207 protein-coding genes, 2 pseudogenes and 2 riboswitches (2 of these 211 running past the window's edge) are annotated in these 225,092 nt (G+C 64.1%); of the genes and pseudogenes, 85 read left to right on the top strand and 124 right to left on the bottom strand.

All coding sequences use genetic code 11. The annotated features are described in order from the left end of the window. Positions 1-1,855 carry the 5' portion of a bifunctional mannitol-1-phosphate dehydrogenase/phosphatase gene (mtlD, locus tag ACIPIJ_RS14420; RefSeq protein ID WP_401077509.1) on the bottom strand. It extends 287 nt beyond the left edge of the window, so the window shows 1,855 of its 2,142 coding nt (coding positions 1-1,855); the start codon lies at positions 1,853-1,855; its stop codon lies off the left edge, out of view. Positions 1,856-2,230: 375 nt separating this feature from the next. Then, positions 2,231-4,144 carry a tyrosine-protein phosphatase gene (locus tag ACIPIJ_RS14415; protein ID WP_401077508.1) on the bottom strand — a complete coding sequence of 638 codons (1,914 nt, stop codon included), beginning with the start codon at positions 4,142-4,144 and terminating at the stop codon, positions 2,231-2,233. Positions 4,145-4,394: 250 nt separating this feature from the next. Here ACIPIJ_RS14415 and ACIPIJ_RS14410 point away from each other — a divergent pair, with 250 nt between their 5' ends. Then, the gene (locus ACIPIJ_RS14410) at positions 4,395-5,357 is read left to right on the top strand and encodes an ABC transporter substrate-binding protein (protein WP_401077507.1); all 963 of its coding nucleotides are present in this window, start codon (positions 4,395-4,397) and stop codon (positions 5,355-5,357) included. A gap of 15 nt (positions 5,358-5,372) precedes the next feature. Then, entirely contained in the window at positions 5,373-6,344 is a 972-nt protein-coding gene (locus ACIPIJ_RS14405; protein WP_401077505.1) for an aliphatic sulfonate ABC transporter substrate-binding protein, read from the top strand. On the opposite strand, the gene ACIPIJ_RS14400 is transcribed toward ACIPIJ_RS14405, so the two are convergent. From ACIPIJ_RS14400 to ACIPIJ_RS14385, 4 genes are all read right to left on the bottom strand, one after another. After that, positions 6,329-7,102: an AraC family transcriptional regulator gene (locus ACIPIJ_RS14400; RefSeq protein WP_401077503.1), complete on the bottom strand. Its 774-nt coding sequence runs from the start codon at positions 7,100-7,102 to the stop codon at positions 6,329-6,331. The genes ACIPIJ_RS14405 and ACIPIJ_RS14400 overlap by 16 nt on opposite strands. Before the next feature lie 36 nt (positions 7,103-7,138). Next, positions 7,139-8,374: an MFS transporter gene (locus ACIPIJ_RS14395; protein WP_401077501.1), complete on the bottom strand. Its 1,236-nt coding sequence runs from the start codon at positions 8,372-8,374 to the stop codon at positions 7,139-7,141. A 142-nt stretch (positions 8,375-8,516) separates the two neighbouring features. Beyond that, on the bottom strand, positions 8,517-8,750 hold the full coding sequence (locus tag ACIPIJ_RS14390; protein WP_401077500.1) for a hypothetical protein: 234 nt from the start codon (positions 8,748-8,750) through the stop codon (positions 8,517-8,519). Then, complete coding sequence (locus ACIPIJ_RS14385; RefSeq protein WP_401077498.1) at positions 8,743-9,522, bottom strand: VacJ family lipoprotein; 780 nt, start codon at positions 9,520-9,522, stop codon at positions 8,743-8,745. The genes ACIPIJ_RS14390 and ACIPIJ_RS14385 overlap by 8 nt, the downstream gene beginning before the upstream one ends. 168 nt (positions 9,523-9,690) lie before the next feature. On the opposite strand from ACIPIJ_RS14385, the gene ACIPIJ_RS14380 reads away from it, so the two are divergent. Both ACIPIJ_RS14380 and ACIPIJ_RS14375 read left to right on the top strand, forming a co-directional pair. After that, a complete protein-coding gene (locus ACIPIJ_RS14380; protein WP_401077496.1) occupies positions 9,691-10,401 on the top strand; it encodes a response regulator in 711 nt (236 codons plus the stop codon). Further along, positions 10,398-11,750: an ATP-binding protein gene (locus tag ACIPIJ_RS14375; RefSeq protein ID WP_401077494.1), complete on the top strand. Its 1,353-nt coding sequence runs from the start codon at positions 10,398-10,400 to the stop codon at positions 11,748-11,750. The genes ACIPIJ_RS14380 and ACIPIJ_RS14375 overlap by 4 nt, the downstream gene beginning before the upstream one ends. Here the strand turns inward: ACIPIJ_RS14375 and ACIPIJ_RS14370 are convergent, their stop codons facing one another. The 5 genes from ACIPIJ_RS14370 to ACIPIJ_RS14350 form a co-directional block, all read right to left on the bottom strand. Then, on the bottom strand, positions 11,751-12,215 hold the full coding sequence (locus tag ACIPIJ_RS14370; protein ID WP_401077492.1) for a DUF1348 family protein: 465 nt from the start codon (positions 12,213-12,215) through the stop codon (positions 11,751-11,753). A gap of 146 nt (positions 12,216-12,361) precedes the next feature. Then, complete coding sequence (locus tag ACIPIJ_RS14365; protein ID WP_401077490.1) at positions 12,362-12,607, bottom strand: hypothetical protein; 246 nt, start codon at positions 12,605-12,607, stop codon at positions 12,362-12,364. 74 nt (positions 12,608-12,681) lie between these two features. Continuing rightward, complete coding sequence (locus ACIPIJ_RS14360; protein WP_401077488.1) at positions 12,682-13,863, bottom strand: MFS transporter; 1,182 nt, start codon at positions 13,861-13,863, stop codon at positions 12,682-12,684. A gap of 76 nt (positions 13,864-13,939) precedes the next feature. After that, positions 13,940-14,743 (bottom strand): 2,5-didehydrogluconate reductase DkgB, encoded by an 804-nt coding sequence (dkgB, locus tag ACIPIJ_RS14355; RefSeq protein WP_401077487.1) that lies wholly within the window; start codon positions 14,741-14,743, stop codon positions 13,940-13,942. A 184-nt stretch (positions 14,744-14,927) separates the two neighbouring features. Beyond that, positions 14,928-16,505 (bottom strand): hypothetical protein, encoded by a 1,578-nt coding sequence (locus tag ACIPIJ_RS14350; protein WP_401077486.1) that lies wholly within the window; start codon positions 16,503-16,505, stop codon positions 14,928-14,930. A gap of 175 nt (positions 16,506-16,680) precedes the next feature. On the opposite strand from ACIPIJ_RS14350, the gene ACIPIJ_RS14345 reads away from it, so the two are divergent. Next, positions 16,681-20,730: a leucine-rich repeat domain-containing protein gene (locus ACIPIJ_RS14345; protein WP_401077485.1), complete on the top strand. Its 4,050-nt coding sequence runs from the start codon at positions 16,681-16,683 to the stop codon at positions 20,728-20,730. A gap of 155 nt (positions 20,731-20,885) precedes the next feature. Here the strand turns inward: ACIPIJ_RS14345 and ACIPIJ_RS14340 are convergent, their stop codons facing one another. Both ACIPIJ_RS14340 and ACIPIJ_RS14335 read right to left on the bottom strand, forming a co-directional pair. Continuing rightward, positions 20,886-21,380: a DUF934 domain-containing protein gene (locus ACIPIJ_RS14340; RefSeq protein WP_401077483.1), complete on the bottom strand. Its 495-nt coding sequence runs from the start codon at positions 21,378-21,380 to the stop codon at positions 20,886-20,888. Further along, positions 21,364-23,016, bottom strand: coding sequence for a nitrite/sulfite reductase (locus ACIPIJ_RS14335; protein WP_401077481.1), 1,653 nt, complete (start codon positions 23,014-23,016; stop codon positions 21,364-21,366). Before ACIPIJ_RS14335 ends, ACIPIJ_RS14340 begins: the two co-directional genes overlap by 17 nt. Before the next feature lie 214 nt (positions 23,017-23,230). Here ACIPIJ_RS14335 and ACIPIJ_RS14330 point away from each other — a divergent pair, with 214 nt between their 5' ends. After that, positions 23,231-24,307: an ABC transporter substrate-binding protein gene (locus ACIPIJ_RS14330; protein ID WP_401077479.1), complete on the top strand. Its 1,077-nt coding sequence runs from the start codon at positions 23,231-23,233 to the stop codon at positions 24,305-24,307. A 588-nt stretch (positions 24,308-24,895) separates the two neighbouring features. Here ACIPIJ_RS14330 and ACIPIJ_RS14325 read toward each other — a convergent pair. Both ACIPIJ_RS14325 and metH read right to left on the bottom strand, forming a co-directional pair. Then, positions 24,896-25,114, bottom strand: a complete 219-nt coding sequence (locus ACIPIJ_RS14325; RefSeq protein ID WP_009685910.1) for a DUF2970 domain-containing protein — start codon at positions 25,112-25,114, stop codon at positions 24,896-24,898. Between the two features lie 108 nt (positions 25,115-25,222). Further along, positions 25,223-28,930, bottom strand: a complete 3,708-nt coding sequence (gene metH / locus ACIPIJ_RS14320; RefSeq protein WP_401077477.1) for a methionine synthase — start codon at positions 28,928-28,930, stop codon at positions 25,223-25,225. A gap of 166 nt (positions 28,931-29,096) precedes the next feature. Here metH and ACIPIJ_RS14315 point away from each other — a divergent pair, with 166 nt between their 5' ends. The 5 genes from ACIPIJ_RS14315 to ACIPIJ_RS14295 all read left to right on the top strand — a co-directional run bounded on the left by ACIPIJ_RS14315 (position 29,097) and on the right by ACIPIJ_RS14295 (position 34,480). After that, positions 29,097-31,397 carry a fatty acid cis/trans isomerase gene (locus ACIPIJ_RS14315; RefSeq protein ID WP_401077587.1) on the top strand — a complete coding sequence of 767 codons (2,301 nt, stop codon included), beginning with the start codon at positions 29,097-29,099 and terminating at the stop codon, positions 31,395-31,397. 109 nt (positions 31,398-31,506) lie between these two features. Then, positions 31,507-32,541: an acyltransferase family protein gene (locus tag ACIPIJ_RS14310; RefSeq protein ID WP_401077475.1), complete on the top strand. Its 1,035-nt coding sequence runs from the start codon at positions 31,507-31,509 to the stop codon at positions 32,539-32,541. A 58-nt stretch (positions 32,542-32,599) separates the two neighbouring features. Next, positions 32,600-33,184 (top strand): Fe-S biogenesis protein NfuA, encoded by a 585-nt coding sequence (gene nfuA / locus ACIPIJ_RS14305; RefSeq protein ID WP_401077473.1) that lies wholly within the window; start codon positions 32,600-32,602, stop codon positions 33,182-33,184. Positions 33,185-33,383: 199 nt separating this feature from the next. After that, entirely contained in the window at positions 33,384-33,992 is a 609-nt protein-coding gene (locus ACIPIJ_RS14300) for an SCO family protein (RefSeq protein WP_401077471.1), read from the top strand. Continuing rightward, positions 33,992-34,480, top strand: coding sequence for a copper chaperone PCu(A)C (locus ACIPIJ_RS14295; RefSeq protein WP_401077469.1), 489 nt, complete (start codon positions 33,992-33,994; stop codon positions 34,478-34,480). The genes ACIPIJ_RS14300 and ACIPIJ_RS14295 overlap by 1 nt, the downstream gene beginning before the upstream one ends. 36 nt (positions 34,481-34,516) lie before the next feature. Here the strand turns inward: ACIPIJ_RS14295 and ACIPIJ_RS14290 are convergent, their stop codons facing one another. From ACIPIJ_RS14290 to ACIPIJ_RS14255, 8 genes are all read right to left on the bottom strand, one after another. After that, positions 34,517-34,744 carry a hypothetical protein gene (locus tag ACIPIJ_RS14290; RefSeq protein WP_401077467.1) on the bottom strand — a complete coding sequence of 76 codons (228 nt, stop codon included), beginning with the start codon at positions 34,742-34,744 and terminating at the stop codon, positions 34,517-34,519. A gap of 75 nt (positions 34,745-34,819) precedes the next feature. Continuing rightward, positions 34,820-35,653, bottom strand: coding sequence for an AraC family ligand binding domain-containing protein (locus ACIPIJ_RS14285; RefSeq protein WP_401077466.1), 834 nt, complete (start codon positions 35,651-35,653; stop codon positions 34,820-34,822). Next, the gene (locus ACIPIJ_RS14280; RefSeq protein ID WP_016393612.1) at positions 35,650-35,964 is read right to left on the bottom strand and encodes an AzlD domain-containing protein; all 315 of its coding nucleotides are present in this window, start codon (positions 35,962-35,964) and stop codon (positions 35,650-35,652) included. The genes ACIPIJ_RS14285 and ACIPIJ_RS14280 overlap by 4 nt, the downstream gene beginning before the upstream one ends. Next, positions 35,961-36,662 (bottom strand): AzlC family ABC transporter permease, encoded by a 702-nt coding sequence (locus ACIPIJ_RS14275; protein WP_401077465.1) that lies wholly within the window; start codon positions 36,660-36,662, stop codon positions 35,961-35,963. The genes ACIPIJ_RS14280 and ACIPIJ_RS14275 overlap by 4 nt, the downstream gene beginning before the upstream one ends. Before the next feature lie 97 nt (positions 36,663-36,759). Then, the gene (locus ACIPIJ_RS14270) at positions 36,760-37,455 is read right to left on the bottom strand and encodes a sel1 repeat family protein (RefSeq protein WP_401077463.1); all 696 of its coding nucleotides are present in this window, start codon (positions 37,453-37,455) and stop codon (positions 36,760-36,762) included. A 156-nt stretch (positions 37,456-37,611) separates the two neighbouring features. After that, the gene (locus tag ACIPIJ_RS14265; protein ID WP_401077462.1) at positions 37,612-38,706 is read right to left on the bottom strand and encodes a hypothetical protein; all 1,095 of its coding nucleotides are present in this window, start codon (positions 38,704-38,706) and stop codon (positions 37,612-37,614) included. Between the two features lie 51 nt (positions 38,707-38,757). Next, a complete protein-coding gene (locus ACIPIJ_RS14260; RefSeq protein WP_401077461.1) occupies positions 38,758-39,384 on the bottom strand; it encodes a LysE family translocator in 627 nt (208 codons plus the stop codon). Positions 39,385-39,386: 2 nt separating this feature from the next. Beyond that, positions 39,387-40,169, bottom strand: a complete 783-nt coding sequence (locus ACIPIJ_RS14255) for a YqcI/YcgG family protein (protein WP_401077459.1) — start codon at positions 40,167-40,169, stop codon at positions 39,387-39,389. Between the two features lie 160 nt (positions 40,170-40,329). Here ACIPIJ_RS14255 and ACIPIJ_RS14250 point away from each other — a divergent pair, with 160 nt between their 5' ends. From ACIPIJ_RS14250 to ACIPIJ_RS14220, 7 genes and pseudogenes are all read left to right on the top strand, one after another. Continuing rightward, positions 40,330-41,250 (top strand): LysR substrate-binding domain-containing protein, encoded by a 921-nt coding sequence (locus ACIPIJ_RS14250; RefSeq protein WP_401077457.1) that lies wholly within the window; start codon positions 40,330-40,332, stop codon positions 41,248-41,250. 60 nt (positions 41,251-41,310) lie between these two features. After that, positions 41,311-43,671, top strand: a complete 2,361-nt coding sequence (locus ACIPIJ_RS14245; protein WP_401077455.1) for a DNA polymerase II — start codon at positions 41,311-41,313, stop codon at positions 43,669-43,671. Between the two features lie 81 nt (positions 43,672-43,752). Then, positions 43,753-48,270, top strand: a complete 4,518-nt coding sequence (locus ACIPIJ_RS14240) for an NEL-type E3 ubiquitin ligase domain-containing protein (protein ID WP_401077454.1) — start codon at positions 43,753-43,755, stop codon at positions 48,268-48,270. Positions 48,271-48,498: 228 nt separating this feature from the next. Beyond that, on the top strand, positions 48,499-49,059 hold the full coding sequence (locus ACIPIJ_RS14235; RefSeq protein WP_401077453.1) for a DUF4174 domain-containing protein: 561 nt from the start codon (positions 48,499-48,501) through the stop codon (positions 49,057-49,059). Between the two features lie 151 nt (positions 49,060-49,210). Continuing rightward, positions 49,211-49,480, top strand: a pseudogene (locus tag ACIPIJ_RS14230) (EF-hand domain-containing protein); the annotation flags it as partial. A 92-nt stretch (positions 49,481-49,572) separates the two neighbouring features. Then, the gene (locus ACIPIJ_RS14225) at positions 49,573-50,409 is read left to right on the top strand and encodes a DUF692 domain-containing protein (protein WP_401077451.1); all 837 of its coding nucleotides are present in this window, start codon (positions 49,573-49,575) and stop codon (positions 50,407-50,409) included. Then, the gene (locus ACIPIJ_RS14220) at positions 50,390-51,088 is read left to right on the top strand and encodes a DUF2063 domain-containing protein (RefSeq protein WP_401077450.1); all 699 of its coding nucleotides are present in this window, start codon (positions 50,390-50,392) and stop codon (positions 51,086-51,088) included. The genes ACIPIJ_RS14225 and ACIPIJ_RS14220 overlap by 20 nt, the downstream gene beginning before the upstream one ends. A 53-nt stretch (positions 51,089-51,141) precedes the next feature. On the opposite strand, the gene ACIPIJ_RS14215 is transcribed toward ACIPIJ_RS14220, so the two are convergent. The 4 genes from ACIPIJ_RS14215 to ACIPIJ_RS14200 form a co-directional block, all read right to left on the bottom strand. Next, positions 51,142-51,636, bottom strand: coding sequence for a DoxX family protein (locus tag ACIPIJ_RS14215; RefSeq protein WP_401077449.1), 495 nt, complete (start codon positions 51,634-51,636; stop codon positions 51,142-51,144). Beyond that, complete coding sequence (locus ACIPIJ_RS14210; protein WP_401077592.1) at positions 51,633-51,806, bottom strand: hypothetical protein; 174 nt, start codon at positions 51,804-51,806, stop codon at positions 51,633-51,635. The genes ACIPIJ_RS14215 and ACIPIJ_RS14210 overlap by 4 nt, the downstream gene beginning before the upstream one ends. A gap of 167 nt (positions 51,807-51,973) precedes the next feature. Beyond that, positions 51,974-53,260 (bottom strand): sensor histidine kinase, encoded by a 1,287-nt coding sequence (locus ACIPIJ_RS14205; protein ID WP_401077447.1) that lies wholly within the window; start codon positions 53,258-53,260, stop codon positions 51,974-51,976. Continuing rightward, positions 53,257-53,997 (bottom strand): response regulator, encoded by a 741-nt coding sequence (locus ACIPIJ_RS14200; RefSeq protein WP_201207473.1) that lies wholly within the window; start codon positions 53,995-53,997, stop codon positions 53,257-53,259. The genes ACIPIJ_RS14205 and ACIPIJ_RS14200 overlap by 4 nt, the downstream gene beginning before the upstream one ends. Positions 53,998-54,215: 218 nt before the next feature. Between ACIPIJ_RS14200 and ACIPIJ_RS14195 the strand changes: the two genes are divergently transcribed. Together ACIPIJ_RS14195 and ACIPIJ_RS14190 are read left to right on the top strand one after the other, a co-directional pair. Beyond that, positions 54,216-54,491, top strand: coding sequence for a DUF2790 domain-containing protein (locus ACIPIJ_RS14195; RefSeq protein WP_401077445.1), 276 nt, complete (start codon positions 54,216-54,218; stop codon positions 54,489-54,491). Next, a complete protein-coding gene (locus tag ACIPIJ_RS14190) occupies positions 54,481-55,017 on the top strand; it encodes a thioredoxin family protein (RefSeq protein ID WP_401077444.1) in 537 nt (178 codons plus the stop codon). Before ACIPIJ_RS14195 ends, ACIPIJ_RS14190 begins: the two co-directional genes overlap by 11 nt. A 112-nt stretch (positions 55,018-55,129) precedes the next feature. Here the strand turns inward: ACIPIJ_RS14190 and ACIPIJ_RS14185 are convergent, their stop codons facing one another. Together ACIPIJ_RS14185 and aroQ are read right to left on the bottom strand one after the other, a co-directional pair. After that, a complete protein-coding gene (locus ACIPIJ_RS14185; protein ID WP_401077443.1) occupies positions 55,130-55,978 on the bottom strand; it encodes a shikimate dehydrogenase in 849 nt (282 codons plus the stop codon). Then, complete coding sequence (gene aroQ, locus ACIPIJ_RS14180; RefSeq protein ID WP_401077441.1) at positions 55,975-56,424, bottom strand: type II 3-dehydroquinate dehydratase; 450 nt, start codon at positions 56,422-56,424, stop codon at positions 55,975-55,977. Before aroQ ends, ACIPIJ_RS14185 begins: the two co-directional genes overlap by 4 nt. A 222-nt stretch (positions 56,425-56,646) precedes the next feature. On the opposite strand from aroQ, the gene ACIPIJ_RS14175 reads away from it, so the two are divergent. From ACIPIJ_RS14175 to ACIPIJ_RS14165, 3 genes are read left to right on the top strand one after another with little or no spacing between them, the layout of a single operon-like run. Further along, the gene (locus ACIPIJ_RS14175; RefSeq protein ID WP_401077585.1) at positions 56,647-57,882 is read left to right on the top strand and encodes a TolC family protein; all 1,236 of its coding nucleotides are present in this window, start codon (positions 56,647-56,649) and stop codon (positions 57,880-57,882) included. Next, a complete protein-coding gene (locus ACIPIJ_RS14170; RefSeq protein WP_401077439.1) occupies positions 57,875-59,071 on the top strand; it encodes an efflux RND transporter periplasmic adaptor subunit in 1,197 nt (398 codons plus the stop codon). The genes ACIPIJ_RS14175 and ACIPIJ_RS14170 overlap by 8 nt, the downstream gene beginning before the upstream one ends. A gap of 16 nt (positions 59,072-59,087) precedes the next feature. After that, positions 59,088-62,234 (top strand): efflux RND transporter permease subunit, encoded by a 3,147-nt coding sequence (locus ACIPIJ_RS14165; protein WP_401077438.1) that lies wholly within the window; start codon positions 59,088-59,090, stop codon positions 62,232-62,234. 33 nt (positions 62,235-62,267) lie between these two features. On the opposite strand, the gene ACIPIJ_RS14160 is transcribed toward ACIPIJ_RS14165, so the two are convergent. Continuing rightward, positions 62,268-63,605, bottom strand: a complete 1,338-nt coding sequence (locus ACIPIJ_RS14160; protein ID WP_401077437.1) for an MFS transporter — start codon at positions 63,603-63,605, stop codon at positions 62,268-62,270. Between the two features lie 200 nt (positions 63,606-63,805). Here ACIPIJ_RS14160 and ACIPIJ_RS14155 point away from each other — a divergent pair, with 200 nt between their 5' ends. Next, entirely contained in the window at positions 63,806-64,534 is a 729-nt protein-coding gene (locus ACIPIJ_RS14155) for a class I SAM-dependent methyltransferase (RefSeq protein WP_401077435.1), read from the top strand. Positions 64,535-64,541: 7 nt separating this feature from the next. On the opposite strand, the gene ACIPIJ_RS14150 is transcribed toward ACIPIJ_RS14155, so the two are convergent. Next, on the bottom strand, positions 64,542-65,225 hold the full coding sequence (locus tag ACIPIJ_RS14150; RefSeq protein WP_401077433.1) for a FadR/GntR family transcriptional regulator: 684 nt from the start codon (positions 65,223-65,225) through the stop codon (positions 64,542-64,544). Between the two features lie 276 nt (positions 65,226-65,501). Between ACIPIJ_RS14150 and ACIPIJ_RS14145 the strand changes: the two genes are divergently transcribed. The 4 genes from ACIPIJ_RS14145 to ACIPIJ_RS14130 are packed head-to-tail and all read left to right on the top strand — an operon-like array spanning position 65,502 to position 68,343. Further along, entirely contained in the window at positions 65,502-66,287 is a 786-nt protein-coding gene (locus ACIPIJ_RS14145; RefSeq protein WP_401077432.1) for a transporter substrate-binding domain-containing protein, read from the top strand. A 21-nt stretch (positions 66,288-66,308) separates the two neighbouring features. Next, positions 66,309-66,974 carry an amino acid ABC transporter permease gene (locus ACIPIJ_RS14140; RefSeq protein WP_401077430.1) on the top strand — a complete coding sequence of 222 codons (666 nt, stop codon included), beginning with the start codon at positions 66,309-66,311 and terminating at the stop codon, positions 66,972-66,974. After that, positions 66,975-67,622 (top strand): amino acid ABC transporter permease, encoded by a 648-nt coding sequence (locus ACIPIJ_RS14135; protein WP_401077428.1) that lies wholly within the window; start codon positions 66,975-66,977, stop codon positions 67,620-67,622. It abuts the gene before it with no gap. Then, positions 67,609-68,343, top strand: a complete 735-nt coding sequence (locus ACIPIJ_RS14130; protein WP_401077426.1) for an amino acid ABC transporter ATP-binding protein — start codon at positions 67,609-67,611, stop codon at positions 68,341-68,343. Before ACIPIJ_RS14135 ends, ACIPIJ_RS14130 begins: the two co-directional genes overlap by 14 nt. A 2-nt stretch (positions 68,344-68,345) precedes the next feature. Here ACIPIJ_RS14130 and ACIPIJ_RS14125 read toward each other — a convergent pair whose 3' ends face one another. The 6 genes and pseudogenes from ACIPIJ_RS14125 to ACIPIJ_RS14100 all read right to left on the bottom strand — a co-directional run bounded on the left by ACIPIJ_RS14125 (position 68,346) and on the right by ACIPIJ_RS14100 (position 75,012). Next, complete coding sequence (locus tag ACIPIJ_RS14125) at positions 68,346-69,104, bottom strand: hypothetical protein (RefSeq protein ID WP_401077424.1); 759 nt, start codon at positions 69,102-69,104, stop codon at positions 68,346-68,348. Positions 69,105-69,280: 176 nt separating this feature from the next. Then, positions 69,281-71,431 (bottom strand): TonB-dependent receptor, encoded by a 2,151-nt coding sequence (locus tag ACIPIJ_RS14120; protein ID WP_401077422.1) that lies wholly within the window; start codon positions 71,429-71,431, stop codon positions 69,281-69,283. 60 nt (positions 71,432-71,491) lie between these two features. After that, a complete protein-coding gene (locus ACIPIJ_RS14115) occupies positions 71,492-71,902 on the bottom strand; it encodes a DUF2946 family protein (RefSeq protein ID WP_401077421.1) in 411 nt (136 codons plus the stop codon). 77 nt (positions 71,903-71,979) lie between these two features. Then, the gene (locus ACIPIJ_RS14110) at positions 71,980-72,756 is read right to left on the bottom strand and encodes a ParA family protein (RefSeq protein ID WP_401077419.1); all 777 of its coding nucleotides are present in this window, start codon (positions 72,754-72,756) and stop codon (positions 71,980-71,982) included. A 105-nt stretch (positions 72,757-72,861) separates the two neighbouring features. After that, a pseudogene (locus ACIPIJ_RS14105) lies at positions 72,862-74,445 on the bottom strand (diguanylate cyclase domain-containing protein). Positions 74,446-74,532: 87 nt separating this feature from the next. After that, on the bottom strand, positions 74,533-75,012 hold the full coding sequence (locus ACIPIJ_RS14100; protein WP_401077417.1) for a hypothetical protein: 480 nt from the start codon (positions 75,010-75,012) through the stop codon (positions 74,533-74,535). 141 nt (positions 75,013-75,153) lie between these two features. Here ACIPIJ_RS14100 and ACIPIJ_RS14095 point away from each other — a divergent pair, with 141 nt between their 5' ends. Both ACIPIJ_RS14095 and ACIPIJ_RS14090 read left to right on the top strand, forming a co-directional pair. Next, a complete protein-coding gene (locus ACIPIJ_RS14095) occupies positions 75,154-75,654 on the top strand; it encodes a GNAT family N-acetyltransferase (RefSeq protein ID WP_401077416.1) in 501 nt (166 codons plus the stop codon). 105 nt (positions 75,655-75,759) lie between these two features. Continuing rightward, the gene (locus ACIPIJ_RS14090; protein WP_401077414.1) at positions 75,760-76,062 is read left to right on the top strand and encodes a hypothetical protein; all 303 of its coding nucleotides are present in this window, start codon (positions 75,760-75,762) and stop codon (positions 76,060-76,062) included. A gap of 153 nt (positions 76,063-76,215) precedes the next feature. On the opposite strand, the gene ACIPIJ_RS14085 is transcribed toward ACIPIJ_RS14090, so the two are convergent. From ACIPIJ_RS14085 to ribBA, 12 genes are all read right to left on the bottom strand, one after another. Further along, the gene (locus ACIPIJ_RS14085) at positions 76,216-77,553 is read right to left on the bottom strand and encodes an OprD family porin (protein WP_401077412.1); all 1,338 of its coding nucleotides are present in this window, start codon (positions 77,551-77,553) and stop codon (positions 76,216-76,218) included. Beyond that, positions 77,550-77,984 (bottom strand): pseudoazurin, encoded by a 435-nt coding sequence (locus tag ACIPIJ_RS14080; protein ID WP_401077411.1) that lies wholly within the window; start codon positions 77,982-77,984, stop codon positions 77,550-77,552. The genes ACIPIJ_RS14085 and ACIPIJ_RS14080 overlap by 4 nt, the downstream gene beginning before the upstream one ends. Before the next feature lie 17 nt (positions 77,985-78,001). After that, on the bottom strand, positions 78,002-78,790 hold the full coding sequence (locus ACIPIJ_RS14075) for an ABC transporter ATP-binding protein (RefSeq protein ID WP_401077409.1): 789 nt from the start codon (positions 78,788-78,790) through the stop codon (positions 78,002-78,004). After that, the gene (locus tag ACIPIJ_RS14070) at positions 78,787-79,803 is read right to left on the bottom strand and encodes a FecCD family ABC transporter permease (protein ID WP_401077407.1); all 1,017 of its coding nucleotides are present in this window, start codon (positions 79,801-79,803) and stop codon (positions 78,787-78,789) included. Before ACIPIJ_RS14070 ends, ACIPIJ_RS14075 begins: the two co-directional genes overlap by 4 nt. Beyond that, positions 79,803-80,813, bottom strand: coding sequence for an ABC transporter substrate-binding protein (locus ACIPIJ_RS14065; protein WP_401077405.1), 1,011 nt, complete (start codon positions 80,811-80,813; stop codon positions 79,803-79,805). The genes ACIPIJ_RS14070 and ACIPIJ_RS14065 overlap by 1 nt, the downstream gene beginning before the upstream one ends. Before the next feature lie 110 nt (positions 80,814-80,923). After that, positions 80,924-81,122, bottom strand: a riboswitch (cobalamin riboswitch). A gap of 28 nt (positions 81,123-81,150) precedes the next feature. Then, the gene (locus tag ACIPIJ_RS14060) at positions 81,151-82,317 is read right to left on the bottom strand and encodes a DUF1624 domain-containing protein (RefSeq protein WP_401077403.1); all 1,167 of its coding nucleotides are present in this window, start codon (positions 82,315-82,317) and stop codon (positions 81,151-81,153) included. 198 nt (positions 82,318-82,515) lie between these two features. After that, on the bottom strand, positions 82,516-84,642 hold the full coding sequence (locus ACIPIJ_RS14055) for a TonB-dependent receptor (protein ID WP_401077401.1): 2,127 nt from the start codon (positions 84,640-84,642) through the stop codon (positions 82,516-82,518). A gap of 110 nt (positions 84,643-84,752) precedes the next feature. Beyond that, a riboswitch (cobalamin riboswitch) is annotated at positions 84,753-84,959 on the bottom strand. Positions 84,960-85,005: 46 nt separating this feature from the next. Further along, positions 85,006-86,154, bottom strand: a complete 1,149-nt coding sequence (locus ACIPIJ_RS14050) for an ABC transporter ATP-binding protein (RefSeq protein WP_401077399.1) — start codon at positions 86,152-86,154, stop codon at positions 85,006-85,008. A 19-nt stretch (positions 86,155-86,173) separates the two neighbouring features. Beyond that, on the bottom strand, positions 86,174-86,983 hold the full coding sequence (locus tag ACIPIJ_RS14045) for an ABC transporter permease (protein WP_346612957.1): 810 nt from the start codon (positions 86,981-86,983) through the stop codon (positions 86,174-86,176). 6 nt (positions 86,984-86,989) lie between these two features. Further along, the gene (locus ACIPIJ_RS14040; protein WP_401077397.1) at positions 86,990-87,907 is read right to left on the bottom strand and encodes an ABC transporter permease; all 918 of its coding nucleotides are present in this window, start codon (positions 87,905-87,907) and stop codon (positions 86,990-86,992) included. Further along, positions 87,904-88,929, bottom strand: a complete 1,026-nt coding sequence (locus ACIPIJ_RS14035) for an ABC transporter substrate-binding protein (RefSeq protein WP_401077395.1) — start codon at positions 88,927-88,929, stop codon at positions 87,904-87,906. Before ACIPIJ_RS14035 ends, ACIPIJ_RS14040 begins: the two co-directional genes overlap by 4 nt. A 228-nt stretch (positions 88,930-89,157) precedes the next feature. Further along, a complete protein-coding gene (gene ribBA, locus ACIPIJ_RS14030; RefSeq protein WP_401077393.1) occupies positions 89,158-90,276 on the bottom strand; it encodes a bifunctional 3,4-dihydroxy-2-butanone-4-phosphate synthase/GTP cyclohydrolase II in 1,119 nt (372 codons plus the stop codon). A 78-nt stretch (positions 90,277-90,354) separates the two neighbouring features. Between ribBA and ACIPIJ_RS14025 the strand changes: the two genes are divergently transcribed. Beyond that, the gene (locus tag ACIPIJ_RS14025) at positions 90,355-90,648 is read left to right on the top strand and encodes a DUF1330 domain-containing protein (protein ID WP_401077391.1); all 294 of its coding nucleotides are present in this window, start codon (positions 90,355-90,357) and stop codon (positions 90,646-90,648) included. 98 nt (positions 90,649-90,746) lie between these two features. On the opposite strand, the gene ACIPIJ_RS14020 is transcribed toward ACIPIJ_RS14025, so the two are convergent. Together ACIPIJ_RS14020 and ACIPIJ_RS14015 are read right to left on the bottom strand one after the other, a co-directional pair. Beyond that, complete coding sequence (locus ACIPIJ_RS14020; protein ID WP_401077390.1) at positions 90,747-91,469, bottom strand: pirin family protein; 723 nt, start codon at positions 91,467-91,469, stop codon at positions 90,747-90,749. Positions 91,470-91,595: 126 nt separating this feature from the next. Further along, positions 91,596-92,615, bottom strand: a complete 1,020-nt coding sequence (locus ACIPIJ_RS14015; RefSeq protein WP_401077388.1) for an alpha/beta hydrolase — start codon at positions 92,613-92,615, stop codon at positions 91,596-91,598. A gap of 146 nt (positions 92,616-92,761) precedes the next feature. Between ACIPIJ_RS14015 and ACIPIJ_RS14010 the strand changes: the two genes are divergently transcribed. Next, positions 92,762-93,646 carry a LysR family transcriptional regulator gene (locus tag ACIPIJ_RS14010; RefSeq protein WP_401077386.1) on the top strand — a complete coding sequence of 295 codons (885 nt, stop codon included), beginning with the start codon at positions 92,762-92,764 and terminating at the stop codon, positions 93,644-93,646. Here ACIPIJ_RS14010 and ACIPIJ_RS14005 read toward each other — a convergent pair. From ACIPIJ_RS14005 to purU, 6 genes are read right to left on the bottom strand one after another with little or no spacing between them, the layout of a single operon-like run. After that, the gene (locus ACIPIJ_RS14005) at positions 93,641-94,285 is read right to left on the bottom strand and encodes a sarcosine oxidase (protein WP_401077385.1); all 645 of its coding nucleotides are present in this window, start codon (positions 94,283-94,285) and stop codon (positions 93,641-93,643) included. The two genes, ACIPIJ_RS14010 and ACIPIJ_RS14005, sit on opposite strands and share 6 nt — an antisense overlap. Positions 94,286-94,288: 3 nt before the next feature. Further along, positions 94,289-97,192 carry a 2Fe-2S iron-sulfur cluster-binding protein gene (locus ACIPIJ_RS14000; protein ID WP_401077383.1) on the bottom strand — a complete coding sequence of 968 codons (2,904 nt, stop codon included), beginning with the start codon at positions 97,190-97,192 and terminating at the stop codon, positions 94,289-94,291. Continuing rightward, positions 97,189-97,491, bottom strand: coding sequence for a sarcosine oxidase subunit delta (locus ACIPIJ_RS13995; RefSeq protein ID WP_401077381.1), 303 nt, complete (start codon positions 97,489-97,491; stop codon positions 97,189-97,191). Before ACIPIJ_RS13995 ends, ACIPIJ_RS14000 begins: the two co-directional genes overlap by 4 nt. A gap of 11 nt (positions 97,492-97,502) precedes the next feature. Further along, the gene (locus tag ACIPIJ_RS13990; RefSeq protein WP_401077380.1) at positions 97,503-98,744 is read right to left on the bottom strand and encodes an FAD-dependent oxidoreductase; all 1,242 of its coding nucleotides are present in this window, start codon (positions 98,742-98,744) and stop codon (positions 97,503-97,505) included. Beyond that, complete coding sequence (gene folD / locus ACIPIJ_RS13985; protein WP_401077379.1) at positions 98,726-99,637, bottom strand: bifunctional methylenetetrahydrofolate dehydrogenase/methenyltetrahydrofolate cyclohydrolase FolD; 912 nt, start codon at positions 99,635-99,637, stop codon at positions 98,726-98,728. Before folD ends, ACIPIJ_RS13990 begins: the two co-directional genes overlap by 19 nt. Beyond that, on the bottom strand, positions 99,634-100,500 hold the full coding sequence (purU, locus tag ACIPIJ_RS13980) for a formyltetrahydrofolate deformylase (RefSeq protein WP_401077378.1): 867 nt from the start codon (positions 100,498-100,500) through the stop codon (positions 99,634-99,636). Before purU ends, folD begins: the two co-directional genes overlap by 4 nt. Positions 100,501-100,694: 194 nt before the next feature. On the opposite strand from purU, the gene ACIPIJ_RS13975 reads away from it, so the two are divergent. The 5 genes from ACIPIJ_RS13975 to ACIPIJ_RS13955 all read left to right on the top strand — a co-directional run bounded on the left by ACIPIJ_RS13975 (position 100,695) and on the right by ACIPIJ_RS13955 (position 103,833). Further along, positions 100,695-101,096 (top strand): hypothetical protein, encoded by a 402-nt coding sequence (locus tag ACIPIJ_RS13975; RefSeq protein WP_401077376.1) that lies wholly within the window; start codon positions 100,695-100,697, stop codon positions 101,094-101,096. Positions 101,097-101,207: 111 nt separating this feature from the next. Further along, positions 101,208-101,429, top strand: coding sequence for an MbtH family protein (locus tag ACIPIJ_RS13970; protein ID WP_012313972.1), 222 nt, complete (start codon positions 101,208-101,210; stop codon positions 101,427-101,429). Further along, positions 101,426-102,145, top strand: coding sequence for a thioesterase II family protein (locus ACIPIJ_RS13965; RefSeq protein ID WP_401077374.1), 720 nt, complete (start codon positions 101,426-101,428; stop codon positions 102,143-102,145). Before ACIPIJ_RS13970 ends, ACIPIJ_RS13965 begins: the two co-directional genes overlap by 4 nt. A gap of 57 nt (positions 102,146-102,202) precedes the next feature. After that, positions 102,203-102,754: a hydrolase gene (locus ACIPIJ_RS13960; protein ID WP_401077372.1), complete on the top strand. Its 552-nt coding sequence runs from the start codon at positions 102,203-102,205 to the stop codon at positions 102,752-102,754. A gap of 26 nt (positions 102,755-102,780) precedes the next feature. Beyond that, the gene (locus ACIPIJ_RS13955) at positions 102,781-103,833 is read left to right on the top strand and encodes a DUF1615 domain-containing protein (protein WP_401077371.1); all 1,053 of its coding nucleotides are present in this window, start codon (positions 102,781-102,783) and stop codon (positions 103,831-103,833) included. Positions 103,834-103,896: 63 nt separating this feature from the next. On the opposite strand, the gene ACIPIJ_RS13950 is transcribed toward ACIPIJ_RS13955, so the two are convergent. From ACIPIJ_RS13950 to ACIPIJ_RS13910, 9 genes are all read right to left on the bottom strand, one after another. Further along, positions 103,897-104,766: a metal ABC transporter substrate-binding protein gene (locus ACIPIJ_RS13950; RefSeq protein ID WP_401077369.1), complete on the bottom strand. Its 870-nt coding sequence runs from the start codon at positions 104,764-104,766 to the stop codon at positions 103,897-103,899. Then, positions 104,763-105,662, bottom strand: a complete 900-nt coding sequence (locus ACIPIJ_RS13945; RefSeq protein WP_401077367.1) for a metal ABC transporter permease — start codon at positions 105,660-105,662, stop codon at positions 104,763-104,765. The genes ACIPIJ_RS13950 and ACIPIJ_RS13945 overlap by 4 nt, the downstream gene beginning before the upstream one ends. After that, positions 105,662-106,408 carry a metal ABC transporter ATP-binding protein gene (locus ACIPIJ_RS13940; RefSeq protein WP_401077365.1) on the bottom strand — a complete coding sequence of 249 codons (747 nt, stop codon included), beginning with the start codon at positions 106,406-106,408 and terminating at the stop codon, positions 105,662-105,664. Before ACIPIJ_RS13940 ends, ACIPIJ_RS13945 begins: the two co-directional genes overlap by 1 nt. Beyond that, positions 106,405-107,307, bottom strand: coding sequence for a metal ABC transporter substrate-binding protein (locus ACIPIJ_RS13935; protein ID WP_401077364.1), 903 nt, complete (start codon positions 107,305-107,307; stop codon positions 106,405-106,407). Before ACIPIJ_RS13935 ends, ACIPIJ_RS13940 begins: the two co-directional genes overlap by 4 nt. Positions 107,308-107,324: 17 nt before the next feature. After that, a complete protein-coding gene (locus ACIPIJ_RS13930) occupies positions 107,325-107,894 on the bottom strand; it encodes a DUF6162 family protein (RefSeq protein ID WP_401077583.1) in 570 nt (189 codons plus the stop codon). 11 nt (positions 107,895-107,905) lie between these two features. Beyond that, the gene (locus tag ACIPIJ_RS13925; RefSeq protein WP_401077363.1) at positions 107,906-108,226 is read right to left on the bottom strand and encodes a hypothetical protein; all 321 of its coding nucleotides are present in this window, start codon (positions 108,224-108,226) and stop codon (positions 107,906-107,908) included. Continuing rightward, the gene (locus ACIPIJ_RS13920) at positions 108,223-108,762 is read right to left on the bottom strand and encodes a thiamine pyrophosphate-binding protein (RefSeq protein ID WP_401077362.1); all 540 of its coding nucleotides are present in this window, start codon (positions 108,760-108,762) and stop codon (positions 108,223-108,225) included. The genes ACIPIJ_RS13925 and ACIPIJ_RS13920 overlap by 4 nt, the downstream gene beginning before the upstream one ends. After that, entirely contained in the window at positions 108,759-109,952 is a 1,194-nt protein-coding gene (locus ACIPIJ_RS13915) for a PepSY-associated TM helix domain-containing protein (RefSeq protein WP_401077360.1), read from the bottom strand. Before ACIPIJ_RS13915 ends, ACIPIJ_RS13920 begins: the two co-directional genes overlap by 4 nt. Positions 109,953-110,127: 175 nt before the next feature. Then, positions 110,128-111,462 carry a lysine N(6)-hydroxylase/L-ornithine N(5)-oxygenase family protein gene (locus tag ACIPIJ_RS13910; protein WP_401077358.1) on the bottom strand — a complete coding sequence of 445 codons (1,335 nt, stop codon included), beginning with the start codon at positions 111,460-111,462 and terminating at the stop codon, positions 110,128-110,130. Between the two features lie 200 nt (positions 111,463-111,662). On the opposite strand from ACIPIJ_RS13910, the gene ACIPIJ_RS13905 reads away from it, so the two are divergent. Then, positions 111,663-112,106, top strand: a complete 444-nt coding sequence (locus ACIPIJ_RS13905; RefSeq protein ID WP_401077581.1) for a hypothetical protein — start codon at positions 111,663-111,665, stop codon at positions 112,104-112,106. 48 nt (positions 112,107-112,154) lie between these two features. Here the strand turns inward: ACIPIJ_RS13905 and pbpG are convergent, their stop codons facing one another. The 3 genes from pbpG to ACIPIJ_RS13890 all read right to left on the bottom strand — a co-directional run bounded on the left by pbpG (position 112,155) and on the right by ACIPIJ_RS13890 (position 113,936). Then, the gene (gene pbpG / locus ACIPIJ_RS13900) at positions 112,155-113,081 is read right to left on the bottom strand and encodes a D-alanyl-D-alanine endopeptidase (protein ID WP_401077356.1); all 927 of its coding nucleotides are present in this window, start codon (positions 113,079-113,081) and stop codon (positions 112,155-112,157) included. 242 nt (positions 113,082-113,323) lie between these two features. Then, entirely contained in the window at positions 113,324-113,506 is a 183-nt protein-coding gene (locus ACIPIJ_RS13895) for a hypothetical protein (RefSeq protein ID WP_401077355.1), read from the bottom strand. Between the two features lie 94 nt (positions 113,507-113,600). Continuing rightward, a complete protein-coding gene (locus ACIPIJ_RS13890) occupies positions 113,601-113,936 on the bottom strand; it encodes a hypothetical protein (protein WP_401077354.1) in 336 nt (111 codons plus the stop codon). Between the two features lie 162 nt (positions 113,937-114,098). Here ACIPIJ_RS13890 and ACIPIJ_RS13885 point away from each other — a divergent pair, with 162 nt between their 5' ends. Further along, a complete protein-coding gene (locus tag ACIPIJ_RS13885) occupies positions 114,099-114,920 on the top strand; it encodes a shikimate 5-dehydrogenase (RefSeq protein WP_401077353.1) in 822 nt (273 codons plus the stop codon). A 60-nt stretch (positions 114,921-114,980) separates the two neighbouring features. Here the strand turns inward: ACIPIJ_RS13885 and ACIPIJ_RS13880 are convergent, their stop codons facing one another. From ACIPIJ_RS13880 to ACIPIJ_RS13870, 3 genes are all read right to left on the bottom strand, one after another. Next, on the bottom strand, positions 114,981-115,223 hold the full coding sequence (locus ACIPIJ_RS13880; RefSeq protein WP_060513305.1) for a hypothetical protein: 243 nt from the start codon (positions 115,221-115,223) through the stop codon (positions 114,981-114,983). A 94-nt stretch (positions 115,224-115,317) separates the two neighbouring features. Then, positions 115,318-115,845, bottom strand: coding sequence for a lactoylglutathione lyase (gene gloA / locus ACIPIJ_RS13875; protein ID WP_401077352.1), 528 nt, complete (start codon positions 115,843-115,845; stop codon positions 115,318-115,320). Between the two features lie 221 nt (positions 115,846-116,066). Next, positions 116,067-116,426, bottom strand: a complete 360-nt coding sequence (locus tag ACIPIJ_RS13870) for a histone-like nucleoid-structuring protein, MvaT/MvaU family (protein WP_401077350.1) — start codon at positions 116,424-116,426, stop codon at positions 116,067-116,069. A 356-nt stretch (positions 116,427-116,782) separates the two neighbouring features. Between ACIPIJ_RS13870 and ACIPIJ_RS13865 the strand changes: the two genes are divergently transcribed. Beyond that, entirely contained in the window at positions 116,783-118,072 is a 1,290-nt protein-coding gene (locus ACIPIJ_RS13865; RefSeq protein WP_401077349.1) for an OprD family porin, read from the top strand. Between the two features lie 65 nt (positions 118,073-118,137). After that, entirely contained in the window at positions 118,138-118,887 is a 750-nt protein-coding gene (gene cobF / locus ACIPIJ_RS13860) for a precorrin-6A synthase (deacetylating) (RefSeq protein ID WP_401077347.1), read from the top strand. 6 nt (positions 118,888-118,893) lie between these two features. Here the strand turns inward: cobF and ACIPIJ_RS13855 are convergent, their stop codons facing one another. Further along, positions 118,894-119,247, bottom strand: a complete 354-nt coding sequence (locus ACIPIJ_RS13855) for a response regulator (protein ID WP_401077346.1) — start codon at positions 119,245-119,247, stop codon at positions 118,894-118,896. 251 nt (positions 119,248-119,498) lie between these two features. Between ACIPIJ_RS13855 and ACIPIJ_RS13850 the strand changes: the two genes are divergently transcribed. The 5 genes from ACIPIJ_RS13850 to ACIPIJ_RS13830 are packed head-to-tail and all read left to right on the top strand — an operon-like array spanning position 119,499 to position 126,001. Continuing rightward, positions 119,499-122,966, top strand: coding sequence for a response regulator (locus ACIPIJ_RS13850; protein ID WP_401077345.1), 3,468 nt, complete (start codon positions 119,499-119,501; stop codon positions 122,964-122,966). Next, positions 122,963-123,784: a CheR family methyltransferase gene (locus ACIPIJ_RS13845; RefSeq protein WP_401077343.1), complete on the top strand. Its 822-nt coding sequence runs from the start codon at positions 122,963-122,965 to the stop codon at positions 123,782-123,784. The genes ACIPIJ_RS13850 and ACIPIJ_RS13845 overlap by 4 nt, the downstream gene beginning before the upstream one ends. After that, a complete protein-coding gene (locus tag ACIPIJ_RS13840) occupies positions 123,781-124,356 on the top strand; it encodes a chemotaxis protein CheB (protein WP_401077341.1) in 576 nt (191 codons plus the stop codon). Before ACIPIJ_RS13845 ends, ACIPIJ_RS13840 begins: the two co-directional genes overlap by 4 nt. Beyond that, positions 124,350-125,576 (top strand): ATP-binding protein, encoded by a 1,227-nt coding sequence (locus ACIPIJ_RS13835; protein WP_401077339.1) that lies wholly within the window; start codon positions 124,350-124,352, stop codon positions 125,574-125,576. Before ACIPIJ_RS13840 ends, ACIPIJ_RS13835 begins: the two co-directional genes overlap by 7 nt. A 47-nt stretch (positions 125,577-125,623) precedes the next feature. Next, a complete protein-coding gene (locus tag ACIPIJ_RS13830) occupies positions 125,624-126,001 on the top strand; it encodes a response regulator (RefSeq protein ID WP_401077337.1) in 378 nt (125 codons plus the stop codon). Positions 126,002-126,094: 93 nt separating this feature from the next. Here ACIPIJ_RS13830 and ACIPIJ_RS13825 read toward each other — a convergent pair whose 3' ends face one another. The 3 genes from ACIPIJ_RS13825 to ACIPIJ_RS13815 are packed head-to-tail and all read right to left on the bottom strand — an operon-like array spanning position 126,095 to position 128,735. Then, a complete protein-coding gene (locus tag ACIPIJ_RS13825) occupies positions 126,095-126,676 on the bottom strand; it encodes a TetR/AcrR family transcriptional regulator (RefSeq protein WP_401077335.1) in 582 nt (193 codons plus the stop codon). Positions 126,677-126,688: 12 nt separating this feature from the next. Continuing rightward, a complete protein-coding gene (locus ACIPIJ_RS13820; protein WP_401077334.1) occupies positions 126,689-127,537 on the bottom strand; it encodes a 3-hydroxybutyryl-CoA dehydrogenase in 849 nt (282 codons plus the stop codon). A gap of 13 nt (positions 127,538-127,550) precedes the next feature. Beyond that, positions 127,551-128,735 (bottom strand): acetyl-CoA C-acyltransferase family protein, encoded by a 1,185-nt coding sequence (locus ACIPIJ_RS13815; protein ID WP_401077332.1) that lies wholly within the window; start codon positions 128,733-128,735, stop codon positions 127,551-127,553. Between the two features lie 168 nt (positions 128,736-128,903). Here ACIPIJ_RS13815 and ACIPIJ_RS13810 point away from each other — a divergent pair, with 168 nt between their 5' ends. Beyond that, positions 128,904-129,914: an AraC family transcriptional regulator ligand-binding domain-containing protein gene (locus ACIPIJ_RS13810; protein ID WP_401077330.1), complete on the top strand. Its 1,011-nt coding sequence runs from the start codon at positions 128,904-128,906 to the stop codon at positions 129,912-129,914. A 61-nt stretch (positions 129,915-129,975) separates the two neighbouring features. On the opposite strand, the gene ACIPIJ_RS13805 is transcribed toward ACIPIJ_RS13810, so the two are convergent. Together ACIPIJ_RS13805 and ACIPIJ_RS13800 are read right to left on the bottom strand one after the other, a co-directional pair. Next, positions 129,976-131,505, bottom strand: coding sequence for a catalase (locus tag ACIPIJ_RS13805; RefSeq protein ID WP_401077328.1), 1,530 nt, complete (start codon positions 131,503-131,505; stop codon positions 129,976-129,978). A 104-nt stretch (positions 131,506-131,609) separates the two neighbouring features. Continuing rightward, positions 131,610-132,047, bottom strand: a complete 438-nt coding sequence (locus ACIPIJ_RS13800) for a carboxymuconolactone decarboxylase family protein (RefSeq protein WP_401077580.1) — start codon at positions 132,045-132,047, stop codon at positions 131,610-131,612. A gap of 243 nt (positions 132,048-132,290) precedes the next feature. Between ACIPIJ_RS13800 and ACIPIJ_RS13795 the strand changes: the two genes are divergently transcribed. After that, positions 132,291-133,487: a cyanate transporter gene (locus ACIPIJ_RS13795; RefSeq protein ID WP_401077326.1), complete on the top strand. Its 1,197-nt coding sequence runs from the start codon at positions 132,291-132,293 to the stop codon at positions 133,485-133,487. Here the strand turns inward: ACIPIJ_RS13795 and ACIPIJ_RS13790 are convergent. Continuing rightward, positions 133,480-134,913 carry a PLP-dependent aminotransferase family protein gene (locus ACIPIJ_RS13790; protein WP_401077324.1) on the bottom strand — a complete coding sequence of 478 codons (1,434 nt, stop codon included), beginning with the start codon at positions 134,911-134,913 and terminating at the stop codon, positions 133,480-133,482. The genes ACIPIJ_RS13795 and ACIPIJ_RS13790 overlap by 8 nt on opposite strands. An 87-nt stretch (positions 134,914-135,000) precedes the next feature. On the opposite strand from ACIPIJ_RS13790, the gene ACIPIJ_RS13785 reads away from it, so the two are divergent. The 3 genes from ACIPIJ_RS13785 to ACIPIJ_RS13775 all read left to right on the top strand — a co-directional run bounded on the left by ACIPIJ_RS13785 (position 135,001) and on the right by ACIPIJ_RS13775 (position 138,763). Next, positions 135,001-136,038 carry a LacI family DNA-binding transcriptional regulator gene (locus ACIPIJ_RS13785; protein ID WP_401077323.1) on the top strand — a complete coding sequence of 346 codons (1,038 nt, stop codon included), beginning with the start codon at positions 135,001-135,003 and terminating at the stop codon, positions 136,036-136,038. A 173-nt stretch (positions 136,039-136,211) separates the two neighbouring features. Continuing rightward, positions 136,212-137,573 (top strand): MFS transporter, encoded by a 1,362-nt coding sequence (locus ACIPIJ_RS13780; protein WP_401077321.1) that lies wholly within the window; start codon positions 136,212-136,214, stop codon positions 137,571-137,573. Between the two features lie 29 nt (positions 137,574-137,602). Further along, positions 137,603-138,763, top strand: coding sequence for a mandelate racemase/muconate lactonizing enzyme family protein (locus tag ACIPIJ_RS13775; protein ID WP_401077319.1), 1,161 nt, complete (start codon positions 137,603-137,605; stop codon positions 138,761-138,763). 364 nt (positions 138,764-139,127) lie between these two features. On the opposite strand, the gene ACIPIJ_RS13770 is transcribed toward ACIPIJ_RS13775, so the two are convergent. Then, complete coding sequence (locus tag ACIPIJ_RS13770) at positions 139,128-139,466, bottom strand: hypothetical protein (protein ID WP_401077317.1); 339 nt, start codon at positions 139,464-139,466, stop codon at positions 139,128-139,130. Between the two features lie 171 nt (positions 139,467-139,637). Between ACIPIJ_RS13770 and ACIPIJ_RS13765 the strand changes: the two genes are divergently transcribed. Next, on the top strand, positions 139,638-140,219 hold the full coding sequence (locus ACIPIJ_RS13765) for a flavin reductase family protein (protein WP_401077315.1): 582 nt from the start codon (positions 139,638-139,640) through the stop codon (positions 140,217-140,219). Between the two features lie 32 nt (positions 140,220-140,251). On the opposite strand, the gene ACIPIJ_RS13760 is transcribed toward ACIPIJ_RS13765, so the two are convergent. The 5 genes from ACIPIJ_RS13760 to glcD form a co-directional block, all read right to left on the bottom strand. Next, positions 140,252-142,417 (bottom strand): malate synthase G, encoded by a 2,166-nt coding sequence (locus tag ACIPIJ_RS13760; RefSeq protein ID WP_401077314.1) that lies wholly within the window; start codon positions 142,415-142,417, stop codon positions 140,252-140,254. An 89-nt stretch (positions 142,418-142,506) separates the two neighbouring features. Next, on the bottom strand, positions 142,507-142,905 hold the full coding sequence (locus ACIPIJ_RS13755; RefSeq protein WP_401077312.1) for a heme-binding protein: 399 nt from the start codon (positions 142,903-142,905) through the stop codon (positions 142,507-142,509). After that, positions 142,898-144,133 (bottom strand): glycolate oxidase subunit GlcF, encoded by a 1,236-nt coding sequence (glcF, locus tag ACIPIJ_RS13750; RefSeq protein WP_401077311.1) that lies wholly within the window; start codon positions 144,131-144,133, stop codon positions 142,898-142,900. Before glcF ends, ACIPIJ_RS13755 begins: the two co-directional genes overlap by 8 nt. 9 nt (positions 144,134-144,142) lie before the next feature. Continuing rightward, a complete protein-coding gene (glcE, locus tag ACIPIJ_RS13745; RefSeq protein ID WP_401077310.1) occupies positions 144,143-145,195 on the bottom strand; it encodes a glycolate oxidase subunit GlcE in 1,053 nt (350 codons plus the stop codon). Next, a complete protein-coding gene (gene glcD / locus ACIPIJ_RS13740) occupies positions 145,195-146,694 on the bottom strand; it encodes a glycolate oxidase subunit GlcD (RefSeq protein WP_401077308.1) in 1,500 nt (499 codons plus the stop codon). The genes glcE and glcD overlap by 1 nt, the downstream gene beginning before the upstream one ends. Positions 146,695-146,889: 195 nt before the next feature. Here glcD and glcC point away from each other — a divergent pair, with 195 nt between their 5' ends. After that, positions 146,890-147,657, top strand: coding sequence for a transcriptional regulator GlcC (gene glcC, locus ACIPIJ_RS13735; RefSeq protein WP_401077306.1), 768 nt, complete (start codon positions 146,890-146,892; stop codon positions 147,655-147,657). 62 nt (positions 147,658-147,719) lie between these two features. Here glcC and ACIPIJ_RS13730 read toward each other — a convergent pair whose 3' ends face one another. The 5 genes from ACIPIJ_RS13730 to ACIPIJ_RS13710 all read right to left on the bottom strand — a co-directional run bounded on the left by ACIPIJ_RS13730 (position 147,720) and on the right by ACIPIJ_RS13710 (position 153,289). After that, positions 147,720-148,952, bottom strand: a complete 1,233-nt coding sequence (locus tag ACIPIJ_RS13730) for a M20/M25/M40 family metallo-hydrolase (RefSeq protein ID WP_401077304.1) — start codon at positions 148,950-148,952, stop codon at positions 147,720-147,722. Between the two features lie 111 nt (positions 148,953-149,063). Beyond that, the gene (locus ACIPIJ_RS13725) at positions 149,064-149,381 is read right to left on the bottom strand and encodes a DUF2388 domain-containing protein (RefSeq protein WP_264313751.1); all 318 of its coding nucleotides are present in this window, start codon (positions 149,379-149,381) and stop codon (positions 149,064-149,066) included. Positions 149,382-149,470: 89 nt separating this feature from the next. Further along, on the bottom strand, positions 149,471-150,922 hold the full coding sequence (locus ACIPIJ_RS13720) for an aldehyde dehydrogenase family protein (RefSeq protein WP_401077302.1): 1,452 nt from the start codon (positions 150,920-150,922) through the stop codon (positions 149,471-149,473). Continuing rightward, on the bottom strand, positions 150,919-151,887 hold the full coding sequence (locus ACIPIJ_RS13715; RefSeq protein ID WP_401077301.1) for an NAD(P)-dependent oxidoreductase: 969 nt from the start codon (positions 151,885-151,887) through the stop codon (positions 150,919-150,921). Before ACIPIJ_RS13715 ends, ACIPIJ_RS13720 begins: the two co-directional genes overlap by 4 nt. A 10-nt stretch (positions 151,888-151,897) precedes the next feature. Next, positions 151,898-153,289, bottom strand: coding sequence for an NAD(P)/FAD-dependent oxidoreductase (locus ACIPIJ_RS13710; protein WP_401077299.1), 1,392 nt, complete (start codon positions 153,287-153,289; stop codon positions 151,898-151,900). Positions 153,290-153,488: 199 nt separating this feature from the next. On the opposite strand from ACIPIJ_RS13710, the gene ACIPIJ_RS13705 reads away from it, so the two are divergent. Next, complete coding sequence (locus tag ACIPIJ_RS13705) at positions 153,489-154,550, top strand: GlxA family transcriptional regulator (protein WP_401077297.1); 1,062 nt, start codon at positions 153,489-153,491, stop codon at positions 154,548-154,550. A 24-nt stretch (positions 154,551-154,574) separates the two neighbouring features. Here ACIPIJ_RS13705 and ACIPIJ_RS13700 read toward each other — a convergent pair whose 3' ends face one another. The 7 genes from ACIPIJ_RS13700 to ACIPIJ_RS13670 form a co-directional block, all read right to left on the bottom strand. Further along, positions 154,575-155,138, bottom strand: coding sequence for a hypothetical protein (locus ACIPIJ_RS13700; protein WP_401077295.1), 564 nt, complete (start codon positions 155,136-155,138; stop codon positions 154,575-154,577). A gap of 84 nt (positions 155,139-155,222) precedes the next feature. After that, positions 155,223-155,564, bottom strand: coding sequence for a RidA family protein (locus ACIPIJ_RS13695; protein ID WP_401077293.1), 342 nt, complete (start codon positions 155,562-155,564; stop codon positions 155,223-155,225). 11 nt (positions 155,565-155,575) lie between these two features. Further along, positions 155,576-155,926, bottom strand: coding sequence for a cupin domain-containing protein (locus tag ACIPIJ_RS13690; protein WP_401077292.1), 351 nt, complete (start codon positions 155,924-155,926; stop codon positions 155,576-155,578). Positions 155,927-155,938: 12 nt separating this feature from the next. Next, positions 155,939-157,318 (bottom strand): MFS transporter, encoded by a 1,380-nt coding sequence (locus ACIPIJ_RS13685; RefSeq protein ID WP_401077291.1) that lies wholly within the window; start codon positions 157,316-157,318, stop codon positions 155,939-155,941. Between the two features lie 345 nt (positions 157,319-157,663). Continuing rightward, positions 157,664-158,434 (bottom strand): NAD(P)-binding domain-containing protein, encoded by a 771-nt coding sequence (locus tag ACIPIJ_RS13680; RefSeq protein ID WP_401077289.1) that lies wholly within the window; start codon positions 158,432-158,434, stop codon positions 157,664-157,666. Positions 158,435-158,446: 12 nt separating this feature from the next. Continuing rightward, positions 158,447-159,766, bottom strand: coding sequence for an NAD(P)/FAD-dependent oxidoreductase (locus ACIPIJ_RS13675; RefSeq protein WP_401077287.1), 1,320 nt, complete (start codon positions 159,764-159,766; stop codon positions 158,447-158,449). A 108-nt stretch (positions 159,767-159,874) separates the two neighbouring features. After that, positions 159,875-160,423 carry a GNAT family N-acetyltransferase gene (locus tag ACIPIJ_RS13670; protein ID WP_401077285.1) on the bottom strand — a complete coding sequence of 183 codons (549 nt, stop codon included), beginning with the start codon at positions 160,421-160,423 and terminating at the stop codon, positions 159,875-159,877. 129 nt (positions 160,424-160,552) lie between these two features. Here ACIPIJ_RS13670 and ACIPIJ_RS13665 point away from each other — a divergent pair, with 129 nt between their 5' ends. The 5 genes from ACIPIJ_RS13665 to ACIPIJ_RS13645 all read left to right on the top strand — a co-directional run bounded on the left by ACIPIJ_RS13665 (position 160,553) and on the right by ACIPIJ_RS13645 (position 166,018). Further along, complete coding sequence (locus ACIPIJ_RS13665; protein ID WP_401077283.1) at positions 160,553-161,173, top strand: glutathione S-transferase family protein; 621 nt, start codon at positions 160,553-160,555, stop codon at positions 161,171-161,173. A gap of 243 nt (positions 161,174-161,416) precedes the next feature. Then, the gene (codB, locus tag ACIPIJ_RS13660) at positions 161,417-162,682 is read left to right on the top strand and encodes a cytosine permease (protein WP_401077282.1); all 1,266 of its coding nucleotides are present in this window, start codon (positions 161,417-161,419) and stop codon (positions 162,680-162,682) included. Next, on the top strand, positions 162,679-163,896 hold the full coding sequence (locus tag ACIPIJ_RS13655) for a PucR family transcriptional regulator (protein WP_401077280.1): 1,218 nt from the start codon (positions 162,679-162,681) through the stop codon (positions 163,894-163,896). The genes codB and ACIPIJ_RS13655 overlap by 4 nt, the downstream gene beginning before the upstream one ends. 3 nt (positions 163,897-163,899) lie before the next feature. Beyond that, positions 163,900-165,141: a cytosine deaminase gene (gene codA / locus ACIPIJ_RS13650; protein WP_401077279.1), complete on the top strand. Its 1,242-nt coding sequence runs from the start codon at positions 163,900-163,902 to the stop codon at positions 165,139-165,141. A gap of 151 nt (positions 165,142-165,292) precedes the next feature. Next, positions 165,293-166,018 carry a hypothetical protein gene (locus ACIPIJ_RS13645; RefSeq protein WP_401077278.1) on the top strand — a complete coding sequence of 242 codons (726 nt, stop codon included), beginning with the start codon at positions 165,293-165,295 and terminating at the stop codon, positions 166,016-166,018. A gap of 13 nt (positions 166,019-166,031) precedes the next feature. Here the strand turns inward: ACIPIJ_RS13645 and ACIPIJ_RS13640 are convergent, their stop codons facing one another. From ACIPIJ_RS13640 to ACIPIJ_RS13630, 3 genes are all read right to left on the bottom strand, one after another. Beyond that, entirely contained in the window at positions 166,032-166,574 is a 543-nt protein-coding gene (locus ACIPIJ_RS13640; protein WP_401077276.1) for a WYL domain-containing protein, read from the bottom strand. Positions 166,575-166,758: 184 nt separating this feature from the next. Next, a complete protein-coding gene (locus tag ACIPIJ_RS13635) occupies positions 166,759-167,556 on the bottom strand; it encodes an SDR family NAD(P)-dependent oxidoreductase (RefSeq protein ID WP_401077274.1) in 798 nt (265 codons plus the stop codon). A 76-nt stretch (positions 167,557-167,632) separates the two neighbouring features. After that, positions 167,633-168,574, bottom strand: a complete 942-nt coding sequence (locus tag ACIPIJ_RS13630; RefSeq protein WP_401077272.1) for a LysR family transcriptional regulator — start codon at positions 168,572-168,574, stop codon at positions 167,633-167,635. A gap of 154 nt (positions 168,575-168,728) precedes the next feature. Here ACIPIJ_RS13630 and ACIPIJ_RS13625 point away from each other — a divergent pair, with 154 nt between their 5' ends. The 4 genes from ACIPIJ_RS13625 to ACIPIJ_RS13610 all read left to right on the top strand — a co-directional run bounded on the left by ACIPIJ_RS13625 (position 168,729) and on the right by ACIPIJ_RS13610 (position 174,357). Beyond that, on the top strand, positions 168,729-170,033 hold the full coding sequence (locus ACIPIJ_RS13625; RefSeq protein WP_401077270.1) for an MFS transporter: 1,305 nt from the start codon (positions 168,729-168,731) through the stop codon (positions 170,031-170,033). 30 nt (positions 170,034-170,063) lie between these two features. Next, entirely contained in the window at positions 170,064-171,302 is a 1,239-nt protein-coding gene (locus ACIPIJ_RS13620) for a Zn-dependent hydrolase (protein WP_401077268.1), read from the top strand. After that, complete coding sequence (locus ACIPIJ_RS13615) at positions 171,302-172,324, top strand: histone deacetylase family protein (RefSeq protein ID WP_401077266.1); 1,023 nt, start codon at positions 171,302-171,304, stop codon at positions 172,322-172,324. The genes ACIPIJ_RS13620 and ACIPIJ_RS13615 overlap by 1 nt, the downstream gene beginning before the upstream one ends. Before the next feature lie 77 nt (positions 172,325-172,401). After that, positions 172,402-174,357 carry a TonB-dependent receptor domain-containing protein gene (locus tag ACIPIJ_RS13610; protein ID WP_401077265.1) on the top strand — a complete coding sequence of 652 codons (1,956 nt, stop codon included), beginning with the start codon at positions 172,402-172,404 and terminating at the stop codon, positions 174,355-174,357. On the opposite strand, the gene ACIPIJ_RS13605 is transcribed toward ACIPIJ_RS13610, so the two are convergent. The 4 genes from ACIPIJ_RS13605 to ACIPIJ_RS13590 form a co-directional block, all read right to left on the bottom strand. Beyond that, complete coding sequence (locus ACIPIJ_RS13605) at positions 174,341-175,732, bottom strand: ATP-binding protein (RefSeq protein WP_401077578.1); 1,392 nt, start codon at positions 175,730-175,732, stop codon at positions 174,341-174,343. The two genes, ACIPIJ_RS13610 and ACIPIJ_RS13605, sit on opposite strands and share 17 nt — an antisense overlap. A gap of 25 nt (positions 175,733-175,757) precedes the next feature. Beyond that, positions 175,758-176,507, bottom strand: a complete 750-nt coding sequence (locus ACIPIJ_RS13600) for a response regulator (protein ID WP_401077576.1) — start codon at positions 176,505-176,507, stop codon at positions 175,758-175,760. 74 nt (positions 176,508-176,581) lie between these two features. Continuing rightward, positions 176,582-177,274: a methyl-accepting chemotaxis protein gene (locus ACIPIJ_RS13595; protein WP_401077574.1), complete on the bottom strand. Its 693-nt coding sequence runs from the start codon at positions 177,272-177,274 to the stop codon at positions 176,582-176,584. Between the two features lie 893 nt (positions 177,275-178,167). Beyond that, complete coding sequence (locus ACIPIJ_RS13590; protein ID WP_401077263.1) at positions 178,168-179,592, bottom strand: PLP-dependent aminotransferase family protein; 1,425 nt, start codon at positions 179,590-179,592, stop codon at positions 178,168-178,170. 327 nt (positions 179,593-179,919) lie between these two features. On the opposite strand from ACIPIJ_RS13590, the gene ACIPIJ_RS13585 reads away from it, so the two are divergent. Beyond that, complete coding sequence (locus ACIPIJ_RS13585; RefSeq protein ID WP_401077262.1) at positions 179,920-181,329, top strand: amino acid permease; 1,410 nt, start codon at positions 179,920-179,922, stop codon at positions 181,327-181,329. A 3-nt stretch (positions 181,330-181,332) separates the two neighbouring features. Here the strand turns inward: ACIPIJ_RS13585 and ACIPIJ_RS13580 are convergent, their stop codons facing one another. After that, the gene (locus ACIPIJ_RS13580; protein WP_401077572.1) at positions 181,333-181,512 is read right to left on the bottom strand and encodes a hypothetical protein; all 180 of its coding nucleotides are present in this window, start codon (positions 181,510-181,512) and stop codon (positions 181,333-181,335) included. A gap of 96 nt (positions 181,513-181,608) precedes the next feature. On the opposite strand from ACIPIJ_RS13580, the gene tam reads away from it, so the two are divergent. Next, positions 181,609-182,385, top strand: coding sequence for a trans-aconitate 2-methyltransferase (gene tam / locus ACIPIJ_RS13575; RefSeq protein ID WP_401077260.1), 777 nt, complete (start codon positions 181,609-181,611; stop codon positions 182,383-182,385). Here tam and ACIPIJ_RS13570 read toward each other — a convergent pair. Next, on the bottom strand, positions 182,382-182,747 hold the full coding sequence (locus ACIPIJ_RS13570) for a DUF2784 domain-containing protein (RefSeq protein WP_401077259.1): 366 nt from the start codon (positions 182,745-182,747) through the stop codon (positions 182,382-182,384). The genes tam and ACIPIJ_RS13570 overlap by 4 nt on opposite strands. Before the next feature lie 58 nt (positions 182,748-182,805). Beyond that, on the bottom strand, positions 182,806-183,675 hold the full coding sequence (locus ACIPIJ_RS13565) for a LysR substrate-binding domain-containing protein (RefSeq protein WP_401077258.1): 870 nt from the start codon (positions 183,673-183,675) through the stop codon (positions 182,806-182,808). Positions 183,676-183,919: 244 nt separating this feature from the next. On the opposite strand from ACIPIJ_RS13565, the gene ACIPIJ_RS13560 reads away from it, so the two are divergent. The 5 genes from ACIPIJ_RS13560 to ACIPIJ_RS13540 all read left to right on the top strand — a co-directional run bounded on the left by ACIPIJ_RS13560 (position 183,920) and on the right by ACIPIJ_RS13540 (position 190,086). Further along, the gene (locus ACIPIJ_RS13560) at positions 183,920-185,236 is read left to right on the top strand and encodes an MFS transporter (RefSeq protein ID WP_401077257.1); all 1,317 of its coding nucleotides are present in this window, start codon (positions 183,920-183,922) and stop codon (positions 185,234-185,236) included. A 14-nt stretch (positions 185,237-185,250) separates the two neighbouring features. Further along, positions 185,251-186,642, top strand: a complete 1,392-nt coding sequence (locus tag ACIPIJ_RS13555) for an FAD-dependent oxidoreductase (RefSeq protein ID WP_401077255.1) — start codon at positions 185,251-185,253, stop codon at positions 186,640-186,642. Between the two features lie 95 nt (positions 186,643-186,737). Next, positions 186,738-187,451, top strand: coding sequence for a YebC/PmpR family DNA-binding transcriptional regulator (locus tag ACIPIJ_RS13550; protein WP_401077253.1), 714 nt, complete (start codon positions 186,738-186,740; stop codon positions 187,449-187,451). Positions 187,452-187,589: 138 nt separating this feature from the next. Further along, on the top strand, positions 187,590-188,534 hold the full coding sequence (locus ACIPIJ_RS13545; RefSeq protein WP_401077252.1) for a LysR family transcriptional regulator: 945 nt from the start codon (positions 187,590-187,592) through the stop codon (positions 188,532-188,534). A gap of 139 nt (positions 188,535-188,673) precedes the next feature. Continuing rightward, the gene (locus ACIPIJ_RS13540) at positions 188,674-190,086 is read left to right on the top strand and encodes a DOPA decarboxylase (RefSeq protein ID WP_401077250.1); all 1,413 of its coding nucleotides are present in this window, start codon (positions 188,674-188,676) and stop codon (positions 190,084-190,086) included. A 36-nt stretch (positions 190,087-190,122) separates the two neighbouring features. Here ACIPIJ_RS13540 and ACIPIJ_RS13535 read toward each other — a convergent pair whose 3' ends face one another. Next, on the bottom strand, positions 190,123-191,496 hold the full coding sequence (locus ACIPIJ_RS13535; RefSeq protein WP_401077248.1) for an MFS transporter: 1,374 nt from the start codon (positions 191,494-191,496) through the stop codon (positions 190,123-190,125). 517 nt (positions 191,497-192,013) lie between these two features. On the opposite strand from ACIPIJ_RS13535, the gene quiC reads away from it, so the two are divergent. After that, positions 192,014-193,921, top strand: a complete 1,908-nt coding sequence (gene quiC / locus ACIPIJ_RS13530; RefSeq protein ID WP_401077246.1) for a 3-dehydroshikimate dehydratase QuiC — start codon at positions 192,014-192,016, stop codon at positions 193,919-193,921. A gap of 76 nt (positions 193,922-193,997) precedes the next feature. On the opposite strand, the gene ACIPIJ_RS13525 is transcribed toward quiC, so the two are convergent. Then, the gene (locus tag ACIPIJ_RS13525) at positions 193,998-194,414 is read right to left on the bottom strand and encodes a hypothetical protein (RefSeq protein WP_401077244.1); all 417 of its coding nucleotides are present in this window, start codon (positions 194,412-194,414) and stop codon (positions 193,998-194,000) included. 182 nt (positions 194,415-194,596) lie between these two features. Then, positions 194,597-194,818, bottom strand: coding sequence for a hypothetical protein (locus tag ACIPIJ_RS13520; RefSeq protein ID WP_401077243.1), 222 nt, complete (start codon positions 194,816-194,818; stop codon positions 194,597-194,599). A gap of 143 nt (positions 194,819-194,961) precedes the next feature. Here ACIPIJ_RS13520 and ACIPIJ_RS13515 point away from each other — a divergent pair, with 143 nt between their 5' ends. Next, complete coding sequence (locus ACIPIJ_RS13515) at positions 194,962-195,633, top strand: TetR/AcrR family transcriptional regulator (RefSeq protein ID WP_401077241.1); 672 nt, start codon at positions 194,962-194,964, stop codon at positions 195,631-195,633. 7 nt (positions 195,634-195,640) lie between these two features. Here the strand turns inward: ACIPIJ_RS13515 and ACIPIJ_RS13510 are convergent, their stop codons facing one another. Then, entirely contained in the window at positions 195,641-196,648 is a 1,008-nt protein-coding gene (locus ACIPIJ_RS13510) for a GlxA family transcriptional regulator (protein WP_401077239.1), read from the bottom strand. A 205-nt stretch (positions 196,649-196,853) separates the two neighbouring features. Here ACIPIJ_RS13510 and ACIPIJ_RS13505 point away from each other — a divergent pair, with 205 nt between their 5' ends. Beyond that, the gene (locus ACIPIJ_RS13505; protein ID WP_401077238.1) at positions 196,854-197,066 is read left to right on the top strand and encodes a PLDc N-terminal domain-containing protein; all 213 of its coding nucleotides are present in this window, start codon (positions 196,854-196,856) and stop codon (positions 197,064-197,066) included. Between the two features lie 45 nt (positions 197,067-197,111). Here the strand turns inward: ACIPIJ_RS13505 and ACIPIJ_RS13500 are convergent, their stop codons facing one another. Further along, positions 197,112-197,432: a hypothetical protein gene (locus tag ACIPIJ_RS13500; protein ID WP_401077236.1), complete on the bottom strand. Its 321-nt coding sequence runs from the start codon at positions 197,430-197,432 to the stop codon at positions 197,112-197,114. A 188-nt stretch (positions 197,433-197,620) separates the two neighbouring features. Between ACIPIJ_RS13500 and ACIPIJ_RS13495 the strand changes: the two genes are divergently transcribed. The 3 genes from ACIPIJ_RS13495 to ACIPIJ_RS13485 all read left to right on the top strand — a co-directional run bounded on the left by ACIPIJ_RS13495 (position 197,621) and on the right by ACIPIJ_RS13485 (position 200,819). Then, positions 197,621-198,043: a RidA family protein gene (locus ACIPIJ_RS13495; protein ID WP_401077234.1), complete on the top strand. Its 423-nt coding sequence runs from the start codon at positions 197,621-197,623 to the stop codon at positions 198,041-198,043. Positions 198,044-198,067: 24 nt separating this feature from the next. Continuing rightward, positions 198,068-198,562 carry a GNAT family N-acetyltransferase gene (locus tag ACIPIJ_RS13490; protein ID WP_401077232.1) on the top strand — a complete coding sequence of 165 codons (495 nt, stop codon included), beginning with the start codon at positions 198,068-198,070 and terminating at the stop codon, positions 198,560-198,562. Positions 198,563-198,725: 163 nt separating this feature from the next. Further along, positions 198,726-200,819 carry a putative bifunctional diguanylate cyclase/phosphodiesterase gene (locus ACIPIJ_RS13485; protein ID WP_401077230.1) on the top strand — a complete coding sequence of 698 codons (2,094 nt, stop codon included), beginning with the start codon at positions 198,726-198,728 and terminating at the stop codon, positions 200,817-200,819. A gap of 33 nt (positions 200,820-200,852) precedes the next feature. Here ACIPIJ_RS13485 and ACIPIJ_RS13480 read toward each other — a convergent pair whose 3' ends face one another. After that, a complete protein-coding gene (locus tag ACIPIJ_RS13480) occupies positions 200,853-201,677 on the bottom strand; it encodes an aldo/keto reductase (protein ID WP_401077228.1) in 825 nt (274 codons plus the stop codon). Positions 201,678-201,906: 229 nt separating this feature from the next. Between ACIPIJ_RS13480 and ACIPIJ_RS13475 the strand changes: the two genes are divergently transcribed. After that, a complete protein-coding gene (locus tag ACIPIJ_RS13475) occupies positions 201,907-202,785 on the top strand; it encodes a DMT family transporter (RefSeq protein ID WP_401077227.1) in 879 nt (292 codons plus the stop codon). 19 nt (positions 202,786-202,804) lie between these two features. On the opposite strand, the gene ACIPIJ_RS13470 is transcribed toward ACIPIJ_RS13475, so the two are convergent. Then, positions 202,805-203,707 (bottom strand): LysR family transcriptional regulator, encoded by a 903-nt coding sequence (locus ACIPIJ_RS13470; RefSeq protein WP_401077225.1) that lies wholly within the window; start codon positions 203,705-203,707, stop codon positions 202,805-202,807. A 383-nt stretch (positions 203,708-204,090) separates the two neighbouring features. Between ACIPIJ_RS13470 and katG the strand changes: the two genes are divergently transcribed. The 3 genes from katG to ACIPIJ_RS13455 all read left to right on the top strand — a co-directional run bounded on the left by katG (position 204,091) and on the right by ACIPIJ_RS13455 (position 209,097). Next, a complete protein-coding gene (gene katG, locus ACIPIJ_RS13465) occupies positions 204,091-206,352 on the top strand; it encodes a catalase/peroxidase HPI (protein WP_401077224.1) in 2,262 nt (753 codons plus the stop codon). Between the two features lie 167 nt (positions 206,353-206,519). Continuing rightward, a complete protein-coding gene (pssA, locus tag ACIPIJ_RS13460) occupies positions 206,520-207,848 on the top strand; it encodes a CDP-diacylglycerol--serine O-phosphatidyltransferase (RefSeq protein ID WP_401077223.1) in 1,329 nt (442 codons plus the stop codon). Positions 207,849-207,930: 82 nt separating this feature from the next. Next, positions 207,931-209,097, top strand: coding sequence for a diguanylate cyclase domain-containing protein (locus tag ACIPIJ_RS13455; RefSeq protein ID WP_401077222.1), 1,167 nt, complete (start codon positions 207,931-207,933; stop codon positions 209,095-209,097). A gap of 56 nt (positions 209,098-209,153) precedes the next feature. On the opposite strand, the gene ppnN is transcribed toward ACIPIJ_RS13455, so the two are convergent. Next, positions 209,154-210,527 carry a nucleotide 5'-monophosphate nucleosidase PpnN gene (gene ppnN / locus ACIPIJ_RS13450; RefSeq protein ID WP_401077220.1) on the bottom strand — a complete coding sequence of 458 codons (1,374 nt, stop codon included), beginning with the start codon at positions 210,525-210,527 and terminating at the stop codon, positions 209,154-209,156. Positions 210,528-210,577: 50 nt separating this feature from the next. After that, complete coding sequence (locus tag ACIPIJ_RS13445) at positions 210,578-211,639, bottom strand: YeiH family protein (protein ID WP_401077219.1); 1,062 nt, start codon at positions 211,637-211,639, stop codon at positions 210,578-210,580. A gap of 112 nt (positions 211,640-211,751) precedes the next feature. On the opposite strand from ACIPIJ_RS13445, the gene ACIPIJ_RS13440 reads away from it, so the two are divergent. Next, the gene (locus ACIPIJ_RS13440; protein WP_401077217.1) at positions 211,752-212,639 is read left to right on the top strand and encodes a LysR family transcriptional regulator; all 888 of its coding nucleotides are present in this window, start codon (positions 211,752-211,754) and stop codon (positions 212,637-212,639) included. Positions 212,640-212,724: 85 nt separating this feature from the next. Next, the gene (locus ACIPIJ_RS13435) at positions 212,725-214,272 is read left to right on the top strand and encodes a sensor histidine kinase (protein ID WP_401077215.1); all 1,548 of its coding nucleotides are present in this window, start codon (positions 212,725-212,727) and stop codon (positions 214,270-214,272) included. A gap of 40 nt (positions 214,273-214,312) precedes the next feature. Here ACIPIJ_RS13435 and ACIPIJ_RS13430 read toward each other — a convergent pair whose 3' ends face one another. From ACIPIJ_RS13430 to ACIPIJ_RS13420, 3 genes are all read right to left on the bottom strand, one after another. Continuing rightward, positions 214,313-214,657 carry a stress-induced protein gene (locus tag ACIPIJ_RS13430; protein ID WP_401077214.1) on the bottom strand — a complete coding sequence of 115 codons (345 nt, stop codon included), beginning with the start codon at positions 214,655-214,657 and terminating at the stop codon, positions 214,313-214,315. Between the two features lie 178 nt (positions 214,658-214,835). Continuing rightward, positions 214,836-216,035, bottom strand: a complete 1,200-nt coding sequence (gene pncB / locus ACIPIJ_RS13425) for a nicotinate phosphoribosyltransferase (protein WP_401077212.1) — start codon at positions 216,033-216,035, stop codon at positions 214,836-214,838. Next, positions 216,032-216,682: an isochorismatase family protein gene (locus ACIPIJ_RS13420; RefSeq protein WP_401077210.1), complete on the bottom strand. Its 651-nt coding sequence runs from the start codon at positions 216,680-216,682 to the stop codon at positions 216,032-216,034. The genes pncB and ACIPIJ_RS13420 overlap by 4 nt, the downstream gene beginning before the upstream one ends. Before the next feature lie 139 nt (positions 216,683-216,821). On the opposite strand from ACIPIJ_RS13420, the gene ACIPIJ_RS13415 reads away from it, so the two are divergent. Next, the gene (locus ACIPIJ_RS13415) at positions 216,822-217,526 is read left to right on the top strand and encodes an NrtR DNA-binding winged helix domain-containing protein (RefSeq protein WP_401077209.1); all 705 of its coding nucleotides are present in this window, start codon (positions 216,822-216,824) and stop codon (positions 217,524-217,526) included. 126 nt (positions 217,527-217,652) lie between these two features. Further along, positions 217,653-218,399, top strand: a complete 747-nt coding sequence (locus tag ACIPIJ_RS13410) for an SDR family oxidoreductase (RefSeq protein WP_401077207.1) — start codon at positions 217,653-217,655, stop codon at positions 218,397-218,399. A 9-nt stretch (positions 218,400-218,408) separates the two neighbouring features. Here ACIPIJ_RS13410 and ACIPIJ_RS13405 read toward each other — a convergent pair whose 3' ends face one another. The 4 genes from ACIPIJ_RS13405 to ACIPIJ_RS13390 all read right to left on the bottom strand — a co-directional run bounded on the left by ACIPIJ_RS13405 (position 218,409) and on the right by ACIPIJ_RS13390 (position 223,739). Continuing rightward, on the bottom strand, positions 218,409-220,484 hold the full coding sequence (locus tag ACIPIJ_RS13405) for a PAS domain-containing protein (RefSeq protein WP_401077206.1): 2,076 nt from the start codon (positions 220,482-220,484) through the stop codon (positions 218,409-218,411). A gap of 55 nt (positions 220,485-220,539) precedes the next feature. After that, the gene (mapR, locus tag ACIPIJ_RS13400) at positions 220,540-221,949 is read right to left on the bottom strand and encodes a GntR family transcriptional regulator MpaR (RefSeq protein ID WP_401077204.1); all 1,410 of its coding nucleotides are present in this window, start codon (positions 221,947-221,949) and stop codon (positions 220,540-220,542) included. 39 nt (positions 221,950-221,988) lie between these two features. Then, entirely contained in the window at positions 221,989-223,377 is a 1,389-nt protein-coding gene (ccoG, locus tag ACIPIJ_RS13395) for a cytochrome c oxidase accessory protein CcoG (protein WP_401077202.1), read from the bottom strand. A 122-nt stretch (positions 223,378-223,499) separates the two neighbouring features. Then, positions 223,500-223,739, bottom strand: coding sequence for a DUF3203 family protein (locus ACIPIJ_RS13390; RefSeq protein WP_401077200.1), 240 nt, complete (start codon positions 223,737-223,739; stop codon positions 223,500-223,502). A gap of 144 nt (positions 223,740-223,883) precedes the next feature. Between ACIPIJ_RS13390 and ACIPIJ_RS13385 the strand changes: the two genes are divergently transcribed. Continuing rightward, positions 223,884-224,402, top strand: a complete 519-nt coding sequence (locus ACIPIJ_RS13385) for an MgtC/SapB family protein (RefSeq protein WP_401077198.1) — start codon at positions 223,884-223,886, stop codon at positions 224,400-224,402. A gap of 533 nt (positions 224,403-224,935) precedes the next feature. On the opposite strand, the gene ACIPIJ_RS13380 is transcribed toward ACIPIJ_RS13385, so the two are convergent. Beyond that, positions 224,936-225,092, bottom strand: the 3' portion of a protein-coding gene (locus tag ACIPIJ_RS13380) for a hydroxymethylglutaryl-CoA lyase (RefSeq protein WP_401077196.1). Its footprint extends 743 nt past the window's final position; 157 of the gene's 900 nt are visible here — the last part of the coding sequence; the start codon falls outside the window, past its right edge; the stop codon is at positions 224,936-224,938.

Genomic DNA, 225,092 nt, shown 5'->3' with positions numbered 1-225,092 from the left:
CATGCTTGCGGGCAAGGTCCACGCTGCTGAGGATGCGCTCGTTGCGCTGAAGCTTGCGCAGCGGGTCGCGGCCTACCCGGGTGCAGGGGTCCTTGAACGAGGTTTTGCAGCGCTCCAGAAAGGTTTGCGCAAAACTGCCGATCACGTCTGCCATCTGTGGGTGTTCGGCCGTCAGTGCGGGGGCGACCTCCTGGTTGATCAGGCGCTCGGCCAGCGCACTCACCCGCGCATCGCCCATGCCCTGGCCTACCCAGTCATAGCCCAGCACGCTGGCGTACCAAGCGATGATGGCATGTGGGCCGTTCCACAGCCGGTTCTTGATGACCTGGATCAAGCCGATGTCGGTGACGGTTTTCACCTGGCGCAGCCGCTCCAGCAAGTCGCTGCCACGCTCGACGTACAGCGTCATGTCGGGTTCGCTGTTGAACAGGATCAGGTGCAGTTGGCTCATCGCGCTACTGGATTGTGCGAAGGGCCGGAAGCGCCCGATCAGTCGTTCGTATTCGGGTACCGGCGCAGCGGGCTTGCCGGCGTGCACGGGCTCGCCTTCAAGGCTGTTCTGGAACATCTGCGACTTGATGCGCAGTTGTCGCACCAGCGCGTCATTACTCAGTTTGGAGACGATGCGGCTGACCACGGTTTCAGCGAAATGGGTCTTTTCCAGGATCTGCTGACTGATGGCGGGCGGGCACAGTAATTCAAGCTCCGCTTGTACGTGTAGCCGCACGAACGCTGCCCCGCCAATCTTGTTCAGCACCGTCAAAATGGTCAGCGCGCGGCCACGGCGCTCGAAGCGTCGCAGCAGGCCCTTGGCGATGACCTTGGCCTGTTTGCGGATGGCCTGCTCGGGCAAGCTCAGGCCGATGATTTCAGCCGCGTTGTACATCTCGATCACCGCCGCGTCATCGTCCATGTCGATCATGCGAACGTTTTCGATGGTCTGGTCGAACGAGCTGGCCCCATAGCGCACGCTGTAGCGGCCAAACGCGCTGACGGTTTCCCGCAGCATGCGCGAACGGGTGGCGGCGATGATTTCGCACGGCCGGGTGTAGCCGTCCCAATGGGAGAACACTTGGGTCAGGTAACCGCCGCCGATGGCCCCGAAACCATGGATGCCGACGCGGAACTGGTTCAGTGAGGCGGGAAAGGGCGCGTGCAGGTCTGGCATGCCCAGGTCGGGGACGCACTCGCTCAAGTCGGCGAGGAATGCGTTCATGCTGCTGTAGGCCTTGAACGCGCCAGCCTTGACCTCAGGCGCTGGTGGCTTGATGTCTTCGATCAGGATCGCTTGCCCTTCGGCGCGTATGGCCGACAGCAGGCCGTTTTCCGAGTCTTCGACCATCAAGCACTGGCCCGGCTCGCAATTGAGCGCACTGGCAGCGCGCAGGAAGATCTCGGGGTGGGGTTTGCCTTGGCTGACTTCATCGCCACAGACGGTGACGTCGAAATACTTCAGCACATTGGCATTGATCAGGTATTCCTCGGCGATGGCCCGGCGGCTGGACGTGGCGACCGCCATCGTCAGCCCTGACTTGCGCAGCCGTTCCAGCACTTCCAGCAAGCCTGCCTTGATCGGCACGCCGTGATTGCGCACGTGCTCCAGCTCAAGTTGGTCGGCGCGTTTGCGAATTTGCGCATACGGGAAGTCTTCACCGTTGTGCGCCTTGGCCAGCGCTTCAGCCTTTTTCGCGCTGAGGCCCAGTGAGCCGATGAGCGTCTGCTCGCTGAGTGCCGTGCCGAAAATCTCCAGCGAGGCTTGCTTCAGCGTTTTGAAACGCAAGCGTTCGGTGTCGAACATGGTGCCGTCCATGTCGAAGATGGCGCTGAAAATTCGTTTACCTTGAAAGAAAATCATGGGGTATATGCCTGTTTGTCTCGTGAACCCTGCCGCTTTGCCAACGGGCACAAGCGACTGCTACGCAAATCTGCAGTGAGATCAGTCAGGTGGGAGGCACACGGTCGACAGGAGGGCGCTCAGCGGTGACGCAGAGGTAGGGCGGGACGGAGCGGGGTTTACAGAGGAGGTCTACAAGCGTTGAGGTGCGGCGGGCGCGTTGTTTGACTTTGACTTCACGCCCACTGGCTGCAGTTCGGTTTGCAGGCAGTGAGCGCAAGTAGCGATGGATACGTGTGATTCCAAACATGGGGTGATGAGCTTCCTGTTCAGTGACGGGTATTCCTTTTTCAGCCTTGCATGTATGTGTGATCACATGCAAGGCCCAGGTTTTGCTCAGAACGCGTAGCTGGCCTTGAGGCTGCCGCTGACGCCATGGCTGTCGCCGCCGCTCAAGGCCGCCACTTCGGCGCCGACACTCAGCGCACCCAGGTTGGCCATCAGGTTCACGCCGGCGTTGAATTGGTCACGGTTGTCGAAGGCCGCCCGCTGCTGAATGTCCAGCCCCAGCAGGTGGCCTTCGCTGTCCACCTGATGATCGCCCAGGGCATGTTCGTAGCCCACCTCGACGCCCGGCACCAGCTGCCAGCTGCCCATGACGATAGGGGTGAACGATGCCTTGAGGTTGGCCACCGCGCTGCGCCGGGTTTCCTGAAGGTCGTCCACTTGTAGCGCCAGTTCGCTCCCCTTTTCGGTGAAGCCGGACAGGTCCACGCGGCTGGCCCGTACACCCACGCTCGGCTCCAGCACCAGGGCGCCTGTGCTCAGGCGGTAGCCCAACGCCAGGCTCGCGCCGGCCAGGGTGCCGTGGCTGTCGCCCCTGGCCGTGCCCAGGCCGCCGCCGAGTTCGCGTTTGCTGGCGTAGTCGAGGTAGCCGGCGCTGGCATCCGCCTCGATGAACAGGCCGTGTTCCAGGCTGTCGGGGGCGAAGCGCGCGCCAAGGCTGAGGAAGGTCAGGTCGGTGTCCGCTTCGCCGCCGGCGCCACCGACGTTGCCGCTGCTGTAACCAAACCCTGCATGGGCGCTGAGCTGCTCGGTAAAGCGCTGGGTCATGCCGATCATCAAGCCTTGGCTGTGCTCGTTGCTGCTGGCGGCGTGGGCTGAGCCGTCGGTACCCAGGTAGCCGGCCAGCGCGGTGCTCCACAGGCGCGACTGGCCGGCCTTGAGGCCGCTGGCATCGGTGAAGGGCGAGGCTGCACGGTCGATCATCGCGCCCTGGCGCAGCAGGTAGCTGGCGGCGTCGGCGTGCACCTGGCCGCCCACGGTCGCTTCCACGCCGCCCAGGGTGCCGGCGTCGATGGCTGACTGCAGGTAGTAGTTGTAGGCGCTGTAGGTGCCCGACAGCGGGGTGTCCTGCAGTTGCCGCAGCAGTTGCGCACCGGCGGCGGCGTTGCCCAGCAGGCCGGCTTCACCCGGCAGTGTGCCGTAGCGCACCATCTTGCCGCGCAGCACGTAGATCGTTTCCTGGGTCAGGCCCAGGCCTTGCTTGAGGTAGTTGTCCATGCTGCCGTATTCGGCCGTGACCTCGTCCAGGCCGGCCTGCAAGTAGCTGGCCTCTACGCCCAGCAGCGGCGCGTACACCTCGGCCATGCTCGCGGGCATGGCGGCCAGGGTCGCGGCCACGCGGGCGGCGGTGTAGTCGTTGGTGGCCAGGTAGTTGCTCATGATCGTCGCGTCGTCGACGCCAGCGATGCTCAGCAGCACGGCGGCCGTCCAGCCGGTGCGGTCCTTGCCGGCGGTGCAGTGGAACAGGGCGGCGCCGTCGGCGCTGGCCAGTTCGTTGAACAACACCGTGAACTGCCCGCGCATGCCGGCATCGCTGACGAAGGCGCGGTTGGTTTCCTCCATCATCGCCCGCGCCTGGGCGGCGCTGGAGAACGAAATGTTGGTGATGTTCGAGCCCGAGGTGGTACTGCCGATGATGTCGATGTTGGTGTAGTGGGCGCCGGCGGGCAGGGTGTCGGGGGTGTCGGCGATTTCGCTCGGGGTGCGCAGGTCGTACACATCGCTGATGCCCAGGCCGTTGAGCACGGCGAGGTCGGCGGTGGTCGGAGTCAGGGCGTTGGCACGATAGAACACCCCGGCGCGCATCACGCCATCATGGCGGGTGGTGTAGGCGGTGGTGGTACCGGCGATGTCGCGAAAGTTGTCCATGCCGGCCAGGCGCGGGGTGTCGAGCGCGTCGGCGGCGTGGGCGGTGGAGATGGCGAGGGTGAGCAGGGACAGGGAGCAGAACAGGCGTTGCAGCACGGGAATGGCCTCGGTGGAGTGCAGGGGTCTGGCTACTCTCCGGGGGCAATATGAAACTGGGTGTTACATATTGCAGTGCGAGGCAAAAGCCTGCGCAATCTGTCTGCAGGCTGCGTTTTCCGTCTGGTGCGATGAGGTTTGTTTATTAACTAATTTTTTGCATATTAGGTTATTCCTAAAATTAATTTCATTTATTTATTGCGCGCCGCTACATTCGCTGCTCCCCCAAAGGACACTAAAGGAGCAGCGGATGTCCATTCGATCCCGGCTGTTGATTGTCATCGCCAGCACCTTGCTGGCGACCCAGGCCTTCGCTGCCGAACGCCTGACCCTGCGCATCGGTGACCAGAAGGGCAACATGCGTGCCCAGCTGGAGGCCGCCGACGCCCTGCGCGACCTGCCGTACGACATCCACTGGGCGGAGTTCCCTGCCGCAGCGCCGCTGGCCGAGGCACTCAATGCCGGGGCAATCGATGCCGGCATCATCGGCGATGCACCGTTGCTGTTCGTGCTGGCGTCCGGCGCGCCGGTCAAGGCGATTGCCGTGGACAAGTCCGACCCCTATGGCACCGCCTTGCTGGTGCGCCCGGATGCACCGCTGCACACTGCCGCCGACCTCAAAGGCAAACGGATTGCCACCGGGCGCGGCTCAATCGGCCATCACCTGGCGCTCAAGGCGCTGGACCAGGCGGGCCTTACGGAAAAGGACGTGGACTTTCGCTTCCTCGGCCCGGTCGATGCCAAGATCGCCCTGGCCAACGGTTCGGTGGACGCCTGGTCGACCTGGGAGCCTTACACCGCGCTGGCCGAGCTGAGCGGGCAGGGCCGGGTGCTGGTCAATGGCCGCGGCCTGTCCAGCGGCAACAGCTTCCTGGCCGCCACCGACAAGGCGCTTGATGACCCGGCGCGGCGCGCCGCACTGCAGGACTACCTGGCGCGCCTGAGCAATGCCCAGGTCTGGGCCAACCAGCACCTGGACAGCTACTCGAAAACCCTCGCCGCCATCATCGGGTTCCCCGAGAACGCCGCCCGCCTGCAGTTCGAACGCCGTCAGCTGCGTTGGCAAGCCATCGATGCCACGACCATCGCCGAGCAGCAGGACACCGCCGACTTCTATCACGCCCACGGCTTGATGAGTGAGCGCCTCGACGTTGCCCCGACCTTCGCCAACGGCTTCACCGTGCCCAGCACCGGCGCGCTGGCCCAACACTGACCCGGAGAACACCCCATGTCGCACCGCAAACGCCTGCGCCACCTGGCCCTGGGCTTGCTGATCGGCGGCCTGCTGCCGTCACTCGCCAGCGCCGAACAAACCCTGCGCATCGGCTACCAGAAGTCCTCGACCCTGCTGACCTTGCTCAAGGCCCGTGGCAGCCTGGAGCAACGCCTGCAGGCCGAAGGGATTCGTGTCAGCTGGCACGAGTTCCCCAGTGGGCTGCCGCTGCTCGAAGCGTTGAACCTGGGCAATGTCGACCTGTCGGCGGACGTCGCCGACACCGTGCCGGTGTTCACTCAGGCGGCGGGCGCCACGCTCACCTACTTTGCCCGTGAGGCGCCGTCGCCTGCGGCCCAGGCTATCCTGGTGCCCAGTGGCTCGCCGCTCAAGACGCTCGCTGACCTGAAGGGCAAGCGTGTGGCGGTGACCAAGGCGGCCGGCAGCCATTACCTGCTGATCCAGGCGCTGGCCAAGGCCGGATTGAACTTCAAGGACATTACCCCGGCGTACCTGATCCCCGCAGACGGGCGCGCTGCGTTCGAAAACGGCAAGGTCGATGCCTGGGTAACCTGGGACCCGTACGTCGCCAGCGCCCAGCGCCAGCAGAATGCACGCGTGCTCGCCGACGGCAATGGCCTGGCCAGCTACCAGCGCTACTACTTGGCCGGCAGCGACTATGCCAAGGCGCACCCCGACGTGTTGCAGCAGGTCTACCAGGCGCTGCGTGAAGTGGGCACCTGGACCAAGGCCAACCCTGAAGCCGCTGCGCGCGTGCTCGGGCCGCTGTGGGGCAACCTGGACAGCGCCACCGTGCAGCAGGCCAACGCCCGCCGCAGCTACGACGTGCAGCCGGTGCAGCGGGACAACCTCGGTGAGCAGCAGCGCATCGCCGACGCCTTCTACCGCGAAGGCTTGCTGCCCAAGCCTTTGGATGCGCGCGCGGTGACCGTGTTCGAGCCGCGTGGGGACTATTTGAAAAACTGACTGGGCGTGGTGCCGAACTGGCGCTTGAACATGCTGGCAAAGGCGCTGGGGCTGTCATAGCCCAGCGTGCCCGCCACGTCGATGATGCGCTCGCCCAGGGCGATGCGCTCCAGCGCCTGCATCAGCCGCGCCTGCTGGCGCCATTGGCCGAAGGACATGCCGGTTTCCTTGCGGAACAGGCGCTGGATGGTCTTCTCGTCGATGCCCAGGTGCACGCCCCAGTCGGCCACGGTGGACGGGTCGTCCGGCTTGTGCTGCAAGGCCGAGCAGATGGTCCGCAAGCGTGGGTCGCTGGGGTGAAGCAGCTTCAGTGGCAGGGTGGGCAGCACGCTGATCTCGTCGAGGATCAGGCGCATGATGCGCGACTCGCGCGAGTCCTCGGCGAACGGCCCGCTGACGTTCACAGAGGCCTTGATCAGCTCGCTGAGCAGTGGCGAAATACTGATTGCCTTGCTCTGGCGTGGCAGGTTTGCGGCGGCATCAGGGCGCACGAACACGCTGCGCATCTTCACGTCGCCGACGCAGCGAATGGCGTGTTCCTGCCCGCAGGGCATCCAGATGCCGCGGCTGGTCGGTACGGTCCAGCACTCGGCCTGCGACTCGACGATCATCAGGCCCTTGATGGCATAGATCAGCTGATGCTTGGCATGCGAGTGCGGGGCGATGTACCAATCCGGCGGGTAGTCGGTTGCACGGCTACCGACCTCCCAGGTCCATTCATCAACCTCCACCAGCATGTCTTTCAACGGCTTGAACATGTCGCCCCCGTACCGGCTGAATACCGCGTGGCCATCTTAGCAGCAGGTCGCCGGGCGTGCCTTCGAGCGGGTCGCCGGCAGCAGTGCGGTGGCCAGGCCGAGCAGTGGCAGGAACGAGATCACCTGATACACCCACTCGATGCCATGCCGGTCGGCCAGCTCGCCCAGCCCGGCGGCGCCGATGCCGCTGATGCCGAACATCAGCCCGAACATCACCCCGGAAACCATGCCGACGCGCCCTGGCACGGCTTCCTGGGCATACACCACCAGCGCGGCGAACGCCGAAGACATCACCAGGCCGATCGCTACTGCCAGCACTGCCGTCCAGAACAGGTCGGCGTAGGGCAGGGCAAGGGCGAAGGGCGCAACGCCCAGGAAGGACACCCAGATCACCGCCTTGCGCCCGATACGGTCGCCCACCGGCCCACCCGCGAAAGTGCCCAGCGCCACGGCGGCAAGGAACACGAACAGGTACAGCTGGCTTTGCTGCACGCTGAGGCCGAAGTGCTCGATCAGGTAGAAGGTGAAGTAGTTGGTGAACGACGCGATGTACACGAACTTGGCGAACATCAGTACGCAGATGACCCCCACCGCGCGCCACATGGCGCCCTTGGAAAGGCCCTGAGCCTGCTGCCCGGCAAAGCCCTTGAGCTGGGTCTGGCCGTGCTGGATGGTCCAGCCGGTCACCCGCAGCAGTACGCAAACGGCCAGGGCCGCTGCCAGCATGAACCAGGCAATGGCTGATTGGCCGTAGGGGATGATGATGGCCGCAGTCAGCAAGGGGCCGATCGCCGAGCCGGTGTTGCCGCCCACCTGGAAGGTGGATTGTGCGGTACCGAAGCGCCCGCCGGACGCCATCCGCGCCACCCGTGAGGCTTCGGGGTGGAAGGTTGCCGAGCCTACCCCGACCACTGCGGCAGCCACCAGCAGCATTTCATAGCTGCCGGCGAAGGCGAGCAGGGCGATGCCCACCAGGGTTACCAGCATGCCGGCTGGCAGCAGGTAGGGCTGTGGGTGTTTGTCGGTGTACATGCCTACCCAGGGTTGCAGCAGGGAGGCGGTCACCTGGTAGATCAGCGCGATCCAGCCGATCTGCGCGAAGCTCAGCGAGAAGTCGCTTTTCAGCATGGGGTAGATCGACGGCAGTACGGCCTGGATCAGGTCGTTGAGCAAGTGGGCGAAGGCGGCGGCGCCGACGATGCGGACCAGGAACCCTTGGGGTTGATCGGCGGGCGCGGTGGGCGAGGCCAAGGTGGCGGCAGAAGTCGTCATAAGCGAGGCTCTTTTGTCGAGTGATAGCAAGGCATTGCCGCTGAAGGATATCCAGCGGTGCTTTTGTCTGTCTCACGTCGAACAGGCACCCACTAGCGCGTTTCGGACATTCGTTGCGGCAGGTACAAAGGGCGCAGGATGGCTAGCGTGCCGTGCTTTCCCTGGCCATCCACCTGAGCAGCGCTGCGATGGGCACGCGACGGTGCACTTCGTGACGCTGGGCGCTATTGCCGTCGCCATACCGTTCGCGATAACGGCTCACGATGAAGTGCTGGCCATCGTCCGAGACCCGGGCCTCAAGCTCGTGCAGCAACTGCTGCCCGGCATCACTCTCCAGGTTCCTGAACAGCACCAGCGGGGCTTGGGCGTCACTCATCCGCGTGCTCCCCTGGGCAGCTCGTCGGCCGCTTGCCTGGCGAGCCAACCTTGCCCTCTGCTACACGCTCGGCGCGGTAGTGGGCGCGGTAGTCGCGTACGGCGAGGTAGTCATCAGGCAAGGTGCGCAGCCAGTCGGTAACCGGCAGTAGTTCGGCGCGACCATCCACTACGCCACCTGCGGTGGCCACGTTGCTCAGGGTATCGACGGTATCGCTGTTGTCGCCAAACGGGTCGACCGCCATGCCCAGTACCCGGCCGGTGGCATCGCGCAGGTTGTGCGAGCCCAGCAGCGGCAGCTCGACGATCGGGCCATCGGCGATGTTCCACACCCCAAACGTCTGGCCAAAGTCCGAAGTGTGGCGGGCCAGCCCCATCTTGCCCGACACATCGATCAGGCCTGCCACGCCCAGCGTCGTATTGAAGATGAACCGCGTCAGGCTGGTCATCGCCCGCTCGCCGTTGCCCTGTAGCAGGTCATTGACGAAGACCTTGGGTTCGCCGAAGTTGGCGGCAAAGTTGTGCACGCCCTGCTGGGTGAAGTCGGGCATTGCGGTATAGCCACGGGCGACCGGTGCCAGCAGGTAATCGTCGACACTGCGGTTGAAGGCAAACACGGCGCGGTTGGCGGGTTCGGCCGGGTCGCTCAGCTGATACGCCACAGGGCCACAGGCACCGGCAGGCGGCCGCTGGCTGCAGCCTCCGGCAGCGAGCAATGACACGGCCAGTAGCGCGTTACGGGCTGAAAACCAGGCAAAGGGTGGGGTGGGCATGGGCACATTCCTGACAAGAACTGGCGCCGATGGTGCGGGCGTTTGTTTGCCTGGAAATGTCCGGTTTACTTCACTGGCGACACTTTGTTTCCGAATTGAAATATATGACGGCAACCTCGGGATGGCCGTAAAGTTAGCGCTAATTACCTCTGTTTGCGGTGCCCCCGTGTGAGCCATTTGCTGATTGTCGACGATGATGTCGAAGTACTCGACCTGCTGCAGAAGTTTCTCCGTCAGCACGGTTACGAAGTCGATGTGGCCAATGATGGCGAAGGCCTGTGGCAGGCGCTGGAGCGGCGGGTGCCGGACTTGGTCATTCTCGATGTGATGCTGCCGGGCGACAGTGGGCTGGTGCTCTGTCAACGCCTGCGCGCCGAATACAAGGTAGCGGTGATCATGCTCACTGCCATGGGCGAGCTGAGTGATCGTGTGGTCGGGCTCGAGCTGGGCGCGGATGACTACCTGACCAAGCCGTTCGCTGCCCGTGAGCTACTGGCCAGGGTGCGCGCGGTGCTGCGTCGGGCAAGCGAAACGGCGAGCAACCCAGCCACCAGCCCTCGGTCGGTCCTCGAGTTTTGCGGCTGGCAGCTGGAGGTGCTGCGGCGTGAGCTGCGCTCGCCGGAAGGCGTGATGATCCCCTTGTCCAACGGCGAGTTCGAGCTGTTGCTGGTGTTCGCCGAGCACCCCCGGCGGGTCCTCAGCCGCCAGCAACTGCTGGACCTGGCGCGTGGCGAGACGCACGACGCTTACGACCGCAGCATCGATGTGCAAGTGAGCCGGCTGCGCCGCAAGCTTGAAACCGATGACGTCACTGAACCGTTGATCCGTACCTTGCGCAACGTGGGCTACCTGTTCACCGCCACTGTGAACAGGCGATGAACCTGCTCGCCCGGGTGCGCAAGGCCCTGCCACGGCCACGCGTCACCATCGCCCGGTGGATTGCGCTGACCACCCTGGCCGCCATGCTCAGCCTGCTGTTGCTCAAGTGGCTGTTCAGTTTGCTGCTGAGTGTGTGGGCACAACCGCCGTTGCTCGAAAGCGGCCTGATCGAGAAGGTGGCCTCGGTCGCCCGCATGCTTGATGCCGCACCTGTGGGCCAGCGGCCGACCCTCGCCAGCGCGGCGGGTGATGCGTCGTACAGCGTGCGCTGGCTGCGTCGGCATGAAGAGGCCGGTTTGCCAGTGCTGGCCGACAGCCAATTTCGCGAGGGTGCGCCGACGCTGCGCGCCCTGCTGAAGCGCCCAGATGCGCAGATCGAAGTGTTCGGGCCCGATGACTTGCCAGCTCAGCAGCAGCGCGGTTATGCCCTGCTGATCCAACTGACGGACACGTCGTGGCTGTTGTATCGCGCAACAGATCGCAGTTGGGGGCTGGATGAGCTCCCGCGCAACCTGATCATCCTGGCGCTGATGATTGTCTCCAGCCTGGCCGTGGCTTTCTTCGCCACGCGCTATCTGGCCCACCCACTGGAGCGTTTCGCAGAAGGCGCGCGGCGCTTCGGCAAGGACTTCAACGCGCCGTCAATCCCGGTGGTCGGCCCCCACGACCTGCGCCAGGCCATTCTTGCGTTCAACGCCACCCAGGCGCAGCTCAAGCATTTTCTACACGACCGCACGCAAATGCTGGCGGCAATCTCCCATGACCTGCGCGCACCACTGACCCGCATGCGCCTGCGCGCGGAGTTCATCGAAGATGCCGAACTGCAGGCCAAGTTGTTCAAAGACGTGGACGAGATGCAGGCGATGGTCGACGCCGCGCTGCAGTTCTTCCGTGATGACGCGCGGTTGGAACCGACCACGACGTTCGACTTGGGTGAGCTGCTGACGACGGTGGTCGATGACTTCAAGGATGCGGGGCTGGAGATCACCCTGAGTGGGCCGCGTCGTTGTGTGTATGTGGGCCGGCCCATTGGCATTAAGCGGGTGGTGGTCAACCTCATCGAAAACGCTGCCAAGTATGGCCGCGAGCCTGCGGTGCAGCTGGAGGTCGATGACGAATGCATCGTCATGCGTGTGCTTGACCGAGGCCCAGGCATTGCGGATGAGCTGCAGGCGCGGGTTTTCGAACCGTTCTTCCGCATTGAAGGCTCGCGCAACAGGGATACCGGCGGGGTCGGCCTTGGCCTGCCGGCGGCGCGCGCCATCGTGCTGGAGCAGGGCGGTAGCGTGACCCTGAGCAACCGCCAAGGGGGCGGGCTGGAGGTCAGGGTCACGCTGCCTGTCGCGTGATCAGAGTCCCAGTTCACTCAGCCCGGGGTGGTCGTCCGGGCGGCGGCCCAGCGGCCAGTGGAACTTGCGGTCCGCTTCGGCGATGGGCTGTTCGTTGATGCTCGAGTGGCGGTTCTGCATCAGGCCATCCTCGGCAAACTCCCAGTTCTCGTTGCCATAGGCACGGAACCACTGCCCGCTGTCGTCGTGGTATTCGTAGGCATAGCGCACCGCGATGCGGTTGCCGGTGAAGGCCCAGAGTTCCTTGATCAGGCGGTAGTCCAGTTCATGGTTCCACTTGCGGGTGAGGAAAGCCTGCACCTCGGCGCGGCCACGGGGGAACTCCACGCGGTTGCGCCAGACGGTATCGGGCGTGTAGGCAAGCGCGACCTTGGCGGCGTCGCGGCTGTTCCAGCCATCTTCGGCCAGGCGGACTTTCTCGATGGCGCTTTCGCGGGTAAAGGGGGGGAGTGGAGGGCGGGACATGGGTAACTCCTCAGGCGTGGTGGGCATGAAGGAGCGTAGTACTAGGGTGGTGTGGTTGAGAATGGATGTCGCCAGCACTTCATAGTTGCTGTCAGCGAAACAATCGCGGTGAAGTCGCTTTGAAAGGCCGAGCGTCAGCGATGTGATCAGGGCTCCACTTCGTCGATGTACGCCTCGAAGAACCCGTCAGGAATCTCTTCTGTTCGGTACTCAAGCTGCGTACCTTCGGTAATTTCAGCTAGCCACACTGCATTTTCACCAGGGTTGTCGAAGACAAAAGCGCGGTTGCTGACAGCAATGGCGTCTGGCAGGCCAAGGCCAAGCCACGCCGCAGGGTCAAAACAGTCTGGCACAAAGGGGCTGGCGTGTTTACGCCATGCCTTGTAGCCCATTTCTGGCGCCACCCAGTCTCTTGACGGATGATCGGTGCCGGTCGAGGTTCTGGGGCTGTTTGCAGCCCCATTTCTCAGGCCGTCTCACCCAAGGCCTTGTCCACGGCTTTGCTGCGCCCGCCCAGCCACACCAGCAACAGCCCGGCCGTCGCCAGCACGCCGCCGGCCATTGGCACCGCTGCATACCCAAGATTCAGGCTGATCACCGCGCCCCCCAAGGCCGCGCCCAGGGCATTGCCGAGGTTGAATGCGCCGACGTTGATCGACGATGCCAACCCCGGTGCCTCGGCGGCGGCGGTCATCACGCGCATCTGCAGCGGCGGCACCACCGCGAAGGTGAACATGCCCCAGACCAGCAGCCCGATGGCGGCGCCGATGTGGCTGCCGAGCACCAGGGGCATGAGCAGCATGATAAGGGCCAGCACGCCGAGGAAGATCTTCGCCGAGCCGTCCAGCGACCAGTCGGCCAGGCGGCCGCCGAGGCTGTTGCCAAGGGTGAAGCCGACACCGATCAGCATCAGGCCGAGGGTGACGAAGCTGTCCGAGGCACCGGTGAGCTCGGCGAGCACCGGCGCCACGTAGGTGTACAGCGTGAACATCGCACCGGCACCGAGCACGGTGGTGGCCATCGCTAGCAGCACGCTGGGGCGGGCGATCACGGCAAGCTCCTTGCGCACCTGTGGCACGCTGCCACGTTCACCCTTGGGCAGCGCGTACCACAAGGCCGCCATGGCCAGCAGGCCGAGCATCGCGGTACCGGCAAATGCCATGCGCCAGCCGACCTGCTGGCCGACCCAGGTGGCGGCAGGCACGCCGCCGATGTTGGCGATGGTCAGGCCCATGAACATGGTGGCCACGGCGCTGGCCTGTTTGTCCTTGGGCACCACGCTGGCAGCCACCACCGCGCCCAGGCCGAAGAAGGCACCGTGGTTGAGGCTGGTGATCAGCCGCGAAGCGAGCAGGGTGTAGTAATCCGGCGACAGCGCAGACAGCAGGTTGCCGAGGGTAAAGATGGCCATCAGCGCCATCAGCGCGGCGCGTTTGCCGAAGCGGCTGAACAGCAGGGTCATGATCGGTGCGCCGACCATCACGCCGATGGCGTAGGCGGTAATCAGCATGCCCGCGCTGGGGATGCCGACATCGACGCCTTGGGCGATCACCGGCAGCAGGCCCATCGGGGTGAATTCAGTGGTGCCGATGCCGAAGGCGCCGATGGCCAGGGCGAACAAGACCCGTTTGGGGGAAAGCGTGCTCATCAGGAGCTCCGGTTTCAAAGGTGAATGAGCAGCCGGTAGCGGCCGTACAGAGGCCGCTACCGGCTAACCGTGCAAATCAGTCCCAGGCTGGCGCCAGGCCGTCCGGGCTGACTTCCCGGCCATTGCGCTCAAGCGTGGTAATGCGCGCCATGTCGTCAGCGTCCAGACGCAGGTCGCGGGCGAGCAGGTTGCTGGCCAGGTTCTCGCGCTTGGTTGAAGACGGAATCACCGCATAGCCCAGTTGCATGGCCCAGGCCAGTGCCACTTGAGCGACCGTGGCCTTGTGCTTGGCGGCAATTTGGGCCAGCACCGGGTCGTTCAACACTTTGCCGTAGGCCAAGGTCATGTAGGACGTGGTGGTGATGCCTTGCGCCTTGAGGAAGGCCGTCAGCGTGCTGTTCTGCAGGTAGGGGCTGAGTTCGACCTGGTTGGTGGCGATCTCGCCTTTGCCGACCACGTCCATGGCCTGGCGGGTCAGCTCGATGTTGAAGTTGGAAACGCCAATCTGGCGGGTCAGGCCCTGTTTCTTGGCGTCAGCCAGGGCTGCCATGTATTCGGCCAGCTCGACGCCATTGCCCGGTGCCGGCCAGTGGATCAGCAACAGGTCGACGTAGTCGGTGCGCAGCTTGGTCAGGCTTTCACGCAGGCTGGGGACCAGTTTGTCGGCAGCGTAATTGTCGACCCAGATTTTGGTGGTGATGAACAGCTCGTTGCGCGGTACGCCGCTCTCGGCGATGGCCTGGCCGACGTCGGCCTCGTTTTTGTAGATCTGCGCGGTGTCGATGGCTCGGTAGCCCAGCGCCAGGGCGGACTTGACCGAATCGATGACGGCCTGGCCGGTGAGGCGGAAGGTACCGAGGCCGAAGGATGGGATGCTCATGGGGCGGCTCCTGCTGAATGATTGCGGTGAACAAGAGAGTAGGCGCTCTGGTTCGAGGCTCGTTCGAGTGGGGAGCAGTGTGCGGGTTTCGCGGGCATTGATTAAGGTGGGGTGGGGCCAAGGTCCTTTGACCTGAAATCACGAGTCAGGGTTTGGCTCGTGATTTCAGGCAGGGCAATACGGATTACGCCGCTATTTGCCCCGGCACCGATTGCAGCAGCCACAGGTGGCGCAGCCCCTGCAACTGGCTTTCCAGCGTGGACGCTGCACCATTGCGCCGCGCGGCCCGGTCTAGGTCAAGCAATGCGTCGAGCATGCTCAGTAGTTCCCTGGACTGGTCCGCCGACGCGCGGTGGGTTTCATCCGCCTTGAGTTCGCCCTTCTGGTAGGTCTTTACACGTTCCTGCTGGCGGGCTTCCTGGGTGGCGCTTGCCTCGACCAGCGCATTGTTGGAGAACCCGAGACGGGTGCTGCTGCGCGAGTAATCTTCGACCTCGTGATAGCGGTAGTTCTGCGATTCGCTGTCATTCGTCAGCACCAGGTCCACCAAGGGGTTGGCGCCCTTGTGCCAAGCCGCCTTCAGGCTGGCCTGTTGGTCCTGCTGCACAGACAGGTTGGCGGCACTGCCCGTGCGGGTGGTCGACTGCGAAACCTTGTAGTCGAAGTGGTCGACTTCATCGCGCCGCATCGGGTTGATCTTCTGCTCGGCCTGGGTGATCGACGCGTCGAAGTCGGCCAGGCCGCTTAACAGCAGGCGGCTGGTCTTGTTCTGGGCCGTGTCGTGGTGGGCGGGACGGGTGCTGGCATCGTCGACGCTGTTGAGCTGGCTGAAAGCATCCTTGAACAGTGCCATCAGCTGCGCGTCACCCTTGCCGCGCTTCTGGGCGGCATCGAACTGGGTCAGGTAATTGGCCACCGCAGCCTGGCGCTGTGCCTGGCTGCCGAGCAGGGCACCGCCCTGAGTGTCGAGGTTCATCTTTACGTCGCCGCTCGGGCCTTGCAGGTTCAGGCTGCGGGTATCGTCGTTCAGCTGCAGGTCGAAGGTTTGCTGTGCGCCGCTGGTGGTTTCCAGCTTGGCATTCATCTGCAGGCCGGTGAACAGGCTCGGGTCCAGCTTGACCAGCGCGCCCAGCTGCAGGCGTGGCGGTTCCTGGGTCAGGCCGTTGAGTGCGGTCTGGAAACTGTTGGCCAGCGCCGCCAGGCCCTTGAGCTCGTCGCTGGTCAACGTGCCACCTTGCACGTCGGCGTCCACCGCCAGGCCTGCGTCGCTGCTGTACAGGCCCAGGGTCACGGTGGCACCGGATGCACTGGTGAGGTTGAAGGTCACGGTGTGGGTCGCGTGTTCGCGCAACCTGGCCTGCTGCATGCTCAGTAGCAAGGGGTCGGTTGCCGTGCTGTCATTGGCTGCCAGCCCGGACTGTGAAATGCGTTGGCCGCCGTTGGCCGCCAACTGTTCCAGCAGGGCAGCGCCAAGCCCCTGGAAGCGCGTGCTGGTGGAGGACGACTGGATCGCGCTCGCCATATACACGCTGAGCTTGTCGAGGCCGTTGCGTTCCCATACGTACTGGCTTTGCGACTCGCCGGTGGTGCCGTTGGCCGTGTACGTCTGGCTATCGAGGCGGGTTGTCTGCTGGCCGAGGCTGACCACGGTGCTGGGGCGCACGGTTGAGGCCTGAGGCAAGCCGGTGGTGCTGACCTGAGGCGCGCGGGGTGCGATTTGAATGACGGGTGTCAGGCGTACCGCTGAAGTAATGGTGGTCATCGCCAGCTTCCTTACTGGTCTACAGGGGTCATCCTTGGTATCGGCAGGTCAGCGATAAACCTGAATGCCGGTTCAGGTTTGTGCGCCTGGCCCGCAGCAGCGGTTGACATAAGTAGTGCTGCCGCGCAGGGGAATGCTGTTTGACTCCGGGTTAGCCTAACCGGAGTACCTGCCAATGACCGCCCCACCGCTACAACCCAATCTGGTGGACAGCCTGATCGCAAGCCGTTTGCCCACCTGGCTCTGCACTGCGTCCGAGGATCATTTACGCAAGTTGCGGGCAAGCCTGCTGCACCAACAACGCATGCAGCACCGACTGGCCGCACTGTTTTCCTATGTCGCGCCGCTGGATGCCTTTGCCCAGGCGTTGCTCGACAAGGCACTGAAGGATCGCCAGATACCTGCGCTGGATGTGCGCCAGGTCAAGTTGCGGCGCACCACCATTCTCCCCGGTGCCGCCGCGGTGCCGGGCGGGCTGGGCAGTTCGCTGAGCGAGGTCAGCGAAGTGACCCTGCTGGCCGCTGCGCTGCACAATTTCGCCGAGCAGGAAACGCCCCCTTCCGGCACCTTGCAAACCCACGTGATCGTGGATGCCCAGGGGGCACCGCAGGCACTGGACCTGGAAACCTACAGGGCGCTGTGTCGAAGTGTGGATGTGGGCGGTCGCTACCAGCGCCATCTTGAAGCGATTCTGCTGGTGCCGGGTGGGGAGGGGCAACAAGTGGCGTCGCTGTTGGAGGAAGGCGCGCGCGCCAACCTCGAAGCTGACGTGCGCCTGGCCGCACTCAAGGGCGAAATCGACTCGCGCACCTACTTTCAATTTCTCCCCCTCATTTCGTCAGTCGCTGTAGTGGACTCCGATACAGCCCGGTTGCAGCCCTTCGATCTTCGCGTGCTTGGCAAGAAGCTGCGCGGTGCAGTGGCATTCGAGGTGCGTCGCAAGGACGCTGGGAGTGCTGCCCTGGAGGGCGTAGTGCTGTGGGTGCCAGATGATAGCCATGGCGCCCTGCAGCGCTATGCGAGCTGGGATGAGCTGTGGCATGGCCTGGGCCAGCGCTGTCAGGTGGAGGGTTACGCGGCGTTCGTTCAGCGTTTTATCAGCGAGCGTGACCGCTGCACCTTCAGCCAGACACTGCGCCGTTTGCTGCACGCCACGGCGGGGGCGTTGCCGATTCGGCTCGATGGCCGCAGCCACGCCATTGACCAACCCTTGTTCCAGCACCTGCGCAAGGTCCGCCTTGATACGCTACTGGATGATGCGCGGGTACTGGCCACGCCAACTGCCGAGGCGAACCAGGCCGAGTGTGAGTGGCGCAAGCGCGAGTATGCCAACGCAGGGTTCGACCTGCTGGGCTTGGCCAGCCTGTTTGTCCCTGTGCTCGGCCTGCCGTTGCTGGGCATCGCTGCCGTGCAGATTGCTGACGAGGTGTATGAAGGTTATGCCGATTGGCAGCTGGGCGATCGCGAGGGGGCGTTGAATCATTTGTGGGGGGTTGCCGAGAACCTGGTTGCCGGTGTTGCGCTGGCGTCTATCGGGGGGGCAGCGGGGCGCTTGATTGAGCGCTCAGCCTACGTCGATGCACTGGTGCCGGTGCTGACGGCGCAGGACGACGTGCGTTTGATCGACGCCGGCTTACCGGGGTACACAGTGGCGGATCAGGGCTTGGCCGTTGGCGAGCAGGCAAGCATCGCTGGCCAGACTTACTTGCGCACCCATGTGGCGACCTATCAGGTAAGCGAAGATGCTCAGGGCGCGGGCTTGCGTATCCGCCATCCCAACAGGCCAAGCGCCTATTCCCCCTTGCTCGACGACAACGGTGAAGGAGGGTGGCGTCATCAGTTGGAAGCCCCCCAGCACTGGCAAGGGGCAGCGCGCCTGATGCGACGCTTGAACAGCACCTGGGCAGGCCTCGACGAGCAGGCTGCCGAGCGTGTCATGCGCATCAGTGGTTTCGATGAGGATCGCTTGCGCCGGTTGCATGTGGAGCATGCGCCCGCGCCCGCCCTCGTGCACGATGCCCTTGAGCGCTATCAGTTGCATGTGCAACTGCCGGGCCTGAACGGTGAGGCGTTCGAGCAGCACGTGGCCGGGCTGCAGCCTCCGCTATCGGCGGCAGAACAACTGCTGACACGCGACTTCACCAGCCTGACGGCGCGTGGGGCGCGCGAGGTCGTGCAGCATGCCGAGCCGGGGGCGGTCGAAACCCTGCTCGCCAGTCAACGGGTACCCCTGGACATGGCCACCGAAGCGCGCTGGCTGATACGTGACAGCCGACTGGACCGCGCCTGCGCGGGTTTCTACCAGGTCGCGGCAGTCAATGCCGATACCGAGCGGTTGGCCCTGGGGTTGCTTGGTGATATGGCCGCGTGGCCGCGGGGCGTACGCATGGAGCTGCGCAGCGACAGCCTGGCCGGTGATTTGCTCGCCCGTGCCGGTGCAGGTAGCGCCACGCAGGCGCTTTACATCATCAAGCGCGGCCAGGGTTATCAGGCTTGGACTTCGGCAGGCGTGAAGCTGCCGGCGGCGGGTGAAAGCGACAGCCTTTTCCAGGCGCTTTGGCTGAGCCTTGACCCAGCCCAACGGCAGGCGCTGGGCGAGGGTGGCCATGGCGCCGAGCAACTGGGCCATGCGTTGGCGATTCGGGCCAGCGAGCAACGCCAGCGCTGCGCCGCAGTGCTTGGCATGGCACCACTGGAGGGCGCAATGCGTGCGCCGGTGCGCCTGGGTGATGGTCGGCTGGGCTATCCACTGAGTGGAGGGGACCCCGTGCGCCCGATTCGCGGGCAGGTACTGACCACTGCCGAGTTGCATGCCCGCCAGTCGGTTCGTGCGGGCCTGCATCAGCTGTTCCCTCACCGCCCCGCGCACGACATCATGTGGTTGCTGCTGCAGTTGATGCAAAGGCCAGGGCGTACACTCTGGACAGCGTTCAGCGAGCTTGCCAGGCAAGTCGAACGGCTTGACTTCAGCTTGCGCACCTGGCGGCGGCAGGCCACGGGTGAAACGTACCGTAGCCGACAGCGTGCCGGGGAGCTGATACGCGAGGCCTGGTTGCCGGAGTACTTTGGCCCGGCAGAGCAGAACGAGCTGATCGTGCGCAGCGAGCGTATCGGCGTTTTGCCCGCGCTGCCGCAAGGCATTCACTTCGGCCGCCTGCACCGCCTGTGCTTGAGCAATATCGGCTTGTCCTCACTGGATAGCGACTTCCTTGGCCGATTCCCTCACTTGAGGAGCCTGCAACTTAGCGGCAACACCTTGACCGATATGCCTGGGCTGGGCGGGCTTCGTCATTTGGTCAGCCTGGACCTGCAATACAACCGGCTGACCACCCTCGACGGGGTGCAGCACCTGACGTCATTGACCCAACTCGTGGTGAACGACAATGCATTGAGTACGTTGCCCAGCCTGCAAACCCTTACGCGGCTCACGCGCCTGGACCTGCAGCGCAACCAGCTTGCGGCGGTCGACGGCCTACAAGACTTGACCTTGCTGACGCAGCTGGACCTTGGCGACAACCTGTTGGCGGCCCTTCCTGATCAGATGTCCAGGCTGACTCAGCTGCAATACCTCAATATGAGTGGTAACCAGTTGGCGTCGGTTCCAGCGGGTATCGAGCAAATGACCGGCCTGACCCAGTTGAACCTTGCCGGCAACCAACTGGCTGAGCTGCCGGACGCGTTGGGCGGGCTGAGCAGGTTGTTGCAACTGCACCTGGCCGGGAACCGCTTGAGTGCGCTACCTGCGGGTGTTGGCAATCTGACTGGGTTGAGGGTCCTCAACCTGCGAGGTAACCAGCTCACCGCCATACCCATTGGGCTGGAACGGCTTCGCCAGCTGGCCGAGCTGTACCTGGGCGATAATCAGATTGTCATTGACGTCGCGGGCTACCAGCGGCTGGAAGCGTTCAGCGCGCTGCGCACGTTAAGCCTCAGTGGCAACCCCATTGGCACCGTTCCGCCACTTCGCAACCTCGACCATCTGCGTCATATCTCGTTGCGCAGCACCGGCCTGAGAGAGTTTCCGCTGGCATTTATCGAGCAGCATCCGGACGTATACGTGGACCTTGCCGACAACCTGATCGTTGAGCTGAGCCAGCGAGCGTTGGGGTGGATCCGACAATATCCCAACCGGCTTAACCTGAACAACAACCCGCTTGACGGGGAAATCCTGGCCCGCTGGCGGGCAGCGCAGGCGCAATTCGACACGTTGAGCCGGCGCGGTTGAGGGGCGCGTGCGTAATGCGTTGGCGTGGTTGCAGGCTGAGTGGGCGAGGGCGGACGAGGTGACGGTATGCAGGAAACCACCGGGACGCAGGGGCTGAGCAGTTGGTGGTGAAGTGCACCGTTGCCCACGCGAGGGTGGGCAACGGTGCGCAACGATCAGCGGCGGCGGAACAGCGGCAGCGGTTCGTCAGTGGCAGCCTGGTAGGTCACCGAGAAGTCCTTCAGGCTTTGCAGCGCGTCTTCCGGGTCCTTGTCGGCACGGATGGCGAACGCATCGAAACCGCAACGGGCCATGAAGAACAGCTGGTCGCGCAGCACGTCGCCAATGGCACGCAGCTCACCCTTGAACTGGTAGCGGTCACGCAGCAGGCGCGCATTGGAGTAGCTGCGCCCGTCGGTGAAGGCGGGGAAGTTCAGCGCGATGACCTGGAAGTGTTGCACGTCTTCGCCGATCTCTTCCGCTTCCTGGTCGCTGTCCAGCCACACACCCAGGCCGCCGTCGCGGGCCTTGAGCACGTGGGCATGGTCGCGCCACATCTGCAGCGGGACAATGTAGTCGTCGCAGTTGGTCAGCTCGTCGAACGATGTTTCCTTGGGCAGCAGGTGCCAGGTTTCGTCGACGATCTGGTTGTTCTTAATGATTCGCTGCATAGACGCGTTCCTTGAAGGGGTCGATGCCGATACGCTGGTAGGTGTCGATGAAGCGCTCTTCCTCGGTACGCTGTTCAACGTACACGGCGATCAGCTTTTCGATCACGTCGGCCATGGCGTCCTGGGCGAAGGACGGGCCGAGGATCTTGCCCAGGCTCGCGTCGCGCGCGGCGTTGCCACCCAGGGACACCTGGTAGAACTCCTCGCCCTTCTTGTCCACGCCGAGGATGCCGATGTGGCCGACGTGGTGGTGGCCGCAGGCGTTCATGCAGCCGGAGATGTTCAGGTCGATCTCGCCGATGTCGAACAGGTAGTCCAGGTCGTCGAAACGACGCTGGATGGATTCGGCGATCGGGATCGACTTGGCGTTGGCCAACGAGCAGTAGTCACCGCCTGGGCAGCAGATGATATCGGTCAACAGGCCGATGTTCGGCGTGGCGAAGCCACCTTCGCGCAGTTCCAGCCACAGGGCGTGCAGCTGGCGCTGCTCGACGTCGGCAAGGATGATGTTCTGTTCGTGCGAGGTGCGCAGGAAGCCGAAGCTGTAGCGCTCGGCGAGGTCTGCCACGGCGTCCAGCTGCTTGTCGGTCAGGTCGCCCGGGGCAACCCCGGTGGGCTTGAGCGACAGGGTCACGGCCACATAACCCGGGCGCTTGTGGGCGCGGGTGTTGCGCGAACGCCAGCGCGCGAAGCCTGGGTTCTCGGCGTCCTGGGGGCTGTAGTCGACGTTGTCGAGTGCCAGGTACTCCGGGTCGACGAAGTGGCGCGAAACGCGTTGTACTTCGTCTTCGGTCAGGGTGGTGGTGCCACCACGCAGGTGGGCCATTTCGGCCTCGACCTTCTCGGCGAACACTTCCGGGGTCAGCGCCTTGACCAGGATCTTGATGCGCGCCTTGTACTTGTTGTCACGGCGACCGTAACGGTTGTACACGCGCAGGATGGCATCCAGGTAGCTGATCAGGTCCTGCCACGGCAGGAATTCGTTGATGAACGAACCGACCACCGGGGTACGGCCCAGGCCGCCGCCGACCAGCACGCGGAAGCCCAGCTCGCCGGCCGCGTTGCGCACCGGCTCCAGGCCGATATCGTGCACTTCGATGGCGGCGCGGTCTTCCTTCGAGCCGTTGATCGCGATCTTGAACTTGCGCGGCAGGTAGGCGAATTCCGGGTGGAAGGTGGTCCACTGACGGACGATCTCGCACCATGGGCGCGGGTCGATGATTTCATCCGCGGCAACACCGGCGAATTGGTCGGTGGTGGTGTTGCGCAGGCAATTGCCGCTGGTCTGGATCGCGTGCATCTGCACGGTGGCCAGCTCGGCGAGGATATCCGGGATATCTTCCAGCGCCGGCCAGTTGTACTGCACGTTCTGGCGGGTGGAAATGTGGGCGTAGCCCTTGTCGTAGTCGCGCGCGATCTTGGCCAGTGTGCGGACCTGGCGGGCGTTCAGCTGGCCATACGGCACGGCAACGCGCAGCATCGGGGCGAAACGTTGGATATAGAGGCCGTTCTGCAGGCGCAGAGGGCGGAATTCTTCTTCGCTCAGCTCACCGGCCAGGTAGCGGCGGGTCTGATCACGGAACTGCTTGACGCGGTCCTCGATGATCCGCTGATCGTACTCGTCGTATACGTACATAAAAGTCCTGTCTCAGGCTGCATGCAGCTATTCGCGCGCACGGCCGCGCACTCCGGTTCGGAGCCGGGAAACGATATCAGGTTGCGTTTATGCGCTAAAGTGATGTTTTTGCATATGAAAAGAACCAAACGAACTAAGTGAGACTGACTGGCATTTGTTTGCCGCACAGCGCGCAGGTTTATACTCGCGCGTTTGTTGCAAAGGGTGTAACCGCATGCTCAAGGCGCTTTGCCAAAGCTTGTGCCTGAGCTTGCCACTGGCAGCCGACGCACAGGCCGCTTCGGTGGTATTCCTCAACCCCGGCCTGCCCAGCGAGACATTTTGGGTGAACTATTCGCGCTTCATGCAGGCCGCTGCCGACGACCTGGGCATGAGCTTGCAGGTGCAATACAGCGAGCGCAGTGCCGAGCGTGCGCTGATCCAGGCGCAGACGCTGCTGGCAGGGCCGCAGCGCCCGGACTACCTGGTGCTGGTCAACGAGCAGTACGTGGCGCCGGAGATCATCCGCCTGTCGCAGGGCACCGGGGTCAAGCTGTTTATGGTCAGCAATGGCCTGACCGCCAGCCAGGCAAGCAGCATCCAGGCGCAGCCCGGCAAATATTCCCAACTGCTGGGAACCCTGACTGCGAACGACGAGCAGGCCGGTTATCAGATGCTGCACCAGATGGTTGCCATGCTGCCGCGCAGCAACGAGCCGGTCGACCTGGTGGCCTTTGCCGGGGTCAAGACCACACCTGCTTCGCAATTGCGGGAAGCGGGCATGCGCCGTGCGCTGGCTGACTTCCCTCAGGTGCGTCTGCGCCAGGTGGTGTACGGTGGCTGGAGCCGTCAGCGCGCTTACGAGCAGGCGCAGCAGTTGCTGCAGCGCTACCCCGATACCCAGCTGGTGTGGTCGGCCAATGATGAAATGGCGTTCGGCGCCATGCGTGCGTTCGAAGCCGCAGGGCGCGTACCGGGGCAGGATGTGGTGTTCAGCGCGGTCAACAGCTCGCCCGAGGCCTTGCGGGCCCGTGTGGACGGACGCCTCGGCGTGTTGATGGGTGGGCATTTTACCCTCGGGGGCTGGGCCATGGTCATGCTGCACGACGATGCCCTGGGGCTGCCGATCAACCGTGACGGGCTGCGCGAGCACCGCGTGCCGGTGCTGCAGTCGATTGATCAGGCCAAGGCGCGGCGCTGGCTGAAGTTGCTCGAGCAGGACGATCACGGGGTCAATTTCCACACCTACAGTGCCGAAGGGCGCCCGGCCGACTACCAGTATCCGTTCCTGACGTCGCCCGTGGACTATTGACCCTGTGTCCGCTCTGGCGGGCCTTGGCATAGTTAAAGACCCCTGCAAGGCGTTGAGCCCATCTTGCGCTGTTCAAGGCCATGTTCGCCAAGTAACTGGCCATTGTGTCCATAACCGCGGCAGGGCCATCATCAACGCCTATTCCCCTAGAAAGAACGTGCGTACCTCGAATTGGGGTTGCGGGTGTTCGTATTGGAAAATCGAGCCAACGGCCTCTTGTTGGTGATGAGAGCCGCCGTGGCCCGGGATGCCGGCCTGCCCAATGCTTGAGTGGGCCTGGCCAGGGCGCACGCGTCACCCGTCGACTGGCGAAAGACCCTGCTTGAGGGAAGGGCATAGCTCGTCTTAACTGCTGGGTGTGAAGTGCATTCCCATAACCACTACAAGAGGCAATGCAATGGGAAACTCAACCAAGGTCCGCAAAGCTGACAGCAGTGTCGATGCCTGGGCGATCCTCTGCCTGATCGTCCTAGTGGTGGTCACCGCCGTGTATTGGGTCAGCCACCAGTAGACTTGCCTTTAGACCGTGAAACTGCCAGAACGCCTGTAGGAGGGATTCCCGCAGGCGTTTTCATGTGGGTTGGAACATCAGCGCGCGGTCAGGTGCAAGGCCAGTTGTACCAGGCCGATCAGTACGGCGATGAACACCAGGGTGAACAATGTCCCCATCACGATGAAGTGGCTGGCCTTGCCGTGGGTGAAATCGCGGGCGCGGTTCTTGCCGCTTTGCACGCCGAAGGCGGCGGCGAGGATGCTGTGCAGCATCTGCCAGAAGGTGGGGGGCTTGCCTTGGCTTGAGTCGTCCATGGTGGCTCCTGATGAATCAGAGGCAATCAGGGACAGTGTAGGCAATGCGCGTTAGGTTGCCTGTTCTGGCCTCTTCGCGGGTTTAACCGCGAAGAGGCCAGCGCAGCCCTAGCTGTCGTATCCGAGGTTCGGGGCCAACCAGCGCTCACTCAGGCTGACGTCCTGGCCTTTGCGCGCGCTGTAGCTTTCGACCTGATCCTTGTCGACCTTGCCCACGGCAAAGTACTGCGCTTGCGGGTGGGCGAAGTACCAGCCACTGACCGCAGCCGCCGGGAACATTGCGAAGTGCTCGGTCAGGAACACGCCGCTCGGGCCGGTCTCGCCAATGGCCGTGCCATCGAGCAGGCGGAACAGGGTCTCTTTCTCGGTGTGGTCCGGGCAGGCCGGGTAGCCCGGGGCAGGGCGGATACCGCTGTACTGCTCCTTGATCAGCGCCTCGTTGTCCAGGTGCTCGTCACGGGCATAACCCCAGTGCTCTTTACGCACCTGTTCGTGCAGCCACTCGGCGCAGGCTTCGGCCAAGCGGTCGGCCAGGGCCTTGACCATGATCGAGCTATAATCGTCGCCCTTGTCCTGGTATGCCTTGGCCACTTCCTCGGCACCGATGCCGGCGGTGGTGATGAAGCCGCCGACGTAGTCGGTGACGCCGCTGCCTTTCGGCGCGACGAAGTCGGCCAGCGAGAAGTTCGGCTTGCCGTCGGGCTTGATGGTCTGCTGGCGCAGGTGGTGCAGGGTAGCCAGGGGCTGACCGTTGTCGCCATAGACTTCGATATCGTCATCGGCCACCTGGTTGGCCGGCCAGAAGCCGAACACCGCACGGGCGCTGATCAGCTTCTCGTCGATCAGCTTGTCGAGCATCTCGCGCGCATCCTTGTACAGCGAAGTGGCGGCTTCGCCGACCACTTCGTCGGTGAGGATGCGCGGGAACTTGCCGGCCAGGTCCCAGGAAATGAAGAACGGGGTCCAGTCGATGTACTCGGCCAGGGTACGCAGGTCGATGTCTTCCAGCACTTTGACGCCGGTGAAGGAAGGCACAGCCGGCTGGTAGCCGGCCCAATCGTACTTCGGCTTGGTGGCCACGGCCTGGGCATAGCTCAGACGCTCGGTGCGGGCACTGCGGTTGGCGGTGCGCTCGCGTACTTCGACGTAGTCCTGGCGGGTTCTTTCGACGAAGCCAGGCTTGAGTTCCTTGGACAACAGCTGGGTGGCCACACCCACGGCCCGCGAGGCATCGGTGACGTAGATCACCGCGTCGTTGCTGTACTTGGGTTCGATCTTGACGGCGGTGTGCGCCTTGGACGTTGTGGCGCCGCCGATCATCAGCGGCAGCTCGAAGCCTTGGCGCTGCATTTCGCGAGCGACGTGGACCATTTCGTCCAGCGACGGGGTAATCAAGCCGGACAGGCCAATGATGTCGCACTTCTCGTCACGGGCGGTCTGCAGGATCTTCTCGGCCGGTACCATCACACCGAGGTCGACGATGTCGTAGCCGTTGCAACCCAGCACCACGCCGACGATGTTCTTGCCGATGTCGTGCACGTCACCCTTGACCGTGGCCATGAGGATCTTGCCCTTGGCCTCCGGCTTGTCGCCTTTTTCAGCCTCGATGAAGGGGATCAGGTGCGCCACGGCCTGCTTCATCACGCGGGCCGACTTGACCACCTGGGGCAGGAACATCTTGCCGGCGCCGAACAGGTCGCCGACCACGTTCATGCCGCTCATCAGCGGCCCTTCGATGACCTCGATGGGGCGCGCGCATTGCTGGCGGCACTCTTCGGTGTCTTCGACGATGTGTGCGGTGATGCCCTTGACCAGGGCGTGCTCCAGGCGCTTGCCGACCGGCAGCGAGCGCCAGGCTTCGTTCTCGACTTCCTTGGTGGCGCCGCCACCCTTGTAGTCGTCGGCGATGGCCAGCAACGCGTCGGTGCCTTCCGGGGTACGGTTGAGCACCACGTCTTCGACTTTCTCGCGCAGGTCGGCCGGGATCTCGTCGTAGATCTCCAGTTGCCCGGCGTTGACGATACCCATGGTCAGGCCATTGCGGATGGCGTGGAACAGGAACACCGAGTGGATGGCTTCACGCACCGGGTTGTTACCGCGGAACGAGAACGACACGTTGGACACCCCGCCCGAACTCAGCGCGTGCGGCAGGTGGTCACGGATGTAGGCACAGGCTTCGATGAAGTCAACGGCGTAGTTGTTGTGCTCTTCGATGCCCGTGGCGACGGCGAAGATGTTCGGGTCGAAGATGATGTCTTCCGGCGGGAAGCCCACTTCGTTGACCAGGATGTCGTAGCTACGCTTGCAGATTTCCTTCTTGCGCGCGGCGGTGTCGGCCTGGCCGACTTCGTCGAAGGCCATCACTACCACGGCGGCACCGTAGCGCTTGCACAGGCGGGCGTGGTGCTTGAACTGCTCGACACCTTCCTTCATGGAGATCGAGTTGACGATGCCCTTGCCTTGGATGCACTTGAGGCCCGCCTCGATCACGTCCCACTTGGAGGAGTCGATCATGATCGGCACGCGGGAAATATCCGGCTCACCGGCGATCATGTTGAGGAATCGGACCATGGCGGCCTGGGAGTCGAGCATCCCCTCGTCCATGTTGATGTCGATCACCTGGGCGCCGGCTTCGACCTGCTGCAGGGCGACTTCCAGGGCTTCGGTATAGTTCTCTTCGCGGATCAGCCGGGCGAATTTGGCGGAACCTGTGATGTTGGTACGCTCGCCGACGTTGACGAACAACGACTGGCGGTCGATGGTGAACGGCTCGAGGCCCGACAGGCGGCAGGCCTTGGCGATTTCCGGAATTTCACGAGGCTTGTACTTGGCCACGGCGTCGGCAATGGCCTGGATGTGGCCCGGGGTGGTACCGCAGCAACCGCCGATGATGTTGAGGAAGCCGCTGGCGGCAAATTCTTCGACCACGGCAGCCATTTCGGCCGGGGTCTCGTCGTACTCGCCGAACGCGTTCGGCAGGCCGGCGTTGGGGTGGGCCGAGACGTGGGTGTCGGCCTTGGTCGACAGCTCTTCCAGGTACGGGCGCAGGTCCTTGGCGCCCAGGGCGCAGTTCAGGCCGACGGAAATCGGCTTGGCATGGCGCACCGAGTTCCAGAACGCTTCGGTGGTCTGGCCCGACAGGGTGCGGCCCGAGGCGTCGGTGATGGTGCCGGAGATCATGATCGGCAGTTCGACGCTGTCGTCCTCGAACACCTGCTGCACGGCGAAGATGGCCGCCTTGGCGTTGAGGGTGTCGAAGATGGTCTCGATCAGGATCAGGTCGGCGCCGCCCTCGATCAGGCCGCGGGTGGCCTCGATGTAGTTTTCCACCAGCTCGTCGAAGGTGACGTTGCGGTAGCCCGGGTCGTTGACGTCCGGGGAAATCGAGCAGGTACGGCTGGTCGGGCCGAGCACGCCGGCGACGAAGCGCGGCTTGTCCGGTGTTTCCAGGGTCTTGGCATCCGCCACCTGGCGGGCGATACGCGCACCTTCGACGTTCAGCTCGTAGACCAGCGATTCCATGCCGTAGTCGGCCTGGGAGATCTGCGTGGCGTTGAAGGTGTTGGTTTCGAGGATATCGGCGCCAGCGTCCAGGTAGGCTTTCTCGATGGCCGCGATGACATCGGGGCGGCTGAGCAGCAGTAAATCGTTGTTACCCTTAACGTCGCTTGGCCAATCGGCGAAGCGCGTGCCACGATAGTCGTGTTCCTCGAGGCGGTAACTTTGGATCATAGTACCCATGCCGCCGTCGAGGATCAGGATGCGCTCTTTGAGTGCGTGCTGGAGTGCTTGGAGACGAGCGCTGCGGTCGGACATAGGAACTACCTGGTCGGGCGAATATCAGAAGGTGCGGAATCATAACAAAGCTGCGCGGTTTTTAGGCGCATCGGCCATTTGCATGAAATCTGTTCATGTTGAGCCATCAGCACCCAAGGACGACCAGGCAATCGTGATGGCTTTCAAGAACCAGGACTTTCGGCACATGGTGCATCGCTTTATGGCTGCCGCTTTCACCCTGCTGATCAGCGGCGTGGCGTTCGGGCAGCCCCCCCAATCGAGCCCGGCAATTTCTTACATCCGGGATATCCAACCGATCTTCACCGAGAAGTGCGTGGCCTGCCACGCCTGCAACGACGCGGCCTGCCAGCTCAAGCTGGAAAGCCCGGAAGGCGCGGTACGCGGCGCGACCAAGGTGCCGGTGTACCAGGGCGAGCGGAGCAAGGCGGTGCCGACCACGCGGCTGTTCTACGACGCCCACAGCGAAGAGGCGTGGCGCAAGAAAGGCTTCTATTCGGTGCTCGACAACCAGGGCAGCCAGGCCGCGCTGATGGCGCGCATGCTCGAACTGGGTCACAAGACACCGCTCACGCCCAATGCCAAGCTGCCTGAAGACATCGTCCTGGGGCTTAACCGAAACAACATGTGCCCCTTGCCACACGAGTTCGACGCCTATGCGGGCGCGCACCCAAAAGAAGGCATGCCGCTGGCGGTCACCGGGTTGACCGACAAGGAGTACGACACCCTGCAACGCTGGCTGGCTGCGGGTGCGCCGGTCGAGTACCAGCCGATCAAACCCAGCGCGGTCGAGGCCAAGCAGATCGCCGATTGGGAAGAGCTGCTGAACCGCCCGGGTTCTACCGAAGCACTGGTCGGCCGCTGGCTGTACGAGCACCTGTTTCTCGCACACATTCATTTCGTTGGCGGTGACCAAGGCCACTTCTTCCAGTGGGTACGTTCGCGTACGCCCAGCGGCCAACCGGCTGACATCATTGCCACGCGCCGCCCCAATGACCCGCCCGGTACCGACTTCTATTACCGCCTGATCCCGGTGCAGGGGGTGATCGTGCACAAGACGCACATCACCTACCCGATGGGGCCGCAGAAGCTCAAGCGCGTGAAGCAGTTGTTCTATGCCGGCGACTGGCATGCCAGCGCTCTGCCGGGCTACGGCCCACGCCACCGGGCCAACCCCTTCGAAACCTTCGAGGCGATCCCCGCGGTGGCGCGCTACCAGTTCATGCTGGATAACGCCGAGTATTTCGTGCGTACCTTCATCCGTGGCCCGGTGTGCCGCGGGCAGATCGCCACCGATGTGATCCGTGACAACTTCTGGGCGCTGTTCCAGGAGCCGGCCCACGACCGCTACATCACCGATGCCAAGTACCGTGGCGAGGCCACGCCGCTGCTGGCCATGCCGGGGCAGATCGACGACGTCGGCAGTGTGCTATCGCTGTGGCACGCCTACCGCGACAAGCGCAACGAGTACGAGAAGCTGCGCCGCGAAGCCTATGCCGAAATGCCGGCGCCGGGCTGGTCGACCCTGTGGGCCGGCAACGACAACGCACTATTGAGCATCTTCCGCCACTTCGACAGTGCGGCGGTGACCAAGGGCCTGGTGGGCGACGTGCCGCTGACGATGTGGCTGTTCGACTACCCGCTGTTCGAGCGCACCTACTACCAGTTGGCGGTCAATTTCGATGTGTTCGGCAATGTCTCGCACCAGCTTCAGACGCGCCTGTACTTCGACCTGATCCGCAATGGTGCCGAAGTCAACTTCCTGCGCCTGATGCCGGCTGACCAGCGCGGCGCGATCCTCAGCGACTGGTACCAGAACAGCGGCAAGGTGAAGATGTGGCTCGACTACGAAGACATCGACACCGACACGCCAAGCGGCATCAAGCTCGACCCGCGCGATGCCAAGCGCGACTTTGGCCTCAAGCTGCTGCAGCGCACCGGCAGCCTGAATGCCGCGCCCGACCCAATCAACCGCTGCCAGGGCGCTTACTGCTCGCGGCCGCAGATGAATGAGGCGTTTCGCAACGTCGAGCAATCGCTGAGCCGTCTGGTATCCCGCCCGGCCGCAGGCTTGAAAGTGATCAACCAGCTGCCCGAGGCGACCCTGCTGCGCATCGAAGGGCAGGGCGGCCAGCGCCAGGTCTACAGCCTGCTGCGCAACCGTGCGCACAGCAACGTCGCCTTCCTGCTCGGCGAGGCCTCGCGCTACCAGCCGGGGTTGGACACCCTGACCTTGTACCCGGGGGTGCTCACCAGCTACCCGAACTTCATCTTCAATATCCCGGCCGCCGATGTGCCGGAGTTCGTCGAGGACATGGAGTACGCGCGGGACGATGCAGGCAAGTTCGAGCGCATCGTCATGCGCTGGGGCGTACGCCGCAGCCACCCGGACTTCTGGCGCTACTTCCATGACCTGAGTACCTTCATCCAGGAGACCGAGCCTGTGGAAGCAGGGGTGCTGGACATGAACCGCTACGAGAACCTCTGATCGGTCGAGCTGACCTTTCCGGCGCACCTGCGGTCGGAAACGGTGGGTGGCCCTTGCGAGCAAACAGCGCTTGCAAGGGCCTCAATGCACCGGCAATCGCAGGTATTCCATGCTGTATTCGCTTCAGGCACTGCGGGCGTTCGCCGCCTGGGTGGTGGTTTGCCACCATTTCATGCAGATCTTCTTCGACTTCCATGCCACTGGCCCCGTGGGCCAATTCCTGACCGACCGCGGCGCCGTGGGCGTCGACATCTTCTTCGTCATCAGCGGGCTGGTGATCTACCTGTCGACCCGTGACAAGGCCATCGAGCCACGCCGTTTTCTGCTCAACCGGGCGCTGCGTATCGTACCGGCATACTGGTTCTACACCGCGCTCATGGCGGCTCTGCTGCTGGCGTTCAGCCAATGGATGCCGCACCAGGCATTCGACTGGCATCACCTGCTGCTGTCGCTGGTATTCATCCCGGCGGAGAACCCCGGGGGCTACGGCCTGTACCCGACCTTGAACGTGGGCTGGACACTGAACTTCGAGATGTTCTTCTACCTGCTGTTCGGCCTGGCGTTCCTGGCTCGCCAGCGCCATCACCTGTTGCTGGTCACCGCTGCGCTGCTGCTGGTCAGCGAAGTGCTCGGCCGCCTCGGTGTGCTCAGCCGCTTCTACAACAACGACATCATCTACGAGTTCCTGCTCGGTATCGGCATTGGCGTGCTGTACCGCCGCGGCCTGGTGCGCGAAGGGCTGTGGTTGCCGCTGGCAGTGCTGGGCGTGGCGGGCTATGCGATCTATCACCTGGATGCCTCCCAGCGCCTGCTGCACTGGGGCTTGCCAAGTGCCCTCGTGGTGCTGGCGTTTGTCGCTTTGGAACCCTACTTCCAGGGCAATCGGGTGCTCAAGGCGCTGGGTGACTGTTCGTACTCGGTGTACCTGATCCACGTGCTGGTGCTGTACGCCGGCTGGTTCGCCAGCCAGCGCCTGCACTTGAACCCGTACCTGGTGTTCGCCCTGTGCGTGCCGTCCATTGGACTAATGTCGTGGGTCAGCTACCAATGGCTGGAACGTGGCCTTTACCGGCAGATGCAGGCGTGGCTGGCGACGCCGCGAGAGCAAACCCCGGCATTTGCGCTTTCCAGAGTAAAATGCTAGGACTTTGTTCGAGGGCCAGGTTGGCGTACACTTGGCCGCAAGTCTGTGAGGAACTTCCATGAGCGCTATAACCATTACCGACGCCGCCCATGATTACCTGGCCGATCTGCTTTCCAAGCAGAACACGCCTGGCATCGGCATTCGCGTTTTCATTACCCAGCCGGGCACCCAGTACGCCGAAACCTGCATCGCCTACTGCAAGCCGGGCGAAGAGAAGCCTGACGACACCGCCGTGGGTCTGAAGAGCTTCACCGCCTACCTCGATGCCGTCAGCGTGCCATTCCTGGAAGACGCGCTGGTCGACTACGCCACCGACCGCATGGGCGGCCAGCTGACCATCAAGGCGCCGAACGCCAAGGTGCCGATGGTCAACGAAGACAGCCCGGTCAACGAACGCATCAACTACTACCTGCAGACCGAGATCAACCCGGGGCTGGCCAGCCACGGCGGCCAGGTGAGCCTGGTCGATGTGGTCGACGACGGCATTGCCGTGCTGCAGTTCGGTGGCGGCTGCCAGGGCTGCGGCCAGGCGGATGTCACCTTGAAGGACGGTATCGAGCGCACCTTGCTCGAGCGTATTCCGGAGCTCAAGGGCGTGCGTGACGTGACTGACCACACCCAGAAGGAAAACGCTTACTACTGACCTGTAGTATTCCGCGCTCCTAGCAACAAACTGTTACGGATTCAACCCCTGCGACAACAGGCCGCAGCCCGTATTCAAAGGGCTGCAGGCCATCACCGCCTTGGTCGGGTAGAAGCCCTGGGGGTGTCATGCCAGAATGCCCCGGTTTTTCGGCCGGCCCGTCCCGAGGGCCGGCACCTTCCCTATAAAGGATGGTTCCATGAATGATCTGTTGACCCGGCGCGCGGTTGTCGCCGGGATGGGCGTTCTCGGGCTCGGCCTGCTGGCAGGCTGCAACCCGGCCCGGGGGCTTGAGTTCAAGTACGGCAAGAACATGAGCAACGAAATCCTCGGGCGCAAGTTCCGCCTCAAGGATACCCAGGGCAACGACGTCACCCTGTCGAGCTTCTACGGCAGCATGCCGATGATCTTCTTCGGCTTTACCCAGTGCCCGGCGGTCTGCCCGACCACGCTGGCGCGGGCGGCGCAAATCCGCAAGCTGCTCAAGGGCCGTGACCGCGAGTTGTTCCGCGTGGTGCTGATCACCCTGGACCCGGAGCGCGATACCCCCGAGGTGCTCGACGCCTACGTCAAGGCCTTCGACCCGACGTTCACGGCACTCACCGGTACGCCGGAAGAAATCGCCGAGGTGGCCCGGGAGTTCAAGGTGTTCTATGAAAAAGTCCCGGCTGGCGATACCTACACCATCTCTCACTCGTCCACCAGCTACGTCTACGATACACGTGGCACGCTGCGCCTGAGCCTGGGCCATTCGCTGAATGCCAAGGAATGCGCTGAAGACCTGCTCACATTGATGGAGATTTGCTAATGGCTGTTTCACTGCAACCGATCAAGCGCGGCCTGGCCGCCATCGCCCTGTTGGGCCTTGCACTGCCAGCCCTGGCCCAGACCACCGTAAGTGATGCCTGGGTGCGTGCCAGCGTACCGCACCAGCAGTCCACCGGTGCCTTCATGACCCTGACCGCCAGCAGCGACAGCAAGCTGGTGGGCGTGGCATCGCCCATCGCCAAGACCGTCCAGGTGCATGAAATGACCATGAACGGGGATGTGATGGGCATGAAGGAAGTCAAGGCCGTCGAGCTGCCTGCCGGCAAGCCGGTGAGCCTGGACCCGAACGGTTATCACGTGATGCTGATGGGGCTGACTCAGCAAGTGAAGGAAGGCGAGAAGGTACCGCTGACCTTGACCGTTGAAGACGCCAAGGGTGGCAAGCAAACCCTGGACGTGCAGGCAGAGGTGCGTGCGCTCAGCGCCGAAGCGGGCGGTGGGCATGACCACATGCACATGAAGCACTGACCGACGCAAAGGGCCGCATAGCGGCCCTTTTTTCATTTAGCTACGAAAGCGTGGCAATGGCCTTTCGAGCGTCAGCGAGGTCAAGGTCTTGCGCACCTGGGCTTCGTCGGCCTCCAGCGCTTTGAGGCTGGCGCGGATCTTGCCGGCGGCGGGCACATCGCCCTGCCGGTCGATCCAGTCGGCAATCTCCTTGCAGGCACTGCTCAGGGCGGCCTGACGCTGGTTCATCAGCGATATGAGGGTGGTGAGCTCTCTTTCGGACATGGCAGGATCCTCCATTCAGCCCTGTCAGTGTAGCAGCGGCTGGCGCGATTGCCTGAGGCCAGGGGTCGCAGTGGCCTAGCCGTGCAGGCAGGCTGTGCGGTAGGCGCCGGGCGTGACGCCATAGGCTTGCTTGAACTGCCTGCTGAGGTGGCTCTGGTCAGCGAAGCCCAGGTTGAAGGCCACGTCGGCTGCGGCCAGGCCAGTTTTGAGGAGCTCCCGGGCGCGGGCCAAGCGACGTTGCTTGAGCCAGGCGTGGGGCGGCAGGCCCGTTGCCTGGCGGAACACGCGAGCGAAGTGAAAGGGCGATAGATTGACGGCCGCCGCCAAAGCTTCCAGCGAGGGCGGATTTGCCAGTTGGCTCTCCAGCAACTCACGGGCTCGGGCCACCGCCAGCGGCTCATTGCCGGGTGCCCTGGGCGCAGGGCAGTGGCCGTGGCGCTGCACCAATGCCAGCACCGCCTGGCGCCAGGCCGTCTGTTGCTCGAGGGCGCTGGCGCCAGCCTCCGACAGTTGGTGCAACTGGCTGAAGGCCTGTGCCAGGTCCGGGTCCTGGATCACGCTGTCATTGAAGCGCGGCATGCCATCGTGGCCCAGTTCCAGTTCGTCCAGCACCCCGGTCACTCGCTCGTGCTCCGGATAGAAGCCGCGGTAGCGCCAACCCGCCTCGTGCGCGGTGGCTCCAGTGTGCAGTTCGTCCGGGTTGATCAATACCATGCTGCCCACCGGCGCCAGGTGCTCGCTGCCACGGTGCCAGAAGCGCTGCGCGCCCGATTCGATGACGGTGAACACGTAGCCTTCATGCACATGCGGCGCAAAGCGCTGCTGAAAGTAGCGCGCGTGCAGCATCTCGACATCGCCCAAAGCGGGCGCCTGCCAGAGGTGGGTCTGTTCGCGCAGGGGCGTGCTCATGCCAGCCAGCTGCGCAGCAGGAAGAAGATCAACATGCTTGCCAGCATGCTCAGCAATACGCTGCGGGTCAACAGCACCAGGGCGATGGCTACCAGTGCGCCGAGCAGGTAGGGGTTGAGCAGGCTCAGGTCCAGCTGGTGGCCGGGCAGGAAGATGATCGGCCCACAGATCGCGGTTAGCATGCCCGGCACGGCAAAACCGAGGAACTGCCGGGCATTGGAACTCAGGCGCAGGGGCAGGCGTGGTTCCAGGAAGGCATAGCGGTTGAGGAACACCACGGCGCCCATCGCAAAGATCAGTAGCCAGGTCATGCGCGGCCTCCGGAGCATTTCTGGCAGATGAAACCGGCCGCCATGCCCAGTAGCCCAGCGGCCACCAGCGCGGTTTCCCAGTGCCAGTGGCTGAACAGCACCGAGCAGAACAGCGATACCGCCACGCACACCACCGTGGCGAGGTTGCGTACCAGCGGGGCAATCAGCGCGACGAAGGTGGCGACGATGGAGAAGTCCAGGCCCAGCTGGTCCAGGTGCGGGATGTTCTGGCCCAGCACGATGCCGGCCAGGGTGAACAAGTTCCAGGCGACGTAGAAGGTCAGGCCGACACCGAGTGCGTACCAGCGGTTGAACTGCTGCGGGTCGTAATGGCTTGTGAGGGCGAAGAACTCATCGGTCAGCAAGAAGCCCAGGCCTAGCCGCCAGCGCAGCGGCTGGTTCGACAGCACTGGGCGCATGGACAGGCCATAGAGCAGGTGCTGCGAGGTCAGCAGCAGGGTGGTCAGCAGGATCGACAGCAGGTTGGCGCCGCCCTTGAGCATGCCGATGGCCACCAGTTGGGCGGCACCGGCAAATACGATCGCCGAAAGGCCCTGGCCTTCCCAGGCGCTGAGGTTGGCCTCGATGGCCATCGAGCCTGCGAGCAGGCCCCAGGGCGCGACGGCCAGGGATAACGGAAGAATGGCGATGGCGCCGTGCAGGAACGCTTGGCGGGCAATGGCAGGACTGCTGGGCATGATGGCTGCGACACTGTTGTTCGGTATCGCAGCATGCCAGAGGGGGCGCTGGGTGGCTTGAACGATCTTGCTCGTTTGGCGCAACCCCGGCAATCAATCAACGCTGGCTGGTCAGGCGTCGTTGCGCCGCTACACATCCGTTGATTTCCACGGCCCTCTGCAGCAAGTCCTGGCGCCGTTGCGGGTCAAGGTCACTCAACAACCGGTACACCTCGGCCTGATAATCTCGCTGGCGCCCCCACTGCATCTGCAGCCCTTGTGGCTGGCTGCGTGCGCAGGCCAGGCGCGCGGCCGGTTGTGGGTAGTAGGGTGCATACAAGGTGGCCATGCTCGGGACCGCCTCGAGTGCTTCGCGGTAACGCGAGCTGGCGTTGTAAGGCGGGCACCAGGTGGCAATCGCCGTGGCGGGTGGGGCAAAGCCTTGTTGCAGGCTTGCCTCCAGCAACGGGCAGGCGGCGTCAGGAATTTGTGCCGCGGGCAGGTAGGTCGTGTAGTAAAGCGCCAAGCGATACTGGGCCACAGGATGGCCGAGCTCCACCGACTTTTTCAGCAAGGCCACCGCCGTCGGCAAGGTACGGGCCATGGCCTGGCCCTGGCGGTTGAGCTCAGGGTCGCCACCAATGGCGGTGCGCAAGCTGGTGCCACTGTCGTCCTGGTTGTCGGCCTCTTCCAGCAACGGCAAAGCTTGGCGGTAGAGCAGGTCGGCATGGGGGTCGATACGCACTTCGAGCGCTTGCGCGGCAAGCGGAGCGAGGGTGGCGAGCAGTGCAGGCACAAGGGCGGCGCGAGTCACGGACGCGCCTCGCAGGCGGGGCGGTCGCGGCAGGCAGCCAGGTACGGGTGGACGGCAGGGATATTCATCACAGGTACGCGTGCGCCTCAGGCGGATCGGAACGACGGCCTATTCTAGCCAAGCGTGGGGGGTGACCGAAAGGGCGGCGCCCAACTGTCAGACGAGCTTGATCGGTGTGACCTTGCGTTGGGCGTGTTTTTCCTGGGCCAGGCCAAGCTTGGCGGTGATGACCTTGGCCAGCGCATTGTTGCCCAGGTCATTGAGGTGCAAGCGGTCGATGAACAGGTCGGCGCCGAACACAGGGGAGCTGCTGAGCATGCTGTTCATGTCGTAGCACGGCACCGGGTCCGCCTGGCTCTTGATACGCCTGAAAAATGCCATGTGCAGTTGGCTGTCGAAGACGCCTTCAAGCAGACGGTCGAAGTTTGCCGGTTGCCGTTCCAGCGCCGCCAGCATGGCGTGTTCACCGGCAGGCAAGGTTTCGCGGCACCAGGGCAGCAGCGGTTGCAGAATGAAAGTGAGAGTGGCGTGGCTGTCGGCCAGCATCTGATCCCACTGGCGCAAGGTACGGCCAATGCTCTCGGCGGCACGCGCCAGGCGCTTTTCCGGGGCGGATAACGGCCAGGATGGCACCGGCGCGTGGCGCCGCGGGGCCAGCGCCTGGCCCAGGCGCTGCCACAAAGACTCCCGTTGCACAGGGCCGGTGGGCCGTATGCCTTCGTTGAAACTGTTGAGGTAAGCCTGATGCGCCTGAGCGTGCTGCAGGTCGTGCTGGCCAGCCAGCACCTCGCCGAGGGCTTCGTGGGCGAGCGTATTGACGCCGCTGAGCACCACCACATGGCCGACTTCGCCGAGGCGGTGCTGGTGGGTGAGGAACAGTAACAACTCCTGGCTGGCATTGAGCCCGCAGCCTGCCAGGTTCAGCCACACCTCCCCAGTCAGCATCGAGAGGTGCGAGGCCACCGTATGCTCATCGGAGCTGGCACCCACCCCCATGGCGCTCGAACCGCCGACCAGCAGGTTGATGCGCGCCGCGCCGCCGCGTTCGGCGGCCGAAAAGCGTTTGCCGGCGCAATGGCTGTAGCGCAAGCCAAGAGCATCGGTGTTGATGGTGCCGGAGCGGTAGCCACTCTCATGGACATGCAGGGTATGCGGGGCGCGACGGTTGCCCAGTTGCAGGAAGCGCTGGTAGTCCGGCGGCAGTGGCGACAGGAGGCCCGGGCCGTGCGTTGCGGTATTGGGCATGGTCATGGGCGCTCCCTATCGTCTGGCGTGGCTTGTTGCACTGGAGTCTCGGGGGCTTCAGCCCGCCAGTTCCTTGAAGTTGTAGGCCAGGCCGCCGACGGCGATCAGTAGCAGGGCGACCCCCGAGGCCAGGGAAATCATGCGGTTGCTGCGTTGCGAAGCGATTTTGCCGATGGCGAAGATGTACAGGCTGAGCACGGCGAAGTCGATGACTACCCACAGCAACGAGAGCACCACCATGCTTTTGCCGAACGACTCGGTGATCTGGATGAACTGCGGGAAGAAGGCGATGAAGAAGATGATGTCCTTCGGGTTGGAGATGCCCACCATGAACCCCTGCCACAAGCCGCCCCGGCCGGTTTTCGGCGCTTGCGCCTCGGCTGGCGCGGCAGGCGCCTGCAGGCACTCGCGCAAGGTGCTGACGGCGATGTAGCCAATGAACAGGCAGCCTAACAGGCTCATGCCGCTGAGCCACGCCTTGTCGATGGCCGCACTGGTCAGGATGACCCAGGCCGCAGCGCCGATCAGCACCAGTGAAGCCCAATTGGTGCCAACGGCGGTGAACATGGCCTTGCGTGAGCCGGAGGCAGCGGCAGTGTTGACGATCAGTGCCACCACTGGGCCTGGGGTGGCGATCAGCAGCAGGACGGTCAGGGCGTAGGTTGCAGTCAATGCGGTATTCACGGTCAATTCTCGATCAGTGTGTCGGGTGTTGCGTGGGCGTGGGCATGAAAGGGGCAGCGCGACGGGTTGAGCGAGCCTGCTTCCTGCAGTTGGTATTGCTTCCATTCGAAATTGTCGGCCTGGCCGAAGAAGCCGAGGCTGTCAGGCATAACGCCGTCGTTGTAGTGGCGCACGCGTTCGCGGATGCGCGCGCGGATCCGCTGACCGCTTTCGGTGCTGGCGTTGGCCACTTCGTCGAAGTTTTCCCGTGGGTTGATGACGAAGGTGATGTGGTTGCCCAGGTTGCGGCTCTTCATCTGCTGGTGGCCGGGGAAGTTCATGTTGATGAACAGCGGCATGCCGGCGTAGCAGAACGACCAGCCGCTGTCTTCCGGGTCGCTTGGGATCGCCTGCGGCCAGGGATGCGGGTCGCGCGCGTGCACGCCACGCAGTACTTTCCAGGCCAGTGCCTGCTGTTCGGCAAGGGTGCTGTCGGCGGGGGTCTCGAGAAACACCACCAGCGGGCTGCCAATGCGTTGCTTGATCGGGATAGGGGTGATGGTACGGATGTAATCGGCCAGCCCTTGAGCGATGTCGTCGGCCAGTTGTTCGGCACTGGCGAAGAGGATATGGCAGGATTCGCCGGCCACTGCCTTGCGCCCGAACAGGCACGGAAAGTCGGGGTTGGCGAGGATGCTGCGAAAATGTTGTATGGTCTTGTGCGTCCAGTGCTGCGTATTGCGCACATGTTCAGCGGCGAGCTCTAGCGCATCCAGGCGATAGCAGTTTCCATAACCCGTAAACATGATTTCCCCAGGCGTTTAAGTAACAGAAAGTTCCAGATACATGCAGGCAGGTTATTGGCTTATCTTTGTTATTTACCTGCATTTTCTGAGACACGGTTAACGTTGTAAAACGCGTGGAACTATGACCTACTATTAGTCTTACTCATGCTTCGGGGGCGTCATGTCAGAACGGATTCAGGCCTTGCACGCGCTGCGTGCCTTCGAGGTCGCCTCGCGGTATGGGTCGTTCACCCGCGCGGCCGAAGAGCTGGCGCTGACGCAAGGCGCGGTCAGCCACCACATCAAGACCCTCGAGGGCATGTTCGGCTGCGACCTGTTCGAGCGCCGCGGGCCCAAGCTGAGCCTTACCGAGCATGGGCGCCTGTTGTCCCAGGAGCTCAAGGTTGGCTTCAAGATCATCGAAAATGCGTGTGCGCTGCTGCGCCAGGACCGCTATGGGCTGCGCCTCAAGGCGCCGTCGACGCTCACCGTGCGCTGGCTGCTACGGGCCTTGGATGCGTTCAAGAAGATCGACGACAGCTGCAGCGTGCAGCTGTCGAGCGTGTGGATGGACATCGATACGGTGGACTTCTACTCCGAGCCTTACGATTGTGCTTTCCTTCTGTCAAACGGCCGCTTTGCGGCCGATGTCGAGAGCTTCAAGCTCTTCGATGAGTGGCTGATCCCGGTGTGCCACCCCGACTACATGCAGCATGAGCAGCCGGCGCTGGGTGACCTGCGTCAGTGCGAGTTGCTGCATCCCTCACCCGACCGGCGCGACTGGCGGCGCTGGCTGGCACGCATGGATGCGCTCGACATCAGCATCGACCAGGGCCAGGTGTTCGATACCCTCGACCAAGGCATCTCCGCAGCCCAGCAGGGCCTGGGTATCTCGGTGGTCGACCTGGTGCTGGCCAGTGCCGACCTGGGGGCAGGGCGCCTGATCACGCCGTTCAAGCATGCGGTGGCGACTGGCGACGGTTATTACATGGCCTGGCTCAAGTCCAGCCCCAAAGCGCGGCAGATGCAAAAACTGCGTGATTTCCTGCTGGGCCAGGTGCCGCCTCTGGCCTACAAGGACATCAACTACCTGTACGGTTGATTGCCCGCACGAGGGTAGAATCACCCCATCCGACACATCGGTCACACCGAGGACAACGCAGTGGAGTTGCAGCAGGGCTTTGTCCTGACCCGGCATTGGCATGACACGCCCGAAGGCACCTGCGTGGAGTTCTGGCTGGCCACCGACCAGGGCCCGCGCCTGGTGCGCCTGGCCCGACAGGATTCAGTGATGTTCATCCTCCAGGCACAGGCCGAGCACGCACGCGTGTTGCTGGCCGGGGAGGCGGGTGTCGAATTCAAACCCCTACGCCTGCATGACTTCGAGCATCGACCGGTGCTGGGTGTCTATTGCCGCCAGCACCGGCAACTGCTGCAGCTGGAGCAGCGCCTGCGCAATGCGGGTGTTGACGTGTACGAAGCCGATATACGCCCGCCCGAGCGTTACCTGATGGAGCGCTTCATCACCGCTGCAGTCCAGTTCATCGGCCAGCCGGATGCCCATGGGGTCTTCTGCGATGCCCAGCTCAAGCCCTCGGCACACTATCGCCCGCCGCTGCGCTTGGTGTCGCTGGATATCGAAACCAGTGAGCGCGGTGAGCTGTACAGTATCGCCCTGGAAGGCTGCGGCCAGCGCCAGGTGTTCATGCTGGGCACCGCCAATGGCCAGGCCACGGCGTTGGATTTCGACCTGCAGTACTGCAACGACCGCGCTGAGCTGCTGCACTGCCTGAACCAGTGGATGGCCGAGCACGACCCGGATGCGATCATCGGCTGGAACCTGGTTCAGTTCGACCTGCGCCTGCTGCATGAACACGCCCGGCAACTGCAGGTGCCGCTGGCGCTGGGGCGCAACGGCGCACCAATGACCCTGCGCGCGCAGGCCAATCGCGGTCATGTGTTTGTCGATGCGCCCGGCCGCTTGCTGATCGATGGCATCGAAGCACTGCGCTCGGCCACCTGGAGTTTTCCCTCGTTCAGCCTGGAGAACGTCGCGCAGACCCTGTTGGGCGAGGGCAAGGCGATTGACACGCCGTACCAGCGCATGGACGAAATCAACCGCATGTTCGCCGAGGACAAACCTGCGCTGGCCCGCTACAACCTCAAGGACTGTGAGCTGGTGACGCGGATCTTCGCCCATACCCGCCTGTTGGAGTTCCTGCTCGAACGCTCATCCGTGACCGGGTTGGCGGTCGACCGCAGCGGCGGTTCGGTGGCTGCGTTCTGCCACCTGTACATTCCGCAGATGCATCGGCTGGGGTTCGTGGCGCCGAACCTGGGCAGCCGCCCCGATGAGGCCAGCCCCGGCGGTTTTGTCATGGATTCGCGCCCGGGCCTTTACGACTCGGTGCTGGTGCTCGACTACAAAAGCCTGTACCCCTCGATCATTCGTACGTTCCTGATCGACCCGGTGGGCTTGGTCGAAGGCCTGCGTCAACCGGATGACACGCACTCGGTCGAAGGGTTTCGCGGCGGGCGCTTTTCGCGCAGTCGGCATTGCCTGCCAGCCATCGTCGAACGTGTCTGGCAGGGCAGGGAGGAGGCCAAGCGTGAGGGCAATGCGCCGTTGTCCCAGGCGCTGAAGATCATCATGAACGCCTTTTACGGCGTGCTGGGTTCCAGCGGTTGCCGCTTCTTCGACCCGCGCCTGGCGTCTTCGATCACCCTGCGCGGCCATCAGATCATGCGCCAGACCCGTGCGCTGATCGAGGCGCGCGGTTATGACGTGATCTACGGCGACACCGATTCCACCTTCGTTTGGCTCAAGGGGGCGCAAGGTGAAGAGGCTGCCGCCCGCATCGGTCGCGAACTGGTGGCCGAGGTCAACCAATGGTGGCGCCAGCACCTGCAAGAAACGCTGGGCCTGGAAAGCGCACTGGAACTGCAGTTCGAGACCCATTACCGGCGCTTCCTGATGCCGACGATTCGCGGTGCCGATGAGGGCAGCAAGAAGCGCTACGCGGGCCTGGTGCAACGCGCTGATGGTACCGAGGAGATGGTCTACAAGGGCCTGGAGTCGGTGCGCACGGACTGGTCGCCCCTGGCCCGCCAGTTCCAGCAGGCCTTGTACGGGCGGGTTTTCCGCGGGCAGCCGTACCGTGATTATGTGCGCACGTTCGTGCAGCAGACCCTGGCGGGCGAGCTGGACGAACTGCTCATCTACCGCAAGCGCCTGCGCCGGCCGCTGGCTGACTACCAGCGCAACGTCCCGCCGCATGTGCGTGCCGCGCGGCTGGCCGATGACTACAACACCCGCCAGGGGCGCGCGCGTCAATACCAGAATGGCGGCTGGATCAGCTATGTCATCACCACGTCAGGCCCAGAGCCACTGGAAAACCAGCAGTCGCCGATCGACTACGATCATTACCTCAGCAGGCAGCTGCAGCCTGTGGCCGATGCCATCTTGCCCTTTGTCGGCGATGATTTTGCCGCGTTGACCGACCGTCAGTTGTTGCTCTTCTGACTCCGGGTATTACCTATCTAACGCCCTGCGGGCATTGCTCTACCTAGGCTGGCGGCTCTATTGAGCCAAGGGGTAGCAAGCATGGTTGATTCATCTGCGGGTGAGCGGCACGTATTCGATGAGCTGCGAAAGGCGAGCGCTGCGTTTCAGGACGACTTGATTGGCCAACGTCTGCCGGCGTGGCTGCGTGACGCGCCCGCCGATCTGCTGCCGCAGATCGGCCGGGCGCTGGCCAGCAGCCTGGCCTGTCGTCAGCGGGTAGCCGCCTTGCTGGCACAGGTTGACGGCATCGACGATTTCGTGGTGTCGGCCCTGGAGGTGGCCCTCGACGCACGCCTCGGTTTGCGCATCAACGTGCGGCGTGCGCAGTTTCTGGCGGGGCGCCGTGAGCCGGTGATCAACGAGCAGCCTGTGGGCACTCACCTGACGCAAGTGGTCGATGAAACGCAGCCATTGCTGGAGGTGGTGCTGCGAAACTTCACTCACGAACAAGCCCAGGTCGGGGGGCAGCCTAGAGGTAACCGCTTGGTCGTCTCGCGTTTCGATGGCGGCCGGCTCCCCAGCGCAGTCGAGTTCGCTGCGCTGTGCCGTGAGCTGGACCTTGGGGCGGCTTACCAACGTCATCTGGATGGGGTGTTCAAGCCTGCCGGCGGCGAGAAGGTTGTCGAGACCCAACTGCTCGATGCCAGCCGCTACGCCATGTTGGTGGATGCCTACAAGGCCAGGTACGAGCAGGTATTGGACGACAGTGAGTTGAGGTTGCTGGTGGCCATGTGCGTCGAGGGTCGCCTTCTGCGCCTGGCGGGCGACCTGGTGGTCGCCAGGCAGCTGAGCCTGCTGGGTTATGAGATACAGCAGGTGGTTGTGCTCGAAGTGATCGACCAGGGACCGCTGCTCGATACCACGCGACGGTTGCTGATGTACATCCCGGGCGACCCTGTGGGCGCCTGGAGCGTCTACCCGAGCCTGGAAAAGCTCTCGCGAGGGTTGGGCACGCGGCTGCGTGACAAAGCCTACCAGCGGTTCTTCAGCCGACTGGTGCGTCGGCGCGACAGCCAGGCGTTTTTCGCCAGGGTAATACCGGTGTTCGACGACCTCCCACTGTGGGCGACCTACGATCTCAATCCACGTTTGCACACCTATGCAGAGCCGCTTTTCAACAGCCTTGCCCAGGCGCGCATCCTGCAGATAAAGGATGACGCAGCCATGGTTGCGATGCCGGTGGCGATGCTCGATCGCCGGATCCAGCGCGAGCATGACCAGCGGCTGGCGGCCGAGGGTTGGGCGTTACTCAACGTGGCTGCGCTGTTCGTCCCGGGCCTGGGGCTGGGGCTGCTGGCGGTCACCGTATGGCAAGTGCTGGGTGAGGTGTACCACGGCATCGAAGCCTGGCGCGACGGCGACAGCCAGGAAGCGCTGGACCACCTGACCCAGGTGGCCACTGACCTGGCGCTGATCGCCGCCACAGTCGCTGGTGCGACCGTGGCCCAGCGGTTGTGGGCGCGCTCGAGGCTGGTCGACGAGATGCTGCCGGCGCAACTGCAAGACGGCAGTCGCAAGCTCTGGCAGCTAGACCTGACGCCTTATCGCGGCGTAGTGCCCAGCGCCGCGACAGCGCGTGACGCATTGGGTATCGGCCGCCTGCGTGGGCAGGCCTGGGTCGAAATGGACGGGCACCACTATGCCGTCGTCGAGCAAGCCGAGCCAGGCCAGTGGCAGCTTGTGCCCCACGATGGGCATGCGCCGGCATTGCGTCACAATGGCGCGGGCGCCTGGCGGCTGTGGAGCGAGCAGCCGGCGCAGTGGCACGATGTGCATCGTATGTTCCGCCGCCTGGGCGAGCCCTTGAATGCGCTGGGGGATGATGAGATAGACCAGGTGCTGGCGATTCACGGACTCAACAGCGAGCATCTGCGGGCCTTGCATGTCTACGGCCGGGCGCCGGAGCCGGGGATGCTCGATACGGTCGAGCGCTTCAGGATCGATCAGCGCATCCGCCAGTTGATCAGCCGTTTGCGCGGTGGCGAGCAGGTCGATGACCTGACCGTGCTGCAGCACGCGCAGCGCCTGCCTGGCGCTGCCGGCATCGCCGATCAGGCGCTGGCCGAACTGGCATGGGCCCGGCGTCGAGAACTGTTCGAACATGTGTATCAAGCGCTGCAGCCGACGGTCGACGCTGCCAGTGAGCAGTTGCGCAGGGTGTTCCCCAGTGTTCACCCGCGGGCCGCGCAGGCGTTGCTGCAGGCGGCAAGCCCGGCTGACCGGCAACGTTTGCTGGAGAGCGGCCGTGTGCCATTGGCCCTGGCTGAAGCGGCCAGGCGCAGCGCGCTGTCGATCCGTATGGCGCGGGCGTATGAGGCGCTCTACCTCGATAGCCCGCAGAACGCCGACCTGGCCCGTGTCGCACTGGGCATGCTCAAGCATTTGCCGGGCGCCGGCGAAGGGGTGCACTGGCGCCTGTTCGAAGGCAGCCGTGATGGGCCGTTGCTGCTGTCGACCGAGGAGGGCGCCCAGGCATTTGACCTGGCGCATGTGAATGGCGCCTTCCAGTTGACCAATGTGCAGGGCGAGCATCGCGGTGAACCTATGGAGCTGTTCGATGCCATGGCTGCGGCCTACGACGACAGCCAGCGCGAGGCCCTGCAGATTGGCGAGCCGTTTGCCCATAACGTGCGCGTGATGCTGAGCCGAGTAGCGCTGCAGCGGCGCAACGAAGTGGAGCGTTTGCTTGGCCCGCAACGGCAAGGTGCATTCAGGGCGCCGCTACGCCTGAGGGATGGTCGCCTGGGGTATCCGCTGGGGGGCTGCAACTCGGGGGGCATGGGCCAAGGGGCGAGGTCGCTGACGGCAATGGTGCGCGACATCTATCCGTCTTTCAGCGATGAACAAGTGGCGGCCTGGATCGCCAACCTACAACGCACTGGCCTGCAGGCCGAGGCGGTGCTGGCGAGCTTGCGTCAGGAGTACAGGGTGCTGCGCAACAGCTTGGCGGCCTGGGTCGCGGAAGTCGAAGGTGAGCAGGTGGAGGAGCGGCGAAGCATTCGCCAGATACTGATCAATTGCTGGCGGCGCACCATCACTGCGGGAGAGCCAGTGCTCGACACCGAGAACGACTACCGTGTTGTCTTGTACAACACCCGCCCCGGTGAACTGCCGCAAATGCCCGCGCAAGTCAGTTACAGGCATGTGGCCGACCTGTCGTTGCTGCGCATGGAGCTCGAGGAGATTCCGACCAGTTTTCTGTTGGCCTTTCCGCGACTGCGGGTACTGGATCTGGGCGGCAACCTCTTGACCCGCTTGCCGCAACCGCTGCTGCAAATGCAGCACTTGCGCCAATTGACATTGACCAACAACCAGATCGTTCTGAATCTCTCCCAGGCGGCCACCTTGGCCAGTTGCCAGAACCTGGAATATGTCGACCTGTCCCACAACCCGCTGGGCCGAGGATTCCCGGTCAACGGGTTGCCACAACTGCGCTGGATGAGCTTGCGCAATACGGGGATCAGGCAGCTCCCCTCCGGCATTTTTGATCGTCCCCGGCTGGTTTACTTGGACCTGCGCGAGAACCGTATCAACGCCATTCCGGAAAGCTTCTTTCAAATGCCTTTGCAGGCCCGGCGGCGAATCAGGCTCGGTGGTAATCCTTTCAGTGATGCCGCGATGTTGCGCCTGCAGGCGGCGTTGATGGCACCGATCGAGGCCATTGATGAATCGTTGCTGGCGGCACAGCGTGATCACGCCCGTGATGTCTGGGGCGATGCGGTGGGGCCTCAACACCGTGGCGTGCTGATCGCCGCGTGGGAAACCGTCGATCAAGGGACGCCTTCGGAACGGTTTTTCCGCGTGCTGCAGCAATTGCTCCAATCGGCGGACTTTCACATCAACGCCCAGGCAATGGCGATGCGGGTGCTGAGCGTGCTGCAGGCAATGGCAACCGATGCCGAACTGCGCGAGTCGTTGCTGGCCGTGGCCAATGACGAGTGGGGTTGCCAGGACGGTGCCACCTGGTGCTTGAGCAACCTTGAACTGAACCTGCTGGTGTGGCGTGCGCGCAGTAATGCCAACGGCAATCAGGAGCAATCGTTGTTGAACCTGGGGCGGCGCCTGTGGCGCCTTGACCAAGTGGACCGGATCGCCGTCAGGGATATCATCGAACGGGGTGGCAACCCGGATGAAAGCGAAGTGGGGCTGGCCTACCGTACAGGCTTGCGCGACCGCCTGAATTTGCCTGTGGCGGTGGGCGAGATGAGTTTCCGCCCTGTGTCGGGGGTCGATGAGCCGCGCCTGGCCCAGGCAGAGGCAGCTGTCCGTGCAGCGGAAACCCAGGAAGAGATCGCCCGCTCAATGGTCGACCGAACCTTCTGGTGCGAGTACCTGGAACAGCACCTTCCCGAGCGTTTTACTGCCCTCGACAGGCCGTTTCAGCGACGCGTCGCTGCAGTCCTTGACGATGAGGAACTCAGTGACGCCCAAAGGCGGGCACAGTCCGACGCCATTCTGGCCGAGCAACGTGCCGCGCGCCGAGGTTTGCTGCTGGACATGACGTTGAAGGCGCTGGAAACCGGCCCGGCGGACCCACCGATCACTGTGCGCCGGTAGTCGTTCAAGGTGTGCAAAGCGGTGCAAGGGCTCGCCCCAGGCCGCTTTGGACTATGCTCACACAGGGGGGTATTCCGTCGGTTAACGCCTGTACCTTGCTACTGCAGGCTTGGAAACTGTCAGTTACTTTTCCTCAACCACCTGGGACGTGAAGTGGTTTAGGCTCCAGGTCGGATTTTTCTCCGTGATCTGTAGTCTTTGTTTTATCGAGATATTAAGGAGATGCGTATGCTCGTTCGGTCACTGACCCTCGCCACCTTGCTCGCCGTCACCAGCCCTTTGTTCGCCGCCGACAGCGACGCACCGTTGGCAAAGGAAGTGGGCAAGGCCAGGCCTTTGGTGATCATCGCCCCGAGTTCAGCCGACCCGACCCTGCGAGGGCTGAACGAGGCGCTGAAGGATCCTGCCACCCAGGCAGCTTTCAAGGAACGCGGCGTGGTGGTCTACAGCGTCGCCAACATGATGGGCAAGCGCGAGGACAAGAACCTCGAGCAGCAGACCACCATGGCCCTGATCCGTGAGCTCAAGCTCGGCGCAAGCAAGGGCACCAAGGTGATCCTGGTAGGCAAGGACGGCGAGCGGCATATGCTCAAGGATGACGACACGGGTGAAAAGATCGACCCGCAGGCCATCATCAAAGCGGTTGACGCACTGCCGGCGAGCGAGCAGGCAGTGGCTGCACCCGAGCCAGTTGCGGCAGTGCCGGAACCCAAGAGCAAGGACAACAAGCCCGCCAAGCCTGTCAAACCCGCCAAGCCGGCGGCGCCTCCCAAACCGTTGGAAGACTAGCAGCGCTCACCTGCTTTTCGTCGGAGGAGTGGGTGATCGATCCGGTGACCTTTCAGGTTGCTTCCTACACGCTTTGTGGGCTGTGGTGATACTTCCATCTTGCTTGCCCAGTGCTTAATGGCTCCACTTTCAACCGCAGTGGAGCTACACCATGACTCATGCACGTAAAAAACTCGGCCTGCTCGGCGCCGCACTGATCGGCAGCGTGGCATTCAGCAACGCCTTTGCTGTCGAACCTCTGCCGCAGGGCTACCAACTTGCCGACGCCAAGGCGCAGGGCGAGGGCAAATGTGGCGAAGGCAAGTGTGGGGCTGATGGGAAGGCCAAAAAAGGGGAAGGCAAGTGCGGTGAAGGCAAATGCGGCGCCGATGAAAAGGGCAAGAAAGGGGAAGGCAAATGTGGTGAAGGCAAATGTGGTGAAAAACCCAAGGCCTGAGCCGAATCCTGACTTGTGACGTAATGCCCCTTCTGCTGTTCAGGAGGGGCGTTTTGCGTGCTGTGGAGACCTACCCAATGAACACCTCACCCTTGTTCACGGGCCTCGGCCTGCGCCGCGGCCTGATGCCCCAATTGCTGAAACTCGAAGAGGGCGCTGTGGATTTTCTCGAATGCGCACCGGAAAACTGGATTGGAGTCGGTGGTCGTTATGGAAAATCCCTGGCGCAACTGACCGAGCGATTTGCGCTCGCCTGTCATGGCCTGTCCTTGTCCCTGGGCGGTAGCTTGCCGCTGGATCTTGCTTTTCTCGACCAGACCCGGCAGTTCCTCGATCAACACCAGGTACGGCTGTACAGCGAACACCTGAGCTACTGCTCCGATGACGGTCATCTGTACGACTTGATGCCAATCCCCTTTACAGAAGAAGCCGTGCATCAGGTGGCGGCCAGGATCCGGCAGGCCCAGGACCATTTGCAGCGACGTATTGCAGTGGAGAACATCAGCTACTACGCGGCACCCTACCAAGTGTTGAGCGAGCTCGACTTCATCCGCGCGGTGCTCGACGAGGCCGACTGCGATCTGTTACTGGACGTCAACAATGTGTACGTCAATGCCTGTAATCACGGCTACGACGCACAAGCGTTCCTTCAGGGGTTGCCCGTGGCGCGGGTAGTCGGCATGCATGTTGCCGGGCACTACGACGAGGCACCCGACCTCAAGATCGATACCCATGGTGCCTCGGTGAAAGAGGATGTGTGGGCCTTGTTTAGCAAGGCTTGCAGGCGCTTTGGCGCTCAGCCGACAGTGCTCGAACGTGACTTCAACTACCCGCCGTTGGCCGAGCTGATCGAAGAAACCGCACGCATTCGCGCCGTGCAACGGGAGGTGTCGCATGTACGAGACGTTGCGTGAGCAGCAGTTCATGCTGGCCCGGCACCTGCGTGATCCGGTACGGCATGCCCCTCCACCGGGCATCGAGGAGCGCCGCCTGAAGGTCTACCGCGAGTTGTTCTACGGCGCCATTGAAAGCTTGCTGGCCAGCAGTTTTCCAGTACTGAGCCAAACCCTGGGTGAGCAGCGCTGGCATGCACGCGTTCGTGATTTCTACGCCAATTACCGTAGCCAGACGCCGTTGTTCACCGAGATCGCCGAAGCATTCATCGACTACCTTCAGGGCATTGAAGTGGATGCACCCTGGCAGCTGGAGCTTGCCCACTACGAGTGGGTCGAGGCGCGGCTGTATCTGAGCGATGCCGAGGACCCGCCGCACGACCCTCAGGGCGATTTGCTACAGGGCGAGCCGCTGTTGTCGTGTACGGCGAGGGTGCTGGCATACCGCTGGCCGGTGGAGCGCATTGGCCCCGACTACCAACCAGAGCAGCCGCCCGAACAACCCACCTTGTTGTTGGTGTATCGCGATGCCGATCTGCAAGTGCGTTTCGCGCGGCTTGCACCCATGGCGTATCGCTTGCTGGCAGAGGTGAGCGGCAGTGGGCGCGAGCGCCTGCGACGATCAGGGGGGGACCAGACGGAGGGTTTGGCGATGCTGGAGAGCCTACGCGCGCAAGGCATTGTCATCGGTACACGGTGAGATGAAAAACGGGCTCGTGCCTGCGGGTATCGAGCCCTCTCGCTTGATGGCGATCAGGTGCGTGTAGTGAGGCGCTCTCTGATCCAGTGGTCAAGGCTCAGGCGGCCGGCGCCTTTGAGCAGTAGTGGCAGCAATGCCACCAGGTAGATCAGCGGCAACTTGAAGTTACCAAAGCCCCGGTCAGTGATGGTGTATCCCTGCGCCAGCTCTGCCAGGCTAGACCATTGCATCGGCCAATGCACTGCAGCAATTGCCACCACGGTGATCACCATCAACCCTGCCGAAGCCAACCGGGTGCCAAGCCCCAGCACCAGCAGCAACGGCAGAAGCAACTCGGCCCACATCGAAAGTTGCCAGTTCAGCTCTGGTGGTAGCACGTTGAATGGGAACGGGAAGCTCCCCTGCAGGTCGCCGAACCAGTTGCTGCCATTGAGCTTCTCTCGGCCGGACTCAAAGAACTCCCAGGCCAGGAACAGCCGTAAAGGCAAGTCGGCGCTCCAGTTGCCTAATCGGTCGACGTGGCTGAGTGTGCGGGTCAGGGTTATCATGCTTCTCTCTCTTCTTCAGGAAATGGCGCAGGCGCGGTGGCGCGGATGGCGCTGCGTAGCCCGTCCGCGCCGATCGGGTAGGCGGCCAGTATCACGACGGTCATGAGCAGGGGCAGGCCGGCGAGGGCGGCGAATAGCTTCCAGCCTGAGGGCAAGGGGAAGGGTTTCATCGGAGAGTCTCCCGGGCTGTCGTTGTGAGACCGGGAGTGTGTGGGGATAGGTTATCTGCAGTGTGTCAGCACATGCTGCTTTATGTGTCGGATTGTAGTCATCGCTTATGTAGCTCAGCCTTCTCGTGGCAGGTCGGACACCCTGCCGCGATCACGTCAGCTGCATTTCACTTCAGCTCGATCTGTGCGCACAGCCCGCCGCCGCGACGATTGCTCAGGGTCAAGCGCCCCCCCATGGCCTGGGTGAGTTGCTGGGCAATGGCCAGCCCCAGGCCGGTGCCGCCGGTGCTGCGGTTGCGCGAGCTTTCCACGCGATAAAAGGGCTTGAGCACTTCATTGAGCTCTCCTTCGGGTATCCCAGGGCCGTCGTCGAGGATACGGATCACGGTCAAGCCCTGTTCACGGCTGACCTCGAGTTGTGCTTTGCCCGCGAACTTCAGGGCATTGTCCAGCAAGTTGACCAGCACCCTGCGCAATGCATGCGGGCGTGTTTCCAGCAAGCTGTCGGTACGGCCCTGGCGCTCCACCTGGGCGCCACTGTCCTGGTAGTCGAACACGACACTGTCGAGGAATGCATCGAGGTTGATCCGGCACGCAGGCTCGGTGTTGATGTCCATGCTACGGGCGTAGGCCACGCCTTCACGGACGAGGTGCTCCATGGCATCCAGGTCATGGCACAACTTGTCTTTCTCGACACCCTCATCCATGACTTCTACCCGCAGTTTCATGCGCGTTATCGGCGTTTGCAGGTCGTGGGAAATCGCCGCCAGCAACTGCATGCGTTCTTTCAGGTAGGCGGCGATACGTGCCTGCAAAGCGTTGAAAGCAGTGGCGGCGTATTGCACCTCACGCGGGCCACTTTCCTCCAACAGCATGCCAGGCTTGTCTGGGTCGAGGTCGTCCAGTGCCTTGATCAGGCGGGTCAGCGGGCCGATCGCCAGGCGCACGGCCAGCCAGGTACAGAACAGCAGCACGGCCAGCTGGATCAGCAGCACACCCGGCAGCCATTTGGCCACCGGCACGGGCGCCGGCGTAACGTCGATAGTCAGCGGTGCGCCGTCTGCCAGGCGCAGATGCGTCTGGAAATGCGCATTCGGCCCGGGAATATCCTGGAAGGTCAGGCGGTAGTGGTTACCGATTGCCTTGACGATCGATTCGGCGGCCATGGGGGGATCTTCGCTCGGCATGGCCTCACCCGCCAGGCCCTCATCCAGCCGGTAGCGGTAGGTGCGCCGCTCCAGGCGTGGCAACCAGGCTGCGCGTTCGACGGCGGGCAGGCGGTCGAGGATAGCCACTGAGGTGGCGACGTCCTGTTCCAGGTTGCTGAGCATCATCGAGCGGCTGCTGATGTAGCGCTCGTACGCCTGCAGGCTGAATGACAGCCCGTAGGCCAGCACCAGCCCGGTGAAAAAGATCAGCGCCAGGCGCGAGGCCAGCGTGCGTGGCCACTTCATGACGGCGACTCGAGCAGTTGCACCGGCAGCGAGAACACATAGCCTTCGCTGCGCACGGTCTTGATGCAGCTGGGTTCGCGGGCGTCGTCACCCAGGCGCTGGCGCAGGCGGCTGACCAGCAGGTCGATGGAGCGGTCAAAAATGTCGGCTTCGCGGCCCTGGGTCAGGTTGAGCAACTGTTCGCGGCTGAGCACCCGTTGCGGGTGGTCGAGGAACACCCGAAGCAAGCGGTACTCGGCGCCGCTGAGGGCCACCAGGGTGCCTTCGCTGTCGAGCAGGTGGCGCGCCGTGGTATCCAGGCGCCATTGACCGAAGGCAAGCAGGCGGCTGCTTTCGCTGATGGTCAGGTTGGGCGGCAGCATGCGCGTGCGGCGCAGCACGGCATTGATGCGGGCCAGCAGCTCGCGGGCGGAGAACGGCTTGGTCAGGTAGTCGTCGGCGCCCATCTCCAGGCCGATGATGCGGTCGGTTTCGTCGTTGCGCGCGGTCAGCATCAACACGGGGGTATTACGGTGCTTGCCGGCGCGCAGTTCGCGGCATAGCAGCAGGCCGTCATCGCCCGGCATCATGATGTCGAGGACGATCAGGTCGACGCTGTTGGCTTCGAGAAACGCACGCATCTGCCGGCCATCGGCGACGATGCTGGTGCGCAGGCCGTTCTTTTTCAGGTAGTTGCCGACCAGTTCGCGGATCTCGCGGTCGTCGTCGACGATCAGGATGTGATCGACATGCTCCATGGCAGGGGTCCTGTGCAAGGGGAGTGGGCGCAGTGTATCGAGCAGGTCGGGGCTTGCCTGCAGGGGTTTGTATTGCAGTGTATCTGGCGGCGGCACAGATACAGCAGGACGCACATCACAGGTTCAGGCGACACATGGCGGATACCTGGCGGGCGCGAAATGGCTCTCGACCGGGGAGCGACACTCCCCACCCTTCGAAGATGCACAGGAGCCTTACCATGAACGTGAAAACCCTCGCCACTGCCAGCCTGTTCGCCGTGTTCAGCCTTGGTACCCTGGCCGCCCAGGCGTCCACAATGCCCATGAACGATGCCAGCGTCATGCAGTACCGCTACGGCGATCATCTGGATGTGAAGAAAGTCTTGTCGGTGAAGGATGACCAGAGCAATGGCTGTGGCCTGGTCAACACCCGCATGGATTACCTCAATTCCAAGGGCCAGCACGAAAGCGTCGAATACCGCACCTACGCCACGGGCGGTTGCCATGACAACTGATCGTCGCTTGCTGCTGAAAGTGGGTGGCGTGGCCCTGGCGCTGGTCGGCCTGGGCCTTGCGGGCCACCTGATGGCCCGCGACAGCTATGGCGCCATGCCTTCGCTGTCAGGGGCCAGCGAATGGCTCAACTCGCCACCGCTGGACGCCCCGGCGCTCAAGGGCAAGGTGGTGCTGGTGGATTTCTGGACCTGGGACTGCATCAACTGCCAGCGCAGCCTGCCGCATGTGAATGACTGGGCCCGGCGCTATGCCGACCAGGGGTTGGTGGTGGTCGGGGTGCATACGCCGGAGTACGACTACGAGCACGATGTCGGTCAGCTGAAAAGCAAGGTGGCGAGCCTGGGCATCGGTTATCCGGTGGCGGTGGATAACGGTTACCAGGTGTGGAATGCCTGGGGCAATCAGTTCTGGCCGGCGCACTACTTCGTCGACCGCCAGGGGCAGGTGCGGCATGTGCACTTTGGTGAAGGCGATTATGCCGGGCAGGAGCAAGTAATAAAGGCGTTGCTGGATGAGAAAGGCTGAAGTGAGTGTCGCCCTGATTGCGGGTAAACCGCTCCGACAGATACTGCGCTGAATACCGAGTCAGTGCAGTACCTGTCGGAGCGGGTTCACTGGCGAAAGGGCCGGTGCCAGCTCAGCTGAAGCTGGCAAAATGCGCCTGCATCCGCCCTGCATCCGCTTCACGCCCACTGAACAGTTCGAACGCCTTCACCGCCTGGAACACCGCCATGTTGCTGCCATCCAGCGTCCGGCAGCCCAAGGCCCGCGCCGCGCGCAGCAGCTCGGTTTCCAGCGGGAAATAGATGATCTCTGCCACCCACAACCGCGCATGCAGCAGTTCTACCGGCAACGGTGTGCCCGGCAATTTGGCCATGCCGACCGGCGTGGTATTCACCAGCCCGTCCGCCTCGGCAAGCTCGCCCGCCAAGTCCGTGCCTACCACCGCGCGCCCCGCGCCGAAATGGCCATTGAGGTTGTCGACCAGCGCCTGGGCACGCGCCGCATCTACTTCGAACAACACCAGGCGCTCGACCCCTTCGCCCAACAGCGCATGGGCCACCGCCGAGCCCGCGCCGCCCGCGCCCATCTGCACCACCTGGCGCCGTGCCACATCGGGCAGGCCACGGCGCAAGCCTTCGGCAAAACCGAGGCAGTCGGTGTTATGGCCCACGCGCTTGCCGTCCTTGAGCACGACCGTGTTCACCGCGCCGATACCACTGGCCTCTTCGGACAGTTCATCGAGCAGCGGCAGGATCGCCTGCTTGAACGGGTAGGTGATGTTCAGCCCGGTAAAACCGGTGTGCTGGGCGGCATCGAGCAGTTGCGGCAGGGCGCTGTCGTCCAACTGCAGCTGGTCAGCATCGATCAGGCGATAGAGGTAGCGTAGCGCCTGGGCATCGCCTTCATGTTCGTGCAGGGCAGGGGTGCGCGAGAGCTGAATGCCACGGCCGATCAGGCCGGCAAGGATGGCTGGCTGAGTCATGCGGCCTGCTCCCGGAACAGTTCGGCGAAGTGGCTCAGGGCCATGCGGTAACCCTGGCTGCCCAGGCCGCAGATCACACCCACGGCGATCGACGAGACGAACGACAAATGGCGGAACGGCTCACGCTTGTGCACGTTGGACAGGTGCACTTCGATCACCGGCAGTTCGCTGGCGACCAGGGCGTCGCGGATGGCGACCGAGGTGTGGGTCCAGGCACCCGGGTTGATGACGATACCGGTGCAACGGCCACGGGCAGCGTGGATCCAGTCGATCAGTTCGCCTTCATGATTGGTTTGGCGGAATTCGATTTCAAGGCCGTGAGCGTGCGCGGTATCAGCGCAGCTCTGGGCCAGGTCAGCCAAGGTTTCGCGGCCGTACTGGGCGGGCTCGCGGGTGCCCAGCATGTTCAGGTTAGGGCCGTTGAGCACGAGGATAAGGGGCTTCATGGTGGGATCGCTTTGTTGTTTTTAAGTGCGATTATGTTTGTACCACCTGGTTAGTTTCGTCAATTGGGTTTGCTGTCGCAGGGGGGAAAGTGGGCGATTATCGAACTCGATTACAAAATTGTAATTTCCCCGCCACCGCGTCGATAACCAGCGCTCCCTACAGTCCCTCGCCAACGCTCGCCGACGAGGACCTGCGAAGTGCCCATCCCCCGAAAGTTCTTCATGCTCAGCCTGCTGCTGGCGGCCAGTGCCAGCGCCAGCGCCCAGGCCGGGCAGGGCCCAAGCCTGCCCGAGGCGCTCGCCACCGCGTTTGCCAACAACCCAGAACTGGCAGCCGCAGGCCGCGAAATTGGCATCGCCGAGGGCGAGCGCCGCCAGGCCGGGCTGATGCCCAACCCAGCGCTGTCCTGGGAAGTCGAAGACACCCGCCGCGATACCCGTACCACTACCGTTACCCTCAGCCAGCCGCTGGAGCTGGGTGGCAAGCGGGGTGCGCGCATCGCCGTCGCGGGTAGCGGCCAGGCCATCGCCCTGCTCGAACTGGAGCGCCAGCGCAATGGCCTGCGCGCCGATGTGGTTCAGGCATTCCACGCCGCCCTGCGCGCGCAGACCGCGGTGGAGCTGGCGCAGCAGTCGCAAGCGCTGACCGAGCGTGGCTTGCGCGTGGTGCAGGGGCGCGTCAGCGCAGGTAAGTCGTCGCCGGTGGAAGCCACCCGCGCCCAGGTGCAACTGGCCCAGGCACACGCCGAGGTGCGCCGCGCCGAAACCCAACAGGCAGTGGCCTACCAGGCATTGGCGAGGCTTACCGGCAGCCCGGTAGCGACGTTCGAGCGGTTGCCGGCTGACGATCTGTCACCCGGCGCGGCCCCGGCTGCCCAAGCGCTGCTCGACAAGGTCGAGCACACCGCCGATTGGCGCCTGGCCGCCGCGCAGATCGAGCGCGGCGAGGCCGCCCTGGGGTCTGAAAAAGCCCAGCGCATTCCCGACCTGACGGTGAGTGTCGGCAGCCAGTACAGCCGCGAGGACCGCGAGCGGGTGAACGTGGTGGGTTTGTCGATGCCCTTGCCGCTGTTCGATCGTAACCAGGGCAACGTCCTGGCCGCCGCGCGGCGTGCAGACCAGGCACGTGACCTGCGCAATGCCGCCGAGCTGCGCTTGCGCAGTGACACCCGCAGCGCTGTCAGCCAATGGCGTACGGCGATGCAGGAGGTGGACGCCTATGACCGAACCATCTTGCCCTCGGCGCAGCAGGCCGTGGATACCGCCACCCGCGGTTTCGAGATGGGCAAGTTTGCCTTCCTCGATGTGCTCGACGCCCAGCGTACGCTGATCGACGCACGTGGCCTGTACCTCGACGCGCTGGCCGCGGCAACCGATGCGCGTGCGCAAGTCGAGCGGATCTACGGCGACCTTGAGGGTATGAACAACACATCGAGCAGCAGGAGCACCCATGAATAACCCACGCAAGCTTGCCCTCGTGGCCGCTGCCATTGGCGTACTCGGCCTTGGCGGCCTGGCCTGGACCGGCAACCTCGGCCAGGCCAGCAGTGGTGAAACCCACCACGACGACCATGGCGAGGACAGCCACGGCCATGGCGATGAAACCGGCGAGGCGCATCAGGAAGCCGAAGGCCAGTTGCACTTGACCGGCGCCCAGATCGAGGCAGCCGGCATCCAGCTGGCGGCTGCCGCACCGCGCGAGTTGGGCACCGCCATCAGCTTCCCGGGTGAGATCCGTTTCGACGAGGACCGTACCGCGCATGTGGTGCCCCGTGTACCCGGCGTGGTCGAGTCGGTGCACGCCGACCTCGGCCAGGCAGTCAAGCGCGGCCAGGTCCTGGCCGTGATCGCCAGCCAGCAGATCTCCGACCTGCGCAGCGAGCAGCAGGCGGCTTTGCGACGCCTCGAACTGGCGCGGCTGACCTTCCAGCGCGAGCAGCAGCTGTGGCAGGAACGCATCAGCGCCGAGCAGGATTATCAACAGGCCCGTCAGGCCCTGCAGGAGGCCGAGATCGCCTGGGCCAATGCCCGGCAGAAGGTCGCCGCAGTCGGCCCAGCTGGCGCGGGCAACCGTTACGAGCTGCGTGCGCCGTTCGATGCGGTGGTGGTTGAAAAACACCTGACTGTGGGCGAGGTGGTCGATGAGACCAGCAACGCGTTCACCCTCTCTGACTTGAGCCGGGTCTGGGCCACTTTCGCGGTGGCCCCGCGCGACCTGAGCAAAGTCACCAGCGGGCGCCGCGTCACCGTTAGCGCACCGGACCTGGGTGCCGAGGTGGAAGGCAAGGTCAACTACGTCGGCAGCCTGCTCGGCGAACAGAACCGCGCCGCCACCGTCCGTGCCACCCTGGCCAACCCCAACGGCGCCTGGCGCCCCGGGCTGTTCGTCAACATCTCGGTCAGCGTAGAGCGCTTCAACGCCGCTGTGGTGGTGCCCGAGAGCGCACTTCAGACCTGGGAGGAGCAGACCGTGGTGTTCGCCCGCACCGAAGAGGGCTTCGAAGCGCGCCCGGTGACGGCTGGCCGGCGCGACGCTGGCCAGGTGGAAATTACCGAAGGCCTGACGGCCGGTACCCAGGTGGCTGCCGCCGGCAGCTTCGTCCTCAAGTCGGAGCTCGGCAAGGGCTCCGCGGCGCACAGTCATTGATCACGGGGACGCTTGCATGTTTGAACGCCTGATCCAATTCGCCATCGAGCAGCGCCTGGTGGTGATGCTCGCCGTGGTGCTGATGGCCGCCGTGGGCGTCCACAGCTACCAGAAACTGCCGATTGACGCGGTACCTGACATCACCAACGTCCAGGTGCAGATCAACACTGCAGCCCCCGGTTACTCGCCGCTGGAAACCGAACAGCGCATCACCTTCGCCATCGAGACGGCCATGGCAGGCCTGCCGGGGCTCAAGCAGACCCGTTCGCTGTCGCGCGCCGGGCTGTCCCAGGTGACGGTCATCTTCGACGATGGCACCGACCTGTTCTTTGCCCGGCAGTTGGTCAACGAACGCCTGCAGGTTGCCCGTGCACAATTGCCTGCCGGTATCGAGGCCGGCATGGGGCCGATTTCCACGGGCTTGGGCGAGATCTTCCTGTGGACGGTCGAAGCCGAGGAGGGTGCGCTCAAGGATGACGGTACACCGTACACGGCCACCGACCTGCGGGTGATCCAGGACTGGATCATCAAGCCGCAGCTGCGCAACGTGCCGGGGGTGGCCGAAGTCAACAGCATCGGCGGCCACGCCAAGCAGTACCTGATCGCCCCGGAGCCCAAGCGCCTGGCGGCCTATAAACTCACCCTCAACGACCTGATCGCCGCCCTGGAACGCAACAATGCCAACGTCGGTGCAGGCTATATCGAGCGCAACGGCGAACAGTTGCTGATCCGCGCACCGGGGCAATTGGCGTCGGCCGAGGACATTGCCAATATCGTCATCTCCAGCGCCGATGGCACGCCGATCCGGGTCAGCCATGTCGCGCAGGTCGGCCTTGGCCAGGAGCTGCGCTCCGGCGCGGCCACCGAAAACGGCCGTGAAGTAGTGCTGGGCACGGTGTTCATGCTGATTGGCGAAAACAGCCGCACGGTCTCCCAGGCAGTCGCGGCCAAGCTGGTCGAGATCAACCGCAACCTGCCCAAGGGTGTTGTCGCGGTCACGGTGTACGACCGCACCAACCTGGTCGAGAAAGCCATCGCCACGGTCAAGAAGAACCTCATCGAGGGCGCGATCCTGGTGATCGCCGTGCTGTTCCTGTTCCTGGGCAATATCCGCGCCGCGCTGATCACCGCCATGGTGATCCCGCTGTCGATGCTGTTCACCTTCACCGGCATGTTCAGCAACAAGGTCAGCGCCAACCTCATGAGCCTCGGCGCCCTGGACTTCGGCATCATCGTCGATGGTGCGGTGGTGATCGTCGAAAACGCTATCCGCCGCCTGGCCCACGCTCAGCAGCGCCATGGCCGCATGCTGACCCGCGCCGAGCGCTTCCACGAGGTGTTCGCCGCCGCGCGTGAAGCGCGCCGGCCGCTGATCTACGGGCAGTTGATCATCATGGTGGTGTACCTGCCGATCTTTGCCCTGACCGGGGTCGAGGGCAAGATGTTCCACCCCATGGCCTTTACCGTGGTGATGGCCCTGCTGGGCGCCATGATCCTATCGGTGACCTTCGTGCCGGCGGCCATCGCGTTGTTCGTCACCGGCAAGGTCCAGGAAGAAGAGGGCGTGGTCATGCGCAGCGCGCGCAAACGCTACGCGCCCGTGCTGGCCTGGGTTTTGGCCCGGCGCAAGCTGGCGTTTGCCGGCGCCGCGTTGCTGGTGCTGCTGTCCGCCGGCATGGCCAGCCGCATGGGCAGCGAGTTCATTCCCAGCCTCAGTGAGGGCGACTTTGCCCTGCAGGCATTGCGTGTGCCGGGCACCAGCCTGTCGCAGTCGGTGAACATGCAGCAGCGCCTGGAACAGGCGATCATCAGCCAGGTGCCGGAAGTGCAACGGGTGTTCGCCCGTACCGGCACCGCAGAGATCGCCTCCGACCCGATGCCGCCGAACATCTCCGACGCCTACGTGATGCTGCACCCGCGCGAGCAATGGGCCGACCCAAGCAAGCCGCGCGAGGCACTGATCGCCGAGGTGCAGCGCGCAGCCGCCAGCGTGCCGGGCAGCAACTACGAGATGTCGCAACCGATCCAGTTGCGCTTCAACGAGCTGATTTCCGGGGTGCGCAGTGACGTGGCGGTGAAGGTGTTCGGTGACGACATGGACGTGCTCAACCGCACCGCTGCGCAAATCGCCGGCAGCCTGCAGCAAGTGCCAGGCGCCTCGGAAGTGAAGGTCGAGCAGACCACCGGCCTGCCGGTACTGACCATCGATATCGACCGCGACAAGGCCGCCCGCCATGGCCTGAACGTGGGTGATGTGCAGGATGCCATCGCCATTGCCGTAGGCGGGCGCACGGCGGGCACGCTGTACGAAGGTGATCGCCGGTTCGACATGGTGGTGCGCCTTGCCGAGACGCTGCGCACCGACGTTGAAGGCTTGTCCAGCCTGCTGATTCCGGTACCCGCCAATGTGGCGAGTGGCGCTGCGCAGATCGGTTTCATCCCGCTGTCGCAGGTCGCGGCACTGAACCTGCAACTGGGCCCGAACCAGGTCAGCCGCGAGGATGGCAAGCGTGTGGTGGTGGTCAGCGCCAACGTGCGTGGGCGTGACCTTGGCTCGTTCGTAGAGGAGGCCGAGCAGACGTTGCTGCAGCAAGTGCCGATTCCACCAGGGTACTGGACCCGCTGGGGTGGCCAGTTCGAACAGTTGCAGTCGGCCGCCGAGCGCCTGCAGGTGGTGGTGCCAGTGGCGTTGCTGCTGGTCATGGGCTTGCTGCTGATGATGTTCAACAACCTCAGGGACGGCCTGCTGGTGTTCACCGGGATTCCCTTTGCCTTGACCGGGGGCGTGCTGGCGTTGTGGCTGCGGGATATTCCCTTGTCGATTTCGGCTGGCGTCGGCTTTATCGCCTTGTCCGGCGTGGCGGTGCTCAATGGCTTGGTAATGATCGCCTTCATCCGTAGCCTGCGCGAGGAAGGGCGCAGCTTGCGTGTGGCGGTCGAGGAGGGGGCGCTGACCCGCTTGCGGCCGGTGCTGATGACGGCGCTGGTGGCATCGCTCGGGTTCATCCCGATGGCGCTGGCCACCGGCACCGGGGCCGAGGTGCAGCGGCCGCTGGCGACGGTGGTGATTGGCGGGATCCTGTCGTCCACGGCGCTGACCTTGCTGGTATTGCCGGCGTTGTACCAGTGGGCATATCGGCGGGAAGAGGCAGAGGAGGGCTGAAATTATTGGGGGCTGCAACGCAGCCCCCAATGGCTAAACCACGCTGCGGGTTGCTGGCTGATCACCGTCCACCGGCGGCTCTTCATGCAACGAAATCCGCGAAGTCTCCGGCAGCGCCAACCCCCCAACCAGCGCCACCAACGCAATCACCACCAGGTAGAACGCCGGTGCCAGGCTGCTGCCGGTCTGCCCGATCAGCCAGGTCGCCACCAGCGGTGCGGTACCGCCAAACAGGGTGTAGGCCACGTTGTAGGTAATCGCCGACGCGGTATAGCGAGTGCGGGTCGGGAAGCTTTCCGATAGCAACGCTGCCGTCACCACGCCACTGCACAACGCCCCCACCGCCAACAGGATCACCCCCAGCAGCGCGCCCGACATCGACCCCGAACTGGCCAGCCAATAGGCAGGGAACACGCAGACCATCACCCACAGGCAGGTAAAACCAATCGTTTTGCGCCGCCCGACACGGTCCGAAAACGCCCCGGCCAGTGGGCAGCCGATGGCCGCGAACAGCAGCGCGACGGTGGTCACCAGCAACGATTGGGCGCGGGTCAGGTTACCGACCAGTTGCAGGTAGGTGGCGAAGTAGGTGGTGAACATGTAGAACGACAGCGCCGTGAGCGAAATGAACGCCCCCAGGTTGCGAATGGCCCGGCCATGGTTGCGCAGGGTGTCCTTGAGCGGCGAATGCTCATGCACCTTGCCCTGGGCGATGGCCTCGCGAAACGCTGGCGTTTCTTCCATGCGCCAGCGCAGGTAAAGCCCTACCAGCCCTAGCGGCGCCGCGATCAGGAACGGTATGCGCCAGCCCCAGGCCGCCATCGCTTCGGCCGACAGGCTGGCTTCCAGGCCGTAGGCGATCACTGCCGCGCAGGCGAATGCAGAGAAGGTCGAAACCGGTACGAAGCTGCCGTAGAAAGCGCGCTTGTTCTGTGGCGCATGTTCCATCAGGTACGCGCAGGCGCCGGCGTACTCACCACCGGCCGAGAAGCCCTGCAGGCAGCGCGCCAGCGTCAGCAAAGCCGGGGCGGCGAGGCCGATGCTGGCGTAGGTCGGCAGCAGGCCGATCAACGTGGTGGAGCCGGCCATCAGCAGGATGGTCAGCGACAGGATGCGCTTGCGCCCGAGCCGGTCGCCCAACGCCCCGAACACGATCCCGCCGAGCGGCCGCAAGGCGAAGGCGACGGCAAACACAGCAAACGTCTTGAGCAACGCCACGCTGGCATCGCCGCCGGCGAAGAACTGGCTGGCGATGAGGGTGGCAAGAAAGCCGTAGACGGCAAAGTCGAACCATTCGACGAAGTTGCCGATGGCCGAGGCAGCGATGACCCGGCGCAGCGTGGTGGGGGATACCTCATGAGTTGCGGACATGTGGGAACGCTCCGGTTTCCAAAGGCAGCCTGGAGGGAAGTGATGCGGTCGGGGCCGCTTCATCATTTTTTGTTACAGGCAGTAGACCGGCGCGGTTGGTCGGGCGCTTTGTCGAGGGCGACACCGGGATATCTTTTTTGACCATACCCGGGCACTGGATGAATTAAAGTCCGGCTACCGCCTTTCGCAGGAGCCCACCCATGGCCCAGAACATCTACGACAACCCCGCCTTCTTCGCTGGCTATAGCCAACTTCCCCGCCAGGTGCTAGGCCTGGAGGGCGCACCCGAGTGGCCGACGATCCGCGCCATGCTTCCCGACCTGCGCGACAAACGTGTGGTCGACCTGGGCTGTGGTTTCGGCTGGGCTTCGCGCTGGATGCGTGAGCAGGGCGCCGCTTCTGTGCTGGGCCTGGACCTGTCGCAGAACATGATCGAACGCGCCCGCCGCGATACCCCCGACCCGGCCATCGAGTACCGCATCGCCGACCTCGACAGCCTGCAGTTGCCAGCCGCGGCCTTCGACCTGGCCTACAGCGCATTGACCTTCCACTATGTCGAAGATTTCACCCGCCTTGTCGCCACCCTGGCCCAGTCGTTGGCACCCGACGGCCACCTGGTGTTCACCCTCGAGCACCCCATCTACATGGCTGCTGCGCAACCGCAGTGGTTCAAGGACGCGCACGGCCGCCTGACCTGGCCGGTCAATGGGTACTCGGTGGAAGGCGAACGGCGCACCGACTGGTTCGCCAAAGGTGTGCTCAAGCACCACCGCACCCTGGCCACTACGCTGAACACCTTGATTGCGGCGGGCCTGCGGATCAACCGGATCGAAGAGTTCGCGCCCACGGCCGAGCAGATTGCGGCGCTACCGGCACTGGCCGAAGAGCTGGAGCGGCCGATGATGCTGCTGGTCTCCGCGCAGCGCTGAGCAGGCGCTACACCGAGAACACCACCCCGGTACGCGATGCCGCATTGCGAATGTGCTCCTGCATTGCCTTCTGCGCCGCCGCCTGCGAACGGCGGGCGAGGGCGCGCAGGATCTTGCGATGCTCCAGCCAGGTTTCCATGGCCCGCTCGGGGCGGATGAAGGGCAGCTTCTGGCTTTCCAGGAAAATCTCCTGGCTGGCGGTGATCACCTGCAGCATGGCGTGGTTGCCGCAGGCTTGCAGCAACTGCTGGTGAAAGGCGAAATCCAGCCGGGCAGCGGCTTCGAAACGGCCCGCCCGCAGCTCCTGGCGCATCGCCTCGACGTTGTCCTCCAGGCGGTCGATGTCGTCGGCGGTCAGCGCCAGTGCTGCCTGCCCGGCGGCAAAGCCCTCCAGTGCATAGCGCAGCTGGAACGTGTCGCTGGCAGACACCTGCTCGGCATAGGGCCAGGCGAACGCCGAAGGCGCCGGCGCTTGCACGAACACACCCTTGCCCGGCTGCACGCTGACCAACCCCAAAGCGCTGAGTGATGACAGCGCTTCACGCAGCGAGGCGCGGCTCACCCCCAGCTGCTCGGCCAGGTCGCGCTGCGAGGGCAAGGCGTCGCCGGGCTGATAGCCGCCTTCGTCAATCAGCTTGCGGATGCTGTGCAAGGCCTGTTCGGGGACGGCGCGGGGGAGGGTGTCGAGCATGCTGTTCAGACCAGTCGGAGGGCGATGACCTTGGCTTTTTACGGCCATTGTGGCGCGCTGGCAAGCATTGCTCCGCCGTGGCGCAGCCTGCGCTGGCGCTGCACGAAAGCGGGGCGCGGCGGCGTTGAGGTAACGGCAAACTCGGCAACTGTTCAGACCAGTAAGACCGTTTGGCATGGGGCTCCTGCGCCTTCGAACAGGTTTTATCGCACTCTGGCATGCCCCGTGCACTGGCCAGCCAGCACTCAATTCCCTGGTTACCTGCGAGGCCATCCCATGAAGACTTTCCGCACCCTGTTCCTGGCCAGCCTGTTCTGCGGTGGCGCCCTGGCGCTCCCCACCGCGCAGGCTGACGCGCTGGCCGACATCAGCGCCCGTGGCGTGCTCAAGGTGGCCGTGCCCCAGGATTTCCCGCCCTTCGGTTCGGTCGGCCCCGACCTCAAACCCCGTGGCCTGGACATCGACACCGCGCAACTGCTGGCCGACAAGCTGGGCGTGAAGCTGGCCCTGACCCCGGTCAACAGCACCAACCGCATCCCGTTCCTCACCACCGGCAAGGTCGACCTGGTGATCTCCAGCCTGGGCAAGAACCCCGAGCGCGCGGCAGTGATCGATTTTTCCCGGCCTTACGCGCCGTTCTACCTGGCCGTGTTCGGCCCGGCCGAAGCCGACATCACCGGCATCGACGCGGTGGCCGGCAAGACCATCAGCGTGACCCGCGGTTCGATCGAGGACATGGAACTGAGCGCCGTTGCGCCCAAGGGCGCAGTGATCAAACGTTTTGAAGACAACAACTCGACCATCGCCGCCTACCTGTCGGGCCAGGTCGAACTGATCGCCAGCGGCAGTGTGGTGATGGCGGCCATCGCCGAGAAGAACCCGGCCAAGGTGCCGGTGGTCAAGGTCAAGCTGAAGGACTCACCGGTCTATGTCGGCCTGGCCAAGAACGAGCCGGCCCTGCTGGATAAGGTCAACACCACGCTGGAAGCCGCCAAGGCCGACGGCAGCCTCAACCGCAATGCCGAAAAGTGGCTGAAGCAGCCGCTGCCAGCCGACCTCTGAGCAGTCCCGGAGCCTGCCATCATGGCCTATGAATTCGACTTCGCCCCGGTACTGGCGCAGGGCGACCTGCTGCTCAAGGGCGCCTGGTTCACCTTGCAGCTGACGGTGGTAGGCACGCTGCTGGGCGTGGCCATTGGCGTGCTCGGCGCCGGTGTGCGCGCCTGGCGCGTGCGGCCCTTCGACACCCTGTTCGGCCTGTACGTGGAGCTGATCCGCAACACGCCGTTCATCGTCCAGCTGTTCTTCATTTTCTTCGGCCTGCCTGCCTTGGGCATTCGCCTGACCGAGTGGCAGGCGGCGGTATTGGCCATGGTGGTCAACCTCGGCGCCTATTCCACCGAGATCATCCGTGCCGGCATCCAGGCCATCCCCAAGGGCCAGCTGGAGGCGGCTGCGGCATTGGCCATGAGCCGCTTCGAAGCGTTCCGCCATGTGGTGCTGCAGCCGGCGCTGGCCAAGGTCTGGCCGGCACTGACGAGCCAGATCGTGATCGTCATGCTCGGCTCGGCAGTGTGTTCGCAGATCGCCACCGAAGAGTTGTCGTTTGCCGCCAACTTCATCCAGTCGCGCAACTTCCGGGCTTTCGAAACCTACCTGTTGACCACCGTGCTGTACCTGCTGATGGCCATTGCGCTGCGCCAGCTGCTGGCGTGGTTGGGGCAACGCCTGCTGATGGGGAAACGCTGAATGGACTTCACCTTCTGGGACATCCTGCGCAACCTGCTGGTCGGCCTGCAGTGGACCTTGCTGCTGTCGTTGGTGGCGTTCTTGTTTGGAGGCCTGGCCGGCCTGCTGGTGCTGGTCGCGCGCATTGCCCAATGGCCTCTGCTGAGGGGCCTGGCGCGGGGCTATATCGAGCTGTTCCAGGGCACGCCGCTGCTCATGCAGCTGTTCATGGTGTTCTTCGGTATCGCCCTGTTAGGCCTGGATGTGTCGGCCTGGATGGCCGCCGCCATTGCCTTGACCCTGTTCACCAGCGCATTCCTTGCCGAGATCTGGCGCGGCTGCGTCGAGTCCATCCCGCGCGGCCAGTGGGAGGCGTCCGGCAGCCTGGCGCTGAGCCGCATGGAGCAGCTGCGCCATGTAATCCTGCCGCAGGCGCTGCGCATCGCCGTGGCGCCGACCGTGGGGTTTTCCGTGCAGGTGGTCAAGGGCACGGCGGTCACCTCGATCATCGGTTTTACCGAGCTGACCAAGACCGGCGGCATGCTGGCCAACGCCACCTTCGAGCCGTTCATGGTCTACGGTCTGGTCGCGCTGGGTTATTTCATCCTTTGCTATCCGCTCTCGCTGAGCGCCCGTTACCTGGAAAGGAGGCTGCATGCCCCTGCTTAGAGTGTCCGCGCTGCACAAATACTATGGCGACAACCACGTGCTCAAGGGCGTCGACCTGAGCATCGAAGAGGGCGAGGTGGTGGCGATCATCGGCCGCAGCGGCTCGGGCAAGAGCACCTTGCTGCGCGCGCTCAACGGCCTGGAGTCGATCAGCGACGGGGTGATCGAAGTCGACGGAGAGTACCTCGATGCGGGCCGCGCCGACCTGCGCGCCCTGCGCCAGAAGGTGGGCATGGTGTTCCAGCAGTTCAACCTGTTCCCGCACCTGAGCGTGGGCGAAAACGTGATGCTCGCCCCGCAGGTGGTAAAGAAGGCCAGCAGGGCCGACGCGCGACAGCTCGCCGAGCAGATGCTGGCGCGGGTGGGCCTGGCGGAGAAGTTCGATGCCTACCCCGACCGCCTTTCCGGTGGCCAGCAGCAGCGGGTGGCGATCGCCCGGGCACTGGCGATGTCGCCGAAAGTGCTGCTGTGCGACGAGATCACCTCGGCGCTCGACCCCGAGCTGGTCAATGAAGTGCTGGGCGTGGTGCGCCAGCTGGCCAGCGAAGGCATGACCCTGATCATGGTCACCCACGAAATGCGCTTTGCCCGCGAGGTCGGCGACAAGCTGGTGTTCATGCACCAGGGCAAGGTGCATGAGGTGGGCCACCCGCGCGAAGTGTTCGCCGCGCCTAGGACGGCGGAGCTGGCCAACTTCATTGGTGCGGTCGCACCGGCCTAGGTTCAGGGCCGGTTGACCCGCCACGGCGCATAGTCCATTTCCGTATAGCCCGTGGCCAGGCCCTGCGCATCAGCCTCGAAGCCGGGCAGTTTGCTCAGGTCGAGCGCCATGCAGCGACTGTTCAACTGTGCTTGCAGGTTGCCGTCGAGGCGGAAAGCATCGGTGCGCAGCGGGTGCGGGTACAACTGAACCAGGCAGCCCACTACCTTGCCTTGGGCGTTGGCCTGGTAGTACAGCAACGCCTTGCCGATGCTGGTCACCGGCTGATCGCGCAGCAGGTGCTGCCAGAAGAAGTCACGCTGAGCGTAGGCCTTGCGCCGCAGCGTGTCGGGCGCTTGTGCTGCCTGTGGCAGCACGATGTACAGGGGCGCATGCACGTCTACGGTTCCGTCTGCTTCGAGTGTTTGCGCTGGCACGCGCGGGTAGATGGTTTTCCAGCACTGCGCTTCCACGAGGCTGGCCAGGGCCTTGAAGTCCGTTGGAGTGACATCGGCGGGTAATGCCATCTGGTATTTGACGGGCGGCTTCACCGCCTTGCAGCGGACCGGGACGGATTGCCGGGTGAGCTTGACTTCAAGCATGACCACACCAATCTGCTCGTCCGTATCGGCGCTCGCCATGCTTTGCGTCAGGGTGCGTTGCATGTCGCTGATGAAGGTTCGCCGCGCCTTTTCATCAACCTCGGGGCTCGGACTTGACTGGCAGCCGGCCAGGGTGTTGACGGCTATGGCAAAGACAATGGGGGGCAGCGATTTGAACACGTTGACTTCCTTGCTAAAACTTTAGCCGGAGCTTCATGTGCCGGCGGGTATGTAGGACGTAGATTATCAGCGATGGTTGTTTAGGATTTGGATGCTAATGCGATAGGAAATTTCGTTTTTGCTGTGCTGGCCCCTTCGCGAGCTTGTCCCGCGAAGGGGCCAGCAGGGTCAAACGGTCAGAAACGCATATCCACCGCCACCTCGAACGTCCTCGGCGCGCCCATGTAGTACTGAAGGCCGTACGCCTGTTTGGCATACACCTCGTCGGTCAGGTTGCGCACCCGCCCGGTGACCGTGGTGTGCGCGTCCAGCCGGTAGCGGGCGAAGGCGCCGAACAAGGTGTAGGCCGGTGCCTTCAGGCTGTTGGCGTTGTCAGCATATACCGAACCGACATAGCGGGCATCCACCCCCGCCGACCACGCCGGGGTAAAGCTGTAGGTCAGCCACAGATTGGCGACATTGGCCGGCACGTTGACCGGCGCATTGCCCTTGCGCGACACCGACACGCCATTGGCCGCTTCGTTGAACGCGTCGTACTCGGCATCGACATAGGCATAGTTGGCCTCGGCCAACAGTTTCGAGGTGACCTGCAGGCGCCCGGACACCTCGATGCCGCGCGAAGTCTGCTGGCCGGCCTGCACGGTCAGGTTGGGGTTGCTCGAGTCGCGCACGGCAAAGTCCTTGCGCACGATCTGGTACAGCGCCACCGTCGCCGCGCCGCGGCCGTCGAGGAAGTCGAACTTGCTACCGACTTCCCATTGCTCGCCCTTGGACAGGTCGAACAGGCCCACGTTGGAGTAGGTGGCCGCCGCCAGCGAACCGGCAGGCAGGTCGGCGGAGCTGCTGTACTGCGCGTAAAGGCTGGCCGACGGCGTCATCGCGTAGGTCAGGCCGATACGCCCGGACAGCGGCTCCCAGCGTCTTTCGAAGTAGGCCGGGGAGGTGGGCGTGACGGCACCGTAGTTGGTCACCTGCATGTCCAGGTAGTCGTAGCGCAAGGCCGTCAGCAAGGCCAGGCGATCCGTCAGCTGCAGGCGGTTCTCGGCGAACACGGCGCGGTTGGTCACCTCATGGCGGCGCTGCTTGGTCAGCCCGGCGTTCACCACCGGTATGTCGTCAAAGCTGCCCGGGTCGAAGTGCTCGGGGTCGACCACATCGCTCCAGCTGCCCGCGGTCGGGTACAGCGTCTGGCGCATGCGCGAGTAGTCCAGGCCCAGCGACCACTGGCTGGCCAGGCCGAACAGCGTGTTGTCGTGGCGCAGTTCGATACGATCGCCCAGCACATTCTGGTCGTGGCGCTGCAGGTAGGGGCTGGCGCGCAGCACGTTGCCGTCGCGGGTGTAGCTGTAACGCTCGACGTTGCGGTAATCGCGCTGTGCGTTGTAGTGGTACAGCGTGTTCTGCACGCTGGTGGTGTCGCTGACCTGATAGTCGAGGATCGAACGCAGCCAGCGCACCCGCTGCTCGTAGCGGCCGTCGGCGACGTTGTAGTTCTCGAAGCGGCGGCTGTTGTCGATCTTCATTGTGCTGCGCCCGGGCAGAATGGGCGAGCCCCAGTAGGGGCTGTCCTCGCTGTCTTCCTGGTACTCCAGCGCCAGCGTGTGGGTGAGGTTGGGCGCCAGGTCGCTGAGCAGTGAAAATGCCAGGCTGTCGGTTCGCCGTTCGTTGCGGTCGATGTAGCCATTGCCCTGGCCGTGGCTGTAGTCAAAGCGCATGAAGTGACGGGCATCGGCCGGGTTGCTGGCCAGTGCCTGGTTGATGCCGAGGGCCACTTCCGACTCGTCGAAACTGCCATGGCGAATGCGCCCGTCGAGGATCTGTTGATCACGGCTGGCGAGCTTGGTGATGTAGTTGATCGACCCCCCCACCGAACCCGCCCCGTGAAGGAATGAAGACGGCCCGCCGATCAGCTCGACGCGGTCCAGCACCCAGGCATCGATCGGCCGGGTGGCACTGCTGTAGCCAAGGTTGATGCCGTTGTACAGCTGGGTCACCTGGTTCTGGGTGAAGCCGCGGTAGCTGACGAAGCCGCCGAAGCCTGGGTTGGCCGAAGCGTTTACACCGGTCATGGCGTTGATCACGTCCTGGCTGTCCTTGGCGCCGCGCTCTTCGATGACGCGGCGGTCGGAAACGCTCACCGACGCGGGCGTTTCCCGCGCAGTCAGGCCAAGGCGCGAGCCGGTGCGGATCGGCTCGTCCAGCTGCACGCCGGAAGGCGCCTCGCGTTGGCCATCGATGGTGGTGGCTGTGAGTTCAACGGCGGTGTCGTCCGCCCAGGCGAAGCTGCAGGTGCCCATCAGGAGCACCAGGGAGGTATTGCGAAGCATGTTGTTGTGTCTTCCACGCAAAGGTCATGGCTGACCACGCGCGCAGGCAGGCGCGCCGGGTCAGGCGAGATGATCGGCAGCTGCGGGGGAGGCGGCGGGGGAGGCGCGGGGGTTGAGGGCAGGGCGTTGATAGCGCGGGGGTGGTTGCGCCCAGCTGCGCACGACGATGGGCGAGGTGGCGCCGGCTTGAGCGGGTGTGAACGACCAACCAGCGCTGCTCAGCGGCAGCGCCATGCCGAAAGAGGAACACACCGGGCAGTCGAGCTGGGCCATGTGCTGGTCGCCGCCGGCGCCATCCAGGTCGATGGCCACGCCGTGCTCGCTGTTGATCGAGCAAAAACCACCCTCAAGGCCCGCCAGGCGCAGGCCGCTCATCTGGCCATGGTGCACACCGCACAGCAACAGGCTGAACAAGACGCTGGCATAGAGCGTCCAGGCAGTCAGCGAGCGAGTGTGCCGGGCGGTTTTCATGGCGGCGAATCTATCACCCGGGGGAACGGTCGGGTAGTGGCACTTCGTCAACGTGCGGCGCGGCAGGTTGTCGCAGGTCAGGCGGCGCGTTCCAGCACATCCAGCAGGTCGACGAACTCCAGGGCCAGTTTGTGCCGGGGCGCCAGGTGCACCAGCGGCACCGAAGCCTGGTGCGACTCGCGCATCTTGATCGAGCTGCTGAGGTACACCGGCAACACCGGCATGCCCTCGGCGCGCAACTGATCGACCAGGGTCTGGTGCAGCGCGGTGCGGCCGGCGAACTGGTTGACCACCACGCCCTCCACCTGCAGCGTCGGGTTGTGGTCCTGGCGCAGTTCTTCGACTTCGGCCATGACACTGTGCAGCGCCTGGCGCGAGAAGCTGTCGCAGTCGAACGGGATCAGCAGGCGCTCGGCCGCCACCAGCGCGCTGAAGGTATAGAAGTTGAGCGCAGGTGGGGTGTCGATGTAGATCCGCTCGTAGTCCTCGCCCAGTTCCACCAGCAGCTTGCGCAGCTTGTTGATCTTGAACTTGCTCTCCAGTTTGCTTTGCAGGTCGCTGAGGTCGGTGCTGGCGGTGACCAGGTGCAGGTTGCGGTAGCGGGTTTCGGTGATCGCCACGCGGTGTTTTTTGCCCGCTGCAGTGACGGGCGACAAGGTCTGGCGGAAGAAGTCAGCGATGCCGGCGGGGATGGCGTCGTCAGTCAGCCCGGTGAGGTAGTAGGTGGCGTTGGCCTGCGGGTCGAGGTCAACCAGCAGCGTGCGATAGCCCTCGGCGGCACTGGCGGCGGCCAGGTTGCACGCGATACTCGATTTGCCGACGCCACCTTTCTGATTGAAAACCACACGACGCATGAGACGCTCATCCATGAAGAAGGGAAATGTCAGGTTGGGGTCAATCCTATGACCGGAAGACGACAGTTTTATGACAAAGATTGTTACAACCAGCTTTTTGACCGATCAATTCTGAACGCCTGCCACGCACACGCGATTGCGTCCGCCTTGCTTGGCCTGATAGAGCGCCCGGTCCGCCGCGCTGAGCGCATCCGCAGGTTCGCGATCGCCTTTTGCCTCCCAGTACGCCACGCCCAGCGAAATCGTCACAGCGCCCACCGGTTCAATGGCCGTGTCCTGTACCGTTACCCGCAGCCGTTGCGCCACCGCGGTCGCCACGCTCAGGCCGGCGTTCGGCAGCAGCATCAAAAATTCCTCGCCGCCGGTGCGGCACAGCAGGTCACCGTCGCGGCAACACCCGCGCATCAGCCCGGCCAGGCGCTGCAGCACCTGGTCACCGACATCGTGCCCGTGCCCATCGTTGATGCGCTTGAAGTGGTCGATATCCAGCACGATGGCAGAAAATGCCTGCCCCTCAGCCTCCAGCAGCGAGCGCTTGAACTCCAGGCTGCGGCGGTTGCCCAGCCCGGTCAGCGGGTCGGTCTGGGCATCGTGGTTGAGCCGGCCTATGCGCTCTTGCAGCAAGTTCAGGCCGAACAACAACGCCCGTTTTAGCTCGGCCGCCTCGAAATACCAGGCGCGCACCCGGTGCAGGCGTTCGGCGGTCCCGGCGCGGTCCATCGAGCGGGCGCCGGCGGCCAGTTGCCAGAGCGGCCGGGCGATGATCAGCGCCAACCACCACAGCACCAGGCTGCCAAGCAGCGCCAGCGGCGTCGAAAGGCCGATCACGTTGAGGATCAGCTGGTTCAGCGGGGCCGTGGTCTGTGCCAGTGGCTGCTGCGCCACCACGCCCCAGCCCGTGCTGGGGACCGTCGCATAGCCTGCCAGCATGGCGACACCTTGGCTGTTGACCACCTGCCGTGTGCCGCTTTGCAGGTCGGCCAACTGGTCGATCAGCCGATTACCTTCGACCACCGTGCCCACCCGCTCGGCGTCAGGGTGATAGAGCAGGCGCCGATTGCGGTCGACCACGTAGAGGTACGAGCCGTCCTGGTAATAGTGCTCGCCCAGCAGGCTGTTGAGGAAATTGCGTTCGCGCAGGTACAGGCTGCCACCCACATACCCCAGGTAGCGGCCGCTGGCATCGAAGATCGGCTGCGACAGCGCCACCACCAGGTTGTTGGCGGCCGACAGGTAGGGCATGGATACCAGAGCCCGACGTTCGTGCAGGGCCTCCACGGAGCCGGGCGTCTGCACCTGGGTGCCCAGGTAGTGGCGCAGCGCAGCGGGAGACACCGCCCGCACCACCCCTTGAGCGTCGACGACGAACGTGGAGTTGAATGCCATGCTCTGCTGCAACAGGCGGTCGGTTTCAGCCTGCAACGCCTGGGTATTACCCAGTTGCCGGCCCTGCACGCCAGCGCTGAACGACAGCTGCTGCAAGGCATTGCCGATGAACGTCTCGGTGATCGCCGCCAGCTTCGCTGCGTACACCCGGTTGGCTTACAGGGCGTGGTCGATCAGCAACTGGCGTTGCACTCGGTAGCTGGCGAAATAACTGGTGCAGAGCATCACCAGGGCGGTGAGGGCGCAGAGAATCAGGATCAGCGTACGCAGGTCCAGGCGCAGTCCATGCTTGGCGTGTGGCAATCCTGACCTCACTGGCGCAAAAGGAAATAACCTTACTCGTTATAGGCTTGAGCGGCTACGGGCGGCATGGCGGGTTGTCGCAAAGCGTCAGGAACCGGCGTTTTCAAGCGCATTCAGCTCGTCTTCCACCTGTTGCAGGCGCTGCTTGGCCAGTGCCTGTGCCTTTTCATCGCGCGCTGTTTCACGCATCAGCCGGGTGAGCTTTGCGCTCAGGCGCTGACCGTCTTCGGTCTCTTCCATCGCCTTGGCCTTGGCCGGGTCGCGGGTGACTGCGACGATGGTGGCGAACTCGGTGTCGCTGAAGTTCTTCTCGCTGTAGAGCTTGAACAGGTCCTGGCGCTGGTCCTCCACCGTGAGGTGCTTGCGCAGCACGCCGCGGATGGTGTCCTCGGCCAGTTGCGGGTGGGTGCGGGTGAGGAGCGACGCCATGCGCTCGATGTTGTGCTCGTAGGCCTCCTGCAACGGCAGGTTGGCCAGGATCTGTTCCTCGCGGGTGGGCTTCTGGTCGCAGGCGGTGAGGGCGGCGATGAACAGCAGGGGCAGCAGCAACGTGGGAATGCGGGGCATGGGGTGGCCTTGGGCGCGCGTTTCAGGTGGGGGATTATAGCGAGGTCGGCCCGCTGTCGACGAGCCATTCGCGGCGCTGCATTGCACGGCAATGTGCGGTAGGGTGGTCGGCCCGTTGCCCAAGCCAAAGCCTGCAGCCCCATGCCGAACTGGATCATCCAACCGCCCCGCCGTGAAGCCGTGGCCGAACTCGTCACTTTCGTCGACAGCGCCCGACGCGCGCTTTTCCCACTGCTGGCCCATTCGCCGTTGCCCAAAGACCTGGCCCATTTCGAAGCCACTTACCTGGACGGCGACGGCCACTTTCTCGAAGCCCGTGACCAAGGTCGGTTGGTCGCTGGCATCGGTTACCTGCCGTACGATCATCGCTTTCGCCAACTCGATTATCACGGCAAACACGTCGTCGAAATCGTGCGCCTGTTCGTGCTCCCTGAATACCGCCGCCACGGCCTGGCCGCTGCGCTGTTCTCGGCCTTGCGCGAGCGGGCCATCGACGCCGGCGTCGAATGCCTGTACCTGCACACTCATCCGTTTCTGCCAGGGGCGATCCGCTTCTGGGAGCGCCAGGGCTTCGCCGTGATCGATGTGGAAGACGACCCGGTGTGGCGGACCACGCACATGGAGCAGTGGCAGGCCGTCTAGGACTTTTCCTACTTTTCAGCGGCGCGCAGCGACAACGGGTTCATTTTCAACCCCCGGCCATTTGCTTACCTTCGGGTTTCTGACGATGACGAAGAAGGCATGCTCATGGCGCACTTGGCACTGTATAAACTTGACCTGCTCGATGAGTTCGAGCGGCGCACCGATAGCTGGAACTTCGGTGACTTCGAACGGCGGCTTGCCGAGCTATGGCCGAGGGCCAATTACCAGGATGCCAAGGGCATCATCAATGCGGCGCACAAGGAGGGTCGCTGGCCGAACACGGTGAAACGGTACTTGCTGACCAATTACCAGGTGCACGGCAATGTCAGTTCGGAGTTCAACGACACCTTTGCTGATGTGGTGGCTGCGATGTCCGAGCAGGAAAAGCACGATTGGCAAGTCGCTTAGCAGGGGCCTGTGGGGGCAGGTTTACCTGCGAACCAGGGCATGGCCCTGGCCCTGCACCGCGGTGCCTTCTTCGCGGGTAAACCGCTCCCACAGGAGCAGCGTTGGCCTGGCAAACAGCACTGTGCCTGCAGGGGTAAGGTGCCTGATTGGCTGTCAGAATCCGCCCGTCAACGGCCATTCCACCGCCAACCGAATCTGATTCCCATCCAGCTCCGCCTGCGCCGTATCCCCGCGGTGCACGTTGTGCCTCAGCGAAAACGCCGTGCCCTTGGCCTTGCCACTCTGCACCACATACCGCGCCTCAAGGTCCCGTTCCCAGTGTTTGCCGCCCTTGCCATAACCCAGGTACGCATACCCGCCAGTGGGGTCCACATGTGTGCCATCGATATCGAACCCGCGCACATACAGCGCCGTCAGGTTCAACCCCGGTACGCCATACGCGCCCATGTTCAGGTCATAGCGCGCCTGCCATGATTTTTCGTTCGGGGCGTTGAAGTCGGACATCTGCACGGCGTTGGCAATGAAGATCGCGCCGCGGGTCACGTAGTCGAACGGCGTGTTGCCATCCACCTGCTGCCAGCCGAGGCTAACGCTGTGCGGGCCTTGGCTGTAGCGCGAGACCAGGCTCCAGGTGGTGTTGTCGATGCGCCCGGACAGGGCCTTGCCGGTGTCGGTGGTGCGGTACAGGTTGAGGTCCAGGCTCAGGCTGCGGCGGTCGTCCAGGGCGTGGGTGACGGTGCTGCCGAGGTAGTGCTGGTTCCAGTTGTCTTCGTAGCGGGAGGTGTACAGGCTGCCGCTGAAGGCGGCGCTGGGGTTCCACACCAGGCCGGCGAGGTCGAAGCTGTTGCCTTGTCGGCCGTTGGAGTAATTGACCACGAAGCCCTGGTTGTGGCTTGAGGCGTTACGGTCGGTGCTTTCGTTGAAGTGCCCCGCGACCAGCTTCAGCGTGTCGATTTCGTTGCTGGTGAGGAAGAACCCGGTCGCGGTTTCAGGCAGCAAGCGGCTGTCGGAAGAGCTGAACACGGGTGTCTTCACTCGCTGCTCACCATAAGAGAGCACGGTGTTGGACATGCGCAGCTTCAACGCTGCGCCGCCTCGGCTGTATTCGTTCTTCGGGTGGCCGTCATTGTCCACGCCGAGCAAGCGCGCTTTACCGACCCGGCCGCCGCCGCTGTCGAGTTGCACGCCAAGGTAGGCGTGGGCGTCGACGCCAACCCCGATCAGGCCTTGGGTAAAACCGGACTGGAACGTGCCCATCAAGCCGTAGGCCCATTCCTCAGCCAGGCCGTTGCGTTCGTTGCGGGGTTTGTAGGCATTGCGGCCAGCGCTGTTGCGCCCGCCGTGCTTGTAGTCACGCTGGTCGTACACCGTGCGGTTGAGGAGGCTCCAACTGCTGTCCTCGACGAAGCCATTGCTCTGTGACTGTGCAGATTCAGCCAGCGCCAAGGGCGCGAGGCCCAGCAGCGGCAGGGCCATTAGCAAACGGTTCATTGCCCGGCCTCCAGCTGCTGCAGTTGCGCCGTGAAGCGCGCTTGTGCCCGGGCTGGCAAGGTCGCTGGCCATTCGACCGGGGCTGTATCGCCCACCTGGATCAGCATCACCATGCCCATCGCCAGGTGCGGAATGCACTGGATGCCGTACAGCCCAGGGACGGTGAAGGTCTGCTCGAACGGCTGGTTCAATTTGCTCTTGAACGCCTCGGCGCCAGCGGGCAGCAAGCCTGGCAGGCTGGCGGCATTGTGGCCGCTCTGGGTTGGCAGAAAGCGCACGGTGTCGCCCGGTGCGATGCGCAGGTGGTCTGGCTCATAGACCATGGCGCCCGCCGGCCCGCGGTTGAGCATCTTCACTTCATGCACTTCAGCCAGCGCGGCAAAGGGCAGCAGGGCGCTGGCGAGCAGCAGGGCGGTGGGGCGCAACAGCATGGCGGGAACTTCCTGGTTCAGGGGGCGCGAAAGCGCAGGATGCGCGCGCCGTCGAAGGGGTCGGTGAGGTAGTGGGCGTGCACGCCGAAGGTGCTCAGCAGGCGCTCGGGGGTGAGTACCTGCAGCGGTTTGCCGAGGGCCACCAGGCGGCCGTGTTCGAGCACCGCCACGCGGTCGCAGGTGAGTGCCTGGTTCAGGTCGTGCAGGGCCACCAGGGTGGTCACTGGCAGCGCCTGCACCTGTTGCAGCAGGCTCAGCTGGTGCTGGATATCGAGGTGGTTGGTCGGCTCGTCGAGCAGCAGCACCTGCGGGCGCTGGGCCAGGGCACGGGCGATGTGCACGCGCTGGCGCTCACCACCGGACAGCGAGCCCCAGATGCGTGTACGCAGGTGCGCGGCATCGAGGTCGGCCAGGGCTTGCTCGACGATGGCGCGGTCCTCTTTGGAGAACGGCGCGAGGGCCGATAACCACGGCGTGCGCCCCAGCGCCACGGCGTCGTACACACTGATGGCGTCGAGGGTGTCGGCCTGTTGTTCGACCAGCGCCAGGGCCTGGGCAATACGCCGGCGCGGCAGGTGCGCGAGCGGCTCGCCGAGCAGCCGGACGCTGCCACTGTGCGGTGTACGCAAACCGGCCAGCAACTTGAGCAGGGACGATTTGCCGGAGCCGTTGGGGCCGACGATGCCGAGGGTTTCGCCCGCGATCACGGCCAGGTCGATGTCGCGCAGCACGCTGTTGCCTGACAGTTGCAGGCTCAGGCCCTGGCAGGCGAGCGGGGCGACGTGCAGTGGCGCCATGACCGTCATGCGCGCCTCCGTCGGCTGACCAGGATCAGCGCGAATACCGGTGCACCGATCAAGGCCGTGACCACACCCACCGGGATCACCTGGCCAGGGATCAGCGTGCGCGACAGCATGTCGGCGGCGATCAGGAACAGCGCACCGCCCAAGGCGCTGGCCGGCAGCAGCCGGCTGTGGCCGGGGCCGAGCAGCAGGCGCAAGGCATGCGGAATGACCAGCCCGACAAAACCGATGGCGCCGACGATGGACACCATCACCGCCGTCACCAGCGCCGCACAGCTGATCAACAGCAGCTGGCTGCGGCGTACCGGGATACCCAGCGACGCCGCCGAATCGGCGCCAAAGGTGAAGGCATCCAGCGTACGCCGGTGCCACAGGCACACCACCAGCCCGCACAGCGCCACCGGCAGCGCCATCCACACCGATGGCCAGCGCACGCCGCTGAGGTTGCCCAGCAGCCAGAACAGGATGCCGCGGGCCTGCTCGGCAGTGGCCGACTTGGTGATGAGGAACGCGGTCAGGGCGGTGAACAGTTGCGAGCCGGCGATGCCCGCCAGGATCACCTGGGCGTTGTTGCTGCTCGGCCCGGCCGCACGGGCCAGTACCAACACCAGCGCGAACGCTGCCACGGCGCCGACGAAAGCGCCGCCGGACATGCTCAGGGCCACGCTGCCCAGGCCTAGCAAACCGACCAGCACGGCGCCCGTCGAGGCGCCGGCCGACAGGCCCAGCAAGTAAGGTTCGGCCAGCGGATTGCGCAGCAGCGCTTGCAAGATCACCCCGCAGGTCGCCAGCCCCGCACCGCAGGCCGCGGCGACCAGGGTGCGGGTCAGGCGGTAGTTCCAGATGATCCCGGCATCGATCGGGTCGACCGGGTAATCGGCTTGCCACAGGTGGTTGGCCAGTACCTGATAGACCACCCGGGGCGATACGGTGGTTTCGCCAATGGCGGTGCCTGCCAGCAGTGCGGCGAGCAGAGCGAGCAGGGCCAGGGCCGTGCAGGGCAGCAAACGCTTCATCACTGCGCCGCTTTACCGCTGGCGAAGGCCGCAGACAGGGTCTGCAGGCCACGGAACAGGCGAATGCCGGCCTGCATGGCGTCGGCGTCGAGGATAATGATACGGTTGTTCTTCACGGCATCCATGTGCTGGGTGACGGGGTCGTTGTGAAGGAATTCCAGCTTCTTCTGGTAGTCGTCGGCGGGGAAGCGGCGGCGGTCCATGCGGGCGATGATCAGCCAGGTCGGGTTGGCCTTGGCAAGGGTTTCCCAGCCTACGGTCGGCCATTCTTCAGTAGACTCGACCACGTTGCGCACGCCCAAGGTGCGCAGCATGAAATCGGCGACACCTTGTCGCCCGGCGACGTAAGGGTCGATGTCCAGGTCGGCGCTGGAGAACCAGAACAGCGCCGACGTTTTGCTCAAGTCCTTACCGGCCAGTTGCTGCTTGGCACCGTCCAGGCGCGCCTTGAGATCGGTATTCAGCGCTTCGCCACGGGCCTGCACGTCGAAGATTTCAGCCAGCTGGCTGACGCTCTTGTAGATGCTGTCGACCTGGAACGCCTGCAGGCGCGTACCGTCGGCACCGACCAGGTTGTCCTTGCCTTCGCAGTCCGAAGGCAGCAGGTAGGTGGGGATCTTCAGTTCGTTGAACTGCTCGCGGGTTGCGACCACGCCCTGGGCGCCGACCATCCATTCGAACTGCACCGCCACCAGTTGCGGGCGCTTGCCGACCACGGCTTCGAAGCTCGGGTCGTTGTCGGCCAGGCGCGGCACCTGGTCATTGAGCGCCTTGTACTCCGGCAGCACGTTGTTGAACCACAGCGAAGTGCCCGCCAGCTTTTCGCCCAGGCCCAGGGCATAGAGCATTTCGGTACCGGCCTGGCCGATGGTCACCGCGCGCTCGGGGGCGTGGGCGAAGGTCTGCGGCATGCCGCAGTTGTCCACGGTCAGCGGGTAGTGGGTGGCGGCGGCATGGGCCACGCCGGTGAGGCTCAGGCCGGCGAGCAGGGTGGCGAAACGAGGCAGCATGCTGGGCGATCTCCTATCGGACAGTTCACGGAAGGAACGCACGGACAGGCATCGCCGAGCCCCTGCAGGCAGCAGGAGCAACACTGATGGCCAATCCCGGACACCCCGCCGGTTGGTGAATGTAGGCCGGCAGGTCTCCTGACTGGTGCTTCATCGCTCAACGCCGGCCTTCCCGGATAGTGGATCCAGTGGCATCAATGGCATGAGCTCGGCACCTACAGTTGCGGGGGCAGTTCCGTTTGGCGCGCCTGGGGCGGCCTGGGATTCCCTATTAATTCCGTGGTGGAAACCGGCGGCCCGCATGGTAGACCATCAGGCGCCGGGTGAAAACGCTAAATCAGAAGTACTTCAGCCAGGTGATGTCGCGACGGCGCGCCTTGAGCCGGGCAAACCAGCGCACCGGCAGGTACAACGCCACCGCCAGCAGCACCGCGCCTAGCCACACGGCGCCAATGCCGTCGAAGCCGAAGTAGTCGCCGTGGTTCAGGCCGAACACGGCGACGCTGGCCAGGTACAGCAGCTTCAGCACATACAGGTGCAGCAGGTAGAAGAACATTGGCGCCGCGCCGAACACGGCCAGGGCGCTGATCCAGCGGGCTTGCCCTGCGCGTTCGAAGGCGCGCAGCAACAGCAGGCCGCAGCCCAGGGTCAGGGCCAGGAACAGCAGCGAAGGCGGGTACTTGGTTATGTTGAAGAAGCTCATCAGCGTCTGGGTGAGGGTCGGGTAGCCGCTCCACGGCGCTTCGCCGTAGCCGTTGAGCAGGCGCAGCACGACGAAACCGAGCAGGGCGATCACGCCCGCCAGCAGCAGGTGATGCTGGCGTTGCTTCGCATCAAGGCCACGGCCGAACCAAGGGCCAAGGCCATAGCCCAAGGCGATCACGCCGATCCACGGCAGCACCGGGTAAGAGGTGCGCAGGCGCAGGCTGTCGGAGAACTCAAGCCAGCCACGGTCATGCAGGATCGCCCAGGGCACATGCATCGCCGACTCCACACCAAAGTGCAGGCCATCGAGCAGGTTGTGGCCGGCGACGATCAGCGCACCCAGGGCCAGCAGCGCGGGGCGGGGCAGCCACACCAGCAGCGACAGGGCGATCATGCTGACACCGATGGCCCAGATCACCTGCAGGTAGATCACGCTGGGCGGCAGCTGGAAGGTCCAGGCGAAGTTGACCAGGGTGAACTCCAGCACCACCAGGAACAGGCCGCGCTTGAACAGGAACGCCGAGACATCGCTGCGGCCTTGGTACTTCTCGCCGTACAGCCAGGCCGACAGGCCGGTGAGTAGCACGAACACCGGGGCGCACAGGTGGGCCAGGGTGCGGCTGGCGAACAGCGTCGGGTCGGTGGCGTCGATGGTCATCGGGTCGCTGACCTGGCGGTGCAGGAAGAACGTCTCGCGAACGTGATCGAGCAGCATGAACAGGATCACCAGGCCGCGCAGGGCATCGATGCTCTGCAGGCGCTGGGTGAGCAGGGTGGGGGTGGCGGCGGCGCTTGTCATGGAAGAGGGTCGCAGGCAGGAATGAATGTCAAATGAAACGTTATCTTATAACTATTTAATGAAGGCCTGGTAGTGGTTTTTTGGGTGTTCATACCGGCCTGTTCGCGGGACCAGCCGGCGCCCACAGGTTCCACACATTTCTGCAGTCACTGTGGGGGCGGGCTTTTTGCGCGAACAGGCCGGACCTGCTGACTCAAATCAGAAGCTGTAATCCACGGTGGCAAAATACGAGCGCGGCACGCCCATGATCCATTGCGTGCCACTGAAGGCCGAAGCCACGTATTCTCGGTCGAACAGGTTGTTCACCTGCAACCCCAGCCGCACGTCCGGCAGCACCTGCCAGCCAATGTTGGCATCGACCACGGTGTATCCCGGCGCACTCTGGGTATTGGCGGTATTGGCATAGCGCTCATCCACAAAGCGCGCGCCAATGCCGGCGTCCACTTGCTGGCCGAAGCCTTTGCTCAACCACAGGTTGGCCGTGCGCCGGGGCACGTTGGCCGGGCGGTTGCCGCTGCGGTCGTGCGCCACGCCGGCGACCATTTCGTCGAAGTCGTCATACCGGGCGCGCACCACCGAGGCATTGGCCGCGACCTGCCACTGTCGCGGCAAGGCCAGCGCCAGGGTCGCCTCCAGGCCATCTGAGGTCTGCTGCCCGGCCTGCTGCTTTTCGTGGGTCAGCGGGTCGTCCACCAGCAGCTTGTTCTTGACGATGTGGAAGGCGGCCAGCGTCCACTCCCCGCGCCCGTCCCAGAAGCGCTGTTTGACGCCCAGTTCAGTCTGCTTGGACTCGGTCAGGTCGTAGTTCATCTGCGCCGGGCTGAGGCTGATCAGGTTGTTCACCCCGTCCTCGCTGGTGGAGTACTGGCCGTACAGCGACAGGTTGTCGGTGGCGGCGAACACCAGCCCGGCGCGCCAGTTGCCGCCTTGCAGGCTGCGGTCGCTGCGGGTGCCGTCGGTGAGGTTGTCGCGGTCGATGTGGTGCTGGTCGCGGCGCACGCCGGTCACCAGCGACAGGCGCTCGGTCAGTTGCAGGCGGTTCTCGGCGAACAGGGCGAAGGTGTGGGTGCTGGAGAGGGTTTGCGGGCGCGTCGGCGAATCGCTGTGGAAGTACCCAGGTGTCGGCTGCCACGGGTCGATGTAGTCGCCGCCGACATCGTTGTACGGTGTGTTGCTGTCGACGTTGAAGCGCACCTTGTTGTACTCGGCGCCGAGCACGGTCTTGCTGGCCAGGCCCAACAGCGAGTGGTCGAAGGTGAAGGTCTGGCGGTCGCCGATCTGCTCCTGGTTGTGCTTGATTTCCAGGTAGCTCTGGCGCAGCAGCTGCTCACGGTCGGCGTCCCAGCTGTAGTCTTCGGCATTGCGCCAGTGGCGGCGGCTCTTGATGTAATAGAGCTGGTTGCTGGTACTGAGCTGGTCGTTGATCGTCCAGTCGGTGGTAAAGCGGGTCCATTCGTCGTGGTAGCGTTGCACGTCGTTCTGGATGTTGTAGTTCTTCTTGCGCAGGCTGCTGCGGTAGTGGCCGTCGATCAGCGGCGTGCCGTAGTCGTTGGCAGGCTGGGCATCGCCGCGCTCATGGGCCAGGGTGAAGCTCAGGTCGTGCGTGGCGTCAAAACGCAGCGCGGCGCTGAGGCTCAGGCTGCGCGAGTCGGTGCGGTCGACCCAGCCGTTGCCCGCCTGCTGGTTGAGGGTGAGGCGGTAGCTCAGCCGCTCGCTGAGGCTGCCGCCGCTGTCCAGGCCCAGCTGCTGGCGGTCCCAGGAGCCATAGCCCAAACGCACGTGGTTGCGCAGGTCACCGCTGAAGGGCTTTTTCGGGATCACGTTGACCACAGCGCCCGTGGCCCCTTCGCCATACAGCACCGAAGCCGGGCCCCGGAGCACGTCGATGCGCTCGACCATCCACGGGTCGACCGGGAAGGTCTGGGTGCCGGCACCGGTATACAGGCGTGTGCCGTCGAACAGCGTCATCACCGAACCGTGCCCGGTAAAGCCACGGGCCGAGAGCCCCGTGCCGCCGTCGCCTGGGCTACCGATGAAGGTGATGCCCGGCGAGCGGGTCACGGCGTCCTGCACGGTGAGGTTGTTGCGCTGCTGAATGAGTTCGGCGGTAATGCTGCTGGTGCTGGCCGGCGTTTCCAGGGCGCTGAGGTTCAGCCGTGAGCCGGCCTGGGTCGGCGTGGCCAGGTCGACCGTCTGTTCATCGCGGGTGTCGGTGATGGCCGTGGAAGGCAGCGCCAGGACGGGGCTGCCATGGTCATCGGCCAGGGCTGGCAGGGCGACGGCCAGGCAGGCCGCCAGAGGGGGAAGCTTGAAGAAACGGGACATGTCTTTCCACTGACTGCAGGAATGAATGGATCCCGGTGGAAAACACGCAAAGGCACAACCACGCACGCAGGCGCGCACGCGGATACCGGCCTGCGCCCGCCCACCGCGGGTTGCCAAGTGAAGCTTCAGGCCGGTCTCCGGGCTTGCGAGGGTCATGAGGCCTTCACCTTCCCATGCAGGTGCACAGTGGTGTGTCGAAGGCATCGCTCGCTTACCGTTGCGGGGGCAGCGCCGGACTGGTCGTGGAACACGACGCACCGGCTTCCCGTTTCACCCTGCGCACGGCGGCGCAGGACACCTGAAACTGGCGCGCATCTGACCATTGGTCGGAGCGCGCGTCAATCGTTTACCTGTGGCTGGCGGCTAGTGCGCGCCGGCCGATTTGCTCAGGTCGCTTTGCGCCCACTCGGTGTAGATGCAGGCATCGGCCACCGCCCAGCGCACCTTCACGGTATCGCCCGGTTGCATCGGCATGCCCGCAGCCGACAACGCTTTCACGGTCAGTTCAGTACCGCCTGGGGTCATGACGTGGCAGGTCTGGCTTTCGCCGAGGAACAGCACTTCGCCGACCTTGGCAATGACCTCGTTCCAGCCTGTGGGCAACGGTTCGCGCGCCGCCTGTTCGGTGGTCAGCGCCAAGGCCTTTTCCGGGCGCACCATGATCAGTGCATCCTGACCGGCAGCCAGGCCAGGCGTCAGGCGGATGGCGACCGGCTGGCCCTCGAAGCTGCCCGCGCCTTGGCTGCTGGCCTTGATATGCAGGAAGTTCGAGTTGCCCAGGAACGAGGCCACGAACGCATTCGGCGGGTTCTGGTACAGGTCATAGCCGGTGCCCAGGCCGACGATCTTGCCGTGGCTGAAGATGGCGATGCGCTGGGACAGGCGCATGGCTTCTTCCTGGTCGTGGGTCACGTAGACGATGGTGATGCCCAGGCGCCGATGCAGCTGGCGCAGTTCGTCCTGCAGGTCTTCGCGCAGTTTTTTGTCCAGCGCGCCGAGCGGCTCATCCATCAGCAGGATGCGCGGTTCGTACACCAGCGCGCGGGCAATGGCCACGCGCTGCTGCTGGCCGCCGGACATCTGCGAGGGCTTGCGGTGGGCGAACGGCTCCAACTGCACCAGCTTGAGCATGGCGTCGACACGCTTGTTGGTCTCGGCGGCGCTGAGCTTGCGGATGGCCAGCGGGAAGGCGATGTTGTCGCGCACGTTCAGGTGCGGGAACAGCGAGTAGCGCTGGAACACCATGCCGATGTCACGCTTGTGCGGCGGGACGTTCACCAGCGACTGGCCCTCGACCAGGATCTCGCCGCTGCTTGGCGTTTCAAAGCCGGCCAGCATCGACAGCGTGGTGGACTTGCCCGAGCCGCTGGAACCGAGGAAGGTGAGGAACTCGCCGTCCTGGATCTCCAGGTCGAGGTTGTCCACCGCGGTGAAGTCGCCGTAATGCTTGTTCAGGCCGCGCAGGCTGACCAGTGTCTGGTTGTGCGCGTTGTCTTTGATCACTGCACTCATTGTTGTTCTCTCCGCGCACTCAGGCGTTGACTTCGGTGCGCCGGCGCAAGGCGGCGGCAATAACCATGACCAACAGCGACAGGCCGATCAGCAGCGTCGAGGCGACGGCGATCACCGGGCTCAGGTCTTGGCGCAGGGTGGTCCACATTTTTACGGGCAAGGTCTGCAGGTCGGGGCTGGCCATCATCACGCTCAGCACCACCTCATCCCACGACACCAGGAAGGCGAACAGGCCGCCGGCGATCATGCCTGGACGAATGGCCGGGAAGGTCACCTTGAAGATCGCCTGCAGGCGCGAGGCACCGCAGATCACCGCAGCATCTTCGATCGACTGGTCGAACAGCTTCAGCGAGTTGATGATCGAGATGATGGTGAAGGGCAGGGCGACGATCACATGGCTGACCACGAAGGCGAACAGCGTGCCGGTGTAGCCCAGTTTGAGAAACAGCGCGTACACCGCCACGGCGATGATCACCAATGGCACGATCATCGGCATGGTGAACAGCCCGTAGAGCATCTCGCGGCCGGGGAAGCGGCCGCGTACCAGCGCGAATGCGGTGGGCAGGCCCAGCAGCACGGCGGCGAGGGTGGTCAGCACGGCCACCTTGAGGCTGGCCAGGGCCGCGTCCATCCACTCCGGGTTGGCAAAGAATTGCACGTACCACTTGAAGGTCCAGCCCGGCGGCGGGAACACCAGCCACTGCGAAGAGCCGAACGACAGCAGGATGATGAACACCACCGGCAGCAGCAGGAAGGCTGCTATGACCCCGGTGGTCAGGTACAGGCCCGTGCGCAGCGGGCGCCCCATGGCATTGGGAGACAGAAGCATGGCGGTTTACCTCGCGTTGCCGACCGGGGATTCCGGCTGCAGCTTCAGGTACAGGTAGAAGAGCACCAGGGTGATCACCACCAGCAGTGCGGCGGCGGCGCTGGCCAGGCCCCAGTTGAGGAACGACTGCACCTGCTGGATGATGAATTCGGGCAGCATCATGTTCTGCGCACCGCCGAGCAGGGCTGGGGTGACGTAGTAACCGAGCGACATCACGAACACCATCAACGCGCCGGAGAACAGCCCCGAGCGGCACAGCGGCAAAAACACCTTCCAGAAGTTTGTCCACGGGCTGGCGCCGCAAATGGAGCCGGCCTGCAGCACCATCGGGTCGATGGCATGCATGGTCGCCTGCAGCGGCAGCACGATGAACGGGATCATGATGTAGCTCATGCCGATCACTACGCCGGTCAGGTTGTGAACCATTTCCAGCGGCGCATCGATGATGCCCAGCGCCATCAACGCCTTGTTGATCACCCCCGAGCTCTGCAGCAGCACCAGCCACGAGTAGGTGCGCGCCAGCAGGCTGGTCCACATCGACAGCAGCACGATGTTAAGCAACCAGCGGCCCCAGCCGTTGGGCACCAGGGTGATTGCCCAGGCCAGCGGGAAGCCCAGCAGCACGCTGATCAGGGTGACCACGCCCGCGACCGAGAAGGTGTTGAACAACACCCGTGCATAGGCCGAGTTGGCGAAAAGTTGCTCGTAGTTGCCCAGCCCTGGCACCGGCTCCAGCACGCCGCGCAGCAGCAGGCCGATCAGCGGGGCGAAGAAGAACAGGCCAAGAAACAGCAGGGCCGGCAGCAGGTTGCGGCTGCCTTTCCAACGGCGGTTCAGCGGTTCGCGGCGGGGGGCCGTTCCCGGAGCGCCGGTGCCCGTGGGGGCACCTTGCGCGTTGTGCAGGGCGTTGATGGCGACTTTCATTTGACCAACCACTCATTCCAGCGCGCGGCGATGGTCTGGCCGTTCTTCGCCCAGTAGGCAAAGTCCAGCGTGACCTGGTCCTGGGCGTAGGCGGTCGGCAGGTTTTGCGCGAGGTCTTTGTCGAGCTTGGCCACGCTGTCGACGTTCACCGGCGCATAAGCAGTCTTGTTGGCGAAGTCGGCCTGGCCTTCGGCGCTGCTGGCGTTGGCCAGAAACTTCATGGCCGCGTCCTTGTTCTTGGCGCCTTTGGGGATGACCAGGAAGTCGGCCATGACTAGGTTCTGCTTCCAGCTCACGCCCACCGGCGCGCCATCTTGCTGCAGGGCGTAGACGCGGCCGTTCCAGAACTGCCCGAGCGAGGCTTCACCCGAAGCCAACAGCTGCTGCGACTGGGCGCCACCGCCCCACCAGACGATGTCTTTCTTGATGGTGTCGAGCTTCTTGAAGGCGCGGTCCAGGTCCAGCGGGTAGAGTTTGTCGGGTGCGACGCCGTCGGCCAGCAGGGCCAACTCCAGCACGCCGGGGCTCGGCCATTTGTACAGGGCGCGTTTGCCGGGGAAGGTCTTGGTGTCGAACAGCGCGGTCCAGTCCACCGGCTTGTTGGCACCGAGCTTGCCTTCGTTGTAGCCGAGCACGAACGAGAAGAAGAACGAGCCGACGCCGTGGTCGGAGACGAAACGCGGGTCGATCTTGTCGCGCTGGATGGTGTTGAAATCGAGGGGTTCGAGCAGGCCTTCGCTGGCGGCGCGCAGGGCAAAATCGGCTTCCACGTCGACCACGTCCCACTGCACGTTGCCGCTCTCGACCATGGCCTTGAGCTTGCCGTAGTCGGTCGGGCCATCCTGGACGACTTTGATGTTGGTCGATTTGCTGAACGGGACGGCCCAGGCTTCTTTCTGGGCGTCCTGGGTGGTCCCGCCCCAGCTGACGAAATTGAGACTGTCGGCAGCCTGCACGGCCTGACATGCCAGGGTCAGCAGGCTGGCGGACAGCACTGCGGTTACACGTTTGCTCAACAGCATGGTTACGCCCTCGTTGCTTTTGTTATTCGAGGCGGGGCTGGTAGTGCGCCCGCCAACAGTATTCGGGGAGCAGCTAAAACAAAGTGTCGGTGGCCGTTTGTGATTGTAGATGCCGGCCTGCGATTTTAAGGTCTACGGGATATCATATTATGGTATTCCAAACTTTTGGCAAGAGGGGGAGGCGACCGGCCATCACTCCGCCCCTGCACAAACGTCACGCCCCTTCGACTATCCGCTGATCGGCTCGAACGGGATGCTCTGGACCACTTCCAGCTCATACCCCGCCAACCCGGCATACTTGAGCGGCGGCCCCAGGTGGCGCAGCTTGCCCACGCCCAGATCCTGCAGGATCTGCGCGCCGGTACCGACCTGCGAATACACCTTTGACTGCCCGCGCTGATAAGGCCGTACCGGCTGGGTAAGCTGCGGCACCCGCTCCAGCAGCGCCTGGGATGACTCGTGGTTGGCAAGGATCACCACCACCCCGGTGCCTTCTTCGGCCACCTTCTGCAGCGCCGCCCATAGCGTCCAGTTGGCCGGCCCGGCATATTCGGCGCCGACCAGGTCGCGCAGCGGGTCGATCACATGCACTCGTACCAGCGTTGGCTGCTCGCGGCGGATATCGCCCATGACCATGGCCATGTGCACGCCGCCTTCGATACGGTCCTCGTAAGTGACCAGGCGGAAGGTGCCGTGCACGGTTGGCAGTTCGCGTTCGCCGATGCGCTTGATGGTCTGCTCGGTGCTCAGGCGGTAGTGAATCAGGTCGGCGATGGTGCCGATCTTGATGCCGTGCTTGGCGGCGAACACTTCCAGGTCGGGGCGGCGGGCCATGGTGCCGTCGTCGTTGAGCACCTCGACGATCACCGAGGCCGGGCTGAAACCTGCCAGGCGCGCCAGGTCGCAACCCGCTTCGGTGTGCCCGGCGCGGGTCAGCACGCCGCCTTCGCGGGCGCGCAGGGGGAAGATGTGGCCGGGCTGCACCAGGTCATCGGGGCGAGCATTGGCGGCCATCGCTGCCGCCACCGTGCGCGCTCGGTCAGCGGCGGAAATGCCGGTGGTAACGCCCGTGGCGGCCTCGATCGACACGGTAAAGGCAGTGCTGAACACGCTGCCATTGGCCGGTACCATCTGCTCAAGGCCCAGCCGCTGGCAGTGTTCGTCGGTCAGCGTCAGGCAGATCAGGCCACGCGCTTCGCGGGCCATGAAGTTGATGGCCTGGGCCTCACAGCGCTCGGCGGCGATCAGCAGGTCGCCTTCGTTTTCCCGATCCTCGTCGTCCACCAGCAGGACCATCTTGCCTTGCCGGTAGTCCTCGAGGAGTTCTTCGATGCTGTTGAAAGCCATGCTGCACGCTCACTGTGGTAGGGTGATTATTATGGTATACCATCATACATAAATAATCTGGCAACAGGAGAGCAGCGGATGAAAGCGTATTGGATCGCCCACGTGGACGTGACCGACCCCGGGCAGTACCAGCAGTACACCCAGCGGGCGCCTGCTGCCTTTGCTGCATTTGGTGGGCGGTTCCTGGCACGGGGCGGGCGCAGCGAGGCGCTGGAAGGGCGGCCGACGCCACAGCGCAGTGTGGTGATCGAGTTCGACTCGTATGAACAGGCGGTGGCGTGTTATCGGTCCGCGCTGTACCAGGAAGCGTGCAGCCATCGCCAGGGGGTGGCGAAGGCTGAGGTCATCATTGTCGAAGGGTTCGAGCCCTGAGTTGATGGTAAGGGCGCCATCGCCAGCAAGCCGGCTCCCACAGGGTTCGGTGGGAGCCGGCTTGCCGGCGATGGGGCCATTGCAGTCACCGCTGAACTTCAAGGCATACCGGGCAACTCATGCGGCCGCAGGTCAAACACCAGCACCTCGGCATCATGGCCATTACTCAGTTGCAACAGCCTTTCCTGCCGCACCCGCACGCCATCCCCCTCATGCAGCACCTGCCCATTGAGCTCGATGCTGCCACGCGCGACATGCACATAACCATGGCGGCTCTCCGGCAAGGTCAGGCTCGCCTGCTCCGCGCCATCGAACAGCCCTGCATACACCCGCGCATTCTGCCTTACCTGCAATGACCCCTCGGCACCATCCGGCGAGATGATCAGCCGCAACTTGCCGCGTTTTTCCTCGGCACTGAAGTGCTGCTGCTGGTAACGCGGCGTGGCGCCTTTCACGTTGGGCACGATCCAGATCTGCAGGAAGTGCACCGGCTGCGCTTGGCTGTGGTTGAACTCGCTGTGCGCCACACCATGCCCGGCGCTCATCAGTTGCACGTCGCCCGGGCGAATCACCGAGCCCGTGCCCAGCGTGTCCTTGTGCTCCAGGGCACCTTCAAGCACATAGGAAAAGATTTCCATGTCCCGGTGCGGGTGCTCGCCAAAGCCCTTGCCGGCGATGACACGGTCGTCGTTGATTACCAGCAGGTCGGAGAAACCCTGTTCGTCCGGGTTGCGGTAGTGGCCGAAGGAAAAGGTATGGAAGGATTTCAGCCAGCCATGGAAGGCCAGGCCGCGGTCTTGGGCGTTACGGACAGTGAGCATGGTGATTCTCCTTGAAAGCCGGGGCCGGGAGGGCCATTGGCCCGTTGATGGCGATAGCATCACGGCTGGGGCGATCTCTTACGTGGGCAGGACCCGCCTAAGCGGGTCTTTTCAATGCTTGGCTAGTTACTGCAAATGCACCTTCAACTCCCCAGCCGCCTGGCGCATCGCCGCCTTCACCTCAGGCACCTGACTCAGCGGGTTGAGGAGCCCGTAGTCATGAATCATCCCGTTATAGCGCACCGAAGTCACCGTCACCCCAGCCGCATCCAGCTTGCGTGCATACGCCTCACCCTCATCGCGCAACACATCGAACTCGGCCGTCTGCACCAGCGCAGGCGGCAACCCTTTGAGCTGCTCGCTGCTGGCCCGCAACGGCGAGGCGTAGATCTGTTCCCGTGCCTTGGCGTCAGTGGTGTAGTTGTCCCAGAACCACTTCATCATCCCGGTGGTCAGGAAGTGCCCCTCGGCAAACCGCTGGTACGACCCGGTGTCGAAGCTGGCATCGGTCACCGGCCACAACAGCAACTGGAAGCGCAGGTTAGGTGTACCGGCTTCTTTGGCCTTCAGTGCCACCACCGCAGCCATGTTGCCGCCGACGCTGTTGCCGGCCACTGCCAGGCGCTTACCGTCCACGCCGATCTCCTTGCCATGCTCGGCTACCCAGCGTGTTGCGGCGTAGGCCTGGTTGATCGCGGTGGGGTAGTGCGCTTCTGGCGACGGCGTGTAGTCCACATAGACCGCCACAGCACCAGAGCCGACCACCAGGTCGCGGATCAGCCGCTGGTGGGTTGGGAAGTCGCCCAGGACCCAGCCGCCACCGTGGAAGAACATGAACACCGGCAGCTCGCCCTTGACGTTGGCTGGGCGCACGACCTGCAGCTTGATCGCGTCGCCGTTGGCCTGGAGGGTGTGTTCTTTCACTTCGATGCCAGACAGGTCGACCTTGACCGAGGCTTGGGCACCGGTCAGCACGGCGCGGGCGTCTTTCGGGCTGAGTTGTTCGAGCGGCTTGCCACCGCCTTTTTCCAGGGCTTCAAGGAAGGCCTGGGTGTGCTGCTCCACGCCCGGGCTACCGGCAGCGAAGGCGCTGGAGACGGACAGGGCAAGCAGGCTGGCGGAGAGGGTTTTGTGGACAATGTTCATGCGCGAATCCTTTTCTATGCAAATGCGGTTAGTGGGCGTCTTGCCTGGCCTTCAGGGCCATCGCTGCGACTTGTGCGTAGATTAGGCGGATGCATGGATGGGAAAAAGCCGCTATAAAGCGTATGACTGTCACCAAGAGCGAGACAATGAACCCCTACGAAGACATGCGCATCTTTGCCCAGGTGATGGAAGCCGGTAGCTTCACCGCTGCCGCCGACCGCCTGGGCATGTCCAAGCAATCGGTCAGCCGGCGCCTGATGCAGCTGGAAGAGCGCCTCGGCGTGCGCCTGCTCAACCGCTCCACCCGGCGCTTGGATGCTACGCCGCTGGGCCAGCATTACTACCAGTCGGCGCTGCGCCTGCTGGGCGAAGTGCAGCAGGTGGAGCACGACATCAGCGGCCAGGATCAGGCCCTGCGTGGCACCCTGCGCCTGAGTGCACCGCTGTCGTTCGCGATGTCCCATCTGGGCTGCCTGCTGACCGAGTTCCTGCGCTTGCACCCGCACGTGGATGTGGAAGTGGACCTCAGTGACCGGGCTGTGGACCTGATCGGTGAAGGGTATGACCTGGCTTTGCGCATCGGTGCGCTGGAAGACTCCAGCCTGATCGCGCGGCGGATTGCCAGTGTCGAGCGGATGTATTGTGCGAGCCCGGCCTATCTTGAAGCGCGGGGCGTGCCGCAGTGGCCAGAGGCCCTGGCTGAGCATGACTGCCTGCCCTATGGGCATTCGCGGCAGGTGCAGTGGCAGTTCAGGCACGGCGGCAAGGCGCAGGCCATTGCGGTGACCGGGCGGATGCGGGCCAACAATGGCGAGCTGCTGCGGGATGCTGCAATTGCCGGAATGGGGGTGACCTACCTGCCGACCTTCATTGTCGGCCAGGCGCTGGCCGATGGGCGCCTGGTGAGCGTGCTGGACGACTGGACGCCGCCGGCGTTGCAGTTGTCGGCGGTGTACCCGCAGCACCGGCAAGTCGCCCGGCCGGTGCAAGGGTTTGTCGAGTTTCTGCGCGAGCGGCTGGTACAGCTATAGTCCCGCGCCAGACTGTTCTGGCCCTTCGCGGGTATTATCCGGCAGCGCTTCCAACGCGATCGGGCCGCCCTCGAATTCGGTCATGGAGTCGAGTATTGCCTCCCGGAAGTACGCCAGCGACGCCCGATCGAAGAGGATCTGCAACGCTGGCAATTGCGCACTTGCGGTATTCACCACAATCACATTGATCCGCGCCGCCGAGGTTTGCGCCACAGCCCCGACCGGGAACGCCTCGGCACGCAGGTCAACCCCGCACAGTTTGGCCATCACCGCGCTGCAATGCTCCCCCGACAGCTGCAGCCACGCATGGCTGTCCTGGCGCGGCAGCAGGTAATTGCGTTGGGCATCCTGCGTCCAATCGGCCTCTTCGGCCGCGACCCTTGCACACGGGTCACTCAAACTGCCCAGCAGCAGGTATTCACTGGCCGACAACCGCGCCACCCACCCCCCGTCGTCCTGGCGTAGCGCCTGGTTAGGTTGTGGCGGCAAACGGTAGCCACGCGCTTGCAGGTAGGCCGCAGTGTCGCCGCCACGAAAGCCAACGCGCGGCACATCGGTCAGGTCGGTCAACGCGCAGCGGTGCAACAACTCGGCCAGCGGGTCGGGTGAGAAGAAGGCTTGGGTCTTCAGGCTGGTCATGGCTCAGAGCTCCTGGCGCAGGTTGTCGGGGTCGTGGAAGGGCAGTGACACTACCTTGGCATGCACCATCACACCGCCCTCCACGCGGATCGGAATGTGCATGCCAGGGGTGGCCTGGTGGGCGCCGGCGTAGGCCAGGCCGATGACCTGCCCCAACGTTTGCGAATACTCGCAGGAGGTGACGTTGCCGCTGATGTCCGCGCCGTCCAGCACCAGGTGGCCCTCCAACGGTTGCGGGCTGCCCTGGGGCAGGGTGAAGCCGATCAGCTTGCGCTTGAGCGGCTGCGCTTCGAGGATTTCGATCGAGCGCTTGCCGACGAAGAACGGCTTCTTGCGGCCGATCGCCCATTGCATGTCGATCTCTGCCGGGTGGGTCATGCCGTCGGTGTCCTGGCTGATGATCACATGGCCCTTTTCCAGGCGCAGCAGGCGCTGAGTTTCGACACCGAACGGGCGTATGCCCAGCCCGGCGCCGGCCTGCATCAACGCGTCCCACAGGCGTTCGGCATGGCGTGCCGGCACGTGCACCTCGTAGCCCAGCTCGCCGACGAAACCGACCCGCAGAATGCGCGCCGCAATGCCGGCCACCTTGCCAAGGCGCACGCCCAGGTAGGGGAAGGCTTCGGCCGACAGGTCCACACCTTCGCAAACCTTGGCCAGCACCTGGCGTGACAAGGGGCCGGCAAGGTTCACGGCGGCCAGTGCAGCGGTGACATTGGTGATGTCCACATCCAGGCGCCACTGCGCGTTCCACTTGAGCATCTGCTGGTAGATGCGGTCGACGCCGCTGGTGGTGGCGGTGACATAGAAGTGCTGCTCGGCCAGGCGTGCGCAGACACCGTCGTCGATCACCACGCCGTGCTCGTTGGTCATCAGGGCATAGCGGGTGCGGCCGACAGGCAGCTTGGCGAAACCGAAAGTGTACAGGCGTTCGAGCAGTTCGGCGGCGTCGGCGCCGCGCACATCCAGGCCGCCCAGGGTGGAGACGTCGATCAGGCCGACCTTCTCACGCACATGGCGGGCTTCTTCCTGCATGCAGCGTTCGCGTTGGTCCGGCTTGCCGTAGAACGCCGGGCGTTGCCAGATGCCGGCGGGCATCATCTTGGCGCCCGCTTCCAGGTGGCGGCGGTGCATGGGTGTCTGCCGGTAGGGGGCGAAGGCGCGGCCCGCCACGTGGGCCAGCTTCTCGGCCTGGAACGGTGGCCGTGCGGTGGTCACGCCGGTTTCGCTGATGCTGCGCCCCGTGGCCTGCGCGACCAGACGGGCGGTAGGCAGCGCTGAGTGGCGGCCTTGGGACGGGCCCATGCCGACCGTGGAGAAGCGCTTGACCAGTTGCACGTCGCGGTAGCCACTGCGGGTCGCGTTGACGATATCGCGCACCTGCAGGTCTTCGTCGAAATCGACGAAATCCTTGCCCCTGGGGTGCGGGAAGATCGGCCAGGGGAAATTGACCTTGGCCTCGGGGCTGAAGGTCGCCAGCGCCGGGGCAGGCAGGCCCAAGGCCGCGACTGCGTCGGCCGCGCAGCGGGTAGCGTCGGCCAGCACATTCTCCAGGCGATGACGGCCGTTCACCGAGCCCGCGATGGCCAACCCGGCAGGCAGGTTGCTGATGGCGAACTCATCGCGGTTGACGTCGTAGGCCAGCTTGCCGCCCGCCTGGCACAGCAGTTGATACACCGGCATGTACCCGGCCGACATGCACAGCAGGTCGCAGTTCAGGCGCAGGCCGTGGTCGCCAACCTTGCCCTGGCCGGTGATCGGGCGGATGTCGACGCCGCTGACATGGCGCATGCCCTGGTCGTGCAGCGCTTCATAAACGGTGCTGCCCAGGTGCAGGGGAATATCGCGGCGCTTGAGCTCGCTGGCCAGGGCGGCGTCGGCTGGCGCGGCGCGCATGTCCACCAGGGCGGCCACGGCCACGCCTTGCTCCTGCAGGTCGAGGGCGGCCAAGTAGCCGTCGTCGTGGCCGGTGAGGATCACCGCGCGCTGACCAGGCTTGACCGCGTACAGCTTCATCAACCGCTGCGCGGCACTGGTCAGCATCACCCCGGGCAGGTCGTTGTTGCGAAACACCACTGGCTGGTCGAACGAACCGGCTGCCACGAGGCACCGCGTGGCACGCACCTTATATAGGCGCCGGTGCTGGATCACCGGCAGGTAGTTGTCGGTGAACCAGCCGTTGCAGGTGGCCTCGAGCAGCACCTGGATATTTGGGTGGCCCTCGACGGCGCCGAGCAGCTCCTGGCGCACGCTGGCGGCGCGGGTGCCGGCGATGTCGAATCGGGCGTAGGTCAGCGAGCCGCCGAGCACCGGCTGCTGCTCGACCAGCAGCACCTTGGCCCCGGCATTGGCAGCGTCCAGCGCCGCGCGCAGGCCGGCGGGGCCACCGCCAATCACCGCGACATCGACGAACAGATAGGCCTTGTCGTAGTACTGTGGCTTGAAATTCAGGTCGAGCACGCCGAGGCCGGCTTTCTTGCGGATCAGTGGCTCCCAGACCTTCCACATGCCCTTGGGCTTGTAGAAGGAGCGGTAGTAGAAGCCCACAGGCATGAAGCGTGAAAACTTGCCCAGGTAGGCGTCGCGGTCGTGCTCCAGGCTGCCGTTGAAGTTCTGCCCTTCGACCACCTGGCCGTCGTGGGCCGCTTGCATGTCGGCCAGCACGTTGGGCTCGTCGGGCAGTTGCACCAGCGTGTTGGCATCCTGCCCGGCCAGGCTCAGCGGCCCGCGCGGGCGGTGGTACTTGAACGAGCGCGACAGCAGCCAGCGGCCGTTGCCGAGCAGGGCACTGGCGATGCTGTCACCGGCAAAACCCTGGCAGGCCTGGCCATCGAAGATGAAGCGCAGCGGCCGCTCGCGGTCGATCAGCAGGCCCATGGGCGCGGGGAGGCGAGTGAGGCTGTTCATCCGGCAATCTCCGGGGTGGCGGGGGTGAAGTCGACACGACGGTCGAAGATGTCTTTCGGGTCGAAGGTGCGCAGCACTTGGTCGCTGACGGTATGGCGCTCGGCGAGGAACCAGTAGCTGGAGGCGTTGTGCAGCCACCACTCGGTGACGACGCCTGCGTGGTTGTCGCTGTTGAACACGTAGTCGGCCCACTCGGCGTCGCTGCAACCGGCCGGGTCAGGCATCGGCTTGAACTCGCCGCCGTAGGTGAATTCGCTGATGTTGCGCGGGCCGTTCAAGGGGCAGGTCAGGAGCTTCATCGTGCGTTCCTCTAGTGGCTGGCCGCGGTGGCGCCCATTTCGTTGACTTGCTGGAAGCGGCTGAAGCGCTCCAGGGCGAACGGCGCGATCATCGCCGGTACCTTGCCGCCGCTGGCCACCAGCTCGGCCATGGTCTTGCCGCAGATGGGCGTTGCCTTGAAGCCCCAGGTGCCCCAGCCGGCGTCCAGGTAGTAATTGTCGACCGGGGACAGGCCCATGATCGGGCTGTAGTCCGGGGTCATGTCGGTGATCCCGGCCCACTGGCGCATCAGCTTGGCGTTGGCCATGAACGGGAACATCTCGATGGCATGGGCCAGCAGGCTTTCCTTGAGGTCGAGGGTGGAGCGGGTGTTGTACAGCGGGTACGGGTCGGAGCCACCGCCGAAGACGATCTCGCCACGGCTGGTTTGCTGCACGTAGCAGTGCAATGCCGAGGAGCTGACCAGCGGATCGAGGAACGGCTTGAACGGCTGGGTGACCATAGCCTGCAACGGGTAGGTGTGGATCGGCGCGCGGATGCCGGCCTTGGCCATCAGCAGCGAGCTGGCCCCGGCCACCGCCTGCACCACGCAACCGCACTGGACGGTGCCTCGGTTGGTTTTGACCGCTTCGATTCGCCCGTTGCGGATCAGCAGGTCCTGCACCTCGGTCAATGGATGGATCTCCACGCCACGCTTGGCCGCCTGTTTGGCATAGCCCCAGGCCACGGCGTCGTGGCGTGCAGTGGCGCCGTCGATGTGCCACAGCCCGGCCAGCACCGGCAGGTGGCCGGGGTCGAGGTTCAGGCTCGGTACCAGCTCGCGGATCTGCTGGCGGTCGATCATCTCGGTGCGCCCGCCGAAGTGCTTGTTGACCTCGGCGCGCTGGCGGAAGGCGCGCACGGTGGCGTCGGTGTGCGCCAAGGTGAGCTGGCCGCGCTCGGAATACATGATGTTGAAGTCGAATTCGTTGGACAGGTTCTGGAACATCCGCACGGATTCGGCGTAAAAGCGCACACCTTCACTGGTGAGGTAGTTGGAGCGGATCACCGCCGTGTTGCGTGCGGTATTGCCGCCGCCGAGGTAGGCCTTTTCCAGCACCGCGACGTTGGTGATGCCGTGGTACTTGGCCAGGTAGTAGGCAATGGCCAGGCCGTGGCCGCCGCCGCCGATGATCACCACGTCATAGCGCGGCTTGAGTTCGCAGGGCGGTGGCAGGTCGACTTCCACCGGGTAGTCGGCGCTCAGGCCGTATTTCAGCAGGGCGAAAGGCATGCGGTGCGCTCCTGTTGGGCGGCCTGCTGTTGCAGGTCGAGGGCGAGCAGGGTGTTTTTCATCAGGTAGGCGATGGTCATCGGGCCGACCCCGCCGGGGACTGGGGTGATGGCGGCGACCTGGGGCAGGGCGGCGGCAAAGTCGACATCGCCGACCAGGCGGCTGCGGCCGTCTTCCTCGATACGGTTGATGCCGACGTCGATCACCACAGCGCCCGGCTTGAGCCACTCGCTACCGATCAGGCGCGGTTTGCCAACGGCCGCCACCAGAATGTCGGCCTGGCGGCACAGCGCAGGCATGCCCTGGCTGCGCGAATGCACCAGGGTTACCGTGCAGTCGGCCTGCAACAGCAGGGCAGCCATGGGCTTGCCGACGATGTTCGAGCGGCCGACCACGACGGCATGCTTGCCACGCAACTCACCGCAGGCATCGCGCAGCAGGCGCATGCAGCCGCTGGGCGTGCACGGGGTGAGCACGTCGCGGCCCTGGGCCAGGCCACCGACGTTCTCGCTGTGGAAGCCGTCCACGTCCTTGAGCGGGCTGACCGCCTGCAGCACCCTGTGCGCGTCGATATGCGCCGGCAACGGCAATTGCACGAGGATGCCGTTGACCGCGCTGTCGCCGTTGAGCCGGTCGATCAGGGTCAGCAAGTGGCTCTGGGTGGTGTCGGCAGGCAGGCGATGCTCCAGGGAGCGGATGCCGACTTCACCAGCGCGCAGCACCTTGTTGCGCACATAGACCTGGCTGGCAGCGTCCGCCCCTACCAGCACCACGGCCAGGCCTGGCTGCACACCGCCCTGGCGCAAGGCCCGGACCTGCTCGGCAACTTCGGCCAGTACCCGCGCCGCCGTGGCCTTGCCGTCGATCAGCTTGACGCTGGGGATGGCGTTCATTTGAAGATCACCGTGCGGTCGTGGTTGAGGAACACCCGGTGCTCGAGGTGGTATTTGACCGCGCGCGACAGGGCGATGGTCTCGGTATCGCGGCCGATGGCCACGAGGTGGTCGGGCGCATGGGCATGGTCCACACGCTGCACTTCCTGCTCGATGATCGGACCCTCGTCGAGGTCGCTGGTGACGTAGTGGGCGGTGGCGCCGATCAGCTTGACGCCGCGCTGGTAGGCCTGGTGATAGGGCTTGGCACCCTTGAACCCGGGCAGGAACGAGTGGTGGATGTTGATTGCTCGGCCCGACAGCTGGCGGCACAGGTCGTCGGAGAGAATCTGCATGTAGCGCGCCAGCACTACCAGTTCGGTGCCGGTGTCTTCGACGATGCGCATCAGCGCCGCTTCCTGCTCGGCCTTGGTGTCCTGGGTCACCGGGAGGTAGACGAAGCGAATGCCCTGGCGCTCGGCCATGGGGCGCAGGTCCAGGTGGTTGGAGACCACGGCGGTGATGTGCATGTCCAGCTCGCCCTTGGCGTGGCGGTAGAGCAGGTCGGACAGGCAGTGGTCGAACTTGCTGACCATCAGCAGCACGCGCATGGGGCGGGCGCTGCTGTGCAGGCTCCAGTCCATGTCAAAGCGCTGGGCGACGTCGGCGAAGCCCGCTTGCAGTTGTACGGTGTCAGCGCTGACGCCGATGTTGTAGCGGAACACCGCGCGCATGAAGAAACGGCCATTGTCCTCGTCGTCGAACTGCGCCATCTCGCTGATGTAGCAACCGTGCTCGGCCAGGTAGGTGGTCACCGCGGCGACGATGCCGGACACGGCCGGGCAACTGACGCGCAGGATGAAGTGATCGGGAGCGGGGTGCATGTCGGGGCCTCGTGGTGAAGTGGGGCAGATCGGGCACAAGGGCGAAATGGTGTTTCTTGTTAGGAATATAAATTTCCTTTAGGCGATTTATAGGCGAAGACGATGGGTGCGGTCTAGCTGTTTATGAATTTTTTTATCCTGACAGGAAACTTTTTGGCCGGCTCGGATGGCTCATGAAAGGCTATGCTTGGCCCATGAGCACAGCACCCACCCTCCGCCAACCCTGCCCGCCTGGCGCCTGTGACTGCGGCCGCGAACAGCTGGCCGAGCAGCCGCCCGCGGCGCAGCGTATCCTCCTGCTGACCCGGCAGGAGGAAAAACGGCTGCTCGAGCGCCTGGAAAACCTCAAGGACCTGGAAGACTTGCAGCATCTACAAACAAGAATGTACGAGAACCTCGGTATCCGCGTGCACGTCGCCCCTGGCTACAACGAAGTGCGCACCATGCGCGGCATCGTCATCGAACTCGACGCCCAGCCAGGCTTGTGCCGCAAGACCCGGCAGTCGATTCCGGCGGCTATCCGGCGCGGGATGGAGCGCAATCCGCAGGTGGCGTTCCGCTTGCTGGATGCGCATGACCTGCTGAGGGATGCATGAAGCCGCAACGTTTAGGCAATCCTGTCCTAATTTTCCGGAAGTTTCCTACGTTTACCTGAGAGCCGCCCTGCGCCGGCGCGCAGCGGCACCCATCACTCAAGGAGACAGGCAATGACTTCCGTTTTCGACCGCGACGATATTCAGTTCCAGGTAGTGGTCAACCACGAAGAGCAGTATTCCATCTGGCCCGACTACAAGGCGATCCCTAACGGTTGGCGCGCTGTGGGCAAGAGCGGCCTGAAGAAGGACTGCCTGGCCTACATCGACGAGGTGTGGACCGACATGCGCCCGCTGAGCCTGCGCCAGAAGATGGCTGACGCTGCCGCACAGTGACCACGCTCAACCTGCTGTGCCTGCCGTATTCCGGGGCCAGCGCCATGGTCTACAGCCGCTGGCGGCGCAAGCTGCCGGCCTGGTTGCAGGTGCGCCCGGTCGAGCTGCCCGGGCGCGGTGCGCGCATGGGTGAGCCCCTGCAGACCGACATGCAGGCTCTCGCCCGGCAATTGGCGGCCGAACAGCGCGAGGCCGCCGCTGCGCCGTATGCACTGCTCGGGCATAGCCTGGGCGCTCTGCTGGCTTTCGAGCTGGCCCATGAACTGCAGGCGCTGGGCTGCCCGCCACCCGTGGCGTTGTTCGCCTGCGGTACGGCAGCGCCCACCCGGCGTGAAGACTACGACGGCAAGAACTGGCGCGACCCAAAGACCGACGACGAACTGAGGAACGAGTTGCGCGAACTCAATGGCACGCCGGAGGAAGTGCTGGCCAATGCCGAGTTGATGAGCCTGACGCTGCCGATCCTGCGCGCTGATTTTCTGCTCTGCGGCCGTTATGCCTACCGCCAACGGCCCACCTTGGCGTGCCCGCTGCACGTGCTCGGGGGGGAAGACGACCGGGCCAGCGAGGCGCAACTGCTGGCCTGGGGCAAGGAAACCCAGGGCGCTTTCACGTTGCGGATGTTCCCTGGCAGGCATTTCTTCATCCATGACCATGAAGATCGCGTACTGGCCGCGCTGGCCGAGTCGCTGACGCCCCATCGGCACTGCGCCTGATTGACGCCGCCGCTTGCCTGGGGGAGGCTACGGTTTTCCCCAGGCAAGAGCCAGACCATGCTGATCGATCCTCACAAGGCCACGCTACTGGCCGTCGACATCCAGGAAAAACTCATCGGCGCCATGAGTGACCCCGCGGGCACGCGCGCCCGTGCGCGCTGGTTGCTGGCCGCCACTGCCGAGCTGGAGCTGCCGGTGGTGATCTCTGAACAGTATCCCAAAGGCCTGGGCCACACCTTGCCTGAGCTGCTCGCTGCTGCGCCAGCGGCCGACGTGGTGGAGAAAAGCCATTTTTCCTGCGTGGCGGCGCAATGCCTGCCCGCCAGCCTGATGGCCCGTGAGCAGGTGATCGTCTGCGGCATGGAAACCCACGTCTGCGTGCTGCAGACCGTCCTCGGGCTGTTGAGCCTGGGCAAGCAGCTGTTCGTGGTCGAGGATGCCTGCGACAGCCGCTCCCCGGCGAACAAGGCGGCCGGGCTTGCGCGCATGCGACAGGCCGGGGCGCATATCGTCACGCGGGAAATGGTCCTGTTCGAGCTCATGGGCAGTGCCAGCCACCCCCAATTCCGCCACATCAGCAAGACCTACATGGTCGGTGACCAGCCCTGAACGGCCGGCTGCTGGCGGCAGGGTTGATGGCCCTGGCGCTGCTGCAGGGGTGCGCCGGGCGTCGTGAGGAAGAGCCCGACGCCGACCCGGCCAAGGTGCGTGCCCAGCTCGTGCGGCTGTTGCCTGCCCAGGCCAAGGACCGCGAAGGCTGGGCCAAGGATATCCAGGTGGCGTTCGAAGCCCAGCGCATCACCCCGAGCAAGAGCAACCTGTGCGCCGTTTTGGCGGTGACCGAGCAGGAGTCGACGTTCAATGCCGACCCTCAGGTGCCCAACCTGGGGCGTATTGCCCGCGCCGAGATCGACCGCCGCGCGGCAAGCCTGCATGTTCCGCGCTTGCTGGTCGACGGTGCACTGAAAACCACCTCGGGCAATGGCCAGACCTATCAGCAGCGGCTCCTTGCGGTGCGCAGTGAGAAGCAGCTCAGCGCGCTGTACGATGAGGTGATTGCGCGTCTGCCTTTGGGCAAGACCTTGCTCGGTGGCCTCAACCCGGTGCATACCGGTGGGCCGATGCAGGTCAGCGTCGAGTTTGCCGAGCAACATGCCAAGGATTATCCCTATACCTACGACGGTACGATCCGCCAGGAAGTCTTCAGCCGCCGTGGCGGTATGTACTTCGGTATTGGTCACCTGCTCGGCTACCCGGCGCACTACGAGCGTCAACTGCATCGCTTTGCCGATTTCAACGCCGGTTGGTACGCCAGCCGCAATGCCGCGTTCCAGGCTGCGTTGAGCAAGGTCACGGGAGTGGAGCTGGCGCTGGATGGCGACTTGATCGCGCCAGGCTCGATCATGCCCGGCAGCACCGAGCAGGCAGCGCGCAAACTGGGTGTGAAACTGGGGCTGCGCAACCCGCAGATCCGCAGCCAACTGGGGTTGGGCGACAGCCTGGCGTTCGAGGACAGCAAACTGTACAGCGGGGTATTCGCCCTGGCTGACGCGGCGGCCGGCAAGCCGGTACCCAGGGCGGTGCTCCCAGGGATCGAGCTGAAGAGTCCGAAGATCACCCGCAAGCTGACCACCGCGTGGTTTGCCGGGCGGGTGGATGAGCGCTATCAGCGGTGCATGAAGCGTTAGCGCTGCTTTGTCAGTGCCGGCGCTTTCGCGGGCTTGCCCCGCGAAAGCGCCAAGCAGGCAGCATCAACTTTCGCTCAGTGCCCCGACCACCTGATCAACACTGGTCTTGAGCCCGACCACCGCATCTTCCGGGTCACTCTCCACCACCAGCAGCTTGGCCCCGGACGACTTGATCACCTCGGCCACCGCCGCATCGGGCTGGCGATGGTCCAAGACCAGCGCCACATCCTGCTCCTTGAGGTGCTCTGCCAGCGCCTCGAGCGCCGCCTCATCCCATTTGCCATCAGCCGGTAGCGCCTGTTCCACCACATCCAGGTTCAGGCCGCTGGCCAGGTACCCCAGGCGCTCGGACAGGCTGACCACGGTCAGGTTGTCGGCTTTGGCGAGCGCTGTCTGGCTGTTGGCGGTCAACGCCAGCAACTGGCGCTTGAGGCCCGCCAGGTTGCCCTGGATCTTCGCCTTGTCGGCAGGCGCCAGGCGCTCCAGGTCATTGGCCAGTACATCGGCCATGCGCCCGAGGTTGGTCGGGTTCAGCCACGGGTAGGCGGCGTAGGCGTCTTCGCCACTCACCGCGATACCCGGCAGCGCGCCGTCCACCGGCCGCGCGGCATCGATTTCGACGATACGGATGTTGCTGCGTCGGGCCATCGGGTACAGCGGGTCGTCGCGCCAGATCGAGCGCACACCGATCACCGCATCGGCCTGTTGCGCCGCTTTGGCCAGGCTGGCGCCGCCGCGGCTGCTGAAGTACGAAGGCTGGCGGCTGGCCGGCAGGTTGGCCGGGGCGGCGCGCTTGAGCTGCACCGAGGTGCCGTCGAGCAGGGCAGCGGCCAGGCTGTGGGTGACGGGCAGGGTGGTTAGCACTTGCGTGGCGAAGGACAGCGAGGGCAGGCCCACCAGGGCCATGGCCAGGGTCAGCTGTTTGAGGGTCATGCCGGGTTTCCTTGCAGGCGGGGGACGAGGGCGCGGGCCAGGGCGGCGAGGGCGAAGCAGATGCCGGCGACCAGAATGATTGCGGCGCCGGATGGCACCGGCAGGTCGAAGACGATCGGCAGCAGGATACCCAGCAGCGTGCTCAGGGTGGCGATCAGCACCGAAATGAAGAAAAAGCCCTTGAGCGACTGGCTGACCAGCCGTGCGGCGGCGGCCGGAATCACCAGCAGTGCGCCGACCAGGATCGCCCCGATCACCTTGACCGAGGCCACTGTGACCAGCGTCACCAGCACCACGAACAGGTAGTCCAGGGTCTTCACCGCCACCCCGCGTACCGCTGCCAGTTGCGGGTTGAAACTGGCCAGCATGATGCGGTTGTACAACGGCAGGGCTAGCGCCAGCACCAGGGCGGCGACAATGCCGAGCACCACCAGGTCTTGCGCGCTGACCGTCAATACCGAGCCGAACAGCACGTTTTCGAGGATATGCACGTTGATCTTGCCGGCCAGCATCAGCAGCAGGCTGGCGCCCAGTGCCAGTGACACGGAAAGGAATACCCCGATCAGCGTGTCCGGCGACAGCCCAGTGCGGTTGCGCAGGAAGTTGAGCAGGATGCCGAACAGCAGGCAGTAGCCGAACAGGCTGCCGTAGGGGCCGGTGTAGGGTTCGCCGAGCAGGATGCCGATAGCCACGCCGGTGAGCGCGGCATGGCCCACGGCCTCGGAGAAGAAGGCAAAGCGCTTGACCACCACCAAGGTGCCCAGGCCGCCCAGCACCGGGCCGATCATCAGCCCGGCCAGCAGTGCATTGATCACGAAGCCGTAGGCCAGGGCCTCCGGCAGGTAGCCAGCGCCGGCCCATTCCTGGACCAGTTGGCGGAATGCTTCATAGCTCATCAGGCGAGGCTCTCGCTGCGCGGGTGGACGGAGAACAGGCTCAGCAGGCGCTCTGGGGTCAGGGCCTGGGCCGGTGGGGCGTCGAACAGTACCTGGCGGCTCAGCCCGGTGACCCGGTCGGCCAGGCGAAGCACGGCTTGCAGGTCGTGCTCGATCCACAGCACGGTGGTGCCAGCCTGGCGCCACCCCTGCAGCAGCTGCTCGAACACCTGGATACCGGCTTCGTCGAGCGCCGACATGGGTTCATCGAGCACCAGCAGCTGTGGCTCGGGGATCAAGCCCTGGGCCAGCAGCACGCGCTGGCGTTCGCCGCCGGACAGCGCACCCATGCGGCGCTTGCGTTTGTCGAGCATGCCCACGCGGGCCAGCGCCGCGTCGATTGCCGGCTGCACACGGCGCGACAGGCCAAGGAAGGCCGGGCGCCGCTGACACATTGCGGCCATGAAGTCGTCCACGGTCATCGGCAAGCCACGGTCGAACTCCAGGGCCTGAGGCACGTAACCGATCACCTGTTGTTCACCCGGCCAGTGCAGGGTCAGTTGGCCTTGGTGCGGCATCTGCCCGAGCAGGGTCTTGATCAGCGAGCTCTTGCCGCCGCCGTTGGGGCCGACGATGGCGTGCACGCTACCGGCGGCGACGCTGAACTGGACCTGCTCGAGGATGCGCGTGCGGCCCAGCGTCAGGTCGATGCCGGCGAACTCGATGCGTGGCCCGCCGGCCACCCTAAGGTTGGCGGCAGCGGTCATGCGCGGTTCTCCTGGATGGCGCGGACCACGGTGTCGAGGTTGCGCTGCATTTCCACTTCGTATTTTTCCTTGGTGTATTCGCCGTAGGAAATATGGGTCAGTGGGTACAGGCGCACGCCCGACTCGCGCTGGATGGTCTCGACGTAGGCCGAGGGGAAGTCCATTTCCGAGAAGATCACCTTGACGTCCAGCGCCTTGAGCTGGTCGATGGTTTTCTTCAGTTGCGCAGGGCTGGGTTCGATGCCGTGGGCCGGCTCGACCACCGCGGTCACTTCCAGGCCGAAATCGCGCACCAGGTAGTCATAGGCGGCGTGGATGGTGGCCACACGGAAGTCGGCGCCGGGTGCTTCGGTCACTTTGGCCAGTGCTTCGGCGCGCAAGGTGCGTAGGCGCTTGGCGTAGGCACGGGCGTTCTGGGTATAGAACTTGGCGTTGTCCGGGTCGAGCTTGCCCAGTTCGCGGGCGATGTTGTTGACCTGGGCAATGGTGGTGCTGATCGACAGGAAGGTGTGCGGGTTGACCACCTTGCCGGCGCCGCGCGCGGCGATGCCGGTGGCTGCCAGCAGCGGCACGTTCTGGTTGGCTTCGATGGTGTTGATGTCGGGCTTTTCGCTGGCGGCGATCATGCGGTCGGCGAAATCGTCATGGCCCACGCCGTTGAGTACCACCACATCCAGGCTGCCGATGCGCTTGATGTCTTCGGCCCGCGGCTCGTAGGCGTGCGGGTTGAAACCTGCCGGGATCAGCGGCACGACTTCGGCCTTGTCGCCGACGATGTTGCTCACGTAGCTGTAATACGGGTGCAGGGTGATGCCGATGCGCAGGGGTTTGCCGGTGTCGGCCAAGGCCAGTGACGGCAGGGCACAGGCCAGAAGCAGGGCGAAGACGGAGCGGAACATGGAGGAATTCCTTGGGTTCAGTGACGGTGTTCGCGGGTGACCCCGGCGTCGTAATGGCTGACCACTTGCTGCCAGCCGGCGGCCACCAGGGCAGCTTCGCCAAGGTCGTCCGGCACCACGGCGGCGCTGTCGCGGCGCAGCCAGACATCAGGCTCGCCGCTGCTGTCAGCGGGCAGAATCAGCAGGAAGCTGCCGGCGACCTGCGGTGCCTGGCTGCGGCCCAGGTAGGCACCGGCCGGCAGCCACTGCCACTGGTGGCTGCCGCGGCTCTGGCTGCCGGCATCCACCACGAACGGTGGCAGGCCTTCCTCGGCCATGGCCTGCACGCTGGGCGCGGCGGCGGTTTCTTCGCGCAGCAGCTGGATCTCGTCAAACGCTACCCGCAGGTCGGTGAAGAGGCCCTGTTCGGCGGCGGTGAGGTCGCGGCGGGCGTCGATCTGGTGGCTGGCGATGGCCTGCTCGTCTTCGCGCTCACCGCGCAGCAGCACTACCGTGGCCGCGACGATGACGATCAACAGGCTGACCAGCAGTACGTAGAGGGTTTCATGCCCGGCACCGGCGGGGCGCACCACTTGGGTGCGGCTCAGGGTCGGGCTGCTCATGGTTGCGCGATGTCGGCGTGGTCGACTTCCACCACGTGGCCTGGGCCGGCATCGAACAGCACGTAGAACTCGCCGTCCGGGCGCTTGAAGGTGAGGGTCGAGTCCTGGCCGAGCTTGCCACCTACTAGCACCTGCTCGTCATAGCCGATCACGTCCAGGGTCACGCCCGGGGCACCGCTGCCGTCCGAGAAACCGCCGGTGCATTTGACCTGGCCGCCGTCGATCGCTTCACAGTCGCACATCGGGTTGTGCGCCAGGGCCGGGCCAGCGGCCAGTACCAGCAAGGGCAGGGCGAGCCTGCGCATCAGATGTTTCATGGTTTGCCTCCTTGTTTCTCGAGCCAGGCCACGGTGGCCGGCGAAGCCTTGGCCAGGGGGACCGATGCCTGGTGCATGCTGCCATCCCAGCCTTCGAGGGTGATCCAGATCTGGGCGTCTGGCTGAGTGCGTAACGGGATCGGCAGGTTGGTGCCCATGCGGTACGGCGCGCCGAAGAAGATGGTGCCGGCTGCGCGCAGGCTGCGGGGTTTGCCGATGCGCAGGTAGACGGCCTTGACCTCGTTGATGCAGGCCTTGCACAGCGCGGCATTGAAGCTTTTGAAGTAGCCCGCCGGGCCGTCGGCACGAGGCGGCTGGTCCCTGACCTCTGCCAGGTCGAGGCTATAGGGGCCAACTTGGATATTGCTGATCGGGTTCGCGCCCAGCCCAGCGTCGCCGCGAAACAGCTTGGCGTCGGCAAAATACTTGGGCATGAACCCCAGTGGGATGAGGATCAGCAGGATATTGAGGTGGAAGCGCCACTTCAGCCAGAACTGTTTCAGCGCGCTGGCGGGCACGGCCTGGGCCTGGCTCATGGTTGAATCTCCACGGTGGTGTTGCGGGCCCGCGTGCGTGGCGAACGCTCGCTGCGCTTGAGCGCTGCGGCGGTAGCCTGTGCGGTGCGTTTGGTCCAGATCAGCAGGCCGCTCATCACCATCAGGGTGAGGACCAGGCCGAAGAAGAACCAGATCAGCTTGATCGGCAGGCCGCCGAAGTCCCCGGTGTGCAAGGGGCGCATCGATTCGGTGACGAACTCCAGGGCCGAGCGGTCGCTGATCAGGAACTGGCTGTCGACGTTGCGGGTGTAAGGGTTGACTGCGGCGCTTTGGAACATTAGCGGGTACCAGCCGCGCCCACCCATGTCGATGTGGCTATAGGCGGTGGCCGGCAGCGAGACGAAACTGATGTCCAGGCCCGGGATGGCCAGGCCTGCGATACGCGCGGCCTCGTCCAGGTCGATGCGTGGCGCGGGGCCGCCATCGCTGCTCTGCGGCACTTGCTCGCGGGCGATCACCGGTACCACCGGCTCGCTGGAAATGGTGATGTGGTTGTCGGCGAGGATCGCCTGGATCAGGAACCAGAGGCCGGTAACCGAGATGACCGCGATGAACCAGATCGACCAGACCCCCGCCAGGCGATGCAGGTCGCCCCAGAAGATGCGCGAGCCGTGGCCGGTACGCACCGGTTTGAAAAAGCCTTTCCAGAACTTCTTGTAGACCACAAGCCCCGTGACCAACGATGCCAGCATCGGCAGCCCGAGCAGCGACACCAGGTACCAGCCCCAGCTGTAGCCATTGGTGAACGGCACCAGCCACCAACCGTGCAGGGCGCGGGTAAAGGCTTCGAAGTTGAAGTCGGGTACCTTGCCCTGGATCGCGCCGGTGTACGGGTTGACGTAGAGCGTCGGGGTGGTGCCATCGGGCAGGGTGACGCGCGCGTTGAGGGCAAAGTGGGCCCCGTCCGGTTGGCTCAAGGAGCGCACGGCCATGTCAGGCTCGGCCTGGTGCAGGGCGTCGAGCACTTGCTGGAAACTCAGGCGCTCGGCAGTGTCGTCGGGCTGGCTGGCGCGTACGTCCGGGTTGGCCAGCCAGACGATTTCCTGGCTGACCACGGCGAGCATGCCGGTGAAGCAGACGATCAGCACGAAGAACCAGATTGGCAGTGCGAGCCAGCTGTGGACCAAGAACCACAGCTTGGACTTGGATTTTTTCGGTGATTTGGCCATCGGTCGGTCTTCTGAAAATGAGGGTCGAGCAAATGCCCAACCACTGGGGCTGCATTTATAAAGACGAATGAGAATGGAAATCCTGCCGTTTTAAGTGCAAGCAAATGTTTCAAGAAGAAAAAAGCCGGCAGGGTGCGCGAGGCACCCTGCCGGCTTGATGTGCAGCGCAAAGGCGTTAGGCGCTGGTCAGGGCGACCGCTGGCTGGGCGCTGGCGTGTTGTTGTGCCAGGTCGTCATACAGGGCTTGGCCGATCTCTGCGGCGCGCGATGGCAGCACCGACAGCAGGGTGTCGCTCAGGCCGTGGCTGTTCTCGCAGAAGCCTTGCAGGTACACCGAGGCCTGCAGGTTGGGGCTGGCCAGTACCCGGTAGTTGCGGTCAACGGCAAAGTCTTCCAGGTAGCCTGCGAGTGGTGCCAGCAGGTCGCGATGCGAGCGGCGTTCATAGCCGGTGGCGAGGATGATGGCATCGTAACGGTGAGTCTGCTGTTGGCCGGTGGCCAGATCGCGCAGGGTCAGCTCGATGCCTTCGCGGGTCGCCACCACAGCCTCTACCTGGCGACGGCACAGCACGTTGTGACGGAACTGGTGCGAGACCTTCTGGCGGTAGAGGATGCCGTAGATGCGCTCGATCAGGTCGAGGTCGACCACCGAGTAGTTGGTGTTGTGGTACTCACCCAGCAGCTTGGTGCGCTGGTCAGCCGGCTCGTTGTAGACCAGGTCGGTGTAGTCGGGCGAGAAAATCTCGTTGACGAACGGGCTGTCGTCAGCGGGCTTGAGCGCGGAGCCGCGCAGCACCATGTCGACTTTCACCGAGGGGTAGCTGTCGTTGAGGTCGATGAAGGCTTCAGCGGCGCTCTGGCCAGAGCCGATCACCGCGATGCGCATCGGCTTGCCTTCGGCGCAGGGCAGTTTGTTCAGGCTGCGCAGGTACTGCGAGTGGTGGAAGACGCGGGGATCATCCTTGAACGCACCGAATTTTTCAGGAATTTTCGGCGTGCCACCGCTGCCGACCACCACCGAGCGGGTGCGTCGGCTGTACTCGCGGCCTTGGCTATCGCGCGATACCAGGCGCAGGTGTTCGACGCGCCCAGCTTTCAGCTCGGGCTCGATACGCAACACTTCCTCACCGTAGACGGCCTGGGTGGCAAAATGCTCGGCAGCCCAGCGCAGGTAGTCGTTGTACTCCAGGCGGCAGGGGTAGAAGGTGCCGAGGTTGATGAAGTCGGCCAGGCGTTGCTTCTGGTGCAGGTAGTTGACGAAGCTGTACGGGCTGGTGGGGTTGCGCAGCGACACCAGGTCCTTGAGGAAAGAGATCTGCAGCTCGCTTTGGGTGGCCAGGGTTTCGCCGTGCCAGCGGTAGTCCTTCTGCTTGTCGATGAACAGCGCATCGAGGGCGTGGCCCTGGGTCTGGGCAAGTTCTTCCAGGGCAATGGCCAAGGCCAGGTTGGAAGGGCCGAAGCCCACGCCGATCAGATCCTTGATGGTTTCCGGGTTTGAAGACTGGCTCATGGCTGCGATTCCATAATGGTCGAATGTGGGCGCCCGCCGGGGCTCCGGCGCCTGCGCGAGTACATTGGTTGGAACGAGCCACGTTGTAGGGAATTTACTGATGCTCAGCGTAGGGGGTGCGCTGCGAGCCTAAAGTTTTGCGCAAGGTCGCCGATAGGCAAGTCAATGCAAGGACCCATTTTCAAGGCAGGGACAAGAACATGACCGCTATCTCGGCAATCACTATCAACAACGTATCGGCACAGGCCGTCAGCGCAACCCCGGCCACCAGCAGCGAAGCGGAAAAAACCGAGGACGCGCAGAAGAGCGGGGCGACCGCGACAGCGGACACCAGCAAGGCACAGGGCGGCGGCGGGGCGCAAGGCGCACAGCAAAGCGACGAGAGCTCCGAACCGGCACACATCAAGCAATTGCGCGAGATGATCAAGAAGCTGCAGAAGCAATTGGCCGATGAGCAGAAACAACTGGCCAACCTGATGGCCCAGAAGATGGACGAGACTGCCAAGACGGCTGCAGTGAGCGCCAAGCAGTCGAGTATTGCCACGATCAATGGCGAAATCATGACCGCCACCGCGCAGTTGCTCGAAGCTTTGCAGACGACGGGCGGCAGCAGTGCCGGCACGATGGTCAGCACGCAAGCCTGAAGGTGTCAGGGCTGGCCCGTTCGCCGGCTGGCCAGCCCTGCTGGTGCGTTAATCGGAAGCCAGGCGGCCTTTGTTCTGCCGGTCCGACTTGTATTGCATCGCCACCGCCGGTGCCGGCTTGGCTGTGCCGGTCTCCAGCCACTGGCGCATGCGGCTGGCATCGGCAAAATGCGTGTACTTGCCGAAGGCGTCGAGGATCACCATGGCCACCGGGCGGTTGTCCATGCGCGTCAGCAGCACCAGGCAGTGGCCGGCTTCGTTGGTGAACCCGGTCTTGGTCAGCTTGATGTCCCAGTTGCTCTTGTTCACCAGGTGGTCGGTATTACGGAAGCCCAGCGTGTAGTTGGGCTTGCGGAAGGCCACAGTCTTTTCGCGGGTGGTCGACAGCTCGCTCAGCATCGGATATTTACGCGACGCCATCAGCAGCTTGGCCAGGTCGCGGGCGTTTGATACGTTCTGCGTCGACAGGCCAGTCGGCTCCACGTACCGGGTATGCGCCATGCCCAGGCTGCGGGCTTTGGCGTTCATCGCCTTGATAAATGCCGGGTAGCCGCCCGGATAGTGGTTGGCCAGGGTAGTGGCGGCGCGGTTTTCCGAGGACATCAAGGTGATGAGCAAGGTTTCACGACGGTTGAGTTCACTGCCCAGGCGCACGCGCGAGTAGACACCTTTCATGTCCGGGTTGTTGGCGATGGTCATGGTGAGCATTTCATCCATGGGCAGCTTGGCGTCCAGCACCACCATCGCGGTCATCAGTTTGGTCACCGAGGCGATCGGTACCACACGGTCGGCGTGGCTCGAATACAGTTCCTGGTTGGTGTTCAGGTCGATCAGCAGGGCGCTGCCGGAAGCCAGATGCAGCTTGGAAGGGTCGCGTTGAATCTGGGCTGGGGGTTGTGCAGCAGCGGTCGACGGTAGGGTCGCTGTACCTGTGAGCAACAGCAGCAGGCTGAGGATGGACAGGGATGTTTTCACGTTGAGGCTCACTAAAAGTTGGTATGTCGTTGGCTGTGCAAGGGTTTTCCCCCAAAAAACGCTCGCATTGTGGAGTATGGCTGAACCGCTGTCGATTGCTCGTTGAACCCCCTTGTCGATATGAAAAAAGCTTCATGCTGTAACGGTTATCCCCGCTCCGTTCGTCGGTTTGTACAGGCAAAAAAAGACCCGCCAAAGGGCGGGCCAGAACACGCGTAGGGAGCAACGCACAACAAATTCGGTCAAGCGATCAGGCAATTGGCTTTAAGTTGTTCGGCCAGCGCCTGGGCCGACGCGCGGCTGGCCAACGGGCCGCTTACCGCTTCGCCGTTGCGTACCAGGTACCAGCAAGCCAGCAGGCCCTTTTCACGTAATGTGGAGGGGACGGCGCTGCCGATGACGGACATGATCTGGATAGTGGCCATGGGGACCTCCTGTAAAACATGGCCCTACCTTACGCAGCAGCCGGTCCACTTTGAAATCAACAGGCTCAATAGTGCTCATCAGTTTTATCAACGGTCACCAGCGCGGCGGGCCGTAATACACCGGGGGCGGGCCGTAGCTACGGTATACCGGCGGCGGTGGTGCCGGCACATAGTAGGGCTGGTAATACACTGGCGCAGGCGGCGCCTGCACATACACAGGGGGTGGCGGATAGTACGCCGGCTGGCGCTCGACATAGACAGTACGGTCATGGCCGCCAGCAACGGTCGCCCCGACCACGGCGCCCACCACCGCCGCACCGAGCAGCGGGCCTGGGCCATACCAGCCACCGCCGCCACCGTGGGCGGATGCTTGCCCGCTGATGGCCAGGGCACCGACCAGCAGGGCGATTCCAGGGATGAGACGGTTCATGAGACTTCCTCGCAAGGCAAACCCCACACTTGGGGCCCTATTACTATGGCTCTGGTCTCTGTCAGCTGAGCACAGGGGAACGGTAAAGGTTGTGTAAGGGGCGACAAGTGGCGAGGTCTGATAGGCTGCATAAACGTTTCAGGTATGAAAAAGGAGCAGGTTATGGCGGTAACTCCCAGCAGAGACACGGTGCTGTGCATTTCCCTGGCCGGCAGGCCGGGCACCTTCGGCGTGCGCTTTCATAACCATCTGTACCAGCAATTGGGCCTGGATTATTACTACAAGGCGATGAGCACGAATGACCTGCCGGGCGCGGTGGTGGGTATTCGTGCGCTGGGTATCCGTGGGTGTGGGGTTTCGATGCCGTACAAGGAGGCCTGCATGGCGCTGGTCGATGAAGTGGACCCGTCTGCCGCGGCAATCGAGTCGGTGAACACGCTGGTCAATCGCGGCGGCCACTTGAAGGCTTACAACACCGACTACCTGGCCGTGCGGCAGTTGCTTGAACAGCATCAGGTTGCCCCGGACACCGCTTTTGCCCTACGCGGCAGCGGCGGCATGGCCAAGGCGGTTGCCAGTGCGCTACGCGATGCGGGGTTCCGGGAGGGCGTCATCGTGGCGCGCAACGAGCAAGCAGGGCGGCAACTGGCGGACATGTGTGGTTATCGCTGGGTGGCGGAGTTGGGTGACCGGTGCCCGCCAATGCTGGTGAATGTCACGCCAATCGGCATGGAGGGCGGGCCACAGGCCGATGAACTGGCATTCAGCGAAAATGCCATCGCTGCGGCCGAGCGGGTCTTCGATGTGGTGGCGATGCCGGCGCTTACGCCGTTGATTCGGCGAGCGCAGGCACTGGGCAAACCGGTGATAACCGGATTGGAGGTGATTGCGTTGCAGGCGCTGGAGCAGTTCGTGCTGTATACCGGGGTCAGGCCCACGCGGGAGCAGGTTGACGCTGCTGTGGCTTACGCACGGGATATCTAGGCTGCCTGGACTGGCCCCTTCGTGGGCTTGCCCGCGTAGGGGCCAATATTTAGCAGCCCATCAAAAGGCTTTATGCCCCTTGTCCAGCTGTTCATCCACCAGGGCTCGCCCATGGGCCAGCGACACATGCTGCGCATTCTCGAGGTCCGAGAAGAACTTCATCGGCATCGACAATCGCTTGCTGGTGTGGCCTTGCGGATCGGTGATCAGGCAGCCGGCGGCGTAGGGAAGAGGGGAGTCGGGGTGGGGCATCACGCTGGCGGTGATGGTGTGGTCGCGGTATTCACAGTGAAGAGATTGCATCGTCCTTACCTCGCTGTGGCTAGTGAAGCGGTTACCTTCATATACCACAGCAAAGGGCCGGGAGTTCCCGGCCCGACGAGCGCAAGCCGATCAGTCAGTCTTTGAGCTCGGCTGGCTGGATCACTTCGACCCAGTAACCGTCCGGGTCCTTGACGAAGGCCAGGTGGTTCATGCGGCCATCGGCCAGGCGCTTCTGGAAGGGCACGTCCAGCGCCTCGAAGCGGGCGCAGGCAACGCGTACGTCCGGCACCGAAATGCAGATATGGCCAAAGCCGCGCGGGTCAGTGTTGCCGTTGTGGTAAGCGAACGCCGCGTCGTTCTCGGTGCCGTGGTTGTGGGTCAGCTCCAGCACGCCGGGGATCGATTTCATCCACTGGTGACGGGCGGCGTCATCGGCAGGGATTTGCGCCGGGTCGACCAGGGCCAGGAAGTACAGGCTGAATGCCGCTTCCGGGAAGTCACGCTTGTCGACCAGGCGGAAGCCCAGCACACGGGTGTAGAAGTCCAGCGACTTCTCGATGTCCTTGACCCGCAGCATGGTGTGGTTGAAGACGAATTGGGCGGTGGCGGCGTCAGGCTGTGCGGTGACGCCCGGCAGGGTTTGCAGATCGTGCAGGCTCATGGGTACTCCAGAGACGGGGCTGGCAGCGGGGCCAGCGGAACAGACAGGGGGCCATGATACGGCAGTGAAGCGATTGCGCAAATGAAAGCGCCCTGCACAAGGCAGGGCGCTGGAAGAGAGGCCCGCATGTGCGGGCGCGTGATGGGGTCGCTAGTCCTTTAGCTGTCTCGATACTGAGCCAGTTCTTGTGAAAAAAGTGTGAAGCAAGCGTTGATGTTTCATCAGCGCAGCCAACTTTCCACAGTGCCGGCCCCATACTGTTCTTTCCAGGCCTTGAGGCCGCGGTGGTTGCCACCCTTGGTCTCGATCAGCTCGCCGGTGTGCGGGTTCTCGTACACTTTCACCACGCGTGCGCGGCGTTGCTGTTTGGGGGCGCTGGCTACGCCGCGGGTCACGGCCTTGGGGTCGAGGATGGCGACGATATCGCGCAGGCTTTTGTCATAGCTTTTCATCAGGCCGACTAGTTTCTGCTCGAATTCGATTTCGCGTTTTAGGCCGGCATCCTTTTTCAGCGCTTCCAGTTGAGCCATCTGTTCCTGGAGCGCTTTTTCGGCAGCACGAAACTCTGCAAGTCTGGACACTGTACTCACTCCTGTACGTCATCCGTGGCGGGGCGTGACGAACATGGGAAAGAAATAACGCCGGCCACGCGGGTGGGTGAAACTGTTCGCTGATATCGAGTGTAGACATTAGTAGCAGTTGGGTAAACTGCAAACTTTTCCAAGTAAGGCGGGAACTTTACAAGTTTTTCGAACGGTAATTTCCAACGTACTTGGTGGCCCATTCAAGTCTTTGTAGACCATGGTCCAATGGCCCATGCCAGAGCCTTCGGGCGATCATTTCAGATGATGGTCGAGTGTTCTTCGGCCGCCTCACCTCAGCGTGGCACAGGTTCGCCACACCGTGTTTATTCGCCTTACTTTGGATGTTCCCTCGCATGTTTGCCCCCCGTAATCTCGCCCCCGGGTGCCGTGTTGCCGGCCTGTTCCTGTTGTGTGCCGGCGCGCAGGCCCAAGCCGCCGGCTTTCTTGAAGACAGCCGTGCCAAGCTTGAAGCACGCAATGTCTATTTCAACCGGGATTTTCGTGACGGCCACAGCAGTTCCAGCCAGGGCGCGTCCAAGCGGGAAGAGTGGGCGCAAGGCTTCATCCTCAATGTGCAATCCGGTTATACCCAAGGTCCGGTAGGGTTTGGCGTGGATGCCCTGGGCATGTTGGGTTTCAAACTCGATTCCAGCCCGGCGGACAGTAACAGTGGTTTATTGCCTGCTTCCGGCCATGACCCGCGGCGCTCCGCAGACCAGTACGCGAAGATGGGCCTGGCGGCCAAGGTCAAGGTGTCCAACACCGTGCTTAAGTACGGTTCGATGATGCCGGACGTGCCGCTGTTGAAGTACAACGATGGTCGCCTGTTGCCGACCCTGTTCCATGGCGCCATGCTCACCTCTGAAGAAGTGCATGACCTGAAGTTCACCCTGGCCCGTCTGAACCAATACACCGCGCGCGATTCCACCGATCGCCAGGACATTCGCGTGCACTGCAAGAACAAGCGCTATGCCTGCGACATCGAAGCCGACCACTTCGATCTGGCCGGCCTGGACTATCGTTTCAATGAGCGGCTCAGCGCCCAGTATCAGGTGGCCAAGCTGGAGAACATCTACCGCCAGCATTTCCTTGGCCTGGTGGCCAGCCAGCCGCTAGCCGTCGGCAGCCTTTCGGCCGACCTGCGTTTGATCAAGAGTGACGACATCGGCAACGCCCGCGCAGGAGAAATCGACCATCGCGCGTTCAGCGGCATGCTCGGCTACAGCCTGGGCGGGCACAAGGTCAGCGCGGGCTGGCAGCGCATGTATGGCGAAAGCGCGATGCCGTACCTCGATGGCAGCAACCCGTACCTGGTCAACTATGCCCAGGTCAACGATTTCGCCGCCGCCCAGGAGCGCTCCTGGCAGCTGCGTTACGACTACGACTTTAAGGCCCTCGGTGTGCCCGGCCTGACCTTCTTCACCCGTTACATCAATGGCGACCACATCAAAGTCCCGGGCAGTAACGCCGAAGGCAAGGAATGGGAGCGCGACACCGAGTTCAAATATCAGGTGCAGAGCGGCGCCTTCAAGGATGTCAGCGTGCGCCTGCGCAACTCCACCTATCGCAGCAGCTACGAGCAATGGGCGCGTGACATGGATGAGACGCGGGTGATCGTCAGCTACAACTTCTCGATCTTCTGAGCGCACTTTGCCAAAGGCCAGCGGCCGGATGACAATGGCTGCTGTTTCCAGCCCAAGGCTCTGTGATGAAAGACCTGTTGCTGATCGGTATTGGTCCCGGTGATCCGCGCCAGGTGACCTATGAAGCCGTCGAAGCGCTGCGCCGCGCCACGCTGTTCTTCGTGCTCGACAAGGGTTCGGGCAAGGACGAGCTGGTATGCCTGCGCAAGGCCATCCTCGACCGCTACCGGCCCGAGGGCGGCTACCGCCTGGTGCAGGTGGCGGACCCTCGGCGCGATAGCGCGGCCACCGACTATGTGACAGCGGTGCAGGACTGGCATTGCCAGCGTGCTGCGCTGTATGCCCGGCTGATCACCGATGAAATGGGCAGCGAGGATATCGGCGCTTTCTTGCTGTGGGGCGAGCCGGGCCTGTATGACAGTACCCTGCGCATACTCCAGCGGGTCCGCGACCAGGGGGTATCGCTGCGCTTGCAGGTGATCCCCGGGATCAGCAGTGTGCAGGCCCTGGCGGCGCGGCATCAGGTAACACTCAACCGGATCGGCGAGCCAGTGCTGGTACTGCCGGGTCGTCGCCTGGCGGAGCAGGCGCGGCTCGACAATGTGCTGGTGATGCTGGATGGGCAGTGCGCATTTGCCGCGCTCGACGACCCTGAGCTGGTGATCTACTGGGGGGCTTACCTGGGGACCGAGGACGAGGTGCTGATCGCCGGGCCGTTGCAGGCGGTAAAGGCGCGGATTCTGGCGGTGCGGGAGGAGGCGAGGCTGCGCAAGGGGTGGATCATGGATACCTACCTCTTGCGCAGGGAGCTCTGACTGCGCCTACACGGCCGTGCCCAGGATGCCCACCACTTTGTCACGCAGCTGATCGATGCTGAACGGCTTGCCGATCATGTGCATCCCTTCAGGCACGTTCAGGCTTTCGGCATAACCGCTGGCGAACAGCACCGGCAGCAAGGGCCGCAGCACACGGGCCTTGGCCGCAAGCTCTTCGCCGCGCATGTCCGGCAAGCCAACGTCGGTCATCAGCAGGGCCAGGGGCTGGTTGGGGTCTTCGAGAATTTTCAGCGCAGCGCTGGCGCACTCCGCCTCGATGGCCGCATAGCCCAGTTCGTCGAGCACTTCGACCATCAGCATACGGACGATGTCGTCATCTTCGACTACCAAGAGGTGCATTGTGTGATCCTGTCCCAAAAGAATGTCTTTATTCTGTGCGCCAGGCGGCAGCAGAAGTTCCCTGAGGATACCGATCGTTGCAACACGATGGAACGTTTGACGATCGCCACCTTCAAATACTGGCTAAATGCCCTGCCGAAGCCGGCAAAGCTGGTTAGACTGGCTTGTTAACCGGTGAGCGCAGCGGCATGCAATGACAGGCTTCAGCCGCCACACTGTTCAATGGATTTTTTTCGCTCGGGCGTTTCCACATGATTCAAGCAGCCTCGATGGACCAGCAAAGCTTCCGCAAGCTGTTGAGCCGCAACATCGGCCTGCCCCTGGGGGTGGGCCTGCTCGGTGCCGTGGCCTTTGTCGCGGTGATCAATTACCTGCTGTCGGCCATGCAATGGGTCGAGCACACCGATCGGGTGATCGGTAATGCCAACGAAACGGTCAAGCTGTCGATCGACATGGAAACCGGCATGCGCGGGTTCCTGATCACCGGTGACGAACGTTTTCTCGACCCCTACGAGGTGGCCAAGCCGAAGATCCTTGGCAGCCTGAACAGCCTGCGCGGTATGGTCGAAGACAACCCGCAGCAGGTCGACCGCATCGACCGCCTGATTGCCCTGCAGCAGGCCTGGAACGATTTCGGCAGCGAGATGATCAGCCAGCGCCGCAATGGCGGCGCTTACCGGGAATCGGTGGGCAACGGCCGCGGCAAGCGCATCACTGACGAGATTCGCAAGGAGTTCGACGGCCTGATCGGCACCGAGCAGCAGCTGCGCATGGCGCGTAACGAGAAGGTCAGCAGCGTCACGGTGACGGCCATTTCGGCCTTCGTGCTGTTCATCGTCGGCCTCAGCGCGTTGCTGGCGTACCTGGGGCGTCGTGACTTGCTGGCGTTGTCGAACAGTTACAACGACAACCTCCAGGCCCAGCAACGCTCGGCCGAGCGCCTGGAAAACCAAGCCTGGCTGCGCAACGGCCAGACCCAACTGGCTGAACAGGTGCTGGGCCAGCTGACCCTGCCGATGCTCGGCGACAACATCCTGCGCTTCTTCGCCAGCTACCTGGGCAGTGTGGTGGGCGCGGTGTACGTGCGCGATGGCCATGGCCGCCTGGTGCGCGTGGCCAGCTACGGCCTGGATGCCGAAGAGCAGGCCCGCGAACAGGTGCTGGCGGCCAATGATGGCCTGCTCGCCCAGGCGGTGCGCGAAGGCCGCCTGCTGCGCCTGGAGGACTTGCCTGAAGACTACTACCGCCTCAGCTCCGGCCTGGGCAGCGGCCTGCCGCGCAGTGCCTTGTTGATGCCGGCCATCGATGATGGCCAGATCAACGGGGTGATCGAACTGGGCTTCCTTCGCCCGTTGCAGGCGCGTGACGACGAGCTGCTGGAACGGGTCGGCGGCAACCTGGGCATGTCCATCGAAAGCGCCCGCTACCGTCAACGCCTGCAGGAGGTGCTGGCCGAAACCCAGCAGCTCAACGAAGAGCTGCAGGTGCAGCAGGAAGAGCTCAAGACCGCCAACGAAGAGCTCGAAGAGCAGTCGCGCGTGCTCAAGGAGTCTCAGGCCCACCTGGAAACCCAGCAGGCGGAACTGGAGCAGACCAACGAGCAGTTGTCCGAGCGCACCGACGCGCTGGACCGCAAGAACGACGAACTGAGCCAGGCCCAGGCAGAACTGCAGGCCCGCGCCGACGACTTGCAGCGTTCGAGCAAGTACAAGTCCGAGTTCCTCGCCAACATGTCCCACGAGCTACGCACGCCGCTCAACAGCTCGCTGATCCTGGCCAAGCTGCTGGCCGAGAACGGCGAGGGCAACCTCAGCGCCGAGCAGGTCAAGTTCGCCGAGTCGATCTATTCGGCCGGTAACGATCTGTTGAACCTGATCAACGACATCCTCGACATCGCCAAGGTCGAAGCCGGCAAGCTTGAAGTGCGCCCCGAGACCACCCAGCTGGAGCGCCTGGTCGAGGGCCTGCGTGGCATGTTCCTGCCCCTGGCCGAGCACAAGGGCCTGGCCTTCGAGGTCAAGGTCGAGCCGCAGGTTCCGGTCACGCTGTTCACCGACCGCCAGCGCCTGGAGCAGATTCTCAAGAACCTGCTGTCCAACGCCATCAAGTTCACCGACCACGGCCAGGTCAGCATGGCCATCAGTTACCAGGCCGGTACCGGTATCGTCTTCGCTGTGCGCGATTCGGGCATCGGTATCGCCGCCGACCAGCAGCAGGCGATCTTCGGCGCCTTCCACCAGGTCGACGGCAGCAGCAACCGTCGCTACGGCGGCACCGGCCTGGGCCTGTCGATCTCCCGTGACCTGGCGCACTTGCTGGGCGGGCAGATCAGTGTCGACAGCAGCCCGGGGCAGGGCAGCGTGTTCAGCCTGATCGTGCCGGAGCGCTACGAGGCCGAAGCCGATGAGGTCGAGGCCCTCAGCCTGCGCCCGGCGGTCGACACCCTGCCGCCAGCACCCAAGGTCGCCTTGGCGGTGGCGCCGAAACTGCCGGCACCGGCCTTCGCCGACGACCGCGAGCGGGCACCGTTCGACAACCGCTGCATCCTGGTGATCGAAGACGAACCGAACTTCGCCCGCATCCTCTTCGACCTGGCTCATGAACTGGGCTACAGCTGCCTGGTGGCCCAGGGCGCCGACGAGGGCTTCGCGCTGGCCGCGCAGTACATCCCCGATGCGATCCTGCTGGACATGCGCCTGCCCGACCATTCCGGCCTTACCGTGCTGCAGCGCCTCAAGGAACTGGCCGCCACCCGGCACATTCCGGTGCACATCATTTCGGTGGAAGACCGCGTCGAGGCGGCCATGCACATGGGCGCAGTGGGCTATGCGGTCAAACCGACCAGCCGTGAAGAGCTCAAGGAGGTGTTCGGCCGCCTGGAAGCGAAGCTGACGCAGAAGCTCAAGCACATCCTGCTGGTGGAAGACGACGACTTGCAGCGCGAGAGCATCGCCCGCCTGATTGGCGACGATGATATCGAGATCACCGCCGTGGCCTTGGCCCAGGATGCCCTGGCGCTGCTGCGCGAAAACATCTACGACTGCATGATCATCGACCTCAAGCTGCCGGACATGCTCGGCAACGAGCTGCTCAAGCGCATGACCGCCGAGGATATCCGCGCATTCCCGCCGGTGATCGTCTACACCGGGCGCAACCTCACCCGCGAAGAAGAAACCGACCTGCTCAAGTATTCGCGCTCGATCATCATCAAGGGCGCCCGCTCGCCAGAGCGTCTGCTCGACGAAGTGACACTGTTCCTGCACAAAGTCGAATCGCAGTTGTCCCATGAACGCCAGCGCATGCTCAAGACCGCGCGCAGCCGTGACAAGGTGTTCGAGGGCCGCAAGATACTGCTGGTGGATGATGATGTGCGTAACATCTTTGCCCTCACCAGTGCCCTGGAGCACAAGGGCGCCATCGTCGAGATCGGCCGCAACGGGCGCGAGGCCATCGAGCGACTGGAGCAGCACGACGACATCGACCTGGTGCTGATGGACGTGATGATGCCGGAGATGGACGGCTTCGAGGCGACCCGGCTGATCCGCCAGCAACCGCGCTGGCGCAAGCTGCCGATCATCGCCGTGACCGCCAAGGCGATGAAGGATGACCAGCAGCGATGCCTGCAGGCTGGCGCCAATGATTACCTGGCCAAACCGATCGACCTGGACCGCCTGTTCTCGTTGATCCGCGTGTGGCTGCCGCAACTGGAGCGAATTTGACTAGCGAGCGCAACACCGACATCGAGATCCGGCTACTGATCGAGGCGATCTACCTCAAGTACAGCTACGATTTTCGCAATTATTCCGGCGCTTCGATCAAGCGCCGGATCCTCCATGCCCTGCGCCAGTTCGACTGCCTGACGGTGTCGGCCCTGCAGGAGCGGGTGCTGCACGACCCGGGCATGTTCATGCAGTTGCTGCAGTTCCTGACCATCCCGGTCAGCGAGATGTTTCGTGACCCGAGCCACTTCCTTGCCTTGCGCAACGAAGTGGTGCCGCTGCTGCGCACCTGGCCGTCGATCAAGATCTGGATCGCCGGCTGCAGCACCGGCGAAGAGGTGTATTCGATGGCTATCCTGCTGCGTGAGGAAGGCCTGCTCGAGCGCACCATCATCTATGCCACCGACATCAACCCGCACTCGCTGGACAGGGCCAAGCAAGGTATCTACTCGATGCAAAGCATGCACGAGTATGAGGAGAACTACCGCCTGGCCGGCGGGCGCCGCGACTTTACCGAGTACTACACGGCCGCCTACGGCAACGCCATCATGGACGGCAGCCTGCGCGACAACGTGACCTTCGCCGACCATAGCCTGGCCACCGACAGCGTGTTTTCCGAAACCCAGCTGGTGTCATGCCGCAATGTGTTGATCTACTTCAACAAGGACTTGCAGGACCGGGCTCTGGGCCTGTTCCACGAGTCGTTGTGCCACCGTGGTTTCCTGGTGCTGGGCAGCAAGGAATCGGTGGACTTTTCCGCTTACAGCGACCGCTTCGAGCCGCTGGTCAAGCCCGAACGGATCTACCGCAAATCATGAACGGTATCCGTGCGGTGGTGATCGGTGCCTCGGCGGGCGGCGTGCAGGCGTTGTTCCAGGTGCTCGGCGATTTGCCGGCGGCGTTCGCTACCCCGGTATTGTGCGTGCTGCACCTGCCGGATGACCGCCACAGCCACCTGGCCGAGGTGCTGCAGCGGCGCCTGCACCGGCCGGTGCGCGAGGCCAGTGACAAAGAGGCTATCGCTGCGGGCCAGATCTACGTGGCGACGCCGGGTTATCACCTGTCGGTGGAACGCGATTTGCGCTTGTCGCTGAGCCAGGAGGAGCCGGTGCATTTTTCCCGCCCGGCGATCGACTTTTTGTTCATCTCGGCGGCCGACGCCTACGGTGAAGGCCTGCTCGGCATCTTGCTGACCGGGGCCAACGAAGATGGCGCCAAAGGCCTTGCCTACATCAACAAAAGCGGCGGCCGGACCGTGGTCCAGGACCCCCGTGATGCCCAGGTGGCGCTGATGCCGGAGGCCGCATTGGCCCTGCACCAGCCCGACCATATTCTTTCTCTGAGTGGTATCGGGCAGTTGCTCGCTACCCTGGAACCCAGCGCATGCTAAGCCTCATCACCGCCAAACTGCTGATCGTCGACGACCTGCCGGAAAACCTGCTGGCCCTCGACGCCTTGATCCAGGGCGAAGACCGCGAGGTGCACCAGGCCCAGTCTGCCGAAGCCGCCTTGTCGTTGTTGCTGGAGCACGAATTCGCCCTGGCCATCCTCGACGTGCAGATGCCGGGGATGAACGGCTTCGAGCTGGCCGAGCTGATGCGCGGCACGGAAAAGACCCGCAATATCCCGATCGTCTTCGTCACCGCCGCCGGGCGCGAAATGAACTATGCCTTCAAGGGTTACGAAAGTGGCGCGGTCGACTTCTTGCACAAGCCGCTCGACACCTTGGCGGTGAAGAGCAAGGTCTCGGTGTTCGTCGACCTGTTCCGCCAGCGAAAAGTGCTCGACCGGCAGTTGCAGGCCCTGGAACGCAGCCGCCAGGAGCAGGAGCAGCTGTTGGCCCAGTTGCAGGTGGCGCGCGGTGAGCTGGAGCATGCGGTGCGCATGCGCGACGATTTCATGTCCATTGTTTCGCACGAGGTACGCACGCCGCTCAATGGCCTGATCCTGGAAACCCAGCTGCGCAAGATGCACCTGGGGCGCGGCAACCTCGACGCGTTCAGCGTGGACAAGCTGCAGGCCATGGTCGAGCGCGACGAACGGCAGATCAACAGCCTGATCCGGCTGATCGAGGACATGCTCGATGTTTCTCGCATCCGCACCGGCAAGCTGTCGCTGCGGCCCAAGCTGTTCGACCTTGGCCAGCTGGTGCGTGGCCTGGTGGAAAATTTCGCCGCCCAGGCCACGGCGCTGGGCACCCGCATCGACCTGCAGTGCTGTGAGCCGCTGTACGGTGAGTGGGATGAATTTCGGATTGAACAAGTGGTGGCCAACCTGTTGTCCAATGCCTTGCGTTATGGCGAACGCCAGCCGGTCGAAGTCCGAGTGTTCGAGCGTCAGGGCATAGCCTGGGTGCAGGTTCAAGACCACGGCATCGGCATCAGCGGTGCCAACCAGCAGCGGATCTTCCAGCAGTTCGAGCGGGTAGCCACGCAGCAGGCCAGCGGTGGGCTGGGGCTGGGGTTGTATATTTCGGAGCAAATTGTCCAGGCCCACGGTGGGCATATTCAGGTCGAAAGTGAAGAGGGCAAGGGCGCCACGTTCAGCCTGCAATTACCGCTGACGGGGCTGACAGAACAAAACGATCAGGTGCGGGCAACCTCTGCCTGAGCCTGGGGTCAGATGGCCAACTGTATGAATTTCAAGGCGTTGTTGTCATGAGTGAAGATGCACAAGATGTGGTTCTGGTCGTCGAGGATGAACCGGCGATTCGCATGATCCTGCGTGATTACCTGGCAGGCGAGGGCTACCACGTGCTGGTGGCTGAAGACGGTGAGCAGGCGTTCGCTATCCTGGCGAGCAAGCCGCACCTGGACTTGATGGTCACCGATTTTCGATTGCCCGGTGGCATCTCGGGGGTGGAGATCGCCGAGCCTGCAGTGAAGTTGCGACCGGACCTGAAGGTGATCTTCATCAGCGGGTATCCGGCGGAAATTCTAGAGTCGGGCAGCCCGATCGCGCGCAAGGCGCCGATCCTGGCCAAGCCGTTTGATCTGGATACCCTGCATCAGCAGATCCAGGCCCTGCTGCGCTGAGTACACAGGGCTCTTCGCGGGGCAAGCCCGCTCCCACAGACGTGGCGGTGCATCTGTGGGAGCGGGCTTGTCCCGCGAAGAGGCCCTGAATGGCTACCGAAGCGTCCGCTCTATTCCACCCACGAGCAAGCTCTCCATCAGCCCCAAGCCCTGTTCTTCCGGCAAGCCCTTGAGCATTCCCGGCAACTGGTTCAGCAACGTCGCCACCACATGCGCCGTCGCCAGCAGCGCATCCCCCGGTAATTTCGCCTGCGGCGCAATCAACCGTAGCAATCCCGCCTCATAGCCCTTGCGCAACGACGCCAGGCGCCCCTGTTGCGCTTCGGTCAGGCAACAGAAATCCCGCTCCGCCAGCCGAAACTGCAGCGGCCGCTGGGCGTGCAACTGCCAATGCGCCGCAATCAGGCACGACAGCGCCGAACCGCCCCGGGCCATGGCCCGGCGGCCAAGCTCCAGGGTCGCCTGCAGTTCCTCGTACAACTCCTCGATCAAGTCGTACAGCAGGTCCTGCTTGCTGGGGAAGTGGTGATACAGCGAGCCCGCGGTCAACCCTACATGCGCCGCCAGCTCGCGCATGCTGACCTGGCCGAAGCCTTTCTCGGCAAACAGTGCCATGGCCCGGTCGCGTCGCTCTTCAAAGTTGGCACAGCGCATCGCGGCATTGACCGGGGGCATGCTGTTCGCTCCTCAGTAGGTGAAGAAGCCGCGGCCAGTCTTGCGTCCCAACCAGCCGGCGGCGACCATTTCCTTGAGCAGCGGGGCAGGGCGGTACTTGCTGTCATTGAAGCCTTCGTGGAAGGCCTCCATGATCGCCAGCAAGGTGTCCAGGCCAATCAGATCGGCCAGGGCCAGCGGGCCGATCGGCTGGTTGCAGCCCAGGCGCATGCCGGTGTCGATGTCCTCGGCGCTGGCCAGGCCTTCCTGGCGCACGAAGATCGCTTCGTTGATCATCGGCACCAGGATGCGGTTGACCACGAAGCCTGGGCGGTTGCCGGCGGTGATCGGGGTCTTGCCGAGCTTTTCGGTGACCAGCAGCGCCTGGGCGTAGGTGCTGTCGCTGGTCTGCAGGCCGCGGATGATCTCGACCAGGGCCATCATCGGCACCGGGTTGAAAAAGTGCACGCCAATGAAGCGCTCGGGGTGCTCGATGCTGGCCGCCAGTTGGGTCACCGAGAGCGACGAGGTGTTGGTGGCGATCAGGCAGTCGGCCGCGACGTGGGCCGCCACCTGCTGCAGGATGCGTTGCTTGAGCTGCAGGCTCTCGGTGGCCGCTTCGATCACCAGCTGCGCTGTGCTCAACTGGGCATAGTCGGTGCTGGTGCGGATGCGGGTTTTGGCCGCTTCGGCACGCTCGGCGTCGAGCGTGCCTTTGTTGACCTGGCGCTCCAGGTTCTTGCTCAGCGTGGCCATGCCGCGCGCAAGCGCAGCGTCGGCAACGTCCACCAGCAGCACCTGGTAGCCGGCCACCGCGCACACCTGCGCGATGCCGTTGCCCATGGTGCCAGCGCCGATCACGGCGATGTGTTCAATGTTCATGGTGCCACTTCCCTCAGACGCGCTCGAAGACAACGGCGATGCCTTGGCCGCCGCCGATGCACATGGTGGCCAGCGCGTAGCGGCCCTGGGTGCGCTGCAGTTCATGGATGGCCTTGGTGGCGATGATCGCGCCGGTCGCACCGACCGGGTGGCCCAGGGAAATACCGGAACCGTTCGGGTTGACCTTCTCCGGGTCGAAGTCCAGGGCACGCGCCACGGCGCAGGCCTGCGCGGCGAAGGCTTCGTTGGACTCGATCACGTCCAGGTCGCTGATGTTCAGGCCGGCCTTTTCCAGCACCTTGCGCGTGGCCGGGATCGGGCCCAGGCCCATCAGCTCTGGCTCGACGCCGGCGTGGGCGTAGGCCACCAGGCGTGCCAGCGGCTTGAGGCCCAGGCGGCGCACGGCGTCACCGGTGGCCAGCACCAGGCCGGCAGCACCGTCGTTGATGCCGCTGGCGTTGCCGGCGGTGACCGTCCCGTCTTTCTTGAACACGGTCTTCATGCCGGCCAGTTGTTCGGCGGTCACATCGCCACGCACGTGCTCGTCCACGGCGAACTCGACGGTGCCTTTGCGGGTTTTCAGTTGCAGCGGCACGATCTGGCTGTCGAAACGCCCTTCGGCGAGGGCGCGGGCGGCGCGGCGCTGGCTGGTCAGGGCCAGTTCATCCTGCATCTCGCGGGTGATGCCGTGCTTGGCAGCGACATTTTCTGCAGTGATGCCCATGTGGAAATGCTCGAACGGGTCCTGCAGCACGCCGACGGTGTAGTCGATGCCTTGCAGGTCGCCCATGCGCGCACCCCAGCGGGCCTGCGGCAGCAGGTAGGGGCCGCGGCTCATGGACTCGGCACCGGCGGCCAGTGCCACGTCGGTGTCACCGAGCAGCAGGCACTGGGTGGCCGAAACGATGGCCTGCAGGCCCGAACCGCACAGGCGGTTGACGTTGAAGGCCGGGGTTTCCTTGGGAATTCCAGCGTTCATTGCGGCCACCCGGGCCAGGTAGGCGTCGCGCGGCTCGGTGGGGATGACGCTGCCCATGACCACGTGGCCGATCTGTTCGGCCGCCACACCCGAACGCTCGACGGCGGCGCGGCAGAGGGCGGTGGCGAGGTCTGCCAAGGGCAGGTCCTTGAGCGAACCGCCAAAACCACCGATGGCGGAACGGACGGCACTGACGACGTAGATTTCTGCGCTGCTCATAGAGGCTCCGATTGCGAAGGCATGGCGGGAGCGGGCCAGGCTCTGCGAGAATGGCCGGCGATCCCGGATGGGGTCCGAGTCTAGGCAAAGGCACTGTTGCAGCCTATGCCGGATCTGTTCAGTCAACCTGGCACTTTTTGCCACTCAGCATAGACAGCGAATGCCGCCATGCGCGATACCGATACGGTCGCCGTGTACTTTCTCAACGCCATGCTGCATGCCCTGCGCGATCAGCCCGAAGCGCGTGATGTGCACCTGCGCGCAGTGGGTATCGACCCGGCGCAGCTCGGCCAGCCCCAGGCCCGCGTACCGGCCAAGGCGTTCGCTCAGCTCTGGCTGGTGCTGATCCACCTGCTCGATGACGAATTCTTTCGCCTCGACAGCCATGGCATGCCGTTGGGCAGCTTCGCGCTGATTTGCCGTGGCCTGATCCAGGAGCCGAACCTGGAAAAGGCCCTGCGCCAATGCATGGGCAACTTCGGCCTGTTCCTGCGTGACCTGCGTGGCAGCCTGACGGTGCGCGGTGGCCGGGCGCTGATCAGCGTACAGTCGGCCATTGCCAACCCGCAGACGCGGGTCTACGCCGAGGAAACCTACCTGGTGCTGGTGATCGGCCTGCTGTGCTGGTTGGCCGGGCGGCGCATCGCGATTGACCGCACTGAGCTTGCGGTGGCGCGCCCGGCCCAGGAGGACGACCTGCTGCTGTGGGGGCCAGACCTGCGCCTGGGCAGCGGGCGTACCGAGGTCGAGTTCGACAGTGCTTACTTGAAGCTGCCCGTGGTGCAGGACCTCGGCGGGCTCAAGACCTTCCTGCGCAGTGCACCGCAGGGCCTGGTGATCCGCTTTCGCAACCAGAATGGCGTGGTCGCCGAGGTATACCGCCATTTGCGCGCGCGGCGCTACGGGCAGTGGCCGACCCTGGAGGCGCTGGCCAATCTGCAGGGTATCAGTGCCAGTACCTTCCGTCGGCAGCTGGAGCGGGAAGGGCGTTCGTATCAGCAAATCAAGGATGAAGTGCGCCGTGCCATGGCCTTCGAGCGCTTGCGTGAGGGGGTGATGAGTATTGCCGAGATTGCCGAGCAGGCAGGCTTTCAGGAGCCCAGTGCGTTTCATCGAGCGTTCAAGAAGTGGACAGGGCAGAGCCCAGGCAGCTACCGGGCGAAGTTGGTTGGGCGGTAGCCAGCGCTCGGCATCGGCCCTTTCGTGCACGCAGCGCACGAAAGGGCCTGGGCTAAAAACCTCAGTCCTCCAGGTTGGCCGCCAACGCCTTGACCCGGCTCAAGTCGCCCTTGGCGACCTTGGTCACCCCCGCGCCATACTCGGCATCTGCCTTGTACAGGAACGAAAGCATGATGTGCTTGCTCTCGGCGTCGGCCCCGGCGAGCGACTGGCCAAAGCTGTTCACCAGGTCCTGTTGCTCGCTTTTGCTATATGAGCGGTACAGCTCACCGGCCTGCTTGAAGTTTTGCTGCTTCGTGATGCCCTGTTGCTGGGTGGTCCCGCTTACCGGTAGTTGGCTGTAGCGTGCCGACTCTGTGCTGGTACGTGGCTGCAGGCGGCTGGGTTCGTAATTGACCATGCCACGGGTGCGGTTGGGGTTGAGTGCGCCATCCTGGTTGCCGTTGTTGACAGCCACCCGTGGCTGGTTGATTGGCAGGCTGCCAGCATTGGCACCGACCCGGTGCATCTGCGTGTCGGCGTAGGAGAACAACCGGCCTTGCAACAAGCGATCTTCGGAGGGCTCGATGCCGGGGATCAGGTTGGAAGGTGCCAGGGCAACTTGATCGGTTTCCTGGAAGAAGTTGTCGACATTGCGGTTGAGTACCATCTGGCCGACCCGGCGTTCGGGCACATCAGGCCAGATCTTGGTGGCGTCCAGCGGGTCGAACTCGAAGCGCGTCAGTTGCTCCGGGCGCAGGGTCTGAATGTAGAGGTCCCACTTGGGGTAGTCGCCACGGTCGATGGCGCTGACCAGGTCCTGGGTCATAGGGTTGAAGTCCTTGCCCTGAATGTTCTCGACGGCCTTGGGGTCGAGGTTTTCCTGGCCCTGCAGGCTCTTCCAGTGGAACTTCACGTAGGTGGGCTGGCCCTGGGCATTGACGAACTTGTAGGCATGGACGCTGTTGCCATCCATATGCCGGTAGCTCTTTGGCGTCCCTTCGTTGGAGTAGAGCAGCGTCAGCGTGCGGGTGGCTTCCGGCATGTGCGACAGCAGGTCGAAGCGCCTGGCGTCGTTGCCCAGGTTGCTGCGCGGGTCGGGCTTGAAGGCATGCACCATGTCCGGGAACTTGATCGCGTCGCGAATGAAGAACGTCGGGAAGTTGTTGCCTACCAGGTCCCAGTTGCCGGTGCTGGAGTAGAACCGGGTGGCGAAACCACGCGGGTCACGCAGTGTCTCGGGCGAGTGCAGGCCATGTATCACCGAAGAGAAGCGGACGAACACCGGAGTTTTCTGCCCTGGGGTGAACAGCGGCGCCTGGGTCAGTGCGCCAAGGTCTTCGAAGGCGGTGAATTCACCGTGTGCGCCCGTACCGCGGGCATGCACCACACGCTCGGGTACGCGCTCGCGGTCGAAGCGCTGGAGTTTCTGCAGCAGTTGCACATCTTGCAGCAGGGTAGGGCCAGCAGCGCCAACGGTCTGCGAGTGCTGGTTGTTGCCGACCGGTGCACCGTTGTCGCGGGTCAGGGGCTCGGCGTGCAGCACGGAACTGGCAACCAGGGTGGCGCACAAGAGCACCGAAGCAGAAGAGGTCAGGGGTGTTACTCGCATGGAAAGCGCTCACGGTTGAGAGTCGGAAGCCGATGCTAGTAACGCCGCCCGCAATTCACTGTCAGAAAAATCGCCATCTATGGCGGTATTTCGTTGTTTGTGGTTTATGCCGGCACCATGGCAAACCCCACGCCGAACCGGTTCCAGGCATTGATGGTGGCGATCGCCAGGGTCAGGTTGACCACCTCGGCTGGCTCGAAGTGCGCTTGCAGCGCGTCGTATTCCGGCTGTGGCGCACCCCGCTCAGGCAGACGGGTGAGGCTCTCGACCCAGGCCAATGCTGCGCGCTCGCGCGGGGTGAAGTAGCGGGTTTCCTGCCAGACGCTCAGCGTCTGCAACCGCGCCTCGGTTTCGCCGGCCTTGCGTGCGTCATTGGCATGCATGTTCACGCAATAGGCGCAGCCGTTGATCTGCGAAGCGCGCAGGCGCACCAGTTCCAGCAGCGAGTTCTCCAGGCCGCTCTTGGCCAGGGCCTGCTCCAGGCCGACCATGGCTTTGTAGGCATCAGGTGAGTGCTTGGCCCATTCGATACGGTTGTGCATGACGATCTCCAAAGACGGTGGGGTGGACATGGCGCTACCTTAGCGCCGCCCGCCCGACTGCCCGATAGCCAATCCTGCGCATTGCCAGGAGGCCAATTGCACCATTCAGGTGCGCACTGACGTGCATCCAATCTCTTCATTTCTGTCCGGCCCGGCGAGTCGGGATAATGAAGCGGTCTTGAATCAGGAGAATTGATCGATGCACGAAGTACGCTTCATGCAGTGGATGCAGGCAAGTCGGCCATGAGAGGTGCGTTGAATCTACTGCTGGTGATGTTGCTGGCGCTGAACCTTCGGCCGATCCTGACCAGCATCGGCCCGTTGCTTGAACCGATGCGCACCAGTACCGGGCTGGGCTACCAGCAGGCCGCGCTGCTGACCGCGTTGCCGGTGTTGTGCATGGGCCTGGTGCCGCTGCTGCAACCCTGGCTGCGACGCTGGATCAGCGAACACGGTGGCATGCTCGGCGGACTGGCGGCCATTGCTCTGGCTTGCCTGTGGCGGCTGCAACTGGACAGCGCCTGGGCGCTGCTTGCCAGTGCGGTGCTGGCCGGGCTGGGCGTAGCGGTGGTGCAGGGCATGATGCCGGGGCTGGTCAACCGCTGGTTCGCCAGCCGTCTGGCTGCAACCATGGGCGTGTACTCGGCGGCCTTGATGAGCGGTGGTGGGCTGGCAGCAGTGCTCGGGCCGCATATCAGCGGGTACTTCGGCCACTGGCAGGCCGGCCTTGGCCTGTGGGCGATTCCGGCGCTGCTGGCGGTACTCGCCTGGGCCGCGCTGCACCCGCGCGACGCAACACCGAAACTGGCGGGGGCTACCGGTGGGCACTGGTTCGGCACGCGCCGGGCGTGGCTGCTGGCGCTGTACTTCGGCCTGATCAATGGTGGCTACACCAGCATGGTTGCCTGGCTGCCGGCCTATCACCTGGAGCATGGCGGCACAGCCCAGGGCGGCGGTGATCTGGTCGGCCTGATGACCGTCTTCCAGGTGGCCGGCGCACTCGGTTTGCCGTTGCTGCTGCGGCGTTGGGTGGACCGTCGCCCTGGGCTGTGGCTAGCGTTGTCGATCCAGCTGGCGGGCTTTCTTGGCTTGCTGTTGGCGCCTACCCTGGCCATGGCCGTGTGGGTGGCGATGATCGGGTTTGGCCTGGGGGCCTGCTTCAGCCTGAGCCTGACCTTGACCCTGGAACACCTGAAAACACCCGGCGAGGCGGGCAACCTGGCGGCGTTCGTGCAGGGTATCGGTTTCATCATCACCGGCACCGTGCCGTACGTCACCGGCTGGCTTCGCGATGTCAGCGGCGATTTTCAGGCGTCGTGGACACTGTTGACCATCACCGTGCTGGCCATGTTGCTGGTGACCACGTGCTTCGCGCCGCGCAGTTACGCTGCCGCCATTGCCCGGCCAAGGCAGGCAAGCCAAACGTCGACCGTCAGCTGAGGCGTTGCAAGGTATCGCGCACGCGGTCCAGCGCCGGGTCGATATCCAGCAGTTCGATGGCGCCAAAACCGAACACCAGCCCTGGGCGCACGGGGGCCTCGCTGAAGAACGGGGCCAGGGAGTAAAGGCCGACTTCAACCTTGCGGGCAAGCTTGGCCAGCAGCTCGACATCGACCCCCGGCTGCGCCAGCGCGCTGAGGTGAAAGCCGGCACTGGCCGGTACGGCAGTGAACCAGGGCGCCAGGTCGCCCTCCAGCCGTGCCAGTATGCGCGTGCGGCGGGCGCTGTAGATGTCGTGGCAACGGCGGATGTGCTTGCTCAGGTGGCCTTCGCTGATAAACCGGGCAAGCGCCCACTGCAGCAGCGTGGGGCTGTGCCAGTCGCTCAGGTGCTTGGCCACGCAGGCGGCGCTGAGCACTGCCGGTGGCAGCACCGCATAGCCCAGGCGCAGTTCCGCCAGCAAGGTCTTGGAGAAGGTCCCGACGTAGGCCACCAAGCCATGCTGGTCGAGGCGCTGCAGGGCGTCGCAAGCCGGGCCCTGATATCGGAACTCGCAGTCGTAGTCGTCTTCGATGATCAACGCACCCAGCGCGGCGGCCCTGTCCAGCAAGGCCTGGCGGCGCGGTGCGCTCATCGGCATGCCGAGCGGAAACTGGTGTGACGGCGTCACGTAGATCAGCCGGGTGCCCTCGGCGATCTGCTCCACGCACATGCCGTGCTCATCCACCGGTACCGACTGCAGGCGGGCGCCCAGGGCCAGGAACAGTTGGCGTGCCGGCGGGTAGCCGGGGTCTTCCATTGCCACCGGGCAGCCAGGCTCGATCAGTACCCGGGCAATCAGGTCCAGGGCCTGCTGGGCACCGTTGCACACCAGGATATCTGCAGCACTGCAGTGCACACCGCGGGCGTAGGCGATGTGGTGGGCGATGGCTTCGCGCAGTTCGGGCAGGCCCTGCGCCGGGAATTGCCGTTCGGGGTGGCGCTGGCTACGGCGCAGGGCGTAGTTCAGGCAACTGCGCCAGTGGTCGAAGGGGAATTGCGACTTGATCGAGGCACCGCCCACGAAGTCATACCGCGATGCGGCTTCCTGCGTGCGTCTGGCCAGGACCGTGGCGCGTTGTTGCCAGCGCTCAAGCGAAGCGGCTGCGGCCAGCGGCACGGCTTGCGCTTCACTGCTGCGCACGGATTGGCGCGGGCTGATGAAAGTGCCGCGGCCGACCACGCCGCTGAGCAGGTTGTCGTAGGTCAGCCGTGAATAGGCTTCGGCCACGGTCTTGCGCGACACCCCCAGCTGTTCGGCCAGCAGGCGGGTAGGGGGCAACTGGGTGCCGGCGGCCAGGTGGCCGCTGTCGATGCCGGCGCGCAGCTGCTGGTAGAGCTGGTCGGCCAAGCCTTTGCGGCCTTCCAGGCGAATGTGCAGTTCCATGAGGGAGTCCAGGACGCAAGAGTGCTGATGATAGCGGATCTTTGCTAAATTCTACCGCTGCCCTCACGCCCGCCACCCGGAAACACCATGCCCAAGAAGCCCGGCACCTCCCCCCAGGATGCCACTCACAAATCCAGCCCGACCCTGATCGATGTGGCCAAGGTCGCCGGCGTCTCGCCGATTACCGTATCGCGTGCCCTGCATCGCCCTGAGGTTGTGAGCAAGGCCGCACGGGAAAAGGTGCTGGCCGCGGTGCGCGAGGTCGGCTATGTGTCGAACATGCTTGCCGGTAGCCTGGCCAGCAACAAGAGCCGGCTGGTGGCGATCCTGCTGCCCACCATCGCCAACTCGATCTTCGCCGACACCGTGCAGGCGCTGATGGACCGCCTGACGGCCGCCGGCTACCAGACCCTGCTTGGCCTGACCGGCTATTCCGCCGAGCAGGAAGAGAAGCTTATCGAAGCGTTGCTGGGCAGGCGCCCCGATGGAATCGTCCTGACCGGCACCCTGCACACTGAAGCCAGCCGCCAGCGCCTGGCCCAGTCAGGCATCCCGGTGGTGGAGTCGTGGGACCTCAGCGAGGACCCACTGGACATGCTGGTCGGCTTCTCCCATGAAGCCGTCGGCGAGGCCATCGCCCGGCATCTGCTGGGCAAAGGCTACCAGCGCTATGCCGTGGTCAGCATCGGTGACCCGCGTGGCCTGCGCCGTTGCAATAGCCTGGTGGCGGAACTGGCCAGGCATGGCTGCCAAGGCATCCCCACACAAATCCTCACGCCGCCGGCGACTCTCGAAGTGGGCCGAACTGGCCTGCGCCAACTGCTCGACCAGGGCTACCAGCCCGAGGTCGTGGTGTGCAGCTCCGATACCATCGCCCAGGGCGTGCTGGCCGAGGCGGCCAGCCGTGGCCTGCGTGTGCCGCAAGACCTTGCCGTGATGGGCTTCGGCGACTTGAGCAGCGCCGCCCAGGTACACCCACCGCTGTCCACTGTGCGAGTCGACGGTACGCTTATCGGTGAGCAGATCGCACAGGCCTTGCTTGAGCGCTTCAGCTATCCCGCAGGTAGCGCCGACCCCGTGCGGGTCGACACCGGCTTCACCTTGATCGATCGCCAGAGCACCTGATTTTTTCGCCGCACCGACGAATGCCCACTTGAATGATTGCGCAATCATTGTAAGATCAATTGCACAGCCACCTGCTGCCTTATTGCTGATGGCTGTTTTTTTGAGCTACGAATGATTGCGCAATCATTCATCGGTCAGAATCAGTGCCGAACATCACAACAAGGAAAACAACAGTGATCACTTCAACCCAAGAGGCAGCCAGGACCAACGTCCGCTACCTGATCCTGGCGATGATCTTCATCGTCACCGTGTTCAACTACGTCGACCGCGCCACGCTGTCGATCGCCGCCCCCGCCATGCGCGCCGACCTCGGTTTCGATGCCGTGACCATGGGCATTGCCTTCTCGGCTTTTGGCTGGGCGTACACGGCCATGCAGTTGCCGGGCGGGGTGATCCTCGACCGCTTCGGCTCGCGGCTGGTATTGGGCATGAGCCTGATCATCTGGTCGACCTTCACCTTCCTGCAGGGCTTTGTCGACCTGTTCAGCTCGGCCTTCCTGGCGCTGTTCGTGCTGCGCTTCATGATGGGCGTGGCCGAGTCGCCAGCATTCCCCGCCAACAACCGTCTGACGGTGATGTGGTTCCCGCGCCACGAGCGTGGCCTGGCCACAGCGATCTTCCAGTCGGCGCAGTACTTCGCCCTGGCGGCGTTCACCCCGCTGATGGTATTGCTGCTCAACAGCTTCGGTTGGCAGCATGTATTTTTCTGGACCGGCGGGGCCGGCATCCTGATCGGCCTGCTGTGGTTCAAGTGCGTGCATGAGCCACGCCGTGACAAACGCGTCAATCAGGCCGAACTGGATTACATCGAAGCGGGCGGTGGCCTGCCCGACATGGGCGATATCAAGACCCCGTTCAGCTGGGCACGCCTGCGTGGCATCGCCGGCAACCGCATGATGGTCGGCATCTACCTGGGCCAGTTCTGCCTGACGTCGATCACCTGGTTCTTCCTCACCTGGTTCCCCACCTACCTGATCGAGGCCAAGGGCATGACCCTGCTCAAGGTCGGCCTGGTGGCGGCGATACCGCCGGTTGCCGGTTGCCTGGGCGGGATGATCGGCGGCGTGTGGTCGGACTGGATGCTGAAGAAGGGCTTCAGCCTCACTGCCGCGCGCAAGACCCCGATCATCTGTGGCTTGCTGTTGTCGAGCAGCATCGTGGTGGCCAACTACACCCAGTCGATAACCTTGGTGATCCTGGTGATGTCCATCGCATTCTTTGCCAAGGGGGTCGGCAACCTTGGCTGGTGCATCGTCGGCGACGTCTCGCCCAAGCGTGCCATGGGCATCAGCGGGGCGATGTTCAACTTCTGCGGCAACATCGCCAGCATCGTCACCCCGATCGCCATCGGCCTGCTGGTCAGCAAGGGCTCGTTCGACGCCGCGCTGATCTACGTCGCCGCCATGGGCCTGCTGGGCGCCTTCGCCTACCTGGTCATCGTCGGGCCGCTCAAGCGCCTGGATGTCGATGGCCTGCAGGACCCGCTGACGCCGCAAGCATCCACCCCCGCGGCGGCCACCAGCCCGCTGCGCTGAACCTTAACCTCGACCCTCAGGAGAGCCCCATGCTCGCACAAGAACAACAACGCCCCTCCGCCGACAACGACCGCATCGCCTACGTGAAGGTGTCCTCGGTGTTCCTGCCGCTGGCCAACCCCATCAGTGATGCCAAGGTGCTCACCGGCCGGCAGAAGCCGATGACCGAAATCGCTATTCTGTTTGCCGAGATCGAGACCGAGGATGGCCACAAGGGCCTGGGTTTCAGCTACTCCAAACGCGCCGGTGGCCCCGGCCAGTTCGCTCATGCCAAGGAAATTGCGCCGGCACTGATCGGCGAGAACCCCAGTGACATCGCCAAGCTCTGGACCAAACTGTGCTGGGCGGGTGCCTCGGTGGGCCGCAGCGGGCTGTCGACCCAGGCCATCGGTGCCTTCGACGTCGCGCTGTGGGACCTCAAGGCCAAGCGCGCCAACCTCTCGCTGGCGCGGTTGCTGGGGGCGCAGCGTGATTCGGTGCGTTGCTACAACACCTCGGGTGGTTTCTTGCACACGCCGTTGGAGCAGTTGCTGAAGAACACCGACCTTTCACGCGAGAAGGGCATTGGCGGCATCAAGCTCAAGGTCGGCCAGCCTGACTGTGCGATCGATCTGCACCGGGTCTGCACGGTGCGTGAGCACCTGGGTGACAGCTTCCCGCTGATGGTCGATGCCAACCAGCAATGGGACCGCCCGACCGCCCAGCGCATGTGCCGACGCTTCGAGGAATTCAACCTGGTATGGATTGAGGAGCCCTTGGACTGCTACGACGCAGAGGGCCATGCGGCCCTGGCCCAGCAGTTCGACACGCCGATTGCCACTGGCGAGATGCTCACCAGCGTGGCCGAGCATGCCGAGTTCATCAAGCTGCGGGGTGCCGACTACCTGATGCCGGATGCACCGCGGGTTGGCGGCATCACGCCGTACTTGAAAGTGGCCGCGATGGCCGAGCAGGCCGGGGTGATGATTGCGCCGCACTTTGCCATGGAGTTGCATGTGCACCTGGCGGCGACGTACCCCACCGAGCCTTGGGTGGAGCATTTCGAATGGCTGGAGCCGTTGTTCAACGAGCGGCTGGAGACCCGTGACGGGCGGATGCTGGTGCCCACCCGGCCGGGGCTGGGGCTGTCGCTGAGTGAGCAGGTCAAACCCTGGACGGCCCAGGTAGCAGAGACAGGCCGCCGCCCCTGATATCGGCTGCTCTTGCTCCCGCTGTGAGGGTGGAAACGTGAATGAGCGCCTGCATGGCAAATGGATATTCATCTGATCTGATCTGATCTGAACGCCAAAGCCAAAGCTCAGGCGTTGGTTCATATGAGTTTGAACATATCCAGTTTTGAGGGCGACACTCACTCACCATTCCGCCCTTACGGCGGGTCACTTTTTGGCAGACGCCCCAAAAAGTAACCAAAAAAGGCTGGCTCCTGTCATCCGGCCCCTACGCTTCGCTTCGGGGTTCCCTCGCTTCGGCCTCCTGAAGTCGCAATTGGTGGCGCCTGAGACATTGCGTTCGAAGAGCAAGAGCAAGAGCAACAGCAACAGTCTGCGTTGCGATTTAGAAGCGTGCGGTACTCACCGTGATATAGCCCTTATCCCGCAATGCAATGCGGATCACCGTCTCATCAGCCGGCGCCTTGCGCTTCTGCTTGATGCAGACCCCTTCGACCGCAACCGCGCGCAGGCGCGGGCCAATGGCGCGGCCGCAGGGGTCGAAGAACACCTCGCTGGCCAACAACTCGATGCGCTCGATCAACTGCCGTGTGCGTTCGTCGGTGGCGCAGAAAAACAACACGCCCGACAGGTGCGGGTCGTCGTCCGGGTTGCTGACGTCATGGGTCAATAGCTGGCGCAGGCTTGCGCGCAGTTCGGCAGTGGTGCGGGTATGTGGATGCATGGGCAGCTTCCTCGGATCGCGAGTACCGATCATGTTTTCGCTGGCCGGGCTCGACAAGTAAGGAGTTTCCGAGAGAGTGGGTAGGAATTTTCTGAAGATACAGAATGAGTGCCGCAGGTTCATTGATGCGGCACAATTGCCCGTCTGATTGCGTGCTGACCGAGGACACCGATGAACAGCCACTTCCAAGCCGTCGACCTGCAAAAGGCCTACCGCCTGCTCAATCACGGGCCGACCGTACTGGTGTCAGCCAGCCACCAGGGCGTGGACAACGTCATGGCCGCCGCCTGGGCCTGTGCGCTGGATTTCGACCCGCCCAAAGTCACCGTGGTGCTGGACAAGATCGCCCGCACCCGGCAACTGATCGAGGGCAGTGGCGCGTTCGTGATCCAGGTGCCGACCGCCGCCCAGGCGCAGTTGACCCACCAGGTCGGCACCCGCAGCCTGTTCGACCACCCCGACAAGCTGGCCAGCATCGGCGTTGAACTGGAGCACGTCGAAGGTCATGCCGCGCCGCTGGTCAAGGGCTGCTCGGCCTGGTTGATGTGCCGGGTGATCGACGAGCCGCACAACCAGAGCACCTATGACCTGTTCATCGGCGAAGTGGTGGCAGCCTGGGCCGATGACCGGGTGTTTCGCGATGGGCACTGGGCCTATGAGCAGGCCGACCCGCAATGGCGCAGCCTGCACTATGTGGCGGGTGGGCATTTCTATGCCATTGGTGAGCCGGTGGTGATTGATCCGCAAGAATAAGGCAATGGGCCGCACAGCGGCCCCTCGCAACATCAGCCCTGAATCTCCTGCTTGAACCGCAACCGCCACCCATGCAGCAACGGCTCGGTATACCCGCTCGGCTGTTCACGCCCCTTGAACACCAGTTCCCGCGCTGCGCGGAAGGCATGGGACCCGGCAAAATCAGCCGCCATCGGCCGGTACGCGGGATCACCGGCATTCTGCTGATCGACCACCTTGGCCATCCGCTGCAGCGTCGCCTCCACCTGGTCGGCCCCCACCACGCCATGGTGCAACCAGTTGGCGATGTGCTGCGCCGAAATGCGCAGGGTGGCGCGGTCTTCCATCAGGCCGACGTCATGAATATCCGGCACCTTCGAGCAGCCGACGCCTTGCTCGACCCAGCGCACCACATATCCCAGGATGCCCTGGCAATTGTTGTCCAGTTCAGCCTGGATGTCGTCGGCGCTCCAGGGCCTGTCCGGGCTCACCGGAATGCTCAGCAGGTCGCGCAGCAATGGCTCGCGCTCGCAGGCCCATTCGACTTTCTCCAGTTGCTGCTGCACGGCCGGCACGTCGACCTGGTGGTAATGCAGCGCATGCAAGGTCGCGGCAGTGGGTGAGGGCACCCAGGCGGTATTGGCGCCGGCGCGAGGCTGGGCCACCTTCTGCTCGAGCATGGCCGCCATCAGGTCGGGCATTGCCCACATGCCTTTGCCGATCTGCGCCTTGCCACGCAGGCCACAGGCAAGGCCAACCAGCACGTTGCTGCGCTCGTACGCCTGGATCCAGGCGCTGCCTTTCATGTCGCCCTTGCGCAGCATGGCGCCGGCCTCCATGGCCGTGTGCATCTCGTCGCCGGTTCGGTCCAGGAAGCCGGTATTGATGAACACCACGCGCGCAGCCGCGCTGGCAATGCAGGCCTGGAGATTGACACTGGTGCGTCGCTCCTCGTCCATGATGCCCATTTTCAACGTATTGCGTGGTACGCCAAGCAGTGCTTCGACACGGCTGAACAACTGGTCGGCGAAGGCCACCTCGGCCGGGCCATGCATCTTCGGCTTGACGATGTACAGGCTGCCTTCACGGGAGTTGCCGCGGCGTTTCAGGTCGTGCAGGCCGATCAGGCTGGTCACCACCGCATCGAGTATGCCTTCGGGGATTTCGCGGCCGTCGCGGTCGTGGATAGCCGGGTTGGTCATCAGGTGGCCGACATTGCGGATGAACAGCAACGAACGGCCAGGCAGGGTCAGCGGCTGGCCGTCCGCGCCCTGATAATGGCGGTCTTCGGCCAGTGCGCGGGTGAACGTCTTGCCTCCCTTGCTGACCTGCTCGCTGAGGTCGCCTTTCATCAGGCCCAGCCAGTTGCGGTAGACGTTGACCTTATCTTCGGCGTCCACCGCCGCCACCGAGTCCTCGCAGTCGATGATGGTGGTCAGTGCAGACTCGACGAGGATGTCCTTGACCCCGGCGAGGTCCGCCTGGCCGATGGCGCTGGTCGGGTCGAACTGGATTTCCAGGTGCAGCCGATGGTGTTGCAGCACGATCGCCTTCGGTTTGCTCGGGTCGCCTTGGTAGCCGCGCAGTTGGCTGGTGTCCTTGAGGCTGACCTGGCGTGCATCCTTCAAGGTCACTTTCAGCGCTCCTTGGTGGATGGCATAGGCCGTGGCCTCGGCATGGGAGCCCCCTTCGAGCGGCACGCACTGGTCGAGCAGGCGCCGGCCGAAAGCGATCACGCGGGCGCCACGGGTGGGGTTGTAGCCTTGACCGCGCGCAGCGCCGTCGCTGTCGGGGATGGCGTCGGTGCCGTACAGGGCGTCGTACAGCGAACCCCAGCGGGCGTTGGCGGCATTGAGGGCGTAGCGGGCGTTGCTCAGCGGTACCACCAGCTGCGGGCCGGCTTGTTCGGCGATTTCGCGGTCCACCTGGGAGGTGGTGATACGCACGTGCTCCGGTGTGTCGACGAGGTAGCCGATACGGCGCAAAAAGCCCTGATAGGCCGCCATGTCGGCGATCGGGCCTGGGTGCTGGCGGTGCCAGGTGTCCAGCTCGGTTTGCAGGCGGTCGCGTTCGGCAAGCAGTTCGCGATTGCGCGGGGCGAGGTCGTGGACCAAGGTGCTGAAGCCTTGCCAGAAAGTGCTGGCATCGATGTTTGTGCCTGGGAGCACTTCGTCTTCGATGAAGCGTTGCAGGAGGGGGGCAACCTGAAGTTGGTTCATGCTTGTCTCGCTGTTCACGTGGATTCAAATGAGGGGCTCAGTACCGGCGTCTTCGCGCGGCAAGCCCGCGAACAGGCCGATACTGTCGATCACAAGGCCGCCGCCCCAGCCTTGGCCACCTGGGCATCCTGTTCGGCCTTGACCCCGGACACACCGATGGCACCGACTACCTGGCCATCGATCAGCAGTGGCACGCCACCCTCCAGGCTGGTCAGCAGCGGCGCGGTCACGAACGCGGTGCGCCCGCCGTTGACCATCTGCTCATAATCACGCGTTTCCTTGCGCCCCAGCGCCGCGCTGCGGGCCTTTTCCATGGCGATGTAGGCACTGGCCGGCGCGCAGCCGTCCATGCGTTCCAGGCCCAGCGGGTGGCCGCCGTCATCGACCACCGCGAGGGTCACGTTCCACTGTTGCGCCAGGGCTTCCTGGCGGGCGGCTGCGAGCAGGCGGGTAACCTCGGCCTGGCCGATCACGGACTTGCTATGCATGGCGGTTCTCCTGGTTCAGGGCGGCTTCGACAATTTCGATCCAGTGGCGCACCGGCGTGCGCCCGGCACCGTCGAGGTGGGTCTGGCAGCCGATGTTGGCGGTGGCGATGACCTGCGGTTTGCCGCTTTCCAGCGCGTTGAGGCGGTTGTCGCGCAGTTGCCGCGACAGCTCGGGCTGGGTCAGCGAATAGGTCCCGGCCGAGCCGCAGCACAGATGGCCGTCCGGCACCGGCGTCAGGGTGAAGCCCAGGCGGGTCAGCAGGCTTTCCACCTGGCCGCCGAGCTTGAGGGCATGTTGCAAGGTGCAGGGGCAATGGAAGGCAAGACGCTGTTCGGCGCACAGGCCCAGCTGTTCGACCGGCTCGTCGCGCAGCACTTCCACCAGGTCACGCGACAGTGCGCTGACCCGGGCAGCCTTGGCGGCGTATTGTGGGTCCTTCTCCAGCAGGTGGCCGTAGTCGCGCACGAAGGCGCCACAGCCGCTGGCGGTCTGCACGATGGCTTCGGCGCCGGCCTCGATGGCTGGCCACCAGGCATCGATGTTACGCCGGGCACGCTCAAGGCCCCGGGCCTGTGCATTGAGGTGGTAGTCCACCGCGCCACAACAGCCCGCTTCGAAGGCCGGCGTTACACTGATGCCAAGGCGGTCCAGCAGGCGCGCGGTGGCGGCGTTGGTGTTGGGCGACAGCGCCGGCTGCACGCAACCTTCGAGCAGCAACACGCGGCGGGCATGCCGCACTGCCGGGCGTTCGCCGGGTGGCGCTACGTGGGCGGGCAACTTGTTCTTGAGTGTTGCCGGCAGCACCGGGCGCAGGGCCTGGCCGGTGCGGGTCAATGCCTTGAACAGCGCCGGGCGTGGCACCACGGCGCGCAGGCCCTGACGCAACAGGCGCTGGCCGAGCGGGCGGGGCACCTGTTGTTCGACCACGGCGCGGCCGATGTCCAGCAGGTCATGGTATTTCACCCCCGACGGGCAGGTGGTTTCACAGTTGCGGCAGGTCAGGCAGCGGTCCAGATGCAGCTGGGTACTGGCGGTGACCGGCTCGCCCTCCAGCACTTGCTTGATCAGGTAGATGCGCCCGCGCGGCCCGTCCAGCTCATCGCCGAGCAGTTGGTAGGTGGGGCAGGTGGCGGTGCAAAAGCCGCAGTGCACGCACGCGCGCAGGATGCTTTCGGCCTCTTCGGCGCGGGCCAGGCGCTTGGCGGTTTCGCTCAGGTTGGTTTGCATGGCGTGGCCTCACAGGTCCGGGTACAGGCGGCCAGGGTTGAATACACCCTGGGGGTCGAGTTGCTGCTTGAGGGCGCGGTGGTAGCGCATCAGCGCGGCGGGCAGCGGTGCACTGCTGTCATCGCCCGGGGTGTAGCCGGTGGCGTGGCCGCCGACGTTGGCCACTCGCTCACGGATCGCTTGGGCGGGGGCGGTTGATTTCAGCCAGCGCTGCGCGCCGCTCCAGTCGACCAGTTGGCGCCCCGGCAGGTCGAGTTCCCCGGTAGCGATCGGCACCGACACACGCCACAGCGGTTCAGGGCCCTCGAAGAAGGCCAGGCGCTGCTCGCGCAGGTCGCGCCAGAAGCCGCTGTCGAGCACCTCGCCGCCCAGGCGCTGGCGGGCCGACTGCACCGAGCCCTCGCCGCCTTCCAGGCGCAGGTACAGGGCGTCGCCGTCGTGGCAGGCGGCGCTGATCGGCAATGGCTGCTGGCCCCATTCGGCGAGCTCGGCCATGGCCTCGTGGCGGCCCATCGGCAGGCGCAGGCTCAGGCATCCACGTGGCCGTGGCAGCACCTTGAGCGACACCTCGGTCAGCAGGCCGAGGCAACCGAAACTGCCGGCCATCAGCCGCGACACGTCGTAGCCGGCAACGTTCTTCATCACCTCGCCGCCGAAGCGCAACAGCTTGCCGTGGCCGGTGATGACCCGTGTGCCGAGCACGTAGTCGCGCACCGACCCGGCCCACGGCCGGCGTGGCCCGGACAGCCCGGCCGCGACCATGCCACCTAACGTTGCCTCGGCGCCCAGGTGCGGCGGCTCGCACGGCAGCATCTGCCCGGCCTCGAACAGCGCCGCCTCGATCTCCACCAAAGGCGTGCCGGCGCGGGCGGTGAGGACCAGCTCGGTCGGGTCGTAGCTGACGATGCCGCGGTGGTTGCGGGTGTCGACGATTTCCCCGGCCACCGGGCGCCCGAGCATGGCTTTGCTGTTGCCGCCCTGGATGCGCAGCGGGGTGTTCAGGTTCAAGGCCTGGTTGACCTGTTCCAGCAGGTCCTGGCTCATGTCGCGGTCCATGCTCATCAGAAACGCTCCAGGTCAGGGAAGGGCAACTGCCCGTGGTGCACGTGCATCGCGCCGAACTCGGCGCAGCGGTGCAGGGTGGGGATGTTCTTGCCGGGGTTGAGCAACCCTTGCGGGTCGAACGCCGCCTTGACTGCATGGAACAGAGTGATTTCGTCGCTGTTGAACTGCGCGCACATCTGGTTGATCTTTTCCCGGCCGACGCCGTGCTCGCCGGTGATGCTGCCGCCCACCGCCACGCACAGTTCGAGGATGCGCCCGCCGATGGCTTCGGCGCGTTCCAGCTCCCCGGGCAGGTTGGCGTCGAACAGGATCAGCGGGTGCATGTTGCCGTCGCCGGCATGGAACACGTTGGCCACGCGCAGGCCGTATGCCTCGGACAGCTCGCTGATGCCTTTGAGCACCCGTGGCAGCTCACGGCGCGGGATGGTGCCGTCCATGCAGTAGTAGTCCGGCGAAATACGCCCCACCGCCGGGAAGGCGTTCTTGCGCCCGGCCCAGAAACGCACGCGCTCGGCCTCGTCGCAAGCCAGGCGCACGTCGCGCGCGCCGGCTTGCCTGAGCACATCGGCCACCCGGTCGCAGTCGTCCTGCACATCGGCCTCGACGCCATCCAGTTCGCACAGCAGGATCGCCGCCGCATCCACCGGGTAGCCGGCGTGGATGAAGTCTTCGGCGGCGCGAATCGCCAGGTTGTCCATCATTTCCAGGCCGCCGGGGATGATGCCGGCAGCGATGATCTCGGCCACGGCACGGCCGGCGTCCTCGACGCTGCCGAAGCTGGCCAGCAGCACGCGTGCCACCTGGGGTTTGGGCAGCAGCTTGACGGTCACTTCGGTGACGATGCCGAGCATGCCTTCGGAACCGGTGAACAGCGCCAGCAGGTCGAAACCTGGGCTGTCGAGGGCGTCGCTGCCCAAGGTCAGGCGCTCACCTTCGACGGTGAGAATCTCGACCTTGAGCACGTTATGCACGGTCAGGCCGTATTTCAGGCAGTGCACACCCCCGGCGTTCTCGGCAACATTGCCGCCGATGGAACAGGCGATCTGCGAGGAGGGGTCTGGCGCGTAATACAGGCCGTGCGGCGCTGCCGCCTGGGAGATCGCCAGGTTGCGCACGCCCGGCTGAAGCCGGGCGAAACGGCCTTGCGGGTTGACCTCCAAAATGCGGTTGAAGCGCGCCATCACCAGCAGAATGCCCTTGGCCAGCGGCAGGGCGCCGCCCGACAGCCCGGTGCCGGCGCCACGCGCCACCACCGGCACGCCACGCTGGTGGCAGAGTTTAAGCAGCGTCTGCACCTGTTCAAGGCGCTCGGGCAGCACCACCAGCAGCGGTACCGTGCGGTAGGCCGAGAGGCCGTCGCATTCGTAGGGCTTGAGGTCTTCGGCGCGGTGCAGGATGTCGAGGTCGGGCAAGGCGTCGCGCAACGCCTGCAGCAGGGCGGGCAGGTCCACTGTGGGCAGCGCGCCATCGACCCGTTCGTCGTAGAGAATGTTCATCAGGCTCACTCAACGGCAGTTATTGTTGTTGTGGGCAAACCAGTCACCCTTGCAGCCTGCGCGCGCTGGCTGGCCAGGTCGAGTGCGTTGTGCACTGGTCCTACCAGTTTCTACGCAACGCACTGGTTATTTGTGCGCTCGGCCGGCTAGATTGGCGCAAGCTGTAGCAGTGGTCCTACCAGTTGGGGTGCGTGCATGGGTACTGAAGGCAAGGCCAAGGTCGCCGATCAGGTGGCGGAGCGTGTCGAGCGGCTGATCGTCGAAGGGGTACTGAAGGTGGGCCAGGCGTTGCCATCGGAGCGCCGCCTGGTGGAAAAACTCGGCTGTTCGCGTTCGGCACTGCGTGAAGGCCTGCGCATCCTGCGCGGGCGCGGGATCATCGAGACCGAGCAGGGGCGCGGCTCGTTCGTCGCCGACCTCACCGGGCAGCAGCACGGCGCCACGCCGTTGATGCACCTGTTCAGCTCGCAGCCGCGCACGTTGTTCGACCTGCTCGAAGTGCGCGCCCTGCTGGAGGCCGAGTCCGCACGCCTGGCGGCGTTGCGGGCCACGGATATCGACCGGCTGCTGATCCGCCGCCGCTACGAAGACATGCTGGCCGCCCACGCCGCGCCGGAAGGGCTCGATGCGCGCGAGCACGCGCGGCGCGACCATGCCTTTCACCGGGCGATCAGCGAGGCCTCGCACAACCCGGTGCTGGTGCATACCCTGCAGTCGCTCAGCGACCTGACCTTGAGCACGGTGTTCGCCTCGGTCAACAACCTGTATTGCCGCCCGGCGCAGAAACGCCAGATCGACCGGCAGCATGCGCGGTTGTACCAGGCGGTGATGGAGCAACTGCCGGAGCAGGCGCAGCGGGCGGCGCGCGAGCATATCAACGGGATTCGCGACAGTTTGCGCGAGATCGAGCAGGAGGAGCAGCGCTTGGTGCGGGCGACGATGCGCATGGATGGCTGGGGGTGATGTTGCCTGAACCTGACTCTTCGCGGGACAAGCCCGCGAAGAGGGAAAGCGCAGGGGCTACATCACTGCGCCAGATGCCTGATCATCGCCACTGTCAGATACAGCCGGGGCGCGACACTGGCGAGTTCGATGTATTCATCATCCCCATGCAACCCAGCACCGACCACACCCAGCGTTTCCAGCACCGCCGGCTTTTCGCTGCCCGGCACATAGGCATACCCGGCATCGGTACCGAAGCGCATGGCAATCGGTTCGATCGTGTGGCCGACCTCGCCGTATAGCTGCTGCGCGGTCTGCGCCAATTTCGCCGAGGCATCATTGCGTGCCAAGGGCGGCCGGCCTTTTTCGACGGTGACGCTAGCCTGGGTATCGGCCACCCGCTGCTTTTTCACGATGCGCTGGGCATCGGTCTGCACGCGGTCGGTCTCGCCCAGGTCGGAATAGCGCATGTCCGCTTCGGCCGTGGCCAGCGCCGGGATGATATTGGCTTTTTCACCGGCCTTGGCCAGGGTCCAGTTCACCGTGGTGCCTTTGCTGGCATCGCCCAGGTCGTTGAGCTGTAGCAGTTGGTGGGCCAGTTCGGTCAGCGCGTTGCGCCCCTCTTCGGGCGCGGAGCCTGCGTGCGAGGCACGGCCTTTGACTTCCAATTTGAGACGGTTGATGCCGTTGGTGGCGACCGTGACGGCGTCTTTGTCCGGCGGCTCGTACGAGAACACGTAGTCATGCTTGCGGGCCAGTTCGGCGATGATCTGCTTCGAGCCGGCCGAGCCCATTTCTTCATCCGGGTTGAACAGCACGGTGAGCGTACGGTAGCCCTTGAATTCCTGCTGCTGCAATAGCTTGAGCGCATGCAGGATCATCGCCACACCGCCCTTGGCATCGGCAACGCCCGGGCCATAGGCGCGCGGGCCGTCGACGCGGAACGGGCGTTTGGCCACGGTACCGGGCACGAACACGGTATCGTAATGCACCATCAGCAAAAAATCCTTGCTGCCGGTACCCTTGAAGGTGCCAACGATGTTGTCGCCCACGGACGGTTTGGCGGGGTGGGTCTGCACCTCGGCGCCCAACGCCTTCAGGCGTTTGACCAGCTCGGCGCTGACCTGCGTCAAGCCAGGTTCCGTGCCGGTGCCGGTGTCCACCGAGACCAGGGTCTTGAGGGTTTCAAGGTAGGCCGATTGTTCGCCTTGGGCCTGTTTGAGCAGGTCCTGGGGAGAGGGTTCGGCGGCGGTTGCCTGGGTGCAGGCGATCAGAAACGCCAGGCCGATGGCGTGGGGAGGGCGGGGCAATGGCATCGGTTCTTCCTTGTTGTGGTGAACCGTTGAGCCTAGTCCCTCGGACGTGACCTTGCAGTCTCAATGCCAACCCTGTCGCGGGCAAGGCCCGCGACAGGGTTGCAAAGGGGGTCAATGGTGCGCGACCGGGTCGTCCTGGGACAGTATCGCCCGGGCCAGTTCTTCGTCACTGGCCTGCAGGCCAGGGTTGTCCTTGCGAGCTTGTTCCAGCGCCGACTCCACATAGGCGCCACGAATTGCACCACCGCTGGCGACGAACGCAGACAGCTCGTCTCGGGCGGGGATGATCCGTTTGTCGTCCTTGAAGGTCGAATACAGCGAGGCGGAGACACCGGCCGAGGTGGCGACGTCGCCCGCATCGACGCGGGCCAGCGCCGCACCGGCAGGCAGCAGGAGCAGCAGCGCAGGGGCGAGCAATAGGTGGCGCATATCGTGATCTCCAGTAGCGTGAAGCCCAAGGGAATTACCACTCAGTGTTTAAGATGGCGCTAACGCGCGGGTAGTTCCCTTGGAACCGATCACGCCAACTGGTAAGTGGTCTTCACCCGGGTGAAGAACTGCCGCGCATGGCTGCCTTGCTCGCGCGAGCCCAGGCTGGAGGCGCCGTTGCCGCCGAACGGCACGTGGTAATCCACCCCCGCTGTCGGCAGGTTGACCATCACCATCCCCGCCGAGCTGTTGCGCTTGAAGTGCTCGGCGTGGCGCAACGAGGTGGTGACGATCCCGGCAGACAAGCCAAACGCGGTGTCTTCGGCAGCAGCGAAGGCGTGCGCATAGTCACGTACCTTGAGCACGCTGAGCACCGGGCCGAAAATTTCCTCGCGGTAGATGCGCATGCCTGGGGTCACCTCGGTGAACAGCGCCGGGGTGAAGAAATACCCGCCAGCCGCGTTCTCGATGCGCTCCCCACCGCACACCAGAGTCGCCCCCTGCTCGCGGCCGCTGGCCACGTAAGCCAGGTTTTGCTCCAGCTGCCGGCTGTCGACCACCGGGCCGATATCCGTGCTGGCCTGCAAGGCATCACCCACCGTCAGCGCCCGGGTGCGCTCGGCCAGGCGCGTGACGAAGGCGTCATGTATACCCTCGGTGACGATCACCCGTGAACTGGCCGTGCAGCGTTGCCCGGTGCTGAAGAACGAGCCATTGAGCGCCACCTCCACCGCCTGCTCGATGTCGGCATCGTCGAGGACGATCAGCGGGTTCTTGCCGCCCATCTCCAGTTGCACTTTCTTCATGCCCTCGGCTGCCAGCCGGGCGATCTGCCGGCCGGTGTTTTCCGAGCCGGTAAAACTGATGCCGTCGATCAGCGGCGAGCGGATGATGGTGTCACCGACACTGCGCCCCGGCCCGATCAGCATGTTGAACACCCCGGCAGGCAAGCCTGCGCGCGCGATGATCTCTGCAAGCGCCCAGGCCGAGGAGGGCACCAGCTCGGCCGGCTTGAACACCACGCAGTTGCCGAAGCACAGCGCCGGGGCGATCTTCCAGGCCGGGATGGCGATGGGGAAGTTCCACGGGGCGATGATGCCGACCACGCCCAGCGGCTGGGTGAACACGTCGATGCCCACGTCCTGGCGCACCGACTGGTATTTCTCGCCCTCGGCGCGCAGGGATTCCTGGGCGTAGAACTTGAACGAACGGCCGGCGCGGTCCACTTCACCCATGGCTTCGCGAACGACCTTGCCTTCTTCGCGGGCCAGCAGGGTGGCCAGTTCCTGGCGCCGGGCGAGGATCTCGCTGCCGATGAAATCTAGGGCATCGGCGCGCTGTTGCGGGTTGCTGCGCGCCCAGGCTGGCGCTGCGCGGCGAGCAGCTGCCAGCGCCTGTTCGGTCAGTGCCTGGTCGGCGCGCACGAAGCGCTCGACCACCTCGGCCGGGTTCGACGGGTTACGGTTTTCCAGCACATCGCTGACAGTATCGGGCGCGACGAATGCACCGTCGACGTAACTGCTTTTGGTGACGAGGGTCATGCGCTTCGGATCCTTTGCTGGGCCCCTTGGCGGGCGACGAAATCGGTGATGTTGTCCACGGCGCTGTCCATCAGCTGCTGCATGGCGTCTTCGCTGCTCCAGGCGATGTGCGGGTTGAGCAGGAAGTCGTCGCGGTCGATCAGCTGAAACAGCGGGTTGCTCGGGTGCAGCGGCTCGTGCTCGACCACATCCAGCGCCACGCCGCCCAGGCGGCCGTTGCGCAAGGCATCGATCAAGGCGGCCTCGTTGACCACGCCACCCCGGCCGGTGTTGATCAGCAGGGCATCGGGCTTCATCAGCGCCAGCTGTGCGGCATCGATAAGGTTGTAGGTTTGCGGGGTCAGCGGGCAGTTGATCGACAGCACGTCACAGCTGCGCAGCAGGTCGCCCAGCGGCTTGCAGTCTGCGCCACGGCGCTTGCCGCCACGGTCCTCGAACCACACGTGCATGCCGAAGGCGCGCGCCAGCTCGGCCAGGCGCATGGCGATCGGGCCACTGCCGATGATCGCCAGCTGCTTGCCACGCACGTCGCGGATGCGGTGGTCGAAGTAGATGTTCTTGTACTCGGCCTCGCCGGCATGTACCTGGCGCATCAGCCGGGTGAACGCGGCCGGGCGGCGGAACAGTTCGAGGATCATCGCCAGGCTGTGTTCGGCCACTGTATTGGCGGCATAGCCCGGTACGCTGGCGACTGCGATGCCGTGCGCGTCGCAGTAATCGACATCGACGATGTCGCGGCCGGTCAGGGCCAGCGAGATCATCTTCAGTTTTGGCAACTGGCGCAGGTGTTCTTCGCGCAGCGGCACGCTGCAGGTGAAGGCGATGGTCGCGTCCTTGAGGTGTTCCAGCACGTGCTCCGGGTGGGTGTAGGCAAACTGCTGCCAGGTATGTTCGCAGGCCGGGCGCTTGAGGCGGGTGGAGGGTGCCAGGCCCTCGTCGTCGAGCAGTACGATGTGTTCGCTCACGGTGGGTTCCTTATTTTTTCTGCGCCGGGACGTACCCTGCCGGTGCCATGCCGACCAGCTGGCGGGTGATGAAGCCCGCGTTCTGGTCGTGGTCTTCCAGTGATTCCTTGCGCACCAGGGCATCGCGCACCATGTGCGCGCCGAAGAAGCGGAACGGCTCCGGCGGCAGCATTTTCATCTTCTGGTTGACCAGGCCACAGTTGGCCCACTCGTCGTTGGCATGGGTGGCCAGCGACTTGATGATGCGGCTGGCGAACACTGTGGTGGCCACGCCATTGCCCGAGAAACCGATGCCATAACTGACCGTCTGGTGGTGGTCGAGGTAACCGAAATTCGGCAGGCCTTTCATCGCGCGGTCGATCGGGCCGGTCCAGCTGCTGACCACCGGTACGTCCTCCAGTTGGGGGTACAGGCGGCGCAGTTCGGCGGCAACCTTGTCGGCGGCCGGGGAAGGTTTTTCATACAGGTTGCCGATGCGCCCGGCGTAGGCGAACTGGCCCAGGGGCTTGCCGAACACCACGCGGCCGTCCGGGGTGTTGCGCCAGTAGTTGAGCACGGTGCGCGAGTCGGTCATGCATTCGCCACGGCTGAATCCGATGGCGTCGAGCTTGGCCTTGACCGGCGCGGTGGCGACCATGTCGCTGGACATGATCGCGATCATGCGGCGCAACTCGGGGAACTGCGCGCCCCAGGCATTGAGCGCCAGCACCACGTGGCTGGCCTTTACATGACCTTTGGCGGTATGGACCACCGGGTTGTTGCCGCGTACCAAGTGGGTGAACGGCGATTTCTCGTAGATTTTTACCCCCAGCTTCAAGGCCACCCGGCGCAAGCCGCGGGCCAGCATGGCGGGTTGCACGGTGGCGGCATTGGGGTCGTGGATGCCGCCCAGTACCAGTGGCGAGCCGACCCGGCCGCGGAGGGTCTCGCGGTCCAGTTCCTGGAACGGGTTGACGTCGAGCTTCTGCAGGCCGTCGGTCAGCACCCGCCAGGAATTCATCTGCCGCTGGTTGGTCGCGGTCCACAGCCAGCCGTCCTTGCGGTACTGGGCATCGATGCCGTGTTCCTGGCAGAAACTGCCGATCTCGTCGATCGCCGACTCGGCGGCTTCGCAGATACGCCGCGCTTCAACGTCGCCGCAGATGGTGCGCACCGACAGGTACTTGCCCCACCAGTTGGTGGCAATGCCGCCGTTGCGGCCGCTGGCGCCGGAGCCGCAACGGTCGCGTTCGACAATGACGATGGTCTTGCCCGGGTGCGCCTGCTTCAGGCGGATGGCCGACCACAGGCCAAGGAAGCCGCCGCCGACGATGCACACGTCGGCTTGAATCGAGTCCTGCAGGGCAGGAGCCAGGTCGCTGTCCAGGTCCAGCGCCTGGGCATACCAGAATCCACGGTACATGAGGGGTGCCTCTGAGCATGTTGTTTTGTGCCTACATGATGCTCAGCGCGGCTGGGTGGCCGATATCATAGTCATGACAATTGATAGAACGGCCACGCCTTTTGTCATGGATTTACTATTTGTCGTGCCGCATATGATATGCCGGACGTACGCCACCCCCTACAATGGCGCTATTCAGCAGGTCATGAGGCCCACGTCCATGGTTGCCCAACAACAATTACAACAGCCGCAAACGCCCGTACTGCCACCCCAGGTCAAGCCCGAACTGCGCGTCGGTTTCGTGCTGTTGAACCAGTTCACCCTGGTGCCGGTGGCCGGGTTGGTGGACTCCCTGCGTTTTGCCGCCGACAAGTCGTTCCGCAGCCAGCAGGTGTACTGCCAGTGGGACTGGATGACCCTCGACGACCAGCCGATCAGCGCCAGTTGCGGCATGCCGATCTCGCCGACCAAACCGCTCAACCTGTTCGCCCAGTACGACTACATCGTGCTGGCCGGCGGCCTGCTGGGCGAAACGCGCAACCCGCCAGACTGGCTGCTTGATGCCCTGCGCGATGTGCACGCTGCCAACATTCCGATCATCGCCCTGTGCTCCGGCTCGTTTGTACTGGGCAAGGCCGGCCTGCTCGATGGCCGGCGCTGTGCGGTTCACTTCACCTTGCGCGACGAGTTCCGCGAGCGCTTCCCGCTGTCGACCATGGTCATCGACAAGAGCTACGTGGATGACCGCGGGATCATCACCTGCCCTGGCGGCACCGCCATCGAGCTGGCCGCCAACCTGATCCGCCGCCACTGCGGCGCGGTGCGCGCGCAGAAGGGTCTGGAATACCTGCTGGTGGAAGAGCGCGCCGAAGCCGAGGGCGAGCAAGCCGCCAGCGACAGCGTGTACCACAACGACCGGGTGCAGCGGGCGATCGCCTTCATGCGCGCCAACCTCGACGCTTCGATGAGCCTCAAGGCGGTGGCCGAGGCTGTGGGCACCCACCCACGGCAATTGCACCGCGAGTTCGTCGCCAACACCCAGGAGCCGCCGGCCAACTACTGGCGCAAGTTGCGCCTGGACCATGCGCGGCGGCTGCTGGTGAACACCAGCCAGAACATCACCACCATCGCCCTGGCCTGCGGCTTTTCTGATGCGTCGCACTTCATCCTGTGGTTCCGCAAGCAGTATGGCGAGACGCCGTACAGTTTTCGCAAACGGCGGCATGAAGTGGAGCGTTTCGACTGGCAGGGTGACAAGGTCGGGTTGGATCCGGAGTTGTAGGTCACGCGGCAGGGCTGGCGCAAATTACTGTGGATAATACGTCTTTGACTGGGCGTAGGTTTGGTTGCGACTATCGATAAATGGCCCTTTGAAGCCCCTCAGCCGCTTCAGGAGGCCGATGTTCTCGGTGGGCAGGTTGTAATAATTGGAGCGCTCACTGAGACAAGCATGTCGTAGATAATGAGGTTGTAAAACGTAAATCCTGTGTTTAAAACCTTCGACGGGGCGCCGTAGCACCGTTGCCACTACTTGCGCGGCGCCCGATGAGCCAGCTAGGCAGGCGAGGAGAATCATTTCTTTCCCAGGAGGGTAATTTATCCGCTGCAACCAAGGGCGGATATCCGTCTCTGCAACCTCCCGCGCGCTTCGGTATTTTCCGCGGCTGTTCATCAATACACTGTAAAACGGCACACCGTGGGTTTCAAAAGCGGCAACCCCGGTACCCAGAAAGTTCTCATGCAATACAACATCATGATCACCTGGGTTTTTTTCGTACAAGACAGTACTGCGCCTGACTTGATACGGCGATAAATTGTTAGGCTTGCTTAAAAGCAAATTCAGGCTGGAAAGATAAGTTTTCTTTAACATCAACCGCCTCCAGCGGGTCTGATTTCAGTGCCAGCGATGCTATGTCCCAATAGCTGGAGGGGTGATGTATATAGTTAGCGCCTGTCAGGCCATTTGCCCGTATGCCTGAATCTCGATGCGGTACTCCGGCGCCGCCAATGCGGCCCCTACGCAGGCACGCACCGGTGGCAGGGCCCCCACCCAGGCGTCATACACCGCATTCATCTGTGCAAACTCGCCCATGTCGGCCAGCCAGATCTGCACCCGCGTGAGGTTACCCTTGTCGGCACCGATCTGTGCCAGCCACTGCTCCAGTTGGGCCAGTACGCAGCGCGTCTGGGCGGTGATATCGCCGGGCTTCAGGGCAACGATGCCTGAGGTCTCGATGCGCCCATCGACCAGCACCATCTGGCTGGCCCGTGGGCCTGGGTTGATACGTTCGATCATCAGCGCGTTCCTTAAAACAGCACGTAAGTCTTGCGCAGGGTCTCGCGGATCTCCCACACGCCTTCGCAGTTCTCCGGGAACAGCACGGCATCGCCGGCACGCAGCTCCACCGGCTCGCCGCCGTCTGGGGTAAAGATGCAGTTGCCGCTGATAATATGACTGAACTCACGGTTCTTCAGGTGGCGACGGAACACGCCGGGGCTGCTTTCCCATACACCGATGCTGGCGCCCACGGCTTCATCGGTCTTGTCCTGGGCGGTAGCGGCTTGGGCAACCGGTTCGCCAATCGGCAGGCGGGCAGGGGCCGGCGCGCCCAGTGGCGAGGCGGCGGCATTGCGGACAACGGTAAGCACTTGGCTCATGAATCAGCTCCTTCAGGCTTTACGGGCAACGGTTTGGTAAGCGGAGGACGGTGCCGACGATGACGTGCCGAGGGCTGCGGCCTGTTGCAGGTCGAGCTTGCTGGTCTCGGGTGCAAGCCACCACGAGATCAGCGCACCGAAAAGCGAGATCAACGCCGCAGCGAACATGGTGTTGGCAATGCCATAAGTGGCGAGCGAAATCGGCACCAGGTAAGTACCCACGGCAGCGCCGATGCGCGACAGCGACGTGGCAAGGCCCACGGCCGTGGCGCGGATTTCAGTGGGGAACAGTTCGTTGGGGTAGACGTATTCGAGCACCTGGGCACCGCCGATCAGCACTGCATAGGCACCAAACAGCACCAGCACGGTGGTGGGCGAAGCGTCGGGGAACACGCCCAGCAGCACCAGCGACAGGCCCGACCAGAGGAAGCTGTGGATCAGCATCTTGCGCCTGCCCAGGCGGTTGATCAGCCTGGTCGCCAGCAGGCACCCGAGGGTGAACAGGACGGTGATGGCGATCGAGCCATAGGCCGCCCAGTCACCGGTCAGCTTCAGCGCCTGCAGCACTTTCGGGGCGAACGCGTAGATGGCGAACAGTGGCACGATGGCGCAGGTCCAGAACAGCGTGACGAAGGCCATGCGCTTGCCATAGCCGGAGTGGAACAGCGACCACACCGACGCCGGTTTCTGGTTGGCCGGCTCCGGCAGGTCTGCGATGGAGTAGCCAGGGCCGTAGACCTTCTTGATTACCGCGTCTGCTTCAGCCGTGCGGCCTTTGCTCAGCAACCAGCGTGGCGACTCCGGGGTGCCGCTGCGGGCAATCAGGAACAGCGCACCGGGCACCAGGGCACTGGCCAGTACCCAGCGCCAGCCCTCTTCGCCACCCACGCGCAGCAGCAGTTCGCCGACCAGGTAGGCCACGGCGGCACCGGCGAACCACATCAGCACCATCGCGGCGAGCAGTGGCCCACGTTGTTTGCGCGGCAGGAACTCGGCCAGCAGCGAGGTGGCAATCGGGTAGTCGGCCCCCACGGCGATACCGATCAACAAACGCCAGGCGAACAATGCCCAGGCCGACTCGACCCAGAACTGCGCGACCGAAAAACCGACGATGGCGATCAGGTCGACCAGGTACAGCACCTTGCGCCCGTACTTGTCGGTGAACCAGCCACCGAGAAAGCCACCCAGGAACACCCCGATCAACGCCGAAGCGGCGATCAGGCCTTCCCAGAAGGCAGTCAGTTGCAGGGCGTGGGTGATCTGCAGCATGGCCACGCCGATGATGCTCAGCACGTATCCGTCGAGGAACGGGCCGCCGGCGGAATAGACAGTGAGTCTGCGGTGAAAGGCATTAAGCGGGGCATCTTCGACAGAGCGTTTTGCAGCGGTCATTCGGCTTACCTCTTGTTGTTATTTGATGCACTAGCGTTGCGGCACTATCGCACCGGCCCGGTGCGGGCCCATATAACGGTTGGGACGGGTCATGGGATGCTGTGGCGGGGTGTGCCGAAGCGATGTCGCATCGTCACGCGGCGACGGTGGCGGGCTGGGTGGCAGATGCGGCGGCAAGAGGAGTTGGAGTACTGCGAGGGTGAACAGACAGCTTTGGATTGATGCTGCGAGGGCTGGCCTCTTCGCGGGTAAATCCGCTCCTACAGGGGCCTCCATCGTTGTCAAAGGCGGTGGAAAATCTTGTGGGAGCGGGCTTGCCCGCGAAGAGGACGGGACTGGAGAAAACTATCGTGACCGGGTCAACAAGGCATCCAGCACCACCTCGCACGCCGCCCCCCAGCTGGCAGCCACTGGCTGATGGTTCAACACCGCCAGCCCATCGGCCGTGAACGTTCCAGGCGTGGCAATCGCCTGCCCCAATGCCTTCAAGGTGCATGCTGGCTGTTGCTGGGCACTGGCGACACAATCCTGCAGATTCCCCAGCACCAACGCCCTCGCCTCGGCCGCCGGCAGCCCTTTGTCGGTCAGCCACTGCTGCAGGTCGTGCAGCAAAAAATAGAACCAGCCATTCATGCACGCGGCCACCGTGGCCAGCTCGAACGCGGCTTCGTCCTGCAGCACCACCAGGTTGCCCAACGGCCCCAGGCTTTGCTCGATGAGCGCATCCGATGGGCAGACCACCACGGTGGACTGGTTGTACTGCGCCGCATACGAGAGCATCACGCGCACGCAGCAGGCACCGGGGAAGGCGGTAGTCAGTTGTTCCAGCCTCACGCCGGCGGCCAGCGATACCAGGCGCTGGCCAGGGCGCGCTTGCACCTCGCGCGCCAGCTGCGCCAGTGATTCAGGGCGCACGCCAATGATCAGCCATTCGGCCTGATCGACTACCGCCTGATTGCTCTGCAGCATCACACAGCGCCGCCCATCCACCAGCGCCTCGGCACGTTCGGCGTTGCGCGGCGACAGCAAAATCGTGCCGTCAAAGCCACTGCGGCGCAGGCCGATCACCACTTTTTCGGTCAGTTCGCCGACCCCGAGAATGCCCAGGCTTTGCATGATGCCTCCTTGTCAGCTTTCCAGGCCGGCGCGGCGCTGGCCCCAGTGCAGGTTGAGGTTGACGCCCACGCTCAGCAGTGGCTCCGGCGGGTTGCGGTTCGGGCCCTCGGAGCCCAGCAGAAAATCGATCAGTTCGTCACGCTCGCCGCACAACCAGTCCGCCAGCAGGGTGCCGGTGGCCGTGCCGCGGGTGATCCCGAGGCCGTTGCAGCACAGCGCCGCATGCACGTTGGGGGCGAGTGTGCCGAAGTGCGAAAGGTGGTTGCGCGACAAGCACATCGAGCCACCCCAGGTGAACTCGAACGGCATGCCTGAGAGCATCGGGAAGCGCCGCTCGAACGACTCGCGGTGCTGGCGCCCGGCGCGTTGCAGGTGGCGTTGGTTGGCGCGGCCGTCGGCGTTGAAACTGAAGCTGTTGCGCATCAGCAGGCGCTGGTCCGGGGTGCGCCGCAGGGTGCTGCCGAACGGGTCGGCGGGGATGATGCCCCAGGTCGCCTTGCCGCCCAGGCGCGCCTGTTCGTCCTCGCTCAATGGGCGGGTCATGCTGGCGTAGGTGAAGATCGGCAACAGCCTGCCTGGCAGGAAGCCGAAGTGCGAAGCGAAGGCATTGTTGGTCAGCAGCAACTGGTCGGCAACGATCTCGCCGTTCGTGTGTTTGAGGGTGATGCGCTTACCCTGTTCGATGCGGGTGATGGTCGTGTGTTCGTACAGCGTGACGTTGCTCGGCAGGCTTTCGGCCAGGCCTTTGGCCAGTGCTGCTGGCTGCAGCAGTTGAGTGCCAGGCGTGTACAGGGCCTTGCGGTAGAACGAGGTGCCGAAGTGCTCGGGCAGGTCGCGGGTGTCGATCATCTGGTACGGCTGGCCGAGTTTTTCCAGTCCGCTGCGGTACGCTTCGAGCACCGCCAGGCCCTTGTCTTCGACGGCGGCCTGGTATTTGCCATCGGGACGGATCTGGCAGTCGATGCCGTGCTGGTTGATCAGCCCACGCAGGATCGCCTGGGCGCGCAGGTTCAATTTGAGGTTCATCCGCGCGGTCGCCAGGTCACCGATGTAATCGGGCGCGCCGATGTCATGCGGCAGGTCGATGGCAAAGCCCGAATTACGCCCCGAAGCACCAAAGCCCACCTCCTGTGCCTCGACCAGAATCACCTCTTCGTCAGGGTGATGCAGCGCCAGCTGTCGCGCTGCAGCAAGGCCGGTGAAGCCTGCACCAAGCACTACCCAGCGCGCCTCGCTCTGCCCCCGGTGCGCCGCACGTGGCTGGCGCTTGGGGCTGAGGTGGAACCAGCCGCAACCGTTGTCGTCCGCGGGGGTAGAGGTGTTTCTGTACATGAAGAGGTTATCCCTGTTGTTTTCTCCACTGTCGCATGGTGCATGCGCCGGGCATATAACAACGGGGACAGGTTGTGGGAGGTTTGGCCTGCGCAGCGTCAGGTGCTGTCAGACGACGTGACCCTCGGCCCGAGCCTTTACTGGCAGGCGGCGATACAGGGGCCGCGGTGTGCTCGGGTCAAGTTCGGTCAACAGGCTCCCCGCCCGCTGAAAACCTGCACGCTCTGCCAGGCGCTGGCTGGCATGGTTGTCGATGTCCGTGGTCAACCACACTGGGGTGTCTATGGCGTCCGGCAGGCTGGTCAACGCTTCGCGCATCAGGCCCTGGCCGCTGAAGGCTTGGCTCACCCAATAACCCACTTCGTATTCATCATTGCCGGGGCGCAGGCCGATGCAGCCGATCACGGCGTCATTGTTCGGTTGCAGTACGAAAAAGCGCTTTTCGGCGGCCGGCTCAAGGAACTCGCTGGCGCTCAGTTGCAGGCTCTCGCGCACCTCTTCCAGCGTCCAGTCGGGCTTGGCCCAGGCGAGGAAGGGTGCGTGCAGGGCATAGCTGTCGACCAAGGCTTGTTGCAGTTGCTCGGCAATCGCCGGGGCCGGTCGGGCCAGGCGCGTACACGGGGTAGACAGGGTGTGGGGCAGAGTGGGGTAGGGCATGGGGCCATCCTGGCGGGTGTTTAGGGCATCTAACCACATTTTGCCGGCGTACAGGTTTGAGTTGACCGCGCTTTGCCGGGCGTGATTTGCTCGGCTTCACGGCCAACCCAGGGAAAATGAAGGACCACCATGCCCGACTACAAACTGCATTGCTTCGCCGAATCCGGCAACGCCTACAAAGCTGCGTTGATGCTCGAACTCACCGGCCAGGACTGGCAACCGGTGTTCGTCGACTTCTTCAACGGCCAGACCCGCGAGCAAGCCTGGCGTGACGAGGTTAACGAACAGGGTGAGGTGCCGGTACTGGAACACGCCGGCGAAACGCTCACCCAGTCGGCGCTGATCCTCGAATACCTCGCCGAACGCACTGGCCAGTTCGGCCCGCGCGATGAGCAGGAAAAGCGCGAGATCTGGCGCTGGATGCTGTTCGACAACCACAAGTTCACAGCCTACTACGCGGCGCTGAGGTTCATCTTCTGCCTGAAGAACTCCGGCGAGACGCCGGTCACTCAATTTCTTCGCGAACGTGCCACGGCCGCCTACCGCATCGTCGATGCGCACCTGGCAAAGACGCCGTACATGGTCGGTGGCCGCGTGACCATCGCCGACCTGTCGTTGGCGGGCTATGTGTTCATGCCGGAGGACACCGGCATCCCGCTGGCAGAGTTCAGCCATATCGAGGCGTGGAAGGCACGCATCCAGGCTCAACCCGGCTGGAAGCACCCCTACGAGTTGATGCCGCGGGCCTGATTGGTTGTTAGCTGAATAAAAACGCGGCTGGGTGAAAACTACCCAGCCGCGTTCTGCTTTGGTGCACAATGGCGTCAAATTGAGTCATCAAGCACATAAAAATCCAATCAAAATGCTTAATTTTGTTCAAGTTGCATATCCTTTCCTATGCTGTCCGCCTGCTTTCACGCAGTGCAACACCGGGCTTGAAGCGGCCCGCATATTGCTCTTGCTGCTCCAACTTCAACCCGGAGCACCCGAACAATGAGCTCACCCTCCGAATTCCCGCTGTGCGAGGCGCCGCAGCACGCCCGCAAAGGCCTGTTGCCGATCGCCATGGTCCTGTTCAGCTTTACCTTCTTCACCGGGACGATGTTCGCCGGGGGCAAGCTGGGCATGGCCTTCAACTTCGTCGACATGCTGTGGATCGCCACCATCGGCAACACGCTGCTCGCCCTTTACGCCGCCGCGCTGGCCTTCATCGCTTCGCGCAGCGGGCTCAATACCGTGCTGATGGGGCGCTTCTGCTTCGGTGAGGCCGGCAGCCGGCTTTCGGACTTTTTGCTGGGCTTCGCCGAACTGGGTTGGTACGCCTGGGGCACCGCCACCGTGGCGATTGTGCTGGTCAAGCTGCTGGGGCTGGCCGAAGGCTTCACGGTGCCGTTGATGGTTCTGTTCGGGCTGGGTTTCAGCCTCACGGCAATCGTCGGCTTCAAGGGGCTGGACCTACTGTCGCGGGTGTCGGTGCCGCTGATGTTCGTGCTGCTGATCATCTCGATGGTCATCGCCACACGTGACGTCGGTGGGCTGCAGCAACTGGCGGCGCTGGTGCCGCATGAAACCATGACCTTCTCGGCAGCGGTGACCATGGTCTTCGGCACCTTCGCCAGCGGCGCCACCCAGGCCACCAACTGGACGCGCCTGTCGCGCAGCGGGCGGGTAGCGGTGACGGCCAGCGTGGTTGCATTTTTGCTCGGCAATGGGCTGATGGTGGTGGCCGGGGCCTGGTGCGCGATGGTCTACCAGCAGGCCGATATCGTCGACGTGATGATGTTGCAGGGGCTGTCGTTCGCGGCGGTGGTGATGCTCTGCCTGAACCTGTGGACCATCCAGGGGCCGACCATCTACAACGTCGCCGCCGCGGCCTGCCACCTGCTGCGCAGCGAGCGCCGGCGCACGGCGACGCTGGTGGCGGCGGGCGTCGGCATCGTGCTGGCGATCGGCGGCATGTACGAATTGCTGATCCCGTTCCTGGTGTTGCTGGGTTCGATCATTCCCCCGGTGGGCGGCGTGATCATGGCGGACTTCTGGTACCGTCATCGGGGCAAATACCCGGCCTTGGCCACGTTCAGCCTGCCGCGCTACAACGTCAGGGGGCTGTTCGCCTACGCCATGGGTGCCGTTGCGGCCTATGCATCGCCCTGGGTGGCGCCACTGGTGGGCATCGGCGCCTCGGCGCTGTGCTACATCCTGCTGGTTGAACTGAATGGCCGGCGCCGTGCGCTGGGCCAGGCGCGGGTCGAGCCGTGAGCCTGGCGCTGGAAGAAATCCTGCACCTGCCCGGGCTGGAAGACATGACGGTGCGCGCCGGTGCGCGCAACCTGCAGCGGCGGGTGCGCTGGCCCTATGTGGCAGAGAACGAAGGCATCGCCGAATGGGTGATGGGCGGCGAGTTGGTGTTCGTCACCGGCATCAACCACCCGCGCGGCGAGGGCAACCTGCTGAGCCTGGTCGAGGATGGCGACGCGGTGGGTATCGCCGGCTTGGTGATCCTCACCGGCGGCAGCTTCATCCAGGGTATTCCACCGGCGGTGATCGAGCGTGCCGAGCAACGGGGGCTGCCGCTGATCGAGCAGCCCTATGCGCTGAAGATGGTCGTGGTCACCCACCTGATCGGCACGGCGCTGGTGCAGATGACCCAGGTGCGCCGCTCGCACAACGACATCCTCGGCCAGCTGCTGACCGGTGATTACCCCAGCCTGGCCATCGCCCGGCAACGCGCAGCGCATCTGCACCTTGAGCTGGACGGGCCGCGGCGCCTGGTGGCGCTGCGCCTGTCGGCGGTGGACGGGTTGTTCGAGCGGCATGGGCTGGCCCAGGGCGAGCGCCTGTGGCAAGGCACCCGCCAGGCGCTGGAAGACCAACTGCAAGCCTGGTGCCGCGCCCACCCAGGGGCCGTGACGGCGCAACTGGCAGGCGACCTGTTCGTGATGCTGTTGCCAGATGCGCCGGGCCTGCGCGCCGCCCTGGCCGGGCTGCACCAACAGCTGGTCGCGGTGACGGGGGAGATGGGCCTGTTCATGGGGCTGTCGAGCCTGGCCGAAGACTGCGGCCACTACCGCCAGGCCCTCAACCAGGCACGCCAGGCCCTGGAGGTGGCGCAGAACCTGCGCCCGGCCACCGGCTTGTGCGACTTCAGCGAGCTCGGCGTGCTGCGCCTGCTGCAGGGCATCGTCGATCGTTCGCTGCTCGACGACTTCGTCACCCAGACCCTCGGCCCCCTGCGCGCCCCCGGCCGCAAGCAGCCCAACGCGCTGCTGCACACCCTCGATGCGCTGCTCAAGGAAAACGGCAACGGGCTCAAGGCCGGGCAGCGGCTGGGTGTGCACCGCAACACCATCAACCAACGGATGCAACGCATCGAACAATTGAGCGGGCAGTCCCTCGACGACCCGCTTTTTCGCATGAACGCGGCGGTCGCTATGCTGATATGGCGCATGACCGAAGCCCAAGGCAAGGAGTAACCCATGAACATCATCAACGCACGCCTGCGCGGCAAGGCCGGCCTGTTCCGCATCGAGCTGGACGGTGATCGCATCGCCGCCCTCGCGCCCCAGGCGCAAGTGGTCTCGCTGATCAACGCCGATGACCTGGACGCCCAGCAGAACCTGGTAGTGCCGCCCTTCGTCGAGCCGCACATTCACCTGGATGCCACGCTGACCGCAGGCGAGCCGAAGTGGAACATGAGTGGCACGCTGTTCGAGGGCATCGAGCGTTGGGCCGAGCGCAAGGCCATCACCACCCACGACGACATCAAGACCCGCGCCAAGAAGACCATCGGCATGTTGGTAGACCACGGCATCCAGCATGTGCGCACCCATGTCGACGTCACCGACCCCAAGCTCACTGCGCTCAAGGCGATGGTCGAGGTGCGCGACGAGGTGCGCGACCTGATCGACCTGCAAATCGTCGCTTTCCCCCAGGAGGGCATCGAGTCGTACGCCAATGGCCGCGCGCTGATGACCGAGGCAGTGGCCATGGGCGCCGATGTGGTCGGCGGCATTCCGCACTTTGAAAACACCCGTGACCAGGGCGTGTCGTCGGTGAAGTTCCTGATGGAGCTGGCCGAGCGCACCGGTTGCCTGGTGGACGTGCATTGCGACGAAACCGACGACCCGCAATCGCGCTTCCTCGAGGTGCTGGCCGAAGAAGCGCGGGTGCGTGGCATGGGCGCGCGCGTCACGGCGAGCCACACCACGGCCATGGGCTCGTATGACAATGCCTACTGCTCCAAGCTGTTCCGCCTGCTGAAGATGTCGGGCATCAACTTCGTCTCGTGCCCGACCGAGAGCATCCACCTGCAGGGGCGCTTCGACACCTACCCGAAACGCCGCGGGCTGACCCGCGTGGCCGAGATCGACCGGGCGGGGATGAACGTGTGCTTCGGCCAGGACTCGATCGTCGACCCGTGGTACCCGCTGGGCAATGGCAACATCCTGCGCATCCTCGAGGCCGGGCTGCACATCTGCCACATGCTGGGCTATGAAGACCTGCAGCGGTGCCTGGACCTGATCACCGACAACAGTGCGCGCACCCTCAACCTCGGTGAGCGCTACGGTATCGAGGTGGGGCGCCCGGCGAACCTACTGCTGCTGTCGGCGCCGGATGATTACGAGATGGTCCGCAGCCAGGGGCATGCGCTGGTGTCGGTGCGCCACGGCAAGGTGCTGATGCGCCGCACACCGGCGCAGGTCGAGCGGTTCTCCTGAAGTGTCGAGGCAGCCGATCCCGATCAGCTTTGGCGTGGCGAGTTGATTGGGGTTGCTGTTGCGGTGCCTCTGAGCGCTTGCCTGGCGGCGCTTAACTTGGCACCCTTTGGGGCCCTTGAACCGTCCATGCCGTGACAGAAGGAACACACCGTTGAGTTGGGACAAAATCGGGAAACTGCTCGTAGCCCTGTTGCTTGGCCTGATGGTCATGCTGGTGGCCTATGTGGCGCTCAAGGGCAACGCCCGCCTTGAAGCTTCCCTGACCTACGCCTACCTCACCTACCCGAGCCAGTTCAGCGAGCGCATCAGCAAGGCCAGCGAACAGCTCAAATACGAGCGCTTGCAGCCGCGTATCAACAGTATCGGGCAAGGGGCGTTGAGCCAGGACCAGGTCGACCGGCTGATCGACCTGGCCCAGGCGCCGTATGCCCAGCTGTTTGCCAAGCCTTTCGAGGCGGGGCTGGTCGACCACCGTACTGGCTTGCTGATCGACCTGCGCAACACCGGCGACACCGAGGTGCGCGAGGTCAAGATCCGCCTGCCGGCCAAAGGCCTGGTGCAGGTACGTGATGCGGCTGGCAATGACACGATTGTCGAGGCCGCTACGCCCGTGGTCGAGATCCCCGCCATCGAACAGGGCGGGGAGTGCAAGGTGTGGGTCTACTTCGATGCCGATTATTCCCAGATCCGCCAGGGCGGCATCAGCATCAGCCATGCCGGTGGCGTGGCGGATGTGCGGGTCTACCGTGAGTTCGTCGGTTTTCCCGCGTGGGTGGCGCGCTACAGCCGCGAGCTGATGATGTTGTTGGGCGTACTGCTGTTCAGCGTGATGGCGCTGGGCTACGCCTGCCTGGCGAGGGGCCGCCGAGCCACCTGATCACTCGCGTCGCTCAAGAAGCGTCGTCATGCAGGGCCAAGCTCTCGCGCAGTTGTTCGACCATGGCCGTGCGCAAACCTTCGGGTGCCTGTACGCGGATGGAGCCCGCCTGAGACAGCAACCAGCCCATCAGCGCGCGGCTGTCGTCGACCGTGGCATCCAGCGTTGCGCCACCCGAACCCTGCGGGGCCAGGCGCATGTCATCGGACAATGGCTGCTCTTCCAGCCGCCGGGCTAAGGCATCATCCACCCAGGCGCGCAACTCGATCTGCTGGGCAGGAGACAGTACATCCGGTTGCAGCTGCTGGGCCTCGCCCAGGCTCAGGCCCGGTTGCCAGTACCAGCCATAAGGCATGCCCTTATTGTTGCAGCGCAGCGGGAACAGCACCGCAAGCTCGTTCAGGTCGCGCTCGACCGTACGTTTACTGGTCTTGTGGCCAGCCTTGGCCAGCGCAGCCTGCAACTGCGTGGAGCTCAACCCGGGGTGACGGTCGGGCAGCAGCTTGAGTAATTGCCACTGGCGGGCGATGGTGTGGCGGGTAGGGTGGCTGGGCAAGGGGCTCGTCCTTGAGGTCCATGCGCAGGGTGCGCTCGGATGGTGGCAATTGGCTATTGCCGCGAGCATACCGTGTTGGCAGATCGGATCCAAGTTTTAGGGCGATGCAGGGGCTTCCTGCAAGCAATCTGCGATGGACGGTCAATGCCGCTAGGACGTGCATCGCTCAGTTGCCGGAGCCTCATCAGATAGCCAGGCTGTCGACCACACCCCCGTCGACCCGCAAGGCCGCGCCGGTGGTGGCTGAGGCATAAGGGGAGGCGAGGTACACCACCAGGTAGGCCACCTCATCGACCTCGGCGACGCGCTGAATGATCGAACTGGGCCGGGCGGTGCGTACGAAATGGTCGGCTTCTTCACGGATGCTGCGCCCGGATTGCTTGGCGGCATCGGCCACCATCGCGGTGACGCCGTCGGTCAGCGTCGGGCCGGGCAATACCGCGTTGACCGTTACTCCGGTCCCGGCCAGGCGCTTGGCCAGGCCATGCGACACGGCCAGGTTGGCCGCCTTGGTCACGCCGTAGTTGATCATGTCTGCCGGAATCGCAACCCCCGACTCGGAAGAGATGAACAGGATTCGCCCCCAGCCTTGCTCGACCATGCCTGGTGCATAGTGGCGGGCCAGGCGCACCCCGGACAGCACGTTGGTTTCATAGAAACGCGCCCATTCGCTGTCGGGCACTTCAAAGAAATCCACATCGTCATAGATGCCCAGATTGTTGACCAGGATGTCGGCCCGGGGGTGGGCGCTGAACAGGGTTTCTGCACCGGCTGTCGAGCTCAGGTCGGCTACCACGCCGTGGACCTGCCCACGCCCGCCCTGGGCTCGGACGTCGGCCAGCGCCACATCGAGCGACTGTTGGCTGCGGCCGGCTATTACCACGTCGGCATGGGCACCGGCCAGGCCGCGGGCGATGGCCAGGCCGATACCGCCGGTCGAGCCGCTGATGATGGCGGTGCGCCCGCCGAGGTCGATATTCATGGGGTGGCTCCTGTGAGTGCGTTGATGCAACACCGAACCATGCTAGTAATGAGTTTGAAGTCTGTGAAAGACAGAATCAGACTGGTTTCAGGCCTGAATAGAAGGGTTGTGAGTCGAGGCTGGCCTGCAGCGCCTCGATAAACAGCTCCTCAGCCCGGCTCAGGCGTTGCTCCCTGTTCCACAGCACGTGAATATCCACATCCGCAATGCCTTCCTGCGGCGGCAACTTCCACAACAACCCCGCCGCCACATCCGGCGCCACCACATGCTCCGGCAGGCAGCCAATGCCAAACCCGGCGATCACCAGCCGGCGTACTTCCTCAAGGCTTGGCGAAGACGCCACGATCCGGCCGGAAAACCCTTGTTGGTCGCGGAAGATGGTCAGCGGCGAGAGCATCCCGCCAATCTGGTCGCTGGTGAAGCTGACAAAATTCTCCCGCTGCAAATCGCCCTCTGCCTGGCCGAACAGGGCATGGTGCTTGCCACAGAAAAACGCATAGCGCTGGCGCAGGAACAAGCGTTGCTCCAACCGTGGCTGTGCCCTACGGTTCAGGCTGAGCCCTGCCGTGGCGGTCTTTTCCTGCAGGGCCGCGACGATATCGGAACTGCGCATCACGTCGATTTCCAGGTCCACGCGCGGGTGCTGGCGGTGAAAGTCGGCGAGAAAATCATCGAAGCGTTCGCTGACGATACGGCTGATCATCAGCAAGCGTACCTTGCCCACCAGTTCGTCCGCCGGTTGCTCCAGCAGGCCGCCGATCTGCGACATCTGCCCATACACCTCGCCGGCCAGCTGGAACAGCTGCTCGCCCATGTCGGTGAGCACGAAGCGCGGCCCGCGACGGGCGATCAGCTGGCGGCCCAGCTGTTCTTCCAGGCGCTTGAGCGCCTGGCTCACCGCTGGTTGGGTCAGGTGCAGGCGCGCAGCGGCGCGGCTGATGGAGAGCTCCTGGCCGATCACCCGGAAGGTGCGCAGCAGGTTCCAGTCGAGGCGGTCGTTGAGCAGGCGGTCGGACATGGCGAGGCTCGATCATAAGCATGGCTAATAGTGCGCATAATAAATAGAAAATTGACTAATCATACCCCCGAGACGATAAATCGCAGTCAGGCGCCAGCAGAGCGCCACCGTGACCCGATCAACTCCTGCCAGAAAAACAAGCAAAGGAGCCCCCATGAAGCCCATCGCTTCGCCCCAGCCGCGCCGTGCCGCCGCCGCCGCGTTCATCGGTACCATGATCGAATGGTACGACTTCTATATCTACGCCACCGCTGCCGCGCTGGTGTTCGGCCCCTTGTTCTTCCCCTCCGACAACAGCCTGTTCAGCACCATGGCGGCGTTCGGCACCTTTGCCGTGGGCTTCTTCGCCCGGCCGTTGGGTGGCATCGTCTTTGGCCATGTGGGCGATCGCATCGGCCGCAAGAAGTCGCTGGTCATCACACTGTTGATGATGGGTATCGTCACCGTGTGCATCGGTTTGTTGCCGACCCATGCGCAGATGGGCGCTGCCGCGCCGGTACTGCTGATCATCCTGCGTGTTATCCAGGGCATTGCCGTGGGCGGCGAATGGGGCGGGGCGGTGCTGATGGCTGGAGAGCATGCGCCCAAGGGCCGGCGCAACTTCTTTGCCTCGTTCGCCCAGCTGGGCAGCCCGGCGGGCTTGATCCTGTCCCTCCTGGCGTTCGGCGCCGTCACCCGGCTGCCCGAGGAAGACCTGATGAGCTGGGGCTGGCGCGTGCCGTTCCTGGCCAGCGCATTGTTGCTGCTGGTGGGCCTGGCGATTCGCCTGGGGGTCAACGAATCGCCCGAATTCCTCGCCAGCCGCGAGCAGGCGGCCAAGGCGCAGCGCAAGGAGCAGGCGCCGGTACTGGAAGTGCTACGCACCGCCTGGCGCCCGCTGCTGCTGTGCATCGGCGCCAATACCTTGGGCATTGCCGGGGTGTATTTCACCAACACCTTGATGATCAGTTACACCACACAGCAGCTGCACCTGGAGCGCTCGCTGATCCTGGAGTGCCTGTTCTTCGTGGCGATCATCCAGTTCTGCGTGCAGCCGCTGGCCGCGTGGTTGTCGGAAAAGATCGGTGCCACGCGCTTCCTGGCCCTGGTCGCTGTGCTGGCGATGGCCTCGCCGTACCCGATGTTCGTGCTGGTCAGCTCGGGCCAAGGCCCGCTGATCGTGCTCGGCATTGCCCTGGCGGCGGCGTGCATGGCCTCGTTCTACGCGGTGATAGCAGGTTACGTCAGCGGCATGTTCGAAACCCGTGTGCGCTACACCGCGATCTCCATGGCCTACCAAGTGTGTGGCGCCATCGCCGGTGGCCTGACGCCCCTGATCGGCACCTGGCTGGCCCATACCTTTACCGGCCAGTGGTGGCCGATGGCGGTGTTCTACACCCTGATCGCCACCATTTCCCTGGTTTGCGTGCTCGCCCTGGCGCGCCAGTACGCCCATAGCCAGCGCCTTGAGCTGGCCTGATTGATCCGCTTTGTTTTGGAGTACCCGCACATGTTGAAAAGCAATGGCGAACGCCTGTGGGCGAGCCTGATGGCCATGGCCGAAGTCGGCGCCACAGCCCGCGGCGGCAGCTGCCGCCTGGCCCTGAGCGACGAGGACAAGGCCGGCCGTGAATTGTTCAGCCACTGGTGCCGCGAGGCCGGCCTGAGCTTGAGCGTGGATGCCATCGGCAACCTGTTCGCCCGCCGCGCCGGCAGCGACCCGAGCGCCGCGCCGGTGATGATGGGCAGCCACCTCGACACCCAGCCCGAGGGCGGCCGCTTCGATGGCGTCTATGGCGTGCTGGCGGGCCTTGAAGTGGTGCGCCGCCTTGACGACCTGGGCATCCAGACCCGCAAACCGCTGGAAATCGCCGTATGGACCAACGAGGAGGGCGCCCGTTTCACCCCGGCCATGTTCGGCTCGGCGGTGTTCACTGGCACCCTGGCCCTGGACCAGGCCCTGGCCATCCGCGATGCCGAAGGCGTCAGCGTGGCCGCTGAACTGCAGCGCACCGGTTACGCCGGCCAGCGCCCACTGGGGGGCAACGTCGATGCCTATTTCGAGGCGCACATCGAACAAGGCCCGATCCTCGAAGACAATGCCAAGGCCATCGGCGTGGTTACGGGCGGCCAGGCCATCCGCTGGCTGGACGTGACCGTCGAAGGCATGGCAGCCCACGCCGGCACCACGCCGATGCCGCTGCGCAAGGACGCCCTCTACGGCGCCGCACGGATGATCCAGGCCGTCGAGCAACTGGCCGCCGACTTTGCCCCCGAAGGCCTGACCACCGTGGGCGAGCTGTCGATTGCCAAGTCCTCGCGCAACACCATCCCTGGCGTACTGCGCTTCACCGTCGACCTGCGTCACCACCGCGACGAGGCCATCGACGCCATGGAGCGCGATCTCGGCCAAAAACTGCAGGCCATCGCCGCCCAGCGCGGCCTCAAGGTGCGCATTGAGCGCCATTGGGTTAGCCCCGCAACCCCGTTCGACCCCGCGTGCGTGGCGGCCGTGCAACAGGCGGTGGACGGCCTGGGCTATGCCCAGCAAGCCATCGTCAGTGGCGCCGGCCACGACGCCATCCTGTTGGCCCGCTATTGCCCGACGGCCATGGTGTTCATCCCCTGCGTCGGTGGCCTGAGCCACAACGAGGCGGAAGATGTGTTGCCCGAAGACGCCCGCCAGGGCGTCGATGTATTGCTCAACGCCGTGCTGGCCCGCGCCGGCCGTGCAGAAGGAGAAACCTGATGCGTTGCTACTTCCACCCCGAACAGCTGTTGCACCACCCGCGCAGCTACTACTCGCGCGGCGCCATGCGCACCCCGCAGGAAGTCCCCGAGCGTGCCCAGCGCCTGCTGCAGGCAGCCAAAAACCTGGGCTTTGACATTCGCCAGCCCGACGATGCCGGCCTCGACCCGCTCGCGGCGGTGCATGGCGAAGCCTACCTGGCCTTCCTCGAAGAAGCCCATGCACGCTGGAAGGAAGTACCCGAAGACTGGGGCGATGAAGTCATGTCGAACATCTTTGTGCGTGAGCCCAACGCCCTGCGCGGCATCCTTGCTCAAGCCGGCCGCTACCTGGCCGACGGCAGCTGCCCGGTGGGCGAGCACACCTGGCACTCGGCGTACTGGTCGGCCCAGAGCGCGCTGGCTGCGGCCAAGGCCATCCTCGACGGCGAGCCTGCGGCCTACGCCCTGTGCCGCCCACCCGGGCACCATGCGCGCTACGACGCCGCCGGCGGCTTCTGCTACATCAACAATGCCGCTGTCGCGGCCCAGGCGCTGCGTAGCCGTTACCGACGTGTAGCGATCCTCGACACCGACATGCACCACGGGCAGGGCATCCAGGAAATCTTCTACGCCCGCAACGACGTGCTGTACGTCTCGACCCATGGCGACCCCACCAATTTCTACCCAGGTGTGGCCGGGTTCGAGGATGAACGCGGCAGCGGCGCGGGGGAGGGCTACAACCTCAACCTGCCAATGGCCCATGGGGCCAGCGAGGCGGATTTCCTGGCCCAGCTGGAAATCGCCCTGGATGCGGTGAAAGACTTCGGCGCCGAGGTGCTGGTGCTGTCGCTCGGGTTCGATATCTACGAACTGGACCCGCAGAGCAAGGTGGCCGTGACCACCGAAGGCTTTGCGCTGTTGGGTGAGCGGATTCGGGCCTTGCGCCTGCCGTGTGTGATCGTGCAGGAAGGGGGGTATCACCTGGAAAGCCTGGAAGCCAATGCGCGGGCGTTTTTTGCTGGCAAGACGGATTGGCGATAGCGGTCACACTTTGTCCCAGTTTGCCTAGTGCAGGTGATTAGGATTCTCGTTCACAACGAATCCACAGGGTCACCTGCATGTCCGCAACACGCCGTCTCATCTGCTGCTCCTCCACCCTCACCGCCATCCTCGCCGGCCCATTGCAGGCCGAAACCGCGCCTGTTCAGCCGGTACCGCTGACCCTGGAAGAGGTGGTCGTCACGGCCTCGGGTTTCGCGCAACAGGTCGAAGATGCGCCAGCTTCGATCACCGTGATCGAAGGCGAGGACCTGCGCCGCAAGTCGTACCGCGACCTGGGCGATGCGGTGCGTGATGTGGAAGGGGTGACAGTCAACGGCGGCGCCAACGAAACCGACATTTCCATCCGCGGCATGCCGGGTGACTACACGCTGATCCTGGTCGACGGCAAGCGCCAGAGCGCGCGCGAGTCGCGGGTCAACGGCAATGCCGGTTACGAACAGAGCTTCGTGCCGCCAGCGGCTGCCATCGAACGTATCGAGGTGGTGCGCGGGCCGATGTCGTCGCTGTATGGCTCCGATGCCATTGGCGGTGTGATCAACGTGATCACGCGCAAGGTGGCGCCGGAGTGGGGCGGTTCGATCGGTTATGACTACTCGCTGCGCCAGCACAGCGACCAGGGCAATGCCGGGCAGACCACGTTCTACCTGGGCGGGCCGCTGAAAGAAGACTTGCTTGGGCTGCAGGTTTGGGGCCGTGCCCTGAACCGCCAGGCCGATGACGACCTGGCGCTGACCAATGGCCACAGCAAGGCCGACCACAAGGACCTGACCACGCGCCTGTCCTTCACCCCGACCATCGACCACGACATCCTCGTCGAGGTGGGTGCGACGCGGTTGAAAAACGGCGATGGCCTGAGCGCCAACTGGGCCACCCGTGAGCAGGAAAACAACCGCGATCACTGGTCGTTGTCGCACCAGGGGCGCTGGGGCTGGGCCACCTCTGATCTGGCGCTGTACCAGGAAACCACCAGCCGTGAAGGCAAGGCCACGCCCGACCAGACCGACATCTACGGGCGCAAGCCGGAAATCCGCAACCGGGTGTTCGATGCCAAGCTGGTGATCCCGACCGCGCATAACGTCACCAGCATCGGTACGCAGTGGCAGGAAAGCCAGGTCACCGACTGGAACCAGGGGCTTGGCGACCGGGTTGACCGTACGTTCAAAGTGACGCAAAAAGCCGTGTTCGCCGAGAACGAGTGGTCGGTCACCGACAGCTTTGCGCTGACCGCCGGCCTGCGCCTGGATGATCACGAGCAGTACGGTAATCACTTCAGCCCACGGCTGTACGGCGTATGGCGCGCGACCGATCAATGGACCTTCAAGGGCGGTATTGCACGTGGTTTCAAGGCGCCAGAGCTGCGCGCCGTGGTTGAAGGCTATGCCTACCTGCGCCGCAACCGTTTCGTGATGCTGGGTAACCCAGACCTTAAGCCGGAGACCAGCACCAACTACGAGGTCTCGGCATTGTGGTCGAACCGCGACAAGCTGCAGGCGGGTGCCACGCTGTTCTACAACGATTTCCAGGACAAGCTCTCGACCGTCACCACCGACCGCCTGTGGAATGGCTACATCGTCATGGACCGGGTCAACGTCGACAAGGCGGTGATCCGCGGCGTGGAGCTGACCGGGCAGTGGGATATCAGCGCTGATGTGCGGGTCAAGGCCAACTACACCTACACCGACTCGGAGCAGAAGAGCGGAGCGAATGCAGGTGCGCCGCTGGCCTTGACGCCGAAGCAGAAGGCCAACTTGCGCGGCGAGTGGCGCGTGAGCGACCGTGCCCAGGCTTGGGCTGCTGCAAGTTACTACGGCGAGGAGTACGGCAATACCATCACCGCCCAACGTGCACCGGGCTATACCACGGCGGACATTGGCGGCTCGTTCGATGTGACCGATGCGCTCACGCTCAATGCTTCGCTGAACAACATTACCGACAAGCGCCTGGATGACGAGACTTATGGCACGGTGAACTACGGGCGCACATTGTGGATGGGGGCTACTTACAACTTTTGAACCTTGGGGCGTTTTGCGCCCCTTGTGTCGCGAAAGGGCTGCAAGGCAGCCCTGAAGGTTCATTGGCAGCCGGCAACCTGACTACCGCACACAACCCCGCCGGCGGACGATTCTCCAATACCAGTTCACCGCCGTGAGCCTGGATGCACGCCCGCGCAATCGCCAACCCCAGGCCTAACCCGCCGCTCCCCTGTACCCGTTGCACAAAGGGCTCGAACACTTTCTCCAGCCAGGCGTCGGGCAGCCCCGGCCCCTGGTCGAGGATTTCAATCACGATCAGGCCATCCTCGACGTGCGCACTTAACCGGGTGGCGCCGCCATGCTTGAGCGCATTGTCGATCAGATTGGTCAATGCCCGCTTCAACGCCAAGGGCCGGCAATGCAGGCGCGCACCTGCACCGCTGGCCCAGGTCAACGGCTGCCCCAGCAAGGTGTAGCGCCGTCCAAGGTCATCGAGCAAATCGTCAAGGTGTCGTACGCAAGTGGCTTCCTGCACGGCATCGCTGCGCACGAACGCGAGGGTTTCGCGGACCATCGCCGACAGCTCGTCGAGGCTTTCCAGCATGTCGTCACGCGCCTCGCCCGGCTCCAGCAGTTCCACCTGCAGGCGCAGTTCGGTCAGCGGCGTGTTGAGGTCGTGGCTGATTGCGGCCAGCAGGCGCGTGCGGCCTTCCACATGCCGCGCCAGGTTGGCCTGCATGGTGTTGAAGGCATGGGTCAGCTCCTGCGCTTCGGCAGGGCCGGCCAAGGGCAGCGGGGCGATCCATTCACCGCGGCTGACCCGCTCGGTGGCCTGGGCCAGCGACTTGACCGGGCGCACCACCCGGCTGATGCAGAAGATCACCACAAGCAGCACCGGCAAGGTGGTGACTGGCAGGCTGTAGGCCAGCACGCTCCCCCATTGGTAGGCGCCGCTGGGGTGCTGGAGGGCATTGAGGTACAGGCCATTGCCCAAGGCCAGGCTGCTGCGCAGTTGCAATGGCGCCCAGCCGGCGGGGCTGAGCAGGTGGCTGCGGGCGTCGGCGCCGTTGACCCGCTCCAGTTGCAGGGTCAGCCCGCTTTCGACAGCCAGGCCAAGCCGCGCGCGCAGGTCATTGGCCAGCCGCTGTTCCTCGGCGCGTGCCGCGAATGGCTCGACTTCGGGCCGGGCGCCCACCCAGAAGCGTGTTTCGCGGTTGCCCATGTACGCCAGTAACGCCGCGCTCTGCTCGGGCGCCAAGTCGCGCGCTGCATGGTAGGCAGTGGCCAGGCGCTCCAGGCTGGCGTTGCGTGACAGCGGGTGCAGCAGGCTACCGTGGTGGTGCAGCAGCAGGATGCCGATCAGGTGCGAGGCCAGCAGCGCCAGGCACAGCAGCAGGCTCAACTGGTGCAGCAGGCGCCTGGGCCAGAAGCGCTGGAGCCTAGGCATGCTCCACGTCCGCAGCCAGCAGGTAACCGCTGCCCCATAACGTGCGCAGCAGTTCGGGCGCTTGTGGGTCATGGGTCAGCTTGCGCCGCAGGCGGCTGACCTGCCGGTCGATGGCGCGCTCGCTGATCTCGCTGTCGTGGGCGGCAGTCAGGTCGACCAGGCGTTGGCGGGTCAGCGCGGTGTGCGGATGCTGCAGCAGCACGTGCAACAGCTTGCCCTCGGCGGTGCTCAACTGGGTCGGCGGCAGGCCGTCACGGCTCAGGGTGGCGCTGCTGGCGCAGAACTGCCAACCAGCGAAGTGATAGCGCTGCGGCTTCTCTGGGGGCGTGACGGGTTGCAGGCGTGCCTGGGTCGCCTGGTGCCGGCGCAGCACACTGTTCAGCCGCGCCACCAGTTCGCGAGGCTCGAAGGGCTTGGTCAGGTAGTCGTCGGCGCCCAGGTCCAGGCCGCGGATGCGGTCGGCGGTGGTGTCGCGGGCGGTCAGCAGGATCACCGGCAGGTTGCAGCGCCGGTGCAGTTGCTGGCACAGGTCGAAGCCGTCACCGTCGGGCAGCATGACGTCCAGCACCACCACGTCGAACGCTTGCTGCTTGAGCAATTGCCACATGCCGGCGGCATCACCGGCGCTGCGCACGTCGAAGGTGTGGCGGCGCAGGTAGGTGGCCAGCGGCTCGCGGATCTTGCGGTGGTCGTCGACCACCAGCACTCGGGGGGCTAGAGCGGGCATGGGCGGGGCGGCAATGAAGGTGGCTAGGGCTATGAATGGGGGATATTACTACGAGTCATTATCATTTGTATCCTTTGTGCAGAGCTGCCTCAGGGGTGGAACGTCCGCCCCAGCGCATCCAGCCGTGTCGCAATCGGTGGCAACCGCCGGCTGCTGGTGGCCAATGTCTGCACATCCTGCGCCGTGCCCTGGGCGATGCCCTGCACTGACTGCAGTCGCTCGGCTATCTCCAGGCTCACCGCCGACTGTTCGCGGGTCGTGCTCACGATCCGACCGTTGAGCGCATCGATCTGCGCGATATCGCTGCTTACCGCCTGCAGCATCGCCGCCGCCAACTGGCTGTCTTCGACACAGCGTGCCACCCCTTCACGGCTGTGGTGCATGGCCTCGACCGCTTGCCGGCTGCCGTGTTGCAGGGCTTCGATGATGGTCCGGATCTCCTGGGTGGAAACCGCCGTGCGCTTTGCCAGGCTGCGCACTTCGTCGGCCACCACGGCAAAGCCGCGGCCCTGATCGCCTGCGCGGGCGGCCTCGATGGCGGCATTGAGCGCCAGCAGGTTGGTCTGGTCGGCAATGCTGCTAATTACTTCCAGGACCGTGCCGATCTGCTGGGCCTGCCCGGCCAGCGCCTCGACCGTGTCGTGGGTGCCCTGCAGGCGCGATGCCAGCTGGACGATTTCCTGTTGCGCGCGGTTGACGCTGTCCTGGCCGCGGCCGACTTGCGTGCTGGCCTGACCGGCATGTTCGGCGGCATGCTCGACATGCACGGCGATATGCCCCATGGCATCGCCCATCTGCCGCATGCAGCCAGTCACCTGGGCGATCTCGGTCAACTGATGCTGAGCGCCTTTTTCCAGCGTACTGCTGGTTTTCGCCAGCTCCTGGCCCAGCTCACCCAGCCCCTGGGAATCACGGACCACACCGTCGACCAGGTCGGTGATCTGTGTCAGGAAGCGGTCGAAGCGCTGGGCCAGCGACACATGTGCCGCGCCCTCGTTGACCGCATCGGTGGTGAACTGCGAGGTGGTGGCGAGCATCTTGTCCAGCATGTCCTGGCTCTCTTCGGCATCGGCGCGGCTGTGCCGGGCCAGGTAGAGCAGGGCGATGGTCTCCATGACCACGTAGAAGGCATGCACGAAGACCATCGCCCAGCCACCGTGGTGAGCCATGACATACACGGGGAAGCCCTGGTGTTGCAGCACATGGAAGCCCACGTGATGCACCGCGATGGTGACCGCCGCTACCAGAATCGGCAGCCAGTCGCGGTAGAAGGTCAGCACTGCCAGCAGGGCGAAGATGCCGAAGTGCGATTCGATCACCCCTTGGGCCTGGTTGATGTGCAGCGCCGCCATGACCATCAGGCCGAATGCCAGGCAGCAGCGCATTGGCCGTGTGCCACCCATGGCGCGGTACAGCACCGTCAATACCCCGCAGGTACCGCCGCCGACCGCAATGGCCTGGATGAAGGTGTCGTGCCAGAACCCCAGGGCCAATGAAAAGAGGAACATCAGCCAGTTAAGGCCCAGCATGATCCGGTCGGCTTTGCGGTAATGCTCGAAAAAGCGAGGGGAGAGGGGCATGCTGCGGCGCTCCATGGGGGTCATGAAGAGCGTAGCCGTTTGCCATCACTGTTCCAGGCAATCCATGCAAATGGATGCAGGGTCAGCGGGTATCGCTAAATCGCGCCCCTGCGCACATGCTTCACCAGCACCTTCTCCAGCAACTCCCACATCGCCGGGTCCGTACTGAACGCCACATTGAAGCGCATCCACCCGGTCGGTTTGGCATCGACCATGAACAACTGCCCAGGCCCGAGCATGATGCCTTTTTCCAGCGCGTCATCAAGCAGCGCCGCGCTGTCCGGGATGGCCGGGTGACGGGTCCAGATGTACATGCCTTCGTCCGACTCGATGAACAGCTCGAAGCCCAGCCGGTGCAGGTGCCGGCCGACCTCCTGATGCGCCTCGGCCAGGCGTTGGCGCAGGCGCTTGAGGTGTTTGCGCCAGCGGCCGTCGATGATCGCGGCGTACACCACGCGCTCCATCACCTGAGAGGTGGTCAGGCCCGAGCGCATCTTCAGGTGCAGGAGCTTCTGCGCCAGTTCCGGGTTGGCCAGCAGGTAGCCGACCCGCACATTGGGCGAGATGCTCTTGGAGTAGCTGCCCACGTACACCACCTGCTGCAGGTGGTCGAGGCTGGCCAGGCAGGGCTGCGGCTCGGCGACCATGTCGGCATACAGGTTGTTTTCCACCAGCCGGAAGCCGTGTTGGCTGGCCAGTTGCAGCAAGCGGTGCAACTGCGCCAGCGGCGTACGCGAACAGGTCGGGCTGTGCAGGTGCGGCTGGGTGAAGAAGGCCGTCGGGCGGTGATGTGCCAGCAGTTGCTCGAGGTGGTTGAGGTCGTAGCCGTTGGGGGTGCGCGGTACGCCGATCAGCGTGGCACCCTGGGTGCGCAGGATGCTCATCAGATTGGGGTAGCCGGGGTCGTCCACCAGCACCACGTCACCCGGGCGCACCAGCGTGCGCACGGCAAGGTCCAGGGCCTGGCTGGCGCCGTGGGTCAGCATCAGCTGGGCCGTGTTGGCGACGATCGACAGTTCCTGCTGCACGTTTTGCGCGGTCAGCGCGCGCAGCTCTGGCAGGCCCATGGGATCGCCATAGCCCGACAGCTCCAGCGGGCTGCCGGCCACCTGGCGCAGGCCGCGGCGCAGGCCCTCTTCGTACATCCAGTCGTTGGGCAGCCAGCCGCAACCCGGTTTGAACGGCAGCTGGCGGGTTTCGAAAATCTGCTGCAGGTACCATTCGGAGTTGAACGATGGTCGACTGGCATCGGCCTCGGCCGTGTGCGTGTCCAGCAACTCCGCCACCGCGCGGTTGACGAAGAACCCGGCATTGCCCTTGCTCACCAGCAGCCCCTGAGCCACCAGGCGGTCGTAGGCCTCGACCACGGTGAAGGTGCTCACCGAATAAGTCGCGGCGAACGCGCGGATCGACGGGACCTTGGCGCCCGGCTTGAGGGTCTGGTTGTCGATCAGCTCGCGCAGCCCGTCGATGATCTGGTTGACCAACGGCGTTGAGGAGTCTGGATGTAATTCAAGCATTCGGGGGCCTTGAGGGGTGCGTAACGCCTGGCGCCTGCAGGGTGTATTGCATTGGCGGCCTGTACAGTGCAGTGCGAGATTCATGCCACTGTGCATGGCTCTATGTGTCGGACATTTTTACATTAGGTGTCAGATATCGCCAGATAAAGCATGTTCAGTTCGCCCGAAGGGCATACCTTCGGGTGTGCAAGCAGGCCGCCATGGATGGCCTGCGTGTGTTTGCGCACACCTTCCTGCCCGCATTAGCGCTGATGTACAGGTGAAACCGATCGCCATCATGGTTTCACGCATTTCCTTGGATAAAAAGAAGCACGGGGTACACAACTGATGGGAGCAACATCCACAACCACCACCGCGAAAGGTGAGCACGAGAGCAAACTCAGTGCCTCGCTCAAGTCGCGCCACCTGACGATGATGTCGATCGCCGGGGTTATCGGCGGCGCCTTGTTCGTCGGTTCCGGCAGCGTGATCCACAGCGCCGGCCCGGCTGCTGTCCTGGCGTACCTCGCCGGCGGCATCCTGGTGGTACTGATCATGCGCATGCTCGGTGAAATGGCGACGTCCTCGCCCGACACCGGCTCGTTCTCCACTTACGCCGACCGCGCCATTGGCCGTTGGGCCGGTTTCACCATCGGCTGGCTGTACTGGTGGTACTGGGTCATCCTCATGGCCTGGGAAGCCTATGTGGCGGGCAAGATCCTGCATGGTTTCTTCCCGGATGTGAGCGTCAACGTGTTCGTGCTGGCCACGACCCTGTTACTGATCACTGTGAACTTCTTCAACGTCAAGCACTACGGTGAGTTCGAGTTCTGGTTCGCGCTGATCAAGGTGATCGCGATCGTCTGCTTCCTGATCGTGTGTACCGCTGCGGTCATGAACGTCTGGCAGTTCGGTGAAGTGCGCGGCATCACCCACCTGACCGCCGAAGGCTTCATGCCCAACGGCATCACCACGGTGATCGGTGCGTTGCTGGGCGTGATGTTCGCCTTCCTCGGCGCCGAAATCGTCACCATCGCGGCGTCCGAAGCCAAGGACCCGGCCACCCAGATCGTCAAGGCCACCAACTCGGTGGTATGGCGTGTGTGCCTGTTCTACGTCGGCTCGATCTTCCTGATCGTCTGCCTGGTACCGTGGAACGACCCGCAACTGGGCGTCTCCGGTTATGGCGCCTACCGTCGTACCCTGGAACTGCTGGGTGTGCCGTACGCCGAGCTGCTGATGAACTTCGTGGTGCTGACCTCGGTGAGCAGTTGCCTGATCTCGGGCCACTACACCGCTTCGCGCATGCTGTTCTCCCTGGCCCAGCGTGGCGATGCGCCGTCGTTCTTCAAGATCACCCGCGCCGGCACTGGCGTGCCGGTGTACGCGATCATCGGCTCGTGCGCCGTGGCCGTGGTCTGCGCGCTGATCAACTTCAGCGAGACCCTGCGCCCGAAAGACGTGCTCGATACCCTGATGAACACCACCGGCATGATCGCCCTGCTGGTGTACCTGGTGATCGCCTTCTCGCAGCTGCGCATGCGCCGCAAGCTGATCGCCGAGGGCAAGGAAGTACGCCTGAAGATGTGGCTGTTCCCCTGGTTGACCTACCTGGTAATCGCCTTCATCGTCGCCGCGTTGGTGACCATGGCCTTCATGCCTGACTACCAGATCCTGGTGATCTCCACCGGCATTGCCGCGGCCGTCGTGGTGGCCATGGGTGTGGTGCACCAGATCCGTAGCGCCAAGCGGCACTAAGCGCTAGTGGTGGTTCGAAACGGCCGGCTCCCTGGGGGACCCGGCCGTTTCGCGTTGTTGGGCCGGTTTTTTGTCTGCGGGCATGTGGAAGCGCCCGTTCATCCACGGTGAGCCGAGGAGGGCGGCGGCGGCGATCAGCGCCAGGAGGGCGAAGGCCAGGAATGGTTTCATGGGCATGCGCATAATGAGACTGACTTGAAGCATAGGCTGACAGTTCCATCCGCTTCGCAGGCACATGGCCTATTATGATGGGCACTTTGCCCGCCCAAAGGAGCCCCCATGGCTTGGTCCGCCACCCAGTACTCCCTGTTCGAAGATGAGCGCACGCGCGCGGTGCGCGACCTGCTCGCCGCCGTACCTCCGCGCCCCGTGCGCCATGCCACCGACCTGGGTTGCGGCCCGGGCAACTCCACCGAAGTGCTGCTGCAGCGCTGCCCGGATGCCCAGGTGAATGCACTGGACAGCGACCCGGACATGATCGACAAGGCCCGTGCCCGGCAACGCCTGCGCATCCCCCGGGTACACTGCGAGATCGCCGATATCGCCCACTGGCAGGCGCCCCAACCGCAGGACCTGATCCTCGCCAATGCCTCGTTGCAGTGGGTGCCCGACCACGGCTCGCTGTACCCGCACCTGGTGCGCCAGCTGAGCGAAGGGGCGAGCCTGGCAGTGCAAACCCCTGACAACCTCGACGAGCCCGCCCACCGGCAGCTGCGCGAGATCGCCAGCCGCGGTCGCTGGGCCGACAAGTTCGCCGACTTCAGCCTGCCGCCACGGCACAACGCGGCGTTCTACTATGACCTGCTGAGCCCGTTGTGCACGCGGGTGGATGTGTGGCGCACCACCTATCACCACCCGCTGCCGGGCGGTGCCGAGGCCGTGGTGGAGTGGTTCAAGGGTTCGGCCCTGCGGCCTTATCTGGCCAAGCTGGATGAGCAAGAACAAGAGGACTTCCTGCAGATGTACCTGCAGGCCATGCAGCATGACTACCCGGCGGCCACCGACGGCAAGGTATTGCTGCCCTTCCCGCGGCTGTTCGTGGTCGCTACCCGCTAGGTGTGGCGCCTTCGCCAGATCACGTAGCCGTAGATGCCGAGGTTGAGCAAGAGCACGATGGTGCCCAACAGCCATTGGATCTGCGGCGTCAGCCCGGCCGGGTAGATCAGCGGCCAGATGTAGTGCTCGACGAAGCCGCCGTGGTAACCGGCATCGCCCGCGGCGAAGCGCATGCGGTTTTCCCAGTCGGTCAGCGGGCACTCAAGGTGCAGGCCCTCCACTGCCAGCCCCCAGGCGAGGGCCGGGAGGTGGATCAGCAGGGCGGGGCGCCACTTGAGCACCAGCAGGCCGCCGAACAGCACCAGCAGGATGAAGGCCAGGTGCAGCAGCACCAGGCTGTCGGCAGCTAATCGCAAGAGCATGGTAAATGTATTCGAGGTTGAGGTACTGCCAGCATACAGGTGTTGCAAGTACTGACCTCTACAAGGCTTCCTGGACCATTTGCAGGAACGTCGCCACCACCCGCCGCGTGCGCTGCTCGCTCAGGCACACCAGGGTCTCGGTAAGGTGCCGCTGGCAATCGACGATCGGCAGCGCACACACCCGCGCATCGGCGCCGAATTCGGCCGCTGACACCACCCCCACGCCTATGCCCACCACCACCGCCTCACGCGCCGCCTCCCGGCCTTCAACCTGGATCGCCGGGCGAATTCGCAGCCCGGCGCGCTGCATCTCTTCTTCCAACGTTTGCCGTGTTACCGACCCTGGTTCGCGCAATACCAGCGGCGTGTCGTCGAGGTCGGCCAGGCTGATCGAGTCACGGCGGGCCCACGGGTGGTTGTGCGATACGAACGCCACCATCGGGTCGCGGCGAAGCGGTACACAGTACAGCCGCTCATCGTCGACATCGCGCCCCAGCAGGGCCAGGTCGGCCTGGTAGCTGAACAGGCGGGCCAGCGATTCATCGGTGTTACCGGTCTCAACCTTGACCTGGACGCCCGGGTAGCGCTGGCAGAAGCGCGCGATCTGTGGCAACACGTGCACCGGCGCATCCACTGCCAGCACCAAGCTGCCAGTGTGCAGGGCGCGCGAGTCGTGCAGCAGTTCGTGGGCCTCGGCCTCGCAGGCGAACAGGCGCTGGCTGATGCCCAGCAGGCGTTCACCCAGGTCGGTCAATTGCACCGAGCGCTTGTTGCGGTGGAACAGCAATACACCGAAGCGTTCCTCCAGTTTGCGCACCTGGTCGGACACCGCCGGCTGGGTGAGAAACAGCTTCTCTGCGGCGCGGGTGAAGCTGCCGTGCACGGCCACCGCGTGAAAGGCCTTGAGTTGAGCGTGGGACACCGACATGACGACTCCAGTAACAAGCTGGGCTTATGTGTGTAATACGATAAATCGATTTTATTTATCAGTCAGCAGCTGTTTCCATACCGATCAACCCAATGCCGCCGCCACAAGCGGCGGACGGGCCATGGCGCGCACCTTGCGCCATCTGACCAATGACGAGCCCACGTCATGCAGTGCGCAACACAACAACAAGACAGGCGTTTTTTAACAATCTGCCGGCACACTTGAGCAAGAGGTCAGAGTCAACATGAACCAATCCCTAGCCGCGTTGAAACGCTGGCGCATCCAGATTTTCGCCATTACCTGGCTGGCTTACGCCGCCTTCTACTTCACCCGAAAAGCCTTCTCGGTGGCCAAGCTTGGCATCGGTGAAGACCCGACCTTCATGCTCGACAAGGCCGCCATGGCCAACCTCGACGCCATCTACCTGGCCGCCTATGCCGTGGGCCAGTTTACCTGGGGCATGCTCGCGGACCGCTTCGGGCCGCGTGTGGTGGTGCTCGGCGGGTTGCTGATTTCGGCGGCGGCGGCGGTGGTGATGGGCAGTTACGCGACCTTCCCGATCTTCGCCACCTGCATGCTGATCCAGGGCCTGGCGCAGTCCACCGGCTGGGCTGGGCTGTGCAAGAACATCGGTAGTTTCTTCCCGGCTTCGCAGCGTGGGCGGGTACTCGGCCTGTGGAGCTCGTGCTACGCCTTCGGCGGCCTGGTCGCCTCGCCGTTCGCTGGCTGGTGGGCGTACACCCTGGTCGGCAGCTGGCATGCGGCGTTCTTCTCCAGTGCCGTGGTGGTCGCGGCGGTGGCAGTGCTGTTCTTCTTTCTGCAACGCAACAAACCCGAGGACGTCGGCCTGCCAGCGGTCGAACCCGAGCCGCAGAGCATGGCACCGGCGGGAAACCTGTGCAGTGTGTGGGCGCCGCTGCGCGAGATCCTGCGCAACCGTACGGTGCTGACCCTGGGCCTGGCGTACTTCCTGCTCAAGCCGGCGCGTTACGCGATCCTGCTGTGGGGGCCGGTCATCGTCTTCGAGCAGATGCCTTCGGTGGGCAAGGTTGGCGCGGCGATCATCCCCACCGCCTTCGAACTCGCCGGCCTGCTCGGCCCGATCATCATCGGCCTGGCCTCGGACAAGTTGTTCGGTGCCCGGCGCATGCCGGCCTGCGTGATCAGCCTGCTGCTGCTGACCGTGACGCTGGCACTGTTCATGGCCGCCATGCACAGCGGCAGCATCGTCATGGTGGTGGGCCTGTTGTTCGTCATGGGCCTGACCTTGTATGGGCCGGACTCGATGATCAGCGGCGCGGCGGCGATCGACTTCGGCACGGCCAAGGCCGGTGCCACGGCGGCCGGCTTCGTCAACGGTTGCGGTTCGGTGGGCGCGGTGCTGGGTGGTTTGCTGCCGGGCTACTTCGACAGCGTCACGGTGTTCATCGTGTTCGCCGGCTGCGCGCTGTTTTCGGCCCTGGTGCTGCTGCCGCACTGGAACAGCCGCCCGGCCAGCGCCGCCCAGGCCAATGACGTGGCACCCAATACCAGCATGGCGATCAAGCCACTGCGTACCTAAAGGAAAGCGAACGAATGAGACCCTTCTGGCTGCAACAGGCCCTGGATTCGGAGCAGGACGCGGTGTGCCCGCCGCTGCATGGCGATGCCCGCTGCGACGTGTGCATCGTCGGCGGTGGCTACACGGGCCTTTGGACTGCGCTGATGCTCAAGGAGGCGGTGCCGGTACTGGATGTGCTGCTGATCGAGGCGGACATCTGCGGCGCTGGCGCCAGTGGCCGCAACGGAGGGTGTGCGTTGTCCTGGTCGGCCAAGTATTTCACCCTGGAACGCCTGTTCGGGGCGGCGGAAGCGGTGCGCCTAGTGCGCGAGTCGGAGCGCAGCATCGGCGCAATTGGCGCGTTCTGCGCCGCGAACGGCATCGACTGCGACTACCGCCTGGACGGCACCTTGTACACCGCCACCAACCAGGCCCAGGTTGGCGCCACCGATGCGGTGATCGCGGCGCTGGAGCACAAGGGGATCAATTCGTTCGAGCGGCTGGCGCTTGATGATGTGCAGCGCCTGGCGGGTTCGGCGCGGCACCTGGAAGGCTGGTTCTCGCCCGCTGCCGCCACCGTGCAGCCGGGGCGGTTGGTGCGCGGCCTGCGCCGCGTGGCCTTGCAGCGGGGCGTGCGCATTCATGAAGGCACGGCCATGACCGGCCTGGAGCACGGCGCCCCGGTGCAGGTGCGCACGGCCCATGGCACGGTGCGTGCAGACCGCGTGGTGCTTGGCCTGAATGCCTGGATGGCGCGCGCCTTCCCACAGTTCGAGCGCAGCGTTGCGATCGTCTCCAGCGACATGGTCATCACCGAACCGTGCCCCGAGTTGCTGCGTGACATCGGCCTGAGCAATGGCATCAGCGTGCTCGACTCACGGATCTTCGTGCACTACTACCACAACACCTCCGATGGCCGCCTGATGCTCGGTAAGGGTGGCAACACCTTTGCCTATGGCGGGCGCATGCTGCCTGTGTTCGACCAGCCCTCGCCGTACCGGCCGCTGCTGCGCGAAACCCTGGGCGAATTCTTCCCGGCGCTGGCCGAGGTGCCGCTGGCGGCCAGCTGGAACGGCCCGTCGGACCGTTCGGTGACCGGTCTGCCGTTCTTCGGCCGGCTGGAGGGGCAGGGCAACGTGTTCTACGGCTTTGGTTATTCCGGCAGCGGGGTGGGGCCGTGCCACATGGGCGGGCAGATCCTTTCGTCACTGGCACTGGGGCTGGACAATCCGTGGACGCGCTCGCCGCTGGTCAAGGGGCCGCTGGGCCTGTTCCCGCCGGAGCCGATCCGTTACCTGGGGTCGCTGATGGTACGCAATGCCATCCGCCGCAAGGAACGGGCCGAAGACCGCGGGCTGCGGCCACGCCACCTGGACGTGCGCCTGGCGCGCTTCGCGGCGGCGGCGGGGAAGGCCGACAAGGCGTGAGATTTGTTGTCGATCACAGGCGCGAGGGCGTATAAACTGCTCCCACTTTTGGCCGGTCGCTTCCTGAACTGGCCGTTGAAACAAGAGAGTCGCACATGGGCGCACAGTGGAAAGCCAAGCATAGAGAAACAGCTGCCAATGCCAAGGGCAAGATCATGGGCAAGCTGTCCAAGGAAATCCAGATCGCAGCCAAGTCGGGTGCCGACCCCGACATGAACCCGCGCCTGCGCCTGGCCATCGTGCAGGCCAAGAAGGCCTCGATGACCCGCGAGACCCTGGACCGCGCCATCCGCAAGGGTGCCGGCCTGGACGGTGATGCCGTGCAGTACCACGCGGTGAGCTACGAAGGCTTCGCGCCGCACCAGGTGCCGCTGATCGTCGAGTGCCTGACCGACAACGTCAACCGCACCGTCGCGCAGATCCGCGTGCTGTTTCGCAAGGGCCAGTTGGGCGCCAGCGGTTCGGTCGCCTGGGACTTCAACCATGTCGGCCTGATCGAAGCCACCCCGGCAAGCGATGACGCCGACCCGGAGATGGCCGCGATCGAAGCCGGTGCGCAGGACTTCGAAGAAGGCGAAGAAGAGGGCTCGACCCTGTTCATCACCGACACCACCGACCTGGACGCCGTGCAGAAAGCCCTGCCGGAACACGGCTTCACCGTCACTTCGGCGAAGATTGGCTACACCCCGAAAAACCCGGTGAGCGCTGCCAGCCTGAGCGCTGATGCCCTGGCCGAGGTCGAGGCGTTCCTTGAGGCGATCGACGAGAACGATGACGTACAGAACGTCTATGTCGGCCTGACCGACTAAACGCCGGGGCCGCCTTGCGGCCCTTCGCCGGCAAGCCCGCCCCCACAGGTACTGCACAGGCCTTTAGAACTGTGGTGTACCTGTGGGGGCGGGCTTGCCCGCGACTGGGCCGGTGAACTTGATAAAAGGGGAGCCTGCATGAACCCAACCTTCGCCTCCCTCAGCCTCGCCCACCTGCGCACCCTCGACTGCCTCCTGCAGCTCAAGAACCTCAGCCACGCCGCCGAACGCCTGGGCGTCAGCCAGTCCGCGCTGAGCCGCCAGCTGGCCCACCTGCGAGAAGCCTTCGACGACCCGTTGCTGGTGCGCCAGGGCCGTGGCTACGTGCTGAGCGAGTACGCCGAAGCCCTGGTCGAACCCCTGCGCCAGGTGCTCGAAGAGCTCCAGGCCCTGCGCCAGCCCGCTGCCTTCGACCCGGCCCGCTGCGAGCGGCGCTTCTGCCTGGCCGCTTCCGACTACGTCGCCGAGCACATGCTGCCGCTGCTGGTGGCCGCGCTGGAGCAGGAAGCGCCCGGTGTTTGCATCGAATACCGTACCTGGCAGGCCGGCCAGTACGCCTTGCTCGCCAGCGGCGAGATCGACCTGGCCACCACGCTGTTCGATGAGTCGCCGCCTAACCTGCACGGGCGCCTGCTTGGCGAGGATCGTGCGGTGTGCCTGATGCGTCGGGAGCATCCGCTTGCGCAGTGCGGCACGCTGAGCCAGGACGATTACCTGGCCTTCAAGCATGTGCGCATCTCCGGCGGTGGCGACAAGGACAGCTTCATCGACCGCCACCTGCGCGCCCAGGGCCTGCAGCGGCGGGTCAGCCTGGAGGTGCCGTTCTTCTCGGCTACCGTGCAAGTGATCGCCAACAGCCAGGCGCTGGCCACTGTGCCCGAGCATATCGCCCGCCAGCTGTGCCGCCTGCATGACCTGGCCTGGCGGCCGCTGGGTTTTGTCGAGCACACCCAGCGCTACTGGGTGGTATGGCACCAGCGCCTGCAGGCGTCGGCCGATCACCGCTGGTTGCGCAACCGAGTGTTCGAGCTGTGGCGCCAGTCGCAGTTCGGCGTACAGGGTGGGCATGCGGGTTTGCCATAGCAGGTATGCGCGTAGCGGGGTTATTCAACGAGTAGCAGGGGCCTAGACTGTGGGCATTGCAGTGTTCATGCCGGCCCCTTCGCGGGTAAGCCCGCGAAGGGGCCGGTGCCGACACCCGCCTACCCACAGGAGACCGCGCGTGACCCCCGAACAATTTCGCCAGTACGGCCACCAACTGATCGACCTGATTGCCGACTACCGCCAGACCGTTGGCGAACGCCCGGTCATGGCCCAGGTCGAGCCCGGCTACCTGAAGGCCGCCTTGCCGGCAGGCGCGCCGCAGCAGGGCGAGCCGTTCGAAGCGATCCTCGACGACGTCAACAGGCTGGTGATGCCTGGCCTGTCGCACTGGCAGCACCCGGACTTCTACGGCTACTTCCCTTCCAATGGCACTTTGTCGTCGGTGCTCGGCGACTTCCTCAGCACCGGCCTGGGCGTGCTGGGCTTGTCGTGGCAATCCAGCCCGGCGCTGAGCGAGCTGGAGGAAACCACCCTCGACTGGCTGCGCCAGCTGCTGGGCCTGTCGTCACAGTGGAGTGGGGTGATCCAGGACACCGCATCGACCAGCACCCTGGTGGCGCTGATCAGTGCCCGTGAACGCACCACCGACTACGCGCTGGTACGCGGAGGCGTGCAGGCAGAGGAAAAACCGCTGGTCGTCTACGTCAGCGCCCACGCCCACAGTTCGGTGGACAAAGCCGCGCTGCTGGCCGGTTTCGGCCGCGCCAACATCCGCCTGATCGCCACCGACGACCATTTCGCCATGCGCCCGGACGCGCTGCAGGCCGCCATCGAGCAGGACATCGCCGCCGGCAACCAGCCCTGCGCGGTGGTCGCCACCACCGGCACCACGACCACCACAGCGCTCGACCCACTGCGCCCGATCGGCGAAATTGCCCAGGTCCACGGCCTGTGGCTGCACGTCGATTCGGCCATGGCCGGTTCGGCGATGATCCTGCCCGAGTGCCGCTGGATGTGGGAGGGCATCGAGCTGGCCGACTCGGTGGTGGTCAACGCGCACAAGTGGTTGGGCGTGGCTTTTGATTGCTCGCTCTACTACGTGCGCGACCCGCAGCACCTGATCCGGGTGATGAGCACCAACCCCAGCTACCTGCAGTCGGCGGTCGATGGCGAGGTGAAGAACCTGCGCGACTGGGGCATCCCGCTGGGCCGTCGGTTCCGTGCGCTGAAATTGTGGTTCATGTTGCGTAGCGAGGGGGTAGAAGCGCTGCAGCAGCGCTTGCGGCGTGACCTGGGCAATGCCCGTTGGCTGGCGGAGCAGGTTGAGGCGGCTGCAGGGTGGGAACTGTTGGCGCCGGTTCAACTGCAGACGCTGTGCATCCAGCATCGGCCTGCTGGGTTGGAAGGGGAGGCGCTGGATGTGCATACCAAGGCGTGGGCCGAGCGGCTCAATGCTTCAGGCGACGCTTACGTGACCCCGGCGACCTTGAATGGGCGGTGGATGGTGCGGGTGTCGGTGGGCGCGCTGCCGACCGAGCGTGAGCATGTCGAGAAGCTGTGGTTGCGGTTGCAGGAAGTGATCACGGGCTGACATTGCTGGGGCCGCTTTGCGGCCCCAAACGGTCTATCAGTGGCTCACAGCCTGAAAGCTACCCTTGCGGCTGGCCTCATAAGCTTCCTTCTCCATCGGCTTGGCCTGCGGATTGCCCAGGTCTTCCATCGCCAAGCGGTGGGTCTCCGGCGCGATATACGCCGCCAGTGCACACACGCAGGTGATGAAGAACGCCAGCCCACCGACCACCAGCGGAATGTTGTCCGAACCCGGTGGTGCCACCAGGGCGAACAGCGCCGGCAGCATGGCGGTCAGCATGGTGCCGACGTTCTGCGCGATGGCCATGGCGGAGACGCGGTAGCGGGTGTGGAACAGCTCTGGGTAGAAGCTTGGGAACACCGCGTTGTAGCCCTGGTAGACCATGCCCCACATGACGATGGAGGCGGCGAAGGCCAGCGGTACGTTCTGGATGCTGATCGCATACAGGTAGACGAAGGCCAGCAGGCCCGAGCCCAGGCAGCCGGCGATCATGGTCGGGCGACGGCCGATCTTGTCGGACAGGTTGCCGACAAAGGGGATCACCAGCACCGCGACGATGTTGCCCACCACCGGGATCCACAGGTACACGCTCTTGTCGAAGCCGATGCCATACGCCGGCTGTACCGCGTAGGCCGCGCCGAAGATGGTGGCGACCACCGGGATCACGTTCATCAGCGCCATGAACATCACCAGCACCATGTGCTTCCAGCTGTGGCGGAAGGCCTCGCTGATCGGCGATTTGGCGACCTTGTCCTGCTTCTCTTCCTTCACGAACGCCGGGGTTTCGTGCACTTCCTTACGGATGATGAAGCCTGCGATCAGCACCACCGCACTCATCAGGAACGGAATGCGCCAGCCCCAGTCGTTGAACGCTTCGCTGGGCATGAAGTAGGCCAGTGGCAGGAACACCGCCGCCGCCAGCACCTGGCCGGCCTGCACGCCCTGCAAGGTGAAGCTGGCGTAGTAGCCTCGCCGGCCGAACGGCGCGTGCTCCATGATCATCGAACTGGCGCCGGAGATTTCACCGGCCACCGCAAAGCCCTGCACCAGGCGCAGCAGCACCAGCAAGGCCGGGGCGAGCAGGCCGATGTCGTGGTAGGTCGGCAGCAGGCCGACGGCCATGGTCGACAGGCCCATCAGGAACATGCACAGCAGCAGGACGTTCTTGCGCCCGCGGGTATCACCCCAGTGGCCAAGCACGAACGCGCCGACCGGGCGGGCCAGGTAGCCCACGCCGTAGGTGGCCAGCGAGGCGATGATGGCCATTTTCGGGTCGGTGTTGGGGAAGAAGATCTGCGGGAAGATCAGTGCCGCAGCCTGGGCATAGATGAAAAAGTCGTAGTACTCGAGTGCCGAGCCTATCCATCCGCTGGCGGTCGCTTTCTTGGCTTGAGAGCTGGAGTGGGCCATCGTTGTCTCCGTTGTTTTTGTTGGTCGCCGCACAGCAGGCGCCGCCGGGCGGCAGCCAGTGGGTGTGCGATCGCTATTGGGAGTTTTCGGTGCGCTTAAACGGCGGACGATCGCGGGCGGAGTCTGCCAAGGGAGAACAAACGAGCTGGTGCGGGTTGCAAGGCGAGGGAGGTTTGCATAGGTCGGTACCCGTTTTATTGAACTTATTATGTCGTGGCGTTGGGCTTGTAAGCGCAAGTTTTGCCGAGCGGCCATCTGGGCAGAAAGGGGCGGTCGGTGTGCTTGCGTCTGAACCCATGGTTGCCCACGGGTGGCAGTGAATCAATTCGCCAAAACGGGTTTTGTGCGGTAATCGAACGCAAAACTAACCGTTCCGTACAAAGTGATTGCTGACGCGACTGTACCTGCGAATAATCGATAATGCCAAGAAGTCAGAAGGTCTGTTGCCCGCGAAGAGGCCGGTACAGACGAACCACGGACTTCCAGCCCCGTAGCCCCCATAACAAGGAACTCCCCCATGCAGCGTTCGATAGCCACCGTGTCCTTGAGCGGCACCCTGCCGGAAAAGCTCGAAGCCATCGCCGCCGCCGGTTTCGACGGCGTCGAGATCTTCGAAAATGATCTGCTCTACTACGCCGGCAGCCCCCGCGAAGTGCGGCAGATGTGCGCCGACCTAGGCATCGCCATCACCCTGTTCCAGCCGTTCCGCGATTTTGAAGGCTGCCGCCGCGACCGGCTGCAGAAGAACCTCGACCGCGCCGAGCGCAAGTTCGACCTGATGCAAGAGCTGGGCACTGACCTGGTGCTGGTGTGCAGCAACGTGCAGGCCGACGCGCTGGGTGAAGAACAACTGCTGGTGGACGACCTGCGCCTGCTTGGCGAACACGCGGGCAAGCGCGGTTTGCGCATCGGCTACGAAGCCTTGGCCTGGGGCCGCCATGTCAACACCTACCAGCAAGTGTGGAACCTGGTGCGCCAGGCCGACCACCCGGCGCTGGGGGTAATCCTTGACAGCTTCCACACCCTGTCGCTCAAGGGCGACCCGGCCGCGATCCGTGACATCCCCGGCGACAAGATCTTCTTCGTGCAGATGGCCGACGCGCCGATCCTGGCCATGGACGTGCTGGAGTGGAGCCGCCACTTCCGCTGCTTCCCGGGGCAGGGTGAAATGGACCTGGCCGGTTTCCTCGCGCCGATCCTCGCCACCGGTTACCGCGGCCCGCTGTCGCTGGAAATCTTCAACGATGGCTTCCGCGCCGCACCACCCCGGCAGAACGCCGCCGATGGCCTGCGTTCGCTGCTGTATCTGGAAGAGCAGACCCGCCTGCGCCTGCAGCAGGAAGGCACCGCCATCGAGCCCGGCGTGCTGTTCGCACCGCCCGCTGCCAGCGCCTATGACGGCGTGGAGTTCCTTGAATTTGCCGTCGACGAAGCTGTCGGCGCGCGCCTGGGCGGCTGGCTCAAGCGCCTGGGCTTTGCCGATGCCGGCAAGCACCGCAGCAAGGACGTGCGCCTGCTGCGCCAGAACGACATCAACATCGTGCTCAACGCCGAGCCGTACTCCTTCGGCCACAACTTCTTCGAGGCCCATGGCCCGTCGCTGTGCGCCACCGCGCTGCGGGTCAAGGAAGAGCATGCCGCGCTGCAACGCGCCACCGACTTTCGCGGCCAGCCGTTCCGCGGCCTGGTCGGCCCCAACGAATGTGAAGTACCCGCCGTACGTGCACCGGACGGCAGCCTGATCTACCTGGTGGAGCAGGGCAAGGAAGGCCCGTCGCTGTACGACACCGACTTCCGCCTGGACCCGGCCGCCACCGCCACCGGTGGCCTGCAGCGCATCGACCACATGGCGCTGGCCCTGCCGGCCGAATCGCTGGACAGCTGGGTGCTGTTCTACAAGAGCCTGTTCGATTTCGCCGCCGATGACGAAGTGGTGCTGCCTGACCCTTACGGCCTGGTCAAGAGCCGCGCCTTGCGCAGCCAGTGCGGCAGCCTGCGTTTGCCGCTGAACATCTCGGAAAACCGCAACACCGCCATCGCCCATGCACTGTCCAGCTATCGCGGCTCGGGCGTGCACCACATTGCCTTCGATTGCGCGGATATCTTCAAGGAAGTGGCGCGGGCCAAGGAAGCCGGCGTGCCGTTGCTGGAGATCCCGCTGAACTACTACGACGACCTGGCGGCGCGGTTCGATTTCGACGACGAGTTCTTGAGCGAACTGGCGTACTACAACGTGCTGTACGACCGTGATGCCCAGGGTGGCGAACTGTTCCACGTCTATACCGAGTCGTTCGAGGACCGCTTCTTCTTCGAGATCATCCAGCGCAAGGGGGGGTATGCGGGGTATGGCGCGGCGAACGTGGCGGTGCGTTTGGCGGCCATGGCCAAGCGGCGCAGTGGCGCGGCGCGCAAGCCCGTCCTGTAGCCGCGCTTTGCGCCATAGCCAGCCGTGCCGGCATACATAGCTGGCACGGCCCCTGTCGGGGCCGCTGATCACGCATTCAGAAAGTCGAATTCTTCAGCGTAACGGAACACGCCCTGTAGTCCTGATCAACCAGGGTGATAACGCCCGTGACCTGAGTGGTCTTGCCAACCGACAGTGCGCTCACCTGGCTGGTGTTATCGGTGCCGGCGAAAATCTCGACCGCACCATTGCTCATGTAGACCCTGTACCGAGGCTGCATGCCTTGGTTGATCATTTCGACTTTCCCGCTCACCGACAGTGTTTTGTTGCGGTAAGTCTCGTTGGCACGAACCTTGTTGGCCTTGACGTCCTGGCAAATTTGCGCCAACGACTGGGTGACCGGCGCCGGTGCAGTCGCTTGCTGGACCTGTTGCAGGCCCTGTTCAAGGGTAATGCAACCGGACATGGCCAACATGGGGAGCGCCGCGATGAGGCCGTTGCGAAGGACTTTCATATCTACAAAACCCTTAGAATCATTCGAGAAAGTCCTCAAACTTGAAAGGCCGTGAACGGGCGCTCAGGGCGCCGGGCATCATCTTTCAAGCAGTCGGGACTGTGGCTTCGGTCAAAGGAGTGAGGGTGGGGAGTCAGGGCGGGGCTGTTGCACGGCGTTCACTCCATTGAACAGGGCGCAGGTTATATCAAAATCGATGTCACCACGCAAAGCCGCACTGGCCGGCCTGCGACCTGGTTGGCAGCTGAGCCGGTTGATCGACTGCGGCCGCTATCAAGCCCGACCCGCAGCGGGCCAGCCAGTTCCAGTACCACTTTGGCACTGACTGCGCCATCGAAGGCGCTCAGTACCTTGCCGGCCAGGCAATTGCGCGCGCAGAGGCGGATGTCGCTGGCTTCGATCATCAGCAGCAAACAACCCTAGCGTGTTAATGACGCTGAATACCGAGGGGTTCGATCCTGACCACTCGACCAACAGCGCGCTTCCCCCCAACCCCCCACTCACGGATAATCGCTGGCAAATCCCAATAAATATCCCGTGAGCACCCATGAGCCACCCCGTAGCCCCCCTCGGCCAGCCCGAGATCGAAGGGACACGCAAGTCGCGCAAGAACAACCCTGAGAAAACCCGCGAGGACATCCTCCAGGCCGCCATCAACGAGTTCGTCCAGCAAGGCCTGGCGGGTGCGCGGGTGGATGCCATCGCCGAGCGCACGGCCACCTCCAAGCGCATGATCTACTACTATTTCGGCAGCAAGGAGCAGCTGTACGTCGAGTGCCTGGTCAAGCTGTACGGTGACATCCGCAAGACCGAGCACCGCCTGGACCTGGAGTCGTTGCCGGCCGAGCAGGCGATCCAGCGCCTGACCGAGTTCACCTTCGACCACCACGATCGCAACGTCGATTTCGTGCGCATGGTCTGCACCGAGAACATCCACTACGGCGAGTACGTCAAGAAAACCCCGGCCATCCGCGAGATGAGCAGCCTGGTGCTGCAGGCCCTGGGCCGTACGCTGGAGCGGGGCGTGGCGGAGGGCGTGTTCCGCCCGGGTATCGAGGTCATCGACCTGCACATGCTGATGAGCGCGTTCTGCTTCTATCGGGTGTCGAACCGCCACACCTTCGGCGACATCTTCCAGATCGACCTGCTCGACGAGCAGATCAAGTTGCGCCACAAGGCGATGATCTGCGAAGCGGTGATGCGCTACATCCAGGCCTGAGGGCCGGCTATTCGCCCAGCCGTTGCTCGCGCGACGGCGGGTAGCCGAAGTACGCCGCGTAGCACTTGCTGAAGTGCGACACCGAGACGAAGCCGCACGCCACGGCCACTTCCATTACCGACAGGTCGGAATACTGCAGCAGGCGGCGGCTCTTGGTGATGCGCAGCTCCATGTAGTAGCGCCGCGGCGAGGTACCCAGTTGGGCCTGGAACAGGCGGTCGATCTGCCGGCGCGAACGGCCGCTGTAAGCGGCCAGCTGGTCGAGGCTAAGGGTTTCCTCGAGGTTGTTCTCCATCAGCTCGACAATCGTGCGCAGGTGCAGGCTCATGGACTTTTTTGCCCCCGGCCCGACCTGGCGATAACGCGCGCCGGAGAACGACAGAATTTCTTCGACACCTTCGGCAAGGCCGTCGCCGTACAGGCGGCGCACCAGGCCGAGCATCAGCTCCATGGCGCCATTGGGGCTGGCGGCGCTGAGGCGGTCGCGGTCGAGGGTGAAGCTGGCTGGGGTGATGCGTGTTTGCGGGCTGCGTTCGGACAGGCTGGCGCGCTGTTCGGGGTGGATGCTGCAGCCGTAGTCATCCAACACCCCGGCCCGGCCGAGGAACCAGGCGCCATTCCACAACCCGCCCAGGGCCATGCCGTGGGCGGCGCAGTCGTCTAGCAGGCGGTCGAGCTCCGGGTACTTCAGCGGGGTGCGCAGGCCGCCGCAGACGATCAGCAGGTCAAGGTCCTTCAATTCGCTGGCGGCAAGCTCGGTGGCCACCAGCTCCAGGCCCAGATCGCTCAGCACCCGGTCGCCGTCCAGCGACAGCGGGGTGAACTGGAAGCTGTCGGCGCGCAGCAGGTTGGCGGTCACCAGCACGTCCATGGCCACGGTGAAGCTGGCCATCGAGAAGTGTTCAAGCAGAACGAAGTCGACCCGGTAGGGCGCCTGCGGGCTGCCGGCGGCGCTCTTGAGGCGCAGCATGTTGCTGGTGCTGGTCTTCTTGCTGAACTGACGTGGGGTGGGCACTCTGGACTCCGCTTCCTGGCTGGCCCGCAGAGTGTGGCGGGTGGCCGGGGGAAAGACAATCGCCAGGGTGGGCGTGTCGTGTTCGGGGTCGTATTGAGGCAAGTGGGCCACGCAGCTGCCGATGCGCCGGCACAGGCCGTAAATCCGAATGAACCCTCACCGCTGGCGGGCACCCAACCCAGTACATGCCAATGGGAGAGTGCTCATGGAAATCGGAACGATCTGGATCATTGTCGCGGCCTTGGTCATCCTGCTGGAGATCTTCGCCATCTGGCACATCATCGGCAGCGACCGGCGCGCCGAGCGCAAGATGCTGTGGGTCGTCTTCGTCGTCTATGCACCGTTCCCCGGGTTGCTGTTCTGGGCGTGGCGCGGGCCGCGGGCGGTGAAGGGCAGGGCGGTGTTGCAGGAGAAATGACCGGGCAGGCATCAGGGGCATGGCGCCTGATGCCTGCTGTGACGCTCAGGGGACCTCAACCTCGATGGCGTCCTTCAGGTCGCTCACCATCAAGCTGCCGGTGAAGGTGACAAGGTGGTCGACATCGAGCGCCTTGAAGGCATCCCTGATCTGCTTGCGCATGAGGTTGCGTGCCTCGCGACGCTTTTCTTCTAGGGTGCCGGACGCGAGCTGAATATCGCCGAGCAACGTGGTCTGGAGGTCGTCGGCGGGCGTCCAGCCCATTTTCTTGCGCATGTGCGCGCGCGCCGTGTCGGCTTCCGGTTCGTGAATCTTCTTCAGTGGGTTGATGGAGTAGGCGAGCTGGAACGCGTGTGATTTGCTCATGGCATTTCCTGTTCAGGGGCTTTGGCCTCCATGCCGGGACTTGCAATCTAGCGAGCATCACGCGATGGGAAAACATACGCGATGTTCAGCCGGTGTCGCTGCCGTTGCGAAAATGCCTACAGCACGCTTGACCTCTACTTAACCTGAGGTCGCAGGCTCGGGCGCTCATTCACACGACGGAGCGTCCCATGACTGAAGCCTTCCAGCTGTCCAACCCGCAAGGCCTGTATGACCCCAGTGGCAATGCCTACTCCCACGTGGCCGACGTGCACGCCGGCAGCCGGCTGCTGTTCGTTGCCGGGCAAGGGGGTGAAAATGCTGCGGGCCAGGTGTCGCCGCTGTTCGCCGAGCAGGCTCGCCAGGCGCTGGCCAATGTGGAGACGGCCCTTGCCTCGAAAGGCGCCAGGCTTGATCAGGTGTGCAAGCTGACCTTGCTGATTGTCGACCACAGTGAGGAGCGCTTGCGCCAGTGGGTGGCTGAAGCTGATCGCGCCTGGGGTAAGCACATGAAGCCGGCCTGCACCCTGATCCCGGTGCCGCGTTTGGCACTCGACGGAATGTTGGTTGAGATTGAGGCGGTTGCGGCGATACTTACAGAGCTGAAGCCATAGACTCTCACTTTTTCCGAGCCCCCCATGCTACCTATCGAACTGCTCCCGACCACCGCCGACCAGGCCGAACTGATCCGCAACCTCTATCAGTTCTATGCCTACGAGTCCTCTGACTGGGAGCAGGAAGATGTCGAGGTGGATGGGCGTTTCTACGTCCACGAAGCGCACCTGCAGCGCTACTGGGCGTCCGCAGGCTGGAGCGCCAACCTGGTGCTGGTGGACGGTTTCATCGCCGGCTTCGTGCTGGTCGAGCGCAGCGAACTGCCAGGCATCGACGCCAGTGAACTGGCCGACCTGTTCATCCTCAAGCGCTACCGCCGCCAGGGCGTTGGCCGGGCCGTGGCGCAACAATTGCTCAGTGCCCCGGGTGACTGGCTCCTGCGCTGTTACGCCCTGGACCCTATAGCCGTCGCTTTCTGCAAGGCCGTGGTGGCCAACCTGCCACGGCGGGTGCAGCAAGTCGATCTGGATGACGACGCGGATCTGCTGACCTACAAAGTCACCGCCGCACTCCATTGAGGGCATGGCTTCACCTGGTGGGCCATTGACCTGGCGCAGCAAAATTCTGTGACCCACTTCACAAAACCTGCTCACGCGGCATAATGCCAGCACCTCCAAACAAGACCCGACCGCTCTGGTCCGGGGTTCCTTTTCGTGCGCGTCGCAGGTTCAGGGAAATTTCATGTCGCTAGTCGCAAGCCCCGACATCATGTACCGGCTGTTGATTCAGAGCGTGGTGGACTATGCCATCTACCTGCTCACCCCCGACGGTATTGTCGCCAACTGGAACCCCGGCGCCCAGCGGGCCAAGGGTTACCTCGCCGATGAAATCGTCGGCAAGCACTACTCGCTGTTCTACAGCGAAGCCGAGCGCGCCGCCGGCCTGCCCGAACAGAACCTGGAGCAGGCGCGCGACACCGGGCGCTTCGAGGAGGTCGGCTCACGCCTGCGCAAGGATGGTTCTGCCTTCCACGCCCATGTGGTGATCGATGCCGTGCGCGACGACAGCGGCAACCTGGTCGGTTTCGCCAAGGTCACGCGCGACATTTCCGAGCGGCGCCAGCAGGAACTTGAGCTGCTGCAGGCCAAGGACCTGGCGGAACAGTACAGCCAGGAAATGGCCAAGCTGTCGCAGTTCCTCGACTCGGTGATCGCCAACATCCCCGCCAGCGTGATCGTCCAGGACCTGGAGAGCCAGCGCATTCTGCTGGCCAACCAGCAGGCCGAGCGCCTGTTCGGTGGGCGTGGCAGCAGCATGATCGGCAAACTGCCCGGCGAATGCCTGGCACCGGCGGCCGCCGACTACCTGGAACAGCAGCTCAGCCGCGGTGCCCGCAATGTCAAGGGGTATGCGGCCGAGACCCGGGTCGATACGGTCTGCGGGCCGCGCACCCTGCGCAGCCGGGCGTTGCTCAGCCAGCGCCGAGAAGGGCAGGCTGACTACGTGCTGTTCGTCGCCGAAGACGCCACCGAAGAGCTGGCCGCGCATGCCCAGATCCACCACATGGCGCACCACGACGCGCTGACCGGGTTGCCTAACCGCACGCTGTTCAACGAGCGCCTGAAGCAGGCCCTGGTGCGCGGCCATGAGAGCGAAAAACTGACCGCCGCCTTGTGCCTGGACCTGGACAATTTCAAGAACATCAACGACTCCCTCGGCCATGCCTTCGGCGACAAGCTGCTGCGCGCCCTAGGCAAGCGCCTGCGCCGCGAACTGCGCGAGCACGACACCCTGGCGCGCCTGGGCGGTGACGAGTTTGCCGTGGTGCTGACGGGCCTGGACAGCCGCGAGGCCGCCTGCAGCACCGCGCAGCGCCTGATCGAGGCGGTCTGCCCGCCGTTCCAGATCGAGGGCCACCAGTTCACGGTGGGCGTGAGCATCGGCATCGCCCTCGCGCCCGATGACAATGAGCAGGCCGAGCAGTTGCTCGGCTATGCCGACATGGCGCTGTACGAAGCCAAGCGTAACGGCCGTAATCGTTACGAGTGCTTCCACGTCGAGCTGGATGTTGCTGCGCGCCAGCGCCGCCTGGTGGAAACCGACCTGCGCACCGCGCTGCACCTGGGCCAGCTGCACCTGCATTACCAGCCGGTGGTGGACCAGCTGACCAGCAGCGTGACCGGCTATGAGGCGCTGTTGCGCTGGGAGCACCCGACCCGCGGCATGGTCATGCCGATGGACTTCATCCCCATCGCCGAGGAAACCGGGCTGATTCACGAACTGGGCATCCGCGCGCTGAACCTGGCGTGCCAGGAAGCGGCCAGCTGGGACAGTGAGCAGACGGTGTCGGTCAACCTGTCGCCGGTGCAGTTCAAGAACGCCAACCTGGTGGATACGGTGTCACTGGCCTTGGCCGACTCTGGCCTGCCTGCGCGGCGCCTGGAGCTGGAGATCACCGAATCGGTATTGCTCGGCAACAGCGAAGAGAACGTGCGTACTTTGCGTGCACTGAAGGACCTGGGCGTGTCGATTTCACTGGATGACTTCGGCACCGGCTACTCGTCGTTGGGTTACCTGCGCTCGTTCCCGTTCGACCGCATCAAGATCGACAAGTCGTTCGTGCACGACATGTGCGAGAGCCGTGAGGCGATGTCGATCATCCGCGCGATCACCGAGCTGTCCAACAGCCTGATGATCAAGACCACGGCAGAAGGGGTGGAGTCGGAGGAGCAGATGCAGCGGCTGAGGGCCGAGGGCTGCTCGCACTTTCAGGGGTATCTGTATGGGCGACCGGTGCCAGCGGGGGAGCGGTTGAAGCAGGTGGCGGTGGGGTGAGGGCCAGTGGGGCTGCAATGCAGCCCCGCATGCTCAGCGGTTCCAGTCCGGCGCAAAGTCTGGGTTCACCACCCGCAGATCCTTCGGCAACTCGGCAATCAGCGCCCGGTCCTGATCATCCAGCTGCACGTCGAGCGACGCCAGGTTGCTCAACTGGTTCTCGCGGCTGCTGGCCTTGGGGATCACCGCCACGCCGTCCTGGTCCAGCAGCCATTTCAGTGCTACCTGGCTGGGCAGCACGCCATGCTTGCGTGCAATTGCCTGGATCACCGGCTGCTGCGCCGCTTGCCCGCGGGCCAGCGGGGTATAGGCGGTGAGCAGCAGGTCGTGTTGGCGGGCGTAGTCGAGCAGCGGTTGCTGGCCGAGCAGCACGTGGTATTCGACCTGGATCGCCGACAGCGGCGCCCCCAGCACTTCGATCACCTGGCGCAGCAGGCCGAGCGGGAAGTTGGCCACGCCGATACTGCGTACCTTGCCTTCGTCACGCAGCGCCACCAGGGTTTCGATGCTGCGGGCCAGGTCCCAGTCCTTGCCGGGCCAGTGGATGTGGAACAGGTCGACCTGCTCGGTGCCCAGGGCGCGCAGGCTGTTCTCCAGGGATTGGCGCATGGCCTCGGGCGCCAGGCGGTCCCACCAGACCTTGGTGGTCAGGTGAATCTGCTCGCGCGGCACGCTGCTGTCGCGCAAGGCCTGGCCGACGGCGGCTTCGTTGTCGTAGGCAGTGGCGGTGTCGATGTGCCGGTAACCCAGCTCCAGCGCCTGGTGGACTGCACGCGTGCACTCGGCGCCGGTCATCGGCCAGGTGCCCAGGCCGATGCTGGGCAGGTCGAGACCGTTGCGGGTGGTGAGCCTATGCATGAAAACTCCTTCTTCGGGTTCAAGGGTCCGTAGTCGATGGTGCGCGTTTAGCCTGCCAGCGACCATGCGCCGGGCGCAGAAAGTGGTCGATCAGCGAACGTTAAATAAGGCTTCCTGCAGCACGATGGCATTTGACCTTCCTCAAGTCGTCGTATCTCTTCTAGAATCCCAGCTGTCGCACCTGCCTTCACCTGGCGCAGCATGCCGCCGCGCCGCCATCGAGAACGCCATGAGTTCCAGCACACCGCTGTCCGGAGTCAACCACCCCCTGCGCGGCATCGTTCTGGTGGTGGTGGCGACCTTCCTGTTCGCCAGCCACGATGCCTTGTCCAAATTCCTCGGTGGGCTGTACCCGATCGTCATGGTGGTGTGGGCCCGCTATGTGGTGCACACCCTGCTGATGGCCGGGATCTTCCTGCCCAAGTCCGGCCTCAACGTACTGCGCACCCGGCGCCCGGTGTTGCAGACCTTGCGTGCATTGAGCCTGCTCAGCACCAGCCTGCTGTTCACCACCGGCCTGCAGTACCTGCCGCTGGCGGAGGCAACGTCGGTCAACTTCCTCGCCCCGGTGCTGGTCACCGCGTTATCGGCGCCGCTGCTCAAAGAGCGGGTCACGGCGGGGCAATGGGTGGCCGTGGTGCTGGGGTTCATCGGCGTACTGGTGGTGGTGCACCCCGGTGGCGCAATGTTCACGCCGGCGATTCTCTACCCGTTTGGCTCGGCGCTGGGGTTCTGTTTCTATCAGTTGCTGACGCGAATCCTGTCGGCCTACGACAGCCCGACCACCAGTAACTTCTACGCTGGGCTGTGCAACACCGTGGTGATGAGCGCGCTGGTGCCGTTCTTCTGGGAGTTGCCGCGGTGGGATCATGCGTTGCTGATGCTGGCCTTGGGCGGTTTCGGCATGAGTGCGCACCTGCTGCTGACCCAGGCCTTCCGTCATGCCGCGCCGGCGTTGCTGGCGCCGTTCAGTTACTGCCAGATCGTCTTTGCCGGGTTGCTGGGGCTGTTGATCTACGGGCAGGTACCGGACAGCGCGAGCCTGGTGGGGATTGCCATCATCTGCTTGAGCGGGTTAGGGGCAGCATGGATGCAGCGCAGGAAGTGAGGCTACGTGCAGGCTCACGCTAGCTGGCCATGAACTGCAGGATCCGTTCGCGCAACCAGCGCTCGGCGGGGTCGTTGTCCTGCGCGCCGCTCCAGACCATCGACAACTCGGCCTCGGTGATTTCGAACGGCGCCGGGTCGGCGCGCAGGCTGCCGTCGTCGGCCAGGGCGCAGGCGGCGTAATCGGGCACGGTGGCGATCATTTCGGTATTGCGCAGCAAGGCGCGCAGGCTGCCGAACTGCGGCACCGCCAGCACCACCTTGCGGCAACGGCCGATGCGCGCCAGGTCGAGGTCGATGTTGCCACTCATGTCGCCGGAAAATGACACCATCACATGCGGCCTGGCGCAGTATTCGTCCAGGGTCAGCGGGCCCGGGCGGTTATCGGCGCGCAACACACGCACACCGATGTCGCGCAACTTGCGGCGCTTGGCAGTGGCCGGCAGGTCGGTGGTGTAGCTGACGCCGACCGAGATCTCGCCGCTCGCCAGCAGGCTCGGCATCAGCAGGAAGTTGGCCCGGCGTACCACCACGCTGATGTCTGGCGCTTCTTCGCGCAAGGCTTGCAGCAGGGCGGGGAACAGGCCGAACTCGGCGTCATCGGACAGGCCCAAGCGGAACACGTTGCAGCTGTTGGCCGGGTCGAACTCGCGGGCGCGGCTGATTGCCGAAGAGATCACGTCCATCGCCGGGCCCAGTTCGGCGAAAATCTGCATCGCCCGTGGCGTCGGCTCCATGGCGCGGCCACTGCGGATCAACAGCGGGTCGTCGAACAGTTCGCGCAGGCGGGCGAGCGCGGCGCTGACGGTGGACTGGGTGATGAACAGCTTTTCGCCGACGCGGGTGAGGTTGCGTTCGATCATCAGGGCTTCGAAAAGCACCAGCAGGTTCATGTCGACGCGGCGCAGGTCGTTGCGGTTCATGGGGCTTGGCTCACGGAGGGTGGATGGGTTGGCGGTGTATTGAAGCACGGCGCTGGCCCTTGTGCCTTGTATGGATGTGCGGGCCGCTTTGCAGGCAAGCCCGCGCCTGCAAGAGCCACGCTATCGCCCCCTAATAGCCACTCTATTAGAAGTCTGCCCAAGCTCGGCTAGTCTTGACCGTGGCCCCGCGAGTTCCGCGCGCGGATGGCGTGTCAGCACCTGTGTGCAAGACCCCGCCGCCTCGCCATGACAGTTTCGTGAGCCCTGTGTCGGAACGTGACCGACCTGACCTGATGAGGGGTAGGCATGAGCCCATGTGCTCGGCTGAAAGCACACCTGGCATAGACCGGAAATCTGGATAACCGACCCAAAGGTAACAGCAGATGTCGAACGAATCGAAATGCCCGTTCCATCAAACCGCAGGTGGCGGCACCACCAACCGTGATTGGTGGCCCGACCAGCTCAACCTCAGGATCCTCCACCAACACTCGTCGAAGTCCAGCCCCGACCCGGACTTCGATTATGCCAAGGCGTTCAAGAGCCTCGACTTCAATGCCTTGAAACAAGACCTGACTGCCTTGATGACCGACTCTCAGGAGTGGTGGCCGGCCGACTTCGGCCACTATGGCCCGCTGTTCATCCGCATGGCCTGGCACAGCGCCGGCACTTACCGCATCGGTGATGGCCGCGGCGGCGCCGGCTCCGGTCAACAGCGCTTCGCCCCGCTCAACAGCTGGCCCGACAACGTCAGCCTGGACAAGGCCCGGCGGTTGTTGTGGCCCATCAAGCAGAAGTACGGCAACAAGATTTCCTGGGCCGACCTGATCGTCCTCACCGGTAATGTCGCCCTCGAATCCATGGGCTTCAAGACCTTCGGCTTCTCTGGCGGGCGCGCGGATGTGTGGGAGCCGGACGAAGACGTGTACTGGGGTTCGGAAAAAGTCTGGCTGGGCGGTGACACCCGCTACGGCAAGGAGCAGGTCAAGGCGCAGCCGCCTGGCCAGGGCGACTTGGTGGCCGAACCCGCCAAGCATGGCGAAGAACAGAACCGCGACCTGTCGGCCGAGCGCAACCTGGAAAACCCGCTGGCTGCCGTGCAGATGGGTCTGATTTACGTCAACCCGGAAGGGCCGGAAGGCAACCCGGACCCGGTGGCTTCGGGCAAGGATATCCGCGAGACCTTCGGCCGCATGGCCATGAACGACGAAGAAACCGTGGCGCTGATCGCCGGTGGCCATGCCTTCGGCAAAACCCACGGCGCCGGCCCGGCCGATAACGTCGGCGCCGAACCGGAAGCCGCTGGCCTTGAGCTGCAAGGCCTGGGCTGGGCCAACAAATTTGGCACCGGCAAGGGTGGCGACACCATCACCAGCGGCCTGGAAGTGACCTGGACCTCAACCCCGACCCGCTGGAGCAACGAGTACCTCAGCAACCTGTTCAACTTCGAATGGGAACTGACCAAGAGCCCGGCCGGCGCCCACCAGTGGCGGCCGAAAGAGGGCAAGGGCGCAGGCACCGTACCGGATGCGCACGACTCGAGCAAAAAACACGCACCGTCCATGCTCACCTCCGACCTGGCGCTGCGCTTCGACCCGATCTACGAACCGATCGCCCGGCGCTTCAAGGACAACCCCGAGCAGTTGGCGGACGCCTTCGCCCGTGCCTGGTACAAGCTGATCCACCGCGACATGGGCCCGCTGGCGCGTTACCTGGGGCCGGAAATGCCCAACGAAGAACTGCTGTGGCAAGACCCGTTGCCCAAAGCCGAGCCATCTTCGCTCAACGAGCAGGATATCGCTGGGCTCAAGTCCAAGGTCCTGGCATCGGGCTTGAGCGTGGGTGAGCTGGTCTCCACCGCCTGGGCCAGTGCTTCTACCTTCCGTGGCTCTGACAAACGCGGCGGTGCCAATGGCGCCCGTTTGCGCCTGGCACCTCAAAAAGACTGGGCTGCCAACCAGGGTACGGACAAGGTGCTGGCGGCGCTGGAGAACATCCAGCGCGAGTTCGGCAATGGCGGCAAGAAGGTCTCCCTGGCCGACCTGATCGTACTGGCCGGTACCGCCGCCGTGGAGAAGGCTGCCAAGGACGCCGGTTACAGTGGCAGCGTGGGCTTCCGGGCGGGCCGCGTCGATGCTTCCCAGGCGCAGACCGATGTCGAGTCGTTCGCTGTGCTCGAACCGTTGGCCGACGGTTTCCGTAACTTCACCAAGGACCGCTACAGCGTCAAGGCCGAAAAGCTGCTGCTGGACAAAGCCCAGCTGCTGACACTGACCGCGCCTGAGTTGACCGTGCTGATCGGCGGCCTGCGCGTGCTGGGCGCCAACCACGGTGGCAGCAAGGACGGTGTATTCACCGACAAACCTGGCACCTTGAGCAACGACTTCTTCCGCAACCTGCTGGACATGAGTGTGGAGTGGAAGCCGACCTCGGGTGACAACGAAACCTTCGAAGGCCGCGATCGCACGACCGGGCAGGTGAAGTGGACGGGCAGCCGTGTTGACCTGGTCTTCGGCTCGCACGCTCAGTTGCGGGCGCTGAGCGAGGTGTATGGCAGTAGCGATGGCGATGCCAAGTTCGTCAAAGACTTCGTGGCGGCTTGGGTGAAGGTGATGGAGCTCGATCGTTTCGACTTGAAACAGATGTAGTTCCTGCGGCTGCTGTGCAGCCTGTCCGCAAGCAAGCCCGCCCCCGCAGGTGACGGTGGGGCGGGCTTGCGCGTATCTGCTTCAATGGTTGCTGGACCATTGCGCTGTTCCTGTGCAAGCTGAGGCATTCAGGAATGGACCTCGATGCAGACAGAAGGTGAACCCACGTGAACCCCGAATCCATGCTGGCGGCGCTGCCAGGCTTTGCCATGGCGCCGCAGGCCATCCAGGTATTGCCCGATGCCGCGGCCTACCGTACCTGCCTGCTCGAGCGCATCGCCGCGGCAACTCGGCGCATCGTCATCGTCGCCTTGTACCTGCAGGAGGATGAGGCCGGTCAGGAAGTGCTCGATGCCCTGTACCAGGCCAAGGCCGCGCGGCCGGGGCTGGAGATCGTCATCGTGGTCGACTGGTTCCGCGCCCGGCGTGGGCTGCTGGGGGCCGGGCGCCAACCTGGCAATGCCGCCTGGTACCAGGCCCAGCGCCAGCTGCGCGGGTTAGATGTGGTGATCCATGGCGTGCCGGTGCAAACCCGCGAGCTGTTTGGCGTACTGCACTTGAAGGGCAGCGTGATTGATGATTGCGTGGTCTACACCGGCGCCAGCCTCAACAACGTCTACCTGCACCGCTTCGACCGCTACCGCCTGGACCGTTATCACCTATTCGAGTCGCCCGCGCTGGCCGATGCCATGGTCGACCTGGTGCGGCGCCTGCTGCATCACACCGCCACGCCGCGCCTGGACCTCCCTGCGCCTCCCCAAACCCGCAACCTGCGCGGCGATATCCGGCGCCTGCGCGCCCGCCTGCGGCGCATGGCCTATGAGGTACCGGCGGCTGCGCCAGGCCAGGGCCTGCGGGTAGTGCCGCTGCTGGGGGTCGGGCGGGGCAACCCGCTTAACCGCGCAGTGTGCGCACTGCTGGCCGCAGCGCGGTCGCAGATCATCATCAGCACACCGTATTTCAACCCGCCACGGGTGGTGATGCGCGAGATCGACCATGCCCTGGACCGCGGCCTGCGGGTCGAGCTGATCGTCGGCGACCGCACCGCCAACGATTTCTATATCGCCCCGGGCGAGCCGTTCAGCGCCAGTGGTGCCTTGCCCTACCTGTACGAGGACAACCTGCGCGCCTTTGCCCGGCGGCGTCAGGCCGGTATTGCCAGTGGCCAGCTGACGGTGCGGATCTGGAACGACCCGGGGCACACGTTTCATGCCAAGGGGGTGTGGGTCGACCAGCGTTATTCGCTGCTGACCGGCAACAACCTCAACCCCCGCGGGTTCAACCTGGATCTGGAAAACGGCCTGCTGATCGACGACCCGCACGGGCAGTGGACAGTGCCCCGCGAGCTGGAATTGGAAGGTATTCGTCGGCATGCGCCGAAGATCGGCTCGGCGGATGAACTGGGGGTCAAGGCAGAGCACCCCAAGGAAGTGCGCAAGTTCTTGCGGCGCCTGCGCTTCAGCCGCCTGGAACCGTTGATCAAGCGGGTGCTTTGAGCGCTCTTTACCTCTCTGAAAAGTCATGGCAAACGAATACAATCAGCCGTTTTCCACGTTAACCAGATAGGCCAATTCATTCATGGTGCTTGATCCACCCACGATGCTGACCATCACCATCGCCCTGGCTGCTGCCGCAGCGCTGTACCTGGCGATCGAGTGGCGCAGTGTCCGCGAACCCTCGCTGCTGTTCTGGAGCGCGGGTTTCGCCACTATCACCATCGGTTCCACCCTGGCCCTGCTGCGCGGCATCGGCCTGCTGTTGATCGGCATCTGGTTCGCCAATGGCCTGCTGGTGGTGGCGCACACGTTCTTTTTGCTGGGTGTGGTGCGCTTCACCCAGGCCCGGCTGTCGCGGGCGTGGCTGTTGATCGTGCCGGTGTGGTTCGCCTTGCTGCTGCTGCCCGCCGGGCCGCAGTGGTCGAAGGTGATGCTGATGGTCAACTCGTTGCTGGTGGCGCTGCTCACGCTCAAGGGCAGCCTGCTGCTGCGCCCGCACGGCAAGTCGTTGAGCGTAGGGGCGGTACAACTGCGTTATGTGCTGCTGATCCATGGCCTGTTCTATGTGGCCAAGGCGATCATTGCAGTGACGCCCGGCACGCTGATCGATCTGGCGACCTTCGGCGGCCTGATCATCCAGATCTCGCTGGTCGAAGGGGCCATGGCCATCATGCTGATCGCCTTGTCGATGACCGGGACCGTGCGCTACCGCCGTGAGGCGCGGATTGCCCGGCTGGCCGCGCGCGACCCACTGACGGCGCTGTACAACCGCCGCGCCCTGGAGGTTCGCGCCACGCACCTGCTCAAAGATGTGAACCCGCGCCGGGCTGGGGCGTTGCTGCTGATCGACATCGACAATTTCAAGCTGGTCAACGACCTGCACGGCCACGCGGCCGGTGACCGGCTGCTCGTCGCGCTCAGCGAAATGATCCGTGCGGTGCTGCCGGAACGTTCACTGGCGGCGCGGCTGGGGGGCGATGAGTTCGTCATCCTGCTCAGTGATGCCAGCAGTGAGCGGGTGGTGGAGCTGTGCAGCCTGTTGCGTGGCCAGTTCCAGCAATTTGCCGAGCAGGCCATGCCGACCCCGCAGGCGGTGACATTGAGTATCGGCGCCAACCTGTTCGACCAGCCGCCGGCCAGCCTGGCGGCGTTGATCGAGCAGGGTGATGTGGCGCTGTATCAATCCAAGCGGGGTGGGCGTGACAGTATTCGCCTGGTAGATCGCACCGAGGCCAGCCCGGTCAGGTAAGGGCCGTTCACGCTGGCCTCTTCGCGGGGCAAGCCCGCGAAAGGGTCAACTAAGTTTCAGGTCACAACCTGGTAGCAAGGCACATAGGCCGCGCCACCCGGCAGCTTCATCCGGTGCTGGTCGACAAACGCCTGCAACAGGCGCCCCAGCGGCTCCAGCACCGCACTGTCGCCGCGGATCTGATACGGCCCGTGCTCTTCGATCAGGCGGATGCCCTTGTCCTTGACGTTACCCGCAACAACCCCGGAAAACGCCCGGCGCAGGTTGGCCGCCAGCTCATGTGGCGGTAACTCGCGGCGCAGGGCCAGTTCGGCCATGTTGGCGTGGGTCGGGTCGAACGGGTGCTGGAAGCCCTCGTCGATCTTCAGCAGCCAATTGAAGTGGAAGGCGTCATTGCGCTCGCGGCGGAACTGCTTGACCTCCTTGAGCCCTTCGACCATGTGCCGCGCCACTTCGGCCGGGTCATCGATGATGATCTGGTAGTGGCGCTGGGCGGCCTCGCCGAGGGTGGCGCCGACGAAGGCGTGCAGCTGCAGCAGGAACGCCTCGGCGCTGCGTGGCCCGGTGAGCACCACCGGGAAAGGCAGGTCCTGGTTGTCCGGGTGCATCAGGATGCCGAGCAGGTAAAGGAACTCTTCGGCCGTACCAGCACCACCGGGGAAGATGATGATGCCGTGGCCGACCCGCACGAAGGCTTCCAGGCGCTTCTCGATGTCCGGCAGGATCACCAGTTCGTTGACGATCGGGTTGGGCGCCTCGGCGGCGATGATGCCCGGCTCGGTCAGGCCCAGGTAACGGCTACCGTGCATGCGCTGCTTGGCATGGGCGATGGTCGCACCCTTCATCGGGCCCTTCATCACGCCCGGGCCGCAGCCCGTGCACACATCCAGCTTGCGCAGGCCCAGTTCGTGGCCGACTTTCTTGGTGTACTGGTATTCCTCGGTGCTGATCGAATGCCCGCCCCAGCACACCACCATTTTCGGCTCCACGCCCGGGCGCAGGGTGCGCGCATTGCGCAGCAGGTGGAAGACGTAGTCGGTGATGCCCTGGGAGCTTTCCAGGTCGATGCGCTGGCTGGCCAGCTCGCTTTCGGTGTAGACGATATCGCGCAGGGCGCTGAACAGCATTTCGCGGGTGCTGGCGATCATTTCGCCATCGACGAAGGCGTCGGCTGGCGCGTTCAACAGCTCCAGGCGCACGCCGCGGTCTTGTTGGTGGATGCGCACCTCGAAGTCCTTGTAGGCCTCGAGGATGGTCTTGGCATTGTCGACATGCGCGCCGGTGTTGAGGATGGCCAGGGCGCACTGGCGGAACAGGGTGTAGAGGCTACCGGTACCGACTTCGCTCAGTTGCTGGACTTCACGTTGCGACAGCGTTTCCAGGCTGCCTTTGGGGCTGACGGATGCATTGATGACATTGCGTTGGGGCATCTAAGTCTTTCCTGTGCAGGTAAAACATCCTTCTCTGCCAACACCATAAGTCATGCGAACAGCTTTTGCACACCCAGCGTAATCGCCATCCCGCCACCCAGCAGCCACAGGTTGAGAATTGCCCCGGTGACCAGTGCCCGTGGCCCGGCCTGGCGGATCTGGCTCAAGCGGGTTTCCATGCCCAGCGCAGTCATGGCCATGGTCAGGGCGAAGGTGTCGAGGCTGTTCACCGCCTGGGTCACGCTGCCCGGCAGCACCTGCAACGAATTGACCAGCACCAGGCCCAGGAAGCCGAAGGCGAACCAGGGCATGGCGATACGGCCGTTGCCCTGTGCCTGGCCTGCCCGTCGTGAGCGGCTGATCCACAGGCCCACCACCAGCAGCACCGGCACCAGCAACATCACCCGGGTCATCTTGACGATGGTAGCGATGTGCGTGGCTTCAGGGCTCACGTTGCTGGCCGCGCCCACCACTTGGGCCACTTCGTGGACGGTGCCGCCGAGGAACAGGCCGGCACCCAAGGTATCCAGCGGCAGCCAGCCGGCATTGATCGCCAGCGGGTAGAGGAACATCGACAGGGTACCGAACAGCACCACGCTGCCAACCGCCATGGCGCTCTTGTGCGGCGCGCTGCGCAGCGCCGACTCGAACGCCAGCACCGCAGCGGCGCCGCAGATCGCGCTGCCGGCGGCGGTCAGCAGGGCGGTGTCGCGGTCCAGCTTGAGCAGTTTCATGCCGCACCACAGGCCGATCAGCAGGGTGCTTGTCACCACCAGCAGCGACACCGTCAGGCCCGACCAGCCGACCTCGGCGATTTCCTGCAGGCTAACGCGCAGGCCGAAAAAGGCTACGGCGATGCGCAGCAACCCGCGGGCCGAGAAGTTGATGCCGGCTGCCCAGCTGGCCGGCACGCCGTCGCGCAGGGCGTTGCCATACAAGGCACCGGCGACGATGCCGACGATCAGCGGGCTGATACCCAGCTGGGCGATGGCGGGCAGGGCCGCCAACTGGGTGACGGCGAGTGCGAACAGCGCGACGAACAGGATGCCGTTGAGCCGCCCTCGGGTAGAAAGGGTAGGGGCAAAGGCTGGGTTGGACGGAACCGTGGCCATGTGAGTCCTCCGGAAAAGGTGTTTCGACACGGCCTACTTTATTTTGGTTATAAGCTTATAAAAAATCGTAATTCAGGATGCCAAGTATCCATTTAGCTGATATTTTCACATCATGACCCCGGAACAGCTGATAACCTTCGCCACCGTTGCCGAGCACGGCAACATCAGCCATGCGGCCCTGGCCCTGCATTTGTCGCAGCCGGCTGTCTCTGGCCAGCTCAAGCTGCTGCAAGAGGCGTTTGGCGAGCCCCTGTACCAGCGCGCCGGGCGGGGTGTACGCCTGACCGCGGCAGGCGAGCAGTTGCTGGCCCACGCCGAACACCTGCGTGAAACCTTTCGCCAGGCCCAGGCGCTGCGCGACGCGATGCGCGGGCTTGAGCGCGGCACGCTGCGGATCGGCGCCAGTACCACACCGGCCAGCTACCTGCTGCCGTACCTGATCGCTGATTTTCATGCGCACCACCCTGAAGTGCTGGTTTCCACTGCCCACGGCAACACGGCGGAAATCGTCGCGGCGTTGGACAGCGTCGATATCGCCCTGATTGAAGGCCCTCCGGGGCAGGCGTTGCCGCTCGGCACGGGGGTAACACCGTGGCGGGAGGATGAGATCGTCGCCATCGTGCCCAGCGGCCACCCGTTGGCGGCCGATGAGCAGCAGACCCTGGAAGCGCTGGGCAGTTACCCGCTGGTACTGCGCGAGAGTGGTTCGGGGGTCCGGCAGGTGGTCGAACGGGCCTTTGCCCGCAGTGGCGTGGCGATGCGCGTGGCGTTGGAGATCGCCGGGGTGGAAGGGGTGAAGGAGGCCGTGCGGGCGGGCATGGGCATCGGCTTCGTGTCGGCGATGTCGATCAGGCACGAGGACGGTGCGTTGCAGCGTTTGCACATTGCCCCGCAGGCACTGGTGCGTCGCTTTTCCATATTGCTGCCGCATGCCGCCACGCCCTCCCGGGCGGCGGCTCGGTTCATGGCGTTGTGTGTCAGCGTCACAAGGCCGGGATGATCGGCGGCTGTTGCACGCAAGCGATGAGCGGTGATAAACGAGAGCTATGATCGAGTGGCACGCCCAACAGCCCTGGAAGATCCCCATGCAAGAATTGCCACCTGACGAGACGATCCGCGCTGCATTGCGCAAATCCCATGCTCGGCTGCACAGGCAGCACGAACTGGTGGTTGAGTACGGCGTGAAGTCATTGAAGTCGGCTGATCTCGATGCCTTGCTAACCCACGCGTGCGAAGTGGTTGCGCAGGGCATGCAGACTCGCTTCGCCAAGGTGCTGGTACCGATTGCGGACAGCGACCAGTTTCTGCTGTCGCACGGGGTAGGGTGGGATGAGTCGGATATCGGCAGTGCCACCGTCGGCGCTGATGAAGCCAGCCCTGCGGGTTATGCGATTTCCACCTACCGCCCCGTGCTGTCAAACCATCTGGGCCAGGAGCAGCGCTTCAGAACCCCCGAGTTACTCAAGAAGTACGGCATCGAGCGGGCCATCAACGTGCCTATCAGAGGCGCCTTGACGCCCTTTGGGGTGCTTGAGGCGGACAGCAGCGAGGGTGCTGACTTCATCGAAAGCGATCTGGTCTTCCTTGAAGGGATTTCCAATGTCATCTCCATGGCTGTCGAGCGGTTGGCCGATGCGGGTGCGGAGTTACCCAATCCCTATTCGGAGAGCATGCTCAATGCAAGCCCCGACTGCGTGAAGGTCCTGTCGACAAGCGGCCAGATCGAATTCATGAACAATGCCGGGCTATGCCTGATGCACATCGGGGATCTGTCACAGGCGCAAGGGCTGTCGTGGTCGCAACTGTGGCCTGAAGAATCCAGGCCAATCGTGCTGGACGCCATCAGCAAGGTCACCGCAGGCGAGTCGACCCGGTTCGAGGCGTATTGCCCTGCCGGCCCGAGTGAACCGAAATGGTGGGATGTGACGGTTGCGCCTATCTTGAGCCCGGACGGCCGTGTTGAGAAAATCATCGCAGTGTCCAGGGACATTACGGAACGTCACCATCATGAAGCTCGATTGCTATCGCTGATCGAGGCGCAAAACTCCAGAATCAGTAGAAGCGACCTGCATCTGGAAGAGATCCATCACCGCGTCAAGAACAGCTTGCACCTGGTGAATACGCTGCTGCTGCTGCAGGCGAACCTGACGCCCGACGAGGCGGTGAAGCTGCAGTTGGAAACTGCAGCGGGGCGCGTGGTGACCATTGCCAGTGTCCATGAACGGCTTTATCAGACAGCCGAAGGCATTGACGTCCTGGCGTGCGACTACCTGAGTGCCCTGCTGGGGGACCTGGGAAAAGCCCTGGCCGACCGCAGGATCACCCTCGAAGCCGACAGGTTCATCTTGCCTCCAGAGCGCATGGCGCCGTTGGGCATGGTGATCTCCGAGCTCATTACCAATGCCTTGAAATATGGCAAAGGCACGATCGGGGTGTGCGTGAAGGATGCGGGTGACCATGCTTTGATTTCGGTAACCGATGAAGGCGAGGGTTTCCCCGACAACTACCCGAAACCCAGCGGTACCGGCCTTGGCATGCGCATTGTGAAAAGCTATTCCGGGTACGGTAGCACGGCCGTTTCGGTTGACAGGCAGGTTGAAAAAAGCACTATTCACGTGCGGTTCAAGCTTTGAGCTGCGTGGGCCAAGGCGTTCCTTCGCCTGGCCCGAGCAATCAGCGATCGTCCTTGTTCATGCCGCTGTCTTCTTCGTCCTCGACCTCAGTGCCGGGCTCCATCCCTGCTTCACGCTCGCCGTCCGAGCGACTTCCGGACCCATGGCCGCCCATCCCACCCTGTTGCCCCGCGCCACCTGAACGCTGGGTGTCATTACCCCATTTGTCTTCTGGCGTCTGGCCACCCTGTTGCCCGGGTTCGGAGTTGTGCTGAGGGTCATCCCTGCCAGCGGCCCCCCCTTGGCGGCCTGATTCCCAAGCCTTGTTCGGGTCGTTGGTGACCTGATCCGGGTTTTGTTGCGGCATGCCGCCTTGTTGTCCACCTTTGCCTTGATCGTTAGCCATGATCGTGCACCTCGTGAAATTCACACAGAAAGGCTGTGTACAGTTCCGACGTTGCCGGTGAGTGGCTTGCTCCCTGTACTTTCGTATTACCGGACGGGGTGCACGAAAGGATTAGGCCCTAGACGTGTTGCGTCGTAAAAGCCTCTCGGCCAACAACCCGTGTGCAGTACACCGCCGCTCAGGCCACCTTGAACACATGTTTGAGGTAGGCCACGAAGTTCTCGTCCCGGCACTGGGTCTTGCCGGGGCTGTCACTGATCTTCGCCACCGGCGCGCCATTGCAGGCCGTCATCTTGATCACCATGTTCATGGGCTCGACCCCGGGAATGTCGCAGGTCAGGTTGGTGCCGATGCCAAAGCTCACATTGATCCGCTCGTGCAGGGCGCGGTACAGCCCCAGTGCCTTGGCGAAGTTCAGCCCATCGGAAAAGATCAGGGTTTTGCTGCGTGGGTCGATGCCCAGCTTTTCATAGTGGGCGATGGCCTTCTCGGCCCACGCCAGTGGGTCGCCGGAGTCGTGGCGCAGGCCATCGAACAGCTTGCCGAAGTACAGGTCGAAGTCGCCCATGAACGCATCCATGGTGATGCAGTCGGTCAGCGCGATACCCAGCAGCCCCCGGTACTCCCGCACCCAGCATTCCAGTGCGGCAACCTGGCTGTCGACCAGGCGTGGGCCTAGCTGCTGGTGGGCCATGAACCATTCGTGGGCCATGGTGCCAATGGGTTTGAGCTCATGTTCGCGGGCCAGGTGCACGTTGCTGGTGCCAACGAAGCGGCCGGGGAAGTCGCGCTTGAGGGTGTGCACCACGGCTTCCTGCACACGGTACGAGAAGCGCCGCCGCGTGCCGAAATCGGCCAATTGCAAGCCTGCCAGTTCCGCGGCACTGGCCTCGGCCTTGAGCCAGTCAAGCTTCTGGTACAGCCGCTCGCCGACCTGCTCCATCACCACCTCGCGGTAGCGGTAGCGGTTGCGCACTTCGCTGATGATCGCCAGCAGCGGGATTTCGTAGAGGATCACATGCAGCCACGGCCCCCGGACGCGGATCGCCAGTTGGCCAGCGTGGTCCAGGCCAACCTGCACATAGCGCAGGTTGAAGCGGAACAGGCTGAGGAAGCGGATGAAGTCCGGCTTGATGAACGGGATTTTCTCCAGGTATGCCAGTTGGTCGTGGGTCACGCTGACCTCGGCCAGTTGCTCCACCTGGTAGCGGATTTGCGCAAGGTATGGGGAAAGGTCCTCGCCGTTGCGGCAGCGGAACTCCCATTCCACCTCGGCGTTGGGGTAGTTGTGCAGCACCGCCTGCATCATGGTGATCTTGTAGAAGTCGGTGTCCAGCAGGTTCTGGATGATCCGTGGGCCGAAAACGCTGTCACTCATGGGCGAGCTTCCTTGATCAGGGTGAGCTGGTGGTCGAGCGCGGCCTCGTCGCCGCAGAGGATGACGCCTTCGGCGGCCAGCGCCCCGCAGGCGGCGATGGCGCCTTCCTGGGTCAGGGCGCGGCAGGCGGGCAGGTACAGCAGCACCTGGAACCCGGCCTGACGCAGCTGGCGGGCGGTGGACTTGACGCAGTAGTCCAGGGCCAGGCCACCGACGATTACCGTGTCCACCTGTTGCACCTTGAGGTATTCGATGGCGCCGGTGGAGCGGCGCTCGGCCAGGTCGTGGTAGCAGGCGCCATAAGGGTGCAGGTCGGGTTCGACGCCTTTCCACACGAAGTAGTCGTAGTCGATGGGGGCGGGCAGGCCGGGCAGCAGTTCGAAGCCCGGGGTACCCGGCACGCAGTGGCTGACCCAAGTCAGGTCGGCGTTGGCCAGTGTCAGCGGTTGCAACATTTGCCCAGGTTCGGCCACCACCCAGGCGGCGTTGGCCGGGTGGGCGTCCTTGCTGCCCAGCCTCAGGTCGGCACGCAGGGCCATGGTGTTGAGGTCGGCGGCGATTTCATTGCCCTCGGGCACCGGCAGTTCCTGTGGGGCATTGGCGGTGAAGCCGTTTTGCGCGTCGACATCGAAACTGGCGATTTTCATGCGGCTCTCCTCGCTGGAATGGCTATATAATTCACCTGGTGTATTAAGTGTGTCAAGCGCTTTATCTTTATGGTTTTGAGCTTGCTGTTACATAGATGCTCTGGTGGAATATGATGTAATCACGTCATGGAGCCCCCTGGTGAGTACAGCCGAAGTCTTGGCCAGCGTCGATATCGTCGCCTTGCGCCTTGCCCCCGAATCCCAGCACCTGCAAGTGCTGCTGCACCGCCGTGAGCGCGAGCCGCATGCCGCCCAGTGGGCGCTGCCGGGCGTCATCGTCAATGGCCGCACCCCGGACACCAGCCTGGAGGGCGCCGCCGAACGCGCGCTCGGCGAGAAGGCTCGGGTGCTGCCGCGGTACCTGGAGCAGGTCGGCACCGAAGGCAATGCCTTTCGTGACCCGCGCGGCTGGTCGTTGAGTACCTATTACCTGGCCTTGCTTGACCCGCAGCAGCAGGTCGAAGGCGACCAGCTGGCATTTTTCGACTTGGACAGTGTGTTGGGCCGCAAGGTACTGCTGCCGTTCGATCACAACCTGCTGGTGGAGCGCGCGCACGAGCGGCTGGCCAGCAAGACGGTGTACAGCAGCTTGCCGTTGAACCTGCTAGGCGAGAAATTCACCGTGCTCGATGCGCTGTGTGCGGTGCAGGCGTGCCTGGGGCAGGCGGTGAACAACACCTCGCTGCGCAAGCGCCTGGAGCGCTTGCGCGAGTTGGGTTGGGTGCGCGATACCGGGGAAAAGAACCAGCCGCGCCTCGGCAGGCCGCAGCAGTTGTATCAATACACCCCGCAGGGCGAGCGGCCGTTCATGTTCGACCGCAGCTTGTTGCCGGAGGGGGCGTGAGCTACCGCACACGCAAAAGCTGAAGACCAGCGGAGCAAACCCCCTCAAACCCTGTTTTGGGTCATTCCCATGCGTTGTCTTTTCCCCTATTGTCGAGGCTTCCTTTTCCAAACGCCTGGCAGACCCATGGAGAAAGTCATCGTCATTACTGGCGCCAGCCGTGGTATCGGCGCCGCCACCGCATTGCAGGCCGCCCGTCAGGGTTACCGCATCTGCATCAATTACCACGCCGACGACCAGGCCGCCGAAAGCATCCTCGCGCAGGTCCGCGCACTCGGCGCCGAAGCCATCACCGTGCGCGCCGACGCCAGCGTCGAAGACGAGGTGGTGCAGATGTTCCATCGGGTTGACCAGGAGCTCGGCCCAGTCACCGCGCTGGTCAACAATGCCGGCACCATTGGCCAGCAAAGCCGTGTCGAGGACATGACAGAGTTTCGCCTGCTCAAGGTGATGAAAACCAACGTCGTCGGCCCGATGCTCTGCGCCAAGCACGCCTTGCAGCGCATGGCCCGTCGGCATGGCGGGCAGGGAGGTGCCATCGTCAACGTGTCTTCGGTCGCCGCGCGCCTGGGTTCACCCAACGAATATGTCGACTACGCGGCCTCCAAAGGCGCCCTGGACACGTTCACCGTTGGCCTGGCCAAGGAAGTGGCAGGCGAGGGCGTACGCGTCAATGGCGTGCGCCCGGGTTATATCCATACCGGCTTTCATGCCTTGTCCGGCGACCCGGACCGGGTCGCCAAGCTCGAGACTGGCCTGCCCATGGGGCGCGGTGGGCGCCCCGAAGAAGTGGCCGAAGCGATTCTCTGGCTGCTGTCGGAAAAGGCCTCGTACTCCACTGGCAGTTTCATCGACCTGGGCGGTGGCCGCTGAGCGCGGCCCTCAGGGCAATTCATCCGCGAGCAGCTGGCGCACGCGTTCGGCCAATGCGTCCAGGTCAAAAGGCTTGGTCAGCACGCTGGTTCCCTTTAGCAGTTGGCCGTCACTCAGCGCCGCGCTCTCATCGTAGCCGGTGATGAACAGCACCTTCAGGTCGGGATACTGCAGGCGACAATGTTCGGCCAACTGGCGGCCATTGGGGCCATCGGGCAGGCCGATGTCGCTGAGCAGCAGCTCCGGTCGCTTGCCCTGTTGCAGGTAAGCCAAGGCGGCCGCACCATTCTCGAAGGCCTCGACCTCATAGCCCAGCTCTTCCAGTACCTCGCTGACTACCAGGCGCAGGGCCATCTGGTCCTCGACCAACAGGATGCGTTGGCCGCTTGAGCGGCTGCTCTCCCGCAACGTCCGTTTTGGCCCTCGGACCTGCTCCTTGGGCTGTTCATGATGACGCGGGAGGTACATTTTGACCCAGGTGCCCTCGCCGGGGGTGGAGAGCAAGCGCACTTGTCCGCCCGACTGGCGCACGAAGCCGTAGGTCATCGAGAGCCCAAGGCCAGTGCCCTGGCCCATGGGTTTGGTCGAGAAGAAGGGGTCGAAGGCCCGCGCCGCCACCTCGGGGCTCATGCCGCAGCCGTTGTCGGCCACACTCAGGCGTACGTAGTCTCCGGGGGGCAGTTGCAGGGGCTGCGCGAGCTCATTATCAAGCACGATGTTCTCACCTTGAATATCGATTGCACCACCGGCGGGCATCGCGTCGCGGGCATTGATGCACAGGTTGAGCAGCGCACTTTCCAGTTGGGGTGGGTCGATGAAGGTGGGCCACAGTTCGCTGTCGAAATGGCTGCGCAGTGAAATGGACGGCCCGATGGTGCGGCGGATCAGTTCTTCCATGCCGCTGACAAGCGCCGTGACCTGGGTGGCGAGGGGTTGCAAGGTTTGCTGGCGCGAGAATGCCAGCAACCGATGCACCAGCGATGAGGCCCGCTGTGCAGAATTGCTGGACAGCTCCAGCAACGGGTCCAGCTCCTCGTAGCGGGCCTGGCCCAGGCGTTGGCGCATCAGCTCCTGGGCGTTGAGGATACTGCCCAGCAGGTTGTTGAAGTCGTGGGCGATACCGCCGCTGAGTTGGCCCACCGCTTCCATCTTCTGGGCTTGACGCAATGCTTGCTCGACTTTGACCAGGCGCTGCTGCTCCTGCACCCGCTCACTGATGTCATAGGCGAACAGGTAAGCCCCCTGCACGACACCCTCTGGGTCACGCAGGGCATTGAAGCGCAATTCGAAGTGACGCCGGTTCGGCTCCTGGCCGAAAGCTGCGGTCGTGGTGAACTGCTCACCTGCCAGCGCGCGTTGCCACATTGGCAGCATCTGGCCGAAGTCCGGCGTATCGTTACCCATCAGTGCCGGCAAGTGGTCGCCGACTTCCGGTGTGCGATCGTACAGGTCATGAAAATCCTGCCGCGCCTGGCGATTGACTGCCAGCCAACGCAGGTGGTTGTCGAGCACGTGCACGTTGACCACGCTGTGGTCGACCAACTCGGCAAACAACCGGCGCTCGGCCAGCGCCTCGTTGACACGCTGCTCCAGTTCTTCGTTGAGTTTTTGCAGCGCTTGTTCAGCCTTGCGCCGCTCGGTGACATCCTTGAACAGCACCGCGACCTGGCGCCGCTCGGGCGGTTCCACGCGGAACGTGGAAACGGCAAGCACGTGGCCGGTGGCAATCAGCTCCTGCTCGAACTGCAGTGGCTGGCCGGTACGCAGCACCGCACCGTAGCGCGCCACCCAATCGTCGGCCTCGTCGGGGACCATTTCGCGCAGCTTCTGCCCGACCACGTTGGGGATCCCGGCGTGCTTTGCATAAGCGGTGTTGGCCACGATGTGCACATAATCACTGAGTGGCCCGTGGGGGCCGTCGAAGAACTCGATGACACAAAAGCCTTCGTCCATGGTGTCGAACAGGAAGCGGAACAGGTCGTTACCCAGGCCCTGCTGGTGTGCCTGGACAGATTCAAGTTCAGCGTTGCGCCGTTGCAGGGCTTCGACCTGTTGGCGCAGCTTGAGCAATTCGCGGTGGGGCATTGGGGCGTCCGGCATAGAGCAGTGCACAACTTTAGCCTGCGCGCCCCGGCGGCGGCTAGAACGATCGCACGATGCGCCCGAGGGTTTCCATGGCGCGTTCGGCATCGTCGTGCCAGGGGCTGCCGTAATTCAAGCGGATGCAGTTGCCAAAGCGTCGGGTCGGCGAGAAGATCGGCCCCGGCGCGAGGCTGATGCCTTGGGCCAACGCCATGTGGAACAACTTCAGCGCATCCATCTGCTCGGGCAGCTCCAGCCACAGGAAGTAGCCCCCAGACGGCTGGCTGACGCGCGTCTGCGCTGGGAAGTACTTGGCGATGGCGGCGAGCATGTTGGCCTGCTGGCCCTCCAGGGCATAGCGCAGCTTGCGCAGGTGTCGGTCGTAGCCGCCGTGTTGCAGGTAGTCGGCGATGGCTGCCTGGGCTGGCATCGAGGCGCACAGCGAGGTCATCAACTTGAGCCGTTCGATCTTCTGCGCAAAGCGCCCGGCGGCCACCCAGCCGATGCGGTAACCCGGCGCCAGGCTCTTGGCGAACGAGCCGCAATGCATCACCAAGCCTTGGGTGTCGAAGGCCTTGGCCGGCTTGGGCGCCTGCTGCGAATAGTACAGCTCGGCGTAGACATCGTCCTCGATCAGCGGTACTTGATGGCGCCGCAGCAGTTCGACCAGTGCCTGTTTCTTGGCCTCGGGCATGCTCGCGCCCATCGGGTTCTGAAAGTTGGTCATGCACCACACGGCCTTGATCGGGTGCTTGTCCAGGTTCTGGGCGAGCGCGGCCAGGTCCATGCCTTCGCGGGGGTGCACGGGGATCTCCACCGCCTTGAGTTTGAGCCGTTCCAGCACCTGCAGGCAGGCATAGAAGGCCGGCGCTTCGATCGCCACCAGGTCGCCGGGCTCGGTAACCGCCTGCAGGCACAGGTTCAGCGCTTCCAGCGCGCCGTTGGTGATCAGCAATTCCTCCATCGGCAACATCAGCCCGCCGACCATGTAGCGCAGGGCGATCTGCCGGCGCAGCTGCGGGTTGCCCGGCGACAGGTCGGTGACCACCATGCGCGGGTCCATGGCGCGGCTGGCGCTGGCCAGTGAGCGCGACAGGCGCTGCAGCGGGAACAGTTCGGGGCTGGGGAAGGCCGAGCCGAACGGCACGGTGTTTGGGTCCTTGATCGACTCGAGGATGGAAAACACCAGAGCGCTGACATCCACGTCGGTGGACTCGCTCAGCGGCTCCAGCGGCTGGGGTTCGCTGAACTGGCGCGGCGCGTGGGCGTTGACGAAATAGCCCGAACGCGGCCGAGCACGGATCAGCCCGCGGCGCTCGAGCAGGTAGTAAGCCTGGAATACCGTCGACGGGCTGACCCCGTGGGTCTGGCTGGCATAGCGCACCGAGGGCACACGCTGGCCGGGGCCGAGCACCCCGGAGCGGATCAGTTCGGCGATGTCGTCGGCAAAGCGTTCGTAACGTTTCATGGTGGCTCGGCAAGCAAGGTGAACAGTGAGTGTAAGGGATCAGCGGTTGAGCGGTGCCACGAAGCGGCTGTGGGCCACGCTGCGGATCGCCGGTTGATCGCTGTCCTGGATTTCAAAGGCCAGTTCCTGCGAGCTGCTGGCAGGGCGTTCGGCGAGCATGGCGACCGACACCGGAAGCTCGCTCATCTCGCCTGCGGGGATGACCAACTCGGTTTTGCCCTGCAACTGGAAACCGTCGGCATCCAGTAGGCGCAGGTGATAACGCTGGTTGTGCTCGGTCTTGTTGATGACCTTGAGCAGGTAGATGTTCTCGATCTGCCCTTGGGCGTTCTCGCGGAACAGGCCGCGGTCCTTGATCACGTCCAGCGATACCATGGGCCGCAACTGCAAGGCCGCCACCAGGGCGCCGATCATCACCAACAGCGCGACCGCATAGCCCAGCAGGCGCGGGCGCAGCCAGTGGGTGGTACCGCCTTGCAGGCTGTGCTCGGACTTGTAACCGATCAGGCCGCGTGGGTAACCCATCTTGTCCATGACGTTGTCGCAGGCATCGATGCAGGCGGCACAGCCGATGCAGGCCATCTGCAGGCCTTGGCGAATGTCGATGCCGGTGGGGCAGACCTGGACGCACAGGGTGCAATCGATGCAGTCGCCCAGGCCCTGGGCATGCGCGTCGCTCCCTTTCTTGCGTGCGCCGCGTGCCTCGCCGCGGCGCGGGTCGTAGGCCACGGCCAGGGTGTCCTTGTCGAACATCACGCTTTGGAAGCGCGCATAAGGGCACATGTGAAGGCACACCGCCTCACGCAGCAAACCGGCGTTGATGTAGGTGGCAGCGGTGAAGAACAGTACCCAGAACAGTGCCACGCCGCCCAGTTGCAGGCTGAACAGTGCCTCGGCCAGTGGGAGGATCGGCGTGAAGTAGCCGACGAAGGTCAGCCCGGTGAGCACGCCAATCGCCAGCCACAGGCTGTGCTTGAGCGAGCGGCGCGCCAGCTTTTGCGGGCCCCAAGGCGCAGCGGCGAGCTTGATGCGTTGGTTACGGTCACCCTCGGTGACTTTCTCGCACCACATGAACAGCCACGTCCACACGCTTTGTGGGCAACTGTAGCCGCACCAGACGCGGCCGGCATACACGGTGATGGCGAACAGGCCGAAGGCGCAGATGATCAACAGCGCCGAAAGCAGAATGAAGTCCTGCGGCCAGAAGGTGGCACCGAAGATGTGGAATTTGCTGCTGGACAAGTCCCACAGCACCGCCTGGCGGCCATCCCAGTCGAGCCAGGCGGTGCCGAAGAACAGCACGAACAGCATGCCTGCGAAGCCGATGCGCAGGTTGCGGTACAGGCCGGTGAAGCTTCGGGTATGGATACCGCGGGTGGCCGGTCGCTTGGGCGCGGCCAGTTCGATGACTTCGATTCTGTCGTTCATGGCGTCGGTGCTCATCAGGCCTCGATCAGGCATGAGCACTATGGCCCCCAAGCTGTTTTCAGCACAGGCTCAGGTTAAACGATTAAAACCGTATCAGATTACCGCCAAAGGTGGCTGAAGCCTTAAATCACCGAGCCTGGAACACTGGCTTTCAGGTGCCTGCGGCTATCCACCGCACCTGCAACCGTCAGCGCATCAGCTTCCGTTTCGGTGATCGGGACACGCTGGCCGGCCAGCAGCGCCACCGACATGTGCAGTTGCTCATCGGTGATGATTTCGATGTCCGGGCCTTCGCCTTCAATGCGCAGGTCTTCGCCGATGAGCGTGCAGCGGCGGGTACTTTCTTCGATTTCGATGGGCATGGGGTGATCCTCGGGGTGCGGTTACAGGTTGTGACCACGGGTGCTCAGGGATGCTCCATGATTCCGCCGGGCGGGCACTTTGCCTGATAAGCAAGGGTCCACCAGAAAGACCAGCCGGTAACGGCGGCGCATGGGAACCCGTTCATGGACCTTATCTGGCAGACCCTCCAGGCAGAATTTTCCGACATCACCGACGAACAGGAAGTCACTCGCATCCTGCTGCGCCTGCTGATGGCCGCGGTACTGGGCGCCGTGCTTGGCTTCGAGCGCGAGCACAAGGGCAAGTCCGCTGGCGTGCGTACGCACATGCTGGTGGCGATGGGGGCCGCGTTGTTCGTGCTGGCGCCCAGCATGGCCGGTGCCGATGAACAGGCACTGAGCCGGGTGATCCAGGGTATCGTGGCGGGTATCGGGTTTCTCGGTGCGGGCACCATTCTCAAAGGTAACGGGCGCGACACCAGCCATGTCAAAGGCCTGACCACTGCAGCGGGGCTATGGATGACGGCTGCGATCGGCACGGCTGCAGGCATGGGGCGTGAGGCCACGGCGCTGGTCAGTACGCTGCTGGCGTTGCTGGTGCTGGCGACGATGCCGATAGTGGTGGACAAGGTCGAGGGGCAGGATGAGGAGAAACAGAAGGAAGAGGAGGGCGGGAAGCACTGAGGGGAGCCGAAGCTCCCCTCAAAGCGTTGTTGCCTGCTCTTTTCTTATTATTGAGGCGGCCTTTTGTTGTTTTTGTAGGCCTGCCTTGGTGTTGCGAGCGACCCCTAACCGGGGTCAAGGGCAAACGTATTTTTTTGAGCGCTGACCTGCTTTCATCCTGAGGATCCGAAGCTGACTGTCGCTACCTTGAGGTAGTTTTATTGTTCTTTGCCAGATCGCGGGGCGAACCCCTGAAAAGCCTGCCTACTCCAAAAAAATCTGCTTGCTGCGCCTCTGCCGTGTTGTTCTTGTTATGTCAGAGCCGTTACATGTTGTTTTTATTAGATGATACGTTTTTTGTTGTTCTTGTACCAAAGATATAGCAGGTGCCGTGCCAACTTTTTAAAAACCTTTAAAATCAATGACTTGATTGAAATGCATGAAATCGGGCCACCTGAAATTTTGTCGATTTGTTTCCCTGTTACCCGATTTTTTGCTGGGAACTGTGGGGGCGGTAACACACCGCCCACACCGATGTGACAGCCGTGTGAAATTCAGCGTGCGCTGCGTGCCCGTGCCACGCGTGAGCCATTGGCGCGCCCCAGCACGCTGCTGATGCGCTGCCCGGCAGCGATCAGGCGGTCGAGGTCGATGCCGGTTTCGATGCCCAGCCCTTGCAGCAGGTAGACCACATCTTCACTGGCGATATTG

Origin of the sequence: Pseudomonas sp. NPDC087185, assembly GCF_044744955.1 — a bacterium.
Taxonomy (GTDB): domain Bacteria; phylum Pseudomonadota; class Gammaproteobacteria; order Pseudomonadales; family Pseudomonadaceae; genus Aquipseudomonas.
This window is presented reverse-complemented; position numbering and strand designations above follow the sequence as displayed.

Coding starts and splice junctions, on each gene's coding strand:
- ACIPIJ_RS14410 (WP_401077507.1), top strand. CDS start 4,395: ATGTCCATTCGATCCCGGCTGTTGATTGTCATCGCCAGCACCTTGCTG.
- ACIPIJ_RS14405 (WP_401077505.1), top strand. CDS start 5,373: ATGTCGCACCGCAAACGCCTGCGCCACCTGGCCCTGGGCTTGCTGATC.
- ACIPIJ_RS14400 (WP_401077503.1), bottom strand. CDS start 7,102: ATGTTCAAGCCGTTGAAAGACATGCTGGTGGAGGTTGATGAATGGACC.
- ACIPIJ_RS14395 (WP_401077501.1), bottom strand. CDS start 8,374: ATGACGACTTCTGCCGCCACCTTGGCCTCGCCCACCGCGCCCGCCGAT.
- ACIPIJ_RS14390 (WP_401077500.1), bottom strand. CDS start 8,750: ATGAGTGACGCCCAAGCCCCGCTGGTGCTGTTCAGGAACCTGGAGAGT.
- ACIPIJ_RS14385 (WP_401077498.1), bottom strand. CDS start 9,522: ATGCCCACCCCACCCTTTGCCTGGTTTTCAGCCCGTAACGCGCTACTG.
- ACIPIJ_RS14375 (WP_401077494.1), top strand. CDS start 10,398: ATGAACCTGCTCGCCCGGGTGCGCAAGGCCCTGCCACGGCCACGCGTC.
- ACIPIJ_RS14370 (WP_401077492.1), bottom strand. CDS start 12,215: ATGTCCCGCCCTCCACTCCCCCCCTTTACCCGCGAAAGCGCCATCGAG.
- ACIPIJ_RS14365 (WP_401077490.1), bottom strand. CDS start 12,607: ATGGGCTACAAGGCATGGCGTAAACACGCCAGCCCCTTTGTGCCAGAC.
- ACIPIJ_RS14360 (WP_401077488.1), bottom strand. CDS start 13,863: ATGAGCACGCTTTCCCCCAAACGGGTCTTGTTCGCCCTGGCCATCGGC.
- dkgB (WP_401077487.1), bottom strand. CDS start 14,743: ATGAGCATCCCATCCTTCGGCCTCGGTACCTTCCGCCTCACCGGCCAG.
- ACIPIJ_RS14350 (WP_401077486.1), bottom strand. CDS start 16,505: ATGACCACCATTACTTCAGCGGTACGCCTGACACCCGTCATTCAAATC.
- ACIPIJ_RS14345 (WP_401077485.1), top strand. CDS start 16,681: ATGACCGCCCCACCGCTACAACCCAATCTGGTGGACAGCCTGATCGCA.
- ACIPIJ_RS14340 (WP_401077483.1), bottom strand. CDS start 21,380: ATGCAGCGAATCATTAAGAACAACCAGATCGTCGACGAAACCTGGCAC.
- ACIPIJ_RS14335 (WP_401077481.1), bottom strand. CDS start 23,016: ATGTACGTATACGACGAGTACGATCAGCGGATCATCGAGGACCGCGTC.
- ACIPIJ_RS14330 (WP_401077479.1), top strand. CDS start 23,231: ATGCTCAAGGCGCTTTGCCAAAGCTTGTGCCTGAGCTTGCCACTGGCA.
- ACIPIJ_RS14325 (WP_009685910.1), bottom strand. CDS start 25,114: ATGGACGACTCAAGCCAAGGCAAGCCCCCCACCTTCTGGCAGATGCTG.
- metH (WP_401077477.1), bottom strand. CDS start 28,930: ATGTCCGACCGCAGCGCTCGTCTCCAAGCACTCCAGCACGCACTCAAA.
- ACIPIJ_RS14315 (WP_401077587.1), top strand. CDS start 29,097: ATGGTGCATCGCTTTATGGCTGCCGCTTTCACCCTGCTGATCAGCGGC.
- ACIPIJ_RS14310 (WP_401077475.1), top strand. CDS start 31,507: ATGCTGTATTCGCTTCAGGCACTGCGGGCGTTCGCCGCCTGGGTGGTG.
- nfuA (WP_401077473.1), top strand. CDS start 32,600: ATGAGCGCTATAACCATTACCGACGCCGCCCATGATTACCTGGCCGAT.
- ACIPIJ_RS14300 (WP_401077471.1), top strand. CDS start 33,384: ATGAATGATCTGTTGACCCGGCGCGCGGTTGTCGCCGGGATGGGCGTT.
- ACIPIJ_RS14295 (WP_401077469.1), top strand. CDS start 33,992: ATGGCTGTTTCACTGCAACCGATCAAGCGCGGCCTGGCCGCCATCGCC.
- ACIPIJ_RS14290 (WP_401077467.1), bottom strand. CDS start 34,744: ATGTCCGAAAGAGAGCTCACCACCCTCATATCGCTGATGAACCAGCGT.
- ACIPIJ_RS14285 (WP_401077466.1), bottom strand. CDS start 35,653: ATGAGCACGCCCCTGCGCGAACAGACCCACCTCTGGCAGGCGCCCGCT.
- ACIPIJ_RS14280 (WP_016393612.1), bottom strand. CDS start 35,964: ATGACCTGGCTACTGATCTTTGCGATGGGCGCCGTGGTGTTCCTCAAC.
- ACIPIJ_RS14275 (WP_401077465.1), bottom strand. CDS start 36,662: ATGCCCAGCAGTCCTGCCATTGCCCGCCAAGCGTTCCTGCACGGCGCC.
- ACIPIJ_RS14265 (WP_401077462.1), bottom strand. CDS start 38,706: ATGACCATGCCCAATACCGCAACGCACGGCCCGGGCCTCCTGTCGCCA.
- ACIPIJ_RS14255 (WP_401077459.1), bottom strand. CDS start 40,169: ATGTTTACGGGTTATGGAAACTGCTATCGCCTGGATGCGCTAGAGCTC.
- ACIPIJ_RS14250 (WP_401077457.1), top strand. CDS start 40,330: ATGTCAGAACGGATTCAGGCCTTGCACGCGCTGCGTGCCTTCGAGGTC.
- ACIPIJ_RS14240 (WP_401077454.1), top strand. CDS start 43,753: ATGGTTGATTCATCTGCGGGTGAGCGGCACGTATTCGATGAGCTGCGA.
- ACIPIJ_RS14235 (WP_401077453.1), top strand. CDS start 48,499: ATGCTCGTTCGGTCACTGACCCTCGCCACCTTGCTCGCCGTCACCAGC.
- ACIPIJ_RS14225 (WP_401077451.1), top strand. CDS start 49,573: ATGAACACCTCACCCTTGTTCACGGGCCTCGGCCTGCGCCGCGGCCTG.
- ACIPIJ_RS14220 (WP_401077450.1), top strand. CDS start 50,390: ATGTACGAGACGTTGCGTGAGCAGCAGTTCATGCTGGCCCGGCACCTG.
- ACIPIJ_RS14215 (WP_401077449.1), bottom strand. CDS start 51,636: ATGATAACCCTGACCCGCACACTCAGCCACGTCGACCGATTAGGCAAC.
- ACIPIJ_RS14210 (WP_401077592.1), bottom strand. CDS start 51,806: ATGAAACCCTTCCCCTTGCCCTCAGGCTGGAAGCTATTCGCCGCCCTC.
- ACIPIJ_RS14205 (WP_401077447.1), bottom strand. CDS start 53,260: ATGAAGTGGCCACGCACGCTGGCCTCGCGCCTGGCGCTGATCTTTTTC.
- ACIPIJ_RS14200 (WP_201207473.1), bottom strand. CDS start 53,997: ATGGAGCATGTCGATCACATCCTGATCGTCGACGACGACCGCGAGATC.
- ACIPIJ_RS14195 (WP_401077445.1), top strand. CDS start 54,216: ATGAACGTGAAAACCCTCGCCACTGCCAGCCTGTTCGCCGTGTTCAGC.
- ACIPIJ_RS14190 (WP_401077444.1), top strand. CDS start 54,481: ATGACAACTGATCGTCGCTTGCTGCTGAAAGTGGGTGGCGTGGCCCTG.
- ACIPIJ_RS14185 (WP_401077443.1), bottom strand. CDS start 55,978: ATGACTCAGCCAGCCATCCTTGCCGGCCTGATCGGCCGTGGCATTCAG.
- aroQ (WP_401077441.1), bottom strand. CDS start 56,424: ATGAAGCCCCTTATCCTCGTGCTCAACGGCCCTAACCTGAACATGCTG.
- ACIPIJ_RS14175 (WP_401077585.1), top strand. CDS start 56,647: ATGCTCAGCCTGCTGCTGGCGGCCAGTGCCAGCGCCAGCGCCCAGGCC.
- ACIPIJ_RS14170 (WP_401077439.1), top strand. CDS start 57,875: ATGAATAACCCACGCAAGCTTGCCCTCGTGGCCGCTGCCATTGGCGTA.
- ACIPIJ_RS14165 (WP_401077438.1), top strand. CDS start 59,088: ATGTTTGAACGCCTGATCCAATTCGCCATCGAGCAGCGCCTGGTGGTG.
- ACIPIJ_RS14160 (WP_401077437.1), bottom strand. CDS start 63,605: ATGTCCGCAACTCATGAGGTATCCCCCACCACGCTGCGCCGGGTCATC.
- ACIPIJ_RS14155 (WP_401077435.1), top strand. CDS start 63,806: ATGGCCCAGAACATCTACGACAACCCCGCCTTCTTCGCTGGCTATAGC.
- ACIPIJ_RS14150 (WP_401077433.1), bottom strand. CDS start 65,225: ATGCTCGACACCCTCCCCCGCGCCGTCCCCGAACAGGCCTTGCACAGC.
- ACIPIJ_RS14145 (WP_401077432.1), top strand. CDS start 65,502: ATGAAGACTTTCCGCACCCTGTTCCTGGCCAGCCTGTTCTGCGGTGGC.
- ACIPIJ_RS14140 (WP_401077430.1), top strand. CDS start 66,309: ATGGCCTATGAATTCGACTTCGCCCCGGTACTGGCGCAGGGCGACCTG.
- ACIPIJ_RS14135 (WP_401077428.1), top strand. CDS start 66,975: ATGGACTTCACCTTCTGGGACATCCTGCGCAACCTGCTGGTCGGCCTG.
- ACIPIJ_RS14130 (WP_401077426.1), top strand. CDS start 67,609: ATGCCCCTGCTTAGAGTGTCCGCGCTGCACAAATACTATGGCGACAAC.
- ACIPIJ_RS14120 (WP_401077422.1), bottom strand. CDS start 71,431: ATGCTTCGCAATACCTCCCTGGTGCTCCTGATGGGCACCTGCAGCTTC.
- ACIPIJ_RS14115 (WP_401077421.1), bottom strand. CDS start 71,902: ATGAAAACCGCCCGGCACACTCGCTCGCTGACTGCCTGGACGCTCTAT.
- ACIPIJ_RS14110 (WP_401077419.1), bottom strand. CDS start 72,756: ATGCGTCGTGTGGTTTTCAATCAGAAAGGTGGCGTCGGCAAATCGAGT.
- ACIPIJ_RS14100 (WP_401077417.1), bottom strand. CDS start 75,012: ATGCCCCGCATTCCCACGTTGCTGCTGCCCCTGCTGTTCATCGCCGCC.
- ACIPIJ_RS14095 (WP_401077416.1), top strand. CDS start 75,154: ATGCCGAACTGGATCATCCAACCGCCCCGCCGTGAAGCCGTGGCCGAA.
- ACIPIJ_RS14090 (WP_401077414.1), top strand. CDS start 75,760: ATGGCGCACTTGGCACTGTATAAACTTGACCTGCTCGATGAGTTCGAG.
- ACIPIJ_RS14085 (WP_401077412.1), bottom strand. CDS start 77,553: ATGAACCGTTTGCTAATGGCCCTGCCGCTGCTGGGCCTCGCGCCCTTG.
- ACIPIJ_RS14080 (WP_401077411.1), bottom strand. CDS start 77,984: ATGCTGTTGCGCCCCACCGCCCTGCTGCTCGCCAGCGCCCTGCTGCCC.
- ACIPIJ_RS14075 (WP_401077409.1), bottom strand. CDS start 78,790: ATGACGGTCATGGCGCCACTGCACGTCGCCCCGCTCGCCTGCCAGGGC.
- ACIPIJ_RS14070 (WP_401077407.1), bottom strand. CDS start 79,803: ATGAAGCGTTTGCTGCCCTGCACGGCCCTGGCCCTGCTCGCTCTGCTC.
- ACIPIJ_RS14065 (WP_401077405.1), bottom strand. CDS start 80,813: ATGCTGCCTCGTTTCGCCACCCTGCTCGCCGGCCTGAGCCTCACCGGC.
- ACIPIJ_RS14060 (WP_401077403.1), bottom strand. CDS start 82,317: ATGACAAGCGCCGCCGCCACCCCCACCCTGCTCACCCAGCGCCTGCAG.
- ACIPIJ_RS14055 (WP_401077401.1), bottom strand. CDS start 84,642: ATGTCCCGTTTCTTCAAGCTTCCCCCTCTGGCGGCCTGCCTGGCCGTC.
- ACIPIJ_RS14050 (WP_401077399.1), bottom strand. CDS start 86,154: ATGAGTGCAGTGATCAAAGACAACGCGCACAACCAGACACTGGTCAGC.
- ACIPIJ_RS14045 (WP_346612957.1), bottom strand. CDS start 86,983: ATGCTTCTGTCTCCCAATGCCATGGGGCGCCCGCTGCGCACGGGCCTG.
- ACIPIJ_RS14040 (WP_401077397.1), bottom strand. CDS start 87,907: ATGAAAGTCGCCATCAACGCCCTGCACAACGCGCAAGGTGCCCCCACG.
- ACIPIJ_RS14035 (WP_401077395.1), bottom strand. CDS start 88,929: ATGCTGTTGAGCAAACGTGTAACCGCAGTGCTGTCCGCCAGCCTGCTG.
- ribBA (WP_401077393.1), bottom strand. CDS start 90,276: ATGGCTTTCAACAGCATCGAAGAACTCCTCGAGGACTACCGGCAAGGC.
- ACIPIJ_RS14025 (WP_401077391.1), top strand. CDS start 90,355: ATGAAAGCGTATTGGATCGCCCACGTGGACGTGACCGACCCCGGGCAG.
- ACIPIJ_RS14020 (WP_401077390.1), bottom strand. CDS start 91,469: ATGCTCACTGTCCGTAACGCCCAAGACCGCGGCCTGGCCTTCCATGGC.
- ACIPIJ_RS14015 (WP_401077388.1), bottom strand. CDS start 92,615: ATGAACATTGTCCACAAAACCCTCTCCGCCAGCCTGCTTGCCCTGTCC.
- ACIPIJ_RS14010 (WP_401077386.1), top strand. CDS start 92,762: ATGAACCCCTACGAAGACATGCGCATCTTTGCCCAGGTGATGGAAGCC.
- ACIPIJ_RS14005 (WP_401077385.1), bottom strand. CDS start 94,285: ATGACCAGCCTGAAGACCCAAGCCTTCTTCTCACCCGACCCGCTGGCC.
- ACIPIJ_RS14000 (WP_401077383.1), bottom strand. CDS start 97,192: ATGAACAGCCTCACTCGCCTCCCCGCGCCCATGGGCCTGCTGATCGAC.
- ACIPIJ_RS13995 (WP_401077381.1), bottom strand. CDS start 97,491: ATGAAGCTCCTGACCTGCCCCTTGAACGGCCCGCGCAACATCAGCGAA.
- ACIPIJ_RS13990 (WP_401077380.1), bottom strand. CDS start 98,744: ATGCCTTTCGCCCTGCTGAAATACGGCCTGAGCGCCGACTACCCGGTG.
- folD (WP_401077379.1), bottom strand. CDS start 99,637: ATGAACGCCATCCCCAGCGTCAAGCTGATCGACGGCAAGGCCACGGCG.
- purU (WP_401077378.1), bottom strand. CDS start 100,500: ATGCACCCCGCTCCCGATCACTTCATCCTGCGCGTCAGTTGCCCGGCC.
- ACIPIJ_RS13975 (WP_401077376.1), top strand. CDS start 100,695: ATGAGCACAGCACCCACCCTCCGCCAACCCTGCCCGCCTGGCGCCTGT.
- ACIPIJ_RS13970 (WP_012313972.1), top strand. CDS start 101,208: ATGACTTCCGTTTTCGACCGCGACGATATTCAGTTCCAGGTAGTGGTC.
- ACIPIJ_RS13960 (WP_401077372.1), top strand. CDS start 102,203: ATGCTGATCGATCCTCACAAGGCCACGCTACTGGCCGTCGACATCCAG.
- ACIPIJ_RS13955 (WP_401077371.1), top strand. CDS start 102,781: ATGGCCCTGGCGCTGCTGCAGGGGTGCGCCGGGCGTCGTGAGGAAGAG.
- ACIPIJ_RS13950 (WP_401077369.1), bottom strand. CDS start 104,766: ATGACCCTCAAACAGCTGACCCTGGCCATGGCCCTGGTGGGCCTGCCC.
- ACIPIJ_RS13945 (WP_401077367.1), bottom strand. CDS start 105,662: ATGAGCTATGAAGCATTCCGCCAACTGGTCCAGGAATGGGCCGGCGCT.
- ACIPIJ_RS13940 (WP_401077365.1), bottom strand. CDS start 106,408: ATGACCGCTGCCGCCAACCTTAGGGTGGCCGGCGGGCCACGCATCGAG.
- ACIPIJ_RS13935 (WP_401077364.1), bottom strand. CDS start 107,307: ATGTTCCGCTCCGTCTTCGCCCTGCTTCTGGCCTGTGCCCTGCCGTCA.
- ACIPIJ_RS13925 (WP_401077363.1), bottom strand. CDS start 108,226: ATGAAACATCTGATGCGCAGGCTCGCCCTGCCCTTGCTGGTACTGGCC.
- ACIPIJ_RS13920 (WP_401077362.1), bottom strand. CDS start 108,762: ATGAGCCAGGCCCAGGCCGTGCCCGCCAGCGCGCTGAAACAGTTCTGG.
- ACIPIJ_RS13915 (WP_401077360.1), bottom strand. CDS start 109,952: ATGGCCAAATCACCGAAAAAATCCAAGTCCAAGCTGTGGTTCTTGGTC.
- ACIPIJ_RS13910 (WP_401077358.1), bottom strand. CDS start 111,462: ATGAGCCAGTCTTCAAACCCGGAAACCATCAAGGATCTGATCGGCGTG.
- ACIPIJ_RS13905 (WP_401077581.1), top strand. CDS start 111,663: ATGACCGCTATCTCGGCAATCACTATCAACAACGTATCGGCACAGGCC.
- ACIPIJ_RS13895 (WP_401077355.1), bottom strand. CDS start 113,506: ATGGCCACTATCCAGATCATGTCCGTCATCGGCAGCGCCGTCCCCTCC.
- ACIPIJ_RS13890 (WP_401077354.1), bottom strand. CDS start 113,936: ATGAACCGTCTCATCCCTGGAATCGCCCTGCTGGTCGGTGCCCTGGCC.
- ACIPIJ_RS13885 (WP_401077353.1), top strand. CDS start 114,099: ATGGCGGTAACTCCCAGCAGAGACACGGTGCTGTGCATTTCCCTGGCC.
- ACIPIJ_RS13880 (WP_060513305.1), bottom strand. CDS start 115,223: ATGCAATCTCTTCACTGTGAATACCGCGACCACACCATCACCGCCAGC.
- gloA (WP_401077352.1), bottom strand. CDS start 115,845: ATGAGCCTGCACGATCTGCAAACCCTGCCGGGCGTCACCGCACAGCCT.
- ACIPIJ_RS13865 (WP_401077349.1), top strand. CDS start 116,783: ATGTTTGCCCCCCGTAATCTCGCCCCCGGGTGCCGTGTTGCCGGCCTG.
- cobF (WP_401077347.1), top strand. CDS start 118,138: ATGAAAGACCTGTTGCTGATCGGTATTGGTCCCGGTGATCCGCGCCAG.
- ACIPIJ_RS13855 (WP_401077346.1), bottom strand. CDS start 119,247: ATGCACCTCTTGGTAGTCGAAGATGACGACATCGTCCGTATGCTGATG.
- ACIPIJ_RS13850 (WP_401077345.1), top strand. CDS start 119,499: ATGATTCAAGCAGCCTCGATGGACCAGCAAAGCTTCCGCAAGCTGTTG.
- ACIPIJ_RS13840 (WP_401077341.1), top strand. CDS start 123,781: ATGAACGGTATCCGTGCGGTGGTGATCGGTGCCTCGGCGGGCGGCGTG.
- ACIPIJ_RS13835 (WP_401077339.1), top strand. CDS start 124,350: ATGCTAAGCCTCATCACCGCCAAACTGCTGATCGTCGACGACCTGCCG.
- ACIPIJ_RS13830 (WP_401077337.1), top strand. CDS start 125,624: ATGAGTGAAGATGCACAAGATGTGGTTCTGGTCGTCGAGGATGAACCG.
- ACIPIJ_RS13825 (WP_401077335.1), bottom strand. CDS start 126,676: ATGCCCCCGGTCAATGCCGCGATGCGCTGTGCCAACTTTGAAGAGCGA.
- ACIPIJ_RS13820 (WP_401077334.1), bottom strand. CDS start 127,537: ATGAACATTGAACACATCGCCGTGATCGGCGCTGGCACCATGGGCAAC.
- ACIPIJ_RS13815 (WP_401077332.1), bottom strand. CDS start 128,735: ATGAGCAGCGCAGAAATCTACGTCGTCAGTGCCGTCCGTTCCGCCATC.
- ACIPIJ_RS13810 (WP_401077330.1), top strand. CDS start 128,904: ATGCGCGATACCGATACGGTCGCCGTGTACTTTCTCAACGCCATGCTG.
- ACIPIJ_RS13805 (WP_401077328.1), bottom strand. CDS start 131,505: ATGCGAGTAACACCCCTGACCTCTTCTGCTTCGGTGCTCTTGTGCGCC.
- ACIPIJ_RS13800 (WP_401077580.1), bottom strand. CDS start 132,047: ATGCACAACCGTATCGAATGGGCCAAGCACTCACCTGATGCCTACAAA.
- ACIPIJ_RS13795 (WP_401077326.1), top strand. CDS start 132,291: ATGAGAGGTGCGTTGAATCTACTGCTGGTGATGTTGCTGGCGCTGAAC.
- ACIPIJ_RS13790 (WP_401077324.1), bottom strand. CDS start 134,913: ATGGAACTGCACATTCGCCTGGAAGGCCGCAAAGGCTTGGCCGACCAG.
- ACIPIJ_RS13785 (WP_401077323.1), top strand. CDS start 135,001: ATGCCCAAGAAGCCCGGCACCTCCCCCCAGGATGCCACTCACAAATCC.
- ACIPIJ_RS13775 (WP_401077319.1), top strand. CDS start 137,603: ATGCTCGCACAAGAACAACAACGCCCCTCCGCCGACAACGACCGCATC.
- ACIPIJ_RS13770 (WP_401077317.1), bottom strand. CDS start 139,466: ATGCATCCACATACCCGCACCACTGCCGAACTGCGCGCAAGCCTGCGC.
- ACIPIJ_RS13765 (WP_401077315.1), top strand. CDS start 139,638: ATGAACAGCCACTTCCAAGCCGTCGACCTGCAAAAGGCCTACCGCCTG.
- ACIPIJ_RS13760 (WP_401077314.1), bottom strand. CDS start 142,417: ATGAACCAACTTCAGGTTGCCCCCCTCCTGCAACGCTTCATCGAAGAC.
- ACIPIJ_RS13755 (WP_401077312.1), bottom strand. CDS start 142,905: ATGCATAGCAAGTCCGTGATCGGCCAGGCCGAGGTTACCCGCCTGCTC.
- glcF (WP_401077311.1), bottom strand. CDS start 144,133: ATGCAAACCAACCTGAGCGAAACCGCCAAGCGCCTGGCCCGCGCCGAA.
- glcE (WP_401077310.1), bottom strand. CDS start 145,195: ATGAGCATGGACCGCGACATGAGCCAGGACCTGCTGGAACAGGTCAAC.
- glcD (WP_401077308.1), bottom strand. CDS start 146,694: ATGAACATTCTCTACGACGAACGGGTCGATGGCGCGCTGCCCACAGTG.
- glcC (WP_401077306.1), top strand. CDS start 146,890: ATGGGTACTGAAGGCAAGGCCAAGGTCGCCGATCAGGTGGCGGAGCGT.
- ACIPIJ_RS13730 (WP_401077304.1), bottom strand. CDS start 148,952: ATGCCATTGCCCCGCCCTCCCCACGCCATCGGCCTGGCGTTTCTGATC.
- ACIPIJ_RS13725 (WP_264313751.1), bottom strand. CDS start 149,381: ATGCGCCACCTATTGCTCGCCCCTGCGCTGCTGCTCCTGCTGCCTGCC.
- ACIPIJ_RS13720 (WP_401077302.1), bottom strand. CDS start 150,922: ATGACCCTCGTCACCAAAAGCAGTTACGTCGACGGTGCATTCGTCGCG.
- ACIPIJ_RS13710 (WP_401077299.1), bottom strand. CDS start 153,289: ATGTACCGTGGATTCTGGTATGCCCAGGCGCTGGACCTGGACAGCGAC.
- ACIPIJ_RS13705 (WP_401077297.1), top strand. CDS start 153,489: ATGGTTGCCCAACAACAATTACAACAGCCGCAAACGCCCGTACTGCCA.
- ACIPIJ_RS13700 (WP_401077295.1), bottom strand. CDS start 155,138: ATGTTAAAGAAAACTTATCTTTCCAGCCTGAATTTGCTTTTAAGCAAG.
- ACIPIJ_RS13695 (WP_401077293.1), bottom strand. CDS start 155,564: ATGATCGAACGTATCAACCCAGGCCCACGGGCCAGCCAGATGGTGCTG.
- ACIPIJ_RS13690 (WP_401077292.1), bottom strand. CDS start 155,926: ATGAGCCAAGTGCTTACCGTTGTCCGCAATGCCGCCGCCTCGCCACTG.
- ACIPIJ_RS13685 (WP_401077291.1), bottom strand. CDS start 157,318: ATGACCGCTGCAAAACGCTCTGTCGAAGATGCCCCGCTTAATGCCTTT.
- ACIPIJ_RS13680 (WP_401077289.1), bottom strand. CDS start 158,434: ATGCAAAGCCTGGGCATTCTCGGGGTCGGCGAACTGACCGAAAAAGTG.
- ACIPIJ_RS13675 (WP_401077287.1), bottom strand. CDS start 159,766: ATGTACAGAAACACCTCTACCCCCGCGGACGACAACGGTTGCGGCTGG.
- ACIPIJ_RS13670 (WP_401077285.1), bottom strand. CDS start 160,423: ATGCCCTACCCCACTCTGCCCCACACCCTGTCTACCCCGTGTACGCGC.
- ACIPIJ_RS13665 (WP_401077283.1), top strand. CDS start 160,553: ATGCCCGACTACAAACTGCATTGCTTCGCCGAATCCGGCAACGCCTAC.
- codB (WP_401077282.1), top strand. CDS start 161,417: ATGAGCTCACCCTCCGAATTCCCGCTGTGCGAGGCGCCGCAGCACGCC.
- codA (WP_401077279.1), top strand. CDS start 163,900: ATGAACATCATCAACGCACGCCTGCGCGGCAAGGCCGGCCTGTTCCGC.
- ACIPIJ_RS13635 (WP_401077274.1), bottom strand. CDS start 167,556: ATGAATATCGACCTCGGCGGGCGCACCGCCATCATCAGCGGCTCGACC.
- ACIPIJ_RS13630 (WP_401077272.1), bottom strand. CDS start 168,574: ATGTCCGACCGCCTGCTCAACGACCGCCTCGACTGGAACCTGCTGCGC.
- ACIPIJ_RS13625 (WP_401077270.1), top strand. CDS start 168,729: ATGAAGCCCATCGCTTCGCCCCAGCCGCGCCGTGCCGCCGCCGCCGCG.
- ACIPIJ_RS13620 (WP_401077268.1), top strand. CDS start 170,064: ATGTTGAAAAGCAATGGCGAACGCCTGTGGGCGAGCCTGATGGCCATG.
- ACIPIJ_RS13615 (WP_401077266.1), top strand. CDS start 171,302: ATGCGTTGCTACTTCCACCCCGAACAGCTGTTGCACCACCCGCGCAGC.
- ACIPIJ_RS13610 (WP_401077265.1), top strand. CDS start 172,402: ATGTCCGCAACACGCCGTCTCATCTGCTGCTCCTCCACCCTCACCGCC.
- ACIPIJ_RS13595 (WP_401077574.1), bottom strand. CDS start 177,274: ATGGGGCATATCGCCGTGCATGTCGAGCATGCCGCCGAACATGCCGGT.
- ACIPIJ_RS13590 (WP_401077263.1), bottom strand. CDS start 179,592: ATGCTTGAATTACATCCAGACTCCTCAACGCCGTTGGTCAACCAGATC.
- ACIPIJ_RS13585 (WP_401077262.1), top strand. CDS start 179,920: ATGGGAGCAACATCCACAACCACCACCGCGAAAGGTGAGCACGAGAGC.
- ACIPIJ_RS13580 (WP_401077572.1), bottom strand. CDS start 181,512: ATGCGCATGCCCATGAAACCATTCCTGGCCTTCGCCCTCCTGGCGCTG.
- tam (WP_401077260.1), top strand. CDS start 181,609: ATGGCTTGGTCCGCCACCCAGTACTCCCTGTTCGAAGATGAGCGCACG.
- ACIPIJ_RS13570 (WP_401077259.1), bottom strand. CDS start 182,747: ATGCTCTTGCGATTAGCTGCCGACAGCCTGGTGCTGCTGCACCTGGCC.
- ACIPIJ_RS13565 (WP_401077258.1), bottom strand. CDS start 183,675: ATGTCGGTGTCCCACGCTCAACTCAAGGCCTTTCACGCGGTGGCCGTG.
- ACIPIJ_RS13560 (WP_401077257.1), top strand. CDS start 183,920: ATGAACCAATCCCTAGCCGCGTTGAAACGCTGGCGCATCCAGATTTTC.
- ACIPIJ_RS13555 (WP_401077255.1), top strand. CDS start 185,251: ATGAGACCCTTCTGGCTGCAACAGGCCCTGGATTCGGAGCAGGACGCG.
- ACIPIJ_RS13550 (WP_401077253.1), top strand. CDS start 186,738: ATGGGCGCACAGTGGAAAGCCAAGCATAGAGAAACAGCTGCCAATGCC.
- ACIPIJ_RS13545 (WP_401077252.1), top strand. CDS start 187,590: ATGAACCCAACCTTCGCCTCCCTCAGCCTCGCCCACCTGCGCACCCTC.
- ACIPIJ_RS13535 (WP_401077248.1), bottom strand. CDS start 191,496: ATGGCCCACTCCAGCTCTCAAGCCAAGAAAGCGACCGCCAGCGGATGG.
- quiC (WP_401077246.1), top strand. CDS start 192,014: ATGCAGCGTTCGATAGCCACCGTGTCCTTGAGCGGCACCCTGCCGGAA.
- ACIPIJ_RS13525 (WP_401077244.1), bottom strand. CDS start 194,414: ATGAAAGTCCTTCGCAACGGCCTCATCGCGGCGCTCCCCATGTTGGCC.
- ACIPIJ_RS13520 (WP_401077243.1), bottom strand. CDS start 194,818: ATGATCGAAGCCAGCGACATCCGCCTCTGCGCGCGCAATTGCCTGGCC.
- ACIPIJ_RS13515 (WP_401077241.1), top strand. CDS start 194,962: ATGAGCCACCCCGTAGCCCCCCTCGGCCAGCCCGAGATCGAAGGGACA.
- ACIPIJ_RS13505 (WP_401077238.1), top strand. CDS start 196,854: ATGGAAATCGGAACGATCTGGATCATTGTCGCGGCCTTGGTCATCCTG.
- ACIPIJ_RS13500 (WP_401077236.1), bottom strand. CDS start 197,432: ATGAGCAAATCACACGCGTTCCAGCTCGCCTACTCCATCAACCCACTG.
- ACIPIJ_RS13495 (WP_401077234.1), top strand. CDS start 197,621: ATGACTGAAGCCTTCCAGCTGTCCAACCCGCAAGGCCTGTATGACCCC.
- ACIPIJ_RS13490 (WP_401077232.1), top strand. CDS start 198,068: ATGCTACCTATCGAACTGCTCCCGACCACCGCCGACCAGGCCGAACTG.
- ACIPIJ_RS13485 (WP_401077230.1), top strand. CDS start 198,726: ATGTCGCTAGTCGCAAGCCCCGACATCATGTACCGGCTGTTGATTCAG.
- ACIPIJ_RS13480 (WP_401077228.1), bottom strand. CDS start 201,677: ATGCATAGGCTCACCACCCGCAACGGTCTCGACCTGCCCAGCATCGGC.
- ACIPIJ_RS13475 (WP_401077227.1), top strand. CDS start 201,907: ATGAGTTCCAGCACACCGCTGTCCGGAGTCAACCACCCCCTGCGCGGC.
- ACIPIJ_RS13470 (WP_401077225.1), bottom strand. CDS start 203,707: ATGAACCGCAACGACCTGCGCCGCGTCGACATGAACCTGCTGGTGCTT.
- katG (WP_401077224.1), top strand. CDS start 204,091: ATGTCGAACGAATCGAAATGCCCGTTCCATCAAACCGCAGGTGGCGGC.
- ACIPIJ_RS13455 (WP_401077222.1), top strand. CDS start 207,931: ATGGTGCTTGATCCACCCACGATGCTGACCATCACCATCGCCCTGGCT.
- ppnN (WP_401077220.1), bottom strand. CDS start 210,527: ATGCCCCAACGCAATGTCATCAATGCATCCGTCAGCCCCAAAGGCAGC.
- ACIPIJ_RS13445 (WP_401077219.1), bottom strand. CDS start 211,639: ATGGCCACGGTTCCGTCCAACCCAGCCTTTGCCCCTACCCTTTCTACC.
- ACIPIJ_RS13440 (WP_401077217.1), top strand. CDS start 211,752: ATGACCCCGGAACAGCTGATAACCTTCGCCACCGTTGCCGAGCACGGC.
- ACIPIJ_RS13435 (WP_401077215.1), top strand. CDS start 212,725: ATGCAAGAATTGCCACCTGACGAGACGATCCGCGCTGCATTGCGCAAA.
- ACIPIJ_RS13430 (WP_401077214.1), bottom strand. CDS start 214,657: ATGGCTAACGATCAAGGCAAAGGTGGACAACAAGGCGGCATGCCGCAA.
- pncB (WP_401077212.1), bottom strand. CDS start 216,035: ATGAGTGACAGCGTTTTCGGCCCACGGATCATCCAGAACCTGCTGGAC.
- ACIPIJ_RS13420 (WP_401077210.1), bottom strand. CDS start 216,682: ATGAAAATCGCCAGTTTCGATGTCGACGCGCAAAACGGCTTCACCGCC.
- ACIPIJ_RS13410 (WP_401077207.1), top strand. CDS start 217,653: ATGGAGAAAGTCATCGTCATTACTGGCGCCAGCCGTGGTATCGGCGCC.
- ACIPIJ_RS13405 (WP_401077206.1), bottom strand. CDS start 220,484: ATGCCCCACCGCGAATTGCTCAAGCTGCGCCAACAGGTCGAAGCCCTG.
- mapR (WP_401077204.1), bottom strand. CDS start 221,949: ATGAAACGTTACGAACGCTTTGCCGACGACATCGCCGAACTGATCCGC.
- ccoG (WP_401077202.1), bottom strand. CDS start 223,377: ATGAACGACAGAATCGAAGTCATCGAACTGGCCGCGCCCAAGCGACCG.
- ACIPIJ_RS13390 (WP_401077200.1), bottom strand. CDS start 223,739: ATGCCCATCGAAATCGAAGAAAGTACCCGCCGCTGCACGCTCATCGGC.
- ACIPIJ_RS13385 (WP_401077198.1), top strand. CDS start 223,884: ATGGACCTTATCTGGCAGACCCTCCAGGCAGAATTTTCCGACATCACC.